The sequence below is a fragment of the Acinetobacter sp. CAU_H_29a_1 genome, assembly GCF_058599505.1.
This window is the reverse complement of sequence record NZ_CM178655.1, coordinates 2878477-3109162: the sequence shown is the minus strand read 5'-3', so window position 1 is coordinate 3109162 and position 230686 is coordinate 2878477. Positions and strand designations below refer to the sequence as shown.

Annotated in this window: 201 protein-coding genes and 14 pseudogenes (2 of these 215 running past the window's edge); 122 read left to right on the top strand and 93 right to left on the bottom strand. The window is 42.0% G+C overall.

The genetic code is table 11. From position 1 onward, the window contains the following. Positions 1-1040, bottom strand: the start of a protein-coding gene (locus AC4MDD_RS15620) for an Rne/Rng family ribonuclease (RefSeq protein ID WP_491881977.1). Its footprint begins 2446 nt before the window's first position; the window shows 1040 of its 3486 coding nt (coding positions 1-1040); its start codon is at positions 1038-1040; the stop codon falls past the left edge of the window. A 757-nt stretch (positions 1041-1797) separates the two neighbouring features. Between AC4MDD_RS15620 and AC4MDD_RS15615 the strand changes: the two genes are divergently transcribed. Together AC4MDD_RS15615 and AC4MDD_RS15610 are read left to right on the top strand one after the other, a co-directional pair. After that, entirely contained in the window at positions 1798-2736 is a 939-nt protein-coding gene (locus AC4MDD_RS15615) for an RluA family pseudouridine synthase (protein WP_004692575.1), read from the top strand. A 270-nt stretch (positions 2737-3006) separates the two neighbouring features. Further along, positions 3007-3675 carry an HAD-IA family hydrolase gene (locus tag AC4MDD_RS15610; RefSeq protein ID WP_078388581.1) on the top strand — a complete coding sequence of 223 codons (669 nt, stop codon included), beginning with the start codon at positions 3007-3009 and terminating at the stop codon, positions 3673-3675. Between the two features lie 262 nt (positions 3676-3937). Here the strand turns inward: AC4MDD_RS15610 and AC4MDD_RS15605 are convergent, their stop codons facing one another. Together AC4MDD_RS15605 and hcaR are read right to left on the bottom strand one after the other, a co-directional pair. Then, positions 3938-4615 (bottom strand): DUF1345 domain-containing protein, encoded by a 678-nt coding sequence (locus AC4MDD_RS15605; protein ID WP_114392485.1) that lies wholly within the window; start codon positions 4613-4615, stop codon positions 3938-3940. 306 nt (positions 4616-4921) lie between these two features. Continuing rightward, positions 4922-5821: a DNA-binding transcriptional regulator HcaR gene (hcaR, locus tag AC4MDD_RS15600; RefSeq protein ID WP_058868857.1), complete on the bottom strand. Its 900-nt coding sequence runs from the start codon at positions 5819-5821 to the stop codon at positions 4922-4924. Positions 5822-6139: 318 nt separating this feature from the next. Here hcaR and AC4MDD_RS15595 point away from each other — a divergent pair, with 318 nt between their 5' ends. The 3 genes from AC4MDD_RS15595 (at position 6140) to katG (ending at position 10828) form a co-directional block, all read left to right on the top strand. After that, positions 6140-7078, top strand: a complete 939-nt coding sequence (locus AC4MDD_RS15595; RefSeq protein WP_004978899.1) for a cation diffusion facilitator family transporter — start codon at positions 6140-6142, stop codon at positions 7076-7078. Positions 7079-7148: 70 nt separating this feature from the next. Further along, entirely contained in the window at positions 7149-8204 is a 1056-nt protein-coding gene (locus tag AC4MDD_RS15590; RefSeq protein WP_491881976.1) for an MBL fold metallo-hydrolase, read from the top strand. A gap of 431 nt (positions 8205-8635) precedes the next feature. After that, complete coding sequence (katG, locus tag AC4MDD_RS15585) at positions 8636-10828, top strand: catalase/peroxidase HPI (RefSeq protein WP_491881975.1); 2193 nt, start codon at positions 8636-8638, stop codon at positions 10826-10828. A gap of 119 nt (positions 10829-10947) precedes the next feature. Here the strand turns inward: katG and AC4MDD_RS15580 are convergent, their stop codons facing one another. The 5 genes and pseudogenes from AC4MDD_RS15580 to AC4MDD_RS15560 form a co-directional block, all read right to left on the bottom strand. Beyond that, the gene (locus AC4MDD_RS15580) at positions 10948-11349 is read right to left on the bottom strand and encodes an NF045616 family extracytoplasmic (lipo)protein (RefSeq protein WP_335343051.1); all 402 of its coding nucleotides are present in this window, start codon (positions 11347-11349) and stop codon (positions 10948-10950) included. Continuing rightward, positions 11346-12044 (bottom strand): annotated as a pseudogene (locus tag AC4MDD_RS15575) (zinc protease). Before AC4MDD_RS15575 ends, AC4MDD_RS15580 begins: the two are co-directional and overlap by 4 nt. Beyond that, positions 12034-12384, bottom strand: coding sequence for a hypothetical protein (locus AC4MDD_RS15570; RefSeq protein ID WP_228267817.1), 351 nt, complete (start codon positions 12382-12384; stop codon positions 12034-12036). Before AC4MDD_RS15570 ends, AC4MDD_RS15575 begins: the two are co-directional and overlap by 11 nt. 6 nt (positions 12385-12390) lie before the next feature. Continuing rightward, positions 12391-12453 (bottom strand): annotated as a pseudogene (locus tag AC4MDD_RS15565) (PAAR domain-containing protein); the annotation flags it as partial. A 374-nt stretch (positions 12454-12827) separates the two neighbouring features. Further along, entirely contained in the window at positions 12828-13454 is a 627-nt protein-coding gene (locus tag AC4MDD_RS15560) for a TetR/AcrR family transcriptional regulator (RefSeq protein ID WP_491881974.1), read from the bottom strand. Between the two features lie 78 nt (positions 13455-13532). Between AC4MDD_RS15560 and AC4MDD_RS15555 the strand changes: the two genes are divergently transcribed. Then, positions 13533-15185, top strand: a complete 1653-nt coding sequence (locus AC4MDD_RS15555) for an acyl-CoA dehydrogenase family protein (RefSeq protein WP_491881973.1) — start codon at positions 13533-13535, stop codon at positions 15183-15185. Between the two features lie 6 nt (positions 15186-15191). Here the strand turns inward: AC4MDD_RS15555 and AC4MDD_RS15550 are convergent, their stop codons facing one another. Both AC4MDD_RS15550 and AC4MDD_RS15545 read right to left on the bottom strand, forming a co-directional pair. Then, complete coding sequence (locus tag AC4MDD_RS15550) at positions 15192-16328, bottom strand: DUF389 domain-containing protein (protein ID WP_125275009.1); 1137 nt, start codon at positions 16326-16328, stop codon at positions 15192-15194. Between the two features lie 282 nt (positions 16329-16610). Then, positions 16611-17063, bottom strand: a complete 453-nt coding sequence (locus AC4MDD_RS15545; RefSeq protein WP_491881972.1) for an Lrp/AsnC family transcriptional regulator — start codon at positions 17061-17063, stop codon at positions 16611-16613. A gap of 150 nt (positions 17064-17213) precedes the next feature. On the opposite strand from AC4MDD_RS15545, the gene AC4MDD_RS15540 reads away from it, so the two are divergent. Together AC4MDD_RS15540 and AC4MDD_RS15535 are read left to right on the top strand one after the other, a co-directional pair. Next, positions 17214-17828, top strand: coding sequence for a LysE family translocator (locus AC4MDD_RS15540; protein ID WP_279681161.1), 615 nt, complete (start codon positions 17214-17216; stop codon positions 17826-17828). Between the two features lie 186 nt (positions 17829-18014). After that, positions 18015-18203, top strand: coding sequence for a DUF7230 family protein (locus AC4MDD_RS15535; protein ID WP_151835510.1), 189 nt, complete (start codon positions 18015-18017; stop codon positions 18201-18203). Between the two features lie 6 nt (positions 18204-18209). Here the strand turns inward: AC4MDD_RS15535 and ptsP are convergent, their stop codons facing one another. Both ptsP and AC4MDD_RS15525 read right to left on the bottom strand, forming a co-directional pair. Continuing rightward, a complete protein-coding gene (gene ptsP / locus AC4MDD_RS15530; protein WP_004978924.1) occupies positions 18210-20507 on the bottom strand; it encodes a phosphoenolpyruvate--protein phosphotransferase in 2298 nt (765 codons plus the stop codon). A gap of 81 nt (positions 20508-20588) precedes the next feature. After that, positions 20589-21071, bottom strand: a complete 483-nt coding sequence (locus AC4MDD_RS15525; RefSeq protein ID WP_004692547.1) for an RNA pyrophosphohydrolase — start codon at positions 21069-21071, stop codon at positions 20589-20591. A 182-nt stretch (positions 21072-21253) separates the two neighbouring features. Between AC4MDD_RS15525 and AC4MDD_RS15520 the strand changes: the two genes are divergently transcribed. The 3 genes from AC4MDD_RS15520 to AC4MDD_RS15510 all read left to right on the top strand — a co-directional run bounded on the left by AC4MDD_RS15520 (position 21254) and on the right by AC4MDD_RS15510 (position 22931). Further along, a complete protein-coding gene (locus AC4MDD_RS15520) occupies positions 21254-21904 on the top strand; it encodes an HAD family hydrolase (RefSeq protein ID WP_491881971.1) in 651 nt (216 codons plus the stop codon). Positions 21905-22117: 213 nt separating this feature from the next. Continuing rightward, on the top strand, positions 22118-22363 hold the full coding sequence (locus AC4MDD_RS15515; RefSeq protein WP_004978928.1) for a DUF2789 family protein: 246 nt from the start codon (positions 22118-22120) through the stop codon (positions 22361-22363). A gap of 70 nt (positions 22364-22433) precedes the next feature. Beyond that, the gene (locus AC4MDD_RS15510; protein ID WP_491881970.1) at positions 22434-22931 is read left to right on the top strand and encodes a DUF2628 domain-containing protein; all 498 of its coding nucleotides are present in this window, start codon (positions 22434-22436) and stop codon (positions 22929-22931) included. Between the two features lie 68 nt (positions 22932-22999). Here AC4MDD_RS15510 and AC4MDD_RS15505 read toward each other — a convergent pair whose 3' ends face one another. Beyond that, positions 23000-23857: a LysR family transcriptional regulator gene (locus AC4MDD_RS15505; RefSeq protein ID WP_004692542.1), complete on the bottom strand. Its 858-nt coding sequence runs from the start codon at positions 23855-23857 to the stop codon at positions 23000-23002. Positions 23858-24016: 159 nt separating this feature from the next. Then, positions 24017-24253, bottom strand: a complete 237-nt coding sequence (locus tag AC4MDD_RS15500) for a DUF2061 domain-containing protein (protein WP_004692541.1) — start codon at positions 24251-24253, stop codon at positions 24017-24019. 500 nt (positions 24254-24753) lie between these two features. On the opposite strand from AC4MDD_RS15500, the gene leuC reads away from it, so the two are divergent. The 4 genes from leuC (at position 24754) to leuB (ending at position 28636) form a co-directional block, all read left to right on the top strand. After that, positions 24754-26187: a 3-isopropylmalate dehydratase large subunit gene (gene leuC, locus AC4MDD_RS15495; RefSeq protein ID WP_159153405.1), complete on the top strand. Its 1434-nt coding sequence runs from the start codon at positions 24754-24756 to the stop codon at positions 26185-26187. A 21-nt stretch (positions 26188-26208) separates the two neighbouring features. Next, on the top strand, positions 26209-26859 hold the full coding sequence (gene leuD, locus AC4MDD_RS15490; protein WP_004692538.1) for a 3-isopropylmalate dehydratase small subunit: 651 nt from the start codon (positions 26209-26211) through the stop codon (positions 26857-26859). Positions 26860-26958: 99 nt separating this feature from the next. Then, a complete protein-coding gene (locus AC4MDD_RS15485; RefSeq protein ID WP_005400864.1) occupies positions 26959-27519 on the top strand; it encodes a hypothetical protein in 561 nt (186 codons plus the stop codon). Positions 27520-27556: 37 nt separating this feature from the next. After that, entirely contained in the window at positions 27557-28636 is a 1080-nt protein-coding gene (gene leuB / locus AC4MDD_RS15480; protein ID WP_004692535.1) for a 3-isopropylmalate dehydrogenase, read from the top strand. A gap of 54 nt (positions 28637-28690) precedes the next feature. On the opposite strand, the gene AC4MDD_RS15475 is transcribed toward leuB, so the two are convergent. The 4 genes from AC4MDD_RS15475 to infA all read right to left on the bottom strand — a co-directional run bounded on the left by AC4MDD_RS15475 (position 28691) and on the right by infA (position 29990). Beyond that, positions 28691-29119 carry a hypothetical protein gene (locus tag AC4MDD_RS15475; protein ID WP_234304101.1) on the bottom strand — a complete coding sequence of 143 codons (429 nt, stop codon included), beginning with the start codon at positions 29117-29119 and terminating at the stop codon, positions 28691-28693. 117 nt (positions 29120-29236) lie between these two features. Continuing rightward, a complete protein-coding gene (locus AC4MDD_RS15470; RefSeq protein WP_176537102.1) occupies positions 29237-29392 on the bottom strand; it encodes a hypothetical protein in 156 nt (51 codons plus the stop codon). A gap of 27 nt (positions 29393-29419) precedes the next feature. Continuing rightward, on the bottom strand, positions 29420-29626 hold the full coding sequence (locus AC4MDD_RS15465; protein ID WP_419274795.1) for a hypothetical protein: 207 nt from the start codon (positions 29624-29626) through the stop codon (positions 29420-29422). Between the two features lie 142 nt (positions 29627-29768). Continuing rightward, positions 29769-29990 (bottom strand): translation initiation factor IF-1, encoded by a 222-nt coding sequence (gene infA, locus AC4MDD_RS15460; RefSeq protein ID WP_004692529.1) that lies wholly within the window; start codon positions 29988-29990, stop codon positions 29769-29771. A 230-nt stretch (positions 29991-30220) separates the two neighbouring features. On the opposite strand from infA, the gene AC4MDD_RS15455 reads away from it, so the two are divergent. Next, the gene (locus tag AC4MDD_RS15455) at positions 30221-31228 is read left to right on the top strand and encodes an AraC family transcriptional regulator (RefSeq protein WP_005400861.1); all 1008 of its coding nucleotides are present in this window, start codon (positions 30221-30223) and stop codon (positions 31226-31228) included. 87 nt (positions 31229-31315) lie between these two features. On the opposite strand, the gene truA is transcribed toward AC4MDD_RS15455, so the two are convergent. The 5 genes from truA to asd form a co-directional block, all read right to left on the bottom strand. Beyond that, positions 31316-32113 (bottom strand): tRNA pseudouridine(38-40) synthase TruA, encoded by a 798-nt coding sequence (gene truA / locus AC4MDD_RS15450; protein WP_491881969.1) that lies wholly within the window; start codon positions 32111-32113, stop codon positions 31316-31318. Between the two features lie 12 nt (positions 32114-32125). Beyond that, positions 32126-33094: an asparaginase gene (locus AC4MDD_RS15445; RefSeq protein WP_004692526.1), complete on the bottom strand. Its 969-nt coding sequence runs from the start codon at positions 33092-33094 to the stop codon at positions 32126-32128. 49 nt (positions 33095-33143) lie between these two features. Continuing rightward, positions 33144-34445, bottom strand: coding sequence for a T4P machinery localization factor FimV (gene fimV / locus AC4MDD_RS15440; RefSeq protein WP_491881968.1), 1302 nt, complete (start codon positions 34443-34445; stop codon positions 33144-33146). 65 nt (positions 34446-34510) lie between these two features. Continuing rightward, positions 34511-35878, bottom strand: coding sequence for a type IV pilus assembly protein FimV (locus AC4MDD_RS15435; protein WP_491881967.1), 1368 nt, complete (start codon positions 35876-35878; stop codon positions 34511-34513). A gap of 141 nt (positions 35879-36019) precedes the next feature. After that, positions 36020-37138, bottom strand: a complete 1119-nt coding sequence (asd, locus tag AC4MDD_RS15430) for an aspartate-semialdehyde dehydrogenase (protein ID WP_491881966.1) — start codon at positions 37136-37138, stop codon at positions 36020-36022. Between the two features lie 185 nt (positions 37139-37323). On the opposite strand from asd, the gene AC4MDD_RS15425 reads away from it, so the two are divergent. Beyond that, a complete protein-coding gene (locus AC4MDD_RS15425; protein WP_491881965.1) occupies positions 37324-38433 on the top strand; it encodes an endonuclease/exonuclease/phosphatase family protein in 1110 nt (369 codons plus the stop codon). Between the two features lie 289 nt (positions 38434-38722). Here the strand turns inward: AC4MDD_RS15425 and AC4MDD_RS15420 are convergent, their stop codons facing one another. Together AC4MDD_RS15420 and AC4MDD_RS15415 are read right to left on the bottom strand one after the other, a co-directional pair. Beyond that, a complete protein-coding gene (locus AC4MDD_RS15420; protein ID WP_491881964.1) occupies positions 38723-39661 on the bottom strand; it encodes an LpxL/LpxP family acyltransferase in 939 nt (312 codons plus the stop codon). A gap of 247 nt (positions 39662-39908) precedes the next feature. Then, positions 39909-41804, bottom strand: a complete 1896-nt coding sequence (locus tag AC4MDD_RS15415; RefSeq protein ID WP_183173506.1) for an ATP-binding cassette domain-containing protein — start codon at positions 41802-41804, stop codon at positions 39909-39911. Positions 41805-41839: 35 nt separating this feature from the next. On the opposite strand from AC4MDD_RS15415, the gene AC4MDD_RS15410 reads away from it, so the two are divergent. From AC4MDD_RS15410 to AC4MDD_RS15380, 7 genes are all read left to right on the top strand, one after another. Further along, on the top strand, positions 41840-42085 hold the full coding sequence (locus AC4MDD_RS15410; RefSeq protein ID WP_125274781.1) for a SlyX family protein: 246 nt from the start codon (positions 41840-41842) through the stop codon (positions 42083-42085). 179 nt (positions 42086-42264) lie between these two features. Next, positions 42265-43254 (top strand): hypothetical protein, encoded by a 990-nt coding sequence (locus AC4MDD_RS15405; RefSeq protein WP_436905474.1) that lies wholly within the window; start codon positions 42265-42267, stop codon positions 43252-43254. A gap of 70 nt (positions 43255-43324) precedes the next feature. Then, on the top strand, positions 43325-43774 hold the full coding sequence (locus AC4MDD_RS15400) for an ammonium transporter (protein WP_004692510.1): 450 nt from the start codon (positions 43325-43327) through the stop codon (positions 43772-43774). 36 nt (positions 43775-43810) lie between these two features. Then, positions 43811-46453, top strand: coding sequence for a type I DNA topoisomerase (gene topA / locus AC4MDD_RS15395; protein ID WP_491881963.1), 2643 nt, complete (start codon positions 43811-43813; stop codon positions 46451-46453). Between the two features lie 96 nt (positions 46454-46549). Then, positions 46550-47356: an NYN domain-containing protein gene (locus tag AC4MDD_RS15390; protein WP_078425231.1), complete on the top strand. Its 807-nt coding sequence runs from the start codon at positions 46550-46552 to the stop codon at positions 47354-47356. A 1-nt stretch (position 47357) separates the two neighbouring features. After that, positions 47358-48116: a hypothetical protein gene (locus tag AC4MDD_RS15385; RefSeq protein WP_058868882.1), complete on the top strand. Its 759-nt coding sequence runs from the start codon at positions 47358-47360 to the stop codon at positions 48114-48116. 119 nt (positions 48117-48235) lie between these two features. Then, positions 48236-48805, top strand: a complete 570-nt coding sequence (locus tag AC4MDD_RS15380; protein WP_004692502.1) for an HdeD family acid-resistance protein — start codon at positions 48236-48238, stop codon at positions 48803-48805. 85 nt (positions 48806-48890) lie between these two features. On the opposite strand, the gene AC4MDD_RS15375 is transcribed toward AC4MDD_RS15380, so the two are convergent. Then, on the bottom strand, positions 48891-49304 hold the full coding sequence (locus AC4MDD_RS15375) for a carboxymuconolactone decarboxylase family protein (RefSeq protein WP_228254567.1): 414 nt from the start codon (positions 49302-49304) through the stop codon (positions 48891-48893). Between the two features lie 231 nt (positions 49305-49535). Between AC4MDD_RS15375 and AC4MDD_RS15370 the strand changes: the two genes are divergently transcribed. From AC4MDD_RS15370 to AC4MDD_RS15345, 6 genes are all read left to right on the top strand, one after another. Continuing rightward, positions 49536-50681, top strand: coding sequence for a glycerate kinase (locus AC4MDD_RS15370; RefSeq protein WP_491882628.1), 1146 nt, complete (start codon positions 49536-49538; stop codon positions 50679-50681). 161 nt (positions 50682-50842) lie between these two features. Next, positions 50843-52831 (top strand): ATP-dependent helicase, encoded by a 1989-nt coding sequence (locus AC4MDD_RS15365; protein ID WP_491881962.1) that lies wholly within the window; start codon positions 50843-50845, stop codon positions 52829-52831. Positions 52832-52929: 98 nt separating this feature from the next. Then, on the top strand, positions 52930-53190 hold the full coding sequence (locus AC4MDD_RS15360) for an RNA recognition motif domain-containing protein (RefSeq protein ID WP_029574937.1): 261 nt from the start codon (positions 52930-52932) through the stop codon (positions 53188-53190). 40 nt (positions 53191-53230) lie between these two features. Further along, the gene (locus AC4MDD_RS15355) at positions 53231-53593 is read left to right on the top strand and encodes an ASCH domain-containing protein (RefSeq protein ID WP_228716697.1); all 363 of its coding nucleotides are present in this window, start codon (positions 53231-53233) and stop codon (positions 53591-53593) included. Between the two features lie 75 nt (positions 53594-53668). Then, entirely contained in the window at positions 53669-54172 is a 504-nt protein-coding gene (locus tag AC4MDD_RS15350; protein ID WP_004692488.1) for a DUF6586 family protein, read from the top strand. A 105-nt stretch (positions 54173-54277) separates the two neighbouring features. Then, positions 54278-54556 carry a hypothetical protein gene (locus tag AC4MDD_RS15345; protein WP_004692486.1) on the top strand — a complete coding sequence of 93 codons (279 nt, stop codon included), beginning with the start codon at positions 54278-54280 and terminating at the stop codon, positions 54554-54556. Positions 54557-54613: 57 nt separating this feature from the next. On the opposite strand, the gene AC4MDD_RS15340 is transcribed toward AC4MDD_RS15345, so the two are convergent. From AC4MDD_RS15340 to AC4MDD_RS15325, 4 genes are all read right to left on the bottom strand, one after another. Continuing rightward, complete coding sequence (locus tag AC4MDD_RS15340) at positions 54614-56329, bottom strand: cation:proton antiporter (RefSeq protein ID WP_491881961.1); 1716 nt, start codon at positions 56327-56329, stop codon at positions 54614-54616. 144 nt (positions 56330-56473) lie between these two features. Next, on the bottom strand, positions 56474-56629 hold the full coding sequence (gene rpmG / locus AC4MDD_RS15335; RefSeq protein WP_003654787.1) for a 50S ribosomal protein L33: 156 nt from the start codon (positions 56627-56629) through the stop codon (positions 56474-56476). Positions 56630-56641: 12 nt separating this feature from the next. Continuing rightward, complete coding sequence (gene rpmB, locus AC4MDD_RS15330) at positions 56642-56878, bottom strand: 50S ribosomal protein L28 (RefSeq protein ID WP_000048256.1); 237 nt, start codon at positions 56876-56878, stop codon at positions 56642-56644. Between the two features lie 159 nt (positions 56879-57037). Beyond that, positions 57038-58486 carry a coniferyl aldehyde dehydrogenase gene (locus AC4MDD_RS15325; RefSeq protein ID WP_087011355.1) on the bottom strand — a complete coding sequence of 483 codons (1449 nt, stop codon included), beginning with the start codon at positions 58484-58486 and terminating at the stop codon, positions 57038-57040. Positions 58487-58602: 116 nt separating this feature from the next. On the opposite strand from AC4MDD_RS15325, the gene AC4MDD_RS15320 reads away from it, so the two are divergent. From AC4MDD_RS15320 to AC4MDD_RS15300, 5 genes are all read left to right on the top strand, one after another. Next, positions 58603-59304, top strand: a complete 702-nt coding sequence (locus AC4MDD_RS15320) for a TetR/AcrR family transcriptional regulator (RefSeq protein WP_005400842.1) — start codon at positions 58603-58605, stop codon at positions 59302-59304. Between the two features lie 71 nt (positions 59305-59375). Further along, positions 59376-60242, top strand: a complete 867-nt coding sequence (gene purU, locus AC4MDD_RS15315) for a formyltetrahydrofolate deformylase (RefSeq protein WP_004692478.1) — start codon at positions 59376-59378, stop codon at positions 60240-60242. Between the two features lie 215 nt (positions 60243-60457). Further along, positions 60458-61225, top strand: coding sequence for an energy transducer TonB (locus AC4MDD_RS15310; RefSeq protein ID WP_183173516.1), 768 nt, complete (start codon positions 60458-60460; stop codon positions 61223-61225). Positions 61226-61244: 19 nt separating this feature from the next. Further along, positions 61245-61868 (top strand): MotA/TolQ/ExbB proton channel family protein, encoded by a 624-nt coding sequence (locus tag AC4MDD_RS15305; protein ID WP_004692475.1) that lies wholly within the window; start codon positions 61245-61247, stop codon positions 61866-61868. After that, positions 61868-62272 (top strand): ExbD/TolR family protein, encoded by a 405-nt coding sequence (locus tag AC4MDD_RS15300; protein WP_004692473.1) that lies wholly within the window; start codon positions 61868-61870, stop codon positions 62270-62272. Before AC4MDD_RS15305 ends, AC4MDD_RS15300 begins: the two co-directional genes overlap by 1 nt. Positions 62273-62327: 55 nt before the next feature. On the opposite strand, the gene msrA is transcribed toward AC4MDD_RS15300, so the two are convergent. The 5 genes from msrA to thyA form a co-directional block, all read right to left on the bottom strand. Then, the gene (msrA, locus tag AC4MDD_RS15295) at positions 62328-62855 is read right to left on the bottom strand and encodes a peptide-methionine (S)-S-oxide reductase MsrA (protein ID WP_010325870.1); all 528 of its coding nucleotides are present in this window, start codon (positions 62853-62855) and stop codon (positions 62328-62330) included. 114 nt (positions 62856-62969) lie between these two features. Beyond that, positions 62970-63428, bottom strand: a complete 459-nt coding sequence (locus tag AC4MDD_RS15290) for an META domain-containing protein (protein ID WP_004692470.1) — start codon at positions 63426-63428, stop codon at positions 62970-62972. A gap of 95 nt (positions 63429-63523) precedes the next feature. Continuing rightward, on the bottom strand, positions 63524-64576 hold the full coding sequence (locus AC4MDD_RS15285) for an Lnb N-terminal periplasmic domain-containing protein (protein ID WP_491881960.1): 1053 nt from the start codon (positions 64574-64576) through the stop codon (positions 63524-63526). Positions 64577-64602: 26 nt separating this feature from the next. Then, positions 64603-65115 carry a dihydrofolate reductase gene (locus AC4MDD_RS15280; protein ID WP_004979012.1) on the bottom strand — a complete coding sequence of 171 codons (513 nt, stop codon included), beginning with the start codon at positions 65113-65115 and terminating at the stop codon, positions 64603-64605. Between the two features lie 116 nt (positions 65116-65231). Next, positions 65232-66074, bottom strand: coding sequence for a thymidylate synthase (gene thyA / locus AC4MDD_RS15275; RefSeq protein WP_004692464.1), 843 nt, complete (start codon positions 66072-66074; stop codon positions 65232-65234). A 526-nt stretch (positions 66075-66600) separates the two neighbouring features. Between thyA and AC4MDD_RS15270 the strand changes: the two genes are divergently transcribed. Next, positions 66601-67110 carry a CHAP domain-containing protein gene (locus AC4MDD_RS15270; protein ID WP_279743381.1) on the top strand — a complete coding sequence of 170 codons (510 nt, stop codon included), beginning with the start codon at positions 66601-66603 and terminating at the stop codon, positions 67108-67110. 39 nt (positions 67111-67149) lie between these two features. On the opposite strand, the pseudogene AC4MDD_RS15265 reads toward AC4MDD_RS15270, so the two are convergent. The 3 genes and pseudogenes from AC4MDD_RS15265 to lgt all read right to left on the bottom strand — a co-directional run bounded on the left by AC4MDD_RS15265 (position 67150) and on the right by lgt (position 68817). Continuing rightward, positions 67150-67518 (bottom strand): annotated as a pseudogene (locus tag AC4MDD_RS15265) (hypothetical protein). A 3-nt stretch (positions 67519-67521) separates the two neighbouring features. Next, positions 67522-67905: a hypothetical protein gene (locus AC4MDD_RS15260; protein WP_491881959.1), complete on the bottom strand. Its 384-nt coding sequence runs from the start codon at positions 67903-67905 to the stop codon at positions 67522-67524. 99 nt (positions 67906-68004) lie between these two features. Continuing rightward, positions 68005-68817 carry a prolipoprotein diacylglyceryl transferase gene (lgt, locus tag AC4MDD_RS15255; protein WP_159127139.1) on the bottom strand — a complete coding sequence of 271 codons (813 nt, stop codon included), beginning with the start codon at positions 68815-68817 and terminating at the stop codon, positions 68005-68007. A gap of 93 nt (positions 68818-68910) precedes the next feature. On the opposite strand from lgt, the gene AC4MDD_RS15250 reads away from it, so the two are divergent. After that, positions 68911-69693, top strand: a complete 783-nt coding sequence (locus AC4MDD_RS15250; RefSeq protein ID WP_491881958.1) for an NRDE family protein — start codon at positions 68911-68913, stop codon at positions 69691-69693. A gap of 42 nt (positions 69694-69735) precedes the next feature. On the opposite strand, the gene AC4MDD_RS15245 is transcribed toward AC4MDD_RS15250, so the two are convergent. The 4 genes and pseudogenes from AC4MDD_RS15245 to tatA form a co-directional block, all read right to left on the bottom strand. Beyond that, positions 69736-71988, bottom strand: a complete 2253-nt coding sequence (locus AC4MDD_RS15245) for a PhoX family protein (RefSeq protein ID WP_491881957.1) — start codon at positions 71986-71988, stop codon at positions 69736-69738. Between the two features lie 198 nt (positions 71989-72186). After that, complete coding sequence (tatC, locus tag AC4MDD_RS15240) at positions 72187-72972, bottom strand: twin-arginine translocase subunit TatC (protein ID WP_426977691.1); 786 nt, start codon at positions 72970-72972, stop codon at positions 72187-72189. 208 nt (positions 72973-73180) lie between these two features. Continuing rightward, positions 73181-73430: pseudogene (gene tatB, locus AC4MDD_RS15235) on the bottom strand (Sec-independent protein translocase protein TatB); the annotation flags it as partial. 18 nt (positions 73431-73448) lie between these two features. After that, entirely contained in the window at positions 73449-73673 is a 225-nt protein-coding gene (gene tatA / locus AC4MDD_RS15230; protein ID WP_005400828.1) for a Sec-independent protein translocase subunit TatA, read from the bottom strand. Positions 73674-73832: 159 nt separating this feature from the next. Here tatA and AC4MDD_RS15225 point away from each other — a divergent pair, with 159 nt between their 5' ends. Next, entirely contained in the window at positions 73833-74717 is an 885-nt protein-coding gene (locus AC4MDD_RS15225; protein ID WP_491881956.1) for an AEC family transporter, read from the top strand. Between the two features lie 120 nt (positions 74718-74837). Here the strand turns inward: AC4MDD_RS15225 and rdgB are convergent, their stop codons facing one another. The 9 genes from rdgB to AC4MDD_RS15180 form a co-directional block, all read right to left on the bottom strand. Beyond that, on the bottom strand, positions 74838-75458 hold the full coding sequence (gene rdgB, locus AC4MDD_RS15220) for an RdgB/HAM1 family non-canonical purine NTP pyrophosphatase (protein ID WP_035326407.1): 621 nt from the start codon (positions 75456-75458) through the stop codon (positions 74838-74840). Positions 75459-75591: 133 nt separating this feature from the next. After that, positions 75592-76092: a hypothetical protein gene (locus tag AC4MDD_RS15215; RefSeq protein ID WP_004979036.1), complete on the bottom strand. Its 501-nt coding sequence runs from the start codon at positions 76090-76092 to the stop codon at positions 75592-75594. A gap of 78 nt (positions 76093-76170) precedes the next feature. Beyond that, on the bottom strand, positions 76171-76761 hold the full coding sequence (locus tag AC4MDD_RS15210) for a tetratricopeptide repeat protein (protein WP_004692440.1): 591 nt from the start codon (positions 76759-76761) through the stop codon (positions 76171-76173). Further along, entirely contained in the window at positions 76758-77351 is a 594-nt protein-coding gene (metW, locus tag AC4MDD_RS15205) for a methionine biosynthesis protein MetW (RefSeq protein ID WP_004979039.1), read from the bottom strand. The genes AC4MDD_RS15210 and metW overlap by 4 nt, the downstream gene beginning before the upstream one ends. Beyond that, a complete protein-coding gene (metX, locus tag AC4MDD_RS15200) occupies positions 77351-78508 on the bottom strand; it encodes a homoserine O-succinyltransferase MetX (protein ID WP_004979041.1) in 1158 nt (385 codons plus the stop codon). Before metX ends, metW begins: the two co-directional genes overlap by 1 nt. A gap of 101 nt (positions 78509-78609) precedes the next feature. Next, the gene (leuA, locus tag AC4MDD_RS15195) at positions 78610-80307 is read right to left on the bottom strand and encodes a 2-isopropylmalate synthase (protein WP_491881955.1); all 1698 of its coding nucleotides are present in this window, start codon (positions 80305-80307) and stop codon (positions 78610-78612) included. A 426-nt stretch (positions 80308-80733) separates the two neighbouring features. Further along, positions 80734-81417 (bottom strand): Fe2+-dependent dioxygenase, encoded by a 684-nt coding sequence (locus AC4MDD_RS15190; protein WP_004979045.1) that lies wholly within the window; start codon positions 81415-81417, stop codon positions 80734-80736. Between the two features lie 100 nt (positions 81418-81517). Then, entirely contained in the window at positions 81518-83818 is a 2301-nt protein-coding gene (locus tag AC4MDD_RS15185; protein ID WP_491881954.1) for a TonB-dependent receptor, read from the bottom strand. Between the two features lie 334 nt (positions 83819-84152). After that, positions 84153-86348 (bottom strand): TonB-dependent receptor domain-containing protein, encoded by a 2196-nt coding sequence (locus tag AC4MDD_RS15180; protein WP_004979051.1) that lies wholly within the window; start codon positions 86346-86348, stop codon positions 84153-84155. Between the two features lie 272 nt (positions 86349-86620). Here AC4MDD_RS15180 and tig point away from each other — a divergent pair, with 272 nt between their 5' ends. The 7 genes and pseudogenes from tig to AC4MDD_RS15145 all read left to right on the top strand — a co-directional run. Continuing rightward, entirely contained in the window at positions 86621-87952 is a 1332-nt protein-coding gene (gene tig, locus AC4MDD_RS15175) for a trigger factor (protein WP_004692429.1), read from the top strand. 193 nt (positions 87953-88145) lie between these two features. Beyond that, a complete protein-coding gene (gene clpP, locus AC4MDD_RS15170) occupies positions 88146-88751 on the top strand; it encodes an ATP-dependent Clp endopeptidase proteolytic subunit ClpP (protein WP_005400817.1) in 606 nt (201 codons plus the stop codon). 28 nt (positions 88752-88779) lie between these two features. Continuing rightward, positions 88780-90090 carry an ATP-dependent protease ATP-binding subunit ClpX gene (clpX, locus tag AC4MDD_RS15165; RefSeq protein WP_010325894.1) on the top strand — a complete coding sequence of 437 codons (1311 nt, stop codon included), beginning with the start codon at positions 88780-88782 and terminating at the stop codon, positions 90088-90090. 158 nt (positions 90091-90248) lie between these two features. Continuing rightward, positions 90249-90698 (top strand): annotated as a pseudogene (locus AC4MDD_RS15160) (DUF2846 domain-containing protein); the annotation flags it as partial. 50 nt (positions 90699-90748) lie between these two features. After that, positions 90749-91363 (top strand): IS607 family transposase, encoded by a 615-nt coding sequence (locus AC4MDD_RS15155; protein WP_005402019.1) that lies wholly within the window; start codon positions 90749-90751, stop codon positions 91361-91363. After that, positions 91360-92514 carry an RNA-guided endonuclease InsQ/TnpB family protein gene (locus tag AC4MDD_RS15150; protein ID WP_005402020.1) on the top strand — a complete coding sequence of 385 codons (1155 nt, stop codon included), beginning with the start codon at positions 91360-91362 and terminating at the stop codon, positions 92512-92514. The genes AC4MDD_RS15155 and AC4MDD_RS15150 overlap by 4 nt, the downstream gene beginning before the upstream one ends. Before the next feature lie 142 nt (positions 92515-92656). After that, positions 92657-92923 (top strand): annotated as a pseudogene (locus tag AC4MDD_RS15145) (DUF2846 domain-containing protein); the annotation flags it as partial. A gap of 5 nt (positions 92924-92928) precedes the next feature. Here AC4MDD_RS15145 and AC4MDD_RS15140 read toward each other — a convergent pair. The 3 genes from AC4MDD_RS15140 to AC4MDD_RS15130 all read right to left on the bottom strand — a co-directional run bounded on the left by AC4MDD_RS15140 (position 92929) and on the right by AC4MDD_RS15130 (position 96662). Then, positions 92929-93477, bottom strand: coding sequence for a DUF2059 domain-containing protein (locus AC4MDD_RS15140; RefSeq protein WP_005400813.1), 549 nt, complete (start codon positions 93475-93477; stop codon positions 92929-92931). A gap of 103 nt (positions 93478-93580) precedes the next feature. Next, positions 93581-95107 carry a fumarate hydratase gene (locus AC4MDD_RS15135; protein ID WP_005400812.1) on the bottom strand — a complete coding sequence of 509 codons (1527 nt, stop codon included), beginning with the start codon at positions 95105-95107 and terminating at the stop codon, positions 93581-93583. A 694-nt stretch (positions 95108-95801) separates the two neighbouring features. Next, positions 95802-96662, bottom strand: coding sequence for a helix-turn-helix transcriptional regulator (locus AC4MDD_RS15130; RefSeq protein ID WP_279045576.1), 861 nt, complete (start codon positions 96660-96662; stop codon positions 95802-95804). 179 nt (positions 96663-96841) lie between these two features. Here AC4MDD_RS15130 and AC4MDD_RS15125 point away from each other — a divergent pair, with 179 nt between their 5' ends. Further along, the gene (locus tag AC4MDD_RS15125; RefSeq protein WP_279045575.1) at positions 96842-97747 is read left to right on the top strand and encodes a DMT family transporter; all 906 of its coding nucleotides are present in this window, start codon (positions 96842-96844) and stop codon (positions 97745-97747) included. A gap of 111 nt (positions 97748-97858) precedes the next feature. Here the strand turns inward: AC4MDD_RS15125 and AC4MDD_RS15120 are convergent. The 9 genes and pseudogenes from AC4MDD_RS15120 to AC4MDD_RS15080 all read right to left on the bottom strand — a co-directional run bounded on the left by AC4MDD_RS15120 (position 97859) and on the right by AC4MDD_RS15080 (position 107372). Next, positions 97859-98193, bottom strand: a pseudogene (locus AC4MDD_RS15120) (NUDIX domain-containing protein). A 31-nt stretch (positions 98194-98224) separates the two neighbouring features. Beyond that, complete coding sequence (gene tnpC, locus AC4MDD_RS15115; protein WP_491881953.1) at positions 98225-99850, bottom strand: IS66 family transposase; 1626 nt, start codon at positions 99848-99850, stop codon at positions 98225-98227. Between the two features lie 74 nt (positions 99851-99924). Beyond that, the gene (gene tnpB, locus AC4MDD_RS15110) at positions 99925-100260 is read right to left on the bottom strand and encodes an IS66 family insertion sequence element accessory protein TnpB (RefSeq protein WP_275284931.1); all 336 of its coding nucleotides are present in this window, start codon (positions 100258-100260) and stop codon (positions 99925-99927) included. Continuing rightward, positions 100257-100640 (bottom strand): transposase, encoded by a 384-nt coding sequence (locus AC4MDD_RS15105; protein ID WP_146857247.1) that lies wholly within the window; start codon positions 100638-100640, stop codon positions 100257-100259. Before AC4MDD_RS15105 ends, tnpB begins: the two co-directional genes overlap by 4 nt. A gap of 85 nt (positions 100641-100725) precedes the next feature. After that, positions 100726-100824, bottom strand: a pseudogene (locus tag AC4MDD_RS15100) (NUDIX hydrolase); the annotation flags it as partial. Between the two features lie 175 nt (positions 100825-100999). Continuing rightward, positions 101000-102010, bottom strand: coding sequence for a PM1805 family lipoprotein (locus tag AC4MDD_RS15095; RefSeq protein ID WP_491881952.1), 1011 nt, complete (start codon positions 102008-102010; stop codon positions 101000-101002). A gap of 203 nt (positions 102011-102213) precedes the next feature. Then, a complete protein-coding gene (gene pta / locus AC4MDD_RS15090; RefSeq protein ID WP_039890250.1) occupies positions 102214-104355 on the bottom strand; it encodes a phosphate acetyltransferase in 2142 nt (713 codons plus the stop codon). Between the two features lie 55 nt (positions 104356-104410). Then, positions 104411-105628: an acetate/propionate family kinase gene (locus tag AC4MDD_RS15085; RefSeq protein ID WP_005400806.1), complete on the bottom strand. Its 1218-nt coding sequence runs from the start codon at positions 105626-105628 to the stop codon at positions 104411-104413. Between the two features lie 478 nt (positions 105629-106106). Continuing rightward, a complete protein-coding gene (locus tag AC4MDD_RS15080) occupies positions 106107-107372 on the bottom strand; it encodes a glutamate-5-semialdehyde dehydrogenase (protein ID WP_005400805.1) in 1266 nt (421 codons plus the stop codon). Between the two features lie 306 nt (positions 107373-107678). Between AC4MDD_RS15080 and AC4MDD_RS15075 the strand changes: the two genes are divergently transcribed. Further along, a complete protein-coding gene (locus tag AC4MDD_RS15075; protein WP_176537142.1) occupies positions 107679-109010 on the top strand; it encodes an alpha/beta fold hydrolase in 1332 nt (443 codons plus the stop codon). A gap of 57 nt (positions 109011-109067) precedes the next feature. Here the strand turns inward: AC4MDD_RS15075 and AC4MDD_RS15070 are convergent, their stop codons facing one another. Continuing rightward, complete coding sequence (locus AC4MDD_RS15070) at positions 109068-109943, bottom strand: class I SAM-dependent methyltransferase (protein WP_183173540.1); 876 nt, start codon at positions 109941-109943, stop codon at positions 109068-109070. Between the two features lie 158 nt (positions 109944-110101). Beyond that, positions 110102-111118 carry a beta-N-acetylhexosaminidase gene (gene nagZ, locus AC4MDD_RS15065; protein ID WP_005400802.1) on the bottom strand — a complete coding sequence of 339 codons (1017 nt, stop codon included), beginning with the start codon at positions 111116-111118 and terminating at the stop codon, positions 110102-110104. Between the two features lie 241 nt (positions 111119-111359). On the opposite strand from nagZ, the gene AC4MDD_RS15060 reads away from it, so the two are divergent. Beyond that, positions 111360-113555: a carboxy terminal-processing peptidase gene (locus tag AC4MDD_RS15060; protein ID WP_005400801.1), complete on the top strand. Its 2196-nt coding sequence runs from the start codon at positions 111360-111362 to the stop codon at positions 113553-113555. 260 nt (positions 113556-113815) lie between these two features. Here AC4MDD_RS15060 and AC4MDD_RS15055 read toward each other — a convergent pair whose 3' ends face one another. Next, entirely contained in the window at positions 113816-114844 is a 1029-nt protein-coding gene (locus AC4MDD_RS15055) for an IS701 family transposase (protein WP_007116247.1), read from the bottom strand. Between the two features lie 80 nt (positions 114845-114924). Here AC4MDD_RS15055 and AC4MDD_RS15050 point away from each other — a divergent pair, with 80 nt between their 5' ends. The 10 genes and pseudogenes from AC4MDD_RS15050 to AC4MDD_RS15005 all read left to right on the top strand — a co-directional run bounded on the left by AC4MDD_RS15050 (position 114925) and on the right by AC4MDD_RS15005 (position 127978). Next, the gene (locus AC4MDD_RS15050; RefSeq protein WP_005400800.1) at positions 114925-117003 is read left to right on the top strand and encodes a bifunctional diguanylate cyclase/phosphodiesterase; all 2079 of its coding nucleotides are present in this window, start codon (positions 114925-114927) and stop codon (positions 117001-117003) included. Positions 117004-117218: 215 nt separating this feature from the next. Then, positions 117219-117724 (top strand): annotated as a pseudogene (locus AC4MDD_RS15045) (hypothetical protein). A 382-nt stretch (positions 117725-118106) separates the two neighbouring features. Beyond that, entirely contained in the window at positions 118107-119696 is a 1590-nt protein-coding gene (locus AC4MDD_RS15040) for a peptide chain release factor 3 (RefSeq protein ID WP_005400798.1), read from the top strand. Positions 119697-119786: 90 nt separating this feature from the next. Further along, entirely contained in the window at positions 119787-120605 is an 819-nt protein-coding gene (locus tag AC4MDD_RS15035; protein WP_005400797.1) for a hypothetical protein, read from the top strand. Positions 120606-120652: 47 nt separating this feature from the next. Continuing rightward, complete coding sequence (locus AC4MDD_RS15030) at positions 120653-121603, top strand: RsiV family protein (protein WP_005400796.1); 951 nt, start codon at positions 120653-120655, stop codon at positions 121601-121603. 12 nt (positions 121604-121615) lie between these two features. Continuing rightward, positions 121616-122431: a TatD family hydrolase gene (locus AC4MDD_RS15025; RefSeq protein WP_171054248.1), complete on the top strand. Its 816-nt coding sequence runs from the start codon at positions 121616-121618 to the stop codon at positions 122429-122431. Positions 122432-122558: 127 nt separating this feature from the next. Beyond that, the gene (acnA, locus tag AC4MDD_RS15020; protein ID WP_491881951.1) at positions 122559-125312 is read left to right on the top strand and encodes an aconitate hydratase AcnA; all 2754 of its coding nucleotides are present in this window, start codon (positions 122559-122561) and stop codon (positions 125310-125312) included. Between the two features lie 114 nt (positions 125313-125426). Continuing rightward, positions 125427-126194, top strand: a complete 768-nt coding sequence (locus AC4MDD_RS15015) for a tRNA threonylcarbamoyladenosine dehydratase (RefSeq protein ID WP_005400793.1) — start codon at positions 125427-125429, stop codon at positions 126192-126194. A gap of 100 nt (positions 126195-126294) precedes the next feature. After that, positions 126295-127404: a DUF695 domain-containing protein gene (locus tag AC4MDD_RS15010; protein ID WP_005400792.1), complete on the top strand. Its 1110-nt coding sequence runs from the start codon at positions 126295-126297 to the stop codon at positions 127402-127404. Positions 127405-127468: 64 nt separating this feature from the next. Next, entirely contained in the window at positions 127469-127978 is a 510-nt protein-coding gene (locus AC4MDD_RS15005; RefSeq protein ID WP_005400791.1) for a hypothetical protein, read from the top strand. 62 nt (positions 127979-128040) lie between these two features. Here AC4MDD_RS15005 and dusA read toward each other — a convergent pair whose 3' ends face one another. After that, on the bottom strand, positions 128041-129063 hold the full coding sequence (gene dusA / locus AC4MDD_RS15000) for a tRNA dihydrouridine(20/20a) synthase DusA (RefSeq protein ID WP_424904590.1): 1023 nt from the start codon (positions 129061-129063) through the stop codon (positions 128041-128043). Between the two features lie 133 nt (positions 129064-129196). Here dusA and AC4MDD_RS14995 point away from each other — a divergent pair, with 133 nt between their 5' ends. Then, positions 129197-130345, top strand: a complete 1149-nt coding sequence (locus AC4MDD_RS14995; protein ID WP_005400789.1) for a site-specific integrase — start codon at positions 129197-129199, stop codon at positions 130343-130345. On the opposite strand, the gene AC4MDD_RS14990 is transcribed toward AC4MDD_RS14995, so the two are convergent. Together AC4MDD_RS14990 and AC4MDD_RS14985 are read right to left on the bottom strand one after the other, a co-directional pair. Further along, a complete protein-coding gene (locus AC4MDD_RS14990; RefSeq protein ID WP_004644614.1) occupies positions 130329-130601 on the bottom strand; it encodes a pyocin activator PrtN family protein in 273 nt (90 codons plus the stop codon). The two genes, AC4MDD_RS14995 and AC4MDD_RS14990, sit on opposite strands and share 17 nt — an antisense overlap. Before the next feature lie 153 nt (positions 130602-130754). Next, a pseudogene (locus AC4MDD_RS14985) lies at positions 130755-131150 on the bottom strand (undecaprenyl-diphosphate phosphatase); the annotation flags it as partial. Positions 131151-131463: 313 nt separating this feature from the next. Here AC4MDD_RS14985 and kdpA point away from each other — a divergent pair. The 5 genes from kdpA to AC4MDD_RS14960 all read left to right on the top strand — a co-directional run bounded on the left by kdpA (position 131464) and on the right by AC4MDD_RS14960 (position 139459). Beyond that, on the top strand, positions 131464-133188 hold the full coding sequence (kdpA, locus tag AC4MDD_RS14980; RefSeq protein WP_039890241.1) for a potassium-transporting ATPase subunit KdpA: 1725 nt from the start codon (positions 131464-131466) through the stop codon (positions 133186-133188). An 11-nt stretch (positions 133189-133199) separates the two neighbouring features. Further along, positions 133200-135242: a potassium-transporting ATPase subunit KdpB gene (gene kdpB / locus AC4MDD_RS14975; protein WP_491881950.1), complete on the top strand. Its 2043-nt coding sequence runs from the start codon at positions 133200-133202 to the stop codon at positions 135240-135242. A gap of 19 nt (positions 135243-135261) precedes the next feature. After that, positions 135262-135864: a potassium-transporting ATPase subunit KdpC gene (gene kdpC / locus AC4MDD_RS14970; protein ID WP_004682291.1), complete on the top strand. Its 603-nt coding sequence runs from the start codon at positions 135262-135264 to the stop codon at positions 135862-135864. 205 nt (positions 135865-136069) lie between these two features. Next, positions 136070-138718: an ATP-binding protein gene (locus tag AC4MDD_RS14965; protein ID WP_004733101.1), complete on the top strand. Its 2649-nt coding sequence runs from the start codon at positions 136070-136072 to the stop codon at positions 138716-138718. Between the two features lie 27 nt (positions 138719-138745). Then, positions 138746-139459: a response regulator gene (locus AC4MDD_RS14960; protein WP_004281627.1), complete on the top strand. Its 714-nt coding sequence runs from the start codon at positions 138746-138748 to the stop codon at positions 139457-139459. A 9-nt stretch (positions 139460-139468) separates the two neighbouring features. Here AC4MDD_RS14960 and AC4MDD_RS14955 read toward each other — a convergent pair whose 3' ends face one another. The 3 genes from AC4MDD_RS14955 to AC4MDD_RS14945 all read right to left on the bottom strand — a co-directional run bounded on the left by AC4MDD_RS14955 (position 139469) and on the right by AC4MDD_RS14945 (position 141400). Then, entirely contained in the window at positions 139469-140431 is a 963-nt protein-coding gene (locus AC4MDD_RS14955; protein WP_004691346.1) for an IS30-like element IS18 family transposase, read from the bottom strand. A gap of 155 nt (positions 140432-140586) precedes the next feature. Then, complete coding sequence (locus AC4MDD_RS14950; protein WP_004733100.1) at positions 140587-141057, bottom strand: IS5/IS1182 family transposase; 471 nt, start codon at positions 141055-141057, stop codon at positions 140587-140589. Then, on the bottom strand, positions 141005-141400 hold the full coding sequence (locus AC4MDD_RS14945) for a transposase family protein (RefSeq protein WP_082190872.1): 396 nt from the start codon (positions 141398-141400) through the stop codon (positions 141005-141007). The genes AC4MDD_RS14950 and AC4MDD_RS14945 overlap by 53 nt, the downstream gene beginning before the upstream one ends. Positions 141401-141650: 250 nt before the next feature. On the opposite strand from AC4MDD_RS14945, the gene AC4MDD_RS14940 reads away from it, so the two are divergent. Next, on the top strand, positions 141651-143066 hold the full coding sequence (locus AC4MDD_RS14940; protein ID WP_004733098.1) for a glutamine synthetase family protein: 1416 nt from the start codon (positions 141651-141653) through the stop codon (positions 143064-143066). Between the two features lie 10 nt (positions 143067-143076). Further along, a complete protein-coding gene (locus AC4MDD_RS14935; protein ID WP_004733097.1) occupies positions 143077-143292 on the top strand; it encodes a hypothetical protein in 216 nt (71 codons plus the stop codon). Positions 143293-143337: 45 nt separating this feature from the next. On the opposite strand, the gene AC4MDD_RS14930 is transcribed toward AC4MDD_RS14935, so the two are convergent. Further along, the gene (locus AC4MDD_RS14930) at positions 143338-144117 is read right to left on the bottom strand and encodes a TorF family putative porin (RefSeq protein ID WP_491881949.1); all 780 of its coding nucleotides are present in this window, start codon (positions 144115-144117) and stop codon (positions 143338-143340) included. Positions 144118-144313: 196 nt separating this feature from the next. Here AC4MDD_RS14930 and AC4MDD_RS14925 point away from each other — a divergent pair. From AC4MDD_RS14925 to AC4MDD_RS14890, 8 genes and pseudogenes are all read left to right on the top strand, one after another. Beyond that, positions 144314-144502: pseudogene (locus AC4MDD_RS14925) on the top strand (hypothetical protein); the annotation flags it as partial. Between the two features lie 243 nt (positions 144503-144745). Continuing rightward, positions 144746-146476 carry a class I SAM-dependent DNA methyltransferase gene (locus AC4MDD_RS14920; RefSeq protein ID WP_491881948.1) on the top strand — a complete coding sequence of 577 codons (1731 nt, stop codon included), beginning with the start codon at positions 144746-144748 and terminating at the stop codon, positions 146474-146476. Continuing rightward, complete coding sequence (locus AC4MDD_RS14915; protein WP_491881947.1) at positions 146466-147869, top strand: RNA-binding domain-containing protein; 1404 nt, start codon at positions 146466-146468, stop codon at positions 147867-147869. The genes AC4MDD_RS14920 and AC4MDD_RS14915 overlap by 11 nt, the downstream gene beginning before the upstream one ends. Continuing rightward, a complete protein-coding gene (locus tag AC4MDD_RS14910; RefSeq protein ID WP_491881946.1) occupies positions 147866-149272 on the top strand; it encodes a restriction endonuclease subunit S in 1407 nt (468 codons plus the stop codon). The genes AC4MDD_RS14915 and AC4MDD_RS14910 overlap by 4 nt, the downstream gene beginning before the upstream one ends. Further along, on the top strand, positions 149265-150626 hold the full coding sequence (locus AC4MDD_RS14905; protein ID WP_491881945.1) for an AAA family ATPase: 1362 nt from the start codon (positions 149265-149267) through the stop codon (positions 150624-150626). Before AC4MDD_RS14910 ends, AC4MDD_RS14905 begins: the two co-directional genes overlap by 8 nt. A 22-nt stretch (positions 150627-150648) precedes the next feature. After that, a protein-coding gene (locus AC4MDD_RS14900) for an IS3-like element ISAba22 family transposase (RefSeq protein ID WP_085940844.1) occupies positions 150649-151814 on the top strand; the annotation gives its coding sequence in 2 pieces (ribosomal slippage) (positions 150649-150907 and positions 150907-151814; 1167 coding nt in all). A gap of 38 nt (positions 151815-151852) precedes the next feature. Then, positions 151853-152941, top strand: a complete 1089-nt coding sequence (locus tag AC4MDD_RS14895) for an AAA family ATPase (RefSeq protein ID WP_491882627.1) — start codon at positions 151853-151855, stop codon at positions 152939-152941. Position 152942: 1 nt separating this feature from the next. Continuing rightward, positions 152943-156044: a type I restriction endonuclease subunit R gene (locus AC4MDD_RS14890; RefSeq protein ID WP_491881944.1), complete on the top strand. Its 3102-nt coding sequence runs from the start codon at positions 152943-152945 to the stop codon at positions 156042-156044. A 218-nt stretch (positions 156045-156262) separates the two neighbouring features. On the opposite strand, the gene AC4MDD_RS14885 is transcribed toward AC4MDD_RS14890, so the two are convergent. Continuing rightward, positions 156263-157395, bottom strand: a protein-coding gene (locus AC4MDD_RS14885; protein ID WP_227509860.1) for an IS3 family transposase whose coding sequence is annotated in 2 segments (ribosomal slippage) — positions 156263-157143 and positions 157143-157395 — 1134 coding nt in all. Because the reading frame shifts where the segments join, the coding sequence is not laid out codon by codon here. A gap of 172 nt (positions 157396-157567) precedes the next feature. Here AC4MDD_RS14885 and AC4MDD_RS14880 point away from each other — a divergent pair. From AC4MDD_RS14880 to AC4MDD_RS14845, 8 genes and pseudogenes are all read left to right on the top strand, one after another. Further along, positions 157568-158235: pseudogene (locus AC4MDD_RS14880) on the top strand (IS3-like element ISAcsp5 family transposase); the annotation flags it as partial. Between the two features lie 513 nt (positions 158236-158748). Beyond that, the gene (ltrA, locus tag AC4MDD_RS14875; RefSeq protein WP_004826931.1) at positions 158749-159990 is read left to right on the top strand and encodes a group II intron reverse transcriptase/maturase; all 1242 of its coding nucleotides are present in this window, start codon (positions 158749-158751) and stop codon (positions 159988-159990) included. 64 nt (positions 159991-160054) lie between these two features. Next, positions 160055-160531: pseudogene (locus AC4MDD_RS14870) on the top strand (IS3 family transposase); the annotation flags it as partial. Positions 160532-160659: 128 nt separating this feature from the next. Then, on the top strand, positions 160660-162204 hold the full coding sequence (locus AC4MDD_RS14865; RefSeq protein ID WP_491881943.1) for a DUF262 domain-containing protein: 1545 nt from the start codon (positions 160660-160662) through the stop codon (positions 162202-162204). Beyond that, the gene (locus AC4MDD_RS14860; RefSeq protein WP_491881942.1) at positions 162197-164203 is read left to right on the top strand and encodes a DUF262 domain-containing protein; all 2007 of its coding nucleotides are present in this window, start codon (positions 162197-162199) and stop codon (positions 164201-164203) included. The genes AC4MDD_RS14865 and AC4MDD_RS14860 overlap by 8 nt, the downstream gene beginning before the upstream one ends. A gap of 94 nt (positions 164204-164297) precedes the next feature. Then, a complete protein-coding gene (locus AC4MDD_RS14855) occupies positions 164298-164918 on the top strand; it encodes a HEAT repeat domain-containing protein (RefSeq protein WP_491881941.1) in 621 nt (206 codons plus the stop codon). A gap of 62 nt (positions 164919-164980) precedes the next feature. Continuing rightward, positions 164981-165316 carry a hypothetical protein gene (locus tag AC4MDD_RS14850; protein WP_491881940.1) on the top strand — a complete coding sequence of 112 codons (336 nt, stop codon included), beginning with the start codon at positions 164981-164983 and terminating at the stop codon, positions 165314-165316. Positions 165317-166124: 808 nt separating this feature from the next. Beyond that, positions 166125-166769 carry a hypothetical protein gene (locus tag AC4MDD_RS14845; RefSeq protein ID WP_491881939.1) on the top strand — a complete coding sequence of 215 codons (645 nt, stop codon included), beginning with the start codon at positions 166125-166127 and terminating at the stop codon, positions 166767-166769. Between the two features lie 61 nt (positions 166770-166830). On the opposite strand, the gene AC4MDD_RS14840 is transcribed toward AC4MDD_RS14845, so the two are convergent. After that, positions 166831-168021, bottom strand: a complete 1191-nt coding sequence (locus AC4MDD_RS14840; RefSeq protein WP_491881938.1) for an MFS transporter — start codon at positions 168019-168021, stop codon at positions 166831-166833. Positions 168022-169084: 1063 nt separating this feature from the next. Between AC4MDD_RS14840 and AC4MDD_RS14835 the strand changes: the two genes are divergently transcribed. The 6 genes from AC4MDD_RS14835 to AC4MDD_RS14810 all read left to right on the top strand — a co-directional run bounded on the left by AC4MDD_RS14835 (position 169085) and on the right by AC4MDD_RS14810 (position 174951). Beyond that, positions 169085-170212: an NAD(P) transhydrogenase subunit alpha gene (locus tag AC4MDD_RS14835; protein WP_005400772.1), complete on the top strand. Its 1128-nt coding sequence runs from the start codon at positions 169085-169087 to the stop codon at positions 170210-170212. Positions 170213-170223: 11 nt separating this feature from the next. After that, on the top strand, positions 170224-170547 hold the full coding sequence (locus AC4MDD_RS14830) for a proton-translocating transhydrogenase family protein (protein ID WP_004692331.1): 324 nt from the start codon (positions 170224-170226) through the stop codon (positions 170545-170547). 3 nt (positions 170548-170550) lie between these two features. Then, the gene (locus AC4MDD_RS14825; RefSeq protein ID WP_004692329.1) at positions 170551-172005 is read left to right on the top strand and encodes an NAD(P)(+) transhydrogenase (Re/Si-specific) subunit beta; all 1455 of its coding nucleotides are present in this window, start codon (positions 170551-170553) and stop codon (positions 172003-172005) included. 97 nt (positions 172006-172102) lie between these two features. Continuing rightward, the gene (locus tag AC4MDD_RS14820) at positions 172103-172804 is read left to right on the top strand and encodes an XAC2610-related protein (protein WP_017396874.1); all 702 of its coding nucleotides are present in this window, start codon (positions 172103-172105) and stop codon (positions 172802-172804) included. A gap of 183 nt (positions 172805-172987) precedes the next feature. Beyond that, positions 172988-174325 (top strand): ammonium transporter, encoded by a 1338-nt coding sequence (locus tag AC4MDD_RS14815; RefSeq protein ID WP_078388734.1) that lies wholly within the window; start codon positions 172988-172990, stop codon positions 174323-174325. A gap of 17 nt (positions 174326-174342) precedes the next feature. Beyond that, entirely contained in the window at positions 174343-174951 is a 609-nt protein-coding gene (locus AC4MDD_RS14810; RefSeq protein WP_419271638.1) for a hypothetical protein, read from the top strand. A gap of 47 nt (positions 174952-174998) precedes the next feature. On the opposite strand, the gene rsfS is transcribed toward AC4MDD_RS14810, so the two are convergent. The 5 genes from rsfS to AC4MDD_RS14785 form a co-directional block, all read right to left on the bottom strand. Further along, positions 174999-175403 carry a ribosome silencing factor gene (gene rsfS / locus AC4MDD_RS14805; RefSeq protein ID WP_004692321.1) on the bottom strand — a complete coding sequence of 135 codons (405 nt, stop codon included), beginning with the start codon at positions 175401-175403 and terminating at the stop codon, positions 174999-175001. 75 nt (positions 175404-175478) lie between these two features. Then, a complete protein-coding gene (locus AC4MDD_RS14800; protein ID WP_078388732.1) occupies positions 175479-176273 on the bottom strand; it encodes a hydroxypyruvate isomerase family protein in 795 nt (264 codons plus the stop codon). A 15-nt stretch (positions 176274-176288) separates the two neighbouring features. Beyond that, positions 176289-177164, bottom strand: coding sequence for an NAD(P)-dependent oxidoreductase (locus AC4MDD_RS14795; RefSeq protein ID WP_078425175.1), 876 nt, complete (start codon positions 177162-177164; stop codon positions 176289-176291). Positions 177165-177198: 34 nt separating this feature from the next. After that, the gene (locus AC4MDD_RS14790; RefSeq protein WP_058868952.1) at positions 177199-177987 is read right to left on the bottom strand and encodes a crotonase/enoyl-CoA hydratase family protein; all 789 of its coding nucleotides are present in this window, start codon (positions 177985-177987) and stop codon (positions 177199-177201) included. A 113-nt stretch (positions 177988-178100) separates the two neighbouring features. After that, complete coding sequence (locus AC4MDD_RS14785; protein ID WP_491881937.1) at positions 178101-180914, bottom strand: GacS-like sensor histidine kinase; 2814 nt, start codon at positions 180912-180914, stop codon at positions 178101-178103. A gap of 153 nt (positions 180915-181067) precedes the next feature. Between AC4MDD_RS14785 and cysM the strand changes: the two genes are divergently transcribed. From cysM to AC4MDD_RS14765, 4 genes are read left to right on the top strand one after another with little or no spacing between them, the layout of a single operon-like run. After that, positions 181068-181997 carry a cysteine synthase CysM gene (cysM, locus tag AC4MDD_RS14780; protein WP_005400763.1) on the top strand — a complete coding sequence of 310 codons (930 nt, stop codon included), beginning with the start codon at positions 181068-181070 and terminating at the stop codon, positions 181995-181997. Between the two features lie 22 nt (positions 181998-182019). Beyond that, the gene (locus tag AC4MDD_RS14775) at positions 182020-182841 is read left to right on the top strand and encodes a 3'-5' exonuclease (RefSeq protein WP_114836789.1); all 822 of its coding nucleotides are present in this window, start codon (positions 182020-182022) and stop codon (positions 182839-182841) included. 6 nt (positions 182842-182847) lie between these two features. After that, positions 182848-184236, top strand: a complete 1389-nt coding sequence (rlmD, locus tag AC4MDD_RS14770; RefSeq protein WP_114836790.1) for a 23S rRNA (uracil(1939)-C(5))-methyltransferase RlmD — start codon at positions 182848-182850, stop codon at positions 184234-184236. A gap of 33 nt (positions 184237-184269) precedes the next feature. Then, positions 184270-186576 (top strand): RelA/SpoT family protein, encoded by a 2307-nt coding sequence (locus AC4MDD_RS14765; protein WP_004979149.1) that lies wholly within the window; start codon positions 184270-184272, stop codon positions 186574-186576. Between the two features lie 40 nt (positions 186577-186616). On the opposite strand, the gene AC4MDD_RS14760 is transcribed toward AC4MDD_RS14765, so the two are convergent. Next, on the bottom strand, positions 186617-187384 hold the full coding sequence (locus tag AC4MDD_RS14760) for an SDR family oxidoreductase (RefSeq protein ID WP_491881936.1): 768 nt from the start codon (positions 187382-187384) through the stop codon (positions 186617-186619). Positions 187385-187502: 118 nt separating this feature from the next. Here AC4MDD_RS14760 and mazG point away from each other — a divergent pair, with 118 nt between their 5' ends. From mazG to yjgA, 9 genes are all read left to right on the top strand, one after another. Next, positions 187503-188264 carry a nucleoside triphosphate pyrophosphohydrolase gene (gene mazG / locus AC4MDD_RS14755; protein ID WP_491881935.1) on the top strand — a complete coding sequence of 254 codons (762 nt, stop codon included), beginning with the start codon at positions 187503-187505 and terminating at the stop codon, positions 188262-188264. An 18-nt stretch (positions 188265-188282) separates the two neighbouring features. Further along, entirely contained in the window at positions 188283-188681 is a 399-nt protein-coding gene (locus AC4MDD_RS14750) for a ComEA family DNA-binding protein (RefSeq protein WP_491881934.1), read from the top strand. A 137-nt stretch (positions 188682-188818) separates the two neighbouring features. Beyond that, positions 188819-190288 carry a polynucleotide adenylyltransferase PcnB gene (gene pcnB, locus AC4MDD_RS14745; protein WP_184117703.1) on the top strand — a complete coding sequence of 490 codons (1470 nt, stop codon included), beginning with the start codon at positions 188819-188821 and terminating at the stop codon, positions 190286-190288. Then, on the top strand, positions 190285-190773 hold the full coding sequence (folK, locus tag AC4MDD_RS14740) for a 2-amino-4-hydroxy-6-hydroxymethyldihydropteridine diphosphokinase (protein ID WP_004692303.1): 489 nt from the start codon (positions 190285-190287) through the stop codon (positions 190771-190773). Before pcnB ends, folK begins: the two co-directional genes overlap by 4 nt. A gap of 36 nt (positions 190774-190809) precedes the next feature. Further along, positions 190810-191619 (top strand): 3-methyl-2-oxobutanoate hydroxymethyltransferase, encoded by an 810-nt coding sequence (gene panB, locus AC4MDD_RS14735; protein ID WP_317111309.1) that lies wholly within the window; start codon positions 190810-190812, stop codon positions 191617-191619. 3 nt (positions 191620-191622) lie between these two features. Continuing rightward, the gene (panC, locus tag AC4MDD_RS14730; RefSeq protein ID WP_279044034.1) at positions 191623-192465 is read left to right on the top strand and encodes a pantoate--beta-alanine ligase; all 843 of its coding nucleotides are present in this window, start codon (positions 191623-191625) and stop codon (positions 192463-192465) included. A gap of 26 nt (positions 192466-192491) precedes the next feature. Continuing rightward, on the top strand, positions 192492-193343 hold the full coding sequence (gene rapZ, locus AC4MDD_RS14725; protein ID WP_004692298.1) for an RNase adapter RapZ: 852 nt from the start codon (positions 192492-192494) through the stop codon (positions 193341-193343). Then, a complete protein-coding gene (locus AC4MDD_RS14720) occupies positions 193340-193609 on the top strand; it encodes an HPr family phosphocarrier protein (RefSeq protein WP_010325935.1) in 270 nt (89 codons plus the stop codon). Before rapZ ends, AC4MDD_RS14720 begins: the two co-directional genes overlap by 4 nt. A gap of 2 nt (positions 193610-193611) precedes the next feature. Next, the gene (gene yjgA, locus AC4MDD_RS14715) at positions 193612-194145 is read left to right on the top strand and encodes a ribosome biogenesis factor YjgA (protein WP_005400753.1); all 534 of its coding nucleotides are present in this window, start codon (positions 193612-193614) and stop codon (positions 194143-194145) included. A gap of 78 nt (positions 194146-194223) precedes the next feature. On the opposite strand, the gene AC4MDD_RS14710 is transcribed toward yjgA, so the two are convergent. Then, positions 194224-195867, bottom strand: coding sequence for an acyl-CoA synthetase (locus AC4MDD_RS14710; protein ID WP_279698456.1), 1644 nt, complete (start codon positions 195865-195867; stop codon positions 194224-194226). A gap of 509 nt (positions 195868-196376) precedes the next feature. Between AC4MDD_RS14710 and thrS the strand changes: the two genes are divergently transcribed. From thrS to AC4MDD_RS14695, 3 genes and pseudogenes are all read left to right on the top strand, one after another. Beyond that, a complete protein-coding gene (thrS, locus tag AC4MDD_RS14705) occupies positions 196377-198299 on the top strand; it encodes a threonine--tRNA ligase (protein WP_005400751.1) in 1923 nt (640 codons plus the stop codon). Between the two features lie 5 nt (positions 198300-198304). Beyond that, entirely contained in the window at positions 198305-198856 is a 552-nt protein-coding gene (infC, locus tag AC4MDD_RS14700; protein WP_078425166.1) for a translation initiation factor IF-3, read from the top strand. A 102-nt stretch (positions 198857-198958) separates the two neighbouring features. Further along, positions 198959-200198 (top strand): annotated as a pseudogene (locus AC4MDD_RS14695) (IS3 family transposase). A 51-nt stretch (positions 200199-200249) separates the two neighbouring features. On the opposite strand, the gene AC4MDD_RS14690 reads toward AC4MDD_RS14695, so the two are convergent. Continuing rightward, positions 200250-200702, bottom strand: a complete 453-nt coding sequence (locus tag AC4MDD_RS14690) for an Hsp20 family protein (RefSeq protein WP_004692288.1) — start codon at positions 200700-200702, stop codon at positions 200250-200252. A gap of 324 nt (positions 200703-201026) precedes the next feature. Between AC4MDD_RS14690 and AC4MDD_RS14685 the strand changes: the two genes are divergently transcribed. From AC4MDD_RS14685 to AC4MDD_RS14675, 3 genes are all read left to right on the top strand, one after another. Further along, complete coding sequence (locus AC4MDD_RS14685; protein ID WP_004692287.1) at positions 201027-201647, top strand: glutathione S-transferase family protein; 621 nt, start codon at positions 201027-201029, stop codon at positions 201645-201647. 115 nt (positions 201648-201762) lie between these two features. Continuing rightward, positions 201763-202056: a hypothetical protein gene (locus tag AC4MDD_RS14680; protein WP_004979180.1), complete on the top strand. Its 294-nt coding sequence runs from the start codon at positions 201763-201765 to the stop codon at positions 202054-202056. Between the two features lies 1 nt (position 202057). Next, positions 202058-202486, top strand: a complete 429-nt coding sequence (locus AC4MDD_RS14675) for a YqaA family protein (RefSeq protein ID WP_004979182.1) — start codon at positions 202058-202060, stop codon at positions 202484-202486. A gap of 112 nt (positions 202487-202598) precedes the next feature. Here AC4MDD_RS14675 and AC4MDD_RS14670 read toward each other — a convergent pair whose 3' ends face one another. Both AC4MDD_RS14670 and AC4MDD_RS14665 read right to left on the bottom strand, forming a co-directional pair. Beyond that, on the bottom strand, positions 202599-203330 hold the full coding sequence (locus AC4MDD_RS14670) for an energy transducer TonB (protein ID WP_004979184.1): 732 nt from the start codon (positions 203328-203330) through the stop codon (positions 202599-202601). A gap of 104 nt (positions 203331-203434) precedes the next feature. Beyond that, positions 203435-204688, bottom strand: coding sequence for an MFS transporter (locus AC4MDD_RS14665; RefSeq protein ID WP_004979186.1), 1254 nt, complete (start codon positions 204686-204688; stop codon positions 203435-203437). A gap of 221 nt (positions 204689-204909) precedes the next feature. Here AC4MDD_RS14665 and rpmI point away from each other — a divergent pair, with 221 nt between their 5' ends. After that, positions 204910-205104, top strand: coding sequence for a 50S ribosomal protein L35 (rpmI, locus tag AC4MDD_RS14660; RefSeq protein ID WP_004278281.1), 195 nt, complete (start codon positions 204910-204912; stop codon positions 205102-205104). An 11-nt stretch (positions 205105-205115) separates the two neighbouring features. Further along, positions 205116-205475, top strand: coding sequence for a 50S ribosomal protein L20 (rplT, locus tag AC4MDD_RS14655; protein ID WP_004692276.1), 360 nt, complete (start codon positions 205116-205118; stop codon positions 205473-205475). 29 nt (positions 205476-205504) lie between these two features. On the opposite strand, the gene AC4MDD_RS14650 is transcribed toward rplT, so the two are convergent. Further along, on the bottom strand, positions 205505-206713 hold the full coding sequence (locus tag AC4MDD_RS14650; RefSeq protein ID WP_279044200.1) for a hypothetical protein: 1209 nt from the start codon (positions 206711-206713) through the stop codon (positions 205505-205507). 192 nt (positions 206714-206905) lie between these two features. Here AC4MDD_RS14650 and AC4MDD_RS14645 point away from each other — a divergent pair, with 192 nt between their 5' ends. Both AC4MDD_RS14645 and AC4MDD_RS14640 read left to right on the top strand, forming a co-directional pair. Then, complete coding sequence (locus tag AC4MDD_RS14645; RefSeq protein ID WP_035326386.1) at positions 206906-207457, top strand: P-loop NTPase family protein; 552 nt, start codon at positions 206906-206908, stop codon at positions 207455-207457. A 129-nt stretch (positions 207458-207586) separates the two neighbouring features. After that, on the top strand, positions 207587-207799 hold the full coding sequence (locus tag AC4MDD_RS14640) for a KOW domain-containing RNA-binding protein (protein WP_004692273.1): 213 nt from the start codon (positions 207587-207589) through the stop codon (positions 207797-207799). 61 nt (positions 207800-207860) lie between these two features. Here AC4MDD_RS14640 and AC4MDD_RS14635 read toward each other — a convergent pair whose 3' ends face one another. Beyond that, positions 207861-208877 carry a hypothetical protein gene (locus AC4MDD_RS14635; protein ID WP_279044201.1) on the bottom strand — a complete coding sequence of 339 codons (1017 nt, stop codon included), beginning with the start codon at positions 208875-208877 and terminating at the stop codon, positions 207861-207863. Positions 208878-209034: 157 nt separating this feature from the next. Here AC4MDD_RS14635 and pheS point away from each other — a divergent pair, with 157 nt between their 5' ends. From pheS to AC4MDD_RS14620, 3 genes are all read left to right on the top strand, one after another. Continuing rightward, the gene (pheS, locus tag AC4MDD_RS14630; protein ID WP_004979194.1) at positions 209035-210015 is read left to right on the top strand and encodes a phenylalanine--tRNA ligase subunit alpha; all 981 of its coding nucleotides are present in this window, start codon (positions 209035-209037) and stop codon (positions 210013-210015) included. A gap of 132 nt (positions 210016-210147) precedes the next feature. After that, the gene (pheT, locus tag AC4MDD_RS14625; protein WP_278345493.1) at positions 210148-212529 is read left to right on the top strand and encodes a phenylalanine--tRNA ligase subunit beta; all 2382 of its coding nucleotides are present in this window, start codon (positions 210148-210150) and stop codon (positions 212527-212529) included. Beyond that, positions 212526-212822, top strand: coding sequence for an integration host factor subunit alpha (locus tag AC4MDD_RS14620; protein ID WP_004649746.1), 297 nt, complete (start codon positions 212526-212528; stop codon positions 212820-212822). Before pheT ends, AC4MDD_RS14620 begins: the two co-directional genes overlap by 4 nt. Positions 212823-212962: 140 nt before the next feature. On the opposite strand, the gene AC4MDD_RS14615 is transcribed toward AC4MDD_RS14620, so the two are convergent. The 3 genes from AC4MDD_RS14615 to trxA all read right to left on the bottom strand — a co-directional run bounded on the left by AC4MDD_RS14615 (position 212963) and on the right by trxA (position 215557). Next, the gene (locus AC4MDD_RS14615) at positions 212963-213220 is read right to left on the bottom strand and encodes a hypothetical protein (protein WP_005400740.1); all 258 of its coding nucleotides are present in this window, start codon (positions 213218-213220) and stop codon (positions 212963-212965) included. A gap of 410 nt (positions 213221-213630) precedes the next feature. Beyond that, positions 213631-214899 (bottom strand): transcription termination factor Rho, encoded by a 1269-nt coding sequence (gene rho, locus AC4MDD_RS14610; RefSeq protein WP_078388710.1) that lies wholly within the window; start codon positions 214897-214899, stop codon positions 213631-213633. Between the two features lie 331 nt (positions 214900-215230). Next, positions 215231-215557: a thioredoxin gene (gene trxA, locus AC4MDD_RS14605; RefSeq protein ID WP_078388709.1), complete on the bottom strand. Its 327-nt coding sequence runs from the start codon at positions 215555-215557 to the stop codon at positions 215231-215233. Positions 215558-215820: 263 nt separating this feature from the next. On the opposite strand from trxA, the gene ppx reads away from it, so the two are divergent. The 5 genes from ppx to AC4MDD_RS14580 are packed head-to-tail and all read left to right on the top strand — an operon-like array spanning position 215821 to position 220936. Continuing rightward, positions 215821-217344: an exopolyphosphatase gene (gene ppx, locus AC4MDD_RS14600; RefSeq protein ID WP_491881933.1), complete on the top strand. Its 1524-nt coding sequence runs from the start codon at positions 215821-215823 to the stop codon at positions 217342-217344. Positions 217345-217374: 30 nt separating this feature from the next. After that, positions 217375-218199: an acetyl-CoA carboxylase carboxyltransferase subunit alpha gene (locus AC4MDD_RS14595; RefSeq protein ID WP_078388708.1), complete on the top strand. Its 825-nt coding sequence runs from the start codon at positions 217375-217377 to the stop codon at positions 218197-218199. Next, on the top strand, positions 218136-219482 hold the full coding sequence (gene tilS / locus AC4MDD_RS14590) for a tRNA lysidine(34) synthetase TilS (protein WP_279044205.1): 1347 nt from the start codon (positions 218136-218138) through the stop codon (positions 219480-219482). Before AC4MDD_RS14595 ends, tilS begins: the two co-directional genes overlap by 64 nt. Positions 219483-219510: 28 nt before the next feature. Beyond that, complete coding sequence (proC, locus tag AC4MDD_RS14585) at positions 219511-220341, top strand: pyrroline-5-carboxylate reductase (protein WP_078426677.1); 831 nt, start codon at positions 219511-219513, stop codon at positions 220339-220341. A 25-nt stretch (positions 220342-220366) separates the two neighbouring features. Further along, positions 220367-220936 (top strand): YggT family protein, encoded by a 570-nt coding sequence (locus AC4MDD_RS14580; RefSeq protein ID WP_004979206.1) that lies wholly within the window; start codon positions 220367-220369, stop codon positions 220934-220936. Positions 220937-221079: 143 nt separating this feature from the next. On the opposite strand, the gene polA is transcribed toward AC4MDD_RS14580, so the two are convergent. Next, positions 221080-223845, bottom strand: a complete 2766-nt coding sequence (polA, locus tag AC4MDD_RS14575; RefSeq protein WP_491881932.1) for a DNA polymerase I — start codon at positions 223843-223845, stop codon at positions 221080-221082. 162 nt (positions 223846-224007) lie between these two features. Here polA and AC4MDD_RS14570 point away from each other — a divergent pair, with 162 nt between their 5' ends. Further along, positions 224008-226704: a DUF2339 domain-containing protein gene (locus AC4MDD_RS14570; protein ID WP_490751987.1), complete on the top strand. Its 2697-nt coding sequence runs from the start codon at positions 224008-224010 to the stop codon at positions 226702-226704. Positions 226705-226753: 49 nt separating this feature from the next. On the opposite strand, the gene AC4MDD_RS14565 is transcribed toward AC4MDD_RS14570, so the two are convergent. Beyond that, positions 226754-227677 (bottom strand): mechanosensitive ion channel family protein, encoded by a 924-nt coding sequence (locus AC4MDD_RS14565; protein ID WP_004692251.1) that lies wholly within the window; start codon positions 227675-227677, stop codon positions 226754-226756. A 9-nt stretch (positions 227678-227686) separates the two neighbouring features. Continuing rightward, positions 227687-228499 carry a DUF432 domain-containing protein gene (locus AC4MDD_RS14560; RefSeq protein WP_017396988.1) on the bottom strand — a complete coding sequence of 271 codons (813 nt, stop codon included), beginning with the start codon at positions 228497-228499 and terminating at the stop codon, positions 227687-227689. A gap of 114 nt (positions 228500-228613) precedes the next feature. Between AC4MDD_RS14560 and gspE the strand changes: the two genes are divergently transcribed. Next, positions 228614-230101: a type II secretion system ATPase GspE gene (gene gspE, locus AC4MDD_RS14555; protein WP_004979214.1), complete on the top strand. Its 1488-nt coding sequence runs from the start codon at positions 228614-228616 to the stop codon at positions 230099-230101. Positions 230102-230218: 117 nt separating this feature from the next. Beyond that, positions 230219-230686: the 5' portion of a hypothetical protein gene (locus AC4MDD_RS14550; RefSeq protein ID WP_490751989.1), read on the top strand. Its footprint extends 93 nt past the window's final position; only the first 468 of its 561 coding nucleotides appear in the window; its start codon is at positions 230219-230221; the stop codon falls past the right edge of the window.

The following is a 230686-nucleotide window of genomic DNA, read 5'->3' as shown; positions in this document are numbered from 1 at the left end:
ATGTCGATAAAGTCGATCACGACCAAACCACCAATGTCACGTAAACGCAGTTGACGTGCAATTTCTTCCGCTGCTTCAAGGTTGGTATTGAGCGCTGTATCTTCAACATCACTACCACGGGTTGATTTTGCAGAGTTAATGTCGATTGACACTAATGCTTCGGTTTGGTCAATAACGATTGAACCGCCTGAAGGAAGTTTAACTTCACGTTCATAAGCGGTTTGAATTTGGCTTTCAATACCAAAATGAGCAAATAATGGCTCATTTAGCGTATAAGTTTTTAGCTTGTCGATTTGACGAGGCATGACTGCTTTTACGAAGTTATATGCTTCGTTATAGGCTTGCTCTGAATCAATTAAGATTTCAGCAACATCATCACGTAAATAATCACGAATCGCACGCGTCACCACCCCCGCTTCTTGGTGAACCAACATTGGTGATGGACCAGAACTTGCTGTATTTTGGATTTGCGCCCAAAGATCAAGTAAGTGCTGTAGGTCGAGTTGTAATTCTTCTTGAGAACGGCCAATACCCGCAGTACGTACAATCACGCTCATGCCACGAGGTACATTTAACGACGCCAACATTTCTTTCAATTCTTCACGTACTGAACCTGAAATTTGACGGCTAATACCACCACCTTTCGGGTTATTTGGCATAAGTACCAAATAGCGACCAGCTAAAGAAATGAAGGTAGAGAGGGCAGCGCCTTTGTTACCACGTTCTTCTTTTTCAACTTGAACCAGAAGCTCTGTGCCTTCAGTGATCAATTCGCGAATGTTTGAAGTTTGGCGTGGGTCTGCTTGGTAATATGAATTTGCGATTTCGCGCATAGACAAGAAGCCTTGACGTCCCGCACCATATTCAACAAAGACGGCTTCTAAAGAAGGCTCAACGCGAGTCACGTGACCTTTATAGATATTGGATTTTTTTTGTTCACGGGTACGATTCTCTAAGTCAAAATCGTAAAGACGCTGCCCAGTGACAAGTGCAACGCGAATCTCTTCTGCATGTGTTGCATTAATCAACATACGTTTCATGGGTGTAACACCTAATAGTGATACACAGCAAACTATCGCTAAACACGTAGCGAACATCAAACATCACGGACCAATTTTGCTCAGATCTCAAATAAACCGATTGTGGTCTGAGTTTTATTACCTGCCTTTTTGATCGGCTTCGGTTTTGATTCACATATTGATGATGGCAATACGGCTTCAATCTTTAAACGATTAAAGTCTCCTGCGCGTTTCACTGGCGGACAAGCGGTGCATTGGATGTAAGTAACTTTCACTGTCACATTTGCTCGAAGAGCAACCCTTCTTTTTGGATAGGGTGTCTTGATACGGAATTATCATCGTACCTTTACAACTGAACAGATCCATATGCATCAACGCTGTGGCCTGAATACGACATCAGGGAGCGACTAATCTGATGTATATCAGTTTACGTTTAAAAACCAACCTTCGTTGGTCACATATTTTTTTGGGGCAAACTGATTTATGTGCAGATGCACAATTAAACCTAACAGTTTGCTGTTTTGCCGATATAATAAGCCTTCGGCGTCGGCATAATTCTTTTGGGACCGTTCCAAGCTGAGTTGAGTTATTTTCTTAACTATTCAATTTAAAATTGAAATGATTAAGCTTTTGACTCACTTATGGTGGTATCCGTGCGCTGACTATATCAAACCTTGTACCATCTGCCTATGGGCTAAGCTAGTCTTTCTTGTGTAAAGCATAGCCTAAATGGTCATTTTTTATTCAAATTCCGTATTTTTTAGGTCGCAGTAACTGTATGAATTCTACCCAACAATGGCAAAACGTGACGTGGTTTGAAGTGGACGAGCATCAAGCAGGGCAACGGATTGATAACTTTTTATTTAGCCGTTTAAAAGGTGTGCCTAAAAGTCGTATTTATCGCCTGATTCGTGAAGGTCAGGTTCGCGTGAATAAAAAGCGTATAAAAGCAGAAACTAAGCTGTCTATTGGTGACCAGATTCGTGTGGCCCCGATTCGCTATGAACAAAAAGATGAAAATGCGGCCCCTGTTTCTGACAAAGTAGCACAGAGTTTACTCAGCCGTGTGGTGTATGAAGATGAAGGCTTGATGGTTGTCAATAAACCATCTGGAATTGCTGTACATGGCGGCAGTGGCGTGGCTTATGGTCTGATTGAAGGCTTACGTGCGGCAACAGGTAAAAAATATTTAGAACTGATTCATCGTATTGACCGTGATACCTCAGGTTTGGTGATGATTTCTAAAAAGCGTAGTGTGTTAAAAAGCTTACAAGACATGTTGCGTGAACACAAAATTAAGAAAACTTACGCTGCTGTAGTCAAAGGTGTGGTGAGTTTAGACAAGCAGTTAATTGATGCGCCTTTGCACCGTTATGAACTGGCCAATGGTGAACGTCGTGTGCGTGTGTCGAGTGAAGGTAAAGAGTCTAAAACACAGTGGAATGTGGCTGAGCGCTTTATGCATGCAACCTTAGTTTATGCATCGCCGCTTTCAGGGCGTACCCATCAAATTCGTGTACATGGTTTAAGCATCGGTCATCCACTGGTAGGTGACGATAAATATGGTCATGAAACGGAATATAAAGGGCCGAAGCCACGTCGTTTATGTCTGCATGCAATGCGTTTAGACATCCCTGGTTATGCGCCGATTGAAGCACCTTTGCCTGAAGATATGCAGAGTATTGTGGCGCAGTTAAGAGCGCAGAAGAAGGATTAAACCTTTTCCCTCTCTTTCTGAGAGAGGTGATAAAGTCATGACTTTTGTTGGTTGTGATTAATTTAAAATGATGTTGTATTGGTCATCTTTAATTTTAAAGATGCAAAGTAACAAAAATCTTTTGTTGAGCTGATGGAACATCCTGAACGCGCTTTAAGCACTGCTTTAAAGCGAAGTGCAAGTCAGCTCAACGGCGACATCCTTTTCGCCTTCGTGTAGCAAATGCATCGTGTAAATTGTCTTTGTAAAAGTAAATATTGGAACCCCAGCATGAACAAACCTGTAGAACTGATTATCTTTGATTGGGATGGGACTTTATTTGACTCTGTGGGGCAGATTGTGGCGAGTTTATTGTTTGCCGCGCAGCAATTTGCACAACCTTTAACTGCTGATGCAGCAAAAAGTATTATTGGTTTAGGTTTGCCAGAGGTTGCGCAGCGATTATTTCCTCAAGTGCCTGAGCTACATACTGAGATTTTGCAATGCTATGCCGAGCATTATGTGGCGAACTCGAAAGGTGATGTCTGGTTCGACGGCGTAGCCGATATGTTGAATGGCTTACGTGAAGCGGGTTTACAGTTGGCGGTGGCGACAGGTAAAAGTCGTAAAGGCTTAGATCGAGTATTGGCTCAAACACAGAGCCAAACACTATTTGTGACAACGCGTGCTGCCAGTGAGACTAAATCTAAACCGCATCCTTTAATGTTGGAAGAGATTTTAACTGAAACGGGTGTGTCTGCTGAACGCGCGATTATGGTCGGTGATACCAGTTATGATCTAGAAATGGCGCGTAATATTGCCATGCCGAGAATCGGGGTGAGTTATGGGGTGCATACAGCTGAAACGCTCAGACAATATCAACCTTTGGCCATCGCGGATGATGTGCCGAGCTTGCAGCAGCATTTATTACAATATGTTGACCTTAAACAAGTGATTTAACTTGAGTGATCTAAACATATGGCCTGTAGATGATGGTCAGAGTGAGCCTGCCTGTTTTGGGTCGATCATCTTCAAAGCTTTTGTCTTCAGTATGTTTTAAGGCTGATGAGCGGTTGATTTAATTGTTGGGTTTGTGATTTGAAAAAGCTCTTTCATTGGGAGCTTTTTTTTGTGATGTTATCGTCGAAAGGACTTCAATGATCGTCTTTATATTGGGTGGTTGTCATTTGAGAGGATGACAAAAAAATAAAAAACAGGGTGCTTAGAGCGTGATAAAACCCGCCGCGACATTGATGCTAATGGCGAGAATAGAGGTGTTAAAACCATAAGCCAAAATAATGTGCAGAATATTCAGAATACGCATCGAACGTGAGGTAATGGAAACATCCGCGGTTTGCGCAGAAGTGCCAATCACATAACTAAAATATAAAAAGTCGGGATAGGTCGGTTGAGCCGTTTTGGGAAAGTCTAAGCCTGCATCTTGTTGGTCTGCGAGAGCCAGATAATAGTCATGTGCATAATGAATGGCAAACACGGTATGCATAAAGAACCATGCACTAATAATAGTGAGTAAGGACAGCGCTAAGTGCCCATATTTGATGGTTGGGTCATTTGGGAGGTGAGTCAATTCCAATACAATCGCAATTAAGCACATGAGCAAAGTCATGATCACCAACAGTAGAATGATCCATTTACTGGCATCTTGCTGTTGTGCATGTTGCAGAATGTGCCGATGGTCAACAGACCACAGGGTAGTCATGGTTTTGACTAAATAACTTGAGACGGCGATATTCCAACTGATCAATAAATTGGTCGACCAAGACCAGTCGGTAAATGTATTCAGCAGCGTATAAAAAACAGCAGTCAGCAAAAAGCTAATGAAAAAGAAGGGGCGAAATTTCATTGCTGTTTTTAAACGCTGCAAAGTGGGCATCGGCATAATTTTCTCCTTCTTCGTTTTATTTTTTTCGTGCAGCTAAAGTCGCAAGATCTACTTCAGTATCAGTCTGTGTTCGGACTTCAGCTGTAGGTAACTTGACAAAGGCCTGTTTTTCTTAGCCTATCCTAGCTTAAAAAGAATGCAAAATGAAAAAGCGAGATGTCATCGACATCACTGAAAAACAAAAGGGTGAAAATACGCTTGTCTTACAGCGTATAGTTCTATGAGAAAGGCGTGTAACTATTTATTTTATTTAGAAAATAGTGGCGCGCCGAATGAGATGAATAATTAGGACTCACTGCGGATTTATTCGCGGTTAATATCCAAATAAAATACCCGAGTCAGTAATTCTATAAATTTAGTCACTGCCAGTGAGCTGTTATTTTTACGATAGTTCACATACAGATCCAAATACGGCAGCTCAACCTCAAGTGGACGAATTACCGTGTTGTTCATGCTAAGTGGCGCAACATAACCAGGTAAAATTGTACAGCCGAGCCCCAAGCCAATCGCATTGATATTGAATAGAATATTGTCCGCTTTTTGCACAATGTTGAATTCGACATTATGAGCTTTGGCAAATTCTAAAATGGTCTGGTGTAAAGTCTCTGACTGCTCGGCTGCGGGAATAATAAAATCAATGCCATCTAATGCTTTAACCGGAATTCGCTCGTATTGGGCCAAAGGATGGTCTTTTGGCAACAGGAAAATGAGTGGTTCACGCAGTACAAACTGGCTTTCAATTTCATCACTATGGACATTATTTCGCGTAAAGCTAATGTCCAACTCCCCTTTTTTTAGCAAACGTAGTTGCTCAGTATTGTTCATACTGAATAACTCAATTTTTAACTCTGGGTTTTGTACTCGTAAATTGGGCAGTACATAAGGAAAGATTTTCATTTCCGCCACAGGGACAAAACCAATGCGGAGCATCTGCTGTTTGGCCTGTGACACTTGGCGTGCCATAGCAACCGCTTTGTCTGCCTGAGCTAGGGTGAGACGTGCTTGTTCAAGGAAAACAGCGCCTTCTTCCGTGAGTTCAACTTTTCGCTTGGTTCGATACAGTAACTGTACACCGACATCTTCTTCAAGGTCTTTGATTTGCTGACTTAAGGAGGGTTGAGCGGTATAAAGTTTCAGTGCTGCTTTACTAAAGTTCAGTTCTTCAGCAACAGTAATGAAATAGCGAAGGTGTCTAAGTTCCATATAAATAACCCACTGACTAATCCAAAAAATGTCTTACCATGACTGCCGTAAAGTATAATCGATAAACAACAATGCCGTGAAGATGATTCAATTATTTAGAAAATAAATGATCTCGGGTTGATTTTTGAGACTTTCGTATATGAAATAACAGGTTTAATAATTGCTAAAAGGTATTAATTAAATACTAGAAATAGTTCATTCCAATCACCTGAAAATCAGGTGAGGTGAACTACATAAAAATACAGTTGCGTTTTGCCGAAATTGGATATGATAAAAACATAAATATAATTTAATTGAACATACGGGCTAAAAATCGATATGGCAGATTCAAATAAACTGGTGGTCTATGCCGCGCTGTTGGGGAATTTAGCCATTGCGCTGGTAAAATTTATTGCGGCTTATCTGACCAATAGCTCTGCCATGTTGAGTGAAGCGATTCACTCTGTTGTAGATACCTTAAACGAAATTTTACTGTTATATGGACTGAAGAAGTCAAATAAACCTGCCAATTTTAATCATCCTTTTGGCTATGGGCGAGAGCTGTATTTTTGGGCCTTCATTGTATCTCTTATGGTCTTTGCCTTAGGGGCATTGGTGTCTATGTACAATGGGATCATGCACATTTTGCATCCTGAACCCATTTTAAACCCGACCATCAATTATGTTGTACTTGGCTTTGCATTTGTAAGTGAGGGGACTTCATGGTGTGTTGCCCTGAAAGTATTTCGTAAGGCCAAAGGTCAGCAAGGTTATTTTGAGGCCTTTCGTCGCAGTAAAGACCCCACCACGTTTACCGTTTTGTTTGAAGACTCTGCCGCATTAATTGGTCTATTGATTGCCTTTCTCGGTATTTATTTGGCACATCGTTTAAATATGCCTGCACTGGATGGGGTGGCGTCCATTCTGATTGGGCTGGTTCTGGCGGTGTCTGCTTTTCTACTGGCTCGAGAAACCAAAGGTTTGCTGCTTGGTGAGACCGCAGACCTGCATGTACGGCAAAATATCTTAAAAATTGCCCAAGACGATGAAGGCGTACTGTCGGCCAACGGCTTACTGACCGAACAAATGGGTGCCAAACAGGTTTTGGCCTCATTGAGCGTGGAGTTTGAAGATCACCTCACTACCGATGAGATAGAAGCGTGCGTCAATCGCATTGAAGCAAAAATTAAACAAAATCATCCTGAGATTGTGGCACTCTTTGTTAAGCCGCAATCAAAAAAAGTGTGGTTAGAGCGAATGCAAGGACGCTTGGAATAGGTTAAGGTAGAGGTCAGTTTTCAAAACTGGTCCTGTTACTGGTGTATTGCAATAAAGATAACGACGTTAAATGAAGCCAAAATCAACTGAACTCCATTATCAAATTCCGACTGAAAATACCATGTCCCATACATGGCGGCAGCCCGAATTTCAGTTCCTACACTCCGACCATTATAACGGGACTCGCTTTGTCAATTCGGTTCATCGACCTGAGGGCCGTAGTCGAGGCGACTTGCTGAAATGGTTGATTAAGCGTAAATCTTCGACATGGAATGTGGATGTGGCGCAAGAGTATGCGCACTTTCATGCCGATAAAAAAAGCCTGCCACAAGATCGGCCTCATGCCGATTTAAATGATTGGCAGGTTTGGTTTGTGGGGCATGCCACGGTATTACTTCAAATTGGGCCCTATAACTTATTGACCGACCCTGTGTGGGCTGAACATGTTAGTCCGAAGCAAGGGCGAGGTCCACGCCGTGTTATGCCTGCTGGCATTGCCTTGGAAGATTTACCGACCATCCATGCAGTGCTTTTGAGCCATAACCACTATGATCATATGGATATTGCCAGTCTGAATTGGTTGTATGAGCGTTTCGCCATGCCCATTTATACAGGTTTGGGCAATGGATGGTATTTACCCAAGCACTTACAAGTGCTGGAAATGGACTGGTGGCAGTCGGCACGTCTGCATGATTTAAAACTGGTCTATACCCCAGCACAGCATGGTTCTGGCCGTGGGCTGCGTGATCAAAACCGTGCGTTATGGGGTGGGTTTAATATTCACTGTGGCGCTGACTATGCTTATTTTGCGGGCGATACGGGCTATTCACCGCACTTTAAAGAGCTGCATCAGCGTTTTGGCGCACCGCGAATTGCGTTACTGCCTATCGGGGCGTATGAACCGCGTGAGCTGATGCGCTATATGCATATGAATCCGCAAGATGCCTTTCAGGCACATAAAGACCTGCATGCCAAATGCTCGATGGCCATTCACTATCGTACCTTTCAGCTAACCGATGAAAGCCGTGAACAACCTGAAATTGACTTGAAAGTGGCAATGAAAAATAGCTCGAAGCTGATGAATCCGTTTGTTTGCTTAAGAGAAGGTCGACGTTTAAGCGTGTAATGAACGCTTTAAGTATAAGATCAGGTGATGGCTGGCAAAACAGTCATCACCAAGAGCATAACGACATCACCAAAATATCTTTCAAAAAATCTAAAAACCGAAAGTATGCCTCTTTTTTGTTTAATTTTTACTCAATTTGAGCCGCGCTCATTGCTGGTAAGGCTTGTCTAAGTTTTAATCGATAAACTCAATTGAAAATGTCCATCAACCTCGTATAAAAAGCCTTTCTTTTTGCTGTGTTTTCATCGGATCTTATCTTGTTGAAAAGTTAAAATTCTTTCTTTCTTAAATATTTACATAGAAGAATCCGATTGTTTTTATTCTTAAAACTCGCTTTAGATTGTCATCAAAAGGGGCTATGTTAGAACAGTAATAATTACTTTAAACGGTTCATGATAATCATAATTTGATGATCAAATTTGGAGCTCGACATGACACAGAATATGCAAGCATCAGGTTGTCCATTTCACCAGAAAGATGGTGGACAAACGAGTTTAGCCAGCACCAATAATTCTGATTGGTGGCCCAATGCGCTCAATCTCGACATCCTGTCGCAACACGATAAAAAAACCAACCCGATGGATCCTGATTTTGACTATGCAGCTGCATTCAAATCATTGGATTTAGAAGCGGTGAAACAAGATCTCCGTGAACTCATCAACAGCAGCCAAGAATGGTGGCCATCTGACTATGGTAGTTACATTGGGATGTTTGTACGTACCGCATGGCACTTGGCGGGTTCTTACCGTAAACAAGATGGACGTGGCGGCGCTAACACAGGGAACCAACGTTTTGCACCCCTCAACAGTTGGCCTGATAACGTCAACACCGATAAAGGCCGTCGCCTACTATGGCCAATCAAACGTAAATATGGCAACAAAATTTCATGGGGCGATTTAATCGTTCTTGCTGGGACTGTAGCTTATGAAGAAGCAGGCCTGAAAACCTTTGGCTTTGGTGGTGGTCGTCTAGATATTTGGGCACCCGAAAAAGACATTTACTGGGGTGAAGAGCGTCAATGGCTGGCACCAACGGCAAACCGTTATGCCAATGACCAAGACCGTAAATCGCTTGAAAATCCATTAGCTGCGGTACAAATGGGATTAATCTACGTCAATCCAGAAGGGGTTGATGGCGTCCAAGATCCACTTCGTACTGCACAAGACATGCGTGTCACTTTTGACCGTATGGGAATGGATGATGAAGAAACTGTAGCACTCACTGCGGGTGGTCACACCGTAGGTAAAGCGCACGGAAATGGTAAAGCCGAAAACTTAGGGGCAGATGTCGAAGGCGCAGACGTGGAGTTCCAAGGTCTCGGTTGGCATAACTCAGAAGGTACAGGCAATGGCGCGAACACCATGGTCAGTGGTTTAGAAGGGGCTTGGACCACACACCCGACCAAATGGGATAACGAGTTTTTCTATCTGCTGTTCACTTATGAATGGGAAAAAACCACCAGTCCTGCGGGTGCGAAACAATGGGAACCGATTAACATCAAAGAGGAAGATAAACCTGTTGATGCACATAACCCGAATGTACGCCGCAACCCAATGATGACCGATGCCGATATGGCGCTGAAAATGGACCCTGAATACCGTAAAATTTCAGAGCGTTTTTATGCAGATCCAGCTTACTTGTCTGAAGTGTTTGCGCGTGCGTGGTACAAGCTGACTCACCGTGACATGGGACCAAAATCTCGTTACTTAGGTGCAGATGTGCCGAATGAGAATCTGATTTGGCAAGACCCAATTCCATCGGTCGATTATGTTTTGTCTGAAGCTGAAATTGAAGACTTAAAAGCGAAGTTGCTAAATAGCGGTTTAACTTCGGTTGAATTGATTAATACTGCTTGGGATAGTGCGCGGACTTTCCGTGGTTCCGACTACCGTGGTGGAGCCAATGGGGCGCGTATTCGTCTTGCACCACAAAAAGACTGGGTGGGCAATGAGCCTGAGCGTTTAGCCAAAGTTTTGGCGAAGCTTGAAGAAATTCAAGCAAGTCTAGCGAAAAAAGTCAGCATTGCAGACTTGATTGTACTGGGTGGTACGGCAGCGGTTGAAAAAGCGGCACACGCTGCGGGTGTGAATATCAAAGTTCCGTTCCTTGCAGGCCGAGGTGATGCGACTCAAGAGCAAACAGATGTGTATTCTTTTGAAGATTTACTCCCTAAGCATGATGGTTTCCGTAACTGGGTCAAAGAAGATTACAGCGTACAGCCTGAAGAAATGTTGTTAGACCGCGCACAATTACTCGGTTTGACTGCACCTGAAATGACGGTTCTCGTCGGTGGTATGCGTGTACTCGGCACAAACTATGCAGGTACACCAGAAGGTGTGTTGACTGCTCGTGTGGGTATACTCAGCAATGACTTCTTTGTGAACTTAACGGATATGAAATATAACTGGAAACCCGTGGGTAAAAACCGTTATGAAATTGTAGACCGTGCGACAGGGGCAACCAAATGGACGGCGACACGTGTAGATTTAGTGTTTGGTTCAAACTCGATTTTACGTTCATATGCAGAAGTGTATGCGCAAGATGACAACAAAGAGAAGTTTGTAAAAGACTTTGTTGCAGCTTGGGTGAAAGTAATGAATGCTGACCGTTTTGACGTCAAGTAGTTTAATTGAAATAAAAAACCGTCCTTTAGGACGGTTTTTTAGATTGCAATATATTGATATTATTAAATTTTGTATGGCGTGAATTATGTTAATTTTAAAGTGGATTAATGCGATAGGAGTTATTCACATGTGCTTTTTCCAGCCTCTACCTGTTTAATACTAATACCGCTGTTATTTTCTAAAATACAAATTTGAGAGTTAAATGACTTATTAATAGTGCTTAAAGTAATTGTATAAGCTAAATTTTTTTCTAACTTATCTAATGGGATAGCTATACAATTTTTTTCACTAATAGGTAAGTCTGTTTTTGAGTAAGATTTTTCATATTCACTTTGATATTCTTTAGAAAAGTCAATTTTTGCAAAATGAACTAGAAAATTATCTTTTCCATAATCTTTAGATTCATTCGTGAAAAGACATAAATTATCATTAATAATTTTTGTATTAAGATCTCGACTCTGCTGATTACAACCTATAAGCACCATTGCTACAAAACTATATATTATTTTTTTCATAATCACGATTTCGGTAATAAATTTTTATTTGAGGGGGTAAGTAAAAAATCTCTTAATATTTTCTCAACATAGCCTAATAATTGTAAACTTTTTTGATGATGATCCCGTTTGGGATTAACTTTTTGTAAATAACAAGCATCAAACCAAAACTCAATAATTCTACCTTGTTGTTCAAAGTTAAAATCTTGAAATTTTTTATTTAAATCTCGACCTCCTCAGTCCGTGTCATAGGCTTCTAACTCATTGTCCGAGTCAACAGAATTGACCTCCGAAGTATATCCTCCTTTACATAATTGTTTTATCCCAAGCCAACCAGTTGATGTCCCCATTTGATATTGCCAAACATGTACCATTTCATGAATAAACCAATGACGGTTTTCACCTGTAGCTTTGCTATAGTCAGGTGTTTTTAAGTAATCATCTTTCGGTAAATAGATTTCCCCAGCAGGCGTCATGGCATTACCTGTTTTTGTATGTATTAAGCCACCTAAATGTATCCAGACCTTAGAGTAATCAATTGCATCTTTAAAAATCAGGCGAGACATAGCTATTTCACCAGAAGTTAACTGTCTTTTACTTCCGACTTTAATAATAGTAGCAGCTTGATTTTTCATCTCTGCATCTATTTTTTGTAATTTAGAAGTTATACTCTTTAAAACAGTATTTTTAGGATTTCCTCTGCCTGTTACTCTATTCGCCATGTTCATGATCCTCTAAAATTATTCTTATTTCTAGTTCTTCTTCTGTTTCACTAGTAATAAAATGAGTAAACCCTTCTTTATCCGTTTTACCGTGGAAAGTTTCACCATTCATGTATATTTCATAACATACATTAGCTAAAGGTTCTCCTGTTAACTCATCCTGTAGTACAAATTTTTGTCCGTATTTAAAATTAGGTTCAGCTACAAAACTATTAGTATTATTAGATACAATTTTTGGACTACTAGCCCCACTACTCATCACAGCTAAATCAGAAATTTTTAAATATTTTGATCCACAACTAGAGGTATCACCAACAGCAACAATGCTTTTTCCACCCACGACCATAAAACCTTGATTAGAAGCTATTGCACGTGATTGAACCTTACATTTAGGGCAAAAATGAGTCATACCATCAAGATGTACTGCCTTACCTTCGACTAAAAAAGATGAGTCACCTAAAACAATGATTCAACCATGATCTGTTTTACAACCTACTGTGATTAATGCTTTCATTTATTTTTTATAATTTTTTAACGATATTGTTATTCAACCATAAGAATTAAACGATACAAAATTCCAAGGAATACCCTGAAATATTGATTCCATTTTAGATAATAGGGCTTATATGAACCTAATTTAAATATTATTTTATATATCAGTAGTTTATAATTTAAAGGTAAGCACAGAAAATCATGGGAAAGCAATTTTTAGACAAATAGTATTTTTTGTAAGCAGTTTAGTTATGTTTTGCCAATCAAAAAGGATCTTTAAGTTAAAAAAAGCTATTTATATTCAAACTTAAGTTTTCCTAAACTTTGAAGAATATCTCCTTCCAACATTACCCACTCCTCAAACTCAGGCTCGACCAACAAAGTCTGCGACACAAAGCCATAACACACCCGCTGTACATTTAAACTGATTCGCTTGAGTTGCACTTCATCTTCAATATAAGGCTCAAGGATGCTGCGCCACATCTGCACCATCATTTCATAACTCTTTCGATAGCTTTCAATGTTTGAAACCTGCCGTTCCAGTAGAAAAGTCTGTGCCCAGAGAAACTGTCGAGCCTGAATCTGCTCAAGCTGAAAGTGAATAATTTGCTGTAAATAGTCCTCAAAACTCAATTTTGTGGATAACTCCATCAGGCTTTGTGCATAACTTTTTAGCTGCTCCGCATTAGTTTTCACATGCTGGTGAATGGTCAATGCAACCAAATCTTCCTTCTTTGAAAAGTACTCATAAAAGGTACCCAAACCGACACCCGCCACATCGGTAATTTCCCGAATGGTAATTTCGTGCGCATGGCGCTCATGCAAAAGCCGAACAAAACTTTCTTGCAAAGCTTCTTGGGTGAGCTTGGCTCGCGACTGGCGCGGTCTACGGCGGACTTGGATCTCAGGATTCTTCATAGCACAAAGCTGAACATGGCAGACACAATTTTTCTCTATACTGAAATGAAAAGCACAGCATAACAAGAGCAAAGTGATATGAATACCGCATGGATGACCCATCAAATCAGCAATCAATTTGATGAACTGGAAAATTACAACTTGTTTGAAACCGATACCGTTTTAAAAGAAATTCTCACTCGTTATGGTAGTCAGGATCAGGCAAGACTCACAGAGATGGGCAAAGTTGTTGGTTCAGCGGAATATTATGACTATGCCGATCTCGCCAATAGGCATACGCCTATTTTACACGCCTTTGATGCTCGCGGACGCCGTAAAGACTTTATCGAGTTTCATCCTGCATGGCATAAATGGATGGGGTTAAATCGTCAGTTCGATACTCATGCACATCCGTTTAATCAGCCCAATTCATCCTCAAAATGGGTCGAGTGGGCAGCGCGTTTTTATTTGGCAGGGCAGGTGGAGTGTGGAAACTTGTGCCCAAATTCGATGACCTTAGGCAGTATTCCACTGATTCAACGCGAACCTGAACTGTGGGCTAAAATAGGCGATAAGTTACTTTCGACCGAATACGATGAACGTGATGTGCCGATTAGCCAGAAAAAATCGATTTGGCTAGGCATGGGCATGACCGAAAAGCAGGGCGGTTCGGATGTGCGTGCCAATGAAACCATTGCTGTGCCAGTCGCCGAGTCAGGGCGTGGTCAAGCTTATTTGCTCACAGGGCATAAATGGTTTTTCTCTGCACCTATGTGTGATGTGCATTTGGTGGTGGCAAAGACGGAACAAGATGGTTTGGCCTGTTTCTTTGTACCGCGCTGGCTGGAGGATGGCACCAAGAATCCGATCCATATCCAACGGCTAAAAGACAAAGTGGGCAATCGTAGTAACTCCAGCTCGGAAGTCGAATTTAAAGAGGCGTGGGGCATCATGATTGGGGAAGCTGGACGCGGTATTCCCACCATCATTGAAATGGCGAACTATACCCGTTTGACCTGTTCGGTGGGCAGTACTGCCATGCTTAGACAAGCCTTGGTGCAATGCATTGCCTATACCCGTCAGCGCAAAGCCTTTGGTAAGCATTTGGCTGAACAACCGCTAATGCGCGCCGTATTGGCAGATTTAGCCTTAGAAACAGAAGCGGCGATGCAACTCAGTTTTCATTTGGCACATTGCTATGAAGCGGAGGATGCGCTGTCCGTAGCATGGAAACGTATTATGACCCCAGCGTCGAAGTTCTGGATATGTAAACGTGCAGTTGAGCTGACAGGGGAAATGATGGAAATCTTTGGTGGTAATGGCTATGTCGACAACGGCATCATGGCACGTATTTTTAAAGAAGCCCCAGTCAATACCATTTGGGAAGGCTCAGGCAATGTCATGTGTTTGGATGTGCTGCGTGCTATCAGCAGTGATGTAGAGTCGATTGAAATCCTGTTTCAAGATTTGGCCACCACGGCTATGCAAGATGAACAGTTGAAACAAGAGCTGCAAAATCTATTTCAGTTGTTCCAACAGACACCTGAAGTACTACAATTTATGGGGCGCAGTTTGGTCAGCCGTTTAGTGATTTTGGCACAAGCAGTCCTGCTGAAACGGCATGCACCAGACTATGTGGCTGATGGCTTTATTCAAAGCCGTTATAGTCCATTTCATGGTCGGGTTGTCGGGATGCTTGAAATGAAACAACCCGACGTAGAACGACTACTACATAGAGCATTTTCAGCTTAAAGAACGTTATTGTACTGAAAGCTTTTGCGCCTCATCTTGTTCGAGTTTGACGTTGGGGCTGTCTTCAGCCTGAATAATATCAATCGGAATAAAGCGGACTTGAACAATGCTTGGGTTATCGTTCAAGTCTGGCAATAGCTTTTGATTGAGTGCTGCAATTTGCGCTGGGCTAGGCGGAATATCTCCACGGATAGAGACACGAACTAAAGTGAAACCCTCTTTTTTATCGTATTGGATGGTATCAATAATATTATTGGCGTGGTTGAGTTCTGTGCTAATGGTCGCCTCGGTACTGCTTTCGTACAGCCGTGTATTGAGCAGCGCATAAAAGTTGAGTGAGAGATAAATCCCTAAAAGTGCCAAGAACATTAGGCTAACAGCATTACGTTTGAGAAATTCTTTGACATTACTCTGCACTTCTTCGGTGGAACCCCGTCTAAAGCCTGCAATCCAAAGGACTAAAGATGAGCTAATCTGAATGGCGAAGATGTTGGTCACCGCCAGTAAAAATGCATTGGCTGAGTTTTTCCATTCCATATGCGCAAATAAAATCCCGCTGGCCACCAAGGGCGGAACTAAGGCCGTCGCAACGGCGACACCCACCACGGCCACAGACAGGCGAGGGGATACTGAGGCAAAAGCACCTGCGGCACCCCCTGCTAAAGCAATCATCAAATCCAAAATGGTTGGCTGCGTGCGCGATAAAATTTCATTGGTCATAGGCAGGTCATAGTTCACCAGCCCTAAAATGATCCCAATGCTATAAATCATAGCAACGCCAAGTAACAAGGTCGACAACGCGGTTTTAAACAGCAGCCATCGGTTATCAATTAACGCCAAGGCAATACCTGAAATTGGCCCCAGCATCATGGCAACCAACATCGCGCCAATCACTACCGCAGCCGAGTTGGACAGTAGTCCATAGCCTGCTATGACAGCAGCCAAGGCATTCATAATGAAAAAGGTTTTGCTTGGCAGTGCATCCGCTTGGATATTCAAGCGGACTTTTTGGTGGTCAATTTTTTTGGAGTTTTCGCGCAAGGCCTGCTTATAACGAATTTTTTCTTTTAGAAACTCATACTTTTCTTGGTCAGGTGTATCTTTGACCACAATGGTTGCATCTTTGTCTTTTTCGAGTGGCATGATGATGCTCTTATTCTGTATGTGATTAAGATTTAATCTAGCGCTTTTATCACGGGAAGCAAACAAAAAAATGGTGAGAAATAATATGATTCACGCTTCAATTTAGAATATGTTCTAGCCACTTTCTTTTTATTGAAACGAGGCTTATCGATTTTGCTGAACATCACTCAGTTACAAAGGTTTTTTAGTTCAGAGCAGGACAGATCTGCTTGAAATCGCGAAATCATCCATAAAAAGATAGATCAATTACAGATGCTTAGCTGATCCTAGAGCATATTCTTGTTAGAACAAGACCCTACGATTGGAAATAATATTTTTCATTACCATGGTGGAGATGAGACGTTGCACATTGGGGAGTGCTGACAAGTGCTCATCATAGAGTTTTTGATAACTTTCCAAGTCATAGGTAACGACATGCAGCAAGTAGTCGGGGTCGCCAAAAAGTCGCTGCGCTTTCACAATTTGCGGAACCTTAAGAATCGCCTCTTCAAGACTGAGCACCGAATCTTTATCGCCATTTTTGAGCGTCACAAAAACAATGGTGGAGAAATTCAAGCCAAGCTGGGAGATATCCAACTGTGCGCGATAGCCTTTGATAATACCTGCATCTTCTAAGGCTTTGACTCTGCGGTGACAGGGAGAGAGGCTAAGTCCTACCTTATGGGCCAGTTCCGTGACAGATAAACGACCATCGGCTTGTAGTTCAGCAAGAATCTTCTTATCAATTTTATCCATGTGGAAGAATCTCCCCTTTTTAGGCGTTATTGCACAAATATTTGAAAGCACATTTTAGAGCCTAAAGGATATCCTTTCAAAATTATTTGATACAGATCATGTTTTGATTGGATTAAACCTCAAAACGGTGATGGATAAGAGAGGAAAGGGATGTCACTGAATATTATGATTGCATTTTGGGGTGTTTCGATCCTGTTTGTGATGACACCAGGTATAGATTGGGCCTATGCTATTTCGTCGGGGATACAGGGCAAAAGAGTCTTGCCTGCGGTAACCGGGTTATTAACAGGGCATTTGATGGCGGCACTGATTGTTGCAGCGGGTGTGGGCACATTGGTGACCAGTCAGCCCGTATTGCTTCAAGTACTCACGGGCGTTGGGGCTGTTTATTTGCTGTGGATGGGGCTGAGTTTATCGATGCGTCCTGCGAGTATTAGCAGTGATCAGGTTGCCATTGCATCTTCAAAGTCATGGTACATTCGAGGCGTTTACTTGAGTGGATTAAACCCGAAAGTCCTGCTGTTATTTTTGGCTTTATTGCCGCCCTTTATCGACCCGCAAGCGGCTTTGTCGCCCACCTCTCAAATTGTTTTATTGGCGGGAATTCACCTTATGAGTTGTGCGGCTGTTTATTTCTTGGTTGGATTTAGTGCGCAGAAAGTTTTGGGCACACGCCCACAGGCTGCTAGGGTGGTCAGTCGAGTGTCAGGGGTATTGATGATGTTGATTGCGATGATTTTATTGTTAGAACAGTTTTATGTCTAAGCGATATTTTAAGCATATGGATCAAAGGCAGTGCAAAATAAAGCATTGCTTTGACCTGAAACTGAATTGGAAAATAGCGAATGGGATGGACATAGGCCTAGCCAAAATCGCTTGTAATACGTTCAAAAAGGCGTAAAATTTCTACCGCATCATCAGTGAGATGATCATATCCACAAGGTGAAAAAAATGGCAAAGAAGAAAGCTGAGCCAAAAGTTGTGATTCACAACTTCGTGGCTAAACACATGCATGAAGTCAACCAAAGCCAAGTCTTTGTAGACCGAAAGAAAAATGCAAAACGAGGCTATGACAAGCACAAAAAAGGGAGATATTCAGATGATTATCTCCCTTTTTTAATGTCCTTTCTTTGGGTTTAAAGACCTTTAAGCCGTCACAATACGTGTTGCTGACTTGACCATGTCGGCCAAACCATGGGTTTTAAAATAATATTCCATCTGACTTTTCACAATGAGTGGATTACTCATTTTCAAGGCACGTTCTAGCAATTCGACCGCATCTGGCATTGGGACATGACAAATGGCTTTGCGTACACGCAGAATGTTGCTTGAGCTCATTGATAGGGTATTGAAGCCCATTGCCATTAGTAAGATCGCTGATAAAGGATCGCCCGCCATTTCCCCACAAATACTGACTGGCTTGTTGTACTTATGACACTCTTTGACTAAGCGGGTGAGCGCACGTAAAACCGCAGGGTGGAAATGTGAGTAGACATTAGCAACACGTGGATTATTACGGTCAACGGCCAGTAAATATTGCGTTAGGTCGTTTGAACCCACCGAGAAAAAGTCAACCAACTCGGCAAATTCTTCAATCTGCAATAAGACACTTGGTACTTCGACCATGATCCCGATTTTTGGTTTGGTGATTTTGACCTGTTCTTCTTCTTGCACCGCGACCCAGTCACGCTCCAGTAAGTACAAGGCTTCTTCTACTTCGCTGACACTGGTCACCATTGGCAGTAGAATGTGTAGGTTGTTGAGACCAATACTGGCTTTGAGCATGGCACGAATTTGTGAAGAAAAAATTTCAGGGTGGTCAAGCGTAAAGCGAATACCGCGCCAACCGAGAGCTGAGTTTTCTTCCTCAATTGAGAAATAAGGCAAGTCTTTATCTGCACCGATATCGAGGGTACGCATCACCACAGGTTTGTTGGCAAAATGGCTCAACTGTTGACGATAAATCGCACGCTGTTCTTCTTCACCTGGGAAGCGATCACGCAGCATGAACGGAATTTCAGAGCGATATAGACCAACACCTTTGGCACCGCGTTGTACACCACGGACCACATCAATCATCAAGCCAGTATTGACGAACAGTTTGACTGCAACACCATCAGGGGTGATGGCATCTTTGGTTTCATACTGTTTTAAATCTTTGGCAATCAGTTCTTCTTCTTTTTGAATTTCTTTATAGCGACTACGTAAACGGCGAGGTGGATTAATAAAAACGCGCCCTTGGTGCGCATCGACGATCATTTCCACATCATCAAGGGTATTAATCGGCAGTTCAGTGACACCAACAACGGTTGGAATACCGAGTGCGCGCGCCACAATCACCATATGCGAGTTCATGGCGCCTTCGGTAGTTACGATGGCTGCAATTTTATCGACTGGCAATTCAACCAAGGCTGCGGTTGAGATTTCTTCCCCAATCAGAATACTTTCATCGGTAAGTTCACGGTGGCTGGAGTCGGCTTCTTGCAAATAGGCCAAAATCCGTCGTCCGAGATCTTTTAAGTCCGCGGCACGTTCACGGAGATAGTCATCTTCCATCTGTTCAAACAGATCGATGTGATTATCGATGACGATACGCACTGCACCTTGTGCCCAGTTCCCATCACGAATTTGTTCTTTAATTTCTGCTGGCAGCGCATTTTCATCCAACATACGTAAGAACACGCTAAACAGTGCACGCTCTTCCGCCATGAGGGCATCTTGCATTTTGTCATCAAGCGATTTGATTTCATCACGTACTGAGGTCAGGGCACGATCTAGCAGCTCTAATTCTTCACTGATGTCATCGGCTTCACGGTCAGGGACAGCGGCCAAATCCGCAGGGGGATAGAGAATGACGGCACGGCCTAAGGCAATCCCGCCTGAACCAGGTACCCCTTGGAAGGTTTTGTAGGCAGGTAAATTACTCGGTTTACGAAATACATCGATATTGCCCACTGCATGCGCATGCGCAATGACCCCTGAAAGCTGAGCGCAGAGCGTGACGAGGAAAGATTCCGCAGCTTCACTAAAGTCTTGCGACTCTTTGTTTTGCACCACGAGCACGCCCATGACTTTACGGCGGTACATGACGGGTACACCGAGGAACGAGTTATAAATTTCCTCACCTGTTTCAGGTAAGTACATAAAACGTTCATGTTTCGGTGCATTGTCAAGGTTAACGATTTCTTCACGCTGACCCACCAGACCAACCAAGCCTTCACTGGTATGCAGTGAAACATGGCCGACCGAATCAGGGTTCAAACCTTTCGATGCCATCAACAAATAACGTTGATTGCGTTCGTCGAGTAAATAGATGGAGCAAACATCAACATGCATGGCTTCCGCCACATGGTTGACCATAATGTCGAGTGATTCATGCAAACTGGTGGAAGCATTGATTTCTTGTACAATGCGTCGAAGGGTATCCAGTTGCATATTCGACATCGCGTCTACTCCAAAAATAATGTGCGTCCAACTTATTTATAACAAGAGATCCTTAAAAAATCTGTAGGACGTCTAGATTTTTTAAGGCTTTTTTTGAGGGAGCTGATTGCACAGCTCCACCATCGCTTTGCGGTATACATCGCGTTTAAAATTCACAACTTGCCCCAGCGGGTACCAATAACTTACCCACTGCCATTGGTCAAACTCAGGCGGATCAGACAAATTCAAACGAATATTCTGAGCGGGAGCAGTGAGTTTGAGTAAAAACCACTTTTGTTTTTGTCCAATACATACGGGATCGGAATCTGTACGAATGTATCGGTGCGGCAAACGATAACGCAGCCAACCTTTAGTTTGCGCTACAATTTGGACGTGTTCGGGCAGTAAGCCAACTTCTTCTCTCAGCTCACGATAAAGTGCCTGTTCAGGGGTTTCTCCATATTGGATACCTCCTTGTGGAAATTGCCAAGCATTGTGTCCAATGCGTTTTGCCCATAAAACTTGTCCAAACTCGTTTGCCAAAATGATCCCGACATTGGGTCGGAAACCTTCCGAATCGATCATTTGGCTACCTAAATATTGTGTAATTTATGACTTTGCGATCGGGGATTTTTATTTCTGTATCCAACTCGAAAAAAGCAAAGTTTAAAAATGTTAAAATTGCTATGATCTTAACGAATTTCTATCGACTAGCGGAGATAGATTTACAAATTTTTTCTTAAATTTCAGTTTTTACGAGTATTTTCATGAAATTGGCGCTATTTGATCTCGATCACACCTTGTTAAACACCGATTCAGATCATTCTTGGGGAGAGTTTTTGGTGAATGAAGGCTTGGTCGATCCAGTTCGCCATCGCGCCATGAACGATAAATTTTATGAAGATTACAAAGCAGGGCAGCTCGATCCGATTGCCTATAATGAATTTGTGTTTGAATTTTTAACCCAACATGACAATACCTACCTTACTGAACTACATGAACTGTTCATGCACAAAGTGATTCGCCCGCAAATGCGTCCCGAAGGTTTTGCGGCCATTGAAAAACACCGCGATGCTGGACATGTTTTGGTTGGCATTACCGCAACCTCTGATTTTATTACCGCACCGATTTTCCGTGAGTTTGGGATTAGTGAAATTATCGCGACCAATGCTGAAGTGGTTGAGGGTAAATACACGGGCAAAGTGATCAATACACCATGCTATCAAAAAGGCAAATTGACGCGTTTAGATCAATGGCTTGCAGGGCGTGATGTTAGCGAGTCTTGGGCGTATTCAGATTCCATCAATGATCGCTTTTTACTGGAATACGCAGACCATGCCATTGCCGTCAATCCAGATGACCGCCTAGAAGCATTGGCTAAAGAGCATGCATGGAAAATTCAAGACTGGTCGATTTAAGTATCTGTCTTTCGTTGTTTAAAAAGGCTGCTTTTCGGGCAGTCTTTTTTATTTGAAAGGCATCGACTTAAAAAATGAAAAGTGCGTAAAGCGATAATAAAATATCGGGCTATAAGTCGGCTGATCTTGGAAAATTAACCAAATATGCTATGTTGAACCATGGCTAAAACTATTTTGATTATGAAAAATTAGAACATAAGCGTGGAGAAAAATATGAGTGTACGACCAAGAATGACCCATCTGTTTGAGCAACTCGGTTTAGATGCGAGTGAGGAGGCCATCGCCTTGTTTATTGTAACGCATCAGCTCAATGCACAAACCACGATTGTTGACGCGGAGTATTGGACTGAAGCGCAACGTCAGTTTTTGGCAGAAAAAATTAAATCGGACGGTGAGTGGGCCATTATTGTAGATCAGCTGAATGAATCCCTGCATGAAGATTCACTCATCCAAAAATAAGTAGAACTCAAAGAGGCTGAGCGTCGAAGCTTTGCCTCTGTTTATAAAAATAAGATAGAAGTAGAAATTTATGTCTTTCGATCATCAAGCTTTTCCTGACTCTACGTCTTTAGACTCTGTAGCTTCAGTTAATCAATTGGAACAAGATCGTGCCCTGTTTATAGGTGTGAAATATGAGTCTTACTATCAAGCTCAATTTGAAAAAATCACGCCAAGGAAACAATATGCAGGTTTTAATATTGCCGCCTTTTTCTTAGGTGTGGTCTGGTTATTTTATCGAAAAATCTACAGTTATGGCTTTATGGCCATTGGTTTGATTGTGGTCATAGGGATGGTTGAAATACTTTTGGGGATTGAAAGTTCTGGTGCAAATATTGGCTTGGCCGTAGCATTTGGAATGTTTGGGAAGATCTTGTATAAGCATCATGTCGATCAGCAGATTGCCAAAATTCGCCAATTTGGAAATAGCAACGTCAATACGGAATTAGAAAATCGTGGGGGTACAAATATCGTAGCAGGTTCGATCTTGCTGGTGATTTGGCTTGGGGCTGGTTGCACTGGCTATTAGTGCTTCTTAATTCGCTCGCGCAAAATAAAAAACCATCCTTGTGGATGGTTTTTTAATGCTTGTAAAGCTTAGTTCATCATTGCAATCAGCTCTTGCACCGCACGAGATTGGGTTCTGCCCGGATGCCAAACCATACCAAGTTGACGGTTCATTTCGAACTTCACATTCAACTGCTGTAGGTCTTGGTTAATCATCGTTTTTGGAAGCACTGACCAACCCAGTCCAATCGATGCCAACATACGAATCGATTCGAGTGGATTATTGCTCATGGTGATTTTAGGTTTCAGCCCTTGTTTTTCAAACTCTGCTAGTGTGATTTGGCTGGTATAGGTTTGTGATGCAGGCAATAAACTTGGGTACTGAATCAGGTCTTCGAGTTGTAAGTTTTGCATTTGTGCCAGCGGATGAAATGGCGCTGCTACAAAAACTAAAGGATCTTCCCAAATGGTGACGTACTGCAAACGTTCATCGAGTTTGGGTGGAAGCGTTAAAAAAGCCAATTCTAAGTCGCCAGCCAGTACTTTTTCATGCGCTTGCTCGGAGTCGACAAAGTGCACATCTAAGGTGACATTTGGAAAGCTTTGCACATAGCTACGCAAATGGCTCGGCAAGTGATGTAAACCAATATGGTGACTGGTGCCAATTTTGAGTTTGCCTTGGACCATGCCTTGTTCATGACTCAAGGTGTGATGAATGTCACCCAGTTCATTGAGCCAGTTTTTGACTTTAGGCAGCAGTGAATGCGCGGCATGTGTGGCTTGTACACCACGACCAGCAGACTCAAAAAGTTTCACACCAAAATATTCTTCTAAACTATGAATACGTTTGGTTACAGCAGGTTGCGTAATGAAGAGTTGATCTGCGGCTAAAGAAATAGAGCCGGTTTCCATGACTTTTACAAAAGCTTCGAAGGCTGCAAGATTCATAAGGATAATCTAGTTATGAAAGTATAATTAAATTATAAAATAATTTTATATGAATTGCGATCTTTAAAATGAACGGGAGCTTATTGGATCTGAACTGAAATAAAAAAGATCACTTGATGTGATCTTTTGGAGAGTTGAGAGGGCGCTTGATATAAGGGCTTAAGCAGGAATATTTTCTTCGGTAGTACGGTTCTTTTTCTCCCAAATACGTTCATGGAAAAAGAATGCGAAGGCTTGAACGGTTGGTTCTAATAAGCTGAGGGTGACCGCCATCCATAAGTTACCTGTGACAAAGTAAGCCACAATCATGGCCACAGTAATGTGCATGATGTAATAGCTTAGGGTTTTTTTGAATATGCGCTGATTGTTCGCTACAAATTTCTGAATGTTCGCCATGATAAATACCCTCTCAATAATGTCTTTCATTTGTAAATAGTAATTATTATCATTAATAAAGTCAAAATGAAATTTTGATTGCTCATGATTGGGTTTTTGAATGTAAGGTGACGTAGTCGATTGTTTGGAATGTTTGACTTGAGAAAACAAACTTCTGTAGATTTTACTCTTTAGCTTATGAATAGGTCGCTTTCTTTTTATTCAGATCAATGAAGAGAGCCTTAAAAAGTATTGGTCTAACTAGGGAAGATAAACCTTGCATGGCTGAGCAGGGAAATATACTGTGAGGCCTACAACAAGTTGATAAATAGGCGTATAGGGCTTGAATTAAAACCAGCGGTGAGGGCTTGTCATCAAAGGGATTGAAACAAAGAGGTATGAATTTAAAATAATTCCAAAAAGTTTCTAAATTAATAAAAATGATAAATTAGATTTATGTGAAATCGTCGCTATAATCGATTTTAATGAAAGAATTACCCAGTCCAGTGGAGTCAATCGACATGGCAGGCGAAAACCAACAAGCAAAAACATTGTATGACAAATTGTGGGATGACCACTTAGTAAAACAACGCGACGATGGCTCGGCTTTACTCTATATCGACCGTCATTTATTACATGAAGTGACTTCTCCGCAAGCCTTTGAAGGTTTACAACTTGCGGGTCGTAAACCATGGCGTTTAAGTGCGAATGTGGCAACCCCTGATCATAACGTTCCAACATCGACCAAAGAGCGCTCAGAGGGAATCGCAGGTATTGAAGATGATACTTCACGTATCCAAGTTCAAACCTTAGACGACAACTGTAAAACCTTTAATGTGGTGCAGTTTGACATTAATGATGTCCGTCAAGGCATTGCACACGTGGTCGGGCCTGAGCAAGGTTTGACTTTACCAGGTATGACGGTGGTGTGTGGAGACTCTCATACGGCAACACATGGTGCATTTGGCTGTTTGGCGCACGGGATTGGTACATCTGAAGTGGAGCATGTATTGGCAACCCAATGCTTGGTTCAAAAGAAGATGAAAAACATGTTGGTGCGTGTTGATGGTCAATTGGGTCAGGGCGTAACACCGAAAGACGTGGTTTTAGCCATCATCGGTAAAATTGGTACTGCAGGCGGTACAGGTCATGCCATCGAGTTTGGTGGTCAAGTGTTCCGTGATATGTCGATCGAAGGTCGTATGACGGTGTGTAATATGGCAATTGAAGGCGGCGCACGTGTGGGTATGGTCGCTGTCGATGACAAAACCATTGCCTATGTTAAAGACCGTCCATATGCACCACAGGGCGCACAGTGGGATGCTGCAGTTGCGTATTGGAATACCTTACATTCGGATGCAGATGCGCATTTTGACACAGTAGTTGTATTGCAAGGTGAAGAGATTGAGCCACAAGTGTCTTGGGGTACATCGCCTGAAATGGTGATTCCAGTGACTCAAGCTGTACCGACATTAGAACAAGCCAAAGATGAAGTGCAACGAAATGATTGGACGCGTGCTTATAACTACATGGGTTTAACCGCAGGTCAGGCATTGGCTGATATTCAATTAGACCGTGTCTTTATTGGTTCATGTACCAATTCACGTATTGAAGATATTCGTGCCGCGGCTGAAGTGGCTAAAGGCAAAAAAGTGGCAAGTACCATTAAACAAGCCATGGTGGTTCCAGGGTCTGGTTTAGTCAAAGCTCAAGCAGAAGCTGAAGGCTTAGACAAAGTTTTGATTGAAGCTGGCTTTGAATGGCGTGAGCCAGGTTGTTCAATGTGTTTAGCCATGAATGCAGACAAATTACAACCCGGTGAGCACTGTGCATCGACCTCTAACCGTAACTTCGAAGGTCGTCAAGGCAATGGCGGTCGTACGCATTTGGTGAGTCCAGCAATGGCAGCCGCAGCAGCGATTGCAGGTCACTTTGTCGATGTGCGTTCATTTTAATTCGGGCTTGGGAGCATAGACATGAAAAAATATACCGTTGAACAGGGTATCGTTGCACCTTTAGACCGTGCCAATGTCGATACAGACTTGATCATTCCAAAACAGTTTTTGAAATCCATTAAGCGCACGGGTTTTGGTGAAAACTTATTTGATGAGTTGCGTTATTTAGATGAAGGTTTTTTGGGACAAGACAATTCCAAACGTCCTAAAAACCCTGATTTTGCATTGAATCAGCCACGTTACCAAGGTGCGAGCATCTTAATTTCTCGTGCGAACTTTGGTTGTGGTTCAAGCCGCGAACATGCGCCGTGGGCATTGGAAGAATATGGTTTCCGTACTGTGATTGCACCCAGCTATGCCGACATTTTCTTTAATAATAGTTTCAAAAATGGCATGTTGCCTGTGATTTTGTCTGAAGAAATTGTTGACCAACTTTTCAAAGAATGTGCAGCAACAGAAGGCTATCAGCTGACGATTGATTTGGATGCGCAAGAAGTGCGTACACCATCGGGTGAAGCCTTCACATTTGAAGTCGATCCATTTCGTAAGCACTGTTTGTTAAATGGTTTGGATGATATTGGGTTAACTTTACAGGTTGCAGATGACATCAAAGCCTATGAAGAAAAGACCAAAGCATCACGTCCGTGGGTGTTTGCTGAAATTCATGCTTAATTGAAAATTCGATGCATCTAGTGCTTGGGGCCATCTCTTGTTAATATCGAGCAAAAGAATTTCAAACGTTTTGCTACTGGTAAAGGTTGGGCTTGAACAATGGTGACGAGTTACAGTCGTATCGCTCTACTGGCGTTGGTGGGAACATTAACTGCCTGCCAAAGCATGAATACGGCAAGCATAAAGCGGATTCAGGATACCCCAGCGAGTAAAAATAATGCACAGCTTTACTGTACTGGTACAGTGAACTGCGAATTTGAACGATGGAATCAGATCAAAATTGTGAATGCCGACAATCATCGTGTCAGCCGTGAGGCCATTCGAGAGAAGGTCGTGCGTCTAAAACGAGATGATTTGAATGAAGCGAATGCCTTGTTTCTGTCAGTGCCAGCGGGGCAACATGAACTGGTGATTCGCTTCTATCCTGTTTCGGTCGATCGTGCTGAAACGCTGCATGTGATTCATCGGTTTAAGCCTGCGGAACGCTACACCTTTAGAATGTTCCGTGCGCGAAGTCGACATCAGGGAAGCTTGTTGAATATGTCTGCACCTGACCCTTTGTGTGTCGATTTAAAGCAAAACCAAAGAACAATTCGTCGTTTTTGCAAACCTTACAATGTCTTAAATGGCTTGGGCGAGTTTGTAGAACAAAAACTTTAATCGTGTGAGTTAGAACTCACCAACAATGGAATATTTCATGTCTAAACATATTTTGATTTTGGCTGGTGACGGCATTGGTCCTGAAATTGTAAAAGCCGCAGAGCAGGTACTTACACGAGTCAATGATCAATTCAATTTAGGTTTAACGTGGGAACAGGGCCTACTCGGTGGGGCTGCCATTGATGCACACGGTTCACCTTATCCAGATGTGACCGCAGTACAAGCCAAAAATGCAGACGCGATTTTACTTGGTGCGGTGGGTGGTCCGAAGTGGGACAACATTGAGCGTTCGATTCGTCCAGAGCGTGGTTTGTTAAAAATTCGTAGTGAATTAAACTTATTCGCGAACTTACGTCCAGCTATTTTATATCCGCAATTGGCAGATGCATCAAGCTTAAAGCCTGAAATTGTAGCGGGTCTTGATATTCTCATCGTTCGTGAATTAACAGGCGGGATTTACTTCGGTCAGCCACGTGGTATTCGTGAACTTGAGAATGGTGAAAAACAAGGCTTTAACACCGACGTTTATGCTGAGTCTGAAATTAAGCGTATTGCGAAAGTGGCTTTTGAAATGGCCAGTTTACGTGGTGGTAAAGTTTGTTCTGTTGATAAAGCCAACGTCCTTGAAGTGACGGAGCTTTGGAAGCAAACCGTAACGGCGATGAAAGAAGCTGACTATCCAAACATTAACTTATCGCATATGTATGTCGATAATGCTGCAATGCAATTGGTGCGCGCGCCTAAACAGTTTGACGTGATTGTGACAGGTAACTTATTTGGTGACATCTTATCTGATGAAGCCGCGATGTTGACAGGTTCAATTGGGATGTTGCCATCAGCATCCTTAGATGAAAATGCGAAAGGGATGTATGAGCCATGCCATGGTTCGGCGCCTGATATCGCAGGACAAAATATTGCCAACCCATTAGCCACTATTCTTTCAGTGGCTATGATGTTGCGTTATACCTTCCGTGAAGAAGCTGCTGCTCAAGCGATTGAAGATGCAGTAGGCAATGTCCTAGATCAAGGCTTGCGTACCGCTGATATCATGTCTGAAGGCATGAGCAAAGTGGGTACTGCGGAAATGGGGCAGGCGGTTGTGGCTGCACTGAACTAAGCCAAAAGCAATTTGAAAACGCAGCTAACCGCTGCGTTTTTTTATGCCCAAGGTTTAATAACCTTTGCAGGCTTTACCTCGATATTGAATTGATTGCGCAATATTATCTTTTAACAAGAAGTGGACTTGGCACTCTAACTGAACATCATAAAATGGCGTATGTGTGGGAATAGGAATTGCACCGACACTGCTGTCACTGCGCATAGTGGGCATAGGAGTTGGAATTTGAATCCGCCTGACAATGGTATAACTCAGTTGGTTTGGTGTTTGAATCGGCGCACCTAAGGTCTCATAACCGAGCTGACGTAAGTTGAGTTCGCGCCGAATGCTCGATACATCTTGGCCGATATATTGTTCTAAATAGTCAGGGAGCGCAATTTTAGCGGGTGAAACGACGGTCTGGTGTTGTGCTGGAGAGCTGCTACAAGCTTGAAGGAGTAGAAAGCAGATGGAACTAAAACAACTGACAATAAAGGGCTTCATGATCATCCCCTAAGCAGAGAGAGACCCTTTTAGTATTGTATATCTGAACGTTCGTTTGAGTATGTTTCGAGTAATTTGAGATAAACGGTATGTAGGCGACTCAACATAACGCAGCCGTTAACACGCTTTGCCGATATAGTGAATAGATTCCACAAGACCATCATGCAGTCTGAACTCAATTTTACATTTCATTTCAATATTCAGGCTACCGCCGGAAGGTGTCTGAATGGGTGCACCCATACTGACACTGGTTCCAAGGTTGGGTGTTCCCATCGGAATAGGCATATTACGTAACAGAGTTTAGGTCAGTTTCTCTGGGGTATATACAGGAGCACCGAGCACTTTATAGCCCATGCTATTGAGGTTGAGTTGATTTTGAACTTGATGTGACGATTGTCCGATATAGTTTTGTAAGGTTTGCTTGAGCTGCGTTTGGCTTGTTGTGGCACAAGCAACACATAGCATTGGGAACAGTAAAATAGCGAGCTTCGTTGAAGTCGTCTTCATTATTGTTTTGGCGTATTAGGTTGTTATCTCATTTAATTATAGTTTGATTTTTGCTTGGAATATAGTTGATTCATAACGTTTTAGTCTGAGCGCAGACATTAAAAAAGCCACTTAAAAAGTGGCTTTTTCGCTTCGCTAAAACTTAGCGCGCACGATAAGTGATACGACCCTTAGACAAATCATAAGGTGTCATTTCTACTTTAACACTGTCGCCAGTCAAAATACGAATATAGTGTTTACGCATTTTACCAGAGATGTGAGCAATCACTTCATGACCGTTTTCTAAACGTACACGAAACATAGTATTAGGAAGCGTCTCGGTGACAACGCCTTCGAACTCGATGAGTTCCTCTTTATTGGCCATAGCCTACCTGAATGAATAAATTGGAAAGGCGCAAATTATAGTCAATTTTTTTGCATAAAACAAGGCGGAATGGGCGGTTGCCTGATCATCTGTCAGTAAAATAAGCGAACAAGAGGAATAAATATTTTCAACAAAAAAACTGTATAAGTTGTTGTCAGTTCGGTCAATCGCAGTTAATCTAATTTTAATGTTTTGTGTATAAATGAAGAACATACAAGGAAGGTTCTAGCGTGGGTCAGCTAACTGATGCATCGATTGTCTTGCGATTAGGCTACCAAGCGATTCGTCGTTCAGGGTTGCCAACAGAAGAAATTTTAACAAAGGCCGGTGTTGCGTTAAATCAGATGGAAACCAATGAGCGTACGCCTTTGAGCGCGCAATACGCTTTTTGGGTGGCGGCAGAAGAGGTGAGCCGAGATCCAGACATCGGTCTACATTTGGGTGAAAATCTGCCTTTATACCGTGGTCAAGTGATTGAGCATTTGTTTATTTCATCGGAAAACTTTGGTGAGGGTTTGAAACGCGCTTTGGCTTATCAGCGATTGATCAGTGATGCCTTTCATGCCAAGTTGGTGGTTGAAGATGATCGTTGTTATTTGACCAATGGAGAACAACCTTGGGCTGAAAATTTGGTCAATCGACATTTTTCTGAATGTGCGATGTCAGGTATTTTACGTTTCTTTAAATTTATTACTGAAGGGCGCTTTGAACCGATCTATATTGATTTTAACTTCAGTAAAGGCGCGTTTGATGATGAGTATTTCCGCGTATATGAGTGCCCTGTTAGTCTAGGACAAAAAGAAACTCGCTTATATTTTGACCCAAGTATTTTGGCTTATCCGTTGTGGCAGGCGGAACCTGAATTATTACAACTGCATGAGCAGTTAGCGATTGAAAAACTTCAAGAATTAGCCCGTTATGATTTGGTGGGTGAAGTACGTCGCGCGATAGGTTCAACCCTAGAAAGTGGCGAAACCACACTTGAAACAGTGGCTTCTCAGCTCAGTATTACCCCAAGGCGTTTACGCACACAGCTTAGTGAGGCGAATACCAGCTTCCAGCAAATTTTGTCTGATTATCGCTGCCGTTTGGCGAAAAAACTTTTGGCCAATACGGCTGAAAGTGTAGAGCGTATCGTGTATTTGACTGGCTTTTCTGAGCCAAGTACCTTCTATCGTGCGTTTAAACGCTGGACCAATGAAACCCCAGTGGAATATCGCAAGCGTAAGCAACGTTAAGAAATCCCTCCTAACCTCCCTTTATAAAAGGGAGGAATTTCTCCCCACCTTTGAAAAAGCTAGCTAGATGGAGGATTCAAAAATAAATTATTCAGGCATATTGAGCCAGTGCGGCCCAAGCGGTTGCTTAGGTAGCTTAAACTGCGCTGGATAGTCGGCATGAATGAAATACAGCCCATCAGGAGGGGCTGTAATGCCTGCGGCTTTGCGGTCTTCTGCTGCGAAAATCGCCTCAATATGCTCGACTTCATACATACCTTGACCAATTTCCAGTAAGCAGCCCATGATATTACGGACCATATGGTGCAAGAAGCCATCGGCCTGAATGTCGAGGACCAAATATGGACCATGTTGAATCAAGCGACAATGGCTGACATGGCGCACAGGTTGATTGGATTGGCATGCGGCTGCACGGAAGCTTTCAAAATTATGCGTACCTTCGAACTTTTGAGCAGCTTGCATCATCTTCGCTACATCTAGCGCATAATAGGCATGTGTGACTTGTTTATGCATAAGAGCAGGGCGTTGCGGGTGGTTATAGACGACATAACGATAACGACGTGCCTGCGCTTTGAAGCGTGCATGAAAGTCTTGATCCATCGCTTTGATCCACTGGATCGAGATATCTTTTGGCAGTTGGCTGTTGCAGCCCATTAACCAACTGCGCTCTGAACGAAGTGCAGAACTATCAAAATGCGCCACCATATTGGTGGCATGGACGCCAGCATCGGTACGACCAGCACCATGTAAGCTAATCGGTTCATTGGCAATTTTAGAGAGTACTTTTTCAATCGTCTCTTGTACGCTGATCACACCTGTTTGCTGGGTTTGCCAACCACGATAGTGTGTTCCACAAAACTCAATGCCGATCGCAAAACGTTGCATATGTACCTCAAATTAACCCAAATCATGCCAATGGCTGAAGCGTGCTTCAGCGCTGGGGTATTGTAAATACATTTTGAGGGCTTTGGCATACAGATCTGCATGCCCGAGGCAATCACTAACAATTATTTTGGCTTGGGTTGTCCACGCGGCAACTGCATAGCGCTGATCAGTACGGCCGAAAGGAACTTGGGTGCTTAAGATAACAACACAGCCTTGTGCGTAAAATTCATCGAAAAGTGCTATCAACTCGGCATTCACAGCTAAATTACCCGTTCCAAAACCTTGCAAAATGAGGAAATGTGGTGGGGCTGTAAGCAGGTTTTTCAAATTCTGCAATTGTTGCGCTAAGGCAACAGGTTGCATCATCAGATTGAGGCAATTGAACTGGTGGGATTGTTCTACATCACCTGTTTGTACTATGTGTGTTTTTAAGCTATGTGGAATCGGCTGTTCAGCCATGACGCCTGTAAAAGCATCCAGTTCTGTGGTATGTCGTTTTAACGCGGTTTGCGCATGCAATACCTGTTGATGAAAAGCCAGATACACTCCGACAGGATGTTTCATCACCGCATCTAAGGCAAAATTCAAATTACTAATCGCATCGCTAAATTCACGCGTATCTGTACCTTGTACATTAAGTAATGGATATTGGCTACCTGTGAAAACCACACGTGCGGAATCTGCAATAAAGTGTGCCGCGACAGCACTGGCATAGCTTAAGGTATCTGTGCCATGAATCACGACAAAATGCTGGAATTGTTGCAGTTGTAATTGTTGAATCTGCTGAATCAGCAATAACCAGTCTGCAGCCGTACAGGCGCTACTGTCTTTAATGACAGGTGCAATAAAACATTCAATGTCGAGATGAATCGGCAAGACATGTGTGAGCTTGGGAATAAAGTCTTCGGCAGGCATTGGTTGTAAGGGTTCGCCAATACAGCCAAAGGTTCCACCCATATAGATAAGCGCAATTTTTTTCATTATAAAAAAAGCAGTCGGTGATGACTGCTTTAGTTTAAAACGAAATGGCTTAGTATGCTATGCGACTCAGTAACTGTTCTACTTGCTGACGTTGTTCCGTAGAGTAACTTGGTTCTTGTTCAACCAAAATTTCACGTGCAGCTTCGAAAGCGCCGAGTTGAATGTATTGTTCAGCCAATTCAATGTTTAAGTGTATTTCATTGACTTCGTTCAGTTGAGGGAAAGACTGTACCAGAGGATCGCTTTGATCCACCGTATTGGCAGGTGCAGTAGACTCTAGACTAAAACTGAGGCTTGGCGTAACAACTGCTGGTGTTTCTTCTACTATCGCTTCACTTGAGCTAACCGTATCAAAAGAAAAAGCAGGGATGTCTTTTACTGCTTCAGCTGTGGATTCGCTTGAAAAATCAAATGTAAATTCAGGACGCTCATCTACAGCAGCCGGCGAAGTTTCTGCTTCTGGCGCTGTTGTAGGCGCTGTGTCGAGATTGAACGAAAAATCTAAAGGTTGGATGTCGGCTGCAGCAGTTTCTGCTGGTTGGGCAGGCGTGCTTTCTAAAGAGAGTGAACCGAAATCGAGCGGTTTAAGCTCTTCAGCAGGTTTGGTGGGTTCTGCTGTTGGTGTATTTAAACTAGAGATATCAAAATCTAAGCTTTGGACTTCGATGCTTGGTTCAGGTTGAGCAGTTGTTGTGGTGGTAAATGCTGAGGTATCAAAATCAAGCGGTTTAATGTCTTGAACAGGTTCAACAACAGGAGCTTGCACAGGAGCAGGAGCCGGATTGTTTGATGACATCAGGGCATCAAAGTCAGCAGTATTGGTTGCTTCTACAGGTTTTGGTGTAGACGGTGCAATTTCAGTCGGTTTAAACTCAATCGTGTCACGGCTATTTTGATGTAATTGGTCGTAATCCGATTTTTTGGCTTCTGCTTGCGCCAAAATATCACCCAGTTCTAAAGAACGTAAATGATTCAGCAATTGGCTGATGGCAAACTCGTCTTTTTGGAGCAAGTGAATATCGAGCAGCAGTAAATATAATTCGTGTTGTGAATTGTCTTTATTTAGGGCTTGGTTGATTTGTGCTTCAGCTGAGAAGAAATTGCGGTCGCGAATTTGACCTTCAATTTTATTACGTAGATCTGTGGCGAGTGGTGTCGTGGCTTTAGCAACAACATCTTCAACGACTTGAGTTTGTTGCGGGGATTTTTTAGACGAACTGGTTTTTTTGGCTTTGTTTTTTGCAGCAACCGCTTTTTGAGTTTTTGGTTCTGCTTCTTTACTCGCCTCACGCTTTTTTAAGACTATGGCAACAACCAATAGTAAGATAAATGGAATCACATAAATAAGCATGTTTTACCCCTTTTGAACTTGTCTTTGTGCAAGTTCATCCAAAATCAAATAATCAAAATAACACTTTAGTGTGTTGGCTTTTTCTCAGTTTGTTGTGCTTTCAATTGTTGTTGCAATTGTGCAAGACGAGCGTTTAGTAATTGAATTCTCTGATCTTTCTGATTAAGTGCCACTTCTAATTGTGTTACGTTTCTCTGTAATTTAACGGTTTTTTCACGGGATGTCATAACTTTTAATGACAACTCGTTTGATGTTTGATTCTTTTCTGTCGACTTCTTGGCAGAACCGTGGCTTGAATCTTGCTCTTTCTCTGCAACCAAACTCATCTCTGCTTGATTGAGGCGGTATTTCGCCTTGCCGGATTGCTGTGAACTTTGTTTTGGAAGTGATGAAACGGAGGCTTTTTGTTCTGATTTTGCTGTTTGTAGACCCGTTAAATTGAGGTTAGCACCACGACGTAAGCGGTTTACGTCACCTTGAATAAAGGCATGTTCATTTTTAGCTTTAATTTGTTGCATGACTTCACCGACAGGACGGTTTTCTTCAGCAGCAATACGCGATGCAATACCCCATAGAGATTCATTCGACCGAACAACATGGGCACTTTGAGGTGCGGCTTGGCGTGCATTAGTTACAGGGGCAGCAGGTGTTGTTTTTGCTGTCGATGGAATAGTTTGTGGGCTGGCCTGTGCAGAAATTGGTGCATCTGATTTTTGAACTGAATCTGCATACTTTTGCACCAACGGATCTGCTGATTTTTTTGCTTGCGTAATAGGTTCAACACGTGGAGCTGAAGTTTGAGCCGCTGCTGCAATTTGTGCAGAGGCTACTGAAATAACTTGTGTTGGTGCTGCAATAGCGGTCGCACTCATGCTTGGTGGGGTATGGTTATTGAGTTTGAGGGGTGTTGTATTTGTCGTCGGCGTAGCTGTTGTTTTTAAGCTATTGAATTGTGTGCTGACAGGTAAGTTCAGTGCAATATCTTTTTCGTTGACAATCACTACCGGTTTTAAGGCTTTTTCATTATTATTCGCGCGGGCTTGAAGTGCTGCCGAGCGTTTATTGGCTGTTTTAATATGTTGTAGTCGTGCCGCATTGCCTTCTTTGATTTTGACGACAATGTTCAGTTCCGCTTCAGTTAAAGGGCGTGAAGAAGTAATCGTAATTACACCTGTACTGGCGCTGGTACGACGGATAAAAAAGTTCAGATTACTGGGCGGCTGATGCATGACACCAAGAGACATTAAATCTTCTGCGCTAGCTAGACTGGCTTGAATCGGAGCATTCGGATCGGCATCGTGAAAGTTCAATTCTGCATACAACAGTTCCCCAGGTGCAGATTGAATTTGAATAGGATCAACAGTGATCGCATTCACATTTTGCGAAGCAATAATGGCTAAAATGGCTATCTTTAATTTGTTATTTACGGTCATCTTAATCTTTAGCTCGGTCACAGATCGCAAAGCGAAAATTATAGATTAGCGAGTTGTGTGTTATTTGTAAAACGTTAACATCAGGGTTACAAAAAAAAGCCGATCAAGTGTGATCGGCTTAATACTTTAGCGGGTAAATGCTTAAGTATTTTTGTAGTCAATCAGGATGCGGAGCATACGACGTAAGGGTTCTGCAGCACCCCAAAGCAATTGATCACCGACAGTGAAAGCACCTAAGTACTCTTTGCCCATATTCAATTTGCGTAGACGACCAACAGGAACAGTTAATGTGCCTGTTACAGCCACAGGTGTTAAGTCAGTCATAGACGTTTCACGGGTATTTGGAACCACTTTTGCCCATTGGTTTGCGCTACGTAACATATCTTCGATTTCATCGAGAGGCACGTCTTTCTTCAGCTTTAATGTTAAAGCTTGAGAGTGACAACGCATCGCACCAATACGTACACAATGACCGTCAATCGGAACGATTTGCTGGTTGCCCAAGATCTTGTTGGTTTCAACTTGACCTTTCCATTCTTCTTTCGACTGACCGCTGTCTAATTGTTTGTCGATATAAGGAATGAGTGAGCCTGCTAATGGCACGCCAAAGTTTGCTGAAGGGAAACCTTCGCCACGTTGTAATTCCGCAATTTTAGAGTCGATATCTAGAATTGGAGAGCGTGGGTCATCTAACAAATCTTTGGTGTTGTTGTACAAATAGCCCATACCAGAGATCAGTTCACGCATATTTTGCGCACCAGCACCCGATGCTGCTTGATAAGTCATCGAGGTTGCCCATTCCACTAAATTGTTTTGGAATAAACCACCTAAGCCCATCAGCATCAGTGAAACTGTACAGTTACCGCCCACGAATGTTTTGGTACCGTTCACTAAACCATCTTTAATGACGTTCATGTTGACAGGGTCAAGTACGATGATGGCTTCATCTTCCATACGAAGTGTAGATGCCGCATCAATCCAATAGCCTGTCCAGTTTTCCGCTTTGAGTTTCGGGAAAACTTCTGAGGTATAGTCGCCACCTTGGCAGGTAATAATGACATCCATTTGCTTCAGACTGTTAATGTCTGATGCATCCATAAGTGCTGGGGCAGTTTTACCGCCAAACGCAGGCGCTTCACCGCCTGCATTACTGGTAGAGAAATAAAATGGCTCAAAATGAGCAAAATCATTCTCTTCAACCATACGTTGCATAAGGACGGAACCAACCATCCCGCGCCAACCGACCAGACCTACTTTCATGTCACTTTGCCTCGGTGCGTTAAAAATTAAAAGGGGATTCGAGTGTATCAAAAGAGCGCTTAACTGCAAGCACTACACAATGAAAACAGCAATTATATTGTGCAATATATCTTGTTTATGTTACATGCAAAATTGATATTAATTTATGAATCTACAAAAAATTAAGAATATAAGAGTGGGTATCTATGATCTGGTTTGAGTTGCTAGCATGTGTTGTGATTTGGTTAAGCTTCTGGTCACTGATTCCACGAGATGAATGGTGGTTTCGAGGCGCAGATTTTCCACGCTTACAGATTTTGGCATTGGGGTTGATTGCATTTATCTTGATGTTGCTTTGGGATGCGCCTTGGGATTGGGTGCGTGAAGCTATTTTGATTGGGTTAATTGCGGCGGTGGCGTACCAACTCAAAATGGTGTTGCCTTATACTTTTGTGTGGAAAAAACAGGTTAAAACGGTTACCAAAACAGAGTTACAGTCAGAGCGTCAGATTTCTTTAATTGTGTCGAATGTACTAACGCTCAATACTCAATATCACTTATTGCTGCAGCAGATTCATCAGCATCAACCGGATTTGATTTTGACTTTAGAGTCAGATGCACATTGGGAACAAGCCTTGAGTGAGCTGGAAGATGACTATCCCTATCGGGTTGCAGTGCCTTTAGATAATCTGTATGGCATGCACTTGTATAGTCGTTTAGCGCTTAAAGATATTGAAGTGAAGTTTATTTTGAGCGATGAAATTCCTTCGATTCATGCCACGGTCATTTTAAGGTCAGGACAACCAGTGCAACTGTACTGCTTACACCCGAAACCACCAAGTCCGACCGAAGCCAAAGACTCTACTTTACGTGATGCTGAATTATTGATAGTCGGGGATCAGATTAAAGATTTGGATGAGAGCTGTATTGTGATGGGGGATTTGAATGATGTGGCGTGGTCGCGTACGACACGACTTTTTCAACGGATTAGTGGGCTGCTAGACCCCCGAGTCGGACGACATTTTGTCAATACTTTTCATGCCGACTATCCCTTACTGCGCTGGTCACTGGATCATGTTTTTCACAGTACGGATTTTGCCTTAGTGCAGATGCAGCGTTTACCACATATTGGTTCAGATCATTTCCCTGTATATGTGGTGCTTCAAACTGGTCGGGTGTTTGAGCAAGTGCAAGAAGAGCTAGAGCAAACCGAAGCCGATGAGCAAGAAGCGCAGGAGGCGATTGAAGATGGAATTGAGAAAGCGGAACGAGAAGGTAAGCAGGTGACAGATAAAATTGCCAAAGATTACCAGTAAATATAGGGGCGCGCGGATTTCATCAGTGTAGGATATGGCTTACAGTGATTTGGGAATCTGACGAATGGTTAGTCATTTGGTATGCCCGTATCCTAGTCTCATCAGCAGATGGAGCGGGAATGGATCATCCCAGTATGGAAGTTGAAGCTGATGGAAATTATCATGGATATGATGTAGGTATGGAATGCCACCGAATAAAACAAAAATTACGTTGAAAGCACAACCTCATGTACCCGAGTTTTGCAGGACGCAGAACTCGGGTTCTACTTTTTAAGCAGCTCTTTTTTTGTTAAAAATAAATCTTGTCATAGCCTGCAGGGCGAGTTTTAAAGCGACGGTGGAACCACATATATTGAGTCGGAGCAATACGGAGTTGATTTTCAATAATTTGATTCACTCGTGTCGCATCATCGACTTCATCTTCACTGGGTAAGTTTTCCACCGCAGGTTCAATCAACACTTTGTATTGTGGGTTTTTAATATCCCCATCACGATAAAAATACAGAGGAATGGCTGCGGCTTTGGTCATTTTCAATAAACGACGGTGTGCTGTAACGGTCGCTGCGGGAACGCCAAAAAATGGCGCCATAACACCTTGTTTTAAACCAAAGTCTTGATCTGGACTATACCAAATGGCATGGCCATTTTTTAAGTTACGGACTAAACCACGCATGTCATCATGATCAATTTGATGTGCATAAATGGTGGCACGGCAGCGGTAGATGAGCATATCCAGCAGTGGATTATTTTGTGGGCGATACACCACATCTGGTTCAAAATACTGCGCGCATAGATAACCACCCGCATCGAGCAAAGTAGAGTGGGTGCCTAAAAGCAGTGCGCCTTTACCTTCTGCTTGTGCTTTTTGAATATGTTCTAAACCTTCAATACTGACACGGCCAGTAAACCACTTTGGGCTATACCACGCATTCAGCGTTTCAAATGCGCCCAGCATTTGATCGACAAAAACTAAACGGGCATTTTCAAGGACATCTTGGGCCGACCATTCAGGGAAACACACCTCCAGATTACGAACGGTGGTTTTACGTCGCGACTTCAGATATTTAAAACTGAGATTGCCTAAGAGGGTGGCCAGTCGGTGTTGAATTGCCCATGGAAGAATCGCCAATATCATGAGAAAGACGATACCAATCCAAACACCCCAATATTTGGGGTGCAGAAAAGACCACTGAAATTCACCGGGTTGATAGTCTGGCTTCGAACTCATAAATTGCGATAAAGGCTGAAAAAAGAATGTTTCGAGTTTAGCATGAAGCAAGAATGAAGGGTCAATGTTCAGAATCAACCCGATGTTCGCACTCTGCAAATGTGATGTGATATAGGCTTGGATGATGTAGACGAACGCACCTAAATGGAAGAGATGGACATCTTTTCGATGGTGGTGGGCACCCTCAGCTAAGCTCCATAAAAAAACTCCGCGTCACGCGGAGTTTTTTTATGGAGCTTACGAAAAATTATTTGGTTAAATTTTCCAGTTCTTCCCAACGTTCCAGTTTTTCCAGCAATAGCTCATCAATTTCAGTTAAACGATTTGACAACGTCATGGCTTTGTCGGCATCTGAGATAAATAATGAACCATCTGCGAGTAATGCATTGATTTCAGCTTGCTCTTTCTCCAGTGCTTCCATTTCGGCAGGCAGTTGTTCAAGCGCACGTTGATCTTTATAGCTGAGTTTGACTTTTTTAGCAGGTGCTGCATTCGCTTCAGCTTTCGCCGCTGCTTTTTTTACAGCACTTTTTTGATCAACCGCAGTTTGGTCTGGTCGCTGTTGTAAGTAATCTTGGTAACCACCGATGTATTCATCGATATTGCCTTTACCATCGAACACCCAAGTTGAGGTGACCACGTTATCCATAAAGGCACGGTCATGCGAAATAAGCAGTAAGGTGCCTTTGTAGTCGGACAACATTTCTTCTAGCAGCTCTAGTGTCACCATATCCAAGTCATTGGTGGGTTCGTCCATCACGATTAAGTTCGATGGCTTAAGTAGTAACTTGGCTAAAAGAATACGGTTACGCTCACCGCCTGAAAGAGCTTTGACTGGTGTACGCGCACGTTCTGGTGAAAACAAGAAATCTTGCAAATAGCTGTAAATGTGACGACGGTTGCCATTCACATCGACATGGTCAGAACCTTCTGACACGTTATCTTTGACAGATTTTTCAAGGTCGAGAGCATTACGTAATTGGTCGAAGTAAGCCACTTCCAATTGCGTACCTGTTTTCACTGTACCCGTATGTTCTTGTTCGCCTAAAATGGCTTTAATGAGGGTAGTTTTACCGACACCGTTGTCACCAACAAGACCAATACGGTCACCACGGAGCACCAATGCAGAGAAGTCTTTGATGATAGGTGCATCATGACCAAAGCGAACACTTAAGTTTTCAATTTCAAAGACTACTTTACCTGAACGGCTAGCGTCTTGTGTTGCCATGCTGACTTTGCCTTGCTGCGAACGGCGCGCTTTCGACTGTTCACGTAATTCTTTTAAGGCACGTACACGACCTTCGTTACGGGTACGACGCGCTTTAATCCCTTGGCGAATCCACACTTCTTCTTCAGCTAAACGTTTGTCAAACAGTGCATTCTGCTTTTCCTCAGCTTCCATTTGCTGTGCTTTTAGTTCGAGGTAGCGTGAGTAGTTACCCTCGTAACTGCGCAAAGTGCCACGGTCAAGCTCTACAATACGAGTTGCAATACTGTCTACAAATGAACGGTCATGCGAGATGAAGAGTAAAGTTAAATTATTTTGATCAAGTAAAAACTTCTCGAGCCATTCAATACTTTCAACGTCCAAATGGTTGGTTGGTTCGTCTAGTAATAGCACATCGGGTTGGGTAAGAAGCGCACGAGCAAGCAGCACACGACGCTTACGACCACCCGATAAGTCGGCCAAATCGGCATCTGGGTCTAGGCCCATTTTACTTAAAATAGAATTGACTTTGGTTTCTAAAGCCCAGCCATCTAACTGATCTAGTTTGTGTTGCAAGTTACCCATGCGGTCACACGCTTCCATGTCTCCAAGTACACAAGCATCACTAGCTTCATGATAGGCTCTGAGCACATCTGCGGCTTCACCTGCGCCGTCTGCCACGATATCCGCCACTTTGCCCGAGTCCATCGGCACGTCTTGCGCCAACATCGAAATGGTGATGCCATTTTGTAGAGAAACTTCACCAGAATCGGGTAATAGGCTTCCCTCGATCAGTTTAAGTAAAGTAGACTTACCTTCACCATTACGACCAATTAAACACACTCGTTCACCGCGCTCCAATGAAAAGTTCGCGCCGTCGAGCAAGGCAGGTCCACCAAACGCAAGTTGGACATCCCTTAAAGTAATATAGGCCATAATGTTTCCTGAAAAATCTCAAATGAGGACTTGAAGTGTCTAAACAACAAAATATTGATAATCAAGCGCCATTGTCCGCACCCATTGAAGATTTGCAAGTCCGAATTGCATTTTTAGATGATTTAGTTGAACAACTCAATGAACAATTGGTGATTCAAGGACTGGAAATTGCTGATTTAAAAAAACAAATGAAAATTTTGTATCAACGTGTTGAATCTTCAGATTTGTCCGATGGGATTGCGACATTTGACCCGATGGCTGATCGTCCACCACATTATTAAGTTCATTTGCTGTCTGCGGCTAAAAAAAGCTGTGATGTGGGTTGTGGATATTGCTGAGTCGTGTCTCTTTTTTTGTTTTACCCAACTCAAAGCCCAATTTGACTGACGAAATCATTTGACCTTTGATGCAGTTCCTACTCTAATACCCGCTTTCTGGTGCATCCCATAAAAACTGTCCTATGACTCAAAAAGTTGTTCTTCTTGACCTTGAAAATAATGTTCCAACGGCTAAATTGTTGCGCGAGATTGTGGAGCATTATCCGACTTTGTATTTGTTTCATTGCCAAGGTCAATTTGAGTATGCATTACAAGATTTAACGGAATTGGCTGCTTGGATCAGTAGTGGTCAAGTGGTGATTTTAGACACGCCCAAAGCCGAGCAAAAAGAGTTCGAATATGCCGTGGTGGTGGGGCAGTTAATGGCTTTGCTTGAGCCAGAGACGCAGGTTGAAATTATCTCTGCGGTTAATACAGCAGAAATACTCTTGGACTTAATGCAATCTTCGCATATTCAGAGCAATTTGATCCTCATTCAGTCTGAAGCGTTACCAAGTCAACGTCATCTTCCCAGTTTAGACAGCATCAAAAATCAGCCTTATTTAAAAATGGTCAAAAAATATTGTGATGCTTTGGGGAAAATGTCAGGTAAGCCGAACACATTGGACGGTCTAAAAAATTCAATAAGTAATATTTTGCAACTCGTGCCTGAAAAGACGCAGCGGGTGGTGGGGATGTTGATTAATCTCAAAATCATCAAACGCTATGATGAGCAGATTCGCTTTCGTAAAAAAGTGTTGAAGCAGTGGTTGGCACTGAATTTAGATGAACAAGACCCAATTACACAGCCGCAAAGCATGCAACAAGCGCTACAGCAACTGCAAAAAGACAGTGTCGTGGATAAGCTTGAACCAACTGTAGATACGCAGTCCGCGCAACAAGAGTTGTTTAAAAACTTTGCACAGATTGACCCTGTACAGCTTGAGGTCGCACGAAAACTGCGCGAGTTAAAAACCAATAAACCCAAAGATATCTATGCGCTCCGTGATTTGCTTGAGCAAATGTTTCCGAAGTCAGATGTGCGTATGTTACTGAAAGAGTTACTCGATAAAGGCTATATTTACTGGAATGGACATGAAGTTCTATATAGTCATGAAATGTTCTTAAATTAATTTTATCGTTCAAACTTGCGTTTTATATTGTGCTTATGCAACTCTAATAAAGGAATAAAAAGGTTGTGCTATGGAAAATACTGGAATTTGGGTTGTCGGATTTATCATCTTATTCATCCTCGGCTCGATTTTTGGACTTCGTGTAAGTCCAAGAGAGAAAGCTTTAGGTGAAATGCGTGATAAAGCGCGCAAGATGGGTTTACACCCGCGTTTAGTCGCAGCACCTGACTGGACGAAAATACCAATGGCTTCGGAAAACCGTGCCAGCATGGTGGCGTACTACAGTGTCCTGATTCCAGAAGCACGCCTACCTTTAATGCGCGCACGCGTTGTTGATCAACAGCTTGAGCTCATTACAGGTGATGACAAGTTTAAACATTTACCCATTGAATTAAAGGGTATTTATGCTATTGATATGCAAGCAAACTGCGTGGGACTCTATTGGGATGAGCATTCTGACTTAAGAGCAACCCAGTTAGATGCCATGAAAGCATATTTACAGTCTTTGGCTGAACTTTAATTTTACAGACCCATTGAAACAGGATTAACGGTTAATATGGCGAAAGCTCCTCGGTCCACATCCAAAAGTACTACAGCAGATTCTCCTGAGGCTGGGAAAAAGCGTGCTTTAGTGATTGTGGAGTCGCCTGCAAAAGCGAAAACAATCAATAAATATTTAGGCTCGAATTACATTGTGAAGTCGTCTGTAGGTCACGTGCGTGATTTACCTACAGGTGGTTCCAGTAAGACTGCAGAAAAGAAGCCAGCAACACGAACCAAACTGACCGATGCTCAGAAAGCTGAAAAAGCACAAAATGCACTGGTCAATCGTATGGGGGTTGATCCTGAGCATGACTGGAAAGCACATTATGAAGTGCTTCCTGGCAAAGAGCATGTGGTTGCTGAACTGAAAAAGCTTGCTTCGCAAGTTGACGAGGTCTATCTCGCAACGGACTTGGACCGTGAAGGGGAAGCGATTGCTTGGCATTTAAAAGAAGTAATTGGTGGCGATGACTCACGTTATCAACGTGTGGTGTTCAACGAAATCACCAAAAATGCCATTCAAGATGCATTTAAGCATCCAGCACGCCTTGATATCGATAAAGTTAATGCACAACAAGCACGCCGCTTTTTAGACCGTGTTGTCGGCTTTATGATTTCGCCCTTACTTTGGGAAAAAATTGCCCGTGGTTTATCGGCAGGTCGTGTTCAGTCTGTCGCAGTTAAACTGGTGGTTGAGCGTGAGCGTGAAATTCGTGCGTTTATTCCCGAAGAATACTGGCAAGTTTTTGCAGACACCAAGTCACAGACCGATGAGATTCGTTTAGAAGCCGTCAAACAAGCAGGTAAAGCTTTAAAGCTACGCAATAAAGCCGATACCGATGCTTTACTGAAGCTCATTAAAGACGCAGATTACAAAGTTTCAGCACGTGAAGATAAACCAACCAAGGTGAATCCGAGCGCGCCGTATATCACCTCGACTTTACAACAAGCAGCCAGTACACGTTTGGGTTTCTCTGTGAAGAAAACCATGATGTTGGCGCAGCGTTTGTATGAAGCGGGTTTTATTACCTATATGCGTACCGACTCGACCTTTTTGAGTGACGATGCGGTGAATATGGTGCGTCATCATATTGAGACCGAGTTTGGTACGAAGTATCTGCCTGCTAAGCCGAACCGCTATGGTAACAAAGCGGGTGCACAAGAAGCCCACGAAGCGATTCGTCCATCAAATGTGGCGTTAAAAGGCGACAGCTTGGTGGGTGTGGAACGTGATGCACAACGTTTGTATGATTTGATTTGGCGTCAATTCGTCGCGTGTCAAATGACACCAGCAGAATACTTGTCATCGACTATTTTAGTGGATGCCAACGGTGTTGAACTTAAAGCCAAAGGTCGCATCTTAGTCTTTGACGGTTTCACTAAAGTCCGTGGTCAAAACAAGTCAGACGATGATGTGTTATTGCCTGCGGTGAAAGTCGGTGAAATCCTGACGCTTGAAAAATTAGATCCATCGCAACACTTTACCAAGCCACCTGCACGCTTTACCGAAGCGTCACTGGTGAAAGAGCTTGAGAAGAAAGGGATTGGCCGTCCATCGACCTATGCGGCGATTATCTCGACCATTCAAGATCGTGGTTATGTCAAACTCGAGAACCGCCGTCTGTATGCAGAAAAAATGGGTGAGATTGTTACAGATCGTTTGGATGAAAGTTTCAATAACCTCATGAATTATGACTTTACTGCGGACTTAGAAGGTCAGCTGGATAAAGTGGCAGATGGTGAGCGTAATTGGAAAGAGTTGCTTGACAGTTTCTATGGTGATTTCAAAAACCGTTTGACCAATGCACAAGGTGAGAGCGGTATGCGCCGTAACCAGCCTGTTGAAGTCGAAGCCGTTCACTGTAAAGAATGTGACCGTCCAATGCAGATTCGTACAGGAACTACAGGTGTATTCTTAGGATGTTCAGGTTATAACTTGCCACCGAAAGAGCGTTGTAAAGGCACGTTGAACTTAACGCCTGTTGAATCACTTGCCGCACTTTCTGATGATGACGCAGCAGAAACAGCAGATTTGATGTCGAAAAAACGCTGTCCAATCTGTGAAACTGCGATGGACAGTTATGTGATCGATGGTGGTCGTAAGCTACATGTCTGTGGTAATAACCCAGACTGTGCTGGTTTTGAACTTGAAGAAGGTGAGTTCAAAATCAAAGGTTATGATGGCCCAACCATTCCATGTGATAAGTGTGATGGGGAAATGCAGCTGAAGACGGGTCGTTTTGGTCCTTATTTTGCTTGCTCAAGCTGCGATAACACACGGAAAGTCTTAAAAAGTGGCCAACCTGCACCTCCGCGTGTAGACCCGATTAAGATGGAACACTTACGTTCAACTAAGCATGATGACTTTTTTGTATTACGTGATGGGGCGGCTGGTTTATTCTTGGCGGCAAGTAAGTTCCCGAAAGTACGTGAAACACGTGCACCAAAAGTTTCGGAGCTTCGTAGTGTTGCCGATCAGCTTGATCCGAAGTATCAGTTTATTTTGCAAGCACCTGATGTTGACCCTGAAGGGAATCCAACTTTGGTGAAATTTAGCCGTAAGAATCAAGCGCAATATATTGGTTCTGAAACGCCTGAAGGTAAGCAAACCAAATGGTCATTGGTGTTCAATGATGGAAAGTGGGTTGAAGCTTAAGTTTTAATTGCTTAGAAATAATCAAGAAATGCTCACTTTGGTGGGCATTTTTTATGTCAAAATAATTTTTAAATAATCATAATATTTGGGGTGTATGTGGAAATACAAACAAAAAAATTTGCAGTGCTAATTGATGCTGATAATTCATCTATTAGTGCAATTCCATCAGTACTTGAAGAAGTAGCTAAATATGGTATTGCCAGTGTGAAGCGTGTTTATGGTGATTGGAGTAGCGACACTTTGAAAAATTGGCGTGAGGTTCTCTTACCTCATGCAATCACGCCAGTTCAGCAGTTTGCCTATACAAAAGGTAAAGATGCTACAGATATGATTTTAATTATTGATGCGATGGACTTACTTTATGCTGGGGCCTTGGATGGTTTTTGTATCGTTTCTAGCGATAGTGATTTTACCCCTTTAGCATCTCGTATCCGTGAAAATGGCTTAAGTGTTTATGGATTTGGGAAAAAGAAAACTCCAGAGGCTTTTAAGAAAGCTTGTGATAAATTCATTTATATAGAAAATTTAATTTCAGATAGTGATCTTAAGAATAATGAAGAAGAAGATATTGTGGATTCTGATAATAAGAAGATAGCGGAAACATTGAAAGTTATAGATCAAAAGATGAGTAGTCAATCAAAAGAAGGTCTTGCTCCTGAAATGATTGATCGAGCAACTTTAAATTTGGTTTATAAAGCCGTTAAAGATAATGCTGATGAAAATGGCTGGGCTAATTTGAGCATGGTAGGGCAATATATTAGTGCGGTAAAACCTGATTTTGATTCACGAAATTATGGTCGCGCTAAATTGTCAGGATTAATTAAAACACTTAATTTATTCGAAACTAAAATTGATATGAGTCAAATGTATTTAAGAAAAATGAAAAAGCAGAGTGCCTCTTAATATGTGGAAAAAACTTCGTATTTTAATCTTGCTGCTGATTTTATTGGTGGTTGCTTTGAATGCTTATCGGGATCAGAACCAAGATTGGAGTAAGCCCATTATTGTATTACTCCATCCAGTTAATGCAGATGGACAAGGTACAACTCAGCAATATATACAGCAATTGACGCCTGCGAACTTAAAAGGGGTACAAGGTTATTTAGAGCAGATGTCTGCGACATATCGCGGTCAACCGATTGCAATTTACTTCCAACTTGGGCGTGAACTCAAACAGCTACCACCGAAAGTGCCTGAACAGGCAAGTTTATTGGATACGGTCTTGTGGAGTTTAAAGTTCCGTTATTATGCATGGAAAAACCATCAGGGTTCAGATGGTGCACCAACTGTTACTTTGTATTTGAACTATTATGACCCAGCACTGACCAAAGAGCTGAAACACTCGACAGCTTTGCAAAAAGGTCGTATCGGTTCGGTGAATTTATTTGCATCTAACAAGCAAACCGAGCAAAACAAAGTCGTGCTTGCACATGAGCTTTTACATGCCTTTGGTGCCAGTGATAAATACGACTTAGCCACAGGACAGCCGATGTATCCTGCGGGTTATGCTTATCCAAATCAACAACCGCTGTTCCCTCAAGCCAAAGCTGAATTAATGGCCGGGCACATTCCGACCTCACAAACACAGAGTAAAATGCCTGAATCGATTGATGAAACATTGGTGAATGAGATCACTGCGATTGAAATTGGGTGGAAAAAGTAACTGTGGATAATGCTGTGTTTATCCACAGCATGGATTGATTGTGTGGATAAACTCAAGCCTACAAGTTCGCTGCAAAACATGTTAAAACTAAGTGAACGAAAATCAAACTTGAGAAGAAGATGAAAACAGTCGGTAATGATTTAGTTCGCCATCAACTCCATGAAAATCGTAAATGGTATTTGGGTTTAGGGATTTTATTGGTGTTGTTTGGTTTCGTTCTTTTGGCCGCTTTGCCTTTTGCCACCTTATCTGTGGTGTTTATCTTTGGCGTGCTGATGATGATAGGTGGTGTTCTACACTTCATCGCAGCCTTTAAGATTTTTGAGGGTGGCTTCCGTTGGCTATGGGCATTGTTTGGTGTGTTGTATTTGGTCGCAGGCTATTACGCATTTAGCACCCCTGTGAAAACAGCCATTGTTTTGACCAGTGTTTTAGCGGTTTTTCTGATTATTGCTGGGGTCATTCGTATCTTTAATGCAATATTATTTCGAGCATTCCAAGGTTGGGGCTGGACACTTTTTTCTGGTGTTTTAACTCTGCTGGCAGGCATTATGATTTTAACCACACCAGATGCTCCATTTTGGGTGCTGGGCTTATTTCTTGCTTTTGATATTTTATTCCAAGGGATTAATTATCTGACTCTAGCGGCAGCCATTAAGCAGATTCCACCAGCAAGCCAATCTGAATAAAGCATTCTTAAAAAATAAAAGGGAGTCCCATGCAGGCTCCCTTTTTTCGTGTGCTTTATATCATGTGCAAAGCTGAATGGCAGGTTTACGGATTGACGGCATATTGACTTGAAATCGCAATACGATTCCACGTGTTAATCACAATCGCGATCCATTCAATAGCGGCAATTTCTGCATCGGATAAGATTCTTGCTGCTTCTTGATACGCCGAATCGGGGAAATGCTGCTGAGCAATGAGTGTGATTTCTTCAATTAAAATCAGTGCGTCGCGTTCTTTTTCGGAAAAATATCCACTTTCTTGCCATGCACTGATGAGGGCAATCCGTTCCATTGATTCACCTGCTTTCATGGCATCTTGCGTATGCATACGCACGCAGAATGCACATTGGTTAATCTGTGAGGCTCTCAGTTTCAACAAGTGTGAAAACCCAATCTCAAGACCTGCTTGTTGGACTTTTTGCATGGATAAGTTTTCGAGTTCTAATACTGTTTTATACAGTTAAAGTGCAGCTTTTCCCAAATTGATACGTTGCATACATCACCTATTTTTTTAAGAGCGTTGAATGGTAATCCCCCCTAAAAATCATTGAGGCTATTTTAACTTTATCGAGATGTACTCAACTTCAATGATAACGAACTGTGTCAAGGACAATGAAAAGAGAAAAATGCGGGCGGGAAATTTATAAATCGTGTTATTAATAAATTAAATTTTCTAAAAAAATTATGGATGATGACAACTTTTATTTTAGCGCCCGATTCATTTAAAGAAAGTATGACAGCAGAACAGGCCTGTGCGGCGATGCAGCGTGGAATTCAAAACATAATCCCTGATGCTGTATGTATACATGTGCCGATGGCCGATGGCGGCGAAGGCACAGTCGATGCTTTATTAACATCTTTAGCAGGCCAAAAAGTCGAATGTGAAGTAACGGGGCCATTGCCATCACAACAAGTTAAAACGTATTGGGGCCTATTTGATAGTGGGCAAACGGCTGTTATTGAAATGGCCAAAGCCAATGGTATTCATCTGCTTGAACCTACGCAACGCAATCCACTCCTGACTACGACTTTGGGGACAGGCGAAATGATTTGCCATGCATTGGATCTAGGCGTGTCCAAAATTATTTTGGCTCTTGGAGGCAGTGTCACCAATGATGCAGGCAGTGGCATGGCACAGGCGCTTGGAGTACGCTTTTTAGATGCACAAGGGCGGGAAGTGCCCGTTGGTGGTGGCCATTTACAAGATATTGAACAGATCGATATGCAAGCTTTAGACCCACGCTTGCAAAGGGTTCAAGTTTTGATTGCCTCCGATGTGACTAATCCGCTGTGTGGAGCACAGGGTGCATCGCATGTGTTTGGCTCGCAAAAAGGGGCGAGCGCAGAGATGGTTGAGCAGTTGGATCAAAATTTGAGTCATTTTGCAGATGTGGTGGAAACACAGCTTAATCTACAGGTACGTAATATTGCGGGGGCAGGCGCCGCAGGAGGGCTAGGTTTTGGTCTAATGGCCTTTACAGGCGCTATGCTTCAGTCTGGCGCGACGTGGGTGATTGAGCAAACTCAACTGGCGGAGAAAATAAAGCAAGCCGATTATATCTTTACTGGTGAAGGTAGTATCGACTTCCAAACCAAGTTTGGCAAAACGCCGTGGGCGGTGGCTCAGTTAGCCAAGCAGTTGAATAAATCAGTGATTGCCTTTGCTGGACGTGTCGGAGAGGATGTTGAGGCATTATTTGATGAAGGGTTTAGTCAAATTGTTTCGATCAATGAACCCAACTGTGATTTAGCAATAGCATTGAAAAACGCAGAGCAGAATTTGCAAAATAGTTGTGAGGACATCACTCGACTTTTGCTTTTAAAGCATACTGAGTAAGCTTAATTTTAAATTTTTGAGGCAGTAAGCGGTTCGAGCATAAGGTCTGGGTCATAGATCTGAAGGTGCATTTCAGACAGAAATGGATAATCATTGCTGGAGCCTCATATTGACGTCATAGATTTGTTAGACTAGCAGCATCCACGAATTGATGAGTGATTATGAGTTTAGCCAGCCTAATTGATGAATTAAACCCGCAACAAAAACAAGCTGCCACGACTGAGTCGCAACACAGTCTGGTGCTCGCAGGGGCTGGCTGTGGCAAGACGAAAACCATTGTGGCACGTGCTGCATACTTGATTGATCAAGGGATTCCTGCCAACCAAATTCAAATTTTAACCTTTACTCGTCGTTCAGCCAGTGAAATTGTGGCGCGAGTGGAGTTGGCTTTAGGTGAGCAAGCCAAAGGGCTGCGTGCATCAACTTTTCATACTTTTTGTATGTATCTGCTGCGCCGTGTACCGAAGGCCTTTGGTTTAGAGCAGTTTTCAATTATTGATCGTGATGATCAGCTGATGATGTTCCGCCTGATTCGTGGGAAAGATGACAAGAAAAATCCCAATCAATTGCCTAAACCGCAAGAACTGTGTGATCTGTATTCTTTTGCACGAAATACGCGTCAAAAGTTGAGTGATGCCTTAGAAAAACAGCATCCTGAGCATTTGGCTTTTAAAGATCAAATTGCGGAAATCATGAAAGAGTACGAGACACGCAAGCGTGCCCGTAGTTTTTTAGATTATGACGATATTCTTGCGATCGTGGCCTCAGCACTCGACCAGTCAGACGGTTTAGCCGACTATGTGGCATCGCTCTGCAAACACATGCTGGTCGATGAAATGCAGGACACCAACCCTTTGCAGTGGGCCTTGCTTGAACCTCTCAAAGACAAAGTAAGCCTGTTCTGTGTCGGTGATGATGCACAGTCGATTTATGGTTTCCGTGGGGCAGATTTTGAAAATATTCACCATTTCAAAGACCGTGTGCCGAATGCTCAGGTGTTTAAATTGGAGCAAAACTATCGTTCAACCCAAGAAATTTTAGACCTTTCCAATTGGCTGCTCGATCAATCTGAGATTCAATATAACAAACGCCTAGATGCTCATCGGGGTGAGGGCGTGAAGCCTTGCATGCACATTTTCCCAAATGAGTTTGATGAAGCAAAATGGATTGCGATCGACATTAAAGAGCGCCATTACTTGCAAGGTAGTAAATGGTCGGATCATATGGTTTTGGTGCGTTCCAGCTTTGCAGCACGGCATATTGAGGCAGCATGTATTGCAGCCAATGTCCCCTATCGATTTATTGGGGGCATGAAACTGCTTGAAACCGCGCATGTGAAAGATTTACTGAGCTTGCTGCGCGTGATTGCCAATCCTCTAGATGATATTGCATGGATGCGTTTTCTTACCTTGTGGAATGGGGTGGGAGATGTCGGTGCAAGCCGCCTTGCTCAGCAACTTTTACTGGAGCCTGAGTTTGATTTGATTTTTGATAAATTAGAAAAATTTGGACGGATTCCTGCTGAAACTGTGCTGATCATGAAGCAAATGACGGTACTGAAACAGGAAGTACAGGCTTGCGTCGGTTTGGGTATTCAAGCGATTGAAGCACAATTGGCTGAAAATTATAAAAAAGACTGGAACCGACGCCAAGGTGACTTCGAACTGGTTAAACAATTGGCTTCTAAACATACCCAATTGAGTGAGTTTCTAGAGGAATATGTGCTTGATCCTGTGTCGATTTCTGAAATCGAACGCCAGTCCGATAGCGATGTCGTCACTCTGATTACCATTCACTCGGCCAAAGGTACAGAGCAAAAGGTCTGTTATGTGGTCAATGTCACTCCGGGGCAATATCCACATGCACGTGCTCAAGGTGATTTTAATGATGTCGAAGAAGAGCGTCGGGTCTTATATGTGGCACTGACCCGTGCTCAGAATGAGCTGATTTTAACCAAGCAAAATTTAAGTCTGTGGGCGCGAGACGTGATTGATGAGCAAGGGCGCAAAGTCGAAAGTTATTTTTTGAATGATCTGACACGAAATTTGTGTAGCATGGAAACCCATCATAAGCCTCGTCAGCAAACGGTAAAGAGTGCTTTAATTGAGCGCCAATCGATTAATTTAGATTTTGGTATTAATCTCGATTAAACTAAACAGATTACATTGTGGTATTTGTTGTGCAATGTTCAGAAAGTAGCGTAGGCGATTGCTTTTTGATGATTTTGCCTATTTTTGAAGGTTGTAAGATGAAAATTTTAGTTCGTAATTTAGAGCGTACAGTGACTGAAGCTGAACTGCTTGAATTATTTAAGCAATACGGCACAGTTGCATCATGTAATTTAATCCTTGATGCCGCAACAGGTAAATCGAAAGGTTTTGCATTTGTTGAAATGCCACATGCACGTGAAGCGATTAAAGCCATTAAAGGACTTAATACACTACGTTTGCATGGCACTGGTATTCGCGTCAAACAGGCGGAAGATAAGCCTGAGAAGCCAGAAGCATAAGTAAAAAGGAGCAATGGATGCTCCTTTTTTATGGGATAAAATGAAAAAAATCTATCCAGCTTTATCGATTGTTGCACCGATGGGACGACAAATCTCTCAAGGAAATAAAACCTTAGAGATCCGTTCTTGGCGACCAGAGCAATGGCCACTCAAAGATTTGATTATCGTGGAAAATAAGCACTATTTAACCCACGAGGACGATGAAGAGTTGGGGTATGCTGTTGCTATGGTTGATGTTGAGTCGATTCACTCATGGAGAGAAGATGAGCTTGATTCGGCGATGGCATCGTATTGGGAAGAGGGATATTGGGCTTGGGTACTCACAAATGTACGTCCCATACATATTTCGATGCCTGTCATAGCAAAAAGAAAGATTTATTTTATTGAAATAGATCATGCATAATTTTTATTATGCACTGCTGTATAGAAAGATTACTCTTAGAATTGTTATAAACGCCAAAACTTAGGAACACCCTTCATGACTCGTGTTGCCCGTTACCATGCTGATCGCACTAACCAAAAACTCTACTTTGCTCGACTTTCATGTCAACAAGCAGAACAAATTGATCATGTGCAACAAGCTCAGGCTTACCGTGAGGCTGCTGTGTTTCACTTGCATGGCGCGGTGCTTGCGTTTCTACAAGAGTTGGTCCGTTACTACCGCTTAAATGACTTAAACCCAACGTTGAAGTCCATAGAAGAGCATATGGCAGCTAAGGGCCAAGTCTCGCCTGAAGTGACTGTAATGCAACAACTTTCGAAAGAAGGTTTCATTGCCGAGTTAAAACGTGCTTATCGCTTGTGTCAGTATGCGCCAGAGCCGAGTACACCTGAACCTGAGTCAGAAACTTCATCCAATCTGATCATCAAAGTGACTCAAACTCCTCAGGCATGGTTACCCGATACCAAAATTTTACGCGAGTGGCATCGAGACTTAACGGCGTTGATCGATGGCTTTCGGAATGAGATGGTTGAATTCTAAAAGCGATGACCAGCGCTTGAAGTTTGAAAATTTGTCCTTATATCAATAAGTCTAAGCGAAGCAAAGTGCAACTGCCTTTGCCACCATGTTGAACATGGAGGAAATATGTCTATAGAACAATTGAAAGAATTATTTGGAAATCAAGAAGCCATTTTAGAATTGGTGCAACTTGAAGGTGGTGAGCTCGCACTACGTAACGCAGGTTCGGAGAGTGCGCCTTTAGTCACGATCCAGTTTAATGAAGAGCTCAAAGCATTATTGGGTGACCAGACAACTGTCGTTGCTCAGCAGATGGTACAAGCGGCTTTATACGGCTTACTTGAAAAACAAGTAGGCGAATGGCAAGCTGAAGTGGTGGACGAAAAGCCACAGTTCTTCAGCTAAGCCGAATATGAAAAAACGCACTGAACAGTGCGTTTTTTTGTATCCAGTGTTGGTTGGTTAGTGGGTGGGTGCTTGATGATGTGCAATCTGAATTTGATTTAAAATATGATTGCTCATATTTTTCGCCATTTCCTCTTTTGCAAAATAAACTTCACCAATTTGATCGCGGCGAATCACTTCGGCTTCTTCTTTGCTTTCCGCACATACTAAGACCTGAATCTCAGGATTGAGGGTTTTGGCAATATCCACGATTTTATGAATATCTAAAATATCCATCGGGGAAAGTACCAACAGGCGTGCATGTTGAATATGGGCTTGAATCAGTACCCCAGGGTCTGTCGCCATCCCAGAAACAGCCGCAATGCCTTTTTCACGCAGGTTTTCTACAATTTCACGGTTTTCTTCCGCAATCACCACTTTAATGTCTTCGGCCATCAATTGTTTGGTAATGCGACGGCCCACTTCACCATGCCCAACAATTACCACTTGGTCACGTAAATAGTCTTGTGAGACTTCATCAGGCAGCATTGCCAGTGGGTCACCACTACGCTCCAGTAAGCGTGCTAGATGCGAGCGCTCACGAATCCAACGTTGTACAGGCTCAATTGCCGAGAACACAAAACTGTTTAAGGTGATGGAGATGAGTGCCCCCGCCAAAATTAGGTTTTGCCCTTCTAAGGACAAGAGTTTAAGTGAAACCCCGAGTGTCGCTAAGATGAAGGAAAACTCACCAATCTGTGCCAGTGACGCACCGACGGTGAGGGCAGTATTGATGGGGTAACGGAAAAAGAGCACCAGTGCCATAGCGGCAATGGTTTTGCCGACCATAATAATTGCAACGACTGCAAGCACATGCACAGGTTGTTCCACTAAGATGCGCGGGTCAAATAACATGCCCACTGCAACAAAAAACAAAATGGCAAAAATTTCACGTAGAGGGAGGGTTTCTTCTTCGGCACGGTGGCTAAAGTCAGACTCTTTAACGACCATCCCGGCAAAGAAAGCGCCCAGTGCCATGGAAACACCGAAAATTTTGTACGCCCCAAAGGCGATTGAGACCGCAGCAGCCACCACGGTTAGAGTAAACAGTTCACGTGAACCAAGGCGAGCGACAAATTGCATGATCATTGGAACAAGACGTTTCCCGATGATCAGCATAAAAGCGATGAAGCCTACTACTTTAAGTAAGGTGATGCCTAAGGTAAGCCAAATGTTGTCATCAGCACTGCCTGCAAGGGCTTCTCCACCGAGTAGAGCTGCTGTTGCGGGTAGGAGTACCAGCACCAAGACCATGACCAGATCTTCAACCAAGAGCCAACCTACGGCAATTTTACCGTTGACCGACTTGAGTAGACCACGGTCTCCCAGTGCTTTGAGTAATACCACTGTACTGGCACAAGACAGGCTTAAGCCGAAGACCAAGGCAGAGCCAAAACTCCATCCCCAGATCATACTGACGCCTATTCCGAGCAGGGTCGCGACAGCAATTTGTAAAATAGCACCAGGCAGTGCAATGCGTCGAACTTGTAATAAGTCATTGAGGGAAAAATGCATGCCCACACCAAACATGAGGAACATGACCCCAAGTTCAGCCAATTGGTTCGCCAGATGAATGTCCGCGACAATCCCGGGAGTATTGGGACTAATAATGATACCCGCAATCAGATAACCAATGAGTGGGGGAAGGCGTAAGCGTACGGCAAGATAGCCGAAAATGAGCGCAAGCCCAAAACCGACAGCAAGTAATATAATGAGATCTACGTCATGAGGCACTAAAAACTCCTTAAGCAAAAGTTAAGGGTGAAAAAGAAGCAAAGCACAAAAGGTGCCAAAAGAGATTAAAAGTTTAACAAGTCGAACGAAAAAAAAGCAAAAAAAAACGACCTAAAGCAGGTCGTTTTTTCCAAAAAACTAAAATTATTTAATTTTAGCTTCTTTGAAGATTACGTGTTGACGGATTTTTGGATCAAATTTTTTGATTTCCATTTTTTCCGGCATAGTACGTTTGTTCTTAGTTGTGGTATAGAAATAACCTGTACCAGCAGTAGAAACTAGGCGAATTTTATCACGCATGGTTCAGACTCCTTAGATCTTTTGACCTTGAGCACGTAGGTCAGCAACAACCTTCTCGATGCCCAATTTGTCGATAATACGCATACCTTTTGTAGTTAGACGAAGACGTACGAAACGTTTTTCGCTTTCTAACCAGAAACGGTGGTGATGCAGGTTCGGCTCGAACCGGCGTTTGGTTTTGTTATTGGCGTGCGAGACGTTGTTGCCAACGACTGGACGCTTGCCGGTAACTTGGCAAACCTTAGACATGGTGAACTCCATTGCTAGACAGCACCGATTGTGCGCTAGTTATTAAGTAAACGGATGAAATCATTCAAGGGGCGTTTTATACCAAAAATGCGCTTAAAAGACAAGCGATTTTCATTAAAACTAGGCATGAACCCGTGCGATAGGTCATGCCTTGATCATTTAGCGAAGAAGGGTCTTTGAAATCAACTTGTGAATTGGTTTGTTAAACGGTGGGAGAATGAATTTCAAGCTATATAACTTGGGATTCGACATCACTGACCGTTCATGCGACAAACTGAAGAAACCTTCTGGACCATGATATTTCCCCATACCTGATGCACCAACGCCACCAAATGGTAAATCGTCTTGTGCGACATGGGTCAAAACCGTGTTTTGTCCGAAATGCCCTGAATGAGTACGCTGTGCAACATAATCTGCACGCGCCTGATCAAAGTCGAAGTAGTATAATGCAAGTGGACGCGGACGGCTATTAATAAACTCGATAACATCGTCTATTTGATCATATTCCATGATCGGCAGCAGTGGCCCAAAGATTTCCTCTTGCATAATACGCATGTCAGGCGTGACCCCTGTTAATAGTGTAGGGGGCACTTTGCGTGTATCGGAGAAGGTTTCATGGGCAGGGTTGACCTCAACCACCTGTGCTCCATGCTCGCGCGCATTTTCAAGATAACCTTGTAGGCGGTTGTATTGGCGGTCATTAATAATCGAGGTGTAGTCTGGATTATGCAGAATGTCGGGATACATCTCTTCCACACACTCGCGGAAGTGCTCAATGAACTCGGCAGTTTTACCTTTAGGCAAGAACATATAGTCAGGTGCAACACAGGTTTGACCTGCATTCCACAGTTTACCTGCAGCAATACGCTGTGCAACATCCCGTAAATGAATAGAAGGATGTACTAATACTGGTGATTTTCCACCAAGTTCGAGGATCAAGGGAACGAGGTTCTCTGCCGCAGCAGCCATGACGGTTTTACCGACATTGGTTGAACCTGTGAAAATCAGTTTGTCAAAAGCCAAACGACAAAAGGCATCCGAGATCGCACCACCGCCATTGGTCACTGAAACCAGTTCTTGAGGAAAGGCTTCAGAGAGCGCTTTTTCAAGGATGCGACCAAAGTTGCCTGATGAACTGGAAATTTTGATCATGGCATGGTTACCCGCTGCCAAAGCACAAATTAAGGGTCCAATCGAGAGTAATAAAGGATAGTTCCATGGGGTAATAATGCCGATCACACCTAAAGGTTGATATTGCACCCATGCTTTAGCCGGCTGATGAATGATTGAAACGTGACGTTTCGATGGTTTCATCCACGTGGTTAAATGCTTGCTATAATATTTGATGTGTTCAAGGCAGGTGAGCAATTCCCCAATTTTGGTTTCACTGGTGGAACGGTTGCCATAGTCTTGATTAATTGCCTCTGCAAATTGATCTTGATACTTAACTAAGATACGCTTAAGTCGTGCCAAACGGTCAATACGCTCTTTTGCTGTTGGCAATGGATAACGTAAATAAGCGTGCTTTTGCTGTTCAAGCACATCATGTAGGTGCTGAATATCATAAGAATGTGGTGTCAATGAAGTTGTTTTTGTTTGACTGTTCATGCCGCACTACCATTTCAAATTTCAATTTATGTTTAATTTTTAGAGTAATTACTCTAATTAGTCAAGTTACTTTATGTGTTAGTCTTCTAATGCACTGAATGAATGGTTATTTTAGGATGTCTCAAACTAAAACGTTGAAAACCAAAGAACGTATTTTGCAACTCAGTTTGCAGCTTTTTAACGAGCGTGGAGAACGTTCTGTTACGACCAATCATATTGCCGCTGAATTGAATATGAGTCCGGGCAATTTGTATTATCACTTTCGCAATAAAAGTGAAATTATCAAAGAGCTCATGGAACAGTATCAAGGCGAAACGCTACAGATGCTGGCTTTGCCGGATGACCGTCTGTTAGATGCCAATGATAAAATTCGTTATTTTCAGGTGCTGAGCAGCCAGTTATGGGCTTATCGCTTTTTACACCGTGATGTCTATCATTTGGTTGAAAACAATGAAGACTTCCGCAAGATGTATCCGCGTTTTGCAGGGCAAGTGATGCAGCAAGGGCAAAAGATCTATCAGGCCTTTGTTGATGCAGGCTTGATGCAAATGACGTCGTCAGAAATTGAAGCCCTGATTATTAATTTATGGATTGTACTGACCAACTGGACCAACTTCCTTTATATGTCGGGTCATATCACTGACTCCAATACATTAGAAGAAAAGTGGGTCTGGCAGGCACTCCGTCAAATGGTGTTCTTAGAAGGGGCTTATTTGCGTGGTGAAAGTCGTGAGACGTATGAGCGCTTGTTGGATACGATGGGGCCGTCTGAACTGTTTTCGAGCTTGGCATCATTTAAATCGGATGATAAGCCATAAGGTGTTTTGACAGCTGAGTAAAAAGCGCTAGAATACTCGGCTTGATTTTCATTTTACTGATTTAAACTGACATGAATATGACAACTGCTAACACAGCACGTTTACTGATTACTTGTGAAGATAAGCCAGGGATCGTGCAAGCTGTATCGAGCTTTTTGTATCATCAAGGCGCAAATATTACTGCGCTTGATCAATACGCGACTGAAGCTCAGGGCGGACGTTACTTCATGCGTGTTGAATTTGAACTGGACAATTTACAGTCTCGTAAAGAAAGCATTACTCAAACTTTTGCTGCAAATGTAGCAGAGCGTTATGAAATGCAATGGCGTTTGGCGCTAGTCAGCGACGTGAAAAAAGTCGGGATTTTGGTGTCTAAAGTAGACCATGCCTTACTTGAGCTGTTATGGCGTCATGCGCGTGGTGGTTTGCCATGCGAAATTACCAAAGTGATTTCTAACCACGAAACTTTACGTGAAGCGGTTGAGAACTTTGGTATTCCGTTTGAGGTTGTCCCTGTAACGAAGGACAACAAACGCGAAGCTTATGCTGAAATTGATGAATTAATGCAGGGCAATGATTTATTGGTACTTGCGCGTTATATGCAAATTCTAGATGAAGCATTTGTCGAAAAGTGGGAAATGAAAGTGATCAACATTCACCATTCATTCCTACCGGCTTTTGTTGGTGCAAACCCATATAAGCAAGCGCATGAAAAAGGTGTAAAACTCATTGGTGCAACTGCGCACTATGTCACTGCGGATCTGGATCAAGGTCCGATCATTGAGCAGGATGTAGAGCGTGTGAACCATGACTTTACGGTTGATCAATTACGTGAATTGGGTCAGGATGTTGAACGTAATGTCTTGGCACGTGCAGTGAAGTGGCACTTAGAAGACCGTATTATTGTTGATGGTAACAAAACAGTCGTTTTCCAATAAAAAATTGGTTGCAAGCAAGATTGAAAAAGGCATACATTAAGTATGCCTTTTTTGTTTGGGTATGATTAGAAAAAACCATAAAAAGTGACAAATTAATAGTTGCAAATGAAAACACTTCTCATTTATCATTGCGCTACTTTATTGTACTAACCGATAAGCATTATAGTGGAAACCAACCCAGTGGCCACTCCGCTTAAATTAGGTCACCGATTTTAATGAGTTCAACAGTTATTTCTCCTATGCAGACTCCCAACCCGATGAAAAAGAAAGTTCTTGTTGCTTTGATCGCGGTTGTCGTGGGCCATATGGGCGTATTGTGGGCAGTGAACCACATGAAAGCTCCTGAACTCAAACCGATTGAAAAAGAACCATTGAAGGTTCGCTTCGTTAAAATTCAAGAACCACCAAAACCGCTACCGCCTAAGCCGAAGGAAGAACCGAAAAAGGAACCGACTAAGCCGAAGGAAGTGAAGATTGTGGAAAAACCACAACCGACCCCACCGAAAAAGGTAGAAAAGGTTCAACAAGTTAAAAAAGCAGAAGTGGTTAAACCGGTTGTTAAACCAACCGAAACTCCAGTAAAACCGACAGTCACCACGACGATTACAGAGAAAAAAGTCGAAAAACCTGTCGTGCAACCAGAGCAAGCGAAACCTGTTACTCAGGCTGCACCAGCTGATACTTCACCGAAGTCGGTGTCGATTGGTGGTTCAGGTGTGCAATGGAGCCGCTCTCCAAAACCAGTTTATAGTAATCAAGATTTACAAGGTGAAAACCGTCGAGTCGTGGTGCTGATTGAGGCGAATGAAAAAGGGTCGATTGTGAATGCCCGTATTACGCGCTCAAGTGGTGTGCCTGCTTTAGATGAAAAGATTTTAAGAGCTGTCAAAGGCGCTAAATTTAAACCTTATAAAGAAAATGGTGTGGCTTATCCAATTCGGGCTGAGCAACCATTTGATTTAGAATTGAATACAAAACGCTAACTTTATCAGGAGTTCGAGTATGAACTTTTCAGTTTATTGGCAACATGCTGATGCAGTCAGTAAAACACTGTATTTCATCTTGTTGGCAATGTCGATTGCAACGTGGACCATCTTTGTTTTACGTATCATGGGTACACGTCAATTGAAACAACAAGCTTATGCTCAACTTTCGCAAGCTTTAGCTAAGTTAAAATCAAAGTTTGCTGTATTGAACTTTGAACAACGTAAAGCCGTTGCAGAACAAGCACTCCTTCGTCAAATTTCTGCTGAAAAAGCGAATGCTGAGAAAGGTGTTTCAGTTCTAGGTACGATTGCATCGCTTGCACCGTTCGTTGGTTTGTTCGGTACAGTATGGGGGATTTTCCATGCCCTTGTTGCTGTTGGCAAAAGTGGTCAAGCGGGCTTAGCGCAAGTTGCAACTCCTGTAGGTGAAGCACTGATCATGACGGGTTTAGGTTTGGCTGTCGCGATTCCTGCGGTGTTAGCGTATAACATCTGTGCGCGTGTAAACCGTACTTTGGCACATGAGCTTCAAGACCAAGCACACGGCTTGCTCATTGATACCATGTTGCAACAAGACTCAGCACCTGCGGCAGTAGAAAGTAAAGCGACTCAACAAGGTTTAGTTGGAGGTCAAGCTTAATGGCTTTTCAATTGGGTGACGATAACGATGCTGGCATGAATGAGATGAACCTCATTCCGCTGATCGATATTATGCTGGTTTTGATGATCATCTTCTTGGTGACAGCGACCGTTGCCAACCCATCAATTCCATTAACTTTACCAAAAACGACGGCTGATATTGTAGATCCTCCACCCAAAGCCATTACGGTGAGCATTAATGCAAAAGGCGAAGTGGCTTGGGATAATCAAGTGATTAGCTTGGAAGAACTACAAACGCGTTTTAATGAAGCGGGTGAGTTGGAAACCAAGCCAACGGTTCAACTTCGTGCAGATAAAGAATCTCGTTACGATATGGTCGCACAAGTGATGTCTCGTGCTAGTGAAGCTGGACTGGCAGATATTGCTTTCGTCAGCGATAACTAAGTTGATGTTAAAAAAAGCGACTCTTGAAGTCGCTTTTTTATTTTGAATTCTTGAATTATTTGCTGTCTTTCAATAAAGCTTGAAACTTAGAGCGCAGCTTCATCAGTTTTGGCGGAATGGCAAAGTTGCAATAGCCTTGAGATGGGTTACGAGCGTAAAAGTTCTGGTGATAGTCTTCAGCCGAATAGAACGTTGGTACAGGACTGAGTTCGGTCACAATATCGAGACCTTCTGCCTTTAAGTCGTTAATCGCTTGCTCTGCGTCAGCACGTTGTGCATCATTAAAATAGTAAATGACTGAACGATACTGTGTTCCGACATCATTGCCTTGACGGTTGAGTGTCGTAGGATCATGAGTGGCAAAAAACACATCGAGCAGCTGAGCATAGCTGATTTGAGTTTCATCAAAATCAATTAAAATGACTTCGGCGTGGTTGGTATCGCCACGACAAATATCTTCATACGTTGGGTTGTCGGTATCTCCACCTGCATAACCACTGGTCACTTTATGTATGCCCTGAAGCTCTAAATAAACCGCTTCTACACACCAAAAACATCCACCACCAAAGAGTGCTTGTTGCATTTTAAAATCCTAATTGTGTTTATATCTGTTTATATAAGGGCTGATTGGTTCAGTACAATGTTGTCTGTTACAGATTAAAAAAGCCTGTGATTACAGGCTTTTTATAGAAACAATTTAACGTGGTTGAATGGCAGAGCCAAACTGTAGCAGCAAGTTGCCATGTCGATCGAGTAGTTTCAGAGTTTTACCAAACACTTGGTAATGCGTCACTTTTGCCAGCGCTTCTTGGAACTGTTGCGGAACAGCACTGTTATTGATACAGGCCATTCGGGTGGTTGCGAGCTGGCTTAAGGTGAGCGTATCGCGTCCGACGGTATAACTGCCCATAATGCGGTTACAGCCATCTGCACCACTGATGCGGTTATCGGCTGAAAACTGAAGGCTTGGAATATTACGTTCATTGGATGCTGTTTTAATTTCGGTATTGCCCATTTGCGTCAATATCCAAGTCCGCTGCTGGAGCTGTTGAATGTTGGCCATTTCAATGGTATCAGATGGAGGTGGTGTCGTTTGGCAGCCAGTCATGATTAAGCTACTCGCTAAAAGACTGCTTGCAATCAGTTTTTTTAACATGGGATCAGACTCTTATTGTGATGTATCATCTGAACTATCAAAGCAAATTTTGTCGTTGATTGCCAGTTTTAACTTGCAGCTTTTCGTTGCAGACCTTAGCGTGTTTGGTCAACGGTTAAACCCTGACGGATAAGCTGTGAATACTCACGACTGGTTAACTCTGTTTCTTTGCTTACGCGTGGGTTGATATAAGCTTTTTGATACCATGTTTTCATATCCCACTGCGGACTAATCGCGCCTAAGTCATACAGATAGTTCGGCAAATATCCTGAAGCTAAAATACGATAGTCGGTTGGTAAAGCGTCATGTGAAACGGCTTGAACCATATCAAACACCAAGGTGGTGCAATTACTAGTGAGGGTGTTATACCACTTAGGATGTTTGGCGAGCTCGTCTGCCTTATGTAAATACTCTACAAACAGTGCTTTACTTTCAGCCTGTCCAAGGCGAACAGGAAAGAAATAGACTTGTTCATGACGAATATTGCTACGGGTATACACAATATCATGCTCATCTGAGGCCACTAAACTCAGCTCATATTTTCTAAAAAAACCACCAATCGCTGAAAATTCTTCATTTTTCTCTTTGCGAATTTCAATGGAAAAGGTCAGCGGTGCGGTATTGGCAAAATCAAAACTGACCAAAGTATGTGCAATTTGCGGCCCCATCCAGTATGAGGTAATGATATTGACCCCAGTGATTTGATTCAGATTGAAAGAGCGGGTATCCCAATGTTCAGTATAGGAGCCGTCAGGGTGCCATGTGAAATTGCGGACATTATGAAGGGTGACATGGTCGCCTTGTTTTTCATAATGCAAGATTTTTGCTACTTCAGGTTGCCAGTCGCGGTCTTGGCGAGCATCTAAACTAAAATACCAAGACAAAGCCAGTAAAAAGCCAAGGAGATAAAGAACGATATCGAGGCGACGACCAAAAAAGCTTTGGGTGATATAGATGCCTAAAATGCTGAGCGCAAAAGCAATCCAGATCCCAATAAAAATACGGCTGACCAACCAGCCCAAAGGCTCTTGAATCCACAATGCAAAACACAGCCAAATTGAACTCAACAAGACAAAAATACTAAACAGGGTGTGGAGTAACCCAAAGCCCAGTGTCCGCCAAAATTCTATTTTGATCATGTTGTGCATCGTGCTTTTAGCAAAAAGAATATGCTTTATTTTTGATAGGTTGCGAACTCAAAAGCAATTCCGGTTTTGTCATCAATATGTTGTTCTGACGCCACTTTTTTAAATGCTGCTGGAATGGCAGGGTAATGCGCATCACCTTGCACATCGAGTTCAACATGCGTGAGTTCTAAACGGTCCGCAATGTCGATGGTCTGTTTAAAAATTTCACCGCCACCAATGATAAAAATACTGTCAGGTTTTTCTGAAGCTTGAACATCGGCAACAGCTTGCGCTAAAGCTTCTTCGATGCTGTAAGCCACCTTTGTACCGTCAAAAGCCCAAGAAGTGTCGCGAGTAATGACCCAATTGACACGCTTGGGTAATGTACGGCCCATCGATTCCAGCGTTTTACGGCCCATAATGACCACACCACCTTGGGTAATGGCTTTGAAGTGTTTTAGATCGGCTGAAATATGCCAAGGTAGGTCATTGCCTTTACCAATACAGCGTTGCTGATCCATTGCGACTACATGTACAACTTCTAAGTTTTGAAAGGCCATAACGCGCTCAAATGTTGGGTCATATTTATCATTCTTCCTCAAGGAGAGGAAGAACATCTATGGGTAAACTTCAATCCGGCTGATTCAAGGCGAGATTGAATTGGGCTTTATCTGCTTTAAACAGCGACAGGTGCTTTAATCCCGGGATGTGATTCATAACCCACGATTTCGATATCTTCAAATTTAAAGTCGAAAATATCATTAACCGCAGGATTGAGTTTCAGTTGGCACAGCCCTAAAGGTTCACGGCTTAACTGAAGCTTCGCTTGTTCAAAATGGTTGGCATATAAATGCGTATCACCACCCGTCCAGACAAAGTCACCCACACCTAAACCGCAGACTTGCGCGATCATATGGGTGAGTAGCGCATAACTTGCAATATTGAAAGGCACACCTAGAAAAACATCGGCACTGCGCTGATAGAGCTGACAAGACAGTTTGCCGTTATGAACAAAAAACTGGAAGAGGGTGTGGCACGGAGGAAGGGCGACTTGCCCAGCTTCTTGTGGATTCCAACCCGATACAATCAGACGGCGTGAGTTTGGATTGGTTTTAATTTCATTGACTAACCAAGCAATTTGGTCAAAACCATCTTTTTCATACAAACCGTCGGCTTTTTTAGTTGCACCGAAATTACGCCATTGATGACCATACACAGGCCCCAGTTCACCTTCTGGGCGACCAAAACGCGCAGTTTGTTCTGCGGTTGACCATTCATCCCAAATACTGACTTTGTTGTCCTGTAAATATTGCACATTGGTATCGCCTTTTAAAAACCACAACAGTTCAATCACGATTGAACGAAAGTGAACTTTTTTAGTGGTTAATAAAGGGAAGCCTTGAGAAAGATCAAAGCGCATTTGATGACCAAATACCGAGCGCGTACCTGTACCAGTACGGTCGCCTTTATCACCGCCGTGATCGAGGATGTGTTGTAGCAGGTCTAAATACGTTTTCATAAAACTCTCAAATAAACACTTTTGGGGAACAGACCTCTTAATAGATGTGCCTGTTCTTTCCACTTTAAATTATAAAATCTGCGGATGATTATACTGAAATGTGCAGTATAACGCACCCAAGATTAATGGCTCAGGTAAGATGATTGATCATATAAAAGTTATGTGAAAGCTATTACAGAGAACCAGATTAAAGTGGTTTTGTGCAGGATTTAAACTGAAATAATTTAATTGTATTGGATCTAAATAAGCAGCCGTTTAGAGGGGCAATCCATTCCATATTTAAGGACTTCGTTAGCCGATGGTGAAACATTTTGGCTTGAGGCGAAAAGCACTTGGGTGAAGATTAAATTTTTTTAGTTAATTTAGGTTTCAAAAAGTACTGAGAAAAGAAAACTTTAGAAAGGTTGTGTTGCATTTTGAAAAAAAATATTACATTTACGACATGAAAGTTCAATGCTGAGCGGTTAGTATTTCGAACTCGAAAAGTTGCACACCCCTAATGATTGGGAGGAGAGTCGGTTTTAGTATGCCTTATGATCAAAACGTAAATATGAATGACGTCTATGCGCCTGCGCAAACCAATATCATAATACGTTCTCAGTCAGCGCGAAATGTCACCGCTTCGGATATTTTAAGCTCGAAGCAGGCACGAGAAAGGGCCATTAGCAACCATCAGCGTGTGGATCTTGAAAAATTTACAGGTTTCTTAAGAAATATTACCCGTCAAACCAGCACCCAAAAATGTGCTAAAAGTATTCGCATTGGCTTAGAGTCCGCGGGTGCGCGCTTCAAAAACCATCCTGTGGCTGCGGCGGATTGGGGTAAGACCTTAACTAGCATTGGTTATCGTAAAATCAATTTATCTTTTGATCAGCCTAAAAAAGGCGATATTTATATTATCGACCGTACTGCAAAAAACCGTTATGGACATATTGCCGCTTATTCAGGCAATGGCTGGGTTTCTGATTTTAAACAAAGTGGTTATGCGGTTTACCGTAACCAAAATGTGAACTACAGCTATTATCGAATGGATTAAGCAGATGTTGATGAGATGTAGCGCAATTCCACATCCTAATTAAACTCTTTTTTCACGCTGTGCGTGAATCGATACTAAAAATAAACCAATTCCACTAAAGCCGATACACTGAAGTGCAAGCGCAATTTTATCTTGAGCGGGTAGATAGCCCAGCAAACAAATCAGGGCAATTAGGGGCAGAAAAATAACCAAACGAGAAAAACCTTCCCGATACGGATTGTCCTGAGCAATCTTCAATAGCACACCACGTAGCAAATGCGTTGCAATGCCAATCACGAGACACAAACCAATAAAAATTGCGCCAAGCTGTTGAACTTATGCTGCCATAAAAATCATCACGCAAGTGGCAATACAAACGATGAGTTTAATTTGACGGCTACAGCGTTCCGAATACCAAAAGTTCAACATGGTTTATTTAGACTCAGGCTGAGTATTGCTATGCAAAAGAGATAGGGGGGAAAATAGGCAAATCCCTAGCGCCATAAAACCAATCCCTTGTGCACCCGGAACCAGTAGCTCACCATCTTTAATATTCATAAAAATCAGTGCCAAGAGAAGGGCAATCGGAATCCAAGTCAGTAGACGATACAGAAAGCCTCTAGGGTTCTTGGCCGCAAAATGAATTTTGCAGTAACGACAAATCAGAAAAACGATCCCCGTACCCAAGAACATTAAAATGGCATTGAGGCTCAGGGGTTCCATCCAATACAACACACCTGTTACAACAGCAATTGCGATAAAAATAAGTAATTTTTTAAGAATAGAAATTGAGGGATTAAACCAAAATTCGAGCATGGGAGTGATGTATTTAAAAACCAAACATATGTCACTTTAGCATAATTTGGCCCTAAAAAAGGGGCAATGATGCCCCCAATATTTAATCCGTTCATCGGATTAGCCATTATTCTTTTGTGGACCCCAATCATAGATTTTCTTTTGATAGGCATACCACATCATCCACGCGCCGACCAAAATCATTGGCAGACTGAGGAATTGGCCTTTACTCATCCATGCGATGAACAGCTGTCCGTTGTCAGGTTCACGGAAGAACTCGACGATGAAGCGGGCCATACCATAACCGATCAGGAATAACGCTGAAACCGCCATACGAGGACGTGGCTTTGAACTGAACCACCACAGTACGATGAATAACAATAACCCTTCAAAAAAGGCCTGATAGAGCTGAGAAGGATGGCGAATTAGCTGTAGCGGATCCGTTGGGAAAATCATACCCAGTGCAAAGTTTGGGTCTGCAACAGGGCGACCATAAAGCTCTCCACCAATGAAGTTGCCAATACGACCAAACATGAGCCCTGTAGGTACACATGGCGCAATAAAGTCGAGGGTTTGGAACCAAGTCATTTTGTATTTCTTGCACCAGAACAGCATGGCAAGCATTACACCCAAGAAGCCACCGTGGAAGCTCATTCCGCCTGTCCAGACTTGGAATAGCCAAATAGGGTTGGCAAGGAATTGCTCAAAGCCATAAAAGAAGACGTAACCGACACGACCACCAATAACCACACCTAGAGCGCCATAAAAGATCAAATCGGAGATCATATCTGGTGTCCAACCACGTTCTTTCGCGCGGTAGCTTGCAAGTCCCCAAGCAAACAAAAAGGCCAATAAATACATCAGGCCGTACCAATGAACTTGTAAAGGGCCAAGTGCTATTGCGACGGGGTCAATATTTGGATAGGTCAGCATGCATATTCCTAGTCATTATGTTTTGAACAGATTTTAGCTGAAAGAGATGAAAAATGTTGTACATTCAATGTGTAAAGATGATGAGTATCGTTTATGTGTATTGTGGCAATAGCATGGCAGGTCTTGGATGAGATGCCACTGTGTTTGATTTCAAATCGAGATGAGTTCTATCAGCGCCCTTCAAGCCATTTAAAGCAGTGGGAAAATAGCCCGATTATTGCAGGGCAAGATTTGCAGTCTGGTGGCACATGGATGGGTATAACGCCAATAGGACGTTGGGCAGTTTTAACCAACTTTCGCGATGGAAAGGATCAAACCAGCTATCCAACGTCTCGTGGACATTTGATTCAATCCTTTTTAGAGTCTGAACAAATCCCGATTCGTTTTGCGCAAGACTTAGAGAAAAAACAACGTGACTATGCGGGCTTTAATCTTTTTATAGGGGATCGGCATCAGGCGGTCTACATGAGCAATCGTGGTGAAGCACCACAGGTTCTTCCGAAAGGCGTGTATGTGGTGTCGAATGGTTTGATGACCGAACATTGGGAAAAAACCAAACATTTACGTAAGCGCTTTACTCAGGAGTTTTTACCCATGATGCAATTGCCAGATATGGCTCAAACAACCCTTCATGCAGCGGTGTGGGATATTTTGCAAGATGAGCGAAAAGTTGCGAATGAGTTGTTACCGCAAACGGGTATTGCCTTGGAGATGGAAGCGTTATTGTCATCTACTTTTATTCAAAGTCCAGTGTATGGTACACGCAGTTCTAACTTTTTATGTATGCAAGCACAGCAGTTTATATGGTTGGAAAAGACCCAATATGGTGAGCAAAAAGGAAAGATTGTACGACAACAAGTGAAGATTGAAGCATAAAAAATGCCGACATGGTGTCGGCATTTTTTTATTGTCGCTAGATTATGCTTTTGCTGTTTCTAATGCTTCGCCAGCGATTACACCACCATCTTTACGGGTGATGACTACGGTTGCAGAACGAGGTACTTTACCTAAGCGGCTATAACGATCGCTTTGGTTGGCGGGCCATGCGCCCCCTGGATGCTGGACATTTACGAAAATCGCTTTGTAGTCTGGTGTTATGGTCACACCGGTAATTTCACAGCCTGAAGGGCCTGTAAGGAAACGGCGAACCCGATCATTATTCAGCTTGGCACCGACAAAGGTTTCCTGACCTTCAGCTTTGGTACTGGAAGCAATTGCTTTAGTACCATCACCGACTGTACCCGGAAGTGCTGCTAACATCATGCAGTTGGTTTCATCGGTGTACTGACCATCATCGGTCTGAATCCACAGAATCCCGCGCGGATCGAACCACATGCCGTCCGGGGCGGAGAAGTCATTTAAATCATCCAGACCTGACAGGTTGATGTTAGAGGCAGCACGTGCTTCTGCACCGAACAGGAAAATATCCCAAGCAAAACTTGTCGCTGTAACTGTGTTTTTAGCTTCACTGAAACGAATGATATGACCATTCATGTTTCCTGAGTTGCTAGCTGACGAGCCTTTAAAGTCGATGTAGCTACGTGGGTTGGCTGCATCGGTTGGGTAAGCACGTCCACGGTTACCGTTGTTGGTAAGCGTCACATAGACTTCACCATTTTCGGGATTCACTGCAACCCATTCTGGACGGTCCATTTTGGTCGCACCAACATGGTCAGCCGCAAGACGGGCATTGATGACGATGTCATCTTGGCCTGCAAATGGATAGATTTCATTGGCAGCAGTTAAACCATTTTTGCCATGAGTCAGTTCTAACCATTCACCTGTACCGTCATCATTGAATTTAGCGACATATAATGTCCCTTTATCCATATATTTATCACCAGCGGTATAACCACCATTGACGTCTTTCGGATCCCAGACTGCTTCAGAAACAAATTTATAGATATATTCGCCGGTCGCATCATCACCCATATAGAACGCTAATGGCTGACCCGGAATAGGGTTACTACAGCGACAATCCTCGTGTGCAAAACGACCCAGTGCAGTACGTTTAACTGGACGTGTAGTCGCGCTAAATGGATCAATCTCTACAATGAAGCCACACGTATTCATGACATTACGGTAGTCTGCTAGCGCGTTTTCACCTTTAACTGAAATATCCCAACGATCATACAGATCTTTGTCACCAGTTAACTCGGCAATTGGAGTATTCCATAAATATTGCGAAGAAAGGGCATTAGCACCACCACGACCATAACGTGATAAGGCAATTTCTTCTTTTGCAATGGCTCGTGTGTCATTGGCTTGACGAGCGAAATAACCGTCCCAGTTTTCTTCAGCCGTTAAGTAAGTTCCCCATGGCGTATAACCATTACCACAGTTGGCAAAGGTACCGCGAGTCAGCGTCCCATCTGGTGAGAAAATGGTTTTGACTAAGTCAGAACCACGCGCTGGTCCATTAATTTCCATCTCGGTTGCTGCAGTGATACGACGGTTAAAATTAGAATTTAAGTTGATTTTAACGTCTTGTGTATTTGCATCTTTGCTGATCTCAATAACAGAAACACCATGCGCATTCACTTCACGGAGTACCTGATCTTCTGGACGTACGCCATTGATAACTTTTGTACCTTCTGGTGTATGGAGCTGAGGTAGTTGTAGGTATTCGTGGTTTAGAACAAGTAAACCTTGTGTTGATTCTTTGGCAGCATAATTTTTGTTGGTTGGATGCATACCGAAGAAGCTCATACCATCATGGTTATCGCCGGCACGGAATTGATAAGATGCACCTGATGGTAGTTCAGCATCGGTTTTTTCTGGATAAGTAGGGTTAATTGGATCGCCTACTGCATATAACACTTTCAGCTGGTAGCCTGCAGGAACACTGAAGAAGTTCGCTGTATTTTTTCTCACAGGTTCAAAGGTTAATTTATTCGGACGTGCTTTTAGATCGCTCCAGGCATGTTGATCTGGGTTAGTGGTGGCTGGCGGTGTAGTTGGATTACCGTCAGGAGTACCAGAATCATTATCATCATCTGAACAACCACTTACTGTTGCTGCAAATGCTAATGCCATTGCCCCACTTGTAGTTTTTGCAATAAAACCACGACGATTCATATGTTGATCAAGAATCGTTTGAAAATGCGTATTATTTGAAGTGTTACTATCTTCGGTCAGATCCTGACACGGAATCATTTCATCGTTGTTCATTTAAAAGTCCTAGCTTTTCTTTAATGGCTTGGTTGCTGCTTAAAAGCTAGAAATAAACTACCCGCTGAATATGACAGTACCTTGAAGAAAATATTTCAAAAAAGTTAAATAAATTAGTATTTTATTTAAATTTAAAAAACAAAAAGACATCCAGAGCTGCCTGAGTAAATCGATATTTTTTTGTTTTGGCTGGTATTGTTATTCAGTCTTTAAACGACGTTTCTCAATCAGTTTTCCTGCCAGTAAACCAAGTTCAAACAGCAGCCACATCGGGACAGCCAGCATGATCATTGATAGGGCATCCGGGGGTGTCACAAACATTGCCACAAAGAAGCAACCCACAATAATAAAGCGGCGTTTCTCGACCAGCTGCTGGGTACTGACCACACCAATTAAAATCAGTAATAGGGTAATAATTGGAATTTCAAAGGTAAACCCGAACACCAAAAACAGCTTCAAACAAAAGGTCAGATAGCTATTAATATCCGTCATCGGGGCAACCGTTTCCGGCGACACACTGATGAAAAAATGCAAAATTGACGGCAGTGCAACAAAATAGGCAAAACTGATGCCGATATAAAACAGACAAATACTGCCAATCAACAAAGGTAAGGCCAAACTTTTTTCTTTCTCATATAGTGCAGGTTTTACGAATGCCCAAAGCTGATACAAAATAAATGGCATCGCTATCAGCAACGCCACAAAAAAGTTCAGTTTAAATGGTGCCATAAAGGTTGCCGTGACATCGGTTGCAATCATGGTCGATGTATGTGGCAATTGCGCACGTAAGGGCTCTGATAAGACCTGATAGGTTTTATTGGCAAATGGCAATAAACAAAAGAATAAGGCAATAATTAACCCGACAATTTTAAAAAGATGCTTACGCAGCACCATCAGGTGCTTGGTAATTGGCATTTCTTCTAATGCAGGTTGCTCAGACTTCACCGCTAAATGAGGAAGCTGAGTAGAATTGGGCTGACTCATACCGCGACCTTCATTTCAGTATATATTGTATTTTGAATGGGGGAGATAGATGCTGATGCAGTCCGTACTGGCGCTTTAGGGATGCGTACCATGCACTGTTTTTCTGTATTTTCAACAGGTTGATAAAACTGCTGTTGTAAGTTGTTTAAAGATGCCTGTTTTGAGTCTGTCGATGATTTTGCATCATCAAAGATTTTTTCATTTTTCATTTCAGACATCTGAGCCTGCATTTTTGCTTCAAGCTCTTGAATACGTGCCATTTCTTGCTGCATTTGTTCACGTAATTCAGATAAACGCAATTCACGGTCGATGTCGTTTTGAACATTGCTGACCATACGTTTTACTTTGCCATACCACTTTCCAACAAAACGCGCAGCTTCTGGAAGTTTCTCAGGACCCAGCACCAATAATGCAATGATGCCGAAAATCAGCAGTTCTGTCATTCCAATATTGAGCATAATCTCAAACCCTCAGCCTTAGTGTTTTACTGTCGAATTGACATCACTGCTATTGGCTTGATGTTCAATCGTACGAGGTTCTTTGAGTTGCGCCGCTTCTGCCTCATCATCTTTTATTGATTTTTTAAAATCTTTGACCGCGCCACCCACATCTTTACCTAAGTTCTTAAGTTTGGCTGTACCAAAAAGAAGAATAACCACAATTGCAAAAATTAGTACGTGCCAAATTGATAGTCCCGCCATGGGTAGATCCTCATCATTTTTCGTTTTCCCTATATCAACAGGCTTGTGTGACATTGCGGTGACGATGATGTTTCAATTTCAAGACAAAACGATCGCTTTGCACTGATTTTGAGAAAAAGCAGTGTTATGATGATTCCGTGAAATTTCAAGGATATTGAAGTGACGTTGCTGCTCCCTCTGTTGGCCTTTCTTAGTGGTTTACTCCTTGCATCCACCCCATTGGCAACACGGTTGAAAACAGGCTTTTCAAGTCTTTTAGCGCGTTGCTTCATTCCGATTGTTATTGTCTACAACATGGTGTTTTATCAGGCTGGTAGCTTTAGTCTGATGTTATTCAGTTTTGTCGTGGCAGTGCTCTTATTTTACTTTTTCCTCTATTTTTCAAAGAATAAATTAAGCGCCCTATGTTTTAGTTATGTCAATATGGCATGGCTAGGCTTTCCTTTTGCGATTGCGTTGTTTGGCACAAAAATTAGTCCAGCAATGGTGGCCTTATATATCGGTGGCTCTATTTTTGGCAATCTCTGGGCAGTGACAGCTGTGAGCCAAACATCGTTAGCTTTTTCGTTTATTTTTAAAAAAGTGCTCTGTGCTCCCCCCATGATTGCTTTGATTCTGGCCCTTATTTTTCGTTCCGTTGGGGTGCAATATTGGTCACAGCATGATCTGATTGATGTGGTTTATAGTGCAGCCAAATTTGGTATGAGCTTCTCTGGCATGTGCGTATTGGGCATGTGGTTAAGGCACACCAAAGTTGAGAAAGCGGACCTGTGGCAAAGTAGTCAGACGGCTTTATTAAAATTGGCATGCGGCGCGGTGTTGTGCGGGCTGAGTTATCGTTATCTCGCTATTCCTAATATTGAACAATATATTGGGGTCATGTTCTTATTATTTTGTTTACCGCCAGCAGCCAATATTGTGGCTTTGGAAACGTATTATCAGGGTACAGGCACGTCGGCAAAATACATTGCTTCAGGTACGATCATCAGCTGTGTCGTGGTGAGTATCTATGGTTTATTGCTGCATGTATTTGCTGTGATCTAAGCACTCACTTTTAGCTGGAGATGTGTAGTGCTGCGCAAGGGCGATAGAGGGGAGTATCGAAAATCTTTCGCCACCATTCTCCCCAAAGGGAGAAGACATTGCGCATTTCAATTTTTATTATTATAAACTGGCTTTAAACAGTTGCATCGCCTGACCACGATGGCTGATTTTATTTTTTTCTTCTTTGCTCATTTCTGCACTTGAAAGCCCTAGCTCGGGTAACCAGAATAGCGGGTCATAACCAAAACCATTTTCACCACGTGCAGCCTCCAGTACTTCACCTTTCCAAATACCTTGAAAAATTTGCGGAAGAGGATCATCGGCATGTTGTACTAACGCTAAAACGCATACAAACATGCCTTCAATCGATTGACCGTCTTTACGCAGTGGCTTGAGTTCAGCTAATAATTTTTGGTTATTGGCAGCATCATCGCCGTGTTCACCTGCATAACGCGCAGAGTAAATCCCCGGTGCACCATCTAAAATAGGGATGCAAATCCCAGAGTCATCTGCAATGGCTGGTTTTCCTGAAATTTTAGAAGCATGGCGTGCTTTAATAATCGCATTTTCGACAAAGCTCAGACCATCTTCAATGGCATCTTCAATATTCAATTTACCTTGAGCAATCACTTCAACAGGTAAGTTGAGTTCTGCAAATAATTTTTCAAATTCCGCAATTTTACCTTTGTTATTGCTTGCGAGGACTAACGTGCCTTGGGATAACCAATTTTGTGTAGACATATCTGTTTTTGAAACTAGCATAGATTAAGTTGGATTTTAGGGTTTTTCATTAGAATAGGATAGTGTTGAGTCGTTATGTTTAGGACTCATTAGGAGAATAATTCTTTAAATTTACATTTTGTTCTATTTCAAACTATTTATTATTTCCTCCTGTTTTTCCAAATGCTGGATGTAAGTTATGAGATAAATTGTCTTCAATTAGCTGTAATATATTTGAAGCGACTTTATATGTTCGAATTTCAATTTCGTATTCGCCTTGAAACCAGTTTACCAATCTTAAAGCGTAGGTTTTACTATGAGCACCTAAAATATGCTGTTTTAAGCGGTTTATCACGTTCTTCGAGGAAGAACCTACATACAAAACATCAGAAGGGTTGTGGTTGAGTTTTGGGCAAGCTATTTCTTTATTATGTTTAAACTGTTCGAATTTGAAACGCGTTTCTTCTGAATTACCATTGATTTCTTTAATAATATAAATTGCAAAAATATCTTCTTGTATTAGCTCTTTTCTGTGAAGAATGAAAAAGGTTTCTAGATCTTCATTACTTGAATAAATATAGGTGTTTATAGGTTTTGATTGCTTTGCTATTTCACAATCGTTAATCAGTGTATCTAAATAAGAGTAATCAATCATAATATCAAAAAGTTTTAGTTATCTTTGATATAAAAAACCGACTATCACAAGTCGGCTCTTCTATCTTTAACATTCAGCTTATTGAGCTTGAATCCATTTATCTGCACGGTCACGTGCTTGACGAATTTGATCTTGTGTTAAGTTTGCCGCCAAGGCTGTTTTCTTGCCTTCAGAAAGTGTAATCACTTTATTGTCGAGCATGCCATCTCGAGTTGAAAGCTCATACCATTGGTAAGCACCCATGTAGTTTTTCTTTTGTTCTTCCATCATTGCTAAATTAAAGCTTGCGCGGTTATCACCACGGCTGGCTGCTTTTTCAAAGTATTGACGTGCTAAAGATTCATCTTTTTTAGTGCCTAGGCCATCTGCAAGCATACGGCCAACATTTAGCTGAGCTGCCGAAAGACCTTGATCTGCAGCGGCTTTGTACCAAGCAAAGGCCTGTCGTTCATCTGCAGAGATGTCTTTACCTTGTTGATACTTGGTTGCAAGATAGAACTGCGCAGCAGGCTGACCTGCTTTTGCCGCTTTAATTAAGCTATTGATATCCATAACAGAATATTGTGCAGCTTGACTCGCAACAGAAGTGGTTGGGGAAACATAATCTGCATGAGCTTGAATGCTCAAAAGTCCAACCAGTAGTGTCGTGCTTAAGAATAGTTTTTTCATAGAGCGCTCACTCGATAAATTGCGACTTCACCAAACAAATTCGGGAGACGTTTACTGAGTAAACTATCTTGTTGATCCCCATTTACAGCGAGTCGATTAATAATTCTGATGTTATTTTCCGCACAAAGTGCTTCAAAATCACGGAAAGTACATAAGTGGATATTGGGTGTGTTATACCACATGTACGGCAAAGCTTCAGAAACGGGCATCATTCCTTTCAGTGCCAAGAAAGAACGGGTCTTCCAATGGGCAAAGTTAGGAAAAGTAATGATCGCCTGTTTCCCTACGCGCACCATATCACGTAATAAAACATCTGGTGCATCTACCGCTTGCAAGGCTTGTGCCATAACGACATAGTCAAAAGACTGGTCTGCAAAGCGGCTTAAACCCAAGTTTAAGTCTTGTTGGATAATATTTAACCCGCGACCGACTGCAATTGCAATCTTTTCTTGATCAATTTCCAGTCCATATGCGCGAATATTGTGCTTTTTACTCATATGGGCCAGTAATTCACCGTCACCACAACCTAAATCGAGTACGCTAGAATCAGGTTTGATCCATTTTTCTGCCAGTTGATGATCAATACGCATTACACAGCCTCCTGAGTTGCTTGAAGGTGTTCAGAACCACCCAAAAATGCACGTAATGCTTTTACATACAAAGGAATCGGGAACAGGAATGAGTCATGGCCTTGTTCAGCGTCGATATCTAAATAGCTCACCGGTTTGTGGTTGGTGATCAACGCATCCACAATTTCTTGTGAACGTTGCGGGGTAAAACGCCAGTCGGTGGTAAAGGACACCACAAGGAACTGACATTTGGTCTGTGACATGGCTTTAACTAAAGACTGCTCATACTCACGTGAAGGATCAAAATAATCCAAAGCTTTGGTCATAATCAGATAAGTGTTGGCATCAAAGTTACGGCTAAATTGTTCACCTTGATAGCGCAAATAGCTTTCGACTTGGAATTCGACATCGAAACCGTACATAAATTTGCCTGACTTTAAGTCGCGGCCAAATTTTTGTTTCATGGCTTCTTCAGACAGGTAGGTAATATGACCGACCATACGTGCCAAAATTAGGCCACGTTTTGGATAGCTGTCATTTTCAAGATAGCGACCATCATGGAAGTCTGGATCAGACAAAATTGACTGTCGTGCGACTTCGTTAAAGGCAATATTCTGAGCAGACAGTTTCGGCGCACTGGCAATAATCACACATTTTTGCAAACGATCAGGATAATCAACTGACCATTGCAAGGCTTGCATACCACCCAGCGAACCACCAATCACCGCACTCCAGACTCGAATGCCCAGATGATCGGATAAAATGGCTTGGGTTTTAACCCAGTCACGGACGGTGACTAAAGGAAAGTCAGGACCATAAGGACGGTTATCATTTTCAGGGTTTGGCGAAGTTGGCCCTGTTGAACCGCTACAGCCTCCAATATTGTTCAGTGCAACCACGAAAAACTTTGAAGTATCAATCGCTTTGCCTGGGCCAATACAAGCATCCCACCAACCCGGTTTTTTATCGTCAGCATGATGGTAACCCGCAGCATGATGATGACCCGATAGCGCATGGCAAATTAAAATCGCATTGGATTTATCTGCATTGAGCTCACCATAGGTTTCAACCATCAGTTCATAACGAGGGAGAATACGGCCGCATTCGAGCTCTAAGGGCTCTTCAAAAGTAAACTTTTGTGGACTAACGATACCCACGGAGTCAGCAGGAAAAGACACAGGAATAATTCGCCTTAAATCTTTGGGATTAATAAACAAAAGGATACCACTTGAGGGTATCCTTCTAAAGTCATTTTAGTGCTAATTATTATTGCTAATACTTATACCGCAGCAGCAATCACTTGATCTGTGCTTAACACACCTTGATCAATTAAGCGGTTGGTACATGCAATAATAGCTTCAATCGATGAGGTCACAATGTTGTCGTGAATACCTGCACCGAAGGCTGATTTCCCCGTTCCTTTGACTTGTAACTCAACCAAAGCCAAGGCTTTTGCATTTGCCCCAGAGCTAATACCACGCTCTTCGTAGCTCAAGACGTCAATTGGTAACTGTAAAGCATCCAACATTGCAGAGATTGGACCGTTACCTTCGCCACGTAATTGCTGAGTTTCACTATTCACTTCAACTTCAAGCTCAACCACTTGTTTGCCGTTGTTGTCATACAAACGGTAGTTCTTAGTCGAGTAATGCGTATCTTTGGTGTCTACATAAGTTTCTTTGAACAATTTCCAAATTTCTTGTGCGGTAATTTCAGTGCCTTCTTCATCGGTACGTTTTTGTACGGTTTGAGAGAATTCAATTTGGATACGACGTGGTAATACTACGTTGTAATTTGCTTCTAACAAGTAAGCAATACCACCTTTACCTGACTGTGAATTGACGCGAATCACAGCATCATAGTCGCGGCCCAAGTCTTTCGGGTCGATGGGTAAGTATGGCATATCCCAAATTTCTTCGTTCTTTTGGAACTCAAACCCTTTTTTAATGGCGTCTTGATGCGAACCAGAGAATGCGGTGAAGACCAAATCACCTGCATATGGGTGGCGAGGGTGAACAGGTAAACCTGTACATTCTTCTACCGTTGCAATGATTTCATTGATATTTGAAAAATCTAAGTTTGGCGCAACACCTTGAGAGTACATATTCAAAGCAATCGCAGCAACGTCGACGTTACCAGTACGTTCGCCATTACCAAACACACAACCTTCGACACGGTCTGCACCGGCCATAATGGCCAATTCTGATGCAGCAATCCCACAGCCACGATCGTTGTGACAGTGCACAGAGATAATCACGCCATCACGACGGGCGATATTGCGGTGCATCCATTCAACTTGGTCTGCATAAACATTCGGTGTCGAAACTTCAACCGTAGCAGGTAAGTTTAAAATCACTTTATTGGTTGGCGATGCTTCCCAAATTTCGGTAACTGCATCACACACGTCTTTTGCAACCTCTAATTCGGTTGCAGAGAAACACTCTGGGCTGTACTGGAACACCCACTCCGTTTCAGGATATTGCGCTGCATATTCTTTGACTTTGCTGGCTGCATTAACGGCCAATTGCTTCGCACCTGCAACATCGACATTTAAGACTTTTTGGCGGAAAGTGGGAGCATTTGAATTATAAATATGTACGATGGCACGTTTTGCGCCCGCTAATGACTCAAAAGTACGTTGGATCAAATGATCACGTGCTTGAACTAAAACTTCGATATACACATCATCTGGAATGTGATTTTCTTCGATCAATTTACGGGTAAAGTCAAAGTCAATTTGAGAGGCTGAAGGGAAACCGATTTCAATATTCTTGAATCCAATTTTCACCAACATTTGGAACATTTTAAATTTTTGTTCCATGTCCATCGGTTCAAAAATCGCTTGGTTACCATCACGCAGGTCAGTACTCATCCAAATAGGCGCTTTTGTAATTTCGTTGTTTGGCCATTGACGGTCTGGCAAGTCAACACGTTGATACATGCGACGATATTTTTTACTTGGATCAGCCAACATCATGAGGTAACTCCTTACATAGTACGGGTTGCATTTAAGGGGGGTAATAAAAAGCAACCTACTATTTATATAGATTGTGTCTATGGTCTCTATTTACAAGGGAGTCTTCAGGGTGTTTGTAAACGTAAATATTTGATACGACTTAGATTTACCGTGAGTAACCTTGTAACGTTATATTTAAGAGTTTAATCCAGTTCGGCCGAAAAGATTTTTCTTTTTTTATGGCTTTTAGTCGTATCTGAAAAAATATTTCCCTTTAATTTGATATATAGGGGAAATATTTCCGTGTATTTTTGAGATGTGTTTAATCTTTTTCTTCATTTTACGAATTTGGTTTATTTCATTCGCGTTTTTGAAGAGGTTATGAGAGCTCGATAACCATATCTGTTTGGATAGATCAAAGAGCTTACACTCAATTCACAGTAAAATTTACAATTCAGACCACATCCGTATGAGGTTGTGATAGATATTGGTGAGTTTCACGACTTCAGGATAAGTATCCCCATGATCTACTCGGAGTTGACGAATACTTTCATCTAAATTGAATAACATATGCCTTTTTTGATCTTCACGAATCAAGCTTTGTACCCAAAAGAAAGAGGCGAAACGTGTACCGCGAGTTATGCTACTAACTTCATGTAAACTAGTAGAAGGGTATAGTACAACATCGCCTGCGGGTAATTTAACTTCGTGATATCCATAGGTGTCTTCAATGACCAAATCACCACCGTCATATTCTTCAGGTTCGCTCAAGAATAGTGTGCAAGAAAGATCAGTTCGGAGTTGTTGAGCTGTACCACGAATTAGGCGAATAGAGTTGTCGACATGAAAACCAAAGCTTTCATGTTCATCATAACGGTTAAAAAGTGGTGGAATAATTTGATGTGGGAGAGCCGCAGCTTGAAAAACGGGGTGTTTCCAAATGGCTTGAATGACTAAATCACTTAAATGATGTGTTAACGGATCTTGTTCGGAGAGTTGTTGATTTTGTTTGACCGAGGCAGATAGAGTTCCTGCAGTCACTTTTCCTCCAACCCAGTCTGCTGTTTCCATCAATTGACGAAACTCAGCTACTTGCTCTTTTGATAATACATTTGGAATATGGTGAATCACAGAGAACATCCTTGATTTGATGGTTATAAAAATAGCCTCATAGAGAGGCTATTTTAGTTTAAGTTAGATAATTTCCATAAAGTTTTTATGGAAATCAAACTTAGTATTTGAAGTTGATTGCCAATACCGCATTACGGCCATTACCTTCAAATGCATAGTGTGCTGCATGTGCACTGGTAAAGTATTGTTTGTCAGAAATGTTATTCACATTTAATTGAACATTTACATTACGATTTACATCGTATTTCGCCATTGCATTATAAATGGTGTAAGTCGGTAAAAACTTAGGTGCAGTTGTATTTACATAAACCTGATCACGGTATTCAGCACCAGCACCCAATGTTAACTTTGGTAATACTCGGTATGTTGACCATAACGTTGCACTGTTTTTCGCCACAAATGGAAGTGGTTTACCTTCCTGAGCAATTGCATTGTAAGCAGCTTTAGTGATTTCGCTATCTAGATAGCTATAACCTGTAGCTACTTCCCACTTGTCGGTAATTTTACCGTTTAAGCTTACTTCAAATCCATCAACTTTACTTTCCCCTGCATTTGCAGTCGTCGTCGAGTCAATTTGGATACGTGTATTCTGTTTCTCAGTACGGAAAATAGCAGCAGTTAAATTCGCACGATTATTAAATAAATCCCACTTTGTGCCAATCTCGAAGGTACGTGCTTCTTCAGGTTTAAGGTTGTTAATAATATCAGTGGTGCCTAGGGCATTGTCACTGCTGTCACCTTCAGCCAATACGCCAACAGGGTTCGCAGAAGTTGCAAAACTGGTGTAAATACTACCATTTTCAGTTGGTTTGTAGACTAGGCCTGCTTGATAGGTGAAAAAGTCTGAGTCACTTTCGTATTTTGTGCCTTTAGGAATACTGATTGTTGAGTTGTAAGCACCAGCAGTTGTTCCGGAGACATCCTTATTATATTTTTTCTCAGTTTCAAATTTGTCCCAACGTACACCTAAGTTTAAGAGCCATTGAGGATTGAATTCGATACTGTCTAAGGCATATACAGACATCGTTTCACTACGCGTAGTAGACTGTCCTTTAATGCTGCCCATAGTATCGGTAAAGAGACCATTGCCTGGGTTGTTTAGACTAGTACACCAGCCATTGAGAGCTGCAGCAGTTGAATTACATGAGTTGATATTAGACGTTAAAATAGTAGAGGTTGTTTGGCCTGCTGCATTGGTAAACGTATGCATTCCTTGATCGGTTTCTTGTAAACTCCATTCAGTTCCTACATTAAATGAATGCTTTAATGAACCTGTATTGAATTTGCCTCTTAAAGAAAGTTGGTCGCTATATGCATCTGTGTCTAAAATACGTGTGAGTGCACGGCGCGCGACAGTTCCTCTATAGATGTTCCCTTTTGAGTCATCGGCATTGGTATAAACATAATCAGATTTAGATTTGTTATAAGTAGCAATGTTAGATAGCGTCAAATCTTCATTAAGATCATGTTCTAACTTAAATGTTGCAATTTGATTTTCACGCTTATCAAAATCACGCGCTTTCCAACCATAGTATGTGCCTGGTTTAACACTGACTGGTCGACCGTCACCTGGTGTCACAGTTACGCCAGCTGGTGGGCTGCTTGGGTTTGCATTATTAAATGGGATACCCGCATCTGGTTCATCATTGCTACGTAAATAGTAATAACCGACAGAGCCCCGCGTATCAGAACCTAGACCAAAAGCTAGACTTGTTGCGATACCTGCACGAGCATATTCAGCACCGTCATGTTGTCCTGCTTTTTCATTTTCATGACCCATGACTACAACGCGGCCAGCCATTCCGTTGCCGAAATCTTTATTCGCATCGAGTTGAATGTGGCGATAGTTATCCGTGCCACCTTGTACGCTACCTTGGTAAGTATCGCCTTCATGAGCCACTTTAGGAATGAGGTTGATACTTCCGCCGACGCTGCCACCACCGCCAAGAGCAGAAGAAGAGCCTTTAATAACTTCAACTTGTTCGATTGCGAACATATCTCGACTTTGTGATGTCGTATTGCGGACTCCATCGACATAAATAGATGATTGGCCGCTATATCCACGAATATAAGGCATATCCGTAAATGGTGTTCCACCTTCACCAGCACCTAAAGTGATACCTGGCTCATAACGTAATGCTTCTAATAGAGTATTTGAATTGGTTTCTTTTAGTAATTTTTGAGAAAGAACAGAAACAGATTTTGGAGTGTCAAGTAGGGGAGCAACGAACTTGCTGTTTGCAGATTTGTCTACTTTCAAACTTTGTTCTGCTGCCGCTTCCGTGTGAATTGTTTCTAATTGCACGACTTGATCTTGCGCAACAGCATTGACTGCAACCACAGAGAGTGTTGAAGCGATTGCTGAAGAAACCAGCTTTTTACGTGTTTTGATGAAGGCCATAACGAATCTAGTTCTAGCGTTGTAAATTAGTATGCGAATAATAATGATTCTTATTTTTTGTAGCATAACTATTACATTGGAATTGTCGATGCTTAGATATATTTGTGTAGAAAAAATAAATGTAATAATGTAATGAATTGAATTTAAGTTTTTGATTTTTATTTGAATTGGAAAATTAGATTATATTTTTATAATATTATTGGAATTTAGAATCCATTATTTTTAAGCTAAGTTTGAAGGTGTTTCTCAATTGAGTATGTATAAATTATGTTGGTTCTATATTAGCTAAGTACGAAGAAAACCCTGCCGGAGCAGGGTTCTCTATACTGCAATTTTAGAAGTCGTAAGAAACAGATAACCAAAGGTTACGACCAGGTAGGTATGTACCAGACATGCTTGAACCAATAACCATGTAATCGTAATAAGATGCAGGATTATTATTGGCATCAATATAAGTGCCATTGCTTGTAAAATCTTTATCTAGCAAGTTATTGACTGCGCCATTAAAACGGAGCTGATCATTCACAACATAGCTGGCACCCAGATTGAAAAGATTGTAGCCCTTTAATTTATTGTTCGTTGCATTGTAAATAATCGCTGAATCACCTGCTGTTTGAACGGTACTGTAGCGCTTACGTTCTGATTTATATTCATGTTGTAACCATAGATCCAAGGATTCATTAATATGCCAAGTTGACGTCATATTAAAGGCATTTTTAGGCACGTTATTCAGGTAAGAACCTTTATTTTCACCTTTGGTAATTTCTGATTCCATGTAGGTATATGCTGCTTTGATATCCCATTCAGGAATGATGGTATATTTTAAGCTAAGCTCAACACCTTTAGTTTCGGCTTCATTCGCATTTATATTTTGTGTAAATGTATCTTGAGTAATATGTGAACCGTAACTTACACAATCTGGTCGATTTGGATTTGTTGCGGAATAACAGTTTAATAAATCTGGCCCTTCAGTAATCAGATTTTCAATTTTATTGAAGAATGCAGTAGTGGTAAGGTCTAAATTACCATTGTTATAATTAAAACCAAGTTCATAGTTGGTAGATTCTTCTGGTTCTAAATCTGGTGAACCAATTCCAAAAGATGTCCCCTGACCAGAAACACTAATCACACCGTCATGTAGCTGTTTTGCGGATGGTGCCTTGTAGCCAGTACTCACACCACCTTTAAAAGTAAGTTGGTCGGTTGTGTTCCATACAAGGTATGCGCGTGGGCTGAACTGACCACCGAAGCCAGAGTGATCTTCATAACGACCACCAAGTGTAAATCCTAAATTATCAAGAATACGCCATTCATCTTCTGCGTATACCGAAAAAGAGTCTTTTTTAAAGGTTGAGCCAAATCCTGCAATGTCATCCGCAATTTTAGCTTCTTTATATTCAGCACCAAGTGTTAATTTATGATTTGCAATGGGTAGAACAACATGAGAGTCGGCCACAAAGTCAGTATTTTCTAAAGTACGATCTGCGCCTTCACCTACATTGTTTTGGAAGGTTCTAAACGGAATAGTTCGACCGAGAGTTTCAGTTTTAGTTTGACTCACATATGAAGTCCATTGACCAAAACTATAATCACCATCGTGACCAGCAGAAATTTGATCACGTTTAAACTCAAGTTCATCTTTATAACCTGTCGCACCAAGTCCTGTCGCTCCTCTAGGGATGCTGGTCCAGTCTTGTGTTCCTAAGCGGTTATCATCATTTTTATAGGTTTGGCTTGAGTGGAAACCGTCTATCCAGAAACTGTTTTGATCATTGAGTTTAAATGAAAGTTTTCCGCCAATATCATAGATGTCTGCTTCGCTTGGACGTGGATCACGACCTGACGTTCCAGGAATACGTTCAGATTTTTGACGGTCTAAATAAGAGCCACGTAGTTGTATTCCAAGTTTATCTTGAATAATTGGACCATTTACAACAACACTGGTTTTCCATGAGTCTGCTTCGCTGCCATGCTCCATGACATTGCCACCGATAGTGACATTGCCATTCCATTCATTACTAATTTTTTTGGTAATAATATTGATGACACCACCCATGGCTTCTGAGCCATAACGAGTTGCCATTGGTCCACGAATGACTTCAATACGCTCAATCGATGATAAAGGTGGTAAAAAGCCATTTGAGGATTCACCAAAACCATTTGGTGTGACATCTGAAGAAGTCGTTTGACGACGACCATCAATTAAAATCAGACTATAGTTATTGTCTAAACCACGCATGCTAATATTCAAGCCAGAAGTTTTACCGATTCCATTACGAATATCGATACCTGGTACATCTGCTAATAGGTCTGCAATGCTGGTTGCATTTTTCTTTTCAATATCTTCTTTCGTGACCACGCTAATTGAAGCTGGTGCATTTTTAATATCTTGTTCAAAACCCGCAGCTGAAACCACAATAGTGGAAAGCTGATGGGTAGATGAATCTTCAGTTGTTGTTTCTGCGAAAACAGGAGTGGTGATTGCCCCAAGCAATGCCAATGAAAGAGGGTGTAGATTAAACTTACTCATAACTAGAGTTCCAATGATGGACGAGAAAAAAATTGAAAAAAACGATCAAAGTTGACGCAAATATTAATGGTAATATTTATCATTTGCAACAAAAAGCCATAAAAATATAATACTTTGCGCTTAATCAGTAGCGATTTAAAAATATTCAAAATAAAAAACGATAAATGAAGAAAAAAATATGTGGTTTCAATCGGGTGTTTTGTATATCGTTCAATGTTGTCATATAATGTGGCACTTTTTAAAATTGTTCTTACCAAAAGATTGAGGAAGCCATGCAAGTAACTTCTGAAGCGGTTTCGGGTGTTACCCGTCGTTTAAATGTATCTGTACCGACGAGCCGTGTTAACGAGCAGTTCGAAGCTCGCTTAAAACGCACTGCTAAAACTGTGAAGATCAACGGCTTCCGTCCAGGTAAAGTGCCAGTAAATGTTGTTCGTCGTGAATATGGCGCGGGTATCTACCAAGAAGTCGTAAGCGACATTATTCGTGACACAGTATTTGAAGCGATCCAACAAGAAAAAATCAATGCTGTTGGCATGCCAAACATTGAAAAATCTGAATTAAAAGACGACGCGCTTGTATACGAAGCGACTGTTGAAGTTTATCCAGAAGTTAACGTGAAATTTGATGGTTTAGAAGTTGAACGTAAAGCATCTGAAGTAAACGACAAAGATGTTGATCAAATGATCGAAAACCTTCAGAAGCAACGTGCTTCTTGGGCTGAAACGAAAGGCATGGCTAAAAAAGACATGCAAGTAACTTTCGACTTTGAAGGTTCAGTAGACGGTGAAAAGTTTGAAGGCGGTTCTGCAGAAGACTTTAAACTTGTTTTAGGTTCAGGTCGTATGATCCCTGGTTTCGAAGACGGCATCGTTGGTATGAAGAAAGGCGAAGAGAAAGTGATTGATGTAACTTTCCCTGAAGATTACCAAGCTGAAAACCTTGCTGGTAAATCAGCTCAATTCAAAATCACTGTGAAGCTTGTTGAAAAACAAAAACTTCCAGAAGTTGATGCTGAATTCCTTAAAATCTTTGGTCTAACTGAAGAAGAAGGCATTGAGAAGTTAAAAGCTGACGTTCGTAAAAACATGGAACGTGAAGTGAAAAATGGTTTGCGTAATCAAGTGAAAGGTGCAGCTTTTGATGCACTTGTAGCTGCAAACGAAGTTGAACTTCCTGCGTCTATGGTTGCTCAAGAAGTTGACCGTCAACGTCAACAAATGATCCAACAGTTCACTCAGCAATTTGGTGCTCAAGGTGCGAAAGCATTTGACTCAAGCATGCTTCCAGATGAATTGTTCAAAGAACAAGCTGAAAAATCTGTAAAATTAGGCGTACTGGTAAGCAAAGTTTTAGCTGATGCTAAAATTGAAGTAGATCAAGCACGTGTTGATGCTTACATCGAAGACATGGCTTCTTCTTATGAAGATCCAGCTGAAGTGATCGAATACTTCAAAAATGACAAACAACAACGTTCGCAAATCGAAGCTGTTGTGTTAGAAGACCAAGTGGTTGATCACATCTTAGCGTCTGCTAAAGTAACAGATACTGTTGTAAGCTACGAAGACTTATTGAAAGAGCAACAAGCTCGTCAACAAGGCTAAGTTTAGCTAAAGTAAAAAAGGCGCTTTGAGCGCCTTTTTTATTATGATCTGGTTTTTTTAAAAGGCCTTGCGTTCATAAAGCTTATGCAAAAAATATCTGTTATTTACTTGAGAATATTTTGCATTTTCAGCAATTATCCCTCATATTGTGACTATGAGTTGAGTAACAAAAAATTTAGGAATAAGTAAACGTATGTATATTCCAACTATCGATAATGCCTTAGTTCCAATGGTTGTAGAACAGTCATCTCGCGGTGAACGTTCATTTGACATTTATTCACGTCTTTTGCGTGAACGCGTCATTTTTATGACTGGTGAAGTTGAAGATAACATGGCGAATTTGATTGTCGCGCAAATGTTGTTTTTAGAAGCGGAAAACCCAGATAAAGATATTCATCTTTACATTAACTCACCAGGTGGTTCGGTGACTGCTGGTATGGCGATTTACGATACCATGCAATTTATTAAACCAGATGTTGTGACTTACTGTATGGGGCAAGCAGCATCAATGGGTGCTTTCTTGTTGAATTCAGGTGCGAAGGGTAAACGTTATTGCCTTGAAAATGCACGTGTCATGATCCACCAACCGTTAGGCGGTTTCCGTGGTCAGGCATCTGATATTGAAATTCATGCACGTGAAATTCTGTTCATTAAAGAACGTTTAAACCGTTTAATGGCAGAGCACAGTGGTCAAGACTATGAAACTGTGGCACGTGATACTGACCGTGATAACTTTATGACAGCGCAAGCTGCAAAAGAATATGGTCTCGTGGACGAAGTGTTATCTAAACGTCCATAAGTTTTAAAAGTTTAGAATTGGAGTGAATATGTCCGAACATCCTCAAGGACAAAAGCATTGTTCATTTTGCGGTAAAACGCAGTCTGAAGTTGGGAAACTGATTGCAGGCGAGGACGCGTACATCTGTAATGAATGTGTGGACGTATGCTTAGACTTGGTGCAAACCAGTCAACAAGTTGAGTCGGGTGACTGGGCTGCAAAACCCTTGCCTAAACCTCACGAAATTCGTGCGGCACTAGATCAATATGTCATTGGTCAAGATGTGGCAAAGAAAACCTTGTCAGTTGCTGTCTACAACCACTATAAACGCCTTAAAGCGACACATGGTGGACATAAACACGACGATGCTGTTGAAATTGCGAAAAGTAATATCTTATTAGTAGGACCAACAGGTTCGGGTAAAACCTTGCTTGCGCAAACCATGGCACGTCTTCTCGATGTTCCTTTTGCTATGGCTGATGCAACGACACTTACCGAAGCAGGCTATGTCGGTGAAGATGTTGAAAACATTGTACAAAAGCTTCTACAAAAAGCAGACTACGATGTAGAAAAAGCGCAAAAAGGTATTATCTATATCGACGAAATCGACAAGATTACCCGTAAGTCTGAAAACCCATCGATCACGCGTGATGTGTCGGGTGAAGGTGTACAACAAGCGTTACTGAAAATGATCGAAGGTACGGTTGCCTCTATTCCACCTCAAGGTGGTCGTAAGCATCCACAGCAAGAATTTATTCAAATTGATACCTCAAATATCTTGTTCATCTGTGGTGGGGCATTCTCGGGTCTTGAAAAAATCGTACAACAGCGCCAAGAAAAAGGTGGAATTGGCTTCACGGCTGAAGTGAAGAAGAAAGATGAAGGCAAGAAATTGTCTGATTTGTTCCGTCAAGTTGAAGCGACCGATTTGGTGAAATTTGGTCTGATTCCAGAGTTTATTGGTCGTTTGCCTGTAATTGCGACTTTGGAAGAGTTAGATGAAGAAGCTTTGATGCAAATTCTGACTGAGCCGAAGAATGCATTGACTCGTCAATATCAACATTTGTTTGATATGGAAAACGTTGATCTGGTTTTTGAAGACTCAGCACTGCGCGCTGTGGCGAAAAAAGCTTTGGATCGTAACACGGGTGCACGTGGCTTACGTTCTATTTTAGAAAATACGCTGCTTGAAACCATGTATGATTTACCAAGTCGTACCGATGTTGGCACAGTTGTGGTGAATGAAGACGTGATTAACGGTACGGCTGCACCATTATTTAAGCCAGAGCGTTTACCAAGAATCGAACAGAAAGATGCAGCTAAAGTTGATTTAAAAGTGATTAATTCAAAGTCCGCTTAAGTTGTTATTCATCTGAAACGTGTGAAAATCGAGTGTTTTCACACGTTTTTTTATATTCAAAAAAAAGAGGGAATGCTACTCTGCATCATAGGCTGGGATGCCTAGATTAAAACTAAAAATTCAGTATCAAAATAAAAAATATGCCGTGAGGAATAGTCATGCGTGCAATGACGATTACGCTTTTAAGCAGTTTAATTTTATTGGGTTGTCATGGAAAAGCGACAGTTGAACAACCTGAATTAACATCAACGCTCAGCCATGAGGTTGATTTTGAACACGATCCAGGTATGGTCGAGCAGTACCGCATTGGAGTGTTTAGCGTAGGTGGATGGGTCAACCAAAAATTAGGACAGCGTTTTCAGCGTGTCCAACCCCAGCATGAACAAGCGGCGATGGTTTATCTGTATCGTCCAGATTCAAAGTGGAACCGACAAGAAATTGTGGCGTCGAGTTTATTTATCAATAAAGAGCGCATTCCAAGCCTGCTGAACAATCATTACTATTGGGTCGAATTACCCGCAGGGACTTATCGTTTATCGAGTAGTCGTCCTTTGGGTATTAACCATTTTCAAAAGCCGAAGTATATCGATTTTACCGTAGAAGCAGGGTTTGTAACTGCTAATTGAAATCTACTTATTTCTATACTATTATATACAACATGAGTAAATATGTAAGCATTAGCGTTGCAGCTAAAACATTAGGTGTTTCCATTCAAACATTAAGGCGTTGGGATGAAGAAGGCACTTTGGTTGCAGATCGAACCCCTAAAAATCATAGACGATATGATCTGAGTAAGATCACGCCTGAGCAAATACACAAGCCCGATAGTCAACTTCAAAGGAAAACCATTGCATACGCAAGGGTATCGAGTCATGACCAAAAAGAAGATTTAATTCGACAGCAACAAGTTCTTGAAATGTACTGTGCAAATCAAGGTTGGACGTTTGAATTAATCTCCGATCTTGGTTCGGGTATGAACTATAGAAAAAAAGGCTTAAATAAGCTGCTAGAAGCAATCATGAATGATGAAATCGGACGTTTGGTTTTAACGCATAAAGATCGCTTATTGCGGTTTGGTGCTGAGTTGGTTTTTGCCTTATGTGAAGCTAAAAGCGTGGAGATCGTCATTCTTAATAAGGGTGAAAATTTGTCTTTTGAGGAAGAACTTGCTCAAGATGTTTTGGAAATCATTACAGTGTTTTCGGCAAGATTATATGGTAGTCGTAGTAAGAAAAACCAAAAGTTAATACAGGCAGTCAAAGACGCACTATGAGCCGATTCATACGAGGGCATGTAATCCAATTACTGCCAAATAATAAGCAAGCAAGTCATTTCGCTCAAGCGAGTGGTGTTGCTCGTTTGTCGTATAATTGGGCTTTAAAAGAATGGCAACGTCAATATAAAGCAGATAAGGAATATAGAGATCAGTGTGACTATTATGGCGTTCAGGTGGATAAAAAACTTCTAAATAAACCATCCGAAGCTAAAATAAGAAAGCACTTAAACTCGTTCAAGCGTGAGAAATACCCTTTCATGCTTAAAGTGACCAAATGTGCGCCACAACTTGCGATTAAGCAATTGGGTAGTTCATTTGATCGTTTTTTTAATGGTCAATCCAAATATCCAAAGCCTAGAAAAAAAGGCGTAGATGATCGCTTCTCATTATCAAATGACCAATTCAGCATTAAAGATAGAAAAATTAGTATCCCAAACTTGGGTTGGGTAAAAATGACTGAGGATTTGCGTTATCAAGGAAAAATATTATCAGCGAAAATATTTAAACAGGGTGGTAAGTGGTTTGCTTCGATTGCTGTTGAATTAAATCAGCCTGAGAAACTTCACCCCAAAACAGGTTTATCTGTTGGTATTGATTTAGGTGTTTCCAGTCTTGCCACTTTATCTAATGGCGAGGTTGTTCCATCAAGTGCGCCACTAAAGAAACAGCTTGCCAAGTTAAGACGACTTGCTAAGTCTTTTAGCCGTAAAAAGAAAGGTAGTCAAAACAGAGAAAAAGCGAAAACCAAGCTCTCTCGTTTGCACTACAAAATATCATGCTTGAGAAAAAACAATCTTCATCAAGTCACATCTGATTTAGTTAAGCGATTCGATCTGATTGCGATTGAGGATTTAAATGTGAAAGGTATGGTACAAAACCGTAAGCTCTCAAGAGCCATATCGGATATGGGCTTTTATGAGTTCAAGCGACAGTTGATTTACAAGGCTAAACAGCATGGCAAATCAATACTTTCTGTTGGACGATTCTTTCCAAGCAGCAAGATGTGTTCGAATTGTGGTGAATTAAACCAAAACCTGACACTTGCAATGCGTGAGTGGCGATGTTCATGTAACACCCTGCATCACAGGGATATTAATGCTGCCATCAATATTCTAAAACATGCAGATAAAGAATTGGTGGCTACATAAGCCACCAATGGCGGTGAGTTACACCGTGACAGCCTATGGAATTGAGGTAATCCCAAGCGCAATAGCAATTGGTTCTTGATGATGAAGTAGGAATTAAACATTAAACCCACGTAAGTAGGTTTAAGTAGGTTTTAAATAACGGCAGTCTTATTTCATCAAGTATGATGAAGAGAACTTATCCACACGCCGTGATGTTTCGGGGCCTTTGGCGGTTATCCCTGAAAAAATTGCGATTCAAGAGATTGCATTTACCCAGTTAAAGTCGAACAGCTACAACTTTGTAGCGGAAGATCAACACACGGGTGAGCTACGAAAGAAAGCGCAAAAACTTAAACCCGCAAAATATGATCCAAGTGAAGAGGTTCAGCTGATGAAACCCTTTAAGCTGTGGAATCCTTTAACCTGGTAAGTGAGCTATTGTGCTTTTTTGGCTTGTTCAAATAATGGTGTCAGGGTCTTTTCAATTTGACGATTCATTTCCAGCTGAATAGCTGGATCTTGCATCATTTCAGCAGACATGGCGATGCTATTGCGCATGATTTCACTCATCATTTTGCTGCTTTTTTTATTGATAGACTGGCCTAGAGGTGTTTCAAGAAACTGAATGTTGGCCAATACTTCCTCTTCGGTAAAGGTCTGCATATATACATTTTTAAGCATTTGCATAAATTTCGGATCAGAAATCAATTTACTGCTAAACGATGCCGTGATTTCAGCGATTTGCTTGGCTGCTTTTTGTTGTTCATTATTGAGTGTAGATGTTTTAAAAATATTCTTAATGATTTCTTCGGCTTGCTGGTCATAAATGGGGCGCATTTCTTGCTGAGACTGTGCTAATGTGCCTTTAATATCGCCCAGTTTGAGCGCCTTCTCTACCGATGCTTCGGTCGCGGGTTTGGCAAAAGAAGCTGTGCTGAGGACACATAAGGTAATACCGCAAAGGATGTGATTTAATTTTTTCATTGTTGGTCTATATTTTTTGATTAAGTCTATAAAAGTAGGTAAAAAAATACCCTTAACATGACCTTAGCATGTTAAGGGTATCCAAAAAAGTAAAACTTAAGTTTTAGCCCGCTGCAGCATCGACTACTGGAATTTTACCAATTTTCGCTTGCCAGATTTTTGGTGCTGTCGCGTGAATAGATGTGCCATTTACATCAACTGCTACCGATACAGGCATGTCTTTCACTACAAATTTGTAAATCGCTTCCATACCTAAGTCAGAAAAAGCAACCACTTCAGCTTCACGAATTGCTTTAGACACAAGGTAAGCTGCGCCGCCCACTGCCATCAAGTAAGTCGCTTTATTGTCTTTGATTGCTTCAACCGCTGCAGGACCACGGTCCGCTTTACCGATCATGCCGAACATACCAGTTGCTTCAAGCACTTGACGTGTGAATTTGTCCATACGTGTTGCTGTTGTTGGGCCAGCAGGACCAACCACTTCATCACCGACTGGATCTACAGGGCCAACGTAGTAAATGAATTTACCTTTTAAGTCGACAGGAAGCTCTTCACCATTGTTCAGCATGTCGACCATGCGTTTGTGTGCAGCATCACGACCTGTATAAATTGTACCATTCAGAAGTAAGGTGTCGCCTGGTTGCCAAGCGTTCATTTCTTCTTGGGTAATGGTGTCGAGGTCAACGCGCTTAGAGGTTGATGAATCCCAAGTGACTGATGGATAGTCTTCAAGTTTAGGTGCTTGAATGTGTGCAACACCTGTACCATCAAGTTGGAAGTGCGCGTGACGAGTCGCTGCGCAGTTTGGAATCATACCCACTGGTTTGCCCGCAGCGTGACATGGGTAATCTTTAATTTTAATATCTAGAACTGTGGTTAACCCACCTAGGCCTTGCGCGCCAATACCCAGTGCGTTTACTTTTTCGAAGATTTCCATACGAAGTTCTTCGATTTTATTTTCAGGGCCACGACGAAGTAATTCGTCCATGTTGATTTCTTCCATGAGCGATTCTTTCGCAAGCATCATGGCTTTTTCAGCAGTACCACCAATACCAATACCCAACATACCTGGTGGACACCAGCCAGCACCCATAGTTGGAACAGTTTTAAGTACCCAATCCACGATTGAGTCAGATGGGTTTAACATAGCCAGTTTAGATTTGTTTTCTGAACCGCCACCTTTTGCCGCAACGGTAATATCCACTTTGTTGCCTGGAACAAGTTTGTGATAGATCACAGCAGGGGTGTTGTCTTTGGTGTTTTTACGACCAAATGCTGGGTCAGCCAATACAGAAGCACGCAGTACGTTTGAGTTTTCTAGGTAACCTTGACGTACGCCTTCGTTGATTGCATCGTCTAAGCTCATAGTTAAATCAAATTTAACATCCATGCCCACTTCAACGAATACGTTGACGATACCTGTATCTTGACAGATTGGGCGGTGACCCTCTGCGCACATACGCGAGTTAATTAAGATTTGTGCGATCGCATCCTTTGCAGCTTTGTTCTCTTCACGATCATACGCACGGCTCATCGCTTGGATGAAGTCTTGTGGGTGATAATAAGAAATGAACTGAAGCGCGTCTTTGACCGATGTGATCAAATCATCTTGCTTGATAATAGTGGTCATACAAATATCTCTTGAGCGGGCTGATAGCTAGCGGGCTAAATTATAAGACAAAATGCCGAGGTTGTGGATGTTTTGCGAAGCCTTTAGGCGAAAGTTTAATAGTTGAACAAAATTGATGAGAAAATGAGGTTATAAACGGTGGTAAATATGACAAAAATATCTAAATTTAATGAAATATTTCATGTCTAAATTTGGATTATGAATATGATTTATTACTTAAGGTATTGAATATAATGTAAAAATAATAATATTGAAATATGACAACACTGTCATAAAGTTGTCATAAAACTTTCGCATAATGCATTCATCAAACAATAGGACATCGAGCATGTTGACAGGTTTAGTGATGGCTGCGGGCTTTTGTGTATATATCGCAGCGACTTGGATGTACGGTCAAAAAGAAGATCAGGCTTAAGCTTTATCTTCTTTTTTTGTTTTAAGCTTTCTTCAAATCTTCAAATCTTCAAATCTTCAAATCTTCAAATCTTCAAATCTTCAAATCTTCAAATCTTCAAATCTTCAAATCTTCAAATCTTCAAATCTTCAAATCTTCAAATCTTCAAATCTTCAAATCTTCAAATCTTCAAATCTTCAAATCTTCAAATCTTCAAATCTTCAAATCTTCAAATCTTCAAATCTTCAAATCTTCAAATCTTCAAATCTTCAAATCTTCGCTTTATCCTATCGACGGGTTCTAATTTTTCCGCATTTGGGATGGAGTGTAGCCAAAATGCTTTTTAAAGCGATGACTAAAATGGCTGCTGGAGCTAAATCCATACTGCTCCGAAATGTCTGTCATATTAGCAGTCGTTTGCTGTAGAGCTTGATGTGCCAGTTCAAGTCGACGTTGCATTACATATTGGTGTGGTGGCATTTGCATAGATTGCTTAAACATATGGGCAAAATGGTATTCACTGAGCTGAGTTTGCTCGGCTAAATCTGACAGGGTCAAGCTTTGCTGAATATGCTGATCAATCCATTCTAATAACTGCTTCAGGGTATACGGGGACAGCCCGCCTTTGACTTCAGGGGCTTGCCATTCGGTATGGCTATAATTTTTAATTAGATGGTTGAGCAGAAGCGTGGTGGCAGTACTCATCTGCAAGTGATTTTCCCTGTTCTGCCAAGCCCCATTGAGTAAAAAGTGTCGATAGATCATGGCAATCTGTAGGTCAGCTACGAAACTTTGCGGATTTAAAATAATTTGGCTCGGCTCACGATCCCACACTTGTTCAGCGACGCGTTGTAAGTGTTCTTCAGTATAGTACAGATGCACAAAAGTCAGTGGGTCGCGCAGATCCCATGTTGACTCAAAATTCTGTGGCATCAAGCACATATGATCTGGCCCACCGCCATTATGCCAACCTTGAGCTGTCTTTTGATAACTGTGATATCCACCTTGAATATACATACTGAGTGTATGGTGGTTACTACAAACACTGACACGGTCTTGGTTGTTTTGCCACATGGCCAGCTGCATGCCTGAACCCAACTCGACCGAGTCGAGGAGTTGAGCTTTATGTTGTTGTAATTGATCTAGAATCTGATATTTCATCATCTATACGCAGTGCCGAATGGAAGAATGAGTGTAGGACTTTGATTTCATTTTGTCATCTATATCAGAAAATCAGTAAAAAACCACAAGTTCATGATAGTGACCACAAGAAGGTGCAAGAAATGAGAAACCTAAACCAAGCACAATAGCGTGAGTGGTTTGAGTTTGGTTGAAAGAGTATGAATGCGCTGTTATATGCTTTGGTGGTTGTAATCTGGGGAACGACGTGGATTGCGATTAGTTTGCAACAACAAAGTGGGATATCGACCAATGTAGCCGTGTTTTGGCGCTTCTTTATTTCGGCTCTGGTGTTGTTTGCTTTTATTGTTTTGTGCCGAAAACTGCAAAAGCTGGCTGTAAAAGATCATCTATTTTGTATGTTACAAGCATGCTGTATTTTTGGTTTTAACTTTGTTTGTTTCTATTATGCGGTGCAATATATCAGCAGTGGTTTAGAGGCTGTAATTTTTTCGATGGCAGTCATTTTTAATACCCTCAACGCCAAACTGTTCTTTGGACAACAGGTGTCTACCCGTTTTTATCCTGCGGCTTTGTTGGGTGGATTGGGGATTATTGCCTTGTTTTGGCATGATGTGGTGGGGAGTGCCTTAAATAATCATACGCTGATGGGGATTGGTCTTTGTGTGTTAGGAACCTATGGTTTTTCACTGGGCAATATGATCAGTGCGCGCCATCAGAAAAACGGATTGGATATTTTTACCACCAATGCTTATGGCATGCTATATGGTTCAATCTTGATGGCATTGATTGCTGGATTTAAACAAGACGAGTTTTTCCCTGCTATGGAATTCAGTGCAGTGAGTGCTTTATTGTATTTGGCTATTTTTGGTTCAGTGATTGGCTTTACCGCCTACTTCTATTTGGTCGGAAGGATTGGGGCAGGTAAGGCAGCTTATAGTACTTTGTTATTTCCTTTGGTGGCTTTGGTGATTTCGACCATCTGGGAAGGGTATCAATGGCATATGAATGCGGTGATTGGGGTGATTTTGATTTTATGTGGTAATGCAATTTTCTTTATCAAGCCGCCCAAGTTTAGACTGAGTCAAATGTTGAAGCGAAGCTGAGTGATGAAGATCTAAAGACACTACAGTTTATAAAGCTCAGACACGAGATCTGGGCTTTTAAATCTATACGCTGTTAGCTCTAGTGAATCAAAATTTCTCCTAAGCTACGGCTCAATATTTTGATTTTATAAACGCTAGTAATTCTTGGAATAATGGATGCCATTCAGCGCTTGGTGACTCAAACAGAGGGTGCCAAAAGAAATTAAACTCTAGCCCGCCATCATCATTGCATAAAAGTGTCTACAAAATCGGTGGCTATTCACTTTTATAGTTTCTGTGCTATGGCAGATAAATACATGCCAGTTAAGACCTTGTTCAGATGGATGATGTAAACCCAAATATGAGTGAATGTGTGCAGACGAAATCCCCGATTCTTCATAAAGCTCTCGTAAAGCTGCCTCTTCTAGTTCTTCATTCGTCTCAACTGTACCTTTTACGATTTGAATGTAAGCGTCCGCTGAACCCCATGTCTATTTTTTAATTTGAGTTGGATTTCCAGCGGTGTGGTAGCAATTCTTCTATTTGGGTCACTTTATGGGTCGGCAATCTTTTCAGCACATCACTTAAATAGGCATACGGATCCAACCCATTCAGCTTTGCTGACTGGATTAAAGTCATGATGTTTGCCGCTCGCTGACCACTACGCAGCGAACCTGCAAATAACCAGTTCTTACGTCCCAACGCCCAAGGCCGCACCTGGTTTTCCACCCAATTATTGCAAATCGGTAGATTGCCATCATCCAGATAGCGGCTTAAAGCTGGCCAACGCTTCAGAGTGTAATTGATGGCCTTGGCGGTTGGAGAACTCGATGGCACCGTCAGTTGATGCTGGTTGAGCCATTCATACAGTTGTTGCATCACCGGTTGACTATGCTGTTGTCGGTATTCGCGGCGCTGTTCTGCTGTACCATCGGTCTTTCTCCTGAGTTCTGCTTCTATGGCATACAGTTTCTGAATCAGCACTAAGGCCTGTTCAGCGACCTGACTTTTCTTGGTCACATGCAGTTCATGGAATTTACGACGAGCATGCGCCATGCAGCCCACCTCAATGACTTGGCCTGATTTAAAGCGTGCTTTATAACCACTGTAATCATCACAGACTAGATGGCCCTGCCAGTCTTTCAGGAACACTTCAGCATGCTGGCCTGAACGACTATCCTGAAAGTCATAAATCACGGCTTGAATTGGATTATATTGGGTTGTTGCATAGGCCCAGACATAACCTTTCTTCGGTTTTTTCTCATCATCACTCATCCGCATGATGGTGACCGGCGTTTCATCGGCATGGATCACCCGCTGTTGCAGCACCACCTCTTTTAAAGCATTGGCCAGAGGTTCCAGTTCTACACCGCAGCGACCTATCCAGTCAGATAACGTGGATCTGGACAGATCAATGCCCGCCCGCTGATAGATCAGGCGCTGACGGTACAGCGGCAAATGATCGGCATACTTCGATACCAGCACATGGCTGAGCAGTTCAGGTGAAGCAATGCCTTTATCAATAACATAGGCGGGCATCGCTTGCTGAGTCAGGGTGTCACACTGATCACAGACCCATTTGCCACGTACATGCTGTTCCTTATAGAACTGTGCCGGTCTGAAATGCAGTTTTTCACTGATATCTTCGCCGATACGACGCAAGGTGCAGCCACAAGCACATTGGGTTGATGTTGGTTCATGCTCGATACGGATGGTGTGTAGATGATCGGGCAGCAGTCGACGTTTAGGTTTGTTGACTGTGGCTTTGTGTGTCGCTGCATCAGTTTTATCTGCATTCAGCCGTTCCAGTTCCAGATCAACAGCGGCAATATCTTCTTCGACCGCTTCATCCCAGAGATGGATTTGTTTTGCGGTGAGATGTTCGTTTTTACTGTCGAATTTGTGCTTTTTAAACAGCGCAAGTTCATGCTCGTATTTTTGATTGAGAATGGAAAGATGCTGAACTTTGGCATCTAATTGCAGATTGGATACTTCAAGATGCTGAACTTTGGCATCTAATTGCTGGTTTGATTGTGCCAGAGACTGATGTTGCATTGCCAACTGTCTAGTAAATTCCAGCAGTTGTTCATGGGTCAGTTGGCTTAAATCAGGCAGTGTATTCATGACCGCAGTATGCCTGAGGTCATGAGAAGAATGAAATAGAACGTTTGGAGAATAGCAGAATGGACCAAGCTAGTTTAGAGCATTGTGACCAATTGCTGTCGTCCAATGCGCTGCCAAGGCAAACCCTGGATCAGTGCCTGTAACTGTTCTGGACTGAGTGCCAGGGTTTCACCCTGATGAACTTTAGCCCAGTGAAATTTTCCCTGTTCCAACCGCCGAGCACACAGCCAGATCCCCAGTCCATCATGTACCAGCACTTTCATGCGATGGCCACGTTTATTACAGAACAGGTAAGCACAATGCGGTTTAATGTAGCCAAAGGCTCTCACCACCTGAGCCATGGCCGTATCCATACCTGCACGCATGTCCATGGGCTGGGTAGACAACCAGATTTCATCGATACGGATCATGTTGTAAGTGCCTTGAGTAATTCTGCTAAAGCAGATATTTCTGATACTTGCCATTTCAAGCCAATTTCTGCTTTTGAGTGGGGTAAAGTAATTTGAACCGTTAACATGCCAGTAGAAATAGGATCTAATGGTGCAGAGCAAGATAAGGCAATAAATGCAGGTTTATTCGGTAGTAGTGAGCGATCATTCCCTGGCTTAGCATCAATTAAGCGAATCCATTTGGATACAAGATGTGTATTCAATCCATGTTGCAAAGCGACCGAAGCAATTGAAACCTCCGATGCTTTACACGCCTGAACGATCTGCTGTTTAAATTCAGCACTATATGTTCTTCGTATTATCGTAAGAGATGCGATGGATGTCTGGTTATTTGTAGTCATAAATTTAAGTTCCCACTTGTTTTTAAGTGAGGACTAAATTAAGGCTTATAGGACGAATTCATAAGGTGTGTTTAGCGGACGCTTACATTTGAATGCCTGCAATAGGATGTTTAAAAACTAATATTTCTGTTCTTTGATTGATATCCCGCAATATAACAGGGACTACTTTTTCTATTAATGTCATTTTCAATTTTATCAATTAGGTCGGTCATTATAGCAATTTAAAAGAATAGAACTTCGGCGAAATAAATGTATACAGCGTTACCGCTGTGATCATTGGCTATACTGGACATAGTCGTATCTATAGCTGTCAGGGTTTTTCTACTGACAATAGCTTGAACCAAATCTGCATGAGCTCATCATGACGCTGTATTGGCTTTAAGCCGAAGTGCTTCCATCTCAATCTCAACCATTTTTTGAGAATTGTCATGTTTATTACTCAACTCAGCAAACCTCTGTCGATCTGGTGAGTCCGATAAGATGATATTACCCATTTCGATTTGGAGATTATTTTCTTCTTTCAACTTTTCACGAGCTGCTGTTGCTTCAGCGCTTTTGAGTGTCACAGTATCGTATTTTTGATTCAGGTCATGAATTCGCGTAGTGGTTTGTTTAACAGCCTTCATAAGCGCATTCCTATTACCGCTGTCTATCGCATGCTGCATGTCCGTAAAAGAATCTTGCGCCTTTTGTTTGGCGGTTTGAGATACGGCTCTAAGTGCAATGAGGTCATGTTTGATGTCTGCGGCATTATCTTGACTCAGATGTGAGGTGCTATGGGGTGGAGTATGAGCCGTAACATTGAGCTCAGGGTCTGATTTTACCTGTTGTCGCGTGTTGTTTAATGCCCCTGAATTCAGTTGAGGGTAAATCATGTGTTGTAAGGCTCTCATTTCACTGATAGAGCTTTGTTGTATGACGCTGATTTCTGCTTCAAGTGCTGTTATACGCTGCATCTGTGGTGGACTTTTAGTATTTTCTTGTGCCAGTTCCACACCAAGTAAATGGACTTGCTTAAATTTCTCACGTAACGCAGCACCTTCTTGGCTTTTGAAGTTTGTTGCATCTAGTGCAGTATTAAACGTAAGAGAATGGGTTTTCAGTTGTTCTAGCAGGGCGGGGATGGTATCGACTTCTTTATTTTGACGAGCCGCTTTAAGCGCATCTTGTGCGTTCAAAATGGCTTGAGAGTTTCTATTCGAAATCTGATCTAGGGCATCAAGATCCGCTTTAATGTCAGCTGGATTGGCTGTACTTAAGTTTTTATATGCTGTGGTTGAGTCTGACGGTGTTTGGTGCTGCTTAGATTCATTACATGCTGTCAGTGAAAATGTTGTCACTATTAGAATTGGAAGCAATTTTTTATTCATTATGAGACCAATGATTTAGAATTTAATTATATCGCTTGAGTATATTGTTTAAGTGTCTGAAAAGTAAAGTCTTACTGTTTTATCTGTGTTTGGGCTATGTTCGTAAATATATAGAAGTTAAGCTTTGGTCATATTGTTGAGCGCTATAAAATAAAAAACCATCCAACTGCTCAGTTGGATGGTTTGGATCACATCAAGTTACTTTAAGCTGTTGCTTGCTGTTCTGCTTGAATTGCAGTGAGTGCAATCGTAAACACGATGTCATCCACCAAAGCACCACGAGACAAGTCATTTACAGGTTTGTTCAAACCTTGCAACATTGGGCCGACGCTTACGACATTGGCAGAGCGTTGCACGGCTTTATAGGTCGTATTGCCTGTGTTTAAGTCAGGGAAGATAAACACATTGGCACGACCTGCAACTTTAGAATCAGGTGCTTTCGAGCGTCCGACACTTTCAACCGATGCTGCATCGTACTGAAGTGGGCCATCAATCAATAGATCAGGACGGCGTTCTTTCGCTATACGTGTTGCCTCAGCGACTTTTTCAACTTCAGCTCCAGCACCAGAGGTACCCGTAGAGTATGAAATCATTGCAATACGTGGGTCTAAGCCGAAGGCCTTTGCTGAATCAGCCGATTGAATCGCAATTTCAGCGAGCTCTTCGGCATTTGGGTCTGGGTTAATCGCACAGTCGCCATACACATAGACTTCATCGGGTAACAGCATAAAGAACACGGAAGAGACCAGTGAGTACTCAGGCGCTGTTTTAATCAGTTGGAAGGCTGGGCGTACAGTATTGGCTGTGGTGTGTATTGCACCTGAAACCAAACCGTCGACTTGATCGAGCGCCAACATCATGGTACCCAGAACGACTGTGTCTTGCAGCTGTTCACGCGCTTGCAGCTCATTCAGTTTACCTTTACGCAGTTCCACCATTTTTTCGACATAGTTTTCACGAATCAAATCTGGATCGATAATTTCTAAATCATGTGGAAGCTCAATACCACGTGCTTTAGCCACTTCTACTACAGCTTCAGGTTTTGCCAATAAGATACAGTGTGCAATGCCACGAGATTGGCAAATAGCTGCTGCTTGAACTGTACGTGGCTCATCGCCTTCAGGTAGAACAATCCGCTTTTTCGCAGCAATCGATTTTTGGACCAACTCATGGCGGAAAGCCGAAGGCGAGAGACGAGGTTGGTACGAGCCATTCAACATTGCCGTTAACCATTCTTCATTGATATGGCTCGAAACAAAACGAGTGACTTGTTCAGCACGTTCCGTATCATCGACCGGAATTTCATTGCTGAGATTGGCTAAGCTCTGCGCCGTGTCGAACGTGCTGAGCGCTGTATGTAAAATTGGTAAGCCTTGCTTAATCGCTGTTTGGCAGAACGCAAGCACTTGCTCGTTTGGTGTATGGTGTTCAGTTAGGACCAAACCTGCCAGTGGAATACCGTTACTGCTGGCTAAGCTGGATGCCAAAAGCACATCGATACGATCTGATGCACTAATGATCAGCTCGCCTGCGACAAACTTATGAAGTTCGTGCTCAATGTTCGATGCAATCAAACTGCTATGCAACACACGACGTTGGTTAGCGTCGCCTTGATTGATCCATTCCGCTTGAATGTGTGAAGCCAAGTCCGACATACGCGGTACGCTAAGCGTGTTGCTAAACGGAACCAAGCCTATTACAGGGAGTTTGTCTGATCCGAGCTTTGGATGGGTCTTTTGGAGCTCAATTATAAATTTATTGGTATCGCTGATTAAACGCAGACTTGGGTCAAACGTCACTGGAATGTGTGCTGAGTCATCGGGCAAGCCTTTGGTGCGCATCAATAACACACCCGCAGTTCGCTCTGAACTCGCACCCCCAAAGTAGCGTAGTTGACTATCGACTTTTTCAGCCGTCGCGCTTGGCTTGTTAATGTCTGCATTACTGACAATAATGACTTTGGCATCGAGTGCTTGCGCAAGTTGTGCATTTAGTTCAGAAGCAAAAGAATCTCGGCTATTCGGGACTAAGCCTTCAACAATAATCAGGTCATGCTTACGCGCAATAGCACGGTGCAAACGAACCGCATCTTCAAGCAACTCATCATTTTCACCTGCACTGAGTTGTTGCAAAATGGTGTGATAACTAATCGGTTCAACGGTTTCGTTTTTTGAAACATGGTGATAGAGCGCTGTGGTACGGTCTGCACCTGTAGTCAGTTCTTGAGAAAAAGGTTTTAAAAATCCAGCCTTAACACCTTGGCATTCCAGCGCATAAACCAAACCCAGACAAGCGGATGTTAAGCCGACGCCTTCCCCAGTGGGCACAAGTAAAATCGTTTTCATATATTTATTCGTCATACAATAATTTAAAACAGACTTGAGGGAATGTAACGACCGCTTAAGCGATCGCTACATTGTCTTCAGACTTTTTTGCAGCAGTTTGAATCACCTCATCGGCCACGGATGCAGTTTCTTTGGCAATACGGCCTTCTTCATCGGTCGGTATAACCCAAATTTGCGGGCCTGTACCTGTATCAATACGACCTTCGGTACCACGTTTTAAACTGTCATTGGCTTCTTTACTCAAGTTAAAACCAAAGTGCGGTAGGAAAGCGACTGTTTTTTCACGAATATATGCCGAGTTCTCACCAATACCACCCGTGAAGAACAAGCCATCAAGACGTGGTAGACCACAGCTCAGTGCGGCCAATGATTTTGCGAGGCGGTAGCAGAACACTTCAATAGCTAAAGTCGCATCTTCATTGCCTTGTTCAGAGGCTTCAATCAAAGTACGCATGTCATTTGATAGATCAGACAGGCCGAGTAAGCCCGATTGGCTATTCAACATTTTATCAATTTTATAAATGTCCCAGCCTAGGTTATTGGCAAGGAAACTATGTAAGCTTGGATCGACATCACCACTGCGTGTGCCCATTACGACACCTTCAAGTGGAGTTAAACCCATTGAGGTATCTACACTTTGTCCATTCCAAATCGCACAAGTAGAGCTACCATTGCCCAAGTGTGCAGTTAACCAGCCCCCTTGTTTAAAGCTACCTGCCAGTTCTGAACCGCGTTCAGACACATAAGCATGGCTCGTACCATGGAAGCCATAGCGACGGACATTGTGTTCAGTGTATAAGAACTTTGGCACAGCATAGCGGTAAGCATGTGCAGGCATAGTCTGGTGGAATGCTGTATCAAATACCGCCACTTGTGGTAGCTCTGGGAATAAACGCATAGTGGCGTCAATCCCAACCAAGTGCGCAGGGTTGTGTAATGGTGCAAGTGGTGTTGCTGCACGAATGCGTTCTACAATTTCTTCTGTTAAAAGCTCAGCTTTGGTCAATGTGCCGCCGTGTACTACGCGGTGACCAATGGCTTGAGGGTTATAATGTGAAAGGCGTTCTAAGATGGTTTCCAATGCTTTTTCATGATCGGCATGTGGAATAGACAATTCAAGGGGTTGACCACCCGCTGTAATACCTTTGATACGAGCGTCAGCAGAACCTAAGTTCTCAGCTAAACCGAAAATACGATCTTCACGACGTTCAGAAACGAGCGCATATTTGATTGATGAAGATCCGCAGTTAATTACTAATACTGATGTAGACACGTTTTAATACCTGATTCTAATTGAATTATCCGTCCTAGAACTGATCTTCATGCAGTACGTTCTTATGCAATCTTGATCATTTTTTATGTTGTATCATGTGTATATTTTTAGTCCTAGATAGACTTTAGGTGATTAGACTTAAGCACTATCGACCGTCTCATGAATAATAATTAAAATTTATCGGTTCATGATTTTCATTTATTCATGAAATGATGCTGAATTATTTATCAGCTTCAACCCTTTAAAAATAACACGCTATCTGCTGAAAAGAGCTGAATATATTGTGGCTTTCCTGTTTATTTTTGATATGTCGTTTTAGATCCAGACATAATCACATGCACAATCAACGTGACCATCAAAAAAAGCATGATTTCCTCTAGATTTTAAGGATTCGCAGAGGCAGAGAATGTTTAGATATAAAAAATGTTCAGCCCTTTGGAAAGAGCTGAACATAGATATTTAAAATGTGTCGGATGAGTTATTGGCGAATTTGACCATCACCAAACACAATCCATTTTTGTGAAGTCAGGCCTTCTAAGCCGACTGGGCCACGGGCATGAATTTTATCAGTTGAGATGCCAATTTCTGCACCTAAGCCATATTCAAAGCCATCGGCAAAACGGGTCGAGGCATTGATCATGACAGAACTCGAATCCACAGCGGCCAAGAACTCACGAGCTAGAGAGTAGTTTTCTGTAATGATTGAATCGGTATGGTGTGAGCCATATTTATTGATATGCTCAATCGCTTCTTCCATACCAGATACCACTTTTACCGCTAAAATTGGACCGAGGTATTCGGTGTACCAGTCTTCTTCGGTCGCCGTTTTGACTGCCGCACCTAAAATGCGCTGAGTTTCAGCACAGCCGCGCAACTCCACTTGTTTTTCAGTGTAGAGCTCAGCGACACGCGGTAAAAACTCATCTGCGACTTTTTCATCGACCAGCAAAGTTTCCATGGCATTACATACGCCGTAACGGTGAGTTTTTGCATTGAGCGCAATCGGTAGGGCTTTTTGTAGGTCAGCTTGCGCTTCAACATAAACGTGACAGTTCCCATCCAAGTGTTTAATCACAGGGACACGGGCTTCATTGCTGATACGTTCAATCAGGCCTTTGCCTCCACGTGGAACAATCACATCGACAAATTCAGTGAGTGTAATCAGTTGCCCCACGGCTGTGCGGTCTGCGGTGTTAATGACTTGAACCGCATGTTCAGGTAAACCCGCCAGTTTTAAACCGCGTTGGATGGCTTCAGCAATGGCTTTATTGGATTCGAGCGCTTCAGAACCACCACGTAAAATAATGGCATTACCAGACTTCAGTGCTAAAGAGGCGGCTTCTAAGGTCACATTTGGGCGAGACTCATAAATCATGCCAACTACGCCTAAAGGAACGCGCATCTTACCGAGCTGGATTCCTGACGGACGATAGGCCATATCGGTGATTTCACCAACAGGATCTTTGAGGCCAATCACATCTTTTAAGCCTTGCAACATGCCTTTAAAGCGTGCGGGAGACAGTTCTAAGCGATCAAGTAAAGCACTGTCTAAGTTGTTGCCGTGTGCTTTGTTCATATCTGCTTGGTTCGCCGCTAAAATAGTGGGCTCACTGTTGACTAAAGCAGTATAAATAGCTGACAACGCATTGTTTTTAGTTTCGGTAGAGGCACGCGCCAAAATACGAGAAGCTTGACGTGCTTGCTGTCCTACCGTTTGCATATATTGTTCAATCGACTCTTGCATAGCGGTTTGATCACTTAGAAATTTCACAGAAGATAGTAACAGCCTAACACTCAACCGCATAGTCTCTACATGAAAAATCCAGCGTATAGGCGGACTTATACATATTTTGAAATTGTTTTTTATCTAAAACATGATGAGCGGTTACACAATCTGTTGCGTGTAAAACAGTGCTCTGTATAGAATGAATTTTAGGACATGAAGTCCTTGCATAATTATTACAACACTGAACACCCTGTTATCGTTGACAGGCGTGATCGTGCATTTCTTGCAAAACAAAAAGTATAGGCAAGAGTAGAGGGAAGGAACATGAATTCTATGATTCAAAGGGATGCCGAGCTGTATGACGCTAATTTACGCTTAGGTTTTTTTGATGTTTACCATCGTAACAGCTTTAAAGAACCTGCACGAACCACATGGATTGAGGGCTGGAAAGTCGAATACATGGCGATTGCTCGGCCAGAGTCATTCCATCGCACTCCTATCGTGATTATTGGTGGGGCGTTTCAAAACTTTAATTCCTACAAATACTGTGTTGAGCAACTGCTCGATGCCGGTCCGATTGTCCTGATTGATCTGCCTTCAATGGGTGCCAATCAACAAATTCGTAATATCGATACGGGCTTGTCTGCAGGAACATTAGAACTGGGTGATCTCGCGAAAATGCTCGGTGTTTGGTTCGACATTGAAGGATTAGACAAAGTTTCAGTGATGGGCATGTCACTGGGCTCAGTGGTGGCATCTTGTCTGGCCGATCAACGACCAGAGCTGATTGACCGTATGATTTTAATGGGCGTTATGCAAAAGACCCGTAAAAGCTGGCGGATGTTGCTGGAGGAATCGTTACATTTAATGCGTGAACAACGCATGGATGAGTTTGGTCAGGCAGTGATTTTGTATTTGGTCAATCATGCCAAAATGGATAAAACCAGAATGTCACCCACAGCCAAGCGTTTGTTCTTCAGACAGATGGCGGAGTTTACCGCAACAGAACAAGAGCGCTATGAAATCAACTGCAATCGTTTGCTTCGCCTCACCGATGTGCCGATTCCACAGTGTAAAGTCTTGGTGGCCTGTGGCCAATATGACAGTTTTACTTTGCCACATGAAAATGCCAATTTTGCATTGCAATGTCCTGACATGGAATATGCGCAAATTGCCAATGCAGACCATGTGCCACAGCTACAACGCCGTAAAGAAACCATGCATTTGTTTGCGACGTTTCTGAAGGACGAGTCCATTCAACACTTAGACGGGATTATCCCCTTTAGTCGAGCACAAATGTTGGAAATGGAGCGCCGTGGTGAAGAGCGGGTTCAGATTCAACACCCTGAAACCTTTTTAAGCTATCGCCATTCGGATTTGGTGATTGCGACAGAAGTGATGGATTTGAACTACTTTGGGGTGCTTTTACGTTTTGAGTCAGACTTGGCTGCTGTGGCGGCTAAATATCCGCGTGATTTAGCTTTGCACTTGAGCGATGACGAAGGCGAGTTTCAGATTGAATGTTTAATTTTTGCCGAAGATGGACCGCACCTTCGTGCCTTATTTAAACATGGCAGTTTTGAACTCGCGGAGCGACTGCTTCGCTTTGTGGGGCGTCAGAAACAAGAACAGACGTTGCTCGAAGCCGTGAGTTAAGTGAAAGTCAAAAATAAAAAACAGCGTGTCATCGCTGTTTTTTTATGGGGACTAAGTTTATTGCTCGGGTTGATTGGGCTTTTGCCATTGGCTATGTATCAACCAGACCAAGTCGCCTAAGTGATCCTGCTGATCTAAGTTTGAAGTGTCAGACTGAGTGCTATTGAAAGCTAAAGTGGGTTGGTGAACGGTAACAGTGTGGAAGCCTACTTGTTTGAAAAACTGAGCCGCTTCAGGCGGACTGACAAAGTGAAAGCCAAAGGCGCTACGAGACATCCATTTTAAAAGCTTGCTACTGCTCCAGATAAAATTAGCCAGCTTATTTTTCACAGGTTCAGGGTAGAGGTCAGTCAGATAATATAACTGATCAAACTGCTGTCCGTATTGGACAATGCCTTGTAACAGTTGAGCGAGCATGTTTTTGCTAAAGTAGTTGATCAGACCTTCACTCACCACCACCAAAGGGCGGTTTGGGTCAAACACCTCAAAGGCACGGGCAAAATCTGCGCTAAATAAGTCGGCGGAGAGAACCGTTGGACTGGTCTGATCGATCTGTTTTAAGGCCTGAGTTTTCATTTGTGCCATGTCTGGTAAGTCGAGTTCACGATAGTCAATCTCAGGATACTGTTGGCGAAAGCTCCAGCCGCGTGGGGACAGGCCACTGGCAATTTCTAAAACTTGTAAGTTTGGATGCTGCTGGATTAGTGTGCTGAGGTGATCATCAATCATTTGATGACGCTGTTTTAAGGTCGTGCGCATACTGCCACCGACATATTTCTCAGCCCAGCTTTCGAGTGGATGCACCAGTTTGGCCAGTAACTTCCCTTTGCGGGTGGCAAATACAGGATGTGAGATGCCCATGCTATACCAAATATAGCCTGTATAGTGTGCAGTAAAAGAGATGTGGCGATGAGCCGATAAAGCATCTGTCATGGTATCCGTACCTGATATTTTGTTGTTTTAGCGTTGTTGTTTGGGCAATGCAGAGCAAGCCTGTTGATTTATTTTGAGTTTATCATAATGAAAAAAGGACATCTTGTGATGTCCCTTTGTCCGAAATATCGCGGTTGAAATGGTCAAAGATGAAGTGCTTAACTTAATCTAAACAGTTCCACTTGGTCGCGTACTTTGGCCCAATCTTCACCTAAATGCAGTGTCGATTGAACGCTGATATTTGGAATCTGACCACGCATGCGTTCTAAGCGAGCTTGGTTTGGCAGCGCCAGTTGGTTGATTCCCTCCAAGGCTACACATGCGGATGCTCGGTCATTACACACCAGTCCCATGTCACAGCCTGCATGGAGTGCGGCTTGAATGCGGGAATCTGCACCACCTGCAACACATGCGGCCTGCATGCTTAAATCATCTGAGAATAAGACACCATCAAAGCCCAGTTGCTGACGTAGCACGGTTTGAATCCAATACGGCGAAAAACCTGCTGGGTTTGGATCGACTTGGTCATAAATTACATGGGCAGGCATGAGTGCGTCTAACTGCGGCATCAGTTTGATAAAGGTTTGCATATCTTTGGCATAAATTTCATCATACGTGCGTGAGTCGATGGCTGCTGCGACATGTGAGTCTGCTTTGACTGAACCATGACCGGGGAAATGTTTGCCTGTTGATGCCATGCCTGCGGCTTTCATCCCTTTTAGGAATGCACTGGCCAGCGGTACGATGTCTTGAATATTTTTGGCAAAGCCACGGTCACCAATCACATCACTGATGTCATTGAGGTCGAGTACAGGGGCAAAGCTAAAGTCGATACCGACGGCAAGAACTTCTGTTGCCATCAACCAGCCAGATTGTTCTGCCAAGCTTAAGGCTTTTTCAGGTTCGCTTAAGAATAGCTCGCCAAACTTACCCATTGCTGGAAGTAGGCTAAAGCCCTGTTTTAAGCGTTGAACGCGTCCGCCTTCTTGATCGACAGCAATCAAAATATCAGGACGAATTCGGCGCATATGGTCGGTGAGGGCGCGAACTTGTGCAGGAGATTCAATATTTCGTCCAAATAAAATCATGCCACCGACTTGCGGTGCTTGTAATAGTGCAATATCTTCTTGAGTAAGTTCTGTGCCTGCGATGTCGAGCATCAATGCGCCAATCATATTGGGTGTCCGTATTTGATTTTTTGGTCAGTGACTGTTTTGGCTCTGAAATGAGAGCGAAACAGGTCGTCGAAAACAATACCCGAATTTTGCAATGATTTGCTACATTTTGTCAGCACAGATTATGATAAAACTACACGACATAAACAGATTAAGTTGTTTAAGATTTTGAATATTCTCAATTCATGTCGAAAAATGACATTGTAATTTTGGTCAAAAACCAAGGAACTAAGAATTATTTATGAAACTTCAAACCATTGCTTGTGCGGTTGCAATTGCAACGGGTGGATTCTTTTTCACTCATGCCATTAATGAAGCCATTGCAGCGACTGAAACTACCGCTGTAACCAAACAAGCTATTGTTCCGTCGCAGGAGCAGGCTTTGGTGTCTCGTCAACTGGCGACCTTGGTTGACCGTCAACATTATCTCAATCAACGTTTAGATGCGAAAACATCGGCGCGTATTCTCGATTTCTATCTGGACAGTTTAGATCCAGACCATTCGCTGTTTCTTGCCTCTGAAGTAGAGAGTTATAAGCGTAAATATGGCTCAAACTTAGGTGCGGCTTTAAAAGCAGGGGACTTAAGTGGACCGTATGCGATTCATGCACAGTATCGAGATCGTTTGACCCAGTTTTATACCTATATGCTGGATGAGCTGAAAAAGCCGCAGAACTTAAAACAAGCCAATGTTTATATCGAAACGGATCGTGAAAAGGCACCGTATTTTGCCAATGAAGCGGCGCAGCGTCAGCATTGGAACAAAATGTTGGTTTCGCAGCTGATTAATTTGACCATTAGCAAAGAAGAAGAGTTGGCGAAGCAAAAAGCGCTTAAAGCCAACCCAGAATTGGCCAATGGACAAGATCTCACTAGCTCGGAAGATTTAACCCCAGTACAAACCTTAACCAAGCGTTATATGCGCCAGTTAGAACGTATTTCACGGGTGAAAAGTGATGATGTGTTAGACAAAACACTCAATGCGATGACGCTTACCTATGATCCGCACAGTAACTATTTCCCACCTGTCGATGCAATGGAATTGAACCGCCAGACGACTTTGCAGCTTGAAGGGATTGGGGTGTCGATTCGACCTGAACGGGGCAATGAAGACTACACCAAAATCGAAACCATTGTGGAAGGTGGTCCAGCGAGCAAGTCAGGACAGGTGAAGTCGGGTGACCGCATCATTGGTGTGGCACAAGATGGCGAAAAAATGGTGGATGTCATCGGTTGGCCGAGCAATGAAATTGTGGGTTTAATCCGTGGTAAACGTGGTACCAAAGTCACCATACGGTTACTCGGTTCAGGTGCGCCGATGAGCCAAGCACGTAATGTGACCATTACCCGTGACGTCATTCAAGAAGAAGATGCTGGGGTACGTTCACGTACCGTGAATGTAACGCGTGATGGACAACAATACACCTTTGGTTTGATTGAAATTCCGTCTTTCTATTTGAACTATCGTGCACGTCGTGCGGGCACAGAATATCGCTCTGTATCTGAAGATACCAACAATGCGCTGAAAACTTTAGCGGCCAAGAATGTCTCAGGGATTATTATCGACTTACGTAATAACCCAGGGGGTTCGCTTGAAGAAGTGGCTCGCATGCTTGGACAGGTGATTAAGTCAGGTCCTGTGGTGCAAATTCGAGATGGTAATGGCAATGTGAGCGTTTTCGAAGACGATGACAATGGTGCGCAAACCTATGCGGGTCCATTGGCAGTGATGGTGAATTTAGCATCTGCATCTGCAAGCGAAATTTATTCTGCTGCGATTCAAGACTATGAACGTGGCATTGTGATTGGTAGCACCACCACAGGTAAAGGAACCGCACAAGTTCAGCTCGACAACTTGGCGCATGGTCAAGCGACACTAACGCAACGTAAGTTTTACCGTGTAACGGGTGGCAGTACGCAGAACAAAGGCGTGATTCCAGACGTGAAGCTGGTAGATATTTACAATGAAGAGTTTGGTGAGCGTAAAGCGAAAAATGCGCTTGAATGGGATACGATTCCAACTGCGCCGTTTAAACGTGAAGGCAGTATCACACCGTATGTAAAACGTTTAGGTGAGCTGTCGCAAGCACGCGTTAAAGTCGACCCGCAGTTTAACTATCTTGAACAGCGTAAAGACATCTCGAAAAAGACCGAAGATCAAAAACGTGTGGTTTTAGATATTGATCAACGTAAAGCTGAATTGTTGGCACTGGAAAAACAGACTTTAGACTCGGAAAACAAGCGCCGTCAGATTGCAGGACAAAAGCCTTATGCAAACTGGGAAAGCTATCAAGCTTCTATGGAAGCTTTGGTTGAAGCACGCGCTAAAATGAAAGCGAATCAACGTCCTGCATTGCCTGAAGAGGAAGCATTTGTGACTGAATCTGCAAATGTCTTGTTAGATTATGCCAAGTTGCAAAAAGGCACTGCAAAATAGTTTAATCTCTGACGCAATGTATTAAAAAGCCAGTTTCGACTGGCTTTTTATTTAAATTGTGATTCAAAACACAAATGTGGGATTGGCAGGCTGCCAAAGCAATCTGCTAGGTAAAATAAATCTATAAATTCTAATGATATCTCTGTGATTTTTTCTTGACCTGAACCTGTTTGTATAAGATTCTTAATCGGGTAGTAATGCTTTTCGCCTTTGATAAAAAGGATATAAATGAAGAAAAAGAGAATAGGACTTACGCACTATTATTTATAGATTCTCTGTGGTAGCAGATGATTTTTATCGAGAATAAAGTCATCAATGAAGTTTTTGATAACTGGTCTAAATAATTTCTTCTGCCAACGATATACATTTTCAAAGATCCGCTCAAACTGGTTCTTTTGTATCTCGACGTAGGCCATCAAGGCTGAAAAAATATGATTCAAAATCAGTTTAGATCGTCTTACTTGAAACTTTTCAATATGACAAACCTGTTTAATCACCCGGTGATATTGCTCTATTTTCCAATGACTTGAATGTAATTCATGAAAACCCTCAAAGGACAATAAATCATCTTCATCTTGATGCACAATATAAAACCTCTGCTGTTCTTTTAACTGAGTCTTAAATAATTGTACAAAGCCAAAATCTTTGAGCCAGACCACTTGACCCTGATGGAAATTTGGCAATAAACGCAGTTGAAACCATTGTCCTTTTTCTGGGGAAACCTTACGGTTACAGTCGATACCAAACATAAATCGAATACCATATTTTCTTATGGTTTTTAGATTTCCAGTCGATGAATACCAACTATCACCTGTAATAAATTGAATCTTTGCACCCCAACTGAGTACTTCACTTAACATATCCATAAAGTAATCATTCTTGGTTTTACTTTCAGATTTGTCATAAATTCGGAAATTAATTGGAATATTTTGACCATTCTGATCTGTCGCATACAAGGTAATGAGATTAATACCCTTGACGGATCGGTGGTGTTTGCCTGACCAAAAATAGCTAACCAAGTCCATATGTTGACTATAGGGTTTATCTAAAACAGTATCATCAATACTGACTATAAGTTTATTATTATCAATATGTTGAATTGCTTCTTGATATAGGTCGTGAGGTGTGTAGTCTTCACGTTCTAGAAAGCGATTTACACTATCATGCGAGATGTTATAAGTCTCGGCAAGTTGTGTGCAGCTAATAGAGTTCGGTTCTGTCATGAGAAAGCCCATATAAATGGGTAATGTACAAGTTGCTGTAGAAGCATGTTTAATTCGTCTGATCACAGATACTTTATAAAGTATTTTAATACTTTTTTGAATCCGTCAATGCGTAAGTCCTAGAGAAATTAATACGGACATTTTATATGATGCATGTGCATTACGATTTTAGTTTGGTATTAGGTTCAATTGTTGTGGCATTGTTGGCGTGTTTTTTTGCAGTGTCGACCGAACGCTTATTATTTCGTGCTTGGCGTAAAAAATTTCAAACAGCGCTCATTTTACTCAGTAGTTTTTTCTTAGGCTGTGCCATTTGGGCCATGCATTTTGTGGGCATGTTGGCTTGTGATTTGCCGACGCATAGTTATTTTGACCCTGCACTGACAATTCTTTCTTTTTTTATTGCTTTTATTGCATCTGTTTTTTCAATTTGGTTGACCACGCGTCAGACCTTACCTTTTTTAAGATTGGTTTTGGGGTCGGTATTGATGGGGCTTGGTATTTCGGGCATGCATTATACTGGCATGATGGGTCTGATTATTGAGGGCTATCAGAGTGTTTACGATCCCTTGCTGACAGTTTTCTCTATTTTACTTGCCATCAGTGGCTCGGGTTTAACCTTTTGGCTGATCTTTAAATATAAAAGTGCGGTCAGCAAAAAACTGTTGTACCAATGGTATGTTGCAGGGATGATGGCCTTGACCATCGTAAGTATGCATTATACTGGTATGCTTGCAGTCTCGTTCTATCCAACCAATAGTGACAAACTGGTCATGACCCTTGAAGCAGGTCAAAGCATCGTTTTATTTGTTGTTATCTTTATTACCTGTTTGATTTTGGTGGCAGCATTTGTTGTTGCGGTGCTGGAGCAGCGTTTAGAAGAGCGCAATATTCAACTTTCTCTGGCCAATAAAGAGCTGGCAAATCAGGCTGTACAGGACAATTTAACCAAGCTGCCCAATCGATTGTATTTGGCGGAATACGCCCATTTTTTGTTTACAGATCAACGCTTCCGCAATGAAAGCATTGCCTTTTTATATATCGATTTAGACCGCTTTAAAGCCGTAAATGATGTCTTTGGGCATCATGTTGGGGATCAATTATTGGTTCAACTGACCACACGAATTCATCGTCACTTAAGTAAAAATGAAAAAATTCTCAGAATTGGTGGGGATGAGTTTCTGATGGTGCTGGAGCAGGCCACTCCTGAGCAAGCGTGCCAAATGGCGGAGCACGTGCTGGAGTTGATTCAAGATAGCTTTTTGATTGCGGGTAAAGAAATCAATGTGTCTGCGAGTATTGGTATTGCGATGTATCCCGAACATGGTAGTAATTTGCAAGATTTATTGATTAATGCCGATGCAGCGATGCTGACCTCAAAATATCAGGGACGAAATACCTATTCTATTTTTAACTACAGCTTTGACCAACAAGAAGCGAAAAGCCAAACTAAGCTGATCAATGACTTATATAAAGCAGTAGAAGAACAACAGTTTGTTTTGTATTACCAGCCTAAATTTACCATCCAAGATCAACGGATTTGTGGAGTCGAGGCGTTGATTCGCTGGAAGCATCCGACTTTAGGCTTGCTGACCCCCAATATGTTTATTAAAGGCGCGGAGAAAACGGGACTGATCATCCAAATGGGGTATTGGGCTTTGGAGCAAGCATGTAAACAACTGCAAATCTGGGAACGAGAGAAAATTGAACTGTATCCAATTGCTGTGAATTTATCGGCGGTGCAGTTTGAGCATAAGCATTTATTTAATAATCTTGAGCATCTTTTTGATAAATACAAAGTCAATCCAAATCATTTAATTATTGAAATCACTGAAAGTACGGCCATGCACCATATCGAAGCTAGCATTCGTACCTTACAGCGTTTACGTGAAATGGGGATTCGTTTGGCGATTGATGACTTTGGGACAGGACATTCTAGCTTTTTATATTTAAAAAACCTACCTGTAGATGAGTTGAAGATTGATCGCGGTTTTATTCATGAGCTGACTGTTGGCTCAAAAGATGAAATGATCTTAGAAAGTATTGTTCATCTAGCGATTCGCTTAGGCTTAGTCGTGACGGCAGAAGGTGTAGAAAGTCCTTTGCAAATGGAAATTTTATCGCGTTTAGGCTGTCAGCAATTACAAGGCTATTTGTTGGGTATGCCTATGGATGTTAAGCGCTTAGAAGAGTTTGAGTATACGTCGTCAACTTATTTCAATTAAGCGATATCTACAATTTGTGCCGATGGCTGATCGCTTTTATGGTGATGTAATTCAGTTGAGAGTCTAATAAAAAATAAGCAGTGTTCGCAAAATCCTCTATCTAGTGATATCGGCTTTTTATGCATTCTTTAGAATCTATTCGTTTTAGTGTCCTGTTGTCCGTATACCAAGCTGTTCAGTTCAAAACATTGGGAACAATTTGGAATTAAATAATTATGGTTAGAGTCGTTACTAAGGTTGGTGATGTTTTTCTGTAAAGTTGGATAATGAGGTGAAAAAATATTTCCAGCTCATTGCTTTTGATTTAACACAATTAAATAGTGATGTGATCAGAGCATTTAAAAAAGTATACCCTATCCATGCAACTCCTACATTATTGGATATCGTTAGTGATGATGTCGATTTTTATGCACATTGCGTCACTAAATTTGGCATAAAAATGAATCTTTGGGAGAAAGTTGGAAACATATCTGATGTGGGTGGAACTTCTACAATATTATTCAGAGACACAGATGATTATGGTGTTATGGTAGGGGAAGAACCAATAAAAATTTCTCACAATTGGTTTGTATGGCACATTAATGATGATAAATTTACTTATGTTGGAAACCTAGAGGGAGAAAACCGTAAAGCAGAAATAGGTGTGGTTATGCCCCCTTTGGCTATAGTAGAACGTATAAAAACAGGGAAATATAGCTTCGTATATCCAGAGTTTGAATGAAGTTTATAAAATGGCCTCAGATTAGGCTTAAACAAGATAAAATAATGCTTGATGTATGAGGGGCAACGGAAGTTTTACTCCGAGTTGTCATTGGATGCAGCGTGATTAAGTGTATGTTCAGATCGGATCAAACAATGTTTCTGTACATCTAAGTTGTAGCTGATAGCGCTGTAGCGTTCTATTCTTATCCTCTACCAGAGCGGGAAAGCATCCGAATTGACGACGAATGCGATGTACTGCGCTGGTGGGTTAAGGGAAAATTATCAATAAAATCTCATTCATAAATCTGCTACAATTGCGCCAATTTTAAGTTATCACTTTACGGGTTGGATACACATTTATAAGTGTGTACAAAACCGTGTACCTATTGAAGATTTCCCTTATGTTTAAAGATCAATTAGCTAGAGAAGTAGCGGCTCGTAGAACTTTTGCTATTATTTCCCACCCCGATGCTGGTAAGACCACCATGACAGAAAAATTGCTGTTGTGGGGACAAGCCATTCAGATTGCTGGTATGGTGAAAAGCCGTAAATCGGACCGTGCTGCGACTTCAGACTGGATGGAAATGGAAAAAGAACGTGGTATTTCGATCACCACCTCTGTCATGCAGTTTCCCTTTAAAGACAAGATGATCAACCTGCTGGATACGCCGGGACACGAAGATTTCTCTGAAGATACGTATCGTACCTTAACGGCGGTCGATTCAGCTTTGATGGTAATTGATGGTGCAAAAGGTGTTGAAGATCGTACCGTGAAACTGATGGAAGTGTGTCGTATGCGTGACACACCAATCATTTCATTTGTGAACAAAATGGACCGTGAAATCCGTGAGCCTTTAGAGCTGTTGGATGAAATTGAAAATGTTCTCAAAATCAAATGTGTGCCGATCACTTGGCCGCTTGGTACAGGTCGTGACTTCGCTGGGGTGTTTAACCTGATCGAAGAGAAGTTTTATGTGTATAAAGCAGGTTTTGGTTCAACCATTACTGAAATCGAAGTCCGTGATGGTTATGACTATCCAGACTTACGTGAAAAAGTCGGTGAGCTGGCTTGGGCGGCATTTGAAGAGTCTCTAGAGTTGGTGCAAATGGCCAATGAGCCTTTAGACCGCACAGAGTTCCTTGCGGGTCGTCAAACGCCTGTATTGTTTGGTACAGCATTAGGTAACTTTGGTGTAGACCATGTGTTAGATGCATTTAGTAATTATGCACCTGAACCTAAAGCACACCCAACAGAAAATCGTTTGGTTGAAGCGACTGAAGAAGGTTTTACTGGCTTTGTTTTTAAAATTCAAGCCAATATGGACCCGAAACACCGTGACCGTATTGCCTTTATGCGTATTTGTTCAGGAAAATATGAAAAAGGTTTGAAAATGAAGCATGTGCGTCTAGATAAAGATGTGCGCATTAGTGATGCTTTGACTTTCTTAGCCGGTGATCGTCAGCATCTAGAAGAGGCATGGCCGGGCGACATTATTGGTTTACATAACCACGGTACGATTCAAATTGGCGATACTTTTACATCAGGTGAAAAACTACAATTTACGGGTATCCCGCACTTCGCCCCTGAAATGTTCCGCCGTGTACGTTTGAAAGATCCATTGAAATCGAAGCAGTTACAAAAAGGCTTAAAAGAACTTTCAGAAGAAGGTGCAACACAGGTCTTCATGCCGCAAAATAGCAATGACTTGATTGTCGGTGCGGTAGGTGTGCTTCAGTTTGAAGTGGTGGCATACCGTTTGAAAGAAGAATACAAAGTCGACTGCGTCTACGAGCCTGTGAGCATTAACACTGTGCGCTGGGTGTCATGTGATGATGACAAAAAATTCAATGAATTTAAGAAAAAAGCACATGATCAATTATCGGTAGATGGTGGTGGTCACTTGACCTACTTGGCACCGAGTCGTGTGAACTTACAACTGATGCAAGAGCGCTATCCAGACATCGTGTTCCGCAATACCCGCGAACACTAATCGGGATGTTAAAAAATAAAACAGCTTCTTCGTGAAGCTGTTTTATTATGCAAGATACTTTATTTTAATCATGAATTTCATGGAAGACGCATGTTGCAGAAACAGGCTATTTATACAATATTGGTGAGTTTGACTGTCTTATTGACGGCATGTGACTCCTCTAAACAATCTGAAACAGACGCAGATGCCAAAAGCTCGGTATTTAAAACAGAGCAGGCTGAAGTGTTACCATATTTAAATATTCAGCAACAAGCGGCTGATATTGCACAACCGTTTTGTGAAACCAAGAATTGTATTGAATTAGATCTGCAAAGCTTAACAACGGCAGATCCGTGGTTAAACCAATGGATTGCCAAAAGTCAGGCTCGAGTGATTCAAGATCAGATTGGCTTAAAACAAGACATGAGCTTACAGCAAGCCATTAATGCCTATGTGAAAAAGTCGGATACATGGCAAGCTGAATTCAAGGGCAATAAGGCTTATAGCTTGGCGATGTATACGCGTATACCGTATCAGCGCAATCAGTTTGTATTGATGCAAATTGGGGTTGATACCAATCAAGAGAATGTAAATGTTAAGGAACGTTATTATTTCTTTGTTGCGGATCGTAAAAACCAAAAAGCGGTGGCATTATTAGATTTAATTCACCCGAAACAGCAGCTGGCGATGAATGTGTTGGTGCAAAAAGCGTATCAAGACTGGTTGAAGAAACAAGAACCTGAAGTGCGAAAATCTGCACCAGCGAAGTTGTACTGGGGGCAAGCAGATTGGTTTTTTGACCAAGAGGGCATTGGTTTACACTATCGGACTCATGAGATTGTAAAAGATGGCACTCAGCTTGATATTTATTTGACGAAAGCACAAACTCAACAGGTATTAAAAGCCGATGTCTATACCCAGTTGTTTTAGTGCATTGGCCAAAGCAAGAGCTGGCTTCACAAGGTAATAGGTTATTTATGTTAAAAAGCAAAACAATATTGACAATCAGCGTACTTGCAGCTGCCATCAGTTTGACAGCCTGCCAACCAAAAGATAAAGAGCCTCAAACTCCTGCAACGCAAACCACAGCGGCTTCAGAGGCAGAAACAGCCTTAAAGCTGGTCGGTGACACAGAAAAATTACAATTCGAATTACCTGAGTGTGATGGCAATGCTTGCCCTGAATTAAACATTGATCGTTTGCAAAGTAATCAAGCATTTATTGATGATTTTATTGATCAACAAATTGTGAAAGATCTCTCGCAGATTATTGATATTTCGCCGATGCATAGCAGTTCTGATACCACGGCATCAAGTGCGGTGGCGGCAAGTTCTGAACCTGCAGTAGTGGGCCAAGTCATCACCCCTAAACTGAAACTAGAGAAACAAGTTCAACCTTATTTGGCTGCTTTTCTGGGTTTAGACCAAGAGTTGAAAGCCTTAAGTTCGAACCATCAAATTAGTTTGATGATTAAGCCGAAAATTCTAAATGCCAAAGATCCTTTGGCCACGGTGGTATTGAACACCAGCAGCTACTTAGGCGGTGCACATGGTTCATCGTCACAGCATTATTATAATTTTGACTTGAAGCAGCAAAAGCTGGTGAGTTTGGATGATCTATTGTTGCCGAATCAGAAGGCGGCGTTAAATAGAGTAGCGCATGAAGCCTTTCGTGCTTGGATCGTCGACTCTAAGTTAGCGACCAATGTCGATGAATATGAGCAAGCGTGGAAGTTTAGTTTGAGTAACAATTATTACTTGGGTACTGAAGGTCTAATTTTGCAATATGGCGAGTATGAAATTGGTCCTTATGTGGTGGGTTTACCACGCTTAACTCTTGGTTATGATCAACTCCAGAAAATTTTAAAGCCTGAGTATTTACCCAAAGCCAAACAGAGCGCACAGGCTGCTTCAGAAGCCAAGAGTTAATCAAGCATGAGCTTGCCTCTGTTCGACACCCATACTCACTTTGATGTTGCCGATTTTGATACTGATCGGCAACATTTGGCCGAACAAGCAAAACGTGTTGGGGTAGAGGCACTGGTCCTTATTGGTTTTCTTGAATCACGATTTGATGCGCTGATTCAGACACATCAGCAATTAAAAAGCTGGGAGAATGTTCCATGCTCTTATCTTGCCCCAGGTTTACATCCGTTTTATATCGAACAGCATCAGACTGAACATTTACAGCGTTTAGAACAGGTTTTGCAGCAGCAGGACTGCGTAGCTGTGGGTGAAATTGGTTTAGACACCTTTTTAAAAGAGCATAAACAGCCTGCACTTTTCGCCAAGCAGCAATCTTATTTTTCCGCACAACTGGAACTTGCTCAGCAATATCAAAAACCTGTGTTATTGCATATTCGCAAAGCACATGCAGAAAGCATTGCTATTTTAAAAGCCCAAAAATTCAAATTTGGTGGTATCGCTCATGCCTTTAGTGGTGGGGTGGAAGAAGCCAAGGTCTTGGTCAAACTCGGTTTTAAAATAGGGGTAACAGGACAAATCACCAATCCAAATGCCAAAAAATTGCATCAAGTGGTGCAAGCACTTGGTAGCGAACATTTGGTGATTGAAACGGACTGTCCAGATATGACACCGTTGTGTTGTCAAACATCGACCGAGCATCCCACCCGCAATACACCGGTAAATTTACCTTATGTTTTGGAGAGTCTCGCACAGACACTGGATCAGTCTGAGCGGTCGTTAGCAACTCAACTCTGGCAGAACTCATTGGCTGCGTTGCATTTAAAATTTTAGAAGAATAAGACAATAATCTCGATAAAAATAAGATAACCAAAAGGGAACACATTCTTTTCTAAACAGGCTTACATTAAAGAAAGAACATCATAATAAATACATTCGCCAATATTGGGAGGGCAACCGAATGGCCAGATATAGCAAAATCAATAGTTTCAATGCATTACAAACACTCACGGTGGGTGAAAAATCCTATCAAATTTTTAACCTCCCTCAAGCCGCCCAAACATTGGGTAATATTGATCATTTACCCAAGTCTTTAAAGGTCTTACTCGAAAATTTACTCCGTTTTGAAGATCAAAAAAGTGTAAAAGTAGAGCATATTCAAGCCCTAGTCGATTGGCAAAAAACTAGAAGCTCTGATCAAGAAATTCAATATCGGCCTGCACGTGTGTTGATGCAGGATTTCACAGGGGTTCCCGCCGTGGTTGACTTGGCTGCCATGCGTGCCGCAATGGCACAAGCGGGTGGCGATCCGAATTTGATAAATCCCTTATCCCCTGTCGATTTGGTGATTGATCATTCCGTGATGGTCGATCATTTTGCAGATAAAGATGCCTTTGCTGAAAATGTCGAAATTGAAATGCAACGCAATGGTGAGCGCTATCAATTTCTACGCTGGGGACAATCGGCCTTTAATAACTTTAGCGTTGTCCCGCCCGGTACAGGAATTTGCCACCAAGTCAATTTAGAGTATCTGGCTCAAGCGGTATGGTTGGGGGAGGATGAGGGACAAACTTTTGCGTTCCCTGATACCTTGGTGGGAACAGATTCGCATAACACCATGATCAATGGCTTAGGCGTGCTCGGTTGGGGTGTTGGCGGGATCGAAGCTGAAGCGGCGATGCTCGGGCAGCCTGTATCCATGTTGATTCCTGAAGTGATCGGTTTCAAACTCACAGGAAAACTCAATGAAGGCATTACCGCAACAGATTTGGTTCTAACCATCACACAAATGCTACGCCAAAAAGGCGTGGTTGGTAAATTTGTTGAATTCTATGGCGATGGTTTGGCCGACTTGCCTTTGGCTGACCGCGCCACTATTGCCAATATGGCCCCTGAATATGGTGCAACCTGTGGTTTCTTCCCCATTGATGACGTGACCTTGGACTATCTAGCGTTGACAGGTCGTGAGCAACAACGGATTGATTTGGTTGAAGCGTATAGTAAAGCGCAAGGCCTGTGGCGAAATGCAGGTGATGAACCCGTTTTTACCGATACGTTGAGCTTGGACATGAGCACAGTGCAGGCCAGTTTGGCAGGCCCTAAACGTCCGCAAGATCGTGTCTTGCTAGCAGATGTACCTAAAACTTTTCATGATTTGATGGAACTAACGCTAAAGCCCGCCAAAGAGGCGAAAGAGCGTTTAGAAAATGAAGGTGGTGGCACAGCTGTTGAAGCTAAAAAAGCTAATCTACCGCATGAGGAGCCATCTTGCACCATTGATGGAAAATCCTACCCCTTGAACCATGGTGATGTGGTCATTTCAGCCATTACCTCATGCACCAATACTTCCAATCCCAGCGTGATGTTAGCCGCGGGACTTCTTGCCAAAAAAGCCATTGAAAAAGGCCTACAGCGTAAACCGTGGGTGAAAAGTTCGCTTGCACCTGGTTCTAAAGTAGTGACCGACTATTTGGCTGCGGCAGGTTTAACACCGTATTTGGATGAGTTGGGTTATAACTTGGTTGGCTATGGCTGTACCACGTGTATCGGCAACTCTGGACCACTGCCTGAACCGATTGAAGAAGCCATTCAGTGCCATGATCTCAATGTCGCTTCAGTGCTTTCAGGCAACCGTAACTTTGAAGGGCGTGTGCATCCTCTGGTGAAAACCAACTGGTTGGCTTCGCCACCTTTGGTGGTGGCTTATGGTTTGACGGGCAATATCCGTACAGACCTGACCACGCAACCGATCGGCCTCGGCAAAGATGGGCAAGCAGTCTACTTGAAGGATATTTGGCCGAGTCAGGCTGAAATTGATCATGCGCTACAGAGCGTAAATACCGCGATGTTCCATAAAGAATATGCCGCAGTATTTGATGGTGATGCAGCATGGCAGGAGATTCAGATTCCTCAAAGTCAGACCTATGCTTGGCAAGAGAATTCAACCTATATTCGCCACCCGCCATTTTTTGAAGAGATAGGTAAGCCACCGAAACCGATTACCAATATTGAACAGGCACGTATTTTGGCTGTGCTTGGAGACTCGGTCACCACCGATCATATTTCCCCAGCGGGTAATATCAAGAAAGACAGCCCCGCAGGACGCTATTTGCAACAGCAAGGGGTTGAACCCAAAGACTTTAACTCTTACGGGTCTCGACGTGGGAACCATGAAGTGATGATGCGAGGCACTTTTGCCAATATCCGCATTAAAAATGAAATGCTCGGTGGAGAAGAAGGTGGAAACACGATCTATATTCCAACAGGAGAAACCTTGCCGATTTATGATGCCTCTATGTTTTATCAGCAGCAACATACGCCGTTAATCATTATTGCTGGGAAAGAGTATGGCACAGGCTCATCACGTGACTGGGCTGCCAAAGGCACGAACTTATTGGGGGTTAAAGCGGTGATTGCCGAAAGTTTTGAACGAATTCACCGTTCGAATTTGGTTGGTATGGGAGTATTGCCATTGCAATTTGTCGATGGACAAACGCGCCAATCCTTAAACTTGACAGGTCGTGAAGTACTTTCGATTCATGGATTATCGGATGATATTCAGCCGCATCAAACTTTGGATATTCAGGTGCTTCGAGAAGATGGCAGCCAAGACCAATTTACAGTGTTGTGCCGTATTGATACCTTGAATGAGGTGGAATACTTTAAAGCTGGCGGTATTTTGCATTATGTACTGCGTAATTTAATTGCAGCCTAATCTCAATGAAATAAAGCCCTGTCAGTAGCAGGGCTTTATTGTTTGTAGCGATACATTCAATCCAAGGTCGTATTCAGGTAAAATGAACATGATTTTACCGATATAGATGTACGCATGACTGATCTGCAACATGATGAATATGACCGCCGTTTTGCTGGTGTAGCCAAAATTTATGGAGACGAGGCCTTTTCATATTATGAAAAAAGTCATGTCATGGTGATCGGAATTGGTGGTGTAGGTTCGTGGGCAGTAGAGGCTTTAGCGCGTACAGGCGTTGGAGAATTAACACTGGTTGATATGGACTCAATTGCGGCTTCGAATGTTAACCGTCAATTGCCAGCCATGAGCTCAACCTTGGGTCATGAAAAAATTGAAGTGATGGCCGAACGTTGTCGATCCATCAATCCACGGATCAAAATCAATTTGATCGATGACTATTTAACCCCAGAAAATGTCAAAGAAATTTTAGAACATCGACCAGACTTAATTTTAGATTGTATTGATGACGTCAAAGCTAAATTAGCACTGATGTTGCACTGCCGTTTTAATAAGATCCCATTGATTGTTTCGGGGGGAGCGGGTGGTAAGCTCGACCCACTAAAAATCCGAGTTGCTGATTTGTCTAAAACCGAACAAGATCCCATGTTGGCGAAGCTTCGAACCCAGTTACGTGGCATGGGAATTTGTAAAAAACCAAAAGAAAAGTTCGGCATTAGCTGTGTGTATTCGATTGATAATCCATTTTCCAGTGCAGATGTGTGTCCAAGTGCGGGCCTACGTTGTGGTGGCTATGGTTCTGCGGTGGTGGTGACTTCAAGCTTTGCGATGGTGGCAGTGGCGGAAGTGCTGAAAAAATTAGATGGAATGAAAGCGAAACAATAATACTGTTTTAGGTTTAATTGGACTGTATACATCGATATATGGATACAGTCCTTAGACCACAAAAAATATTGAAACCAATAGAAAAAAAGAGAAAAGAAAAATGAGCTTTTTAAAAAAATTATGGGGTTCTCAAAACAAAAAAACGCCTGCGAATGAAAATGCATATACTGCATTTTGGCAATGGTTTCAGCAGCATCAACAGCATTTTCACCACATTGTGAATCAAGGCAGTAAAACTGAAATCGAGCGAGATTTCTTTGATCGATTGACGCCTGAATTGGAAAAAGTCCATTGCGGCATCTTTTTTCTGACGGGCATGTTAACCCCACAAACAGCTGAATTAATTCTTACCCCTGATGGCATCATTCCAAATATTGTCTTTGTGGAAGAGCTGATTGCAGCTGCACCTGAGATTGCAGGGTGGAAGTTCACTGCGCTTAAACCTGAAAGCGATATTCATCAAGTCGGGATTAATATGCATGATTATGAGTTTAGTCAGGAGACTTTATCTTTTTATTTTAACCAGCAAGCCGAATATCCCGATGAGATTGATCTGGTCGTGGTACATGATGAATATAATGCAGCTGAAAACGATGCGTTTTTACAGGCTGTGTATATTTTCCTCGACAACTATTTGGGCGAGTACGATGCGGTTACCAAATTGGACAATGTTTCTGTCCAGTCTAAGCAAGATGCCGAAAAAGAATTGCTACCGATTCACTTGCTCAAAAACATTTTAATTTTAAAAAGTAGTGAAATTTCAAGATTAGACAAAATTACCCGTTCAAATACGGATGCCGATGAATTTGTCAGTTTGGAAGGTGAAACCAATGAAGGTCTACCGTTGCTGGCGACTTTAAATCGTACACTTTTAACATGGGATCAAAAAGCCTCACATCCATGGATGATGTTGATTGAAATCTCTTATTATGGTCAGCATTCAAATGGCATGTCCGCGTCTACAGATTATGAACTACTGGATTTGATAGAAGATGCATTATTACAAGAGCTTAAGGATGTGGATGGCTATTTAAATATAGGTCGTGAAACGGGTAATCACTTAAGAACTATATATTTTGCGTGTAAAGAGTTTAGAAAACCATCCAAGGTCATTGATCAAGTGATTGAAAAATATAAAGGCAACTTTGAAATAGAGGTCAGTTTGTTTAAAGACAAATACTGGCGTGCTCTGAGTAAATTTACCGGTTAAGCTCTTATATAAAAGAAGAGTTCGCCTGAAGCACTTTTAAAATATAAAGGGATAAAGCAGCTCCATGACTCATCTTTCAGGGCATTCCAAACTTGATGTTACAATAGTGGCTTTAGGGATCATTTTGAGTTGTGGTGTTGTATATGCTATTTACTCAACCGTTCGTCATTTTTATGTTTTAAATCAGGTCAATGAAGCCAAAGAAATGATGAGTGATATACAGTCATTATTGGTTTGGTCAATGCATCAGCATCATGATGATGTCACGCAGGCTTGTCATTTTAAAAATATACAACAGATTGCTCAATCCGTAGAATTTCAAAATATGAATCGTATTTTAAAATTACAGGATCAAATTCATCAGCAAAGTCAATTTGTTGAACAGATTAAAGTAAATGCCACCCCTGATTTACATGGTTGTATAACTACGGCTTACTTTAGAAAAGAACCCTTTGTCAGCGAGCTTATTGCAGGAAAGTATATTTCCTATCATTATGATTTTAAGACTGAAACAATAAAATGTGTCACCAATATACACAAGCGTGCTTTAGTGAAAGCTTGTACTCGGCTATAACGGTGAAACATAAAAAAGCGAAGCAGATGCTTCGCTTTTTTCGTTTAGATCAACGTTCTAAATTACTGAGCTAGAGTGTGTTCTTTTAAATAATCTTCGGTGCGTTGCATTGCGTCTTTAATGTTAAGAATTGCATTTTCAACATCGGCAAAAGTCTTGGCATTACCACCACTTAAAGCCTGACGCCATTTTCGAGCACCCGGAAGGTTTTGGAATAAACCCAAAATATGGCGCGTGATAATCGACAATGGCGCACCCTCAGCCATACGCTTTGCAATATACGGCAGCATTTGGTCAATAATTTCAAAGCGATCAGGTAGATCCAAATTCCACAGCTGTCCCAGCTCTGCCAAAAGGTAGGGATTATGGTAGGCCTCACGACCAATCATCACACCATCAACATGTTTGAGATGTTCTTGTGTTTCAGCAAAGGTTTTGATCCCGCCATTAATTTCAATCAATAGATTTGGACGTTCTTGCTTTAAACGATAGACATCTTCATAACGTAGTGGGGGAATGTCACGGTTTTCTTTCGGAGAAAGCCCCTGAAGCAAGGCAATACGTGCGTGTACGATAAAATTATCGCAGCCCGTTTTCGTGACTGTATCGACAAAATGTAGCATTTCTTCATAAGAATGCATGTCATCAATCCCGATACGATGCTTTACCGTGACTGGAATCTCCACGGCATTTTGCATTTCAGCAATACATTCAGCGACAAGGTCAGGTTCTGCCATGAGACAGGCCCCGATTTTATTATTTTGTACACGGTCGCTTGGACAGCCGACATTTAAATTGACTTCATCATAACCCCAGTCTTGTGCCATTTTGGTACAAGTGGCTAAGTCTTTAGGATTTGAGCCACCGAGTTGTAGCACAATCGGGTGTTCTTCATTGTTATAGTCGAGATGACGATTTGCACCGCCAAACAGAATCGCGCCAGTGGTCACCATTTCGGTATAAAGGATGACATTCGGGTTAAATAAGCGGGCAAAGAAACGATAATCTTTGGTCGTCCAATCCATCATCGGTGCTACGCTGATTCTCGGAGATTGAGTGTTTTCAATGTTTTTGTTAATAGTCATTAAAAATCATACCTTTAATCTATATTCTGCAACCTGCGAGAATTTGTTTGAACCTGTGTTTAGGTGGGTGAATCCATTTGCATTTACACCAAATTTTACACCATAATAGAAAAAATAGCTTTTGGTGTAAATTATGGGTTCAATTACAGCAAGGAAAGGTGCAGATGGTAAAGTTAACTATCGTGCTGCGATTCGAATCACTCGAAAGGGCTTTCCTGCTTTTTCTGAAAGTAAAACATTTCACTCAAAGAAATTAGCTGAAAACTGGATTAAGAAACGAGAAGTCGAAATTCAAGAAAATCCTGATATTTTGCTTGGCAAAGAAAAGTTGATTGATCTGACCTTATCAGATGCCATAGATAAATATTTGGATGAAGTCGGGAGCGAGTACGGAAGGACGAAACGCTATTCTCTGCTCTTAATTAAGAAGCTACCAATTGCGCGCAATATTATCACAAAAATAAAATCAGTACATTTAGCCGAGCATGTGGCTTTAAGGAAGGGTGGAATTCCGTACCTCGATCTTGAACCTATTGCGACTAGTACACTGCAACATGAGCTTTTACATATCAGAGGTGTTCTTTCTCATGCTGCTGTTATGTGGGAAATGGATATTGATTTAAATAGCTTCGATAAGGCTACTGCTCAGTTAAGAAAAACACGTCAAATATCCTCCAGTCAAAAAAGAGACCGACTGCCTTCGAGAGATGAATTGATTGCATTGACGAAGTATTTTGCAGAACGATGGAAGCTAAATCGTTATGGCTCTAAATACCCAATGCATTTGATTATGTGGTTTGCAATTTTCTCATGCAGACGTGAAGCTGAATTAACACGATTGTATCTTCGAGATTATGACCCACATCATTCAACGTGGAAAGTGCATGATTTAAAGAATCCTAATGGTTCTAAAGGTAATCATAAGTCATTTGATGTACTTGATCCTTGTAAGGAGCTGATCAAAAGACTGAAACATTCAGAAGTTCGAGAACGGATGCTAAAGCTTGGACATAATGAAAATTTGTTATTGCCTTTGAATCCCAAAATTTTGGGTAAAGAGTTTAGAGAAGCTTGTAAAATTTTGGGGATTGAAGATTTACGATTTCATGACTTGAGACATGAAGGCTGTACTCGATTAGCTGAACAGAGTTTTACTATTCCTGAAATTCAGAAAGTAAGTTTGCACGATTCTTGGGGGAGTTTACAGCGTTATGTATCAGTGAAAGCGAGAAGAAATATATTACAGTTGGAGGAGGTGCTACGCCTCATCGATGAAACGTAGCAAAATCTTTGGATGCCTCTGAATATTGCTTATCCAAGACAGCAGCAAGATCCTTAATGTGTACCAAAAATGGAGCACGTTTACTTTTATCTATTTTGAATACTGAGAAAGGGAATTGTTGATTATTCGCTTTTCTCAGTGCTTCGGCTTTGCTGAGGTGGGGATAATAGTCAGAAACTACTGTCATTAGTTCAACGGTCATAGAACGATACTTTATAAAAAGTAGTTCGGTAGTATTAATTTGAAAGCAATTCATGAAGTGGGTATTCCATACATAAAACTTTTTTAATTTGAATGGGCTTTGTTGCACAAAGATTTCATAACTATATGATTTTAAAAGTTTTGATTATTTTTTGATCCAAAATTAAATTTATTTAAATCAGATGCTTACATATTTATGCAACAAAGCCGCTTCTACAGCAAAAATTAACAGTGCACCAATAATCAGTGCAGATGCCACAACCGAAGGACTGAATAAAACTTGTTTAATAAAATCAACAGCTATAACTCCGATCACTACTGCAGGAATAAATGAAATGAAGACATTTATCGCAAAACGTCTCGCATGGTAATCACCTGATATAAAACCATGTAGTAGATTAATAATTTTTTTACGGTAGAGCCAACAAACGGCTAAGATTGTGCCCAGTTGAATGACAACTTCAAAGACACAGCCTGAGCCTGAATGAAAATCAATTAAATGGCCAAATAAAATTAAATGACCAGTACTGGAAATGGGTAAAAACTCCGTTAAACCTTCTATAAAACCTAAAAATAAGGCTTTAAGTACTGAAATTATATCCATAAATAAAGTGAGTCACAGAATAATAATAGCCATCACTTTTAAGATATTTTTCTGCATTTATAAGTGCATTGAGCTAAATTTTTACGCTTTCTTTACGCGGCATCCAAAGTTATGAATAGAGACTTTACGGTCTTATTTTTCATACTGGATTTTGGAATATCCCAATGCTTAGGATGAAAAACATGAGTGCGGTCATTCACGCGCATCAGCAGGTACAGCATCAAAAAAATTGCGTTGTACTAAATAATCAAAATAAACGTTATTTCAATATCTGCATGCAGATTTCAGCTCTGAAACATAGGAGTGAAATGCCATGTTAGAGTTTGCTTTGCTTTTAGCCATCGTCTTTGTTCTGGCTTATCCCTTGGGTAAATACCTCGCAGCAATTATGCACAACCGCGATATGAAAATTGATCCTCTATTCAATTGGATTGAAAAGCCCATTTACGCGGTTTTAGGAATCAATCCCAAACGGGGGATGAATGTCAAAACCTATTCATTCAATTTTGTCATGAGCTGTGCAGTGATCGGTTTGGTGACTTGGACTCTATTTATGGTTCAAGCCAGCCTGCCGTTGAACCCAAACCATGCACCGAATATGTCATGGGATTTGGCGCTGCATACCATGATTTCGTTTCTGACCAATACCAACCAGCAGCACTATTCAGGACAGGCGCAACTGTCTTATTTATCGCAAATGGTCGGCATTGTCGGCTTGCAGATCTTCACGCCGATGATGGGCCTGGCGATGGTGGTGGCTACAGTTCGAGCACTGTTCTACAAACAATCCAATGCACTTTCTGAAACCGATCAACAGACCAGCTTTAAGCATAAAGTGCAACAAATTAATGTCGGCAACTATTGGGCCGATGTGATTCGTCCGACGTTCCGCTTTCTGATTCCTTTATGCATGGTTTGGTCATTATTGCTCACTAGCCAAGGCGTACCATCGACTTTTCAAGGCGGCCCAGAAGTTCAAGTCATCGACCAAAGCAGCGAATTAACAACGCAAAAAATACCTTTAGGCCCTGTTGCGCCCATGGTAGCAATTAAGCAATTGGGCAGTAATGGTGGTGGCTGGTATGGTCCGAACAGCAGTGTACCTTTGGAAAATCCGACACCATTGTCAAACTTTCTGGAAATGCTTGCGATTTTACTGATCCCTGTTTCGGTGATTTTTATGCTGGGCTTTTTCACCAAACGCGCCAAATTCGCAGGCTTGGTCTTTGCTTCAATGCTGCTGATGTCGATCATTTCTGCGACTAGCGCTATCTGGTCAGAAAGCCTTTCATCGACTTCGACATTGCTTTCCGCCATGGAAGGTAAAGAAGTGCGTTTTGGCGAGGCATCATCTGCTTTGTGGTCAGCGGTCACCACCCAAGTCAATAACGGCTCAGTGGATATGATGCATGATTCATCTGCACCGCTCACAGGTATGGTGCAATTGTCCAATATGCTGATCAATGCCATTTGGGGCGGGATTGGCTGTGGTTTACAGCAATTCATTATTTATCTGTTTTTAGCAGTCTTTATTGCAGGCTTAATGACCGGCCGCACCCCAGAATTGTTTGGCCGCAAAATTGAAGCCGGTGAAATCAAGCTGCTCGCTGTTGTGATTTTGATCCAACCCATCGTCATTCTTGGTTTAACCGCAATAACTGTATTTTTTCCTGAATTGACGGGCAACAGTAATCCGCAATACCACGGCATTTCTCAAGTGCTGTACGAATATGTGTCTGCATTTGCCAACAATGGCTCAGGCTTTGAAGGGCTATCAGACAATACCGTGTGGTGGAATGTCACATGCGGTATTGCTTTATTGCTCGGCCGTTTCCCGACATTAATTATTCCTTTAATCATCGCTACACGTTTAGCTGCTAAACGCCAAGCACCTGAAAGCAGCGGCAGTTTAAAAGTCGAAACGCCAACATTCGCACTGACTTTAATTGCCATTGTGGTGATGTTGACCTTATTGCAATTTATGCCAGCCCTGGTCTTGGGGCCAATTGCTGATCATCTGTTATTGGTTCAAGGTTAAGGGGGAGTACAATGAATCATTCAAAACACACTGTTCAAACACAGCAAAACACCATAGCTTCAACCTTATTTCAAGCTGAAGCATGGAAAAATGCTTTTATTAAACTGCTGCCGCAGCATGTGATTAAAAATCCGGTGATGGCCATCGTTTGGCTTGGGACGCTGATTACACTGGTTAGTACAATTCTAGGTCAATCTAGTTTGGTTTTTGGCTTATTGGTGACGTTGATTTTATTTGTGACGGTTCTCTTTGCCAATTATGCCGAAGCGGTTGCTGAAGCCAAAGGCCGCGGACAGGCGTCATCCCTGCGTCAAGCGCGTCAGAATTTGACGGCGCGCCGGATCCATTCTAAAGATGATATGGATGGGGTGCAGATTTCAGCGGCTGAATTGAACATGCATGACTTGATTGAAGTGCGTGCAGGGGAATTGATTCCCGCAGATGGTGAAATAATTCAGGGCTTTGCTACGATCAATGAAGCTGCAGTAACAGGTGAATCTGCGCCGGTACTCCGTGAAGCGGGCACAGATAAATCTGGGGTGATTGGCGGAACCAAAGTCTTAACCGACCGGATCATCGTGCAAGTGACCGCAGAGGCGGGAAATAGCTTTCTCGACCGAATGATTGCTTTAGTCGAAGGCTCAAACCGTCAAAAAACACCGAATGAAATTGCCTTAGGTATTTTACTGACCGTGATGACTGTGACTTTTATCATCGTCGTGGTCAGCCTGCCGTTGATTGGACATTTCCTGCATATTGAAATCAGCCCGATTTTATTGGTGGCGCTATTGGTCTGCTTGATTCCAACCACCATCGGCGGCTTATTGCCAGCTATTGGAATTGCAGGGATGAACAGAGCGCTCAAAGCCAATGTGATTGCCAAATCAGGCAAGGCGGTTGAAGTTGCAGGCGATATAGATGTTTTACTACTCGATAAAACCGGAACTATTACTTACGGTGACCGTCAGGCGACTGCTTTTTATCCCTTAACAGGAGTGACGGAGTCTGAACTTCGCCAAGCGGCGGTACTGACTTCTTTGGGCGATCCAACGCCAGAAGGTAAATCGGTGGTTGCTTTGGCCAAAGAGCAAGGTGAAAGAGTGGCCGAGCCTGAACAGGCTGAGTTTATCGCTTTTAATGCGTCCACACGCATTTCAGGCCTTAACTTGGCGGATGGTCATCAAGTGCGTAAAGGCGCTATGGATGCCATTCTTAAATTCGCTTCGCAAAACCTTGAAAATCATGCCGAACTGAAAGCGCGCGTAGAACAAATAGCTTCAAAAGGGGCAACGCCGCTGGTCGTGGCTAAAGATCAGAATTTGTTGGGTGTCATTGAACTATCAGACGTGATTAAGCAAGGCATTAAAGAAAAATTTGCGCGCTTACGTGAAATGGGCATTAAAACTGTGATGGTGACCGGAGATAATCCGCTCACAGCAGCGGCCATCGCAGCAGAGGCTGGTGTGGATGATTATATCGCTGAAGCGAAACCAGAAGATAAACTCACATGCATTCGAACCGAGCAAAACAAAGGACATTTGGTAGCGATGGTCGGTGACGGTACTAATGATGCACCGGCGTTGGCCCAAGCAGATATTGGCTTAGCCATGAACTCGGGAACGCAAGCAGCCAAAGAAGCAGGCAATATGGTGGATTTAGATTCTGATCCAACCAAATTGCTATCTGTGGTTGAAATAGGCAAACAGCAACTGATTACTCGCGGTGCATTAACCACCTTTTCCTTGGCGAATGATGTATCAAAGTATTTTGCAATTTTGCCGGCATTATTCGTCGCGGCAATTCCGCAAATGCATGTGTTAAATGTCATGCAACTAGGCAGTTCTGAAAGTGCCATCCTGTCTGCGCTGATCTTTAATGCGATCATTATTCCTCTGCTGATTCCAATTGCACTGCGCGGTGTGAAATTCAAACCTTCGACATCTACCCAATTATTGCGCCGCAACATGCTGATTTATGGTGTGGGCGGGGTGCTGCTACCGTTTATTGCCATTAAAGCGATTGATCTGCTGATCAGTCCAATCTTGGCCCTATAAATTTTTTGAGGATGACAAAGTGAATATGCAAAATCATCAATTGGCAGACTCATCATGGGGTGAGAAACTGCGCGCTTCGTTTGGAATGACCATCATTGCTCTAGGCTTATGCGGCTTTGTATATAGTGCTGCTGCAACCAGCTTAGGACAAATGCTCTTTCCAAAACAAGCCAACGGCAGCTTGATTGTCGAAAATAATCAAGTGATCGGTTCACGCTTAGTGGCACAGCCTTTTGCCCAAGTTCAATATTTCCATCCGCGTCCATCTGCCGCAAATTATGATCCTATGGCGATGGCCGGAAGCAACATGGCGAGAACCAATCCTGAACTGCAGAAAGCCATAGAGGAACGGCTGAATCGAATCGCAGCGAAGGAACAGATTGAAAAATCTAAAATTCCTGCGGATCTGGTCACCGCTTCAGGCAGCGGCATCGACCCTGAAATTAGCGTGCAATCAGCCATGATTCAAGTGAAGCGGATTGCCCATGCACGGCATATGCCTGAACAGAATATCGAAAAACTGATTCAGTCGCATACGGTTCAGCCGATTTTTGGGATTTTAGGGCAGGCACGTGTCAATGTGCTTGAATTGAATTTGGCTTTGGATCGGGGCGGGAAGTGATATGAATGGCTTGATGATTAAAATATAGTGATTGAAAGCTATTGAATAATCTGAATTAAGTTATATACGATTGTTGGGCGAGGGGATGTTCTATACCTCCGCCCAACGGTGGCATCCATATTGCCCAGCAATAGCCAAGCTGACTTTAGACGCATTTAAATGAATTTAAAAACATCTTTTAAAGCAATAAATAAAGATTACTTCTATGACTGATCCACGAACCAATAAAGCCGATGTTTTGCTGCAACATACACAGCGTTATCAGTCTGGGCGGCTGACGATTTTTTTAGGCGCAGCTCCGGGCGTGGGAAAGACCTTTGCCATGCTGGTTCGTGCGCATGAACTGGCGCTGCAGGGTATTAATATCGTCATTGGCTATGTAGAAACGCATGGCCGTAGAGAAACTGAAAATTTAATTTCTGGTTTAGATATAATTCCGCGCAAGGCTATTGAATATCAAGGGCAGCATCTGGAGGAAATGAATCTAGATGCCGTTTTGGATAAAAAGCCCAGTATTGTTTTGGTGGATGAATTTGCCCACACTAATATGCCCGGCAGCCGTCATGAAAAACGCTGGCAAGACATCAATGAATTATTAGATGCTGGTATTGATGTTTTTACCACCATGAACATTCAGCATTTGGAAAGTTTGAATGATGTGGTATATCAAATCACTGGGATTCGTGTCACTGAAACCGTGCCAGACCGGGTGTTCGAACGGATTAGAGATATCCGCTTAATTGATTTGCCTGTGAATGAGCTGTTGGAGCGCTTAAACCAAGGGAAGGTTTATGTGCCTGAGCAGGCGGAACAGGCCTTACAGCGATTTTTCAACAGCTCCAACTTAACGGCACTGCGTGAACTGGCAATGCAAACCGTTGCCAATTATGTTGATAATGATGTACGCGAAAATTTCGCCATTCAAGGGCTTGCTCAAATCCCCTTAAAAAATCATGTCTTAATTATGATTGATGGCAAAGGGCATTCTGAAGCTTTAGTTCGGACTGGATGCCGTATTGCCGAGCATCGTGCGGCAAAATGGACAGTTGTTGCTTTTTCTCATGATACGCAAATCATGAATAAACAGGAAAACTCGCAAAGCCGTGAAATTGAACGGGCTTTAAACTTAACGCGTCAAATGGGTGGAATGACAGAAGTCCTTCACGGCCAGCAACATGCTAAAACTTTATTTGATTATGTGATGGACCGCGGCATTTCAACCTTGGTTTTAGCACAAGCGGCTCCGCAAAAGTTTTCGCTGAATTTAAGGCTCAATTTGATTGATCAATTACTGCAATACCGGCCCAGTTTTGAACTCAGTATTGTGCCGATTATTGCAGAGAATAAGCATCTGTCCTTTTTCACTCAAAGGGCATTCTTGTCGCTGAGAGAAATACAGTACGTACTAGCCACCACGGTCATCAGCATTGTGATTGCAAGCTTAGGGGAAAAGTATTTAGGGATTGAAGATCTTTCGGTGATTTTTATCACCGCTGTGGTTTTTGTGGCATCAAAAACACGGATGCTGGCTGCAGCTTTTTCAGCCATCCTATTCTTTCTAGCTTATAATTTTTTCTTTATTTCCCCGCAATTTACATTTCAGATTTCTGCACATCAGGGGATTGTCACCGTGATTGCATTTTTGGGCGCGGCTTTAATTTCGAGCCGATTAGCGTCACGTTTGAAAGAGCAGGTGACTGCACTCAAAACGGCGAACAGTTATAACAGCATTATGCAGGATTTAGGGCAGAAGCTGTCCACAGCATTAGATTTGGCACAAATCAAGGAGATTGCTGAACATAGCCTGAGTAAAAATCTCAATGCAGATGTCTGGCTGTATTTCCCAGATACTGCAGCAACTCAAGCATCATCCACTATCATGAGTAATAAAGAAAAAATTTCAGCCGATTGGACATTCAAAAACCATCAACCGTCCGGTCGCTTTACCCAAACCTTGACGGAAAATGAGTGGTGGTTTTTGCCCTTATTGGCTTCCAAGCAATGCTTAGGCGTGGTGGGGTTGAAACTTAAAGATGTGCAAGCAGTAATCAATACGGAGCAAAAACAGCTCGCTGAACTCATGGTAGAGTATCTTGCGCAGGCGATTTTCCGCACCCAGCTGACCAAGGCTTTGGAAATAGCCAATGTGAATTCTGAAACGGAAAAATTGCGCTCGGCATTATTATCATCCGTATCGCACGATTTACGCTCGCCTTTGGCGTCGATGATTGGAGCAGCGGATACTTTGAGCACTTACCGCCATTCCATGAATGAAAATGATCAGGACAGCTTGCTGGAAGCGATTCATTTAGAGGGGGAACGTTTAGACCGCTATATTCAAAACCTACTGGATATGACCCGTTTAGGCCATGAAGGCTTAAGCTTGAAGCGGGACTGGATTGGAGTTGATGAACTGATCGGTTCAGCAGTGCGTCGTTTAAACCGTTATATGCCAGATGCATTGGTTGAAGTGCATGCGCCTCAAGAATCTTTGAGTTTATTTGTACATGCCGCCTTGATTGAACAGGCCATTTTTAATGTGCTGGAAAATGCCGCAAAATTTTCACCAGAGAATAAAGCTGTGATGATTGAGGTGCAGCAGGTGAATGAAAATGAGATCGAAATTGCCATAACTGATAAGGGGCAGGGTATCCCGGAAGGTGAGCGGGAACGCATTTTTGACATGTTTTATACCATGCAGCGCGGTGACCGCGGGCAATATGGTACAGGCTTGGGCTTGACGATTGTGAAAGCGATTGTGGGTGCGCATATGGGGAAAATCATGGCATCATCAGGCAAGAACAATCAAGGAACATGTATCCGCATACAGCTTCCTATTCAGCAAATTACTTAAAGCATCTAGCAGCTTTTAGGTGGGAAAATGCCAGAACAGAATGAATCAGCCAGCTCCATGACCAATGTCTTGATTATTGATGATGAAAATCAGATTCGAAAATTCTTGGATATAGCACTCAGAGCGCAAGGCTATAAAACCCTTTTGGCTGAAAATGGCCAAAAGGGTTTGGAACTCCTAGCTTTGCAAGGCGCAGATTTAGTGATCCTCGATTTGGGTTTGCCAGATTTGGATGGTTATGAGGTTTTGTCTGAGCTTCGCACATGGTCGCACGTTCCAGTGATAGTGCTGTCTGTGCGGGCAAATGAAGAAGAAAAAGTGAAGCTTCTGGATGCTGGCGCAAATGATTATGTGACCAAGCCGTTTAGTGTTCAGGAGCTGATGGCGCGCATTCGTGTACTGCTTAGGCAGCATCAGCATAGTACTGTTGATACGGCAATTTTTGATGATGGCGTATTAAAAATCGATTTTTCCAAACGGCAGGTTTTTTTAAATCAACAATTGCTCTCCTTAACACGCAAAGAATATCAGCTGCTGAATTTATTGGCGAAAAATAAAGGCCAATTGATTACCCAGCCGCAAATACTGAAAGAGCTGTGGGGGCCAACGCACCAAGAAGATACGCATTATTTAAGGATTCTGGTTGCTAAATTAAGAGTGAAGTTAAATGATAATGCTGTGCAGCCTAAATATATTATTACTGAACCGGGAGTGGGTTTGCGATTTTTGAAGATTTATTAATAGGCGGATTCAAGCGGCAAGTGCAACAGTATAAAAACCAGCCATAACTTCACTCGGTGTATACCAACCTAGTGTTTTTCTAGGACGATGGTTGAGTGCAAATTCTATCTGCTCTATTTGTTCGTTTGACACGCCATCAAACGATGATGATTTTGGCAGATATTGACGGATTAAACCATTCGTATTTTCATTTCTAGCTCGCTGAATAGACTTGTAAGGATCAGCAAAATACGTCTCTATGCCAGCATCAGTAATTCTTTTGTGTTCGGAAAATTCTTTGCCATTATCAAATGTCACACTATAAGCATGGCTCATTTGTAAACGATCTAATGCACAAGTAATCGTTTGAGAGGATGCTCTTGTTGGCCCTAAATGAACAATATGTACATACAGGCTCTTTCGATCAACGAGAGTCAATAAAGCACCTTTATGATGTTTACCAATCACCGTGTCACCTTCGAAATCTCCTAAACGTTGTCGTTGATCAATGACCTGGTGTCGGCAGTGAATACTTGTTTTATCAATGATTTGACCCCTACGATCCGTGTTTTTGTAACCGCGTTTTCGATATTTCTTCTGATGCCTTAAATGTAGATGAAGTTTACCGCCTTTTGATTTATCTTGATAAATGTACTGGTAAATCCACTCATGTGAAGGTACATCCAGCCAACCGCGTTGTGTTAAAGCACCTGAAATTTGTTCGGGTGACCAGTCCAAACCAATCAAATAATCAATATAAGCGAAGGCAAATGCTGTCATTGATGATGAAGGACGGTACCGTCTTTGACTTGCAAATTTAGCTGCCTGTTGAGCTCTATATCCACGTTGCCCAGTATTTCTTTTTAATTCACGGTAGATGGTTGATCGTGAACGTCCTAATTCCCGAGCAAGGGTAGCGATTGAACTTTTACTTTTCAAAGTAGCATAAATTTCGTATCTTTCATCTTGAGAAAGTTGGGTGTATTTCTTCATTGTGTGCTTTCCAATTGCGAGTTGAAAAAGTCTAATGATTCTATGAATACACCTAACTTTTTCAACTAACTACAAATGTGTTGCACTTGGGATTTGAATCTGCGATATTAAATATGCCATTTATTTTACATGAGTAATTAGACCTCTTTCATAAATCATTTTTTGCTCAGTTCCAAGTTGTAGATTCCAGCGATTAAATTGAATCTCAAATCAAGCCTTTTACCTCTATTTCGATAACGCTCAGCAAGGATTTTGAAGGTTTTCAGGTTGTCAAATACATGCTCAATTCCGATTCTTCTTTTATTGATTTCTTGATTATAGATTTTCAATTCAGGATACAATTTACAGTGTCTTTTGGCTTTTAATGGCAACAGGCTATTCGGATACAACACATAAATCCCCTGATAGCCTTTATCTGCAAGGATAAAAGCCCCAAAAGGAATCTGGCTTAAATTGCGTTTGAACAACTCGAAATCATGCACTGCACCGCGACTGGTACATAAACTCAGAATTTGCTGAGTTTTGTAGTGAATCATGGCCTGTACTTTAAAGGTATGGGTCTTTTTCTTGCCGCTATAGCTTTTCTTCTGTTTTTTTAGGCCTTTGGATTGGAATTTCCGTGGCATCCACGATCACAACATTCCAGTCGATGCCTTTGCCCTCGGGTAAATCTTTGGGTAAATTAAACAGATTGGACCGAATCAGGCAGTCTTCAACATGACGGACAATTCTTGAGGCTGTGGGCTCTGAAACCCCGTAACTCGTCGCAACGTGAAATAAGGTTCGGTATTCCCGCCAATAGCTCAGACAGAGCAGAACCTGATCCTCCAGGCTTAACTTGGGCGGTCTGCCTTTGGCAGAGACATGCTTCTGCAATTGCTCAACCATCAAATAGAAAGTTGACCATGAGATGCCTGTGTATCGCTTGAACTGAGGATCAGAAAGCTTGTTTGAATCGATGTATTTCATCCGCAGATTATGCACGAATGCTAAGAAATCCGGAGTGCAAATATTAACCAAAAAGAAGATCGTTTTTTGATTTATGAAAAAGATCTATTGTTATTTTTATGTTTTAACTTATTTTAAATTAGCTTTTTCGTGGTTTTAATAGTTTAAAAAATAATCATATTAGTTGGGTGCTTTTTTACGGTTTATTTACGTTACATTCGGTAGAACTTGTTTTATTTTGATCATTGTTAATATTTAACAGGACAAAATAATGAGTAATTTACTCATGGCTAGACATAATATAGCTGACGAAGAAGCGGTCCCTGAATCCATGCCATCTGCGCGTCAATGCTGCGATATTGAAGATATTCTATTTTCAGAAGAAATCGAAAACTATCTGCAGCGCTATCCCAATACCCGTCATGTTGAGATTTGCCTGCACGATCTGAATGGTCATGTCCGCGGCAAGCGCATAGATATTGTCGGTCTAAAAAATATTGCACAAGGCTGTTATTTCCCAATGTCTATTTATGCCATGAGTCTTGATGGAGAAGTGATTGAAGAATCGGGTTTAGGAAAATCGATCGGTGAGCCGGATTATTTATGTAAACCTATATTGGGAAGCCTGCAGCCCTGCGCTTTAAATCCAGAGTCCAATGCACAGTTATTCCTAACCATGAAAGATGACAATCATCAAGATTGCGAAGTTGAACCGCGCAATATTTTAAAAAAAAGTTTAAGAGCGCTGCATGATCAAAACTTTTATCCTTGCATGGCCGCAGAATTGGAGTTTTATTTATTTGACAGCAATGAAAAATCTGGCTCCAATCAGATTTATTTAAATCAATGTTTTGATGTGAATGTGCAAGATAAATATCAAGACGTTCTGGATGAAATTGAACGGATTGCCCTTTTGCAGGGGATTCAGATTACAGGCTTAGTCTCAGAATCATCTTCCGGGCAATACGAAATTAATATTCAGCATAGCGGTGATATTTTGAAGCTATGCGATCAGATCATGATGCTAAAGCGCACCATTAAGCAAGTCGCTGTAGAACATGGGTTACATGCAAGCTTTTTGGCTAAGCCTGATCTGAATAAAGCGGGCAGCGGCATGCACTTTCACATGAGTTTGTTAAATCAAGACCAGCAGAATATTTTCAGCATGAAGCAGAATCCTTTACCGTCACGGCAATTATTAAAGGCGATCAGCGGGCTGATAGTCTTGCTGCCGCCGTCCATGGCCGTGCTTGCCCCGAATGTAAACTCATTCCGCCGGTTTAAAGCTGGAAACCATGTGCCCTTAGAAGCTAATTGGGGCGTGAATAACCGCAATGTGGCCATTCGCATACCATGTTCGGACAATGAAAATCAACGCTTGGAATATCGTGTTGCAGGTGCGGATTGCAATCCTTATTTAACTGCAGCCCTGATTTTGATCGGCACACTGCATGGGTTGACACAGAATCTGGAAATTCCACAGCAAGCCACTCAGATAAAAAATAAACATCAGCCGCACTTTTTAAGTACGAATCAGCTGGATGCTTTAACATTTTTTCACCGGAATACTGTTTTGCAAAAATATCTCGGCAAAAGATTTATGGAATTATGGTGTGCAGTTAAACGTGCTGAGCATCAGTATATGTACAGCCAAATTACTTTGATCGAACAACATTGGGATATTTAACTGCTTAAAAATGTATAACACGATAAATAATGAAGATGATGCTAGAAATCAGAAGCTCAATGAAGAATTATATTTGAAGTATAGTTTACAGGAAATTGATTCTGACATTTTAGTAAAGAAATACCAGTATGCGTCAAAAAGTATGAAAAAAATAATTCATACTATTTTTAAAGAAAGAGGTTTTAATCGAAGTGAGATAGATCATATATTGAAATTACTCAAGTAAAATAATTATGCCAATAGTATTGCTGATACTATTGGCATTTAACTTTTAAAAAGATTTAGTCAGGGTGAATACTGCTTCAGTTTTTACCCCTTTTTTATTTTGACTTGTAAAGTCTTTGGTTTTTAAATTACTACCAAACGCTGCTAATTCTGCATTTATTCCCATTGGGTTATAGCGGTAAGTTGCACCAATTTTCCAATCAAAAAAATGGTCTTTTGCTTCAGAACCATAAATGTCCTGATTTGCTTTGGAATAACCTAAGCTAACATTTGTGCCAAAATTAGTTTGAGCAATCGGTGTAGCATATAAGACATTAAAATACCAATTTGAGATATCTTTACCTATACTGTCACTGGCAGCTTTGCCGCCATAGTTATAGGTATAGCTTATGCTTGGTGTAAAGCTATCGTTCTGATGCAGCAACGCATTAAAGATCATTTTGAAATAGTATTCATTATAATTTAAATCGCTGTTGCCGATGTAATTGTAGCGCAGCATGCCAAGATCAACTGCAGGATGGATTGAACCTAGCGCGATTGGCGCTGTATAGCCGATCTGGGGATCCAGTTCTAAATTTACTTCGTCATCAAAATCAACATTCGATGCAAATGCAGCAAGATAAAATCCTGAAGCATGGCTTAAAACAAAGTTTCCCTGCAAGGCCGGATCATTCTGGGTTTGCGTTTGGCCGCGCCAGCGGTAGTCGCTGGCCAATGATACATTACCTGAAAAGCTTAAAGCGGGAGAGCTTTCATCTCCAGTAGCAAAAGCATAACTTGAATAGAGCGGTATAAGGCTACAAAGTAGATGGTATAATTTTTTCATAACACTTTAAATTAGTAGTCATTGAAGTAATGTATGTTATGGTTTAATTTATTGATATATAATAAAATTATCGTAAATTTTGCGTAAAATAAGTATAAAATTTAAGATGAATATTTTTTAAAGTCGCAGATTCAAATCCCAAGTGCAACACATTTGTAGTTAGTTGAAAAAGTTAGGTGTATTCATAGAATCATTAGACTTTACCGCAAGGAAGGGTTTTGCCAATGCACGGTTTGAAACGGATATAGAGGAAGGGTTAGAGGTGCTGGAGGAATACTACCCTGAACAAGAACAAAACCGTACGGTGGAGCAACAAGCTTCGCCTGAAGGGTTTGTGCAGGGTATTCAGCAGGGGTTGCAGCGATCAGTCAGACCCGTCAATTAATCGATTGGTTGGAAAAGAGCAACTTTCTAGGTTGCTCTTTTTTTTTACGACATTATAAGACGTAGCAGTTGTTAAAGGACTATTTTAGCTAAAGTTATCCCGTTAAAATGACAGGACTTTATTAATCTCTATTTTTTTTGTTAAGTGCATGACTTTTAATAGGTCATTGATATGCTAACTTAGCAACATTGTTTAACATTAAGTATAAAACCAAAGCGGTTGATCTTGGATTGAGGAAATAAAATGCATTCATTGGAACAAAAGTTTCTAAATGACTTAGATGACAAGCTTTGGAAAGCCGCCGATAAATTACGCAGCAGTCTGGATGCCGCTAACTACAAGCATATTGTTTTAGGACTGATTTTCTTAAAGTACGTATCAGATGCTTTTGATGAACGGCAATCTGAACTCAAAGAATTGTTTGCACAAAAAGACGATCACAACATCTATTACATGCCGCGTGATCAGTACGACAGCGAAGAAGAATACCAACAGTCTATTGCTGATGAACTAGAAATACTGGATTACTACCAAGAAAAAAACGTATTTTGGGTGCCAAAAGCAGGCCGTTGGTCAAATATCCGTGATGCAGCAGCTTTACCAATTGGCTCAATCATTTGGCAGGATGAGCAAGGACAGGACGTGAAGTTACGCTCTGTATCTTGGTTGATTGATAATGCTTTTGATGAAATTGAAAAAGCCAATCCAAAGCTTAAGGGTATTCTGAATCGTATTGGACAGTATCAGCTGGACAATGACAAGCTACTTGATCTGATCAACACCTTCTCTGACACTAGTTTTACCAAGCCTGAATATAATGGCGAGAAACTCAGTCTGCACAGTAAAGATATTCTCGGGCATGTCTACGAATACTTTTTAGGACAGTTTGCTTTGGCTGAAGGCAAGCAAGGTGGGCAGTACTACACGCCTAAAAGCATCGTAACTTTAATCGTTGAAATGTTGCAGCCTTATAAAGGTCGTGTGTATGACCCTGCAATGGGTTCAGGTGGATTCTTTGTATCCAGTGAAAAATTTATTGAACAACATGCTCAGGAAAAGCATTACAAAGCCTCCGAACAGAAAAAGCATATTTCTATTTATGGGCAGGAAAGCAATCCGACCACATGGAAATTGGCTGCTATGAACATGGCAATTCGTGGGATTGATTTTAATTTTGGTAAAAAGAATGCAGACAGCTTTTTAGAGGATCAGCATCCAGACTTACGTGCTGACTTTGTTATGGCGAACCCACCTTTTAATATCAAGGATTGGTGGCACGCCTCTTTAGAAAATGATGTGCGTTGGAAATATGGCACGCCACCGCAAGGTAATGCTAACTTTGCTTGGATGCAACACATGCTGCACCATCTATCACCTACGGGCAGTATGGCATTGTTGCTTGCCAATGGTTCGATGAGTTCCAATACCAATAATGAGGGTGAGATCCGTAAGAACCTGATTGAAGCCGATCTGGTGGAATGTATTGTCGCATTACCAGGACAACTGTTCACCAACACGCAAATTCCAGCCTGTATCTGGTTTCTAACCAAGGACAAAAAGAATGGCTTGTCTTTAGATAAAAAGAAAGCCAACCGTGAAGGTAAGACGCTGTTTATCGATGCCCGTAATTTGGGCTATATGAAAGATCGCGTACTGCGTGACTTTACCGATGCTGATATTGCCAAAATCACCCAGACCCTGCACGCATGGCAACAGGGAGATAATTTTGAGGGTGAAAAGTATCAAGATGAGAAAGGTTTCTGTTTCTCTGCTGAGTTAAAGGATATTCAGAAGCACGACTACGTACTGACTCCGGGACGTTATGTCGGTGCAGTCGAGCAGGAAGATGATGGCGAGCCATTCGCTGAGAAAATGCTACGTTTGACTGTCCAACTCAAAGAACAATTTGCTGAAAGTGCTGTCTTGGAAAGTGAGATTAAAAAGAATCTAAAGGGCTTGGGTTATGAGTTCTGATCATCCTTTATTGCAAGAAATTCAGAAGGGTGAAAGTCAAACCCTTGAATTTAAAGAGCAGTTACCTAAAGGGCAACAGGTCGCAAAGACCCTGATTGCTTTTGCCAATACCAGTGGTGGTAAATTGGTAGTGGGTGTAAGTGATGATCGCCAGCTCGTAGGTATTCAAGATGATATTTTTGAGTTGCAAGATCAGATCACTTCGATGATCAATGAACTCTGTATGCCCAACATTCTGCCGTATATTTATATCGAGAATATCCAAGGCATAGAGTTGCTGGTGATTGAAGTCAGCCGTGGTTCATTGTTGCCTTATTATCTCAAGCCACAAGGCAAGGCACAGGGGACTTATATCCGTTTAGGTGCAAGTAATCGTGTGGCATCGCCTGAGTATATCCAGCAACTTGAATTGCAACGTCTGAACCAGACTTTTGATGAACAGCCGAATCCACAATACAGTTTAGATGTCATCGATTTACAGCCTTTAAAGCAAGCCTTTGCTGAGCTGGGCAAAGAACTGTCTTTGCAGAAAATGCGTAATCTTAAATTGATCATTCAGCAAAATGGACAGGATTACCCAAGTCATGGGTTACTCATTTTGTTGGGGCTTTATGAGCAGGTTGAGATTAAATGTAGCCGCTTTAAGGGCACAACCATGACGGTGTTTTTGGATAAAAAAGAATACCGTGGAGACTTATTTAGTCAGTTGAAGCAAACAGAGCAATTCATCAAGAATCATCTGCATCTACGTGCTGAAATTTTAGGGCTACAACGTACAGAAAGTTATGAAATTCCAATCCCAGCCATTCGTGAAGCCTTGGTGAATGCAGTGTTACATCGTGACTATAGCAATGCAGGGCGTGATATTAAGGTCGGCATTTATGATGACATCCTGAATATTGTATCGCCGGGTGGTTTGCCAAATGGACTGACTGAAGAAGATTTGGCACAAGGTCGTTCTGAGATTCGTAATCGTGTCTTGGCCCGTGTGTTTAAAGAGCTGGGTTATATCGAGCAATGGGGCAGCGGTATTGCCCGTATTAAAGATCTATGTTTGCAGGCAGGCAATGCCGAACCTCAACTGAAAGCGCAAGGTGATTTTGTTGATTGGGAGTTTTATCGTCCTTCGATTGAGCAATTAGGTGGCTCAATTGGTGGCTCAATTGGTGGCTCAATCCAAGAGGATATGCTGACAGATCGGCAAAAACAGATTTTAGTTTTAATTCAACAGAACCCAAAAGTTTCCTATCGTGCTATGGCCGAACAGTTGGGAATCAATGAGTCAGCAGTGAAAAAGCATCTGAATCATTTAAAAGATGCATGTTGGCTTGAGCGTGTGGGTGGAACACGTGGCTATTGGATGATTAAGAAAGAATTTGGGGGTGAGGTGTGAGTACCGTTTGGAATACATACAGAATTGAAGACATAGCTGACAAAATAACGATAGGTCCATTCGGTTCAAGAATGAAAAGTGATGCTTATGTCGAAAGTGGTGTTCCTGTCATTAGAGGAACTAATCTTACTGGCAGTAAGAAATTTTCAGGTGATTGGGTTTTTATTTCAGAACAGTTAGCAAAACAATTAGAAAATTGCTGTGTGAGTAACGGTGATTTAGTATTTCCACACCGAGGTTCTATTGGTGAGGTTGGATTAGTTGATAATCAGTTTCATCAATACATGATGTCTTCAAGTTTAATGAAGCTTCGCTGTAATCCAAATATTGCTGATAGCGAATTTATTTACTATTTTTTTAAATCTCATCAAGGACGTTATGAGTTATTAAAGAATGCTTCTCAAGTTGGTACGCCTGGAATTGGGCAGCCTTTAACATCATTAAAAAATATAGAAATTAAACTTCCATCATTGGGAGAACAGAGAAAAATAGCCAAAATCCTTTCCGACCTAGATGACAAAATTCACATCAACAACCAAATCAACCAAACCCTCGAATCTATCGCCCAAGCCCTCTTTAAAAGTTGGTTTGTCGACTTCGACCCTGTCCGTGCCAAAATTGCTGCTAAGCAGGAAGGAAAAGACGCTGAGCTTGCTGCGATGTGTGCCATTAGCGGAAAAAGTGAAATTGAACTTCAGCAAATGGCTGAAGATGATTTTGCTGCGTTACGGGCGACTGCTGCACTGTTTCCTGATGGGTTGGTAGAAAGTGAGTTAGGGGAAGTGCCGAAGGGGTGGGAAGTTTCGACGGTTGGAGAACAAGTTCAAACAGTTGGAGGAGGGACACCTTCAACTAAGAATGTTGATTTTTGGGACGATGGTATTCACTATTGGACAACACCTAAAGACTTATCAAATTTAACTGATAAAATTCTGTTAAATACAGAAAGAAAAATAACTGATGCCGGACTGAAAAAGATCAGTTCAGGATTATTGCCTAAAGATACTGTTTTAATGTCTTCACGTGCGCCAGTTGGGTATTTGGCTCTATCGAAAATTGAAGTAGCTATTAATCAAGGCTATATAGCAATTTTACCAAATATGAAATATTCAGCTGAATATTTAATTCAGTGGTGTGAAGCTAATATGGCTGAGATAAAAGGCCGAGCATCAGGTACGACATTTCAGGAAATTAGTAAGAAAAATTTCAGAGAAATAAGCTTTGTTTGCCCAGATGACAAAGTGGTTGTCTCTTATACTAAAACGGTCAAAACGCTATATGATGAAATTACCTCAAAAGCAAAAGAAAATCAGAGTTTAATTAATTTAAGAGATACTTTATTGCCGAAATTGATGTCGGGTGAGATTTCTTTGAATAAAAATATGGGTAGTATTGATGATTAAGAAAATTAAAAGTATCGGCAACCTTGCGGTTTTTAAAGGTTTTGAATGGGATGCTAATGTTAGGAATAATGGGGGAGCTGCTGATACCTTTAAAGACATCAATATAATTTATGGGCGAAATTATTCTGGAAAGACATCTTTATCTCGAATAATTAGAGCACTAGAGATGGGGAGGATATCGGATAAATATAACAATCCAGAATTTTGTGTGAAGTTTTCTGATAAAGAAGTAACGCAAAACAACCTAACATCTCATGGGAAGAAAATTAGAGTTTTTAATGAAGACTTTATTAAAGAAAATTTAAAATTTATTGTGCATCAAGATGATGACATTCGATCATTTGCTATTTTAGGTGAGAACAATAATATTGTTGAAGCCGAAATTCAGACCATTGAAGATGAGCTTGGGAAAAAGGAACAGGGCCAAGAAACAGGATTGTATGCTAAAAGGGTTCAAGCAATCAGCAGTTACAATGATGCTAAAATAGTTTGGGATAATGCTAAAAGAGCATTAGATAAGCAGTTAAGTGATAAAGCAACAGATAGAAAAATTGGAATAAAATATCAATCTGAAAGATTTGGTGATCAAAACTATAATGTTCAGAAACTTAGTAATGATATTAGAGATGTATTGTCTGAGTCGTATAAAGAGTTATCTTTAGAAGAAATTGAACAGTTTACAAAGCTGAGTTTAGAAAAAGCATTAGATGATTATTCTATAATTGATCTTCCTAAAATTAGATTATCTAATTTTGTTGAAAAAACTGACAATCTCGTTACGAAAAAAATTAGCTCATCTAATAAGATTGAAGAATTGGTTAAAAATGCAATTTTGAATCGTTGGGTTAATGAGGGTAGATCTTATCATAAAGATAAACTAAGTAATTGCGCTTTTTGTGGAACTTTTATAAGTGAGGAGAGGTGGAAGGAATTAGACCAGCATTTTGATAAAGAATCTAAAATCTTAGAAGATGATATAGATAGTCTCATTAAAGATATTGAATCAGAGAAGAAAAGTTTCTCTTTATTAAAAATTGATAAATCAAAATTTTATTCAAAATTTCATAAAAGACTTGATATTATTCAAACAGAATTGGAAGAAATAATTAGAGAATACGATTTAATTTTAGATGGTTTAATTGATCAACTAAAAGAACGGAAAGCGAACATTCTTAATGAAAAAGATTTCATTAACCCTAATAAAAATGTTGAAAAGTTACAAGTAATATGGACTTCATACCTAAATATTAAGAAAGAATCGACTGAATTTAGCAAGAAGTTATTAAGTGAACAAAAAAATGCTAAAGATATGATGTGTGCTGAAAAAACAGGAGGTTTTAACTTGGTAAACTAAACACACTCATCAGGAGTTTACCATGAGCAAGAAACACAAGACTTACACCACAGAATTTAAAGCTGAAGCCATCAAATTAATTGAAGCCAATCAAGGCAATGTCTCGGAAACAGCCAGACAACTTAGCATTTCAATGCAAACTCTTTCAAATTGGAATACCAAAGCAAAGGCTGGAACTTTAGCAGGTACAAAACAGTATTCACCTGATCTAAACGCTCTACTCGAAGAAAATAAAAAACTCAAACAACAGCTCAAAATAGCTGAAATGGAACGTGAATTTTTAAAAAAGGCAGCAGCGTACTTTGCCAAAGAAAGTCAGTAAGGTACGCCTATATGAAACAAAAAAGATATTCTTTTCCAATTACCTTAATGGCTCGATTACTTCATGTTTCAGTTTCATGTTTTTATGATTGGCTCAAGAGAGGCGTGAGCAAAAGAACGATTCAACGAAATCAACAGACGATATTGGTGAAAATAGCCCATGAGGAGACAAGGCAGAGCTATGGTTATATTCGATTAACCAAATACTTACAAGCTCAGGGCATAAAAATGAGTATGTACGCTGTACGTCAGATAAAAGCGCTGAACCACCTGTATTGTAAGCGACACAAGCGTTTTAAAAGGACTACGAATAGTGACCATAATCGAGCGATCTATGAAAACCTGCTGGAGCAACAATTCTCAATGACTAGACCAAATCAAGCATGGTCAAGTGATATTACGTACATATGGACTGTTGAAGGATGGCTGTACTTAGCAGCGGTAAAAGACCTTTACACGAAGCAAGTGGTTGGCTATAGCTTAAATGAGCGCATGACAACACAGCTTGTTTGTAATGCGCTAAATATGGCTATTCACAATCAAAAACCAACCAAAGAACTGATTGTGCATTCAGACAGAGGAAGTCAATATTGCAGCCATGAATATCGAAATATACTTGAGCAATATGGTTTTCAAGGTTCAATGAGCAAGCGCGGAGACTGTTACGATAATGCACCGATTGAAAGCTTTTGGGGAATACTGAAAAATGAGTTAGTGCATCATTACAACTATCAAACCAGAGAAGAAGCCAAAGCAGATATTATAAAATACATTGAATTATTTTATAATCATCGAAGAATTCAAAAGGGTTTGGGTTTTAAGACACCAAATCAAATGGCCGAAGACTTTTATAAGTTGGCTGCCTAGAATCTCCCAAGGGAAAGTCTCCTGATAATTCAGCGTATATCAATAAATTACGTTTAAATGAGGTCTCTAATTTTTTAGAAATTATTAAATATCAAGATCAAGGCACTAATATTGAAGCCTTGCGTGTCAAAGTTGTTGAAAATGAAAATAAAAAGATATCTATGGATGAAATTATCAGACAAAAAGAGCAACTTATTAAAACTAAAAAAGCAGAACTTCTAGATGAAGAAAAAGGTGCAGATAAAGTTAATGAATTATTAAAGAATTTCTTTGGACATCATTATTTATCTTTGCAACCAATAACAAATGAAAGTGGAGTGAGATTTGAAGTTATTAGAGATGATAAAAAAGCATATCATTTAAGCGAAGGGGAATGCAGTTTACTTGCTTTTTGCTATTTTATGGCAAAATTAGATGATATTGATACTAAAGGTTCAAAGCCAATTGTTTGGATTGATGATCCGATTTCTAGCTTAGATAGTAATCATATTTTCTTCATTTATAGTCTGATTAATGAGAAAATTGTTAATAACCATATTTTTGGTCAACTATTTATTTCTACACATAATTTAGACTTTCTAAAATATTTAAAAAAAGTTGATGGGAAATTTTTAAATGCGAGTGGAAAAACTCAGAATTATCAAAAAGAGTACTTTTTGATTGCAAGGGTGAATGATACTTCTAAGATTAGTATCATGCCCAAATATCTTAAAGAATATGTGACAGAATTTAACTATTTATTCCATCAACTTTATAAGTGTTCTGTTATTGAGGTTATTGATGATTCAAATTATATAACTTTTTATAATTTTGGAAACAATGCTCGAAAATTTTTTGAAATTTACTTGTATTACAAATACCCCGATAAAGGCATGACAGAAGAAACCTTAAATTTATTTTTTGATGGGGATAATATTCCTGCTCTTTTGACAGATAGAATCAATAATGAATATTCACATTTGTGTGGTGTTTTTGAACGTGGTTCTTCACCTGTAGAAGTTCCTGAAATGCAAATTGCAGCCAAAAGAATTATCACAAAATTAAGTGCAGATAGAGAACAGTTTATTGGTCTGCTTAAAAGTGTAGGTGAAGATACAAGCAACATCAGTTCTACTTCGGAAGTATAAAATGAACGAAACACAACTTGAAAACCTTTGCCTTGATTGGTTCACCGAAAATGGTTGGGAAGTCGTTCATGGTATTGATATTGCACTTGATAGCAGTAATCCTTTACGCAAAGACTATAAACAGATCTTATTGGAAGCTGATTTAAAGGCAGCTTTTGAACGTTTGAATCCACATTTGCCTGCCAGTTGCTTTGAGCAAGTGTTACTGAAACTAAGCAAACCTGAAAGTCTGGATTTGGTGACCAATAACCGTGCATTCCATCGTATGTTATTGGAAGGTGTACCTGTCACCTATAAGAAACAAGATGATTGGGTACATGACCATGCTTTCTTAGTGGACTTTAATCATGTGCATCAAAACCGTTTTGTTGCGGTCAATCAATTTACGATTCTAGGCACTAAACAACCTCGACGCCCTGACATCATCTGTTTTATCAATGGTATTCCGTTTGCCGTGTTGGAGCTAAAAAGCCCAACCGATGAAAATGCAGATATCTGGGATGCCTTTAACCAGCTGCAAACCTACAAAGAAGAAATCTCCGATCTGTTTGTCTTTAATGAAGCTTTGGTAGTCAGTGATGGTGTAACAGCACGTGTCGGTTCACTGACGGCGAATCAGGAACGCTTTTTACCGTGGCGTACCATCAAGAATGAAGATGATAAACCTGCTTTAGAGTGGGAGCTAGAAACAGTTGTTCGGGGCTTCTTTGACCGAGAATTGTTTTTAGATTACATTCGATTCTTTGTGTTATTTGAAACAGATGGCGAAAAGACCATTAAAAAAATTGCAGGCTATCATCAGTTCCATGCGGTTAGGGAAGCGGTACAAGCGACCATTGCAGCAGCCAATCCGACAGGGGACAAAAAAGCAGGCGTCGTTTGGCATACCCAAGGTTCGGGTAAAAGTATTTCCATGTGTTGTTATGCAGGTAAACTATTACAGCAGTCTGCCATGCACAACCCAACTTTGTTGATCGTGACTGACCGTAATGACTTAGATGGACAGCTCTTTGAAACCTTTAGTAATGCTCAAGAATTATTAAAACAAACGCCAGTACAAGCCAATAACCGTGATGAGCTGAGAAAGTTTTTAGCTGAGCGTGAGTCTGGTGGCATTATCTTTACCACGGTACAAAAGTTTGCATTACTGGAAGGTGAGACTGAGCATCCATTATTAAATGGACGCCACAATATTGTGGTGATGTCAGATGAAGCACATCGTAGCCAATATGGTTTGAAAGCAAAACTAGGTAATGATGGCACATACAAGTTCGGCTATGCCAAGCACATGCGCGATGCTTTAAAGAATGCTGCTTTTATTGGCTTTACTGGAACTCCGATTTCGAGTGAGGATAAAGACACCAGAGCTGTCTTTGGCGACTATGTTTCCATCTATGACATTCAGGATGCCGTCGATGATGGTGCAACCGTCCCAATCTACTACGAATCACGCTTGGCAAAGCTGGACATCAATCAGACTGAAATTGAAGATTTGTCTGATCAAGTCGATGAGGTTGTAGAAGATGAAGAAGATGTCGGTAACAGGGAAAAGACCAAGAGTGAGTGGAGCCGACTAGAAAAACTGGTGGGTGCCACACCACGGCTGAAACAGATAGCAGCGGACTTGGTTGTTCACTTTGAAGCCCGTACCGAAGCAACGGCAGGCAAAGGCATGATTGTCAGTATGAGCCGCGAGATCTGTGTTCATCTTTACAATGAGATTGTTGCCCTCCGTCCAGACTGGCATGATCCTGACCCTGAAAAGGGAAAAATTAAAGTGGTCATGACGGGATCAGCCTCAGACAAACCGTTACTGCAACCGCACATTCACAACAAGCAAGTTAAAAAGCGTCTTGAGAAACGCTTTAAGGATGTCAAAGATCCTTTGCAGTTAGTGATTGTTCGCGATATGTGGCTCACAGGTTTTGATGCACCGTGCACGCACACCATGTATATCGACAAGCCAATGAAAAGCCATAACCTCATGCAGGCGATTGCACGCGTGAACCGGGTCTTTAAAGATAAGCAAGGTGGTCTGGTTGTTGACTATATTGGCATTGCTAATGAATTGAAGCAGGCCTTAAAAACCTATACCGATGCCAAAGGGAAGGGTGAGCCGACCTTACGTGCAGAAGAAGCCTATGCGGTTCTTGCTGAAAAGATGGATGCAATACGAGGAATGTTCACCAAAACCAACGAGCAGGCAGGTATGGATTTGGGTGCTTATGAAACTCAGGCACACCGACTGATTATCCCCGCAGCTAACTATGTGCTGAGCTTAAAGGATGGTAAAAAGCGTTTTCTTGATTTAGTTCTGGCAATCAATAAAGCCTTCTCTTTATGCAGCACCTTGGATGAAGCGAAGAACCTGCACAAAGAAATTGCCTTTTACTCAGCCATTAAAGCAGTCATTAGCAAGCATACCTCTGTAGATCGTAAACTGTCGCAAGCGGAAAAGGACAGTACGCTAAAACAGATTCTGGATAATGCTGTCATTGCTGATGGGGTAACAGATGTCTTTGCAATGTGTGGTTTGGATAAACCCAACATTGGCTTGCTTTCAGATGAGTTCTTAGAAGATGTAAGGCAGATGCCATACCGTAACTTGGCAGTTGAACTGTTGGAAAAGTTACTCAATGATGGCATTAAGGCAAAGACACGAAACAATGTGGTACAGGAAAAACGCTTCTCTGACCGTTTGCAGGAAACCTTGAGGAAATACAATAACCGAGCGATTGAAACTTCTCAGGTCATTGAAGAACTCATTCAAATGGCAAAAGAATTTCAGGCAGAGATGCAGCGTGAAGCTTCACTTGGGTTAAATCCAGATGAAATCGCTTTCTATGATGCTTTGGCAAACAATGAAAGTGCTGTCAGAGAGCTTGGAGACGATACGCTGAAACAGATCGCACGAGAGATTACAGAGAAGCTACGGAAATCAACGACGGTCGATTGGCAGGTTCGGGATAGTGTGCGTGCTCAGCTGAAAATATTAGTACGTCGTACTTTGCAGCGTTGGAAGTATCCACCTGATAAAGCAGCTGAAGCGATTGAGTTGGTGATGAAGCAGGCTGAGCAGTTGTCGAATGCTTGGACGCGATAGAATTAAAAAATTCATATCAGGTTAAAGCCTACACAATTTAGAGATGCTCTAACCTTATTAAAATATATTTATTGATTAAGTATTAATCAAAATTAAAACAATGCCTTAGTAAAAAACATCAGACTGAACAGGGGCTGATGCAAGAGTTATTAATCACAGAGGTGGTCCCACTTGTTTGAACAACTAAAAGCGTATTTATAAGTGATATTCCGCTCTAGTTAAGCCACCTTGTTTTGTTGGGGTAGCTGATCATAGTAAAACTCATTTGGTGTCAATTTGTCTAGACTCGAATGAGGTCGTTTCAAATTATAAAACTCAAAATATGCACTCAATTGCTTTTTCGCATCTGTGACACTGCTATAAGCTTTGAGATACACCTCTTCATATTTAACGCTCCGCCATAATCGTTCAACCATCACATTATCAATCCATCGACCTTTACCATCCATACTGATTTGAATGCCATTTGATTTCAATACATCAATAAATGCATCACTGGTGAACTGACTGCCTTGGTCTGTATTAAATATTTCAGGTGATCCATATTTTTCAATTGCTTCATTTAAAGCCGAAATACAAAAATCCACCTCCATACTAATCGATACCCTATGCGCAAGTACCTTGCGGCTATGCCAATCAATCACAGCACATAAATAAACAAAGCCTTTTGCCATAGGGATATACGTTATATCCGTAGACCACACTTGATTACTGCGCAGAATAGCCAACCCTTTGAGCAGATATGGATATTTACGGTGAGCTTGATTAGCCTGGCTTAAATTTGGTTTGCAATATAACGCCTGAATACCCATTTTCTTCATTAAAGTACGTGTATGACGTCGTCCTATATGATGCCCTTGACGATTCAACAAATCACGCATCATACGACTGCCTGCAAAAGGATATTGCATATGTAATTCATCAATACATCGCATCAGTTTCAGATCTGATGAGCTAACAGGTTTTGGGCGATAATAATAACAACCACGAGAGACTTTCAGTAACTTAGCCTGTTTAGATACTGAAATCTGAAGTGAGTGATCGATTAACTTTTGTGGTTGAAGCGGCCCAGTTTCTTCAACACACCTTCTAAAAAATCAATTTCTAATGCCTGCTCACCGATTTTTGCATGTAACTTTTTAAGATCAATGGGGGGTTCTGATGGAGCTTTTGATTGATCGAAAGCTTGCGAGGAAGCTGAGATCAATTGATTTTTCCAGTCAATAATTTGGTTTTGATGAACATCAAACTCAGAACTCAATTCAGCAAGTGTTTTTTCTGCTTTGATCGCAGCAAGTGCTACCTTAGCTTTAAAGTCGTTTGAATGATTTCTTCTTGGTCTACGTGCCATAAAATACTCCATATATTGATGTTTATAACATCATTTGAGGAGCAGAATATCACTTATAGGAGTTGTTCAAATTTCCGGATCCATTGATGTGGGTATAGGATTTTAGACCACGCCTATAAGTGATAATCTACTCCCCAATAAGCATGGGAAATGCTTGTTTTTGGAGTCAACCATGACACGAAGAAAACGTCGTAATCATTCAGCAGAGTTTAAAGTTAAAGTTGCTCTCGCAGCAATTAAAGGCGACCACACACTCGCTGAACTTTCTACTCAATTCGACTTACATCAAAACCAAATCATCGATTGGAAAAATCAACTGCTTGAGCAATCAGTCAATATTTTTTCACGACCAACAGCACAACAAGAACCAGAGATTGACCTCAAAGCTCTACATGCCAAGATAGGACATCAGGCATTGCAAATTGATTTTTTAGAAGGTGCGCTCAGAAAAATAGGGCAGCTGAGCGGCAAAAAATGATCGATAAGACCCATCAACTTTCGGTACGACAACAATCGCAATTGATTCAAATCAATCGCAGTACGTTGTATTACAAGTCCAAAGAGATTTCATCAACTGATTTGAGTTTGATGCGTCTGATCGATGAAATTCATCTCGACTACCCCTTTATGGGCAGTCGAATGATACGAGATATGCTACAGCGTCAAGGGCATCAAATAGGTCGGCGTAAAGTCCGACGTTTAATGCGCTTGATGGGAATACATGCCTTGTATCCAAAACCCAATACCAGTAAGCCTAATCTTGCACACCGTATTTTCCCATATCTGTTGAAAAACATGGTCATCGATCACTCTAATCAAGTCTGGTGTACAGATATCAGTGTGCCGCAGCAAGCGGCGTAAGAGATGAGGGTATGGCCCCTCGCTATCGGCTTGCAGGAGCAGGTAGCAAACCACCATAAGCGGCTTGGATCAAAAGTCCCGGTCGTGAGCGTTATGGAAAAGGTATCGTAGAGATGTCAGGTAAGAATTAGGAAGGCGAACAACAGTGAACTGCCGTTCAAGTGTCGAAAGTACTCAAATGACATCAAAACCGGGGATGGAAGTTACCCCGCGATTAGTTTGGCCGTTACCTGCTTACGGGCCATTCGGTGTCCGGCGTAGAGGCAGCGCGATCCTAATTCAGGCTCTTACGTTGAACTGCGGGAACCTTCGGTGGCGATGTCAAGCGAAAGGCACAAGCTCAAAAGGCAAGGCTGATAATAGCAATGCGTCACCAAGGGGCGGAGCAACTCGTAGTAGTGTTGAAGTTACTGTAATGGTAATGGAGCGAAGGGGTTGCATTATCCAGGTCTACGGATTTGTCAACTGTGCAAGCAGGAGGAGCAAAACTTTATGACCAAACCATTTAATATTCCTAAAGCGTTAATTTGGGAGGCATTTAAAAAAGTCAAAGAGAATGGTGGCGCTCCAGGCGTTGATCATGAATCTATTGAGCAATTCGAAAAGCATTTAAAGAACAACCTATACAAACTATGGAATCGACTTTGTTCTGGCAGTTATTTTCCACCGCCAGTTAAGGCTGTTCCGATTCCAAAGAAGTCAGGTGGCGTGCGTATACTAGGTATTCCAACAGTTGCAGATCGAGTCGCGCAAACAGCAGTTAAGCTCTTATTAGAGCCGAAAATTGATCCATTATTTCATCCAAACTCATATGGATATCGTCCGGGGCGTTCTGCCCATGATGCAATTGCGATAGTGAGGAGACGAAGTTGGGATTATGACTGGGTTGTGGAATTTGATATCAAAGGTCTCTTTGATAACATCGACCATGATTTACTCATGCGTGCACTCAAGAAACACTGTGAAATTCCATGGATTCTTTTATATGTGCAACGTTGGTTAAAAGCACCAATGCAACACATAAATGGCCATCTTTTAGAAAGGAATCGCGGCACACCACAAGGTGGTGTTGTGAGTCCTTTATTGGCGAATTTATTTATGCATTATGCTTTTGATATGTGGATTACGAAACATCTTCAAAGTGTACGGTTCTGCCGTTATGCAGATGATGGCGTAATTCATTGTCGGAGTTTATCTCAAGCCAAACTTGTTTTACAAAAGATCGATGCACGATTTCGTGAATGTGGTCTCGAATTGCATCCAGACAAGACAAAGATTGTTTATTGCCAAGATATTAATCGTCGTAAAGCATATCCCGATGTTCAATTTACTTTTCTCGGGTACACGTTTAGGCCCCGTAAGGCTGTGGACAAGTATAAAAGAGTTTATGTAAATTTCTCTCCTGCAGTCAGTCGTGATGCACTTAAAGCAATGCGACAGACTATTCGGAAATGGCATCTACATCTGATGTGTAATCGCGAATTAAGTGATTTATCTGCAATATTCAATCCAATTCTTCAAGGTTGGCAGCAATACTATGGTCGATTCCATGGTTCAGCAATGTCAGCGATCTGGCAACACATGAATGCTTATCTTATACGCTGGATGAGGCGTAAGTATAAAAACTTGGCCCGTCATAAAAGACGGGCTAGATATGCCTTAGGGCGACTTGCGCGTGATTTTCCAAATGCCTTTGTGCACTGGAAAATGGGATGTTTACCATCGGTTGGATAATGGGAGCCGGATGAGCTGAGAGGTTCATGTCCGGTTCTGCGAGGGGCTAAGGGTGAAATTCCCTTGGTCTACTCACCCGTACATTCCTATGGCTAAAGGCTTTGTCTATCTGTGTGCAATTATAGATTGGCATAGTCGTAAAGTACTGGCTCATCGTGTATCGATCAGTATGGAAACAGACTTTTGCATAGATGCGTTGCAAGAAGCAATTGTGAAATATGGTTGTCCAGAGGTGTTTAATACAGACCAAGGCAGTCAATTCACAAGCGAGGCATTTTTGAATGAGTTAAAATTGCGAAATATCCGTATCAGTATGGATGGGAAAGGACGATGGATGGATAATGTGATGATTGAGCGTTTATGGCGCAGCGTGAAGCATGAGGAAGTCTATTTGAAGGCTTACGATACGGTTAAACAAGCGAAACAATCAATTGCTGAATATTTGGATTTTTATAACATGATACGTCCTCATTCAAGTTTGAATAAGGCAACACCGGATGAATTTTATGATCAACATTTACTAAAAGTAATGGCAGCATAATTTAAATATTTAGAGCGGATTTATCACTTATAAAACTGAATTGAGTGGTCTAATTAACGGAACCACATTACCATCTCTCACTAACATGAAATTATTGTTTAAATAATTAGCAGAGGGTCAATTAAGAAATGCAAGAAGAGACTTCCGACAATGTATCGGTAGAGCTGCTGAGCTTTAATAATTTAAGCCTTGAGGGTTATCCATTGGTATTAGATAACTATCAGCGTGCCTATGTTTGGGGAGTTGATAAAGTCATCCAGCTTCTAAATGATTTATTGTCTTTTATTCAAGAGAGTGAAGATGAGGATGCCTATTACATGGGCACCTTATTGTTGCATAAGAAAATTGGTGAAAAACAGAAAGTTTTGTGTGTGATTGATGGGCAACAACGTCTAACGTCGCTTGCTGTATTGTATTGGCTGCTAAACAAGCAATTACCTACCCATATTCAATTTTCTTTCCGCTCATCTCGTTCAATGGTCAATGTCCAGCAAGCGAAACAAACAATACAACACTGGCTTGCTGAAAACAATTTAGAGATTGATAAGTTAGTTGGAGTGTTTGATCGTCTCCGTTTTACTGTAATCATAGTAACTAGAGAAGATCTCGCATTTACTTTTTTTGATACTCAAAATAATCGTGGTGTGCCTTTAGGTAGTACAGATTTACTAAAATCCTTCCATTTACGTGCTATTCATAGTGACGATGCACAAATAGATGAGCTATTGCAAAGCCACTGTGCTTCACGTTGGGAAAAAGTGCAAGTACAAGGTGAATTGGGAAAACTTAGCTCCAATCATGACTTTGCACCTGAGCTTTTTCACTATTATTTATGGCGAGCACGCAACTGGACGGGAAATGAAGTTGTTGAGTTAGAAAGTAAAGATGAAATGCTTTCTCATTTTGGAGAGCGTACTAAAATTACAAAATTGGGCGAAGTCATACTGTATCCTGCTGGTGCAAACCAGTGGGGGCAGTCGCTAAGACTTACCCATAACAATGACTTTTACTTAACTCCAGCCAGTCAGCAATTTGGTGTGCAATCGGCATATTTGCCATTTGCGCTACGCCAACCGATCAGTCGTGGTGTAGGCTTTTTCTTATACGCTGAAAAATATGCAGTAATGCTTAGCTTGCTTTTGTACAAACCAAGTAGAGATCTTGAAATCCAAGCAGTGCAGCAATTTTACAATGATGTAGTGAAGACACTTTCTCATTACTTGCAAAGCTTAGTCCGTTTGTGTTTGCTGGTCTATTGTGATCGTTTGGGTAGTAACGGGTTATTGCGTTTTACTTTATGGCTCGATCATCGGATTGGTGGGATTCGTTTATCTCAAGATGATATTAGGCGAGAGACTCCTATTAAATTTTTAAGAGATCCTAAGCGTAATTTGCTTGATGTTATTGCTTCCGCTTATCAATGTGATGATGTCATTGATTTTCTAAAACAAGTGGATGTAAGTAAAACTTATAGTTCAAATGAGGGGTGGGTGAAGCACATTAAAAGTAACCGACGTGTACAAGAGCGTTATGTCGCTGCAATTGCCAAATATTATCGTATTGAAAGTTTAGATCAGAAAACAGCAGAGTGTATTGAGCGTTCTGTGAAAAGCCAGTTATCTAACCAAAAAAAACAAATTGATTCAAGGTTTAAAGGAGCCGCTCATGTCTGAGTTTCAATCTAAATTAATTACCTTGAACGATGTTATTGATCAACAATTTTTCTTTAACATTCCAATTTATCAGCGACTTTATGTTTGGGGTAAAGAGCAAATCCATACTTTACTGGATGATATTGTTGCAGCATGGTTGGAGGAAAAAAACGAGTTTTATTTAGGTGGTACTTTAGTTATTGAGCGAGCTGTGAATGGCTCTGAGGATATGCGATATTTTGACTTGATCGATGGGCAGCAGCGTTTTACCACTTTATGGCTCATTAGTGTGGTATTAAAAGAGCATTTGGCTGCCTACATACAAGCAGATACCAAACAGGGTAAACGTTTGCGCATTAGTTTTTCAATTCGACCACAAGTGACAAAATTCTTTGAAAAAGTATGTGAAGGTCTACCAGCTAGTTTGCCAGAAGCGATGCAATTACAAGATGCCTTGCAAGAAATCCGATTTTATTTTAATAATTATTTTAATGAGAAAGAAGCATTAGATAAACGGGCACTTTCAGAGTTTATTCTAACTAAGGTACAACTGATTCTAACCACAGTACCGGATCACACAGACTTAAATAAGCTTTTTGAAGTCATCAACAACCGTGGTGTACAGTTACAACATCATGAAATATTAAAAGCCAAGTTATTGGAAAAAATAGAAAAACATGATGAGCGTGAGGCGTATGCTTTGTTGTGGGATGCTTGTGCCAATATGAATGGTTACGTTGAGCGTCATTTAAAAGCAACAACCAAACTCGACACAGTTTCTCTCTATGAAAAAAAAGTAGATTTTAAGAATGGTGAAAGAGAGCAGTTGGCTGATGCAAAAGCCGTTTTAGATGAATTGAGAAAAACCACTAAGGCTTCAGACGATCAAAGCATCAAGCTTGAAGATATTTTGAATCAAACAGAAATAGTTGCGACTTCAGAAAATGATCCAGGTGAAGATATAGATTCAGGATTACCTGTTAGGATCACTAGTATTATCACATTTCCAATGCTGTTACAGCATGTATTAAGAATTTACTTGCAGCAAAAGAAGACGGTGAAACAGCACGATATCCAAAAAATTTCTGACAAGGATTTGCTGTTCATCTTCAAAAAATTCTGGCTTGATGAGAAGCCGAATGAAATTGATACCAAACAGTTTCTTGAATTGCTTTGGGATGTGAGATACCAGTTTGATAAGCATGTTATTAAATGGGTATCGGTTGAGGAAGAAAAACAACACGCTATTCGTCGTATACGTATCAATTATAACAATAAGCAAGAGACTGCCTATCTTCAACGCGAAACTAAGGATGCCTTACCAGATTTTGCATTACTGCAAAGTATGCTCTACCACTCACAGCAAATGACAACACAATATTGGTTAACGCCTTTACTTAAGTTTTTACTTGAAAACCAGTCTGATCATACTAATCTTCTTTATTTACAACATCTTGATAATCATTTGTTATGCAGCCGAGTTGATGAGCCACTTATAATACGAACACATCGGTTTTTACAGAACCTGTGGCACAAAGAGACTCTTATTGATGCCAAAGAAAGCTTAGGTCAAAAATACGAAAATGGTACTCAGTATCCGCATTATTGGTTTTATAAGTTGGAATATGTGTTGTATCTCAAACTTAAAAGAAATAATAGTTCGCTTGTTGATAATTTTAGAATAACTTCTAAAAATTCGGTTGAGCATGTTACACCTCAAAACCCCGAGCAAAAGCAGGATGAGATCCCTTCCGAGATATTACACAACTTCGGTAACTTGGCACTAGTAACCAAAAGCATTAACTCAGAGATGAGTAACAAAGGCTTTAGTATTAAAAAAGTTGAGTTTGAGCATAGATACAAGGGCAAAGGGGTTTCTTTAAAGTTAGAAGATATTTTTGCCAAAACGCAGTGGAAAGAGGATGAAATAAGAGTACATCAACAGCAAATGATCGATGATTTTAATGAGTATATGAAGTCAGTAAGCAGGCAAACTGAGAAGAATACGGTGAATGAGTAAATTTATGTGCAATGTATTATTTCACCAACATAATCTTCCCAAATGAGATTTACTCTGATGAAAAAGTGATGTTCCTGTAGGAAGGCGTAAGTTAATGAATGAAAAAACAGTTGAAATGTCTGACCAGCAAGAAGAATCTCCAAGAATAATTACTGATAAGATATTTGCTTTAAATCAGATCAGGCATACAGATCCTTTGATTCGCGCTTTGTGTACCACCTGGGAAGAGTGTGCATTACAGTTAGTTCATGATCCTGATACATTTGTTCGAATGGAATGTGCTGGAAAATGGCAAGCATGTGCCGAATTACTTTTTGATGATGGCGATCCAGTTGTTCGCAAGGTTTGTGCGGAAAACTATGAGCATCTAGCTGCTAAGCTGATAAATGATCGTGATGAAAATGTTCGTGCAACATGTTCAAAATGGGAAACTTTAGTTGCTGAATTAATTCATGATTCTAGCCCTCTTGTTCGTAGAAGTTGTGCTGAGAGCTTTCATCATTTGGCCGAACTGATGATCAATAGTTCAGATTGGGAAGTGCGTGCAGGCTGTGCAATCTGGGAAGATTTAGCAGTGAAATTAATTGATGATGTCTCTTGGGAGGTAAGAGCTATTTGTGCTCACCATAAAAAGTTAGCAAGTCAGATGAAAGATGATAGCGATTGGAGAGTAAGAGTAGTTGTTGGTAGCTGTTTAAATGAAACTTCTTTTTAAAAATCATTTTATTAACTGTACATAAAAGTAAAAACCACTACTATGGAAAAATGAGGTCAAAATTGAGAATAGGTATCTTTTGGTTTTATGATAATAAAGTTATTGGCGTTGCCCATGATTTTTCTTGGAAAGAAGCTGATTCAATAGGATTGATTGATAGTAAGTACACTCATGTAGATTATTGGGAAATATTGAGACGTCAACTACCTGAATTGAAAGATAAAGAGTATGAACAGCTTCCAAGAGGAAGGGTTATTTTTGATACGAATAAAAATAAAGCGATTATTTATCTTGATAAAACTTTATTGAAAAAAAGAAAAGTTAATGAAGTTCTTAATTTTTTTGATCTAGACTTTACATGTGCCGTATTAAGAACAGATCCCCATTACATGATATAATCAATAATCTGAATAACTAGCAAAATCCTAGAAACAGGAAACTATATTTATGATTGGTATTTGGTGATCCTAAGTTCGATTAAGAGCTAATTAGTATTAAAAGCCTTATTGGTATCATTCTCAATAAAATTTACACCAAATTTACGCCACATCTTCTTCTTAATGATACTAACCATTTGATATTCAATATTTACTTAATATTGTTGATCCAATCCATCATCGGTGCAACACTGATTCGTGGAGATTGAGGGGTTTCAATGGTTTTGTCAGTATTCATTAAAAAATCAGGCTCTTGATCAGTGTTCGTTAGCTTCTATCTGCAAATACACGGTTAATGTATGTCTTGGAGCAGAAGTGGCGCAAAGAAATATGTGGGAAATTACATGAAAATCAGATGTCGCAAAGCCAAAGCATCAATCCATTTATTGAGCACGATACAGCACAATGTAATGAGCTGAAATGCATTCATTACCGATAGGAGGATCTTTGGGAGTGGACGAAAAATGAAACTCGGTGCTTCATTTTTATTCAGGTATTTCCGATAGCACGCAATACTATCACAAAAATGGAATACATTCATTGAGAGGTATTATCTGCTTTTATCAACCTTAGAACTTATAATTAATGGTAAGAGGAGCAGCCAATATTCATTAGATACATTGAAATATAGAAAACAGAATGTTTTTTTCGATAGAACATTCATACTGAACTTGTGGGATTGATCAATCACTATATCTTAGCAGGATTGAATTTAGCTTAATCATTCAGTATTTTGAATACATAGAAGAATAAAGTATAGGAAAAGCCGATGTTGCTTTTAGAAGAAATTTTTAAAACTAAAAAAGTACAACAGAGTGATGAGTTTAATCTGAGAATACATCGTGGGCTGAGTTGGCTAAAGCAGGCATTACTGCTCGATCATGATCCCGATTTGCAATTTATCAGCCTCTGGATTTCCTTCAATGCGATATATGCACAAGACTTGGGGCAAAGTCAGGACAAACAGAGTTTACGTCAGTTCTTGCATTTAATTTGCCAGCATGATGTCGATCATAGAATTTATAGCATTTTATGGGACAAGTTTAGTCAACCCATTCGTATGCTCTTAGACAACCAATACACCTATCAAGGCTATTGGGACTATCAAAATAAGAAAATTGGTTTAGAGGTTTGTAAGGCTCAGCTTGAACAAGAAAAGAAGAAAGTGGCGAAAGCGTTACAGCAGAAGCATTCGGTTGATGTTTTACTGATAGTGTTTAACCGTTTATATACCTTGAGAAATCAACTGATGCATGGTGGTTCAACCTATAAGAGTTCATTGAACCGCAAGCAGCTACAAGATGGCTGTCAAATTTTATCTGCTTTGCTCCCCGCATTTTTGTATATTGCTTTGGAAAATGCCGATAGTCTCGATTTGGGTAAACCTTTTTACCCAGTGGCTCAGGTCAGTTAGCGCTAAAAATGAAGTGTCCAAACTAAAAGACAGTTTACTCAGTCAACTGTCTTTTTGAGGGTTAAGCAATACCATGTCTTTTGCTGTACAGTGTATCCAGCAGAGCAAAGACACCCGCCATTATCACCAAAGTAATACCGACTAAACACGTACTGCTCCAGCCGCCGTGATGCCATGCATAGACACCCAGTGCTGAGCCACACGCACCGCCAATAAAATATAAGGTCATATAAATCGAGTTCACTCGAGACTTCGCATCGGGGCGTAAACGGAAAATCACGTTTTGGTTACAACTATGTGTAGTTGCAAGCCCTAAATTAATCAGTGCATAACCGATGATGTAGCTGATGAGTGAACTTCCGCCTAAGTATAGAAAGGCCCAACTGAGGGCTAAAGTCCCACAGCCGACCCACGTCAAAAGCAAGGTATAACCACGATCGGCCCATTTACCAATCCACTGGGTAGATAATGCACCAAATACACCGACCAAAGTTACCACGCCGACTAATACATCCGAAAGTTGAAATGGCTCAGAAGTTAAAAGGAGGGCAATGGTTGAAAACAGCATGCTCATGGCTGCAAAAGCAAATCCACCCGTGATTGAGCGAAACACCAAACGAGGCTCTTGTTGCAGCAGACTCCCCATCGACTTAAAAATGTCGAAATAGGTGATTTTGAGTTTTGGTAGTTGAGGCAGTTTTCCTTTCATCAAAAGGGCCAAAGCAAACATGGTGATGCCACTCAGCACATAAATCATTTTCCAGTGCCATAAGTCTGAGAGTAATCCAGCCACACTGGTCGACAGTAAAATCCCGACCAATAAGCCACTCATGAGGAAACCGACTACTTCTCCCGTTTTTTCAGGTTTGACTGCCATCGTAGCCAGAGGAATCAGCACTTGTGCTGCGACAGAAAAGAGTCCCGTAATAATGGTACCCAGCCAGAGCATCGATAAGTTGGTAGATGTCGCACAGATAAACAGTCCAGCAGATGCGCCAAACATCAGGAATGGAATCAGTTTGGCTTTGTTCAGCATGTCGCCTAAGGGCACAATGAACAGTAAACCCAAAGCATAGGAAACTTGAGCAAAGGTCACGGTCAAAGCCACTTGTTCTTCTGGCGCTTGAAAGCTTTGCTGAATAGAGGAAATCAAAGGCTGGCAATAATAGTTTGCCCCTGCACATAAGCCACAGACAATTGCCATCAGCCAGAGCAGAGATTTGTCTCGACTGATGTCGAAAGAGGTATTCATAATGAGCCTTTGATGAGGGAGTATTTTTTTCAGAAAGACGTTTACATCATGTTTGAGCTAAATAGATGCATCGTTTCAGAAATTGTATACGAAGCTGGGTCAAAAGCCTAAAACAGGCGAGAAAAGACTGCATAAAAAATGAGTCGAAGATGAAGACATAGAAAATAGCATGACCTGTTCTCAGGAGAGTATTTTCGTCTAATACAATCAAAAAATAATGATATTTCGAATTTCCTGTCAAAAAATGATAAAAATCTTTAAAAAATTCTGAACGCACCCGTCTATTTTGTATGAAATTGTTGCATTCGATCATTTTCACTCATAAAGCATACCAAGCATTTGGGGCTGATTGTTGAAATATTCATCTATTTAAAGTGTTTTTGCTCAATTATGGTGCATTTTTGCTTAAGGCTAGTGCGTCAATGCACGCCATTATCATCCCATAAAATATGAAAAAACATTTTTGTTGGTCGTTCCGCGTTTTAGATCTATTTAAACGTGATTAATCCTTCCTCGTATTTTTATATGATCCACTTCAAATACACGTTTCAGTTGGACTAAATTTTGAGCATTGGCATTTTTGATCGATGAAACATAGGAACAGGCCAATTCTAAGCTTTTGCAAATGGGGCAAAACTGTCATTCAAGTCAATGCCTGCAAAGTTTGCGCGACGGCAGATGGCAAAGCTCGATGAATGACAGGTTCGGGTTAATGTGAACGTGGTGGTTCATATTCTTGGATTGGTCAAAAAGATCAATACTGCGGAATTAAAGGACTTGGTTTTGTACAAAAAAAGTGCAGATTTTAGTGTAAAAAGATCTGTAGCTCAGAATTTGAATAGAAATAAATCAATTTTTAAGCGGATTCAAAGTAAATAAACGAGATATCACCCAATATTTTTTATGAATCACCAGTTCAGTATATGGGTATTTATTAAATAAATAGTGGGTGGTATTTTAAAAAAGTTTCATTAGAATCCAAAAATTCATAAGAACATCCTGTGAGAAAACATTGCCTAATCGGTGATGTTTACTTTAAGAAAAACTAGCTTGAGGGACGCTCATGCAGATCGGAATTCCAGCCGAAACTGTCGTCGGTGAAAATCGTGTAGCCGCAACGCCAGAAACGGTAAAAAAGTTGATCAGTGCTGGTCATAGTGTAGTGATTGAACGTAGAGCAGGCGTGAAAGCTGCTTATATCGACAGTGCCTATGAGCAAGTCGGTGCTACGCTGACAGATGATGCCTATACTGGTAGCCAAATGATTTTGAAAGTACGTGCCCCTCAGGGTGCTGAAATTCAAAAGCTTGCGCCAAATACATCGGTTATTGCCATGTTTGACCCGTACCGTAATACGGAGCTTGATCAGTTTGCATCACAACACGTGTCTGCATTTGCTTTGGAGCTACTGCCACGAACTTTATCTCGTGCGCAGAACATGGACGTATTATCTTCACAAGCTAACTTGTCCGGTTACAAGTCAGTGCTTCTTGCTGCGGCTGAGTACCAGCGCATGTTCCCAATGTTGATGACGGCTGCGGGTACTGTAAAACCTGCACGTGTCGTGATCATGGGGGTTGGTGTTGCAGGTCTACAAGCGATTGCGACAGCAAAACGTTTGGGTGCTGTGGTTGAAGCAACGGATTTACGTCCGACTGCGAAAGATCAGGTGGAATCTTTGGGTGGCAAATGGTTAGACGTACCTATGTCAGCGGAAGAACAGCAAAAAGCAGCCGATGCTGCGAAAAATGGTTATGGCTGGATGCCGGGCGAAGACTATATCCGTGATCAAGCCATTATTGTGGATAAAGCTGTATCGAATGCTGACATCGTGATTACCACTGCACTTTTACCAGGTCGTAATGCGCCACGTCTGATTAAGGCGGAAACAGTTGCCAAAATGAAACCAGGTTCAATCATCCTTGATATGGCGGTTGAAACAGGCGGTAACGTTGAAGGCTCTAAGAATGGTGAAAATGTTGTGACTGACAACGGTGTAACCATTCTAGGGATTCCAAACATTCCGTCTACAGTTTCAACTGAAGCTTCTGCTTTGTATGCACGAAATGTCTTGAACTTCTTAGATACTTTATTTGATGCAGAGAAAAACTTTGCTATCAATCCTGAAGAAGAAATTCAAAAAGCCCTTCTAGTAACTCATGGCGGTCAAGTACTGCTGAAGCGTGGTTAAGGAGATAGATCATGGTTGAAACAATTACAATTTTCGTCCTTGCCATCTTTGTAGGCTACTACGTCGTGTGGGGCGTTACGCCAGCACTACATACACCGCTTATGGCAGTAACCAATGCGTTGTCATCGATCATCGTGGTGGGTGCAATGATTCAAACGGTGGGGATTCCTGCAATCGGTGTTGATGCGAATGTTGCATTCCAAAGTGTGAATGTGGTGAGCATCTTAGGTGCAATTGCGGTGTTCTTAGCAAGTATCAATATTTTCGGTGGCTTCGCAGTAACAGCGCGTATGCTTGAAATGTTCAAGCCAAAGCAAAAGAAAAAAGAGGGCTAATATATGGAATTCATTCGAGACTATGCGGATTGGTTCTACCTGATTGGTGCTGTCCTCTTTATCTTAACTTTACGTGGTTTGTCTGGCCCGAAGACAGCGATTCAAGGTAACCGTTACGGCATGATCGCAATGGCGATTGCTGTAGTGACCACCTTCTTTGTGGCAGATCATCCTGTAATTTGGATGATTGGCGGTGCGATGGTGCTGGGTGCGATTGTGGGTATTGCCCGTGCGCGTACTGTACCTATGACGCAGATGCCTGAAACGGTCGCATTGATGCACTCTTTGGTGGGTCTGGCTGCGGTATTAATTGCAATTGCTGCAATTCTACATAACAACCAACTGACTGCGTTATTTGCACAAAATGAAGCTGCATTAACTGCTGCAGGTGTGCAACATGCACACATGAGCAAGGTTCATTTATTTGAATTGTTCGTGGGCTGTTTCGTCGGTGCGATTACCTTTACAGCGTCTGTATTTGCTTATGGTAAATTGGCTGCAAAAAAATGGGCGAAAACCATTTCTGGTGCATGGGTTAAACCTGTACAAGCACTGATTTTCCTTGCAATGTTGGCGTGTGGTGTGTATTTCTTCACAACAGGCAACATGAATGCATTTTGGGCTATGACTGCACTTGCTCTTGCATTCGGTTGGGTGTGGATTGCACCAGTCGGTGGTGGTGATATGCCGGTGGTGGTATCGCTATTGAACTCCTTCTCTGGTTGGGCAGCAGCAGGTATTGGTTTCACACTTGAAAACAATATGTTGATCGTTGCGGGTTCACTGGTGGGTTCTTCAGGTGCGATTCTGTCTTACATCATGTGTAAAGCCATGAACCGTTCAATCATCAACGTTTTGTTTGGTGGTGCAATGGGCGGTACAGCGGTAGCTTCTGCGGACAAAGGCGAACAAGCACAGCGTAACCATCGTTCTGGTTCAGCAGATGATGCAGGCTTCTTGATGTCAAATGCAGACAGCGTTGTGATCGTACCAGGTTATGGTATGGCGCAAGGTCGTGCACAAAATGCGGTGAAAGAACTGTGTGAAATCTTGAAAGAACAGGGTGTAAAAGTGCGCTTCGCCATTCACCCAGTTGCTGGTCGTATGCCGGGTCACATGAACGTACTTTTGGCTGAAGCAGACGTGGCTTATGAAGACATCTTAGAGATGGATGAGATTAACTCTGACTTCCCTGCAACAGATGTGGTGCTTGTGATTGGTGCGAATGACGTGGTCAACCCTGCAGCGAAAGACGATCCAACATCTCCAATTTATGGCATGCCAATTCTTGAAGCACATAAAGCACGTACCATTATGGTCATCAAACGTTCTATGGCGACAGGTTATGCAGGTCTAGACAACGATTTGTTCTATAACGAAAAAACCATGATGATCTTCGGTGATGCGAAGAAAGTGGTTGAAGATATGACCAAAGCAATCAATGGTGGTGGACACTAATCCTCCTCCTAGAGTGTATAAAGACCACCTTCGGGTGGTTTTTTTATGTTTGCAGCTTTTGCTAAGATGATGTGTATCTTTTCAATAAGAAAACAATATGAACATAAATCAGATCTCGTTTCAGGTGCTGTTGATATTTGGTGTGTGCGTTTTGAGTCAAGCTACTCAGGCTCAGGTCTTCGAAATAAAAAATGCATCGAAGCACTATGATGTAAAAATGACGACGAACTGTACGGACAGTAGCTGTGATGGACAAGCCAATATTGATCTTTACCTAAAAGGGACAACACAGCACTTTCAGCATTTTTCCTCTGCTGAATTGACGATGGATCTGGACGAAACTTACAAACCGTCTATCAATGTGGTGCAGCTTTATGGTGAGCAAAGTGCATTAATTTTTGCTGACTTTAACTTTGACGGGAGTGAGGATGTCGCCATCCGTAATGGTAACTATGGTGCCTATGGCGGGCCAACTTACGATGTTTATGTCTTTCATCGAACCAAGAATAAATTTGTTCTGAGTGAGGAGTTATCTGCTTTAACCCATGAAAATTTGGGCATGTTTGAGGTCGATCCAAAACAGAAAAGGATCTTAACCTTCAATAAAAGTGGGTGTTGTTATCACATCCGTTCGGAATATATCGTGATTCCTAAACACGGCTTGAGTTTAGTCAAAGAGTTTATTGAAGATGCAACAGTCCAAGAGGGAAAGGTTAAAGTGACGGAGCGAACACTGAATCGTGGTCGATGGGTAGAGAGGGTTCACTATTATGCTGTGGATGAGTACTATAAAAACTAAAAGCTATGTTTTATCAATCAGCTGATAAATGCGCTTTGGCCCTTTTATGGTGTATCGCTTTTTCGCCTTGTTTGAATTGTCCATTTATATTGGCGGGCATGGATCATGATTAAATATCTGTAAGGTGTTGAAACACTGGCATTGATTTTGCAATTGAGATGAATAATCTTTGGGGGATTATTCATGAAAAAAATAAAATACTTACTCTTCTTTGTGTGCTGTATTGCTTTACCCAGTTTTGCTGCAGAGCCCCTGCCAACACAGGCTCAAAATATTCAAGAGATTCGCCTCTCGCTTGACAGTGTCTGGGTGGTGCTGGGTGGCATCTTGGTGTTTTTCATGCAAGCAGGTTTTGCCCTGATTGAAAGTGGTTCGGTGCGCTCTAAAAACACCATTAATGTACTCATGAAAAACTATATGGATGCCTGTTTAGGGGGCTTGGTGTTTTGGTTGATTGGCTTTGGTTTGATGTTTGGTGTCAATACGAGTGGTTGGATAGGAACTTCGCATTTTGCACCCAATGCCATGGATGACTGGCACTGGAACCTCTTGTTCTTTCAAATGATGTTTGCGGCCACCGCCACGACGATTGCCAGTGGGGCGATGGCTGAGCGGATTCACTTTGTGGCGTATATCGTGAGTGCTGCGGTGGTCAGTGGTTTGATCTACCCGATTTTTGGTGCATGGGCTTGGGGGAGTCTATTTGATGGTGAAGGTTGGCTAAAAGCCATGGGCTTTATCGACTTTGCTGGTTCAACGGTGGTGCATTCGATTGGTGGATGGGTGGCCTTAGCCGGAATTATTGTGCTGGGACCCCGTTTAGGACGGTTTGGACGCAATGGGCAGGTCCATTATTTGGCAGGACATAATTTACCGTTGGTGGCGCTAGGCGGTTTTGTTCTATGGCTGGCATGGTTTGGTTTTAATGCGGCCTCTACCGTGAAGGCAGATGTGAGTATTGGGCGGATTGCCTTGAATACACATTTGGCGGCGTGTGCTTCGGCAGTTGCCTATATGGTTTATACCCTAATACGTGGTAAAGCAATTTTAATGCGCGGCACCATTAATGCCTCCTTGGGTGGGCTGGTTGCAATTACGGCGGGCTGTGCAACCATGAGTCCACTGTATGCCATCATCAGTGGGGCGGTTGCAGGTGTACTGGTCAGTATTTTACCAGTGGTGATGGAAAAACTCCGCTTGGATGATGTGGTCGATGCGGTGACTGTGCATGGTTTTTGTGGGGCATGGGGCACATTGGCAGCGGGTTTGTTTTTTGAAAACAATATGTTTAATGCGGGGCTCATTGCGGTACAAGGCTTGGGGATTTTGACAGCCTTTGCGTGGGGTTTTGGTGTGGCGTTGATCGTCTTTAAAGTCTTAGACCTCGTTCTTGGTGGTTTGCGGGTGAGTAAACAACATGAACAACGTGGCTTGGACTATACCGAACATGCAGAACTATCTTATCCTGAGTTTCAGCGTGATGTGACGTTTGAAACTGATGATATGACCAAACGTCATTAATGAAAGGAGGATAGCTCATGTCGACTGAAACATTAACTATTTTACAAAAACGCCAAGCGATCGAACGTGGGTTAAGTCAGTACTTACAAGGAACACTTTTAGAGCAAGTATTGAATCATTGGGAAGCGAAATATGGTGATCAACCCTCCTTTGTCCTGAATCGTTTTTTGAGTGAAATCTGTACCACAGAGGAATTGCGTTACTTTCGAAAAGACATGCTTAAAAATGTCTTGGCAGAGATGGCCCAAGTTGAAAAACAAGTGTTGTTGAATCCATCTGCAAAAGCATCGAAAAGCCAACTAGGGGGAGCAGGGTTACTCGATGCATTGACGTTTTTTATGCAAAATATCTGTCAAGCAGTCAAAGCCGTTGATGTGCAGGAGTTTGAACGTGAAGTGAAAATGCAGCTAGAGGCTTTATCCATTGTGATTGATAGGTATCAGGCCTTAAATGACCGAGCTGTACTCGAAGCTTTGCCTATAGCTCAATATGCGCAGGTCTTGACGGTCTGTTATGAAAATTATTGTGAGTTTTATGGTCCAGCAAAAGCAGATCAGCTTTATGCCCATGTGAAGCGACAAGTGAAAGAGCGCTACCCAATGGTCGATATGCATTGCTTAATTTAAATAAAATTAGACATAAAAAAAGCGACCTTCAGGTCGCTCTTTTCATATTAGGCTACAGTTTCTTCTGGGGCTGCACGCCAAAGGCTTTCTAAGTCGTAGAAACGACGTGCTGTTGGCAACATCACGTGCACAACAACAAAGCCAAGATCAATCAAGATCCATTCTGCATCACGTTCGCCTTCGACACCGAGAGGGCGAAAACCTGCTTTACGTGCTTCTTCAGCAACGTTATCAGCAAGTGCTTTGATGTGACGCGTTGATGTACCGCTTGCAATCACAATTGCATCAGCGACGTTGCTGATTAGGCTGACATCAATCGCTAAAATATCTTTTGCTTTTACATCTTCAAGGGCTTCATGTACAACTTTTAAGCAAGCTTGTACGTCGGCAGCTTGGGTATTCATTGCGAAATCGTGAGAATTAGAAGCGCTGGGCGATGGTTCTAAATTCATAAAGGGAATTTTTCCGGACAATAACTCATCTTATAATATAGCGTTTTTAGGCGAAAATTTCAAATCCGCAATGGTTCAACTTTGAGGATGTGCAGCAAAGTATTTTGCCTTCCATGCAAAGGACTGAGTTGAAACAGTTTTTGGTCGATATTCAGCCGCAATAAAACCGTCATAACTGCTGTGTTGTAGCCATTCAAAAATATTTGCATACATAATTTGTGCAGTATCTGGCTCATGCCGCCCCGGACAGTCTGCAAATTGGATGTGACCAATAGCTTGAATATTTTCTTGTAGTCCTTGCAACACATCTTCACCCATCATGGCCATGTGATAGCAGTCGTATTGCATTTTAAGTGCAGGGTGTTGTACTGCTTCTAGCATTTCCTGTGCTTGGGCAATATTTTGCACTAAGAAGCGCGGCATATCGGTGCCGTTGATCATTTCAAATACAGGCTGAATGTCATGTTCACTGAACATATGGCAGGCCAGTTTCAGGTTCTTGGATAAGGTATTTAAACAGGGCAGTAGGTCGGCATCTAGGGGTTGTTTGCCAGCAAGGATATTCACACTTGGCACTTTGAGTGCGCTGGCATATTGCACTGCTAACTGAAGAGCGTGATGAAACTCTAGCTCTTTGCCTGGGACTCCTGCGAGTCCATTGCCACCGGTCATTAAGTCGCCCGCAGGAACGTTAATGAGGCAGAGGCTTAAGTTATGAAGCGTAAGCTGAGTTTGAATTTGTTCAATGCTGAGTTCATAGGGAAATTGGATTTCCACATGTTTAAAGCCTGCGGTTTGAGCCAAAGCAAAACGCTCAAGCAGCGGTACTTCGGTAAAAATCATGGATAAATTTACAGCAAGTTTGGTCATGATTTTCTCCTAATTTTATTTGGCTTGTTGTTCTACTTGTAATATGACTGAGGCAAGATCAGCTTCAGCATAGCCTTGTTGTTGGTGTGCTTGCAATTGCTGAAGTGCTCGCGCTGCAACAGGAATGTCGAGTTGGTGCTGCGCAGCAAGCTGCACAGCATTGTTCAAGTCTTTGGACAGGGTTTGAACTTTCCACTGTACGGGCTCAAACAGGTGAGTCGCCATACGTGGACTTAAAATTTGAAAGGGTTTCGAATCGGCAAAACCACCTGCAAGCGCAGGTGCAAGTAAGCGAGTGTCCACGCCAGCTTTGGCTGCTAAAGCAACCGCTTCTGCAATCAGAGTGCTATTTGCTGCCACAATCAGTTGATTACAAATTTTGGTGGCTTGTCCTGTTCCAATGTCGCCCATACAGGTGACACGTTGCGACAAGATATTATAAATCAAAGACAAGTCTTGAATCGTCTGTGCATCGCCACCAGCAAAGATGACCAGCGTACCTTGTTCCGCACCGATAGTTCCCCCTGAAACAGGTGAGTCGATCCATTGCACCTGTTTTTGTTCGGCACGTGCTGCAAGGCTCAGGGTTTGCTCCACCGAAAGACTGGAAAAGTCGATAATCACTTGCTTCGCCGTCAAAAACGGTTCGATTTGTTCATAAACGCTGAGTGCGGCTTTGTCGTCCGCTAAACAGGTTAGGATTACAGGATAGTCGGCAATATTCTGTAGCGTTAAGTCTGTCGCCCCTAAATCAATGAGTGCATCGCAGGCACTGCGGGTGCGGTTCCATACAGCGACCTCGAAACCCGCTTGAAGTAAGCGGGTGGCCATACGGCTGCCCATGAGTCCCATGCCAAGAAATGCAATTTTAGTGTGTCGATCGAAACTCATGGGACCCTCTTTGATTGTCAGTGCTTAAATACTGTTATTTGTATTGGCGTGGTAGATACTGCGCGTCGGGTTGTTTATCTTTTTTACGTGCGATTTGGCTATTTTTACCTAACAGTAATTTGAGCTGCCAAATTTTTTCCAAACGTAAGGATTTTTTAGGCTCATGCTGCATGGCATCCAGCACATATTTTGAGGCCATGAGCGCATCTGGTGAGCGTTGTAACATTTCTTCTGCAATGGCTTGGGCTTTAGCAAGCGGTGATTCATCAAGATGTGTGACTAAGCCAATTTCTTTGGCATAAGTTGCATCGAAAATACGCGCTGTAAGCGTTAACTCTTTGGCAAGATCTAGTCCTATTAGACCTTTCAAAGAACGCGTCAGTCCCATATCAGGAACCAGTCCCCAACGGCTTTCCATAATCGACATTTTGGTTGCAGGGTGTGCGACACGAATGTCTGCCGCTAAAGCCAGTTGCATACCAGCGCCAAAGCAAAATCCTTCAATCGCGGCAATCACAGGAACAGGCAGTTCTTGCCAAATCAGGAAGGCTTTTTGAAAGAGGCTTTGTCCAGGTTTGATCAGTTCCCATGCGGCATAGGCGCGATTCTTCGGATTGTTCAAATCGGCAAGATCAATGCCTGCGCTAAAGACTTGCGCTTCACCAGTAAGGATGACACAGCGAATGCTGCGGTCTTTTTTAATTTTTTCAGCAGTTTTAACCAATTCGCGCAATAGGTCGAAACTCATCGCATTGCGTTTGTCTGGACGGTTAAGTGAAACAGTGGCAATGCCGTTTTTGTTTTCAATGCGAAGTAAAGCCATGATGAGAACTCTTATTTTTTGCTCGCACGGAGCATAGCATAGCTCTCGTACGGATAAATGACACCAAGAGTCACGTCACAACTTGTCTTAGGTGTCATGCTCTTTTGAATGTTTTATGGGCTATGTTTGATTAAAATTTGCTGTGCCGCATGTTGTACTTGTTCAATCACAACTTTGAGTTCATTGAAGCGCTTTATGGTTTCTTGAACAAATTGTTTATCTGCTATACGACGTTCTTTACGTAAGGTTGAAACAAACTGTTCAAATGTTCCTGTTGCTTCTTGTAAGTTGGGTACACCGACATAGCGTGTTGCACCATACAGACGGTGTAGCACATGTTCTAATTGTGGGAAATCTTCCATTTCAATCAACTGCTTCATTTCATGCAACTCAGTATCAAAACTATCCATTAACATACGCAATAAATCGACCGCTAAATCTTCTTTGTTGGCGGCTAACCGTAAGCTTTGCTGCCAATCGAGCACCTTAGGATCGAGTGCTTCAATCACGATGGCTTTTTCAACGGGTGAGCCTTTGTTGAAGCGATCAGTTGTCCAATGGGTCAGGATTTGAATAATCTGATCAATTTGAATCGGTTTGGTGACATAGTCATCCATGCCGACTTGCAATAGTTTTTGTTTTTCATCGGCTAATGCATGTGCGGTGAGGGCAATGATGGGCAAACGCTTATGGTTTTCAATGGTTGACTCCAGCGCACGAATGGCACGTGTGGTATCGACACCCGACATGACAGGCATTTGAATATCCATAAACACCAAATCAAAAGCTTTGCTGTTGTGTTCAGCGCGCTCTTGTAAAATCTCTAAGGCTTGTTGACCGCTTAAAGCTTTTGTTGTGGTGACATTCAACTCGCCTAGTAGGGCTTCAAGGACAATCAGGTTAGGGAGATGGTCATCCACCGCTAAAATATGTAAGCCTTGACCATTGAAGGACTCCATTTCGTCTTCTTCAAATAGCGGTTGATTGCTGAGTAATTGAATCAAAGCACTCCGACTGAGCGGTTGGTATAATGGTCGTGCGCGATACTCATTCAGCGTGGTCAAATCAAGTGACATCTGATAACCATAAACCGCAAGGTTACCGCTATAACGCTGACGAATTTCTTTTAATAAGGCTTCGGTATCACCACTGTGGTCAACAATCAACCATGTGTTTTCCACATCTTGAGGCAGTCTGTTGAGGTGGCTGAACAAGTCTAAAATTGAACTCGATTCGATGTGCTCCACAGCATAGTCTTCAAGATAATGACGCAGAATATTGGCCGTTGCTGGATGCGCCAAATACGAGACCACTTGCATATCGTTAAACTGAGGATGCTCAACGTACTCATCTTCTTCATTGACCATAAACATGGCTGTAAACCAGAAGGTGGACCCTTTTTCGGTTGGCGCGCGTTCTTGGTTATCCTCAAATCCAATTTGCCCCTGCATCAAATGCACCAGCTGTTTGGAAATCGCTAAGCCCAGACCTGTACCGCCAAATTGACGCGTGACCGAAGCATCGCCTTGCGAGAAAGACTCAAACAGTTTTTTACGGTCGGTTCCACTGAGTCCGATACCGCTGTCTTGTACACTAAAGTGCAATAGGCACTGTCCAATATCATCTTGTTCCATTCTTGCGCGGACGATAATCTCGCCATCAGGAGTAAACTTAATGGCATTGGAAATCAGGTTGGTTAAAATTTGTTTGAAGCGTAGGGCATCTCCAACCACATGCTTTGGCACATTGTCGGCATAGTAAAAGGCCATATCGATATGCTTTTGTGCAGCAAGAGGAGACAGCATATCCATAACATCAAAAATTGCTTCTTCTAAATCAAAAGTTGCAGTATCGAGTTCTAGTTTACCTGCATCAATTTTTGAAAAATCTAAAACATCATTAATCAGTGCCAGTAAGTGTGCAGATGATTTTCGGATGGTTTGTAAATACAGGTTTTGATCATTGTTGAGGTTGTCTTGACGCAGTAACAGGTGAATAAAACCATCAATACTGTTCAGTGGCGTGCGCAGTTCATGGCTGATATTGGCCAAGAATACAGACTTGGACTGACTTGCTGAAATGGCTTGGTCACGCGCTTGACGATAGGTAATGTTTTGCACTTCTAAAGTGTCAAGGGTTCGACGTAAATCGTCTTCCGTTTGCTCAGTGTGTTCTTTCAATTCTAAAAAACTAAAATGCAGGCGTTTCACCACATTGGCAATATCGCGCTGTAGTAAGCGTAATTCACCGGTGCTGTTAATCAGCATGTGTTGATCGAGGGTGTCGGCATTTAAACGTTGCAGCTGCATGCGAATTTCATACATCGGCGCAATCCAGCGACGCGAGTAGAAATTTAAACAGAGTAAAAGTAGTAATAGTGTCAACAGACCTGTCGCAATCAACACAATCAACACGCGATAACGGGCAATTTGTAAGGGCTGGTTATCTAACTCAACCACCAACTGCGCAGGCGTGCCTGTAAATTGGTTGATGGGCAAACCATATACTGTATTACCTTTAAAATTCATTGGGCCAAAAAAATCAGTATTTTTTTTCAGCGCAGGCCACGGCGCTTGGTCTTGGTAGCCAATGCTGAGTTTGTTATTGCCTTTTTCATCAATAATTGCGGCACGAATCAGATGTTTTTCATTTAACATTTTTTGCATCAAATAACGTGCATTTTCATACTGCCAAGGGGAGGCATTCACCAAATTGATCGCCGCTTCCGCATCTAGCTGATAGCGCGTTAAAATCGCTATCGCCATTTGTCGCTGTTGGGCTTTGGCGGCATTTGAAGTTTCGGTAATAACCAGTAATGCACCTACACAAGCCAAGATCATAATCGGCACGAAAATAAGTGCAATGAGCTGTCCATAAGCATGGTTTAAGTGCAGACGATTAAATAACTTTTTATTGATATTTGACATGGTGCAAGTGATTTATTCCCTATGCTTTGAAGTGTAGCACGCTTTATAAAAAATCGATGGTGCTTTAATCACTTTCACGAAAAAGCACGCTAAATGGGTGCAGGGACTGGCATTTTTCCATACAATAGGCGCACCTCGATCAAGGTGCAAAGAATGAGTACTACATCCACTGATTTTCAAGCAGACGAATTTTTGTTAGATCACTATGTTGGAAAAACTCCACTGGTGCGTTTACAGCGTCTGGCAAGTCACACTCAAGCAACAGTATTGGCAAAGTTAGAAGGCAACAACCCCGCAGGTTCTGTCAAAGACCGTCCCGCGTATAATATGATTATGCAAGCGGAAAAGCGAGGGCAAATCCAGCCGGGCGATACCTTGATTGAAGCGACCAGTGGAAATACCGGCATTGCACTGGCGATGGTTGCTGCGATGCGTGGCTATCAGATGAAACTGATTATGCCCAACAACATGAGCCAAGAACGTAAAGATGCAATGCGTGCTTATGGCGCGGAACTGATTGAAGTGACCAAAGAACAGGGCATGGAAGGTGCACGTGATTTGGCTTTGCAAATGCAAGAAGAAGGCAAAGGGCATGTACTCAACCAGTTTGGTAATCCTGATAATGTTGAAGCACATTATTTAACGACTGGGCCTGAACTTTGGCAGCAAACAGGTGGCAAAATCACTCACTTTGTAAGTTCAATGGGCACTACAGGTACCATTATGGGGGTCTCTAAATATCTCAAAGAGATGAACCCCGACATTCAAATTATTGGCTTACAGCCATCGGATGGTTCAAGTATCGCAGGGATTCGCCGCTGGCCTGAAGAATATTTACCAACGATTTTTGACCGCAGTCGGATTGATCAAATTATTGATATTCCACAAATTGAAGCGGAAAAAACCATGCGTAAATTGGCGCAAAAAGAAGGGATTAGCGCAGGAACTTCTTCAGGTGGTGCGGTGTGGGCATCGATTAAAATTGCTGAAGAAAACCCCGGTGCTGTCATTGCGTGCATTATTTGTGACCGTGGTGACCGTTATTTATCGACGGGTCTTTTCTCTGTGGTCGATCCTGAATAAAACAATAAAAGAGAGTTCTGCTATGCGCCTACCTGTGCTCACCTTTGATATTGAAACAATGACTGATTTGAGATCGGGGGCGCATTTATATGGTTTAGATTTGCCTGAGGCTGATTTGGAGGCGGCACTGACCAAATTGCGTCGCCAAGAATCAGGCATGGATTTTCAGCGTTTGGCTTTGCATGAAATTGTGTGTATTTCAGGCTTATGGCTGGATGACCAAGGCCAGATGAAACTTTTTTCTTTTAGCCGTGAGCAATATTCGGAAGCAGAAATCCTCAGTAAGTTTTTATCCATATTTAATAAGCGCTTACCAACTTTAGTGAGCTGGAATGGCGCTCAGTTTGACTTACCTGTAATTATGCTTCGCGCCATGTATCATGGTTTAACTGCACCTGCTTTGTTCGATCAAGGCGAAATTGACACACAAAAGCGCTATAATAACTATCAGAACCGTTATCATCAGCGTCACATCGACCTGATGGATGTGATGGCAATGTTTAATGGGCGTCATTTCCAAAAGCTAGATGATGTTGCCCATTTATTGGGGTATCCCGGTAAACGAGGCGATGGGGCTTATCATGTACCTGAATATGTTCGGGCGCAGGAATGGCTTAAACTCACCAGTTATTGTGAAGGTGATGTGCTAAATACATGGTTGGTGTATTTGCGTTGGCTCTTGCTCAAAGGACAATTGCTAGCTCAAGACCACCGTCATTTTATCGATCAAACCATCCAGTTTTTACAGGCTCAACCGCAGCATCAAGACTTTTTGTCGGTGTGGCGTGAGACCTCACAGCAGACGGCCTTTACCGCTGCCGATTTTTCCCCTTCCCATCTTTAGGTACACATGAAACATAGAGCCAAACCTCGTCCAACTCAACAGCCCAGTTATATTTTTCAGGTTGAGTCACTTTCGCATGAAGGACGCGGCATAGCGCACTATGGTTCGCATCCAGACCATCCTGCGGACAAGCAGGGTAAAAAAGTCTTTATTAGCTATGCGTTGCCGGGTGAAACGGTCAAAGCGCAGATTACCCATGCGGTAAAGCGCTTAGAGGAAGCCGATGCTGTTCAACTCCTCAGTGAAGCCTCTGCTTTTCGGGTTGAGCCGAAGTGCCCGCATTTTAAAAGCTGTGGTGGCTGTAATATGCAGCACATTCATCCCGATGAACAAATTCGTTTAAAGCAGGATGTGCTTAAATCACATTTACAGCATTTTGCGGGGATTCAACCTGAAGAATGGTTGCCGCCTTTACGCTCTTTACGTGAAGACTACCGCCGTAAAGCGCGCATTGGGGTGCGTTATTTGCCACATAAAGACCAATTGGTCGTGGGTTTTCGAGAGCGTCAAACCAATAAACTGACTTCAATTGATCGTTGTTTGGTGTTAGATCAAGCGTTTGGTTCAATCACACGCTTGAAGCAGTTACTCCAAAGTCTAACAGCCAAAGCGGCCATTGGTCATATAGAATTGGCTATGGGGGATTGTGACATCGCCCTCACGGTGCGACATACTGAAAAATTAAACACAGAGGATGTCAACCGATTAAAACAATTTGCGTTAGACAAAGGGTGGCAGTTGTATTTACAAGCTGCGGGCCCAGAAAGTTTAAAGCGTGTCGATGATGAACATGCAGAGATGCGTTTACATTATCGTTTAAATGATTTTGATGTGGAATTTGGATTTAACCCACATGACTTTACTCAAGTAAACTCAACCATTAACCCGCAAATGGTGAAATTGGCATGTGACTTGCTAGATTTACAACAAGGAGAACGTGTTCTCGATTTGTTCTGTGGTCTAGGAAATTTCTCTTTGCCTTTGGCTCGATGCGTGGGTGCAACAGGACAAGTGGTTGGTGTTGAAGGCAGTGAAGAAATGGTTCAACGTGGTGCAGAAAATGCGGAACGTAATGCTCTTCGCCAGTTGAAGTTCTTTTCACAAGATTTAACAAAAGATTTCTCGCATCATTCTTGGGCAAATCAAGGATTTGATGCATTATTGATAGATCCTCCACGTGCAGGCGCAGAGGAAATAATGCATTATATGCCTAACTTTGGTGCAAAAAGAATTGTTTACGTGTCGTGTAATCCAGCGACACTCGCAAGGGATGCGGGGCTGTTGGTACAACAGGGTTATCGATTAGTCAAAGCCGGTGTGATGGACATGTTTACCCACACAGGTCACGTTGAGTCGATAGCATTGTTTGAAAAAGATAATGAGATAAACGATTAAAGAATATGAAGCGTAAAAGTGTAGGAGAAGGGTATGGTCACAGTACGTGAGCAACTACCTGGGCGACTTAATGAGTTGTCTCAGGAGGCGACTGTAGAGCATGCCGAACAAGCTCAACATGATTTGGCTGAATGGTTAGATCGTGTTCGAAGCATATTAGATGATGCGAAGCTTGAGCAACTCGAAGAAGTTGCCAATTTGACTTTACAAAAAGAGTTAGAAACCACGGTTAATCATCGTTCCAATACCTTTTATACCGGTATTGAAATGGCGGATATTCTGGCCCATTTACATGTCGATGAAGACACCTTGGCTGCTGCGATGCTCTATCGTGGTGTACGCGAAGGCGTGATTCCATTGGCGGAAGTGCAAGAGCATTTTGGCGAACAAGTGCATGCACTGGTCAAAGGCACTTTGGCCATGGGTAAGTTGTCCGACCTCATTGAGCAGAATAAACGCCTCGAAGATCACTTTAATAACAATCAGCGCGAGCACTTAAACGGCATTTATAAAATGTTGATTTCAGTGACGGAAGACGTGCGCGTTGTACTGATCAAATTGGCTGAGCGAACTTATGCACTGCGTGAATTGGCGACTTCATCTAAAGAACGTCAAGAGCGTGTAGCACGAGAAATCTTAACCATTTACTCACCTCTGGCACACCGTTTAGGGATTGCGCAGTTAAAGTGGGAACTGGAAGATTTAGCCTTTCGCTATTTAGCACCCGATCGCTATAAAGAAATTGCGACGCTGCTGAATGAAAAGCGACTGGAGCGTGAGCAATATATTCAGTTTGTGATTGATACATTGCGTGCATCTTTGAATGAGCATGGTATTGAAGCTGAAATTAGTGGCAGGGTAAAACACATTTATTCGATTTATCGAAAAATGAAAAGTAAGAACCTGAGCTTCGATCAGCTCTATGACATTCGTGCCGTTCGAGTCTTGGTTAAAACCGTACCTGAGTGCTACCACTCGCTGGGGATTGTGCATCAAATTTGGCGGCATATACCGCATCAGTTTGATGACTATATTACCAATCCCAAAGCCAATGGTTACCGCTCACTGCATACGGCTGTGATTGCGGAAAACAAATCACTGGAAGTTCAGATTCGTACCAAGAGCATGCATGAAGAAGCAGAGCTTGGGGTGTGTTCGCACTTTAACTATAAAGAGGGCGGTAAGAATACTGATCGCTCTTTTAACCATCGTTTACATTCATTGCGTGCAGTACTTGAACACTATCAAGAGCGCAATGATGCGAATGTACATAAGTCTGATGAAGACTCTGAAAATTTTGAGCAAATTCAAGATTTTGAAGACTTTGAGAAGATTTATGTATTTAGCCGTGATGGAGATATTAAAGAGCTCCCACGTGGTTCGACCGTACTCGACTTTGCTTATCATGTGCACACTCAAGTCGGTAATAAGTGTTATGCCGCGCGGGTGAATCAGCGTTATGTTCCGCTGACTTATACCTTAAAAACGGGTGAGCAAGTTGAGATTTTAACCAAGAAAGACCGTGAGCCAAACCGTGATTGGTTGGTGAACTCTTTAGGTTATATCAAGACAGCACGTGCGCGTGACAAGCTGCGCCATTGGTTTAGACAACAAGACCGCAGCAAAAACTTGGAAGTGGGCCGTGACCTGCTCAACAAAGAACTTTCACGTTTAGCAATTCACCCAAAAAGTATTGATTTGAATGATTACTGCAATCATTTCAATGTCAAAGCGGGTGAAGATATTCTGATTGCACTGGTCAATGGTGACATTAGTCTGCATGCCTTGATCAATCAGGTGAACCGCCATATGCATTTGGATCAGGACGAACCTGAACTGGTGCTGAAGCCGACATTGAATCCACGTGCTAGTCATACCTTGTCAGCGCATGGCATTCTGATTGATGGTTTAGATAACGTTGAGCTGCATGTGGCGCAGTGTTGTCAGCCTGTGCATGGCGAGTCAATTGCGGGTTATATCACCTTGAACCGTGGGGTGAGCATTCACAAAGTGGCGTGTCCTGACTACTTACGCATGATTCAAAATGAACCTGAACGTGCAGTAGAAGCCGATTGGGAAATGCAGCCAACGCGTGGTCAGAGTGTGCAAATCGTGGTGGAAGCTTATGATCGTCGTGGTTTGCTCAAAGATTTGACTCAAGTGATTTTCTCCGATCAAATCAATATTCGTCAGGTCAACACCATCTCTGAAGCAGACGGTATTGCCAATATGAAATTGTTGATTGAAGTGAAAGGTTTATCGCAACTATCAAAACTATTGGCACGATTGGAGCAACAACCAGGCATCATTAGTGCGCGTCGTTTGGTGCAAGGTAACTAAGCGAATTGAAAAGAAAGAGCCTGCAATTGCAGGCTTTTTTTTATTTAGAAAGATATAAATTGGTCAGGCGATTGAGAAATTGGGGACTGATTATACTCAGTTGAAATAAAAGCTTGGCTTTGGCGCCCACGGCTTGATGCGTTGCAGTGAGTGCCGTATCTTTTGCAACAGCACGTTGAAAAACGTGGTGCGCTACATCTTCTGCAGTTAAGTGTATCCCCATGTTTTGAATACTCTTCGCTTGCATATCCTGCACCATGGCAGTTTGTACAAATAGCGGCATGACATCTAATACGCGAATGCCATATTTCTGCCATTCGGTATCTAAGCCTTCGGTGATACCGCGTACTGCAAACTTACTGGCAGAGTACGAGACCAAATCAGCTTGACCATAGATGGCTGAAGCCGATGAAAGGTTGATGATGCGGGCAAAATTCGCTTGTTTGAGATAGGGCAATGCAGCATGGCAGCCATTCAGTACACCATTAACATTGATCGAGATGGTTTTGTGATGTGCGCTGATCTCTGTGTGTTCAAAAGGCCCTGAGAATAGAATTCCTGCATTATTGACCAAAACATTGAGCTCGCCCGCCCATGCGACAAACTCGGCTAAAGCAGTTTGCCAATCTTGATAGTTGGAAACATCGAGCTGTCCTGCTTTGGCATTTGGGCCGAGGCTAGCTGCCAGCTGTTCGGCTTGAGCGCTATTGATGTCATAAATCCCGACTTTGTAGTGATGTGCATAAAATAAGCGGGCGATGGCTGCACCAATACCTTGGGCTGCACCGCTAATCAAAATACTGCGCATTGAAACTGCTCCTTGTTGCTCTTTTTCTTGATGTTATTGTTGTGATTGGATTGAGCATAACAAATGAATGCCGTCATAATGTAATTTTTATCAATTTGATTTTTGAAGAGAGATAAACATGGAACAATTGCTTAACGTGATGCGTGAATTACGTGAAAAGTGTCCATGGGATCAACAGCAAACCCCAGAAAGTTTAACCCGCTATGCCATTGAGGAGGCTTATGAAGTTGAAGCAGCCGTGCGTTCAGGTAAAGTTGATGAGGTGCGCGATGAGTTGGGGGATTTACTGTTACAGGTGGTGTTCCAGTCACAGATGTATGCCGAGCAAGGGGCTTTTAATTTTCAAGATGTGGTTCATGCCATCACAGAAAAACTGATTCGTCGTCATCCCCATGTCTTTCAAGCACAGCAGTTTTCAGCTTTGTCTGCCGAAGATGTAGGCGAGCTTTGGAAGCAAATTAAACAACAGGAAAAGCAGGGTAAGGCACAGTCACGATTAGACAGTATCAAGCATGGCCCAACCTTACAACAAGCGGAACAGATTCAAAAAAATGCAGCACAGATCGGTTTTGACTTTCCTGATGTGGCCGGTGCATATGCCAAGCTTGAAGAAGAGTTAGCTGAATTGAAACATGCGGTTCAACAGCAAAATTCCGATGAAATAGCAGATGAATTTGGCGATTGTTTATTTTCAATGATCAATGTTGGACGTAAACTGGGCGTCTCAAGCGAAATGTCGCTTTTGAGTACGATTCATAAATTTCGCACTCGTTTTGCTTTCATTGAAGATCAAGCTTTGCAACAACAAAAAAAGATTGAGCAGATGTCCTTAGAAGAAATGGATCAACTGTGGGAGCAAGCCAAATTACAACTGAAATAATAAAAATGGTGGCTTGAATTGATAAAAATAAAAGTAAGTTTGTTGATCATTGCGTTGTTATTACTGAGTTTACTGGCTTGGGTGCCGACCAGTTATGCACAGTCGTTTGATCAGAACTATCTGAACTGGAAAGCAGAGCAGCAGGCCTGGGATGATCGTATTCAAGCGCCAAAGAGCGTGAAACGTGCTGTGTCTCCTGTTCAGGCCCAACCTGTGTCGAGCGCAAATAAAATTAGTTTAAATCAAGCCAGTGTCGATCAGTTACAGCAGCTTCAGGGTGTGGGTCTAAAAAAGGCACAGGCAATCGTGGCCTATCGCCAGAAACAAGGGCCATTTAAGACCATAGATGAGCTACAACAGGTGCGCGGGATTGGACCGGCAATTTTTGCAAAAAATAAAACCCGTTTGGGCTTGTGAAAAAAGCGGTGTCATTTATTGGTGAATTGATCAGAATCCTGCTTTGCTTTCGATAATCAAATTGCCCTTTGATTGTGTTAGATATATGATTAGCGTCATCTTAGAATTTTACGTTTAGGCGTAGGAGACAGCGGCTTTTGCAAACTTTGCGCGCGTCAAAATGTGGTTTATCAACCGCTCAATTACCTTCTTACATTTTAGATGTGATCGATGCATTAACTAAGGCAGGCTATGAAGCGTATATCGTCGGTGGCGGTGTCCGCGACATGATGCTTGGCCTAAATCCCAAAGATTTTGATGCAGTGACCAATGCAACACCGTCACAGGTAAAAGAAGTTTTCGGACGACGTTGCCGTATTATCGGGCGCCGTTTTGAGCTGGCTCATGTCTATTCAGGTCGTGAGTTGGTTGAAGTTGCAACTTTCCGTGCACCGCCGAAGAAAGAAGTCACCTCTGCGCAAGGCATGATTTTGCGTGATAACAATTGGGGCACAATTGAGCAAGACTTTGCCCGCCGCGACTTTTCAATTAATGCAATGTACTATCAGCCACGCAAGGGCGTTGTCTTAGATTTCTGTCATGCTGTGGATGACATTAAAAATAAAACCTTACGTCTACTAGGCGATGCACAAACGCGTTTTGAAGAAGATCCTGTGCGAATGCTTCGGACTTTACGTTTTGCCGCAAAATTAGGCTTCTCAATCGATCAGCAAATTCTCGACGTTTTCACCTTGGAAATGACACAGTTGCTGCGTGATGTATCGCCGCACCGTTTATATGATGAATCTCAGAAGCTGTTCACGATGGGGCATTTAAATCGTGTGCTGCCAATGTTGATCGATTTCGGCATTTGGAAGCAGTTATTTGCAGATATCCAACCGAATATCACCCCATTTATTGAACGTGCTGCTAAAAATACCGATCAGCGTATTCAAGTGGGCAAAACCATTAACCCTGCATTTTTCTATGCGGTGTTGTTATGGCAGCCGTTCTTAGAGCGTTGTGAGTTTTATAGCAGTAAAGGTGTGGTTGCGGCTGAAGCGCGTGCACAAGCGGGACTTGATGTATTAAAACGCCAAGCCACGCGGACTATTATTCCGCGCTTTGCCGAAACCTTTATTCGTGAAGTGTGGGAAATGCAAACGCGTTTACTCAACCCGAAAGCACAGCAAATTCAAGCCTTATCTAGCCATGCACGTTTCCGTGCAGGCTTTGACTTCTTGTTGCTTCGCGAAAAATCCGGTGATGAGGGTACGCTCGGCATGGGACAGTGGTGGGACGCCTATCAGTTGATGAGCACCGATGAAAAAGAACGTGCCATCAGCCAATATAACCGCCAACGTGCAAAATCACGTCGCAGTGGTAAAGCAAGTGCTGAAGAAGCGGCGATTGCCAAAACGGTAAGTCATGAAATTGAGCCTTTGGTGCAAGAGCAAGAATCACGCAGTCGCCGTGCACGTAAACCGAAGCAACACGCTGAAGCCCGTACCCCGACTGGTAAGGGAACAGGTCACAGCTCAACCGAGATTGGTGTAGACCACCCAATTTTAAAACGTAAACGTGTTCAGCGTGATTTAAGCAGCGTGATTTTTGGGCCGACACAATGAGCATCGTCACGTACATTGGTCTAGGTAGTAACTTAGGCGACTCTAAAGTGATTTTGACTGAAGCGGTGCACAAGTTGGCTAGTCTTGGCGATGTGAAGATCTCCAAGCTGTATCAAAGCCCACCGATGGGGCCGCAAGACCAACCCAATTATTTAAATGCCGTGGTGCAACTCAGCACAAACTTGGCACCGTTGGCTTTGCTGGATGAGCTGCAACGTTTTGAACAAGAGTCGGGACGTGTACGTTTACGCCATTGGGGTGAACGTACTTTAGATTTAGATTTACTGATCTATGCAGAAGAGAAAATTCAGCATGAACGCTTAACTGTGCCACATGTCGGTGTGATGGAGCGTGATTTTGTGTTGATTCCATTGCTGGATTTAGACCCCAATTTACACATTGATGGTATTGCGTTGAAACAGTTGCCTGTTGTACAACAACCCACGTTGAGCGTACTGGATGCAGGCAATTGGGCAGAGATTTAATTTAGCCGAGCTAAAGATGTTGAAAGGAATAGTTTGATGATTAGTTTAAATGACTTAAGAAAATTTAAAGCAGAAGGTCGCAAATTTTCCTGCCTGACTTGTTATGATGCAAGTATGGCAAAGGCAATGGAACTTGCTGAAATTGATACCATTTTAATTGGCGATTCACTAGGTATGGCCATTCAAGGTCGTGATTCCACTTTGCCGGTTACAGTTGAAGATATGGCCTACCATACCGCAGCTGTACGCCGTGGTAATCAGCATGCCTTGATCATGACTGACTTACCGTTTATGAGCTATGCCACCTTAAATGATGCTTTGCAAAGCTCAAAAGTGGTGATGCAAGCGGGCGCGCAAATGGTTAAAGTCGAAGGTGGTGCATGGCTGGCTGAAACGGTTCAGATTTTGACACGCAACGGTATTCCTGTATGTGTACACTTAGGTTTAACTCCACAGTCTGTACATGTGTTTGGTGGCTATAAATTACAAGCACGTACACGTGAAGCGGCAGACCAACTGATTGCGGACTGCCAAGCGGTGGTTGATGCGGGCGCTGCGGTGTTGTTATTAGAGTGTGTGCCTGCGCAGCTCGGTAAAGAAATTAGTGAGTTGTTCCCACATGTACCTGTCATTGGCATTGGCGCAGGTGTGGATACCGATGGTCAAGTCTTGGTGGTACAAGACATGCTTGGACTGACTTTTGGTCGTGTTGCAAAATTTGTGCGTAACTTTATGAAAGAACAAGCAGGGGAAACGGCGATTTTGGATGCGTTCAAGGCATACCATGCAGCAGTGCTAGATAGCTCATTCCCTGCGAAAGAACAAACATTCCAAGTCGAGCTGTAAAACATGAAAACTGAAACCACGATCCAAGGCCTATCAGCATCATTGAACCCTGCACGAACGGCTCGAAAAAGTATTGGTTTCGTCCCGACCATGGGGAACTTGCATCAGGGGCACTTGAACCTTGTGCGCGAAGCGAAAAAACTCTGTGATGTGGTTGTAGTTAGTATTTTTGTGAATCCTATTCAATTTGGGCCCAATGAAGATTTTGACAGTTACCCTCGCACCTTGGAACAAGATCAGCGCTTGTTGGCCGAGGTTGGTTGTGACATCGTGTTTGCACCATCGGTTGAGCAAATGTATGGCAACAGTCCACGTTTGACCAATATTACTGTTTCAGATATAACCAATGATTTGTGTGGTCTACAACGCCCAGGTCATTTTGATGGTGTCGCCGTTGTGGTGACGAAACTGTTCAATATTGTGCAACCTAATTTTGCTTTCTTTGGTGAAAAAGACTATCAACAGTTGGCTGTGATTCGTCAGTTTGTTCGTGATTTGAATATGCCGCTTGAAGTGATGGGTGTGGCAATTGCACGTGCAGAAGATGGTTTGGCTTTAAGTTCACGTAATGGTTATTTAAGCGAAGAAAACCGTCAAAAGGCACCGACCATTTATCAAAGTTTAAAAGCTGCAGAACAGTCGCTACAAACTGGTACCGCTTTAGCTGATGTGTTAGCAAATATAAAGGCGACATTGACACAGGCTGGTTTTGTTGTGGATTATGTGGAAGCACGCACACCTGCATTGCAAAAAATGGATGCGTTTGACCAAGATGTGGTGCTTTTTGTTGCGGCAAAACTCGGGGCAACTCGTTTAATTGATAACTTAAAAGTGAAATCTATTTAGTCAAGCTCACCTCTCAAAGGATTAAGATGAAGCGCATTTTAATTGTTACAGGACAGTCTGGTTCGGGTAAATCCTCTGCATTACAAGTGTTGGAAGACCTCGGTTATTACTGTATTGATAATTTGCCTTTGGCCTTACTCCCAGAGATTGTGGCTAAACTGGATCGGGAAAATAACCTTGAGCAGTTGGCGCTTGGTGTGGATGTACGCAGTACACGTGCAGATTTGCAAGAGTTCGACTTGGTGTTTGAACAATTGCAAAGGCATGGTACGGTCGATATTATTTATTTGACCACGCGTGACCAAGAACTGATTGCGCGCTTTAGTGCTTCACGTCGTCCGCATCCGTTGGCGACACGCTTTCAAAGTTTGAACCAGTGTATTCAAGAAGAAAAGACCCTGTTATTGCCGATTAATTTGCGCTCAACTGTGCATATTGATACCACCGATAAAAGTGTGCACGATTTAAAGCATACCTTGCTGTCAAAGTTGGGGCAGTCGGATAACCTGATTTTGATTTTGCAGTCTTTTGGCTTTAAACACGGTATTCCGTTGGATGCTGACTATGTGTTTGATGTTCGACATTTACCTAATCCCCATTGGGATTTAGAACTGCGGAAGTATTCTGGACTGGATGCCCCTGTGCAAAAATTTTTGGAACAAAGTGAGCAAACCCACGAAATGTTCCAAGATATTTATAAGTTTTTAGATAAATGGTTACCAGCTTTTGCTGAAGGGCATCGTCACTATATGACCGTGTCAATTGGTTGTACGGGTGGGCAGCATCGCTCTGTATATATTGTGGATAGACTAAAAAAAGCCCTTGAGGCAAAATGGTCTATTCAGGTCCTCCATCGAGAAATGAAGCACTGGGCATGATTGACACAACTGTTGACGTAATTAATAAACTAGGGTTACATGCGCGTGCATCTGGCAAGCTCATTGAAGTGACCACCAAATTCCGTTCTTCAATCCAAATTGGAAAAGGAGACAAATTGGTGGATGCCAAAAATATTATGTCCCTCCTGATGCTAGGCGCAGGAAAGGGCACCACTTTACGCTTGGTGCTTGAAGGCGCAGATGAAGAACAAGCTTTATCTGAGATTCAGGCACTATTTGCAGCAAAATTTTACGAGGCAGATTAATCGTGGCACGTCGACCGCATAGTTTTACTGAAGAAGACTTTGAATCTTTAGAAGGACGTGCAAGTAAAACTGAACAGAAAAAAGCCGTACAACGTATGGCATCTTTGGGTTCTCAACTTGCAGAGTTGAACACTAAACAAATTCAAAACTTACCTGTTGAAGAGCGTTTGATTGAAGCCCTTTTGGATGTGAAACTGATTACATCAAATGAAGCTCGTCGTCGCCAATTTTTACGTATTGGTAAGTTGTTGCGTAATGAAGATGAAACGGTGATTTTGTCTTATTTGACACCGCAACAAGGCGCGAAAAAAACCGCTCAATTGCAGCGTTGGGTTGATCGTATGATCAAAGATGGTGATGTGGTCATTAATGAGTTTTCCAAAACTTATAATGCAGCGGAACGTCATACCATTCGTCAGCATGTATTGCGTATTCACCGTGATATGAAACAGCAGGCTGATGAAGAACAACTTAAAGCTTCGCGTTTGAAGTTGTTTAACTACATTCAGCAAGTGGCTTTAATTTCAGATAATTAAGTCATTTAGACATAAAAAAGCGACCTTCAAGGTCGCTTTTTTATTTGAGAATATTTGCTTGTATAGACTGCTGAATGTTTAGCTAAACTCGCCCGTTGCACGCTCTTTGGCCCAATCGCGTAGAACAAATTTTTGTAACTTGCCTGTCGACGTTTTTGGAATTTCTGTAATCACTACATCTTTCGGGACTTTAAAACGTGCCAGATGTTGCTTACAGAATTCAATGATTTCCTCAGGTGTGGTTTCTTTACCTGCTTTGAGTTCAATAAATGCACAGGGCACTTCTTGCCAGCGAGGATCGGGTTTTGCGACCACCGCAGCCGTTAAAATAGCAGGATGTTGATAGAGAATTTCTTCAACTTCTAATGATGAAATATTCTCGCCTCCAGAAATGATCACATCTTTAGATCGGTCAGTAATTTTGGCATAGCCATCGGGTTGGCAGACTGCAAGATCGCCAGTATGGAACCAACCACCAGCAAAGGCTTCTGTGGTGGCTTCAGAGTTTTTGAGATAACCTTTCATCACAATGTTACCACGGAACATAATTTCACCCATGGTCTGACCATCATGCGGGACAGGTTGCATGGTATCTGGATCCAGCACTTTCATACCGTCTTGCAGTGGGTACGGAACACCTTGGCGTGAGTGCAGTTGTGCTTGTTCTTGAATCGATAAGTCAGACCAACCTGCTTGAGAGGCACAAAGCGCAGAAGGGCCATAGGTTTCAGTGAGGCCATAGACATGGGTGACATTGATGCCAATATGACGCATGCCTTCAATGATTGCAGCGGGAGGCGCAGCACCTGCCACCATTACTTCGACGCGGTGTTCAAAGTGAACCCGTTGCTCTTCTGGAGTATTGATCAGCATCGATAATACAATTGGTGCACCGCAGAAATAATCGACTTTGTGCTCAGCGATGAGTTTGAAAATGAGTTCAGGGTCAATTTTACGTAAACAGATGTTGGTGCCGCCATTGGCTGCCATGGTCCATGCAAAGCACCAGCCGTTACAGTGAAACAGTGGTAGGGTCCACAAGTAGGTCGCACGAGGTGTCATGCCACAAGCAATGATGTTACTGGCTGCATTGATATAAGCGCCACGGTGGTGATAAACCACGCCTTTTGGGTTGCCTGTGGTGCCAGAGGTGTAGTTAAGGCTAATGGCATCCCATTCATCTTGAGGTAAATGCCATTCAAAGTTGTCATCGCCTTCGGTTAACCAGTCTTCATACTCGATTTGCCCAATCGGGGCTGCAAAACAGTTTTCGTACTCAGCATCATCTACATCAATCACGAAAATATCGCGTCCGACCAAAGCCAAGGCTTCTTGTGCAACCGATGCAAACTCTGGATCCACCAATAAGACTTTGGTTTCTGCATGATCAAGCATAAATGCGATGGTTTTGGCATCTAAGCGCGTGTTCAATGTGTTGAGGACAGCACCTGCCATTGGGACTGCAAAATGTGCTTCGATCATTGCAGGGACATTGGGCAGCAAAACAGAGACAGTATCGTTTTTTGTGATTCCCAGTTTTTGTAATTGTGAGGCAAATTGGCAGCAGCGAAGGTAAGTTTCACGCCATGAAATATGGCGGTGCCCATGAATGATGGCATCTTGATGAGGGTAAATATAAGCAGCTCGTTCTAAATAACGCAGCGGTGACAAAGCCACAAAGTTTGCGGGGGTTCTTGGTAACTCATCATAAGCACTCACCATGTTGATCACTCCAAATTCAGTATTATTTTTCCATTGATTAAAAGATATGCATTTTTCAGCCATCTTGCATTTATGCTTTAGTCGAGTTGCTCTTTTTAGATGAATTTATTGAATTTTTTTTGTTTAGTTTATCTAAACTGAATCTATGGATTCTGTGCGATATAAACCCTTTTAGTTAGATTTTAGCCTGCTTTTTAAGCAAAATGTGTATGCTTGTGTTGCTGTATTGTTCAATAAAAAGTGACCGATAGAGTCATTATAAAATGTAGCGATAAGGATTGCGGCACATCAATTCCCTCATTTTAGTGATGCTGTGGGACTGGCAAATAAATTCAAAATGCGCTGAAACGTGAATTTTATAGGGGAAAAGGTTTAATCCTGTGGATAACACGTGTAAAATTCGACTGATTTTATTTATCCACCGTTTTTATCTTTTGAGGTTTTACCTCGATCATAATCTCGCGGTGATATGCTCCATGGTACGGGGCATCACTCCTTAAGGATTTTTTATGCCAATTATCACTTTGCCAAATGGCGATCAAAAACAATTTGATCAAGCTGTATCTGTGATGGACGTTGCACTGAGCATCGGTCCGGGTCTTGCGAAAAATACAGTTGCAGGAAAAGTCGATGGTCGTTTAGTTGATGCATCTGACTTGATTACCACGGATGCCAGCCTTCAAATTATTACGCCTAAAGACGAAGAAGGTGTCGAAATCATTCGTCACTCTTGCGCTCACTTGGTGGGACATGCGGTTAAGCAATTGTTCCCTGAAGCGAAAATGGTGATTGGTCCTGTCATTGAAGATGGCTTCTATTACGATATTTTTAGCGCAAAGCCATTTACGCCAGAAGACATGCTAGCCATTGAAGAGCGCATGAAAAAGCTCATCGATCAAGACTATGATGTCATCAAAAAAATGACACCACGTGATGAGGTGATTGCAGAATTCACAGCGCGTGGTGAAGATTATAAATTACGCTTGATTGCAGACATGCCTGAAGAAACAGAAATGGGCTTGTACTACCATCAAGATTATTTGGATATGTGCCGTGGTCCACACGTGCCAAATACTAAATTTTTAAAAGCATTCAAACTGACTAAAATGTCAGGCGCTTATTGGCGCGGGGATGCGAAGAATGAACAGTTACAACGTATTTATGGTACAGCGTGGGCAGACAAAAAACAGCTTGCAGCTTATATCAAACGTATTGAAGAAGCTGAAAAGCGTGACCACCGTAAAATTGGTAAAGCTTTAGACCTGTTCCATATGCAGGAAGAAGCACCAGGTATGGTGTTCTGGCATCCAAACGGTTGGACCATTTATCAAGTACTTGAACAATACATGCGCAAAGTACAACAAGATAATGGTTACCTCGAAATTCGTACCCCGCAAGTGGTTGATTTCACGCTTTGGGAAAAATCAGGCCATGCTGCAAACTATGCGGATGGTATGTTCACGACGCATTCAGAAAGTCGTAACTATGCAATTAAACCGATGAACTGTCCTTGTCACGTACAAGTGTTCAACCAAGGTTTAAAATCATACCGTGATTTGCCAATTCGTTTGGCTGAGTTCGGTTCTTGTCACCGTAACGAACCATCGGGTTCACTGCACGGCATTATGCGTGTTCGTGGTTTTACGCAAGATGATGCACACATTTTCTGTACCAAAGAGCAAATTGGTCAAGAAGTGGCTGACTTCATTCAACTGACTTTAGATGTGTATAAAGACTTCGGTTTCGAAGACGTGCAAATGAAGTTGTCTACACGTCCAGAAAAACGTGTGGGTGATGATGCACTTTGGGATATGGCTGAAAAATCTTTAGCAGATGCTTTAGATGCTGCTGGTTTGGAGTGGGAACTTCAACCAGGTGAAGGCGCATTCTATGGTCCGAAAATTGAATTCTCACTGAAAGACTGCTTAGGCCGTGTATGGCAATGTGGTACAATCCAATGTGACTTCAATTTGCCAGAACGTTTAGATGCGTCATATGTCACTGAAGACAATGATCGTGATCAACCTGTAATGTTGCACCGTGCAATACTTGGCAGTTTTGAACGTTTTATTGGTATACTAATCGAACACTATGCGGGCTTTATGCCACCTTGGTTAACACCAATTCAAGCATGTGTGATGAACATTACCGATTCACAAGCGGAAGCATGTGAGTCAGTCGTCGCTAAACTTAAAGAAAACGGTCTCCGTGCGATTTCAGACTTGAGAAATGAGAAAATCGGCTTTAAGATTCGTGAACGTACATTAGAGCGTATTCCTTACTTACTGGTACTTGGGGACCGTGAGGTAGAGGAAGGTACAGTGAACGTGCGTACCCGCTCTGGAACAAATTTGGGTACTATGTCAATCGACGCTTTCGTTGACCTAGTAAAAGCAGCCGTTGCCGAACGCGGCCGGTACATTGTGGAGTAACAGCGATTAAACAGCCTGACCGTAATCAACAGGGCGGTAACAAATCAAACCGTCCTGCTTTGAATGATGAAATTCGTGCGAAAGAAGTCCGTCTTGTAGACGAAAATGGTGAGCAAAAAGGTATTGTTAGCTTGGCAGAAGCATTACGCGCTGCTGAAAGTGTTGAGCTTGATCTTGTTGAGATCGTAGCAAACGCTGAACCGCCTGTTTGTAAAATCATGGACTTCAACAAGCATTTGTTTGATCTAAAGCAAAAGCAGAAAGAAGCGAAGAAAAAACAGCATCAAGTACAGGTGAAAGAAATCAAACTCCGCCCGGGTACTGATGTTGGTGATTACAACGTAAAACTACGTGCAATCACTAAGTTCCTTGAAGAAGGCAACAAAGTAAAAATTACTCTTCGTTTCCGTGGTCGTGAAATGGCGCACCAACAGCTTGGTTTGGCTCAACTTCAAAAAGTTGAAGCAGATGTGGCTGACTTGGGCGTAGTTGAACAAGCACCGAAAATGGAAGGTCGTCAAATGGGTATGTTGCTTGGTCCTAAAAAGAAAAAGTAATGATCCATTGATTTTAAAAAAAGCACTGCCTATGCAGTGCTTTTTTTATTTTGTTGATTGTCCCGTCCTGAAATAAGTTTACACCTTTAAGAGGCTTATTTTATGGAACATGAACGAGAACAAAGAGTTAAACGTACACAAGGTGATTATAGCTTTGCCTTTAAAATGATGGTTGTACATGAAGTAGAAAAAGGGCAAATTACTTATAAACAAGCTCAGGCAAAATATGGTATTCAAGGAAGATCAACTGTGCTGGTATGGTTACGCAAGCACGGACAACAGGACTGGACTTCGAATATGCCGCCTTCTTCTAAACGCCAATTAACACCCCAACAACGAATCCGCCAATTAGAAAAGCAGTTAGCCGCAGAAAAGCTTAAAACTGAATTTATTCAGGATGTGATTTATCACATTGATAAAGAATGTGGGACTGATCTTGGAAAAAAGTATACCGAGCACGTTTCAAAGATTGGCAAAGCCAAAGAGGACTAAGCGTTTCACGTTATTGTCAGTGGTTGGGAATCACCCGACAAGCTTATTATCAAGCAGAAAAACGTGCTCAAATGACTGCACAAGCAACTGAACAAATACTTGAGTTGGTTATGGAATATCGTTGTCTCATGCCAAGTATCGGAACACGTAAGTTGTATTGGCTTATTAAAGGCAAATTGTTGCAGCGTGGTTTAAAGTGTGGACGGGATCAGTTATTTAAAATATTGAAAGAGCATAATTTATTGATTCGCCCCAAGCGTCGCTATACAAAAACTACGGATAGCAAGCATTGGATGAAGAAGCATCCAAATTTATTAAAGGATTATTCAGCAGTGCAAGCCAACGAAGTCTTTGTTAGTGATATTACTTATGTTGAGAGTGCTGAAGGCGTACATTATTTATCATTGGTGACAGATGCTTATACCCGTCAGATTAAAGGTTATAAGTTATCGAATGATATGCGTGCGGAGAATGTTATGCAGGCTCTACATATGGCGATGCAGCATGTGACGGATCGAGAGCGACTAGGATGATTCATCATTCAGACAGAGGCTCTCAGTATTGCTCTGAGCTATATCAATCGGCATTGCGCCATTATGGGATATGTCCTTCCATGACAGATGGATACCTTGCGAAACAGTGTTTCTCATATCAAAATGCATTAGCAGAGCGGATTAATGGAATATTAAAGCAGGAGTTTTTAACTACACGATGTCAAACCATGAAGGAGTTAGATCACTTAATTACGGAATCTATCATGATTTATAATTGCTATAGACCACATTTAAGTTTAAATATGAACACCCCGAATCAGATGTATGAGCAAACTAAAACCGAGCTAATTGCTTAACTCGGTTTGAAGTGGAATACTGTCAATCTATTTCAGGACAAGACAGATTGACTATGCAGAAGTGTTTTCAGTTGTTAATTTCTTTTGTCCGATTGGAATTCGGCATGGCGCTTTTTCTTCTGGAACAATCCGTCGTAGCTGGATGGTGAGTAAACCATTTTCATAATTGGCCTCTTGTACTTCAATGTGTTCATCTAAACGTAAAGATAATTTAAATGAGCGCTGTGTGATGCCTTTATGCAAGAACTCAGCATGATTGTCTTTGGTCTGATCAGCATGTTGACCTGAAATATTAAGTACCTGATTCTCTAAATCGATCGCGAGCTCATCTTGGTTAAAACCAGTCGCAGCTACGACAATGCGGTAGTGATCATCACCGACTTTTTCAATATTGTACGCAGGATAATGTGGTGCTTCACTGAGCATTGCATGATCAAACAAATCGTTTAAACGGTCAAAACCGATACTACGACGGAATAATGGCATTAAGCTTAAATTACTCATTGATAAAACCTCCACTATTAGGAAAAGTGATATAAATAAGCAACCTATGCGACTCGATTAGCATGGTTGTCACAGCAATAATTGGTGTGGATGTTTGCTGTACTTTTAATATTTGGATGCTCTATAAAATTTCAAGATTAAAAAATAAGGTTTTTTAAAAAATTCTCTTTGGTTGATAATTATTCTATTTATATGAAGCTAGTCATGCATATTTTAAGATTTCAATTTCAGTTTAACCTAATGTTTCTAGGCTGGAATCATGTTATAAACAGTATCAAACCTCGACAATATGAACTAAAACGAGAAAAGTAACAGGATAACCACATGATCGATTTGTACTATTGGGGAACACCCAACGGACATAAAATTAGCATCGCATTAGAAGAGATGGGTTTGGAGTATCAAGTCTTTCCCATCAATATTTTAGAAAATGATCAGTTTCAACCCGACTTTCTACGCATTTCACCCAACAATAAAATCCCTGCGATTGTGGATCAAGATGGTCCTAAAGGTGAAGCCATTTCTGTGTTTGAGTCAGGAGCGATTTTGCAGTATTTAGGGCGTAAAACAGGACAGTTTTATCCAAGCGATGAACAGTCTCGTGTTGAAGTTGAGCAGTGGTTGATGTGGCAAATGGGTGGTTTTGGTCCAATGCTTGGACAGAACCATCACTTTAGTAAATTTGCTCCCGAACGTATTGCATATGCAACTGAACGCTATGTCAATGAAACCAAGCGCTTGTATGGTGTACTAGATAAGCAACTTTTTGGTCAAAACTATGTGGCTGGAGAGTATTCGATAGCGGATATGGCAATTTTCCCATGGATTCTGCGTTATGAGTGGCAGCAAATTGACATAAATGACTATCCAAATGTGAAGGCTTATATGGAGCGTATTCAAGCGCGCCCCGCGGTTCAGCGTGCGTTGGCGCTTCAAGTGAATTAGTTACAGAAGCGCTGACTTGAACTGTGTTAAGCTTAGCGCCTTCAAGGTATAAGCCACTCTTTAAAGCCACCGATGGGTGGCTTTTTTGTTGAAAGGTTGTTTGGACATCAGCGTAATGAAAAAAGAGTTTTTCCTCAATTTAACCCGCATTATTGAAGCGAATCCTAAAATCTATCTCAGTATTATTGTGGGGATTGCAGGATGTTTGGTGCTATTTGTAGCTGAAGCGGTACACATTCAAAAAATCATTGAACTGCTGAATACCAAAGATCAGGTGGTACTCCGCGCTGCAATTGAACCGATTGCTGATAAGTATTCATGGTCACGTTGGTTTTTGTTGATTCTGGCATTGATCTGGTCAAGTTTTGCTTATAGCTCAACCAAGAAAAAGCTGGGTTTAAAATCATAAAATGATGTGGGCCTTAGGACTACTTTTCCTTTCTGCCTTTGGGGCGGCGACACTGCTACCCTTACAGTCAGAAGCAGTCTTGGTGGGATTGTTGGCTCAGACGCAGTATTCAGTGTGGTTGTTGGTTGCTGTTGCCAGCCTAGGCAATATTTTAGGTAGCTGTGTGAATTGGTGGCTCGGCTTGAAAGTTGAGCAATACAAAAATAACAAATGGTTTCCCGTCTCAGAGCAAAAGATGTTGCAGGCGCAGGGCATTTATCAAAAATATGGTTTTTGGTCTTTATTGCTCAGTTGGGTGCCCGTTATTGGTGATCCGATTACCCTCATTGCAGGATTACTCAAAGAAAACTTTGTTCGTTTTGTCGTGATGGTGAGTATTGCGAAAATCGGACGCTATCTTTTTGTATATTGGATGTTTAGTCAGTTCTAATTATTTTCAAGTACTGAGAGCGACTGGCCACATGCTTATATGTGCTGAATGGGTTTAAAGTTTATATAGAGAGATGACACGAGTGAGTGAGAACTCGTGTCACGCTAAATTTTTAACGACAAGCATTCAGATCGAATTCAATCGCATCTTTAAATTTAGATTTCTTATAGATCCACAGTGTGCTTGCTGTGCGTTTAACACTGACTCTGCTATTTGCAACGGCTTGTAAAACTTGTTGATCAAGCGCGTAAATACCTGAACCTTTGATAATTTTAGGCTTCTTGATGTTGCCGTGTTTATCGGCTTTAAAGCTAAATTTAATTTGACGGTCATGACCATTCAACTGCGTTGAATCTAGCGCAAGCGTAGGTTGAGCCTGATATTGAAAAGGCACTTTTTGCTGCTGTTGTTGCGCACGCCAGTTCTTTGAGTCAAAGCTATAGTTACATGCTTCGACATCATCTGGAGTTAAGTTTAAATTAAAAACTTGATAACCAATGACAGCTAAAGCGGTGTCGTCTTCTATAAACGGTTTTACTTTGGCTTGAAGCACGGCATTTACCAGCTTTTCATCTAAAGCTTTGATTCCAGTCGTTTCTTGGACTGTCGCTTTGGTCACATCACCTGTTTCATCTGCATACACACGAATAATCGCTGCACGGTTTTGTTGGTTTAAATCACTATTTTTATATTGGGGTTTGGGAAAATCTACCCATTGAATACGCGTGGTCAAATGCGCCGATTGAGCTGAACTTTTTTGAATGGTGAGTTCTAATGGTGGCTGAGCTGCATGACTGAGATGAAAGGGCAGTGTAGATAATGCGAGCAAGAAGAGTGGTTTCATATGATCGATTTCTTTTATAACGCATCCAGTGCGCATGACTTAAATAATTGTTGCGAGTATTTCCTGAATTAGAAAGACTCGCAAGTTATATTGTTAAATTAAAACTATTTTTGCTCGGCTTGGGTGATGTCTACACCAAATAAGTCTTTGGTTTTAGCCCAACTGAGTGCGACCACCAAGAGCGTCATGCTGCCGCCAAAAACCGTTGCAATCACAGGGCCTAAATATTTTGCTGCAAGACCTGACTCAAATGCTCCCAGTTCATTACTACTCGACACAAACATGCCATTTACCGCTGCAACACGGCCTCGCATATTCTCAGGAGGATAAATTTGTAAAATGGTCTGACGAATTACCACTGAAATACTGTCACATGCACCCGTCATAGCAAGAGCAAACAAAGACAACCAGAGGTAGTTTGAGTAAGCGAACAATAAGGTGAATAGGCCAAAACCTGCAACAGCAAGCAGCATATTGCGCCATGCATGTCGGGTGGGCGGAAAACGCGTCAGCGCAATCATGGTGATGAGTGCACCAATCGATGGTGCTGCCCGTAAATAGCCCAATCCTTCAGGCCCAATTTTCAAAATATCTTCAGCAAAGATCGGGAGTAAAGCGATCACACCGCCGAACAGCACTGAAACTAAGTCGAGTGAGATGGCCCAGAGGACGATTTTAGTTTTAGCAATAAAGCGAAGACCTACACCTAAACTTTGTAGTACACGTTTCGTTTCAATTTTAGGAAAAGTGCGTTTGCTTAAAAGATTGACGAGTAAGAAGCATAGGCTGAGCAGTACCGCTACACTAATTAAACTGGTTTCACGGCCTAAAAATGCCAGCATAAATCCACCGAGCATCGGCCCAATAATCACCCCGCTTTGCCAACCAATGGTGGTCCATGTGGCGCCATTGGCATAAATGTCTCGTGGAATTAAAAAGGGTTTGAGTGATGTTGCAGATGGATTATAGAACCCCCGAATTGTTCCTAGGCCAAAGATCACGGCATAGACACCCCATGACAGGGTGGAGAGTTCAATTTGCTTTAAGGTATAAGCATGAAATAACCCCCATAAAATCAAGGGCAGAGGAATGGCAAAGAATAAGCAGATTTTCATGATGGTTTGCTTATTAAAGCGATCTGCAAAATAACCACCCCATAAGGAGAGCGCAATAAAGGGGATTGCTTCTGCCAGACCAATCAAGCCTAAAGTGAGAGGATCTTTGGTAATTTTATACAAAGAATACGCCACAATAATTTCCTGAATTAAAATGGCAAGCGTCAGACAAAATTGATTGAGCGTAACAATAGAGAAGTCTCGGTATCGAAGTGCGGCAAAAGCATCCTGTGTAGCGTTCATAAGGGTACAGTATGGAATGGATGAGGCATTATACGACTTGGACTAAACCACGGTTATAAATTCATCGCTTAAAGCTTATCGGGAAATAAACTAAGCTTGCTTTTATTGTTGATTATTTGCTTTTGTTTTAGACAAAGTTCGATTAGAATATTCGCTCCCTTACCTGCAGGTCGTTTTGCAATGGTGCAAACGTTCCGAACAGGTGTTCAAAAGAGGTTGTTATGCCTAAGATGAAAACTCGCCGTGGTGCAGCTAAGCGTTTTAAAGCTACTGCTAACGGTTTCAAGCGTAAACAAGCGTTCAAACGCCACATTTTGACCAAAAAATCTGCTAAGCGTATTCGTCAATTACGCGGCTGTGTAATGGTTCACGTGAGTGACGTTGCTTCAGTTCGTCGTATGTGCCCATACATCTAAGGAGATTATAAATGGCTCGTGTAAAACGTGGTGTACAGGCTCATCGCCGTCATAAAAAAATTCTTGCTCGTGCTAAAGGTTACTACGGCGCTCGTTCACGCGTATATCGCGTAGCGTTCCAAGCAGTAATCAAAGCGGGTCAATACGCTTACCGTGACCGTCGTCAGAAAAAACGTCAATTCCGTGCTCTATGGATTGCGCGTATTAATGCTGGTGCTCGTCTAAATGGTTTATCGTACAGCCGTATGATCGCTGGCTTGAAAAAAGCTCAAGTGATTATCGACCGTCGCGTACTTGCTGACATCGCTATGCATGACGCAGTTGCATTTGCTGCTTTAGCTTCTAAAGCTAAAGATGCATTAGCTGCATAAGTCTTTAAGACTTAAAGAAAGACCGCTTTTTAGCGGTCTTTTTTATTGTTTGAATGAATGATGCTTTTATAAAGTGCATATAAAAATGCAATCGTTAGTATAAAAGTATTTCCCCATGATACGGAATAGAAAGCCAAAGTCCACAATGCACAGTAACACCAAATGATGTGCCATAAAAATTTCATGATTTTGAATAAATTAAAAGAGCTTACAGCTACGCACTTTGTTTCTACTTGATGTTCTATGTCTTTTAGGTGTGCGGTGTTTTCTACTACATCGTTAGATGTCCGAATTTGAACGGTATTTTTTTCAATAGAAAAAGAAGAATTTTTTGTTGTTTCTGGAATATTGGACAAGTAATTACAATTTTTAATGTCTGAAAACTGATATTGATTTGCACAGTGTTTAAAGATTAGTGGGCGGAGTAGGGTCAGTTGATTATAGGCTGCTGAAAAAGTATCCCTTTCGTTATTATTCATTTGAATATAATCGGAATATTCATTTTTTGAATGTGATGCAGCGGAATATTGCTGTTCTAATAAAGCTGTATTTTCTATCAAATTCGAAGCGTAATTTTTTCGGATAGTGAATGGAAATATCGGATACTGCTCTTTTATAGAATCATTGAATAAATCGCCGACATAGCAATTATTGATATCTAATGGAATTGGATAACTGCCATATTGTTTTGCCATATCATTAAAATAAAGACGTGCTTCTGTGTCTTTAAAAAAAGTATCCCAATTGATTGGCTTTAAGTCTTGTTCTATAGTAGAAATTGCTTGAGGGGATGGGTGGTGTAACGTGTATGCCTCTACATTTTGGTAATAATTGGAATAATTATAAAAATCTTTGTTTCCATGTTCATCAAAACTTTGCCATGTTGGTGTTTCATCGCTATGGATTAAAACTTTATATTCATTATGAGGATAATGCACAACAATACAGAAACTTTCTTCATCGGTTGAAAAATAAAAAATCGAAGAGTCATTGAGTTCCATATGCAAGTCTTGAGCAACATGTAAACTCAGTTTTATGGCTCCGGATTCTTGTAACCTACTTAAGAGATGTGAAGCAGAACCGCATAAAAGCGTACCGTATTTAGTATCACGTAATATTGGAAAATGGTTGAATAATAATGGATGCCTATCTAGGATCTCTGTATCAACCGCACCATTTAAATATTCATTTCCATAACTCACAAATGCAATTTGGCGATAAGCTCTATTTAGGTACACTTTTTAATTCCGATAACTATATTTTACTAATTGAATAAATACTAAAAATTATTGTTTTGTCGGTGCAGAGAATATCGGTGTTTACGTTTTTAGGCTATTACTTTAATTGTAATTTTATTGCTAATAATGTTTTAAGTATTGAAACTTCTAGATATAGTTTTTTTAACTCTTTTCGAGTCTTGGTAGATGGTTATGAAAAGAATCAATGTTGTAGGAACTTCTGCTACAGGCAAATCTACATTTTCCAGAGCTTTGGCCGAAAAGTTAGATTTGCATTATATCGAGTTGGATAATCTATTTTGGCTTGATGACTGGCAAGAATGTCCCGATGAGGTGTTCTTTGCCAAGATTGAGGCAGAAGTACAGAAGGCGACACAGGGCTATGTGATCGATGGTAACTATACCCGCGCCATTCCTGTGAAATGGGCGGAAATTGATACTGTCATTTGGTTGGACTTACCTTTTCCAGTCAACCTTTACCGTTCTGTGAAGCGTGCGGTTCAGCGGGCATGGGCACAACAGGATTTATGGGAAAACTCGAATAATCGGGAAAGTTTGCTGCGGATGTTTGGTCGGGACTCGATTATTTGGTGGATGATTAAAACACATGCTAAAAACCGACAGAAATACCTAAAAATGATGCAGATGCCTGAATATCAACATATACAGTGGATTCATTTAAAGACACCGAAGCAGGTGAGTCATTTTTTAGATCAGTTGGCTGTTGAAAAGCTTAGCGTTTAAATCAGAGAATAGCAGTGCATACTCAGCGATTAAGATGAACCTCTAAGCTTTAGTTACATAAATCTGCTTTAATCTCAAAGGTGGTCGATGCCTAATAAATAAAAAGATTAAAAAGAAAAGGAGCGGGATATGCTTGCAGAAATTACTGGAATGGGACAGGGAAGTATCACGGTGGAATTACAAATGATTCCCAGAAAAGGTGAGTCAGTCAAAATTATGTATGGACCTGATGCGGAGCTAGAGGGGGAGGTTGTTTCGGTTAATCATTATATTAATCAACATGCCAATCAGCATAAGGTACAAATCAAGATTCGGCCCTTCAATCTTCTAATTACTGCCTAAAGAAATTGAATCCATAAAAAAGCGCTCATTGAGAGGAGCGCTTAGATATCTCGGTAATAACTTATAAGCCAAAATAATAGCCAACTAGGCAGATCAAAATCGTAATCACGATTAAAGCAAACACCCCAGTTTTCCCCGATTTATGGTGTATTTCATGAGGCCTGCTCTCTATCGCACTTAATTTAGGTGTTGGATGATTACGTGCATCCAGTGGTGTAGTTGTGTCTTTGGGTGTGAGCTGCGCGGTTTGATAGTGATTGGCCACTTTTACGATAAACTTGGTACTTAAATCATCAATCTTTTGCTCAAAATGACGTAAGTTCAATTGCTCATCTGGCGTGAGTACTTGGCCTTCTGCATTATAAGGATGTTGAATCTTAGTCTGGATCAATGCTGATAGTGTATCTAAACGATACAGCGTTTGGTGTGCATAATCAGCAGCGTAATCTGTTGGTAAAAGAGCGAGACGGTGGACTGCATCTGTGGCATCTTGTTGCCCATAGTAAGGTAAGTTTGCCGTCTCTGGCTCTACTAAATCTTGTGCAAATGGCGCACTAAATAGTTCTTGTTCGGTAAAGTTCTCGATTTCATCCCATTTCGGCGTTTGTAAATCCGCTTCAATGCGTTTGCTGAGTTTGTGATTCAGTTCAAAACGCCATAAATTTTCGCTACGGATTGAGCTTTGTTGTGCCTTTGGAACTATAAAATCATGTTCAGCGCTGTACCACTCAGCCAGTTCTTTACCAAAAATCCAAGCAGTTTTTTGCTGTGCTTGATGGCTCACAATAATATGTGGTGTAGCGAGGAGTTCAATATTTGAGTTGGGGTTCTTTTCATCTGCTAGCAATGTTGAGCTATGCAGACTGAGCTGTTTGACCCCTTGTTTTTTTAAGGCTTCAAGCCATACCTGAAAATGCTGAGCCAGTAAATGTTGGCTATTTAGGTCACGGAACTGAAAGCAATGTCGGTCAAAAATGGCATGTTCTAACCAACGTTGGAAACTTAGGTTGTGGCGTAAATATTCATTGCCATAAGTCACTAAAGTAAGTTGTTGTTGCCAAATAGGATCAAGCGACATCGTTTGTTGTTCTCTTCTGTGATGGCCCTATCTTAACCTGATTATAAAACCATGTACTAAACAAATTTTCCTGATCGTAGAGCTTCATCAACGTGCTTAAAAACTGATAGAATATGGGGTTTTATTAATTTTATAAATTGTTGCTTTGAGAGTTACTATGTCACTGGAAGCCCTGACCACTGAAGCGCTTGCTGCGATTGCAGCAGCAGAGGACCTTGCTACACTCGATCAAGTACGAGTGCAGTTTACGGGTAAGAAAAGCCAGCTCGCTGAGCAATCAAAAGCTTTAGGTAAAATGGACCCTGAAGAGCGTAAAAATTTTGGTGCGCAAATTCATGCAGTCCGCGAAGCGATTACCGGTGCTTTAACTGAACGCCAAACACAATTACAACAAGCGGCGTTGGCGCAAAAACTTGCAAGTGAAACGGTGGATATTACTTTACCGGGTCGTGGTCAAACGATTGGTAGTATTCACCCCGTTACTCAAGTACAAGAGCGTATTTGTCAGTTCTTTACCAAAGCGGGCTTTGTGATTGAAACTGGGCCAGAAGTTGAAGATGACTACCACAATTTTGAAGCTTTAAATATTCCAGGGCATCACCCTGCGCGTGCAATGCACGATACATTCTATTTCGATGCGACACATTTGTTACGTACCCATACTTCTGGTGTGCAGATTCGTACCATGGAAACCCAGCAACCCCCGATTCGTATTGTATGTCCAGGTCGTGTATACCGCTGTGACTCTGACCAAACGCATTCGCCAATGTTTCATCAAATTGAAGGTCTGTATGTCGCTGAAAATACCAGCTTTGCAGAACTGAAAGGTTTGTTGGTTAATCTATTAAACGAATTCTTTGAAAAAGACTTAAAAGTGCGTTTCCGTCCATCTTATTTCCCATTCACAGAGCCAAGTGCTGAGGTGGATATTATGGATGAGCGTGGTAAATGGTTAGAAGTGCTTGGTTGTGGCATGGTACATCCAAATGTCTTGCAGGCAGCAGGGATTGATCCTGAAAAATACAAAGGCTTTGCTTTCGGTCTAGGTGTGGAACGTTTTGCGATGCTTCGTTATGGCATCAATGACTTACGTATGTTCTACCAAAACGATGTGCGTTTCTTACGCCAATTTGCTTAAACAGATTTATACCTCTCCCAGCCTCTCCTTGAAGGAGAGGAGTTATTTGTGATGACTCGGGGTTCTCCTTCTTTTCCAAAAGAGGGAGTTAGAGGGGGATTCAAAAATTTAGATTTATAGGTTTTTAACAAAATGAAAATTAGCGAAAATTGGTTGCGTACATGGGTTAATCCAGCCGTTGATAGCAATACTTTATCTGATCAACTGACCATGTTGGGTTTAGAGGTCGATGATTTATCGCCTGCGGCAAAACCGTTCACTGGCGTGGTTGTTGGTGAAGTGTTGACGGTAGAGCAACATCCTGATGCAGACCGTTTACGTGTGACCACAGTGAATATTGGTTCAGGGGAACCTTTACAAATTGTTTGTGGTGCACCAAACGTACGGGTTGGTATGAAAGTCCCAGTGGCAACCATTGGTGCTGTGCTTCCAGGCGATTTCAAAATCAAGAAAGGCAAACTTCGTGGCATTGAATCACAAGGGATGTTGTGTGGTGCATCTGAAATTGATCTAGAAGACAAAATTGATGGCCTTTTAGAGCTGCCCGTTGATGCACCTGTCGGTGTGGATATTCGTGAATATTTAAATTTAGATGATCATGTCATTGATATCAGCATCACGCCAAACCGTGGTGACTGTTTCAGTATTCGTGGTATTGCCCGTGAAATTGGGGTAATTAACCAACTGACTGTGACTACACCTGAAATTAATGCCGTTGCTGCGACCATTGCCGATGAGAAAAAAGTGGTGGTGAGCACTGAAGGCTGCCCGCGCTATTTGGGTCGTGTGATTAAAAACGTGAATACCAAAGCCGCAACCCCAGAATGGATGGAACGTGCTTTGGTTCGCTCAGGGATTCGTCAGCATAGTATTTTGGTTGATATTACCAACTATGTACTGATGGAGTTGGGTCAACCGCTCCATGCTTTTGATGCAGCAAAAATTCAAGGTTCAGTCCAAGTTCGTCAAGCGAATACGGCGGAGAAATTGGTTCTACTGAATGAACAAGAAGTTGAGCTCAATGAAAAAGTCATGGTGATTGCGGATGATGAAAAAGCATTAGCGATTGCAGGCATCATGGGTGGCTTGTCTTCATCTGTTACCGATGAAACCCAAGACATTTTCTTAGAGTCTGCATTCTTTGCCCCATTAGCAATTGCAGGTCGTGCCCGTAGCTTTGGCTTACATACCGATGCATCACAGCGTTATGAGCGTGGCGTGGATTTTGAACTACCAATGCTGGCAATGCATCGTGCATCACAATTGATTGCTGATTTGGCGGGTGGTGAATTTGGTCCGATTACTGTTGCTGAACAAGCTGAAGTTTTGCCTAGGCGCGAAGCGATTGAGCTAGAACAAACACAAGTCGATCAACTGTTGGGTTATCGCGTAGATGCTGCATTTATTGCGGATGCATTAACCCGTTTAGGTTGTGCTGTGACGGTTAAAGCAGAAGGTCAGTGGTCTGTGGTGCCGCCTTCACACCGTTATGATATGGCAATCTACCAAGACCTAATTGAAGAAGTCGCGCGTATTCATGGTTATGACAATATTCAAATCAGTTTGCCAAAAATTGAAGCGAAATTGGCTCAATATCAAGACCAATTTGAAATGGCTCAGCTTCGTCAAACTCTCGTGACTTTGGGTTATCAAGAAGCAATTAGCTTTAGCTTTGCAGACTTAAAGCTTGAGAAGCAACTCAATGCGGCTGTGAATCCTTTGGCTTTGGCTAACCCGATTTCAAGCGATTTAGCGGTGATGCGTTCAACACTGCTCTCTAGTTTGATTCCGTGTGTGCAATACAACGTAAACCGCCAACAAAGCCGTGTACGTTTCTTTGAACTAGGCTTACGTTTTGACTATCAAGACGCTGAATCTATTCATGATTTGAAACAAATTCCTACCCTCGCAGTGATTGCAACAGGTGCAAAAACTTCAGAAACTTGGCATGCTAAACCTCAAGCTATGGATTTCTTTGATTTCAAAGGTGAAATTGAGGAGGTATTGGCAGCAGGTCGTGTGCAAGTAGACTATGTTCGTTCTGAGCGTAGCTGGTTGCATCCAGGACAGTCTGCTGAGGTTTTAGTCGATGGTCAATCTATTGGTTACTTTGGTCGATTACATCCATCTTTAGAAGATGCATTGGATTTGAGCACAACTTGGGTGGCTGAACTTGATCAATCGGCTGTTTTGCAAACTTATGTATCTAATTTTACAGAATTATCACGTTTTCCGTCGGTTAGACGTGATATTGCGCTTTTAATTAGTGATAAGATAAATGTAAGTGAAATTCAGCAACTTATCGAAAAAACAGGTGGTGAGCTTTTAGACTCGACTTGGTTATTCGATGTGTACACTGGGCAAGGTGTTGAAGACGGTAAGCGCTCATTGGCATTTGCACTTCTTTGGCAACATCCATCACGTACGCTCGAAGATGCTGAAATTAAATCCGGTATGGATCATATTTTACAAGTGTTGGAAAACACTTATCAGGCGACATTGAGGGCTTCATGACAGCATTAACAAAAGCGGAAATGGCTGACCATTTAAGTGAGCTCACGAGTTTAAACCGTCGTGAAGCTAAGCAAATGGTCGAGTTGTTCTTTGATGAGATTAGCCAAGCGCTAATCTCTGGTGAGCAAGTTAAACTTTCTGGTTTCGGTAACTTTGAGTTGCGTGATAAACGTCAACGTCCAGGTCGTAACCCGAAAACGGGTGAAGAAATTCCGATTTCTGCACGCCGTGTAGTGACCTTCCGCGCAGGGCAGAAATTCCGCCAGCGTGTGGGAAATGAGCAGATCGATTGATCTGCTTTTTTTTGCTTAAAATTTTGGGTGATCGTTTGGCTGATTCAATTTTTGCAAAATAATAGAATGTCGTTTTTTGATAAAATTTGAGCATAAAAAAAGAGAGCCACAGGCTCTCTTTTTGACTAATCTCTAAGAGATTAGTGAGCTTTAGCTTCAGAAGCAGCAGCAACAGTAGCTTCAGAAGCAGCAGCAGTAGCTTCAGAAGCAGCAACAGTAGCTTCAGAAGCAGCAGCAGCAGCATCTACAGCAACTTCAGATGCAGCTTCAACAGCTTCAGATGCAGCAGCAACTTCAGATGCAGCTTCAGCAGCAGGAGCTTCTTCTTTCTTAGCACAGCCAACGAAAGCTAAAGTAGTAGCAACTGCAGCAGCAATAGCGATTTTTTTGAATAACATGGCATCACTCTCTAAAATATGAGATTAAAAAAAACCGACGTTAGTCTGTTGTGTGCTTTTATTGTTCCTAATTTTGTTAGGGACTAACAATGCAGGAGCAGCCTAACTGGTCTGCAAATATGCTATCACTGCGCATTTTGAATTGCTACTAGCTGGGATGAAAAAAGTGATAAAAAAGGTCTAAAAACAGGGCTTTTTTAACAGAAAATAACAATCAATGATGAGGTTTGTATTGGAGAAGTACTAAATAAACATTTAAAAAGATGAGGGTTTTTATTTCAAATTTTTATTTATCAAAAACTTGCAAATAAGTTTACAGAGAATGAGATGAAATGTTGCTTTGTGTAAGCTAAGTCAACCAAATAAAAAGGCTGTCGTTAAGACAGCCTTTTTAGATGAAGTAGGTCGGATTAGCTGGTCGCTTTACGCTTCATTTGATCAAAGAAATCATCATTGGTTTTGGTTTCTTTCATGCGATCAAGTAGGAATTCCATTGCTGCAAGTTCATCTTGGGTATGAAGTAACTTACGTAAAATCCAGACTTTACGTAGATTATCTTCAGACATTAAGCGCTCTTCGCGACGGGTGCCAGACTTTTTAATGTTCATCGCAGGGAAGACACGTTTTTCTGCAATACGGCGATCCAGTGTAATTTCTTGGTTACCTGTACCTTTAAATTCCTCGTAGATCACTTCATCCATTTTACTGCCAGTTTCAATCAGGGCTGTAGAAATGATGGTTAGTGAGCCACCTTCTTCAATATTACGTGCTGCACCGAAGAAACGCTTAGGGCGTTCAAGCGCATGTGCATCCACACCACCAGTTAAAACCTTACCAGATGAAGGAACAACGGTGTTGTAAGCACGTGCTAAACGGGTAATGGAGTCGAGCAGAATCACAACATCTTTCTTGTGCTCAACCAAGCGCTTAGCTTTTTCAATTACCATTTCAGCTACTTGCACGTGACGAGCTGGAGATTCATCAAACGTTGATGCAATAACTTCACCACGAACAGTACGTTCCATTTCTGTCACTTCTTCAGGACGTTCATCAATCAGAAGAACGATGAGGAAGCATTCAGGGTTGTTACGCACGATCGACTGAGCGATATTTTGTAACAACATGGTTTTACCCGCTTTTGGCGGTGCTACGATAATTGAACGTTGGCCTTTACCGATAGGTGCAACCAAGTCAACCACACGTGCGGTTAAATCTTCTGTCGTCCCATTACCAAGTTCCATCACCAATTGCTCGGTTGGGAAAAGTGGTGTTAGGTTTTCAAACAAGATTTTATTGCGTGAGTTTTCAGGAGTGTCGTAGTTAATTTGGTTCACTTTTAACAGTGCAAAATAACGTTCGCCTTCTTTCGGTGGACGAATGGTTCCTGTAATGGTGTCGCCAGTCCGTAGATTGAAACGACGAATTTGCGATGGACTAACATAAATGTCGTCTGGACCTGCAAGGTAAGAACCCGCTGCAGTGCGTAAGAAGCCGAAGCCATCTGACAGAATTTCCAAAACGCCATCACCAAAGATCTCTTCGCCATTCATCGCATGGCGCTTTAAGATGGCAAAAATAATGTCTTGCTTACGATTACGGGCCATTCCTTCCAGGCCCATAAATTCGGCAATTTTGATGAGTTCGCCAATCGGTTTTTTCTTGAGTTCGGTTAAATTCATAGGAGGTCAGATAAGAATCAAAAATTCTAAAATACAGGATGAAAAGGAAGCAACATTTAGCCGCAGACATGCAATGAAGTAACGCAATTGTATTTGCACAATAACAATTCAGAGGACTGATTCATTGTTTAAAGAAAAATGTGTCAAAACAATTTGTATTGCCGAGCGGCGATCTTATGTGTTGTGTCTTTTAAGAAAATGGCAGGATTGAATAATCCTTTATCTCTTGATCATGCAATATAAGAGAGAAAGTTAGACTTGTCAATTTATAGCCGAAAAAAATACGCTGTTGTTTAAACAGCGTATTTCATTTTTTGATCTAAACAGATGCTTAAATGTTTTCTTCAATGAAAGCCGTTAGTTTCGATTTTGGTGCAGCGCCCACTTGTTGAGCGACAACTTCTCCATTTTTGAACATCAGTAATGCAGGAATGTTACGGATGTTATAGTTCACAGCCGTTGCTTCACAAGCAGTGACGTCAACTTTAACAATTTTCACTTTACCTTCGTATTCGTTCGCCAATACTTCTAATACAGGTGCAATGGCTTTACACGGTGCACACCAACCTGCCCAGAAGTCAACGAGCACAGGAACGTCTGATTGCAGTACATCAGCGTCGAAGTTTGTATCAGTTGTATTTACGATATTGCCAGACATGGATAACTCCAGTTTCAATTTTTGGATAGTTTTATGGCTAATAGTATGTCATAGCCTGCTATCACTGAGTAGATGGATTCCTAAATTTTCAACCTTTAGTTTGAGTTTGTCTAATTGATGCTCACGATGTTACTGATCGTGTAACACAATTGTCATATATGCTGAAATTTTAAAAGCTCGTCAATTTCTGACCATAAATGGCTTTTAAATTGCATGGAGGTGAATTAATCTAAGCACAATTCTGTATAGGTTTATATTAAATCATGTCTGATTTTTTAATTGATGAAGAGTTACTTGCTGCCATCGATATGGGGTCGAACAGCTTCCACTTAGCGATTGCACGAGTGGACCATGGCGAAGTGAAAAAAGTTGCGTCAATGTCAGAAAAAGTACAGTTAGCAGCGGGTTTAGATGAAAACAAAAACTTAACAGAAGCCGCACAGCAGCGTGGTTTGGCCTGTTTATCTCGCTTTGTCGGACGTTTAGGTTCGGTTCAGCCGAATCGTTTAAGAATTGTGGCGACCAATGCGCTACGCCAAGCCAAAAATGGACATGAATTTATTCAAAAAGCGGCAGAAATTTTGCCGAAGCACATCGAAATTATTGCAGGTCGTGAAGAGGCTCGTCTGATTTATTTAGGTGTATCTCATACCATGGTAAACAGTGGACGCCGTCTTGTGATTGATATTGGTGGGGGGTCGACAGAGCTGATTATTGGTGAAGAATTTGAGCCCATTCATACCGAATCTTTACAAATGGGCTGTGTAGCATTTACAAAAGCCTTCTTTGTCGACGGTGAAATTAACCAAAAAAGTTTTGATAAAGCTGTGGTAGCAGCGCGTAAGGAGCTGTCTGGTATTGCCAATACCTATAAAGAAGCGGGTTGGGATACGGTGGTCGGTTCGAGTGGAACCATTAAAGCGTGTCGTCAAATTACCGTGAATATGGGTTGGAGTAATGAAAAAGAAGAACTCACCCGTGACGGTTTATATAAGCTCAAAGAAAAATTGCTCAAATATAAACATGTCGCTGAGATGGAATTTGATGGCCTAAAAGAAGACCGTCGAGCAGTTTTGCCAGCCGGAATCGCTATACTTTATGCCATTTTCGATGTACTTGAACTGGATAAACTGGTGTATTCAGATGGTGCCCTGCGTGAAGGGGTGATGTACGACTTGCTGGGACGTTTTCAACATGAAGATATTCGAGATCGTTCTGTACAAGCGTTAATGGGACGCTATAACGCTGATCCAAAACAAGCTGAACGGGTCGTGAATATGGCTCAGCATTTGTTTGATGGTGTGGCGGATTTACTGAAATTAACCACAGAAGACAGTGATTTACTGCGTCGTGCAGCTTATCTGCACGAAATTGGTTTAGCGATTAGTCATGCGGGCTACCATCGTCATGGCGCATATTTATTGCAACATTCTGACATTGCGGGCTTCTCACAAATTGATCAAAACCATCTGTCGCATTTGGTGGCCCATCACCGTCGTAAGCTGCGCAGTGACGCGCGTGTCGATGTGATGAAGGTTGGCGGCAACAAATTAGTCTATCTGTGTTTGTTACTTCGCCTCGCTGTTTTACTGAATCATAGTCGTAGCGATCAGATGCTTCCTGCCATTGAATTAACAGTAGGCAATGCGCAACAATGGCAACTGAGTGTTTCTGGTAATGCCGCGCAATGGCCTTTGCTGGTTGCAGACTTGCATGATGAGCAAGCGCAATTTAAGCATTGGGATGTTGAGCTGGATATCCAATCAGAACAATTTGTCGATGAATAAATTGGTCAATTAGGGATTTATGGTTGAGCTATGAAGAATAAAGCTGCGCAATCCAAAGCATGGACGACGGTTCAAATTGCACGTCATCCTGAGCGTCCGCAATTTTTAGATTATGTGAGTGAAATTTTTACCGAATTTGATGCTTTGCATGGTGATCGCTTATTTGGTGATGATGGTGCAATGATCGGTGGATTAGCTCGCTTTGATGGTCAGCCAGTCATGATTGTGGGTCAACACCGTGGTCGCAGTACGCGTGAAAAGTTACAACATAACTTTGGTATGAGTAACCCAGAAGGTTACCGTAAATCACAACGTTTACTCGATATGGCTGAACGTTTTAATCTACCCGTCTTTACCTTTATTGACACCATGGGTGCATATCCAGGTGTGGGTGCAGAAGAACGCGGTCAGGCTGAAGCAATTGCAACCTCTTTGGCACAACTTTCAAGCTTGAAAGTGCCTGTAATTGCAACTGTACTCGGTGAAGGCGGTTCAGGTGGCGCACTGGGCATTGGTGTGGCTGACCGTGTGGTGATGTTATCCCATAGTATTTATTCAGTCATTTCACCTGAAGGCTGTGCATCTATTTTATGGAAAACAGCTGAAAAAGCAGAACAAGCCAGCGAAGCTTTGGCCTTGACTGCTGAAAAACTACAGAAAATTGGTATTGTTGAATATGTGGTCGATGAAGGTGAGGGCGCTCATCTCAACCCAGAACAAGTCATGCATGCTTTAAAAACCGTTTTAAAAGATGCATTGGCTGAGTTGCAACCAATGGATGCGAATGAACGATGCGAAGCACGTTACCAACGTTTAATGAAGTTTGGCAGCGACAATTTAGGGCTAGTGTCTTAACTGAGTTTCAGGATACACCTGAACAGCCTCATTTTTTAATCGGATGTAGTGGTGGCATGGATTCCATGCTGCTGCTACATTTGATGTCTCATTTATTTCCCAAGCGCATTCGCGCCATCTATATTGATCATCAATTGCAGGATGTCAGCCCGCAGTGGGGTAGCTTTGTTCAAGAACAATGCTATGTCTTGGATGTCCCATGTGTGATTCAAGCGGTGGATGTTGATCTAGGCAATGTAGAAAGCCAAGCGCGTAGTGCACGTTATGCGGCCTTTCAGAAGCATCTTCTTACCAATGAAATTTTAGTTCTCGCCCATCATCAACAAGATCAAGCCGAAACCGTTTTACTCCGTTTACTCTCTGGTGCGGGAATTCATGGACTTGCCGCCATGCAGAGCATCGATATACGAGAACAATTTACAATTTGGCGTCCTCTATTGGCTTTGTCCAGACAGCAAATTGAGCTGTGGGCTGCTGAGATGCAGCTGAGAAATATTCAAGACCAAACCAACTTTGATACCAGTTATGATCGGGCATGGTGCCGAGCTGAATTGTGGCCAATTTTAGAACAACGCTTTCCGAAAATGCAGCAAGCTTTGGCACGCACCAGTTATTTGATGCAAGATGCCGAAACGATTTTGGCCGATGTGTTGGCGCAAGATTGGGCCAGTTGCGGGAATGCTGCGGTTTTAAATTTAACCCCATTTCGTCAGTTATCTGCACCGAGACAGCGACAGTTACTGTCCGCTTGGATGAAAGGTGAGGATTTGTATCGTCCAGCTTTTGATATGGTGCAACGCTTGTTTGATGAAGTGATTGAATCCAAAGTGGATGCCCAAGCCGCATTGCATTGGAACCAATATTATTATGTGCGTTATCAACAGCAACTCTTTCGTGTCAGTAAAGCAGAGTATTTGGCGGAAGAATGTCAGATTATTGAGTCAATTGAGCAGCGTTTTAGTTTAGATCAAGCTTATGCATTGGCTTCAGGGCAATATCGGATTGAAACACAAAAATATGGACTGTCTTCTGCACTATTGGAGCAGCCTTTACAGATAAAACCGCGCTTAGGTGGGGAAAAATTGCATTTGTATGGGCGTGTTGGGGCTTGGCCGTTGAAAAAAGCCATTCAGAGCGCACAAATTTTTCCGTGGCAACGTCATACAATACAAATATTAAGCATAGATAATGTTATGCTTGGTGTTTTTACGCCTAAAGGATTTTGGTTGGTCGAGTCGGCTTATTGTGAAGCGGGTGGATGGCAACCAAATTTAATCGCTTAGTTAAAAAATTCAGGATAGAGAAATAATCATGAGCGCAGTGTTGAATCGTAATATTTGTTTTATCGGCGGTGGTAACATGGCTCAAGCCCTCATTGGTGGCTTGATTTCACGTGGTTTACCTTCAACTCGCATTACGGTTTCTGATCCTGTTGAACAAGTTCGTCATTTATTGGCTGAAAAAGACTTGGTGGTGACTGAGGACAATGCATCTGCGATTCGTGAAGCCGATGTCGTGGTCTTAGCGGTTAAACCTCAAGTTTTAGCCGATGTTTTAAAACCATTAAACGGTTTATTTGACGGTAAGTTGATTATTTCGATTGTTGCGGGTGCTGAAATTGCAACGATTGCTGCATTAGCTGGCACTAATCGTATTGTTCGTGTGATGCCAAATACGCCTGCTTTAGTACAAACAGGTGCGCATGGTTTATATGCCACTGAGGCTGTAGATAAAGAAGACCGTGATTTGGCGAGCCAAGTACTTGCTGCGACAGGTTTGACTTTATGGGTAGGCGATGAAGCGCAAATTGATGCTGTGACTGCGGTGTCTGGTTCAGGTCCTGCGTATTTTTTCTATATGATGGAAAGCATGATCCGTGCAGGTAAAAACCTCGGTCTAGATGAAAAAGTAGCAACGGCGTTGACGTTGCAAACTGCATTGGGTGCGGCACAAATGGCAATCACGAGCTCAAATACACCAGCTGAATTGCGTAAAAATGTCACTTCACCGAATGGTACAACCCAAGCGGCACTTGAAGTGTTTGATCGTGCACAAATTTCACAAAATATCCAAGCTGCATTGGCTGCTGCTCAAAAGCGAAGTCAGGAACTTGCTCAAGAGCTGAGTGAAAGTAGCAAATAATCGTTTTATTTAGGAAAGTTCAAGTATGGGTGCAAACTCTGCGCTAATTTTTGGCATCATTATTAACGTTGCAATTTTACTGGTGTTCTTCCGCTTTCTCATGCAGTTGGCAGCGGTTAACTTTTATAACCCAGTGGTGATGTCGACCGTAAAAGCCACAAAAATTGTGGATATGTTTGGTCGTATTTTTCCAAATGTAGCGAAAGGCCGTGTTAACTTAGCGGCTTTAGTACTTTTGGTTTTATTGTACTTACTGAAAATTTTTGGCGTCATGTATCTCTCTGGAGCGATGCCGAATAGTCCTGTGCATTTGGTTATTTTAACTTTTGTGACCATGATTCAGGACTTGATTCGTTTCTGTCGTTACCTGATTTTTGCAACAATTATATTAAGTTGGGTGGTGATGTTTACGCAGTCACGTTCGCCTTATATCGAAGTAATTCAGGAGCTTGCTGAACCATTATTGGCACCGTTTCGCCGTTTGTTGCCCAATATGGGCATGATAGATCTTTCTCCAATCGTGGCGTTCTTAGCGCTGTATATTGCTGAAATGATTATGAATGAAGTGGCGATTGTTCTGCTCACTGGTTTATAAGATTGTAGCGAATAAAAAAAGGACTCGATTGCGAGTCCTTTTTTTGTGGTTGAAATTTTTAGGTGAAGACGTTGATATTTCTTCTAGGAGGTAAATGAGCTTCATACCAGCCTTCCTCCTAAGAGGAGAAAGGCGCAAATGTTTTAGTGGGCTTCATCCCAGTTTCGACCTTTGCCGACTTCAACCAACAATGGCACAGAAATTTGCAAAACAGATTGCATGACGTCTGCTAGTTTCGAAGCCAGTTCATCCGCAATACTTTCATCGACTTCAAAAACCAATTCATCGTGTACTTGAAGTAGCATTTTGGCTTGATTTTTAGGCAGCATTTGATCAACTGCAATCATCGCCATTTTAATAATGTCCGCAGCAGAACCTTGCAGCGGTGCATTAATTGCGGCACGTTCAGCCGCTTGTTTGATTATTTTATTGCTTGCCATAATATCGGGCGTATACAAGCGACGGCCTAAAATGGTTTCGACAAAACCTTGTTCACGTGCAATTTGACGGGTACGTTCCATATAGTCGAGCACGCCCGGATAACGTTGGAAGTATTTCGCAATATAGCCACGCGATTCTTCGCGGCTAAAACCGAGTTGACGGGTTAAGCCAAACTCAGACATGCCGTAGAGTAGACCGAAGTTGACGGCTTTGGCCTGACGACGTTGGTCTGACGTGACATCTTCAAGTGCAACACCTAAGACTTCAGCCGCTGTACGACGGTGTACATCTTGTCCATGATTAAAGGCATCGACCAAGGCTTCATCTTGTGAGAAATGCGCCATTAAACGCAGTTCAATTTGTGAATAATCGGCTGCCAATAATACGCGACCTTGTGGTGCAATAAAGGCTTTACGAATTTGACGCCCAATTTCCTCACGCACAGGAATGTTCTGTAAGTTGGGGTCGGTCGAAGACAGACGACCAGTTGCGGTCAGTGCTTGGTGGTAACTGGTATGCACACGATGGGTATCACTGTTGGCTTGTTTTAATAAGCCATCGGTATAGGTGCTTTTTAGTTTGGATAAACCGCGATAGTCCAAAATTAGCTCGGTAATTGGGTGGTCAATCTTTTCTAAAACACTTTCAGAGGTACTGTACTGACCTGTTGCGGTTTTTTTGCCGCCCTTGAGTCCGAGTTTATCAAACAGAATTTCACCGACTTGCTTCGGCGAGCTGACATTGAAACTTTGTCCTGCCAGTTCGGTAATTTGGCTTTCAAGGTTGGCCATGGTATTGGCAAACTCAACACCAAGTTGGTCAAGGAAGCCTAGATCCAATTCAATGCCATTTTCTTCCATGATGGTCAGGACACGGGCAACTGGCATTTCGACATTGTGCAAGATATTGACCAGTTCGGGATGCTTTTGTAGTTTGGCATCGAGCACTTCAAACAGTCGATAGGTCACATGGGCATCTTCAGCTGCATAGTGCGCGGCGGTTTCGATCTCAATTTGGTTAAAGGTTTTTTGTTTTGCGCCTTTACCTGCCACCTGTTCAAAGGTCGTGGTTAAGTGGCTGAGGTAGAGACGCGAAACGTCGTCCATCCCGTGACGAGTCGCCACAGCATTGAGTACATAAGATGCCAACATGGTATCGAAATACCAGCCTTTTAGTTCAATGCCATGATTTTCTAAGACATGCGCATCATATTTCAAATGATGACCGATTTTCTGAACCGATTCATCTTCTAAAATAGGTTTAATTTGCGCCAAGATCTGTTCACGATCTAGCTGCGCAGGTGCATTTTCATAATCATGCGCAAGTGGAACGTAATACGCATCTTGCGCATCGAACGCGACCGAGAAACCAACAATTTGTGCTACGCGATAGTCTAAACTGGTGGTTTCGGTATCAAAGGCAAAACGTTTTTCTGTACTTAAACGTTTGAATAATTGAGTCCACTGTTCTGCACTGAGCACAGTATGGTAATTCGCTTGCCCCAGTTGGTCATCGACGCTGCTTTGAACGGCCTGATCTTCTGTATTGATGACGGTTTCAGATTGTGCTGATTTGGCAATGTGTTGCGTCGCTTGTTTGTAGGTTGCACTATTGGGATTGTTTGGATGATCGAGCGATTGTAACTGCTGGCGGAATTCCAGTTCGGTATACAGTGAACGTAAGGCTTCAGTATTTGGATCTTGGAGTTTAAGATCGTCAAAGGTCAGTCCTGTCTCTAAGTCACAGACAATACTTGCCAGTTGATGATCAAGCGCAATGCCATCAGCATGTTCTTTGATGTTTTGACCGACTTTGCCTTTGATTTTATCGACATTTTCTAAAATGCCACCAATCGAGCCGTATTCTGTTAACAGTTTTGCCGCAGTTTTTGCACCAACACCCGGAACACCCATAATGCCGTCAGAGGCATCGCCCATTAAAGTCAGATAGTCAATAATTTGGTTTGGCCACACCCCAAACTTTTCAAACACGCCATTTACATCCATCGGCTTGTCTTTAAAGCTGTCTTCTAAGGTGACTTTATCGGTCACCAACTGTGCCATGTCTTTATCGCCTGTGGAAATCAGCACTTGCTGTCCCGCGGCTTCCGCACGTTTGGCCAATGTCCCGATGATGTCATCTGCTTCGGCACCTGGGAGCATGTACAAGGGGATACCCAAAGCACGAATTAAGGCATGCAAATATGGAATTTGCTCTGATAACTCCTCAGGCATACTCGGGCGGTCACCTTTATAAATCGGCGATAGCACATGACGAAAAGTTGGTTCTGGTGTATCAAAAATGACTGCCATATGTGTTGGCTGGGTACGACGCATCAGTTTTTGGATGGCAGAAATTGCCCCACGAATTGCATTGGTATGTAAGCCAGTTGACGTGGTGAGCGGTGGCAAAGCATGAAAAGCACGAAATAAAAAGTATGAGCCATCGACCAAGACAAATGGTGGCATTGCAAGATTCCTTATCCAAATAACCCGTTTATTGTACGTGATTTTGGCACAGAACAAAGTGTATTGATGTACCGATTGGCATAGATGGTTACGGTTATGCGCTTAAAGATGTACTACAAGCTGATGTATTATTTGAAGATGAGAAAAAGAGATTGAGAACGGATGCAAACTGGACAGCGTGAAATTCGCATGATGTGGTTAATGGGGCTGACGATTGTTGCGATTGCAGGATGGTTTTTGGCCGTGCCGCTGTTGAGTGCATTGTGTGGAATCGCGTTGATCATGAGTGTTATGCACTATGTCGATAGCATTGAAAACCCTAGTATGACCTTGGCGGAACAACGGGGCATTGCTTTTCAGCCAACGTCAAAAGTGCCGCTTTACCTTGCTGCTTTCGTCATTTTGATCGGTATGGTGGGGCAATGGGGCGGACTCATTGGATTGGGGATCAGTGGTTGGTTGTTCTTTTTCTTTCGATGGTTACGTCGCCTAGAATATCTATTGTTATCCGTGCAAGCACAGCCATATCAGGTGATATCTGACCGATTCACAGAATCTGAAAATTCTCCCTCTTTACCCACTACTCTAAACAACACAGATGATTTAAGTCTCAGTGAGCAAGTGAAACGCTGGCTTTGGCAGGGCAATCCTGTCTTAAAAGTTGCGATTGTGATACTGCTGATTGGGCTTATTTTGTTATTACGCTTTGCCACCGAACATTGGCAGTTGAGTCTCGCTGTTAAGCTGAGCCTCGTTGCTGCGGTAAGTGTGGGCGTTGTGATCTTTGGTTATGTGCTCCTACAAAAGAACCGCAGTTTTGCTTTGGCTTTAGAAGCACTTGGACTGTCAGGCTTATTTTTGACCTTATTTTTTGCTTACTACAACGGCGTGATTGCAAGTTTAGCGATTGCAAGTCTGTGCTTTGTGGTGGTGATGGCGGTTACACTTTGGCTCAGTTTAAAACAGCAGTCGATTGAGCTGGCGTTGATGGCGATGATCATTGCTTATTTGGCACCCTTTACTTTGCCAGTACGGAATGCCACTGCGATAGAGCTAGTGGTCTATTATTTGGTCATTAATATTGCGGTTGCTGTTTTAAGCACGTTCAGACCGTGGAAAGTCCTCAACCAAATTGCTTTTTTAATGACGGTGGTCGTAGGCGGAGCGTATGCCTTTTATCAAGGCAAAACGCCTGAGCGAGGCATGCTGGCCTTGTTGGTTTTGGCACATAGTACGGTCTTTATTTGGTTGAGTTTTCGTTATAGCCAACTTTTGGCGCGTGAGGATTTAACGCAGTTTAAGTTAAAACCGATCTTGGATGTGGCTTTGATTTTTGCTGCCCCTATTGTTGCTTTTGCTTTTTTGTATGTGATGTATTTTGAGGAAACGATTTGGCAGGCAGGCTTTAGTCTGGGCTTTGCAGCGCTCTATGCCATGCTTTATCAACTGCTAAAAAGAGCCCATAGCGTTGAGCTGATTGCGCAAAGTTATCTCAGTCTGACTTTGGTCTTCTTGGCGCTGATTCCCCCTATTTTGCTGCCTGATCAGTGGGGTGTGGTGGGGTGGAGTGTTGAGGGTGCACTGATCTTTATGTATGCCTTATATCGAAATTCCGCTCTGAGTCGTTATTTGGCGATGGGCTTATTGGCCGTGGCAGGGCTCTCAAGTCTGTATTATGTGGTGGAGCTCAATCGTTTTCCAACGGAAGTCTATTGGGCGCTGTGTCTGAGTTATTTTGCTGTGGTTACCGTTGCCAACAGCGTAGAGCGCTTTAGACAACAGTTGTCTTTTGCCACCATTGCCTTTTTTTGCTTACAACTGCTTTCAGCAACCAGCATGTTGTTTATCCTACTTTTGGATGAAATCGACAGTAAAAGTCAGGTGACGATGGCGCTACTGATCATCGTGCTTTTAGATACAGTACTGAATGAATGGTTGCTCTACCGCAAAGCCAGTTGGTCATGGTTATTACCCAAGTGGATTGGCCTGATTCCGCTGTATGCAGTTGCCTTCATTTTCTTGGTTGACCTGAGCCATGATGGCATCATTATGTGGCAGTCTGGTTTAGACCGTCTATTGTTTGCTTTAACGAGTGGATTACTCACGTTGCTGTGGCTTCGCCCGTTACAGGGCGTAGAGGATGAGCAGGAGTGGGTGAGTTTGGGGGCTTTACTAAGTTTGGCGTTCACCAGCTTAACTCTCATTCCAAGTATGCCGTATTTGAGCATGGTTATTTTACCACTGGCCTTTGCTGCATGGTGCTACACACAATTGACTCAAACGCGATGGAGAAAGTTTTGGCAAGCACGCAACACCTTAGTGCTCATGTTGTTTTGGATCGTGTGTTCTCAGATCTTTAGCCAACAAGCTTTTGCAGGATACTGGTTACCCATTTTCAACCCATTTGACTTGGTCAGTATTGCGATGCTGATCGGTTTCATTTGGATGCTGAATTTACAAATGAAAGCGGGTTTGGAAAAAAGTCTGGGTGCTATTTTGATGATGTCGAGTCTACTCTGGCTCAGTAGTTATGTGGTGCTACGTGCGCTGCATGTCTACTTCCTAACACCCTATAATGACTGGCAAATGTGGGAAAATGCCTTGGTGCAACTGAGCTTTACTTTGCTTTGGGTCAGTTTGGCCTTCATTTGCATGCTAACGGCGACCAAACGCAACTTACGTTCATTGTGGATATTCGGCGGCTGTATTTTAGTTCTTGTGACACTGAAATTGGTCTTGTTTGACTTATCTCACATTGGGACACTCACCCGTGTGATTTCATTCTTAGGCGCAGGTTTGGTGATGTTGATAATTGCGTATATTGCACCGATGCCTGAACTTGAGGAAAAGACCAATTAAACAAGCTCAGCTCCTTATGTCTGCATGGATCATAAGGAGCTGAGGCGATTTATTTGATATTCGGTTCTCGTTTCAAGGCTTGTGCATTGGCATATTGATCAATTTCTTCATTGGATAATGGACGCGAAAGCGGATGATCGACAAAGCCCATTTTTGGCACAGGAATTTCGATTTGGTTATCTAAGAAACCATTGCGAATACGTTCCTGCATTTCATCGCGCACTTGCAGAAAGTGTTCTTGCTGACACCACACGGCAAACAGTAACTCAATTGAAGACTCGCGAAAGGCGGTGACGGTGACGGCAGGTTTAGGGTCTGCAAGCACCAAAGGATATTTATTAGCCACATCAATCAGCACCTCGCGTACTTTAATGATGTTCTCATGAAAGTTAATCGCTAGGGTGATGGGAATACGCCGTATTGGAAATTTAGAGAGGTTATGAACAGGCGCTCGAATCAGTTGTTCATTCGGTAGTCGTACATAAATGTTGTCCTGAGTGAGTAACTTAACAGAGAGGAGGTCAATTGAAATGACTTCACCTTCAATGGTATTGCCGCGAATAAGGGTGATTGAAATGGTGTCGCCAATTTCAAAAGAACCTTCACCAATCAGGAACAATCCACTGATTAAGTTGGATGCAGAGGTTTGTGAGGCAAAACCCAAAGCAACCGTCAAAATACCTGCGGCACCTAAAAATACACTGAGTTTAAAACCAGCTTCTTTGAGGCTAGCCATCACAAAAATTAGGAAAATAAAGTAAAAAATACCACGACGCCAGACCAACCGTTGGTGGGCGTTAAACTTGGTGCCAATGGTTCGGATAAATGTATTTGAAACCAGACGTGCCAAGAGAAAACCAACAAAACACAGCACTAAGGCAATTAAGATTTCTGTTAATCGTTCTGTGTTGATGTTGGTGAAAATGCCTTTTAGGCTACTGGTAATTTCTTGGGGAATATTTGAGTTTGGCATCTGTCCCCCTTAGAAGAATGAATCAAACATATTAAATAATGCACTCGCCGAAGAGCGCGGTGGATGCACATAAATCACTTTGCCTGCATGCGGAGGCGTACGATTTTCGATACGGATTCGCGGTGGTCGATCGGCGCCTTCATGCAAGACTTTAATTTGCGATGTCCAAAGTCGATCCGTACTTTCACTATAAAATAAAGGCAGGGCTGAAACAGGCACGTTCATGCGGTCAAAACGCAGTTGTAAGTGACTGGTGTTGTGGAACTCAATCGGAGTCACTGCACGAAATGCACGTGGTTTGAGTTGATGCAATTCAGTTCGACCATCGACAGCTGTAGCGTAGGCAATTTCACCTGTACGGTGGTTTGGCCCAAACCAAGTTTCTTTGGGTAAAATCACAGGAATATCAAATAGGGGATCTCGCTGACCTTCAATAAAGCCCGAAATCCATAACGGGGTGCTGATATACAGCGTGCCGCGCTGACCCGCTGGAATATAAATCGGATCGACAGGTTTAATCACCACTGAACGATCGGCCAAACGTGGCATCAGTTGAATCGTATGGTGAGTGTTTTTAAACATGTAGCGTTTAATTTCAACGGGTTGTGGAAAGGCGAAATGAGGGTCTTCTATCGCATGCCATTTTTGCTCATAGTCGTACTGAACTTGAGGGCGATGAAACTCTAAACGCCACTCTTGTAGACCGCGTGTGAGGCGAAAAAGTAATGAGCCGAACTGCCACGCACGGGCTTGATTCAACTCAAAGTTGTATTCCCCCCACCATTTTAAATTGGGGCTATCCGATTCAAACAGTTCATTCATATTAGGCAACAGCACATTTCCTTATATTGCAAATCAGTGAAAAACAGACTTCACGCTGTCATATGCTTAGAGTACACTCAAAATAATATTTTTCATCATTATTATAATTTTAAGATGCAAGTGCTTAAACAATTACAAATTCCCTATAGTTTTGCGAAGCGTCATGGTGTGCTGTTGCGTTATGAAGGTGATCAAGCCTTTATTGTGCGCCGTGAAAGTACCCCGTTGTTGGCTTTGCAAGAGGCACGCCGTTTTTTAGGTGTGGCAGCACAACATCAACTGTGTAGTGATGAAGAATTTCATCAGCTTTTAAGCAGTAGCTATGCAGGGGACAGTGGCGAATCACAACAAGTGGCCGCTGGTTTAGAAGATCATCCCGATTTACTTAGTTTAGCTGACCAAGTGCCTGAAGCTGAAGATCTGATGGACCAAGAAGATGATGCCCCAATTGTTCGTTTGATTAATGCATTATTGTCTGAAGCCATTCGTGTTGGCGCATCCGATATTCATATTGAAGCCTTTGAAAAGAAACTGTCGGTGCGTTTACGTGTCGATGGGCAATTACGTGAAATTGTGCAGCCACGCCGTGAACTAGCACCGCTGTTGGTGTCTCGTATTAAAGTCATGGCAAAACTGGATATTGCAGAAAAACGGATTCCGCAAGACGGGCGTATTTCACTGCGTTTAGCCGGTCGTGAAGTGGATGTGCGTGTATCGACTTTACCCTCATCACATGGCGAACGTGTGGTGATGCGTTTATTAGATAAACAAGCCGGTCGTTTGAACATGACACATTTGGGCTTATTGAAACCTGACTATGAGCGTTTAACCCAATTGGTGCATCGCCCACACGGCATTATTTTGGTCACAGGGCCGACAGGTTCGGGTAAAACAACAACGCTTTATGCGGCGCTTTCAGACCTTAATGATGGTTCGAAAAATATTTTGACCGCAGAAGACCCGATTGAATATCAACTGGAAGGGATTGGACAGACCCAAGTTAACACCAAAGTCGATATGACTTTTGCGAGAGCCTTAAAAGCCATGCTGCGTCAAGATCCTGATGTGGTGATGGTGGGTGAAATCCGTGATTTGGAAACGGCTGAAATTGCGGTACAAGCATCGCTCACAGGGCATTTGGTCTTATCTACACTGCATACCAATACGGCCATTGGTGCGGTGACCCGTTTAAAAGATATGGGCATTGAGCCGTTTTTGCTGTCGAGTTCTTTGATTGGTGTCATTGCACAGCGTTTAGTACGAACCTTATGTAGTCACTGTGTGACATGGCATGAAGCCGATACTTTTGAAACACAACTGTTTCAGCATTTGAATCCAAAAACAGAACTTCAGTTACCTCAACCGAATGGCTGTGAACGTTGTTCACATACGGGTTTTACGGGACGGACGGCAATTTATGAAATTGTCGCTGTGGATGATCAAATGCGTCGTTTAGTTCATGGCAATGCCGCTGAATATGAATTAGAAAGTTATGCACGACAATACTCAGGCTCTATTCGTGATGATGGTTTGCGTAAAGTGTTGGCAGGGAAGACTACGTTGGAAGAAGTATTGCGTGTGACCAATGAAGCGGCTGAATAATAGAATATCGACTAGTAGATACGGGTTATGCGTGTAGTTGTATTATCCTGAAATTACCTGATGTGTTTGTATGGCAGCATCCGTTTTACTTTTAGAATGAAAATAAAGAACTTTATAATGATGAATAAATCCTTAGCCTTGTTTGGTGTGTTGAGTGGTATGGTATTTTTTACTCCTCTCAGTTTTGCAAAAGATGAAACTTTTAATGTTTATAAAAAATGCCATGATGAAATGGAGTGGTCATGTGATGTCATTAGAAATACCAATGGCAAGAAGGAAAAAGTTTATGGCGGTATGAAATCACCAAATATTGAGTGTTTAAATCAAAGTTATTATCATGTTCAAATGTCATGTGGTAGCCCATGTCAAGCTCATAGTTTTCTATCGAGAAATAAACAAGAAGATGATGCGACTCAAGAATTTATCGCTATTGATACGAAGAGTAATTGTTTAATTGAAACTGATTCTAAACACAATAAAATCACAGCTCGCCAATTAAATTCGAAAAAAAGACATACTTTGATCAGTACCCAGCACCCTATTTTTGATATTGCCCAATATACGGTGTTCCAAGGCACTTCTTAT

Excerpts from the sequence above, each read along its gene's own strand:
- AC4MDD_RS15615 (WP_004692575.1), top strand. The coding sequence starts at position 1,798 with ATGAATTCTACCCAACAATGGCAAAACGTGACGTGGTTTGAAGTGGAC.
- AC4MDD_RS15610 (WP_078388581.1), top strand. The coding sequence starts at position 3,007 with ATGAACAAACCTGTAGAACTGATTATCTTTGATTGGGATGGGACTTTA.
- AC4MDD_RS15605 (WP_114392485.1), bottom strand. The coding sequence starts at position 4,615 with ATGCCGATGCCCACTTTGCAGCGTTTAAAAACAGCAATGAAATTTCGC.
- hcaR (WP_058868857.1), bottom strand. The coding sequence starts at position 5,821 with ATGGAACTTAGACACCTTCGCTATTTCATTACTGTTGCTGAAGAACTG.
- AC4MDD_RS15595 (WP_004978899.1), top strand. The coding sequence starts at position 6,140 with ATGGCAGATTCAAATAAACTGGTGGTCTATGCCGCGCTGTTGGGGAAT.
- AC4MDD_RS15590 (WP_491881976.1), top strand. The coding sequence starts at position 7,149 with ATGAAGCCAAAATCAACTGAACTCCATTATCAAATTCCGACTGAAAAT.
- katG (WP_491881975.1), top strand. The coding sequence starts at position 8,636 with ATGACACAGAATATGCAAGCATCAGGTTGTCCATTTCACCAGAAAGAT.
- AC4MDD_RS15560 (WP_491881974.1), bottom strand. The coding sequence starts at position 13,454 with ATGAAGAATCCTGAGATCCAAGTCCGCCGTAGACCGCGCCAGTCGCGA.
- AC4MDD_RS15555 (WP_491881973.1), top strand. The coding sequence starts at position 13,533 with ATGAATACCGCATGGATGACCCATCAAATCAGCAATCAATTTGATGAA.
- AC4MDD_RS15550 (WP_125275009.1), bottom strand. The coding sequence starts at position 16,328 with ATGCCACTCGAAAAAGACAAAGATGCAACCATTGTGGTCAAAGATACA.
- AC4MDD_RS15545 (WP_491881972.1), bottom strand. The coding sequence starts at position 17,063 with ATGGATAAAATTGATAAGAAGATTCTTGCTGAACTACAAGCCGATGGT.
- AC4MDD_RS15540 (WP_279681161.1), top strand. The coding sequence starts at position 17,214 with ATGTCACTGAATATTATGATTGCATTTTGGGGTGTTTCGATCCTGTTT.
- AC4MDD_RS15535 (WP_151835510.1), top strand. The coding sequence starts at position 18,015 with ATGGCAAAGAAGAAAGCTGAGCCAAAAGTTGTGATTCACAACTTCGTG.
- ptsP (WP_004978924.1), bottom strand. The coding sequence starts at position 20,507 with ATGTCGAATATGCAACTGGATACCCTTCGACGCATTGTACAAGAAATC.
- AC4MDD_RS15525 (WP_004692547.1), bottom strand. The coding sequence starts at position 21,071 with ATGATCGATTCGGAAGGTTTCCGACCCAATGTCGGGATCATTTTGGCA.
- AC4MDD_RS15520 (WP_491881971.1), top strand. The coding sequence starts at position 21,254 with ATGAAATTGGCGCTATTTGATCTCGATCACACCTTGTTAAACACCGAT.
- AC4MDD_RS15515 (WP_004978928.1), top strand. The coding sequence starts at position 22,118 with ATGAGTGTACGACCAAGAATGACCCATCTGTTTGAGCAACTCGGTTTA.
- AC4MDD_RS15510 (WP_491881970.1), top strand. The coding sequence starts at position 22,434 with ATGTCTTTCGATCATCAAGCTTTTCCTGACTCTACGTCTTTAGACTCT.
- AC4MDD_RS15505 (WP_004692542.1), bottom strand. The coding sequence starts at position 23,857 with ATGAATCTTGCAGCCTTCGAAGCTTTTGTAAAAGTCATGGAAACCGGC.
- AC4MDD_RS15500 (WP_004692541.1), bottom strand. The coding sequence starts at position 24,253 with ATGGCGAACATTCAGAAATTTGTAGCGAACAATCAGCGCATATTCAAA.
- leuC (WP_159153405.1), top strand. The coding sequence starts at position 24,754 with ATGGCAGGCGAAAACCAACAAGCAAAAACATTGTATGACAAATTGTGG.
- leuD (WP_004692538.1), top strand. The coding sequence starts at position 26,209 with ATGAAAAAATATACCGTTGAACAGGGTATCGTTGCACCTTTAGACCGT.
- AC4MDD_RS15485 (WP_005400864.1), top strand. The coding sequence starts at position 26,959 with ATGGTGACGAGTTACAGTCGTATCGCTCTACTGGCGTTGGTGGGAACA.
- leuB (WP_004692535.1), top strand. The coding sequence starts at position 27,557 with ATGTCTAAACATATTTTGATTTTGGCTGGTGACGGCATTGGTCCTGAA.
- AC4MDD_RS15475 (WP_234304101.1), bottom strand. The coding sequence starts at position 29,119 with ATGAAGCCCTTTATTGTCAGTTGTTTTAGTTCCATCTGCTTTCTACTC.
- AC4MDD_RS15470 (WP_176537102.1), bottom strand. The coding sequence starts at position 29,392 with ATGGGAACACCCAACCTTGGAACCAGTGTCAGTATGGGTGCACCCATT.
- AC4MDD_RS15465 (WP_419274795.1), bottom strand. The coding sequence starts at position 29,626 with ATGAAGACGACTTCAACGAAGCTCGCTATTTTACTGTTCCCAATGCTA.
- infA (WP_004692529.1), bottom strand. The coding sequence starts at position 29,990 with ATGGCCAATAAAGAGGAACTCATCGAGTTCGAAGGCGTTGTCACCGAG.
- truA (WP_491881969.1), bottom strand. The coding sequence starts at position 32,113 with ATGCAACGTTTTGCGATCGGCATTGAGTTTTGTGGAACACACTATCGT.
- AC4MDD_RS15445 (WP_004692526.1), bottom strand. The coding sequence starts at position 33,094 with ATGAAAAAAATTGCGCTTATCTATATGGGTGGAACCTTTGGCTGTATT.
- fimV (WP_491881968.1), bottom strand. The coding sequence starts at position 34,445 with ATGCTTATTTATGTGATTCCATTTATCTTACTATTGGTTGTTGCCATA.
- AC4MDD_RS15435 (WP_491881967.1), bottom strand. The coding sequence starts at position 35,878 with ATGACCGTAAATAACAAATTAAAGATAGCCATTTTAGCCATTATTGCT.
- asd (WP_491881966.1), bottom strand. The coding sequence starts at position 37,138 with ATGAAAGTAGGTCTGGTCGGTTGGCGCGGGATGGTTGGTTCCGTCCTT.
- AC4MDD_RS15425 (WP_491881965.1), top strand. The coding sequence starts at position 37,324 with ATGATCTGGTTTGAGTTGCTAGCATGTGTTGTGATTTGGTTAAGCTTC.
- AC4MDD_RS15420 (WP_491881964.1), bottom strand. The coding sequence starts at position 39,661 with ATGAGTTCGAAGCCAGACTATCAACCCGGTGAATTTCAGTGGTCTTTT.
- AC4MDD_RS15415 (WP_183173506.1), bottom strand. The coding sequence starts at position 41,804 with ATGGCCTATATTACTTTAAGGGATGTCCAACTTGCGTTTGGTGGACCT.
- AC4MDD_RS15405 (WP_436905474.1), top strand. The coding sequence starts at position 42,265 with ATGACTCAAAAAGTTGTTCTTCTTGACCTTGAAAATAATGTTCCAACG.
- AC4MDD_RS15400 (WP_004692510.1), top strand. The coding sequence starts at position 43,325 with ATGGAAAATACTGGAATTTGGGTTGTCGGATTTATCATCTTATTCATC.
- topA (WP_491881963.1), top strand. The coding sequence starts at position 43,811 with ATGGCGAAAGCTCCTCGGTCCACATCCAAAAGTACTACAGCAGATTCT.
- AC4MDD_RS15385 (WP_058868882.1), top strand. The coding sequence starts at position 47,358 with ATGTGGAAAAAACTTCGTATTTTAATCTTGCTGCTGATTTTATTGGTG.
- AC4MDD_RS15380 (WP_004692502.1), top strand. The coding sequence starts at position 48,236 with ATGAAAACAGTCGGTAATGATTTAGTTCGCCATCAACTCCATGAAAAT.
- AC4MDD_RS15370 (WP_491882628.1), top strand. The coding sequence starts at position 49,536 with ATGACAACTTTTATTTTAGCGCCCGATTCATTTAAAGAAAGTATGACA.
- AC4MDD_RS15365 (WP_491881962.1), top strand. The coding sequence starts at position 50,843 with ATGAGTTTAGCCAGCCTAATTGATGAATTAAACCCGCAACAAAAACAA.
- AC4MDD_RS15360 (WP_029574937.1), top strand. The coding sequence starts at position 52,930 with ATGAAAATTTTAGTTCGTAATTTAGAGCGTACAGTGACTGAAGCTGAA.
- AC4MDD_RS15355 (WP_228716697.1), top strand. The coding sequence starts at position 53,231 with ATGAAAAAAATCTATCCAGCTTTATCGATTGTTGCACCGATGGGACGA.
- AC4MDD_RS15350 (WP_004692488.1), top strand. The coding sequence starts at position 53,669 with ATGACTCGTGTTGCCCGTTACCATGCTGATCGCACTAACCAAAAACTC.
- AC4MDD_RS15345 (WP_004692486.1), top strand. The coding sequence starts at position 54,278 with ATGTCTATAGAACAATTGAAAGAATTATTTGGAAATCAAGAAGCCATT.
- rpmG (WP_003654787.1), bottom strand. The coding sequence starts at position 56,629 with ATGCGTGATAAAATTCGCCTAGTTTCTACTGCTGGTACAGGTTATTTC.
- rpmB (WP_000048256.1), bottom strand. The coding sequence starts at position 56,878 with ATGTCTAAGGTTTGCCAAGTTACCGGCAAGCGTCCAGTCGTTGGCAAC.
- AC4MDD_RS15325 (WP_087011355.1), bottom strand. The coding sequence starts at position 58,486 with ATGAACAGTCAAACAAAAACAACTTCATTGACACCACATTCTTATGAT.
- AC4MDD_RS15320 (WP_005400842.1), top strand. The coding sequence starts at position 58,603 with ATGTCTCAAACTAAAACGTTGAAAACCAAAGAACGTATTTTGCAACTC.
- purU (WP_004692478.1), top strand. The coding sequence starts at position 59,376 with ATGAATATGACAACTGCTAACACAGCACGTTTACTGATTACTTGTGAA.
- AC4MDD_RS15310 (WP_183173516.1), top strand. The coding sequence starts at position 60,458 with ATGAGTTCAACAGTTATTTCTCCTATGCAGACTCCCAACCCGATGAAA.
- AC4MDD_RS15305 (WP_004692475.1), top strand. The coding sequence starts at position 61,245 with ATGAACTTTTCAGTTTATTGGCAACATGCTGATGCAGTCAGTAAAACA.
- AC4MDD_RS15300 (WP_004692473.1), top strand. The coding sequence starts at position 61,868 with ATGGCTTTTCAATTGGGTGACGATAACGATGCTGGCATGAATGAGATG.
- msrA (WP_010325870.1), bottom strand. The coding sequence starts at position 62,855 with ATGCAACAAGCACTCTTTGGTGGTGGATGTTTTTGGTGTGTAGAAGCG.
- AC4MDD_RS15290 (WP_004692470.1), bottom strand. The coding sequence starts at position 63,428 with ATGTTAAAAAAACTGATTGCAAGCAGTCTTTTAGCGAGTAGCTTAATC.
- AC4MDD_RS15285 (WP_491881960.1), bottom strand. The coding sequence starts at position 64,576 with ATGCACAACATGATCAAAATAGAATTTTGGCGGACACTGGGCTTTGGG.
- AC4MDD_RS15280 (WP_004979012.1), bottom strand. The coding sequence starts at position 65,115 with ATGGCCTTTCAAAACTTAGAAGTTGTACATGTAGTCGCAATGGATCAG.
- thyA (WP_004692464.1), bottom strand. The coding sequence starts at position 66,074 with ATGAAAACGTATTTAGACCTGCTACAACACATCCTCGATCACGGCGGT.
- AC4MDD_RS15270 (WP_279743381.1), top strand. The coding sequence starts at position 66,601 with ATGCCTTATGATCAAAACGTAAATATGAATGACGTCTATGCGCCTGCG.
- AC4MDD_RS15260 (WP_491881959.1), bottom strand. The coding sequence starts at position 67,905 with ATGCTCGAATTTTGGTTTAATCCCTCAATTTCTATTCTTAAAAAATTA.
- lgt (WP_159127139.1), bottom strand. The coding sequence starts at position 68,817 with ATGCTGACCTATCCAAATATTGACCCCGTCGCAATAGCACTTGGCCCT.
- AC4MDD_RS15250 (WP_491881958.1), top strand. The coding sequence starts at position 68,911 with ATGTGTATTGTGGCAATAGCATGGCAGGTCTTGGATGAGATGCCACTG.
- AC4MDD_RS15245 (WP_491881957.1), bottom strand. The coding sequence starts at position 71,988 with ATGAACAACGATGAAATGATTCCGTGTCAGGATCTGACCGAAGATAGT.
- tatC (WP_426977691.1), bottom strand. The coding sequence starts at position 72,972 with ATGAGTCAGCCCAATTCTACTCAGCTTCCTCATTTAGCGGTGAAGTCT.
- tatA (WP_005400828.1), bottom strand. The coding sequence starts at position 73,673 with ATGGCGGGACTATCAATTTGGCACGTACTAATTTTTGCAATTGTGGTT.
- rdgB (WP_035326407.1), bottom strand. The coding sequence starts at position 75,458 with ATGTCTACACAAAATTGGTTATCCCAAGGCACGTTAGTCCTCGCAAGC.
- AC4MDD_RS15215 (WP_004979036.1), bottom strand. The coding sequence starts at position 76,092 with ATGATTGATTACTCTTATTTAGATACACTGATTAACGATTGTGAAATA.
- AC4MDD_RS15210 (WP_004692440.1), bottom strand. The coding sequence starts at position 76,761 with ATGAAAAAACTATTCTTAAGCACGACACTACTGGTTGGACTTTTGAGC.
- metW (WP_004979039.1), bottom strand. The coding sequence starts at position 77,351 with ATGCGTATTGATCATCAACTGGCAGAAAAATGGATCAAACCTGATTCT.
- leuA (WP_491881955.1), bottom strand. The coding sequence starts at position 80,307 with ATGATGTTGGCTGATCCAAGTAAAAAATATCGTCGCATGTATCAACGT.
- AC4MDD_RS15185 (WP_491881954.1), bottom strand. The coding sequence starts at position 83,818 with ATGGCCTTCATCAAAACACGTAAAAAGCTGGTTTCTTCAGCAATCGCT.
- AC4MDD_RS15180 (WP_004979051.1), bottom strand. The coding sequence starts at position 86,348 with ATGAGTAAGTTTAATCTACACCCTCTTTCATTGGCATTGCTTGGGGCA.
- tig (WP_004692429.1), top strand. The coding sequence starts at position 86,621 with ATGCAAGTAACTTCTGAAGCGGTTTCGGGTGTTACCCGTCGTTTAAAT.
- clpP (WP_005400817.1), top strand. The coding sequence starts at position 88,146 with ATGTATATTCCAACTATCGATAATGCCTTAGTTCCAATGGTTGTAGAA.
- clpX (WP_010325894.1), top strand. The coding sequence starts at position 88,780 with ATGTCCGAACATCCTCAAGGACAAAAGCATTGTTCATTTTGCGGTAAA.
- AC4MDD_RS15155 (WP_005402019.1), top strand. The coding sequence starts at position 90,749 with ATGAGTAAATATGTAAGCATTAGCGTTGCAGCTAAAACATTAGGTGTT.
- AC4MDD_RS15150 (WP_005402020.1), top strand. The coding sequence starts at position 91,360 with ATGAGCCGATTCATACGAGGGCATGTAATCCAATTACTGCCAAATAAT.
- AC4MDD_RS15140 (WP_005400813.1), bottom strand. The coding sequence starts at position 93,477 with ATGAAAAAATTAAATCACATCCTTTGCGGTATTACCTTATGTGTCCTC.
- AC4MDD_RS15135 (WP_005400812.1), bottom strand. The coding sequence starts at position 95,107 with ATGACCACTATTATCAAGCAAGATGATTTGATCACATCGGTCAAAGAC.
- AC4MDD_RS15130 (WP_279045576.1), bottom strand. The coding sequence starts at position 96,662 with ATGAAATATCAGATTCTAGATCAATTACAACAACATAAAGCTCAACTC.
- AC4MDD_RS15125 (WP_279045575.1), top strand. The coding sequence starts at position 96,842 with ATGAATGCGCTGTTATATGCTTTGGTGGTTGTAATCTGGGGAACGACG.
- tnpC (WP_491881953.1), bottom strand. The coding sequence starts at position 99,850 with ATGAATACACTGCCTGATTTAAGCCAACTGACCCATGAACAACTGCTG.
- tnpB (WP_275284931.1), bottom strand. The coding sequence starts at position 100,260 with ATGATCCGTATCGATGAAATCTGGTTGTCTACCCAGCCCATGGACATG.
- AC4MDD_RS15105 (WP_146857247.1), bottom strand. The coding sequence starts at position 100,640 with ATGACTACAAATAACCAGACATCCATCGCATCTCTTACGATAATACGA.
- AC4MDD_RS15095 (WP_491881952.1), bottom strand. The coding sequence starts at position 102,010 with ATGAATAAAAAATTGCTTCCAATTCTAATAGTGACAACATTTTCACTG.
- pta (WP_039890250.1), bottom strand. The coding sequence starts at position 104,355 with ATGAAAACGATTTTACTTGTGCCCACTGGGGAAGGCGTCGGCTTAACA.
- AC4MDD_RS15080 (WP_005400805.1), bottom strand. The coding sequence starts at position 107,372 with ATGCAAGAGTCGATTGAACAATATATGCAAACGGTAGGACAGCAAGCA.
- AC4MDD_RS15075 (WP_176537142.1), top strand. The coding sequence starts at position 107,679 with ATGAATTCTATGATTCAAAGGGATGCCGAGCTGTATGACGCTAATTTA.
- AC4MDD_RS15070 (WP_183173540.1), bottom strand. The coding sequence starts at position 109,943 with ATGACAGATGCTTTATCGGCTCATCGCCACATCTCTTTTACTGCACAC.
- nagZ (WP_005400802.1), bottom strand. The coding sequence starts at position 111,118 with ATGATTGGCGCATTGATGCTCGACATCGCAGGCACAGAACTTACTCAA.
- AC4MDD_RS15060 (WP_005400801.1), top strand. The coding sequence starts at position 111,360 with ATGAAACTTCAAACCATTGCTTGTGCGGTTGCAATTGCAACGGGTGGA.
- AC4MDD_RS15050 (WP_005400800.1), top strand. The coding sequence starts at position 114,925 with ATGATGCATGTGCATTACGATTTTAGTTTGGTATTAGGTTCAATTGTT.
- AC4MDD_RS15040 (WP_005400798.1), top strand. The coding sequence starts at position 118,107 with ATGTTTAAAGATCAATTAGCTAGAGAAGTAGCGGCTCGTAGAACTTTT.
- AC4MDD_RS15035 (WP_005400797.1), top strand. The coding sequence starts at position 119,787 with ATGTTGCAGAAACAGGCTATTTATACAATATTGGTGAGTTTGACTGTC.
- AC4MDD_RS15030 (WP_005400796.1), top strand. The coding sequence starts at position 120,653 with ATGTTAAAAAGCAAAACAATATTGACAATCAGCGTACTTGCAGCTGCC.
- acnA (WP_491881951.1), top strand. The coding sequence starts at position 122,559 with ATGGCCAGATATAGCAAAATCAATAGTTTCAATGCATTACAAACACTC.
- AC4MDD_RS15015 (WP_005400793.1), top strand. The coding sequence starts at position 125,427 with ATGACTGATCTGCAACATGATGAATATGACCGCCGTTTTGCTGGTGTA.
- AC4MDD_RS15010 (WP_005400792.1), top strand. The coding sequence starts at position 126,295 with ATGAGCTTTTTAAAAAAATTATGGGGTTCTCAAAACAAAAAAACGCCT.
- AC4MDD_RS15005 (WP_005400791.1), top strand. The coding sequence starts at position 127,469 with ATGACTCATCTTTCAGGGCATTCCAAACTTGATGTTACAATAGTGGCT.
- dusA (WP_424904590.1), bottom strand. The coding sequence starts at position 129,063 with ATGACTATTAACAAAAACATTGAAAACACTCAATCTCCGAGAATCAGC.
- AC4MDD_RS14995 (WP_005400789.1), top strand. The coding sequence starts at position 129,197 with ATGGGTTCAATTACAGCAAGGAAAGGTGCAGATGGTAAAGTTAACTAT.
- AC4MDD_RS14990 (WP_004644614.1), bottom strand. The coding sequence starts at position 130,601 with ATGAATTGCTTTCAAATTAATACTACCGAACTACTTTTTATAAAGTAT.
- kdpA (WP_039890241.1), top strand. The coding sequence starts at position 131,464 with ATGTTAGAGTTTGCTTTGCTTTTAGCCATCGTCTTTGTTCTGGCTTAT.
- kdpB (WP_491881950.1), top strand. The coding sequence starts at position 133,200 with ATGAATCATTCAAAACACACTGTTCAAACACAGCAAAACACCATAGCT.
- AC4MDD_RS14965 (WP_004733101.1), top strand. The coding sequence starts at position 136,070 with ATGACTGATCCACGAACCAATAAAGCCGATGTTTTGCTGCAACATACA.
- AC4MDD_RS14960 (WP_004281627.1), top strand. The coding sequence starts at position 138,746 with ATGCCAGAACAGAATGAATCAGCCAGCTCCATGACCAATGTCTTGATT.
- AC4MDD_RS14955 (WP_004691346.1), bottom strand. The coding sequence starts at position 140,431 with ATGAAGAAATACACCCAACTTTCTCAAGATGAAAGATACGAAATTTAT.
- AC4MDD_RS14950 (WP_004733100.1), bottom strand. The coding sequence starts at position 141,057 with ATGCCACGGAAATTCCAATCCAAAGGCCTAAAAAAACAGAAGAAAAGC.
- AC4MDD_RS14945 (WP_082190872.1), bottom strand. The coding sequence starts at position 141,400 with ATGAAATACATCGATTCAAACAAGCTTTCTGATCCTCAGTTCAAGCGA.
- AC4MDD_RS14940 (WP_004733098.1), top strand. The coding sequence starts at position 141,651 with ATGAGTAATTTACTCATGGCTAGACATAATATAGCTGACGAAGAAGCG.
- AC4MDD_RS14935 (WP_004733097.1), top strand. The coding sequence starts at position 143,077 with ATGTATAACACGATAAATAATGAAGATGATGCTAGAAATCAGAAGCTC.
- AC4MDD_RS14930 (WP_491881949.1), bottom strand. The coding sequence starts at position 144,117 with ATGAAAAAATTATACCATCTACTTTGTAGCCTTATACCGCTCTATTCA.
- AC4MDD_RS14920 (WP_491881948.1), top strand. The coding sequence starts at position 144,746 with ATGCATTCATTGGAACAAAAGTTTCTAAATGACTTAGATGACAAGCTT.
- AC4MDD_RS14915 (WP_491881947.1), top strand. The coding sequence starts at position 146,466 with ATGAGTTCTGATCATCCTTTATTGCAAGAAATTCAGAAGGGTGAAAGT.
- AC4MDD_RS14905 (WP_491881945.1), top strand. The coding sequence starts at position 149,265 with ATGATTAAGAAAATTAAAAGTATCGGCAACCTTGCGGTTTTTAAAGGT.
- AC4MDD_RS14890 (WP_491881944.1), top strand. The coding sequence starts at position 152,943 with ATGAACGAAACACAACTTGAAAACCTTTGCCTTGATTGGTTCACCGAA.
- ltrA (WP_004826931.1), top strand. The coding sequence starts at position 158,749 with ATGACCAAACCATTTAATATTCCTAAAGCGTTAATTTGGGAGGCATTT.
- AC4MDD_RS14865 (WP_491881943.1), top strand. The coding sequence starts at position 160,660 with ATGCAAGAAGAGACTTCCGACAATGTATCGGTAGAGCTGCTGAGCTTT.
- AC4MDD_RS14860 (WP_491881942.1), top strand. The coding sequence starts at position 162,197 with ATGTCTGAGTTTCAATCTAAATTAATTACCTTGAACGATGTTATTGAT.
- AC4MDD_RS14855 (WP_491881941.1), top strand. The coding sequence starts at position 164,298 with ATGAATGAAAAAACAGTTGAAATGTCTGACCAGCAAGAAGAATCTCCA.
- AC4MDD_RS14845 (WP_491881939.1), top strand. The coding sequence starts at position 166,125 with ATGTTGCTTTTAGAAGAAATTTTTAAAACTAAAAAAGTACAACAGAGT.
- AC4MDD_RS14840 (WP_491881938.1), bottom strand. The coding sequence starts at position 168,021 with ATGAATACCTCTTTCGACATCAGTCGAGACAAATCTCTGCTCTGGCTG.
- AC4MDD_RS14835 (WP_005400772.1), top strand. The coding sequence starts at position 169,085 with ATGCAGATCGGAATTCCAGCCGAAACTGTCGTCGGTGAAAATCGTGTA.
- AC4MDD_RS14830 (WP_004692331.1), top strand. The coding sequence starts at position 170,224 with ATGGTTGAAACAATTACAATTTTCGTCCTTGCCATCTTTGTAGGCTAC.
- AC4MDD_RS14825 (WP_004692329.1), top strand. The coding sequence starts at position 170,551 with ATGGAATTCATTCGAGACTATGCGGATTGGTTCTACCTGATTGGTGCT.
- AC4MDD_RS14820 (WP_017396874.1), top strand. The coding sequence starts at position 172,103 with ATGAACATAAATCAGATCTCGTTTCAGGTGCTGTTGATATTTGGTGTG.
- AC4MDD_RS14815 (WP_078388734.1), top strand. The coding sequence starts at position 172,988 with ATGAAAAAAATAAAATACTTACTCTTCTTTGTGTGCTGTATTGCTTTA.
- AC4MDD_RS14810 (WP_419271638.1), top strand. The coding sequence starts at position 174,343 with ATGTCGACTGAAACATTAACTATTTTACAAAAACGCCAAGCGATCGAA.
- rsfS (WP_004692321.1), bottom strand. The coding sequence starts at position 175,403 with ATGAATTTAGAACCATCGCCCAGCGCTTCTAATTCTCACGATTTCGCA.
- AC4MDD_RS14800 (WP_078388732.1), bottom strand. The coding sequence starts at position 176,273 with ATGACCAAACTTGCTGTAAATTTATCCATGATTTTTACCGAAGTACCG.
- AC4MDD_RS14795 (WP_078425175.1), bottom strand. The coding sequence starts at position 177,164 with ATGAGTTTCGATCGACACACTAAAATTGCATTTCTTGGCATGGGACTC.
- AC4MDD_RS14790 (WP_058868952.1), bottom strand. The coding sequence starts at position 177,987 with ATGGCTTTACTTCGCATTGAAAACAAAAACGGCATTGCCACTGTTTCA.
- AC4MDD_RS14785 (WP_491881937.1), bottom strand. The coding sequence starts at position 180,914 with ATGTCAAATATCAATAAAAAGTTATTTAATCGTCTGCACTTAAACCAT.
- cysM (WP_005400763.1), top strand. The coding sequence starts at position 181,068 with ATGAGTACTACATCCACTGATTTTCAAGCAGACGAATTTTTGTTAGAT.
- AC4MDD_RS14775 (WP_114836789.1), top strand. The coding sequence starts at position 182,020 with ATGCGCCTACCTGTGCTCACCTTTGATATTGAAACAATGACTGATTTG.
- rlmD (WP_114836790.1), top strand. The coding sequence starts at position 182,848 with ATGAAACATAGAGCCAAACCTCGTCCAACTCAACAGCCCAGTTATATT.
- AC4MDD_RS14765 (WP_004979149.1), top strand. The coding sequence starts at position 184,270 with ATGGTCACAGTACGTGAGCAACTACCTGGGCGACTTAATGAGTTGTCT.
- AC4MDD_RS14760 (WP_491881936.1), bottom strand. The coding sequence starts at position 187,384 with ATGCGCAGTATTTTGATTAGCGGTGCAGCCCAAGGTATTGGTGCAGCC.
- mazG (WP_491881935.1), top strand. The coding sequence starts at position 187,503 with ATGGAACAATTGCTTAACGTGATGCGTGAATTACGTGAAAAGTGTCCA.
- folK (WP_004692303.1), top strand. The coding sequence starts at position 190,285 with ATGAGCATCGTCACGTACATTGGTCTAGGTAGTAACTTAGGCGACTCT.
- panB (WP_317111309.1), top strand. The coding sequence starts at position 190,810 with ATGATTAGTTTAAATGACTTAAGAAAATTTAAAGCAGAAGGTCGCAAA.
- panC (WP_279044034.1), top strand. The coding sequence starts at position 191,623 with ATGAAAACTGAAACCACGATCCAAGGCCTATCAGCATCATTGAACCCT.
- rapZ (WP_004692298.1), top strand. The coding sequence starts at position 192,492 with ATGAAGCGCATTTTAATTGTTACAGGACAGTCTGGTTCGGGTAAATCC.
- AC4MDD_RS14720 (WP_010325935.1), top strand. The coding sequence starts at position 193,340 with ATGATTGACACAACTGTTGACGTAATTAATAAACTAGGGTTACATGCG.
- AC4MDD_RS14710 (WP_279698456.1), bottom strand. The coding sequence starts at position 195,867 with ATGGTGAGTGCTTATGATGAGTTACCAAGAACCCCCGCAAACTTTGTG.
- thrS (WP_005400751.1), top strand. The coding sequence starts at position 196,377 with ATGCCAATTATCACTTTGCCAAATGGCGATCAAAAACAATTTGATCAA.
- AC4MDD_RS14690 (WP_004692288.1), bottom strand. The coding sequence starts at position 200,702 with ATGAGTAATTTAAGCTTAATGCCATTATTCCGTCGTAGTATCGGTTTT.
- AC4MDD_RS14685 (WP_004692287.1), top strand. The coding sequence starts at position 201,027 with ATGATCGATTTGTACTATTGGGGAACACCCAACGGACATAAAATTAGC.
- AC4MDD_RS14680 (WP_004979180.1), top strand. The coding sequence starts at position 201,763 with ATGAAAAAAGAGTTTTTCCTCAATTTAACCCGCATTATTGAAGCGAAT.
- AC4MDD_RS14675 (WP_004979182.1), top strand. The coding sequence starts at position 202,058 with ATGATGTGGGCCTTAGGACTACTTTTCCTTTCTGCCTTTGGGGCGGCG.
- AC4MDD_RS14670 (WP_004979184.1), bottom strand. The coding sequence starts at position 203,330 with ATGAAACCACTCTTCTTGCTCGCATTATCTACACTGCCCTTTCATCTC.
- AC4MDD_RS14665 (WP_004979186.1), bottom strand. The coding sequence starts at position 204,688 with ATGAACGCTACACAGGATGCTTTTGCCGCACTTCGATACCGAGACTTC.
- rpmI (WP_004278281.1), top strand. The coding sequence starts at position 204,910 with ATGCCTAAGATGAAAACTCGCCGTGGTGCAGCTAAGCGTTTTAAAGCT.
- rplT (WP_004692276.1), top strand. The coding sequence starts at position 205,116 with ATGGCTCGTGTAAAACGTGGTGTACAGGCTCATCGCCGTCATAAAAAA.
- AC4MDD_RS14645 (WP_035326386.1), top strand. The coding sequence starts at position 206,906 with ATGAAAAGAATCAATGTTGTAGGAACTTCTGCTACAGGCAAATCTACA.
- AC4MDD_RS14640 (WP_004692273.1), top strand. The coding sequence starts at position 207,587 with ATGCTTGCAGAAATTACTGGAATGGGACAGGGAAGTATCACGGTGGAA.
- AC4MDD_RS14635 (WP_279044201.1), bottom strand. The coding sequence starts at position 208,877 with ATGTCGCTTGATCCTATTTGGCAACAACAACTTACTTTAGTGACTTAT.
- pheS (WP_004979194.1), top strand. The coding sequence starts at position 209,035 with ATGTCACTGGAAGCCCTGACCACTGAAGCGCTTGCTGCGATTGCAGCA.
- pheT (WP_278345493.1), top strand. The coding sequence starts at position 210,148 with ATGAAAATTAGCGAAAATTGGTTGCGTACATGGGTTAATCCAGCCGTT.
- AC4MDD_RS14620 (WP_004649746.1), top strand. The coding sequence starts at position 212,526 with ATGACAGCATTAACAAAAGCGGAAATGGCTGACCATTTAAGTGAGCTC.
- AC4MDD_RS14615 (WP_005400740.1), bottom strand. The coding sequence starts at position 213,220 with ATGTTATTCAAAAAAATCGCTATTGCTGCTGCAGTTGCTACTACTTTA.
- rho (WP_078388710.1), bottom strand. The coding sequence starts at position 214,899 with ATGAATTTAACCGAACTCAAGAAAAAACCGATTGGCGAACTCATCAAA.
- trxA (WP_078388709.1), bottom strand. The coding sequence starts at position 215,557 with ATGTCTGGCAATATCGTAAATACAACTGATACAAACTTCGACGCTGAT.
- ppx (WP_491881933.1), top strand. The coding sequence starts at position 215,821 with ATGTCTGATTTTTTAATTGATGAAGAGTTACTTGCTGCCATCGATATG.
- AC4MDD_RS14595 (WP_078388708.1), top strand. The coding sequence starts at position 217,375 with ATGAAGAATAAAGCTGCGCAATCCAAAGCATGGACGACGGTTCAAATT.
- tilS (WP_279044205.1), top strand. The coding sequence starts at position 218,136 with ATGCGAAGCACGTTACCAACGTTTAATGAAGTTTGGCAGCGACAATTT.
- proC (WP_078426677.1), top strand. The coding sequence starts at position 219,511 with ATGAGCGCAGTGTTGAATCGTAATATTTGTTTTATCGGCGGTGGTAAC.
- AC4MDD_RS14580 (WP_004979206.1), top strand. The coding sequence starts at position 220,367 with ATGGGTGCAAACTCTGCGCTAATTTTTGGCATCATTATTAACGTTGCA.
- polA (WP_491881932.1), bottom strand. The coding sequence starts at position 223,845 with ATGCCACCATTTGTCTTGGTCGATGGCTCATACTTTTTATTTCGTGCT.
- AC4MDD_RS14570 (WP_490751987.1), top strand. The coding sequence starts at position 224,008 with ATGCAAACTGGACAGCGTGAAATTCGCATGATGTGGTTAATGGGGCTG.
- AC4MDD_RS14565 (WP_004692251.1), bottom strand. The coding sequence starts at position 227,677 with ATGCCAAACTCAAATATTCCCCAAGAAATTACCAGTAGCCTAAAAGGC.
- AC4MDD_RS14560 (WP_017396988.1), bottom strand. The coding sequence starts at position 228,499 with ATGAATGAACTGTTTGAATCGGATAGCCCCAATTTAAAATGGTGGGGG.
- gspE (WP_004979214.1), top strand. The coding sequence starts at position 228,614 with ATGCAAGTGCTTAAACAATTACAAATTCCCTATAGTTTTGCGAAGCGT.